This window comes from Pantoea sp. SM3640 (assembly GCF_015654165.1).
In the GTDB taxonomy this organism is placed as follows: Bacteria; Pseudomonadota; Gammaproteobacteria; order Enterobacterales; family Enterobacteriaceae; genus Pantoea; species Pantoea vagans.
This window is the reverse complement of the sequence record NZ_CP064872.1, coordinates 976,333-1,207,018: the sequence shown is the minus strand read 5'-3', so window position 1 is coordinate 1,207,018 and position 230,686 is coordinate 976,333. Positions and strand designations below refer to the sequence as shown.

Sequence of the window (230,686 nt, the reverse complement as noted above, 5' to 3'; positions counted from 1 at the left end):
TTGAGATAGATCGACCAAAGGACGCCCAGGAACAGCGCCGAACTGAGGCCAAAGCGAATCTGGTTAATGTCTTTGTTGATAAAGATGTGGGCCGAATAGAGCACCAGTGCCAGCACCGGATAGGGTGACATCTTCCTGAAAAACCAGGTATTGATGGAAACAGCCGTGGCACAGAAAACAAACAGGAAGATGCTGGCATTGTGCGAAACCAGACTGGTGAGCCAGGCCATCGCAAAAATCAGCGGTTCGTAACGGAAAAACGCAACGGTTTTAAAGAAGCCGTTAATTTCAATGCGTCTTACAAAGTCCTCAAAGAAGCTCCGGTACTGAAAATCATCCATGCCGGTGCCGAGACCGCGTATTCCCCCGAAGATAATCAGCAAAACGGCAGCAAAACAGAGCAGCCAGGTCAAAATATGATTTGTGCGTTCGTCTTTTTTTAGCGCTATTTCAAACAGCGAAAGCAGCAGCAAAAAGCCTGATACATACCAATAGGGAGCCATGGTGTGATTCCTTAATTCCACAAGTTCTCATGCCAGCAACAATGACGCTTCGCCTTCCCGGCTGGCTTTTCAGCGAGCCTGATAGCGGCGATGCGTGCGGGCGATACCCTGCTGGTCATGAATTCTGTTGAGTGACGCTCGCCATGCGATTTATAGAGGTATCGCTTTTGTGGGTTTGGACAGAATAACCTGTGTAAATTGATGCGTGTCGTCATTCAAAGGGACGATAAAAAGGGGCGGTCAGACCGCCCCCTCGTTGTTACTCAATGATCAGCTTTTGTTGGTCTTACCGTAGTCATAGGCGTAGTAGTCATAGCCATAACCGTAGGCATTCGCGGCTTTGCGCACCACGGCGTTGAGGATCACACCTTTAATCTCAATACCGTTCTGGGCAAAGCGTTTGAAGCTGACGTCCACTTCTTTGGTGGTGTTGGCTTCGAAACGCGCCACCATCAGTGAGGTGCCGGCCAGCTTACCGATAATTGACGCATCGGTGACGGCCAGGATTGGCGGCGTATCGATTAACACCAGGTCGTAGTTCTTGCTCGCCCAATCCAGCAGCTCACCCATGCGACGATGCATCAGCAGCTCAGACGGGTTCGGCGGAACCTGACCACGTGGCAGGAAATCGAAACCGTACACGCCCTGCTGAATCAGCGCCGGGCTGAATTCGGTTTTACCGGACAGCACGTTGGACAGGCCAGATTTGTTATCCGCGCCCAGCAGTTCGTGGGTATAACCACGACGCATGTCACCATCGATGAACAGGACACGCTGGCCTGCTTTGGCAATCAGGGTGGCCAGGTTGGCACAGATAAAGGTTTTACCAATACCCGGGCTGGCACCGGTGATCATCAGGATGTTGTTTTTGGCTTCCATCATGGCGAAGTGCAGGCTGGTACGCAGGCTACGAATCGCTTCGATGGAGAGGTCAGTCGGGTTACCCAGCGCCAGCAGCGTTTCGTGCGGATCGGTTTTCACCTTGCTGCCACGACGCGCCAGTGCTTCGGTATCCTTCTTACGCTGCCAGTCAGACAGGGGAACGCTGGCATAGACGTTCATGCCCAGCTCTTCCAACTGATCCGGGTTCTCGATGCCGTGATGCAGCAGTGCTTTCAGCAGAACCAGACCCACTGACACGAACAGACCCAGAATCAGGCTTGCGGCAATGATCAGCATCTTCTTCGGTGCAACCGGCGCGTTAGCCGTCTGCGCGTTGTCGATGATGCGGACATCACCTACGGTGCTGGCTTTACTGATGCCCAGCTCCTGCTGACGATTCAGCAGCTGCATGTAGATCTCCTGACCAGACTGAACGTCACGGGTCAGACGCAGGATTTCCTGCTGAGTCTGTGGCATACCAGAAATTTTCTTGTTCAGCTGAGCCTGCTCACCTTCCAGCGTTTTGCGTTTTTCCAGCAGCGCGCGGTAAGTCGGGTGATCTTTGGTAAACAGCTGAGAGACTTCTGCTTCACGGAAGGTCAGTTCGTTCAGCTGACTCTGCACGCTGACAGAGGAGTCCAGGGCAGATTTCGCTTCCAGTGACAGGTCAACAGATTCGTTCTGACGACGGAAGGTGTTCAGCTTGTTTTCCGCTTCATCCAGCTTGCTGCGAACGGCAGGCAGCTGAGTGCGTAAGAACTCCAGGCTTTTCTCGGCCTGCTCTGACTTGCGTTCAACGTTCTGTAACAGATAGTTGTTCACGATCTGGTTCAGCACTTTGCTGATTTGCTCCGGATCTTCACCCAGATATTCCAGACCCAGCACGCCGGTATCTTTACCTTTGTCTGCCACGGTCAGGTTAGAGAGCACAGAACGGATCGCCTGCAGGTCATTCAGCTTGGTGACGGTGAAGCTGGTGCCTTCATCGGCGTGAATCTCGCTCACCAGCATGCTGATATCGCCGTGCGACTCCAGCTGGCCGACTTTACCTTTGAACAGCTCATCGCCATCTTTCGAGACGGTGTAGCTATCCGGACCGGTCACTTCCAGTTCAACGTTACGTTTGTCGATAGTGCGTGGGATTTCCAGACGCGAAATCGCGATACTGGCCGGTTTGTTGCCCATCAGGCGCGACAGACCCTTGCCGATAACCGGGAAGTAGTTCTGCTCAACCACGGTATCCAGACCCAGATCGTCAACGGTTTTGCCGATAACCATACGGGATTCCAGAATCTCGATTTCCGTATCAGAGGCAGGCGTCGGTGGCAGAATGCTGTCGATTTCGTTCAGAACGGTGCTGGCATTCTTCTGCTCAACCTGAACTAACGCATCGGCGCTATAAATCGGTGTCGCAAACAGTGTGTAGAGTGTTCCCGCCAGCATGAAAAAAGCAGTAACGGCAACAATGATCCAGCGATGGTCAATTAGCTGTCCCACAAGATGCGCCAGATCCCATCCATTCGACTCCTCTCCCGGCGCGGTTCTGACCTTATTTTTTATATTCATGGATAATCCCAACTATCGGCTTAATACGTTGACCCATTTCTGGGTAGCGTTTTCCAGTAATCCGTAAATCTCTTCAAAGGCCTCACGGCTTTTTCGGTACGGATCCGCAATTTCTTTCTGATTGAGCCAGTGCCCAAGCAACATGGTTTTGCCACGTGCGGCGGGGTCGATGCGATTCACCTGTTCAATATGCCGCTTCTCCATGACCAGAATCAGGTCAGTGTTGCGGCACATTTCGGCCGTCAACTGCTGTGCCTGATGGCCTTCCAGCGACAGACCCTGCGCTTCGGCAACGGAAGATGCCATTTTGTCGGCCGGGTGGCCGACAAGGGCCCCCAGGCCGGCAGAGCGAACATCTAAATCGGGCAGCGCACGTTTAAACAGGCGCTCTCCGGTCGGAGAGCGGCAGATGTTGCCAACGCAAACGACTAACACGGACGTAATCATGGTCAGACCTTAGTTCGACCAGTTGCGGATACGCAGTGCGCTCTCGCTCACATCGTTGATACCCGCAATGGTTGGCAGTAATTGCGAGATCACACGGTTCCAGCGCGTCAGCGGCGTTGAAGTGACATAGACAATGTCATATGGCTGAAGCTGGAATTCGGTTCCCATCACCATGGATGCCGCATCTTTGGTGTTCAACTGATAGATGTTGGCAATCTTATTGCGATCGGTGCCGCGCAGTGGACGGATAACGAAGACGCCGGTGGCGTCAGAGGTGGTTTGATCCATCCCGGCCGCGTTGCCCAGCGCTTCCGCCAGCGTCATGCCGCTACGGTCCATTTTCAGGGTCGCCTGCTGCTTCACTTCACCCATCACGAAGATTTTCAGATCATCGTTACGCGGAACGTAAAGGATATCGCCCGGATAGAGGAGGTGGTTCTGGCTCAGGTCGCCATTCTGCATCAGTGCCTGTAGCGAGACGCGCTGTTCACGACCGTTGTGCGTCAGCACGACGTTACGCCAGTCAGCATCAGCGGCCAGGCCGCCAGCGGCGTTAATTGCGTCCAGAATCGTCAATGGCACGTTAGTGATTGGCTGCTGACCTGAGGTCGTTACCGAACCGGTGACATAGGTTTTCTGTGATTTGAACGAGGCGATGCTCACATCAACCTGTGGGCTTTCAATGTACTGTGCCAGGCGGCGTGCCACTTCGTTACGCACTTCGCCAACAGTACGGCCCGCTACACGCACACGGCCAATGTAGGGATAGAAGATAGTGCCGTCAGAATGCACCCAGTTACCGGTGTCGCTGGCGCTACGGTACTGACCCGCAGGGGTCGTCAGTTCCGGGTGATCCCAGACCGTCACGGTCAGGACATCGCCCACACCGATACGGTATTCGTAGTTCTGAATTTCGTTCTGCAGTGAAGGGTTCGCCTGAGCCACCAGAGGCTTAGGACGCATTTTCTCAACCAGTGAAGGCGTTAACGGGAAGACGTTGACATATTTATCGATGTCAAAGTTGCTATCCTGTTGCTCAATAACATCTTTTCCTGATGTAGAAAGACGAGAACCGGGTTCGACTGTACACCCGACAAGGAATGTGGCGGATACCAGCAAAGGTATCAATTTCATTTTGATTGTAATCATTTAGATCTTCGCTATCAGTTATTTATTGATAGAGGCGAAACCGCCGCTGTGTAAGCGTCCAACAAAAAGTAAATCCTGGCTGACTTAAGCCTTAAGCTCTGAACCTGTCGTTCATTATCCTTGCTCCACTTGTTATAAGTAGTAGCCATCAACCAGGGTGTACCCGAAACGCCTTGCATCATAGCGGACTATAGATGCACGGCGATATCCCTGATGATGGCCGCTATTAACGACACGCCTGACAACGGCACAACACCTCGGAGCGCGCGTGAGCACGCTCATTCCGACTCACGATTAATAGGCACCGTCGCGTTTCAATACCACGCCCACTGTTTTAAACAGAATGGCGATGTCATTCCACAGTGACCAGTTTTTCACGTACCACGAGTCGAAATAGACGCGGGTTTCATAGTCAACATCATTACGACCGCTGACCTGCCACAATCCCGTCATGCCTGGTTTAGCCATCAGGTAATAATCAACATCACCAGCATAACGACAGAGTTCATCTTCAATGACCGGACGAGGCCCGACCAGACTCATATCACCGCGCACCACGTTCCAGAGCTGAGGTAACTCATCGAGGCTTGTTTTACGGATGAAGTGGCCCACTTTAGTAATACGTGGATCATTTTTGAGTTTGAAATCTTTATCCCATTCCGCTCGCGCAATCGGATCGGTACGAAGCACTTCTTCCAGCACTTCTTTTGAATTAATCACCATCGAACGGAATTTCAGACATTTGAATTTACGGCCATTCATGCCGACACGTTCGTGACCATAAATCGGTGGTCCGCCATCACGGCCAACCAGGAAGCCCAGGACCAGCAGCGCCGGCATCAGCATCAGAATAATCGAGAGTGCACCGACGATATCAAAGGCTCGCTTCAGGAAACGCGAGGTGCGTTTTGCCAGGTTATTCTGAACCCGCAGGATCATCACTTCGTGGCTGAAGATATAGGCCATATCAGTACCGTAAAGCGGTACACCACGCAGCGTCGGGATGACAGAGACTGAACGGCAGTTGTGCATCGCCAGCGATTTCAGCCACACATCACGATACTGACTCTGCTCATATTCTACTGCCACGATAAACTGGGTTTCGCTGTTAGTCAGGCTCCAGAGCTCCTGCTCGTCGCGCAGAACCGGAACACCGTTCATGATCTCCTGCGGACAGGTTCCGTCAACGTCATAGAAGGCGATGACGTCAAAACCCATAACCTCTTCGCTTTGCAGCGCCTGCCAGGCTTCGTGCGCATTTTTGCTGCTGCCGATAATAATGGTCTGTTTTTTCCACAAGCCATTTTTATTCAGCAGACGTTTAGCCAGCGCGCGACAGGTCGGAATTAAAATCAGCGCCAGTACCCAGGTCAGTAACCAGACGAAACGCGACATCTGCCACTGCGACAGTGCGGTAATCGACAGGTCGATAACAGAAAATATAAGAATGGTACGAAAAACTTCTTTTAATTCGAACCAGAAAGGTTTGCGGTATGTGTAGTGACGCAGCCTTACCCAGAACCAGCCAATACAAATTACCGACAGACAAATGTGTGTGGCAATTTTTAAATTCATTTCTTTTTCAGAAATATCTGCCAGCGGCGAACCTGACTGAACATTAATTAGCATCATCGCCACAAATAACGCTGCGTTGAAACAAATTAAATCTGAACATGCCAGCATTAATTTGGTAATAAGACTTTTAAACGTAAATTCTGTATCGCGCATATTTAACTCTTTATTTTATTTCCTTAAACCCGCAACGGCTATCGCCCGTTTAATCGTTAAGCGATGAAACCTTTCCAGACTGAGCCGTTTCTAAGGGGAGCTCCTGCGGCGTTTACGCCAGTGATCTTAACCATGACACCAATAATATTGTGATGAATACCAACAGATTACTCTGACTTTAATCACCGCCAGCATTGCTCATTTTATCAACGAAAAACGCGATTCAGGCACGCTACCGCCCTTGGCTGTCGCTGCCAATATCGCTGTCATCATTCATATTGCTCCCCGTAACAGGTAACCGTAACGCATCATACAAGTGTTCATAGATGAATTACTGATTCCTTACATTGCGATTAATGTAGAATCGGTACGCAAATTACGACTCTGGGGCAGAGTTTGCTAACTTGTTGCTATACTAGTTATTACTGGCTTGTTTACAAGCAGGTCCCGCCATCCCTGGACTATTTTAGGAAAAAGACTACCAGCAATTAGTATTGATGCCTGACAGGCAGTGCAATCCTTTCTGTACAATTCGGATTAATGCCATACTCGCGGTGAGATAAATCGCATAAGCCCGGCAGGTGAATATCGCTTTGCCGTGGCAAAATGACTCGGAATAGTCTCCCCTGAACTCTGCGAATTTAATCAAAGCGTCACACTGTTATGTTCAGATTTTGCACAATATATCGGGTTGTGCCGGTTACCACCCCCCTGCCCTGCCATTTGTACGCGGCTTCGCACTCCACTATCATCAGAGAAAACCCAATTTAAGACATTCAGGTGAACAAGGCATGCTGGAGGTAATTGCAGATCCCTCGCTATGGGCGGGATTAGTAACGCTAATCGTTCTGGAACTGGTTTTAGGCATCGATAATCTGATCTTCATTGCTATCCTGGTTGAGAAGCTTCCTGGCCCCCTTCGCGACCGCGCGCGCGTCATCGGACTACTGCTGGCGTTAGTGTGCCGCTTATTGCTGCTGGCTTCGCTTTCCTGGCTGGTTACGCTCAAAGAACCCTGGGTTACGCTGGGGGGCCACCCCTTCAGTGCGCGCGACTTACTGCTGCTGTCAGGCGGGATTTTCCTGCTATTTAAAGCCACAACAGAGTTGAATGCGCGCCTTGAAGGCCATGATGAAGATGCCAGTCAACAAAAAGGCGGCGCTAAATTCTGGCCGGTGGTGGCGCAAATCGTGGTGCTGGATGCCATCTTCTCGCTGGATGCGGTGATTACCGCCGTCGGCATGGTGAATGAATTGCCGGTCATGATGATTGCGGTCACCATCGCCATTCTGCTGATGCTGCTTGCCAGCAAGCCGCTGACCCGCTTTGTGAATAACCACCCTACGATTGTCATCCTCTGTTTAAGCTTCCTGCTGATGATTGGCTTCAGCCTGGTGGCGGAGGGCTTTGGCTTTGTCATTCCTAAAGGCTATCTCTACGCGGCTATCGGCTTCTCGGTCATCATTGAGGCACTGAACCAGCTGGCCCACTTCAACCGTCGGCGTGTGCTGTCAGCGGGTCGCCCGCTGCGCCAGCGCACGGCGGAAGCGGTGTTACGGATGCTGCGGGGTGCAGCGGAACCGGCGGAACTGGATGCGAAAACTTCTTCCCTGATTGCTGACAGCGACGCCAGCATGCTGTTCAACCGTCAGGAACGGGTGATGATTGCCCGGGTGCTGGGCATGGGCCAGCGCCACGTCAACAGCATCATGACCTCGCGCCATGACGTCGACCATATCGACCTCAGTGACGATCCGGCAGAGATCATGTCACGCCTCGACCGCAATCAGCACACGCGCATCCTGATAACGGACAACTCCAGCGAACCGCTGGGCGTGGTACACGTTATCGATCTGCTGCACCAGTCGCTGCACCATAATTCGCTCGATCTGCGCGCCCTGATTCGGCAGCCGCTGGTCTTTCCTGAACGTCTGACGCTGCTGCAGGCGCTGGAACAGTTCCGGCAGGCCCATACTCACTTTGCTTTTGTGGTGGATGAGTTTGGTTCAGTAGAGGGCGTGGTAACCCTGAGCGATGTGATGGAGACCATTGCGGGCAATCTGCCGAATGAGGCGGGAGAGATTGATGCCCGCTACGATATTCAGATTCAGGGAGAGGGGCACTGGATTGCCAACGGTCATATGCCACTGGAAGATCTGGCGCTCTATGTGAAACTGCCGCTGGACGAGCAGCGTGACTATCATACGCTGGCAGGTTTACTGATGGATAAGCTGCAGCATATCCCTCAGGAAGGGGAAGTGTTGCAGCTGGGTAGTTATCTGCTGAGAACCCTGCAGGTGGAAAATCATCGGGTTCAGAAAGTCGAAATTCTGCAGCAGCCTGATAGCGATTACGAGGTTTAACCCGTCACCCGCTTTGACAGCATGCGCCCCCTACGGGCGCATGATTTTCTTGAGGTTCTCTTTGTTCTCGCCCTCTTTCTGACGATCGATCCACTGATTCAGCCGTGACTTCGCTTCACTCTGGAGACGGTCACGCAGCACGGCATCCACCGGCAGGGAATATTGCAGACTGTTCCAGTCACCATACATACGCAGCGGAACCGGCTGACTGGAGAGTGTCTTCACCAGCGCATCATCGCCGTGCCAGCCGCTGATTTTCAGTCCCAGCGTGACGTCCAGCTGCTGCTGCACCATGTCGACTTTACCCGCGCCCTGCAGGCCCAGATTCTGACCGTTGCCATTGATATCGCTGAAGCTGAGTATGCCTTTATTCAGCGCAACCTGACCACTGATCGACTCAATGCCTTCATCGACGGCTTCCTGGCTGCTGACCTTGTCGCTGACCCGCGCCACGGCACGCTGCACCATCTGCTGCAGATTAAGCTGTGCCAGCTTCAGGTTGCTGGCGCTGATCGTTGCCCTGCCCTGCCAGCTGCGCTTCGCCGCCTCAACCGTCAGCGTATTGCCCGACAGCTCGCCGTCGAGACTCAGATTTCCCTGCAGGCTTTCCGGCAGTTCAAACGCTTTAAGCAGTGGCTGAATGGCAATCAACCGGAGTTGGGGTTTCAGGCTGACCTGCGTTTCCGGCTGACGAATATCGATGCTGCCGGGAACCGAGAAGCTGCCATTACCCAGTTTGCCGCTGAGCGTGTTCAGCGTCATCAGCCCCTGCTGATTGCTGGCGTTTACCGCAAGGCTGGTCAGGGAGAGACCGCGCCATACCACAATATCCGCCTGTAATTTCAGCGCCAGGTTCAGGTCATTCAGCGGAGAGTCGGCGTTGCTGCGCTCCCGTGGGGACGCAATCACCGGCGAACGGGCCACAGTGGCATGCTGCACGCCAGGCGTTTCAGAGACCGGCGTGCTGGTGAGTAAATTATCCAGATTCAGCGTGCTGGCTTTCAAGTCCAGCGCCAGCTGCTCTGGCGGAATAGCCTGTCCGCTGCCCTGACCGGTCAGCGTACTGTCGTTGGCGGTGAGCCGCAGATTGCTGAAGGAGAACTGCTGGCGGTCGCCATTCCATTCACCCTGCAGGCTCAGTGAGCCTTTAATTCCCTTAACCGGGATATCTGCACCGGAAAGCGTGTAATCAAGCTGCTGCAGCTGGCCACTGAGACGATGGGGATATTGCGCGGCATCGAGCTGGCCTTTGAGATTCAGAGTCGCGTTGCGCTGATTGCGCATCAGGCTGGTGCTCAGCGACAGGGTCGCCAGCTTGTTCGCGTCCTGATCCATATTGATGTTGAGGTCGCGGAAATTATATTCGTCACCGCCCGGCTGCTGCCAGATAAGCAGACTGTCGGCTACCCGCAGCTTAGCAATATCAAATGACCAGCCGCTGGACGCCGGGGCTGGCTCCGCATCGCGCGGACCCTGGGGCGCATTTTTAGCACGCTGCGCGCTACTCTCTGGCGTGACCCGCACGATCGCATTTTTCAGCAGCACCTGACTGACGCTGAGCTGGTGGGATAAGAGTGGCCAGAGATCGACATCAAGCCGCATGTTTTCTGCCGAGACCAGCGGCTGGCTGGCACCCGGCGCGGTGAGACTCATCCGCCCTGCCAGGATACTGAGCTGAGGCCAGACGTGCCAGCGCAGATCGCTGCTGACTTCAAGGCGATAACCACTGCGTTGTTCGACCTGTTGCACCATATAGGCACGAAAGTCGTTGGGATTGACCAGCAGCACCAGTGCGCTCATTCCCGTTACGACCACCACTAACAGGATGGCCAGCGTGGTTATCACTCTTTTCATTACATCCTCAAATCAGTCTTTATCGATACGGCTGGCATCAGCGCCCTGCTGACCGCGATATTTTGCATCTTCACGCCGGTTGTAGGGACGTGCAGCCGGACCTGAAAGTGGTTCAAAACTCAGCGCGCCGATTAACATGCCGGGACGCAGCGCCAGCGGCAGTTTACCTGAATTGTAGAATTCCAGCACGATACGACCCTGCCAGCCTGGATCAATGCGGTGAGCCGTCACATGAACCATCAGCCCGAGGCGCGCCAGCGAGGAGCGGCCATCCAGCCAGCCCACCAGATCGTCAGGCAGTGTTACAGACTCCAGCGTCACCGCCAGCGCCAGTTCACCCGGATGGAGGAAAAAGGCTTCGCCATCAGGCAGCACGATCTCATCGCTCATCACACGGTCCAGTGCCGCACTCACTTCCTGTTTCGGGCCGCTCAGGTCGATAAAAGCCGCGGTATGACCGCTGAAAGTACGGAACTGATTACCCAGACGCACATCGACCGTGGCACCATTAATGCGCTCGACCGGCGGGCGTGGCTCAATAGCCAGTTTGCCAGTGTCCAGCCAGGCTTCGATATCGCGATCGCATAATCTCATTGCGGTAACTCCATAACATAAGTGTAGCAAACCGGCATGCGTGCCTGCCGCCGGTCTGCACCACGTCCGGACGGACGTGCGTTATTCAAAAAACTGGTTGATTTTCGCCTTGAGGATATCGATGGCGATACGGTTTTTTCCGCCGCGCGGCACAATAATATCGGCGTACTGTTTTGATGGCTCGATAAACTGCAGGAACATCGGACGCACGGTCTTCTGATACTGACTCATTACCGAATCCATTGAACGGCCACGCTCGTTGACGTCACGTTTCATGCGGCGCATCAGACAGATGTCGAGCGGCGTGTCCACGAAGATAGAGAAGTTGAGTTCCTGGCGCAGACGGGCGTCAGTCAACAGCAGAATGCCTTCAAGAATAATGACCTTTTTGGCCTTCAGGTGATGCGTTTGCTGGGTGCGGGTGTGTTCAACATAGCTGTAAACCGGCAGCTCAATATCCTGGCCGGCTTTCACCGCCTGCAGATGCTGCAACAGCAAATCATGATCCATCGCACTCGGATGGTCATAATTGGTTTTAACCCTCTCTTCCATGGTGAGGTGACTTTGATCTTTGTAATAAGCATCTTCCGGGATCACCCCGATGTGCTCGTCACCTACCTGATCACGGATTTCACGATAGAGCGTGCTGGCAATTAAACTTTTACCGGATGCGGAAGCGCCGGCAATGCCTACAATCACGCACTGATGAGACTTGTCAGTCATACTATTTTAGGACCTGATAACTGGAGCCTGCCACTGGTCACACATTACGCGGGCAGCGGACGGGCCGAAATGGAGAGGGTGTGTTCGCGCTAAGTATAGGGATTTCGGCCTTTTGATGCCACAAAAATGGCGTCGGCGACTTTTCAGACTTTCTCCTTTGGACGCCACTCATTTCACCGATAAACTAACGTCACACCATACTATAAATAAAATGGCCTGCGCGGCGCGCTGTTCTGACGATGCGCGCTGCAAACGTTTCGACCGAATGATGCATCAGGAGTGGTATGCACTGGAAGACTTTGACCTATTTTGGCGACAGCATGCTGTTGATTCCGACAGCGGTGATTATTGCGCTGATTTTGCCGTGGAAGAGTGACAATCGTCTTACGGTCTTTTACTGGATTGTGGCTTTTGGCCTGGCTGGCCTGGCCGTCAGCCTCTCGAAAATTCTGTTTCTGGGATTTGGTATTGGCAGCGCCCGGTTTAATTTCACCGGTTTCAGCGGTCATAGCGCCATGTCCGCGACGCTATGGCCGGTCATGTTATGGCTGATTTCCGGGCGCTGGGAAGCCGTATGGCGTATCGCGGCGATTGGCGTCGGTTATCTGATCCCACTGATGGTCGGTTTCTCACGTCTGGTGATCCACGCTCACTCTAAAAGTGAGGTCGCTACCGGTCTGCTGCTGGGCTTTACGCTGAGCACCGCGTTTCTCATTTCGCAGCGCCGCACCTCATTAAAAGGCTTCAGCTGGCCACAGGTGGGTGCCGCGCTGTTAGTGCCGTTTGTATTGATGAGTCACGGTCGCGTCGCAACAACGCAGCAGTTTCTGGAGCGCTTCTCTGCCAGCCTCGCGGGCCTGGAGAAACCTTATACCCGCGCCGATCTTTTCCGCCAGTAATCAACACGCTGGCAATCAATTTTACCCTGCCCGTCAATTCGCCGAATAACGGGCAATATTGATTTCACCCCTTTTTTCTTTGCCGAATGTGCTAGCATGCAGTCAGAGAATGACTGGTGCCTGATTCGCCGTTGCGGAGCCCTGCACCCTGCCGGAAGTCCGCATGACGATAGAGATCCTGTCCCCGCAAAATAACCCGCCAAACCGCTGGCTCTCGGCCCTGGTGCTTGGCTGCGTGGTGTTTGTCCTGACGATGTTCTGTCTTGAACTGATCGTTGTCAGTGGGAAGATTTCCCCGCTCTGGTTCCCGACCACCTTAATGACCGTCGTGGTTTTCCGCTGCCCTTCAAGACAGCTGCCGCTGCTGCTGACTGCCTGTGTGCTGGGCACCGCGGGGGCGAATGCCATCATCATCGGACCTGCCCTCTCAAATATTAAATTTGCGCTGCTTAATCTTATTCAGGCCGGCGTGGGTGGTATGCTGCTGCGCGCCCTGCTGGATCGGCGCGCGCCGCTGAATTCGCTGAATGACTGGGCAAGGATGGTGGTGTCAGTCGGCATCATGACCCCGCTGCTCGGCGGCCTGCTGGCGATCTGGACGCTGCAGGTCAGCGGCCATGCCTCGTTTCCCTTCTTCTATACCTGGGTCATCTCCGAGATCATCGGGATGCTGGTTTTAGGCCCGATGCTGCTGCTGCTGCCCTGGCCGCTGCGGCGCGCGCAGTTCAGCGATCTGCGGCTGGCCGAATCCCTGCTGACGCTGGTGCTTACCCTCGGTGCCAGTTATCTGGCACTGCGTTTCCTGCCGTGGCCCTTTACCTTTATTGTGGTGATCCTGTTCTGGTGCGCGGTTCGCCTGCCCAAGCTGCAGGCGTTTGTCCTGTTCTTCCTGAACGCCAGTTTTATCTCGATGCTGCTGGCTTTTGATCTGGTCAACGTGGTCAATAACAACAGCGCCCTCGGCCCGGTCTCCAGCTGGCTGCCGTTTCTGCTGGTGTTAATCCCCAGTCACATTATGTCGCTGGTGATGGATGCGTTCCGGCGCGAAAAACTTCACATTACCGACAGCGAAACCCGCTTTCGTCACGCCATGGAGTATTCCGCCATCGGTATGGCACTCGTCGCGCCACAGGGCAACTGGCTGCAGGTGAATCGATCTCTCTGTCAGATTCTGGGCTATCCGGCAGAAGAGCTGAAGCGTCTGACCTTTCAGCAGATTACCCATCCCGACGATCTCAGCCTCGACCTGGAACATGCGACCCGGTTGCTGGAGGGTGAGATCGATACCTACACTTTTGAGAAGCGCTATTTCCGTAAAGATGGCGAAATTGTCTGGGCGCGGCTGACGGTCTCGCTGGTGCGCGACAGTAGCTATGCCCCGCTCTACTTTATTGCGCAGATTATCGATATCTCAGAGCTGAAGCAGAGTGAGCAGGTGAACCGCCGGCTGATGGAGCGTATTACGCTGGCCAACGAGGCGGGCGGCATCGGCGTATGGGAGTGGAACCTGCTGACCGGCGAGATGTTATGGGACAAGCGCATGTACGCCCTGTTTGGCCTTGCGCCGCATGAGTCGCCCAGCTATGACCTCTGGGTCCATCTGCTCCATCCCGCCGATCGCGAGTACGCCGCGCTGACGGTGCAGCAGGCGATTGAGCTGCGCAGCGCTTTTCATATGGAGTACCGCGTGGTCGATGCTCAGGGACAGCGCTGGGTGCGCACGCAGGCTAACCGGCAACTGAGCAAAGAGGGGCGCATTGAGCGCATGCTGGGCATCTGCCAGGACATCACGCCGCTGCGCAATCTTAATGAGGCGCTGTTTCAGGAGAAAGAGCGCATGGCGATCACCCTGGATTCCATCGGCGAAGCGGTGATCAGCACCGATAAAGAGATGCGTGTCACCTTTATGAACCCGGTAGCAGAGAAAATGAGTGGCCTGTCGCAGGAGCAGGCAGCCGGTCAGCCGCTGAGTGAACTGCTGCATATCACTCAGGGGCGTAACGGCCCCGAAGTCGAGAATCTGCTGTTATGCCAGCTACCGGCGGAAAAAATCACCCCCGGTCTGGCGGACGATCTGGTGCTGCATACGCCCGATGGCGGCCATATCGATATTCACTACAGCATCACATCGCTGCGCTCCGAGGCGGGCCTGGAACAGGGTGCCGTAATGGTTATTCAGGATGTGAGTGAGTCGCGCAAACTGATGAAGCGGCTGAGCTATAGCGCGCTGCATGACACCCTGACCCGCCTGCCGAACCGTGCCAGTTTCGAGCTTCAGCTTAAACGTCTGCTGTTTGATGCGGCTGAACATCAGCATCAGCATGTGCTGGTGTTTATCGACCTGGATAAGTTTAAAGCGGTGAATGACAGCGCCGGACATGCCGCAGGCGATGCGTTACTGCGTGAGCTCTCCGATTTAATGCAGCACCACCTGCGCAGCAGCGATTTCCTGGCCCGGCTGGGCGGCGACGAGTTTGCGCTGCTGATGCCCGATTGCGAAGTCGCTCAGGCGCATGACGTGGTGCAGCGCATCGTCGCCGCGGTCAATGATTACCGGTTCCAGTGGCTGGGCCGCCTTTATCATGTGGGTGCGAGCGCGGGCGTCACGCAGATTTCAGCGGATAACTGCCAGAGCGGCGACGTGCTTTCGCAGGCGGATATCGCCTGTTACAACGCCAAACGCAGCGGGCGCGGACGACTGGTCATCTACGAACAGCATCGTTTACCGCTGCCGGGTAATCATCAGGGCATGGATGCAGTAATGATTGATGCGCTGCAGATCGAACTGCCGGCCTGGGCCGTTGCGCCGCCTAAAACACCGCAGGCGGCCTTTATCTGGCTGCTTGAGGTGCAGCTGTTAACGGCTGACGGGCTGCTGGTGGATGAAACCCTGCTGCGCAATAACCTGCCTGACGATTCGCTGCGTCGCCGGCTGGATAATAATATTCTGGATGCTTTTTTCCGTCACGATGTGCAGAGGCTGAATAACAAAGGCATTCCGGTGATCCTGCCACTCAATGCACAGGTACTGAACGATGCCGTCTTCGTGCAGCAACTCTGTCAGCGCTTTGTTGCCGAGGGACTCTCTGACAGCCGCTGTGGTTTCGCTTTCCCTGCCGCCAGCGTGCTGAGCAAAGGCGATCAGCTCTATGCCGCGCTGATGCAACTGCGGCAGTGTGGCTGTCGTGTCGTGTTGCAGCATTTTGGCCGTAACCTGGATGCATTCAATCTGCTGAGTGACGAAGTGGTTGATTATCTGGTGCTGGCCCCTGAACTGGTTGCTAACGTTCATAATAATCTGATGGATGAGATGCTGCTGACCATCATTCAGGGCCAGGCAACGCAGCGCAATATCTCGGTGCTGGCCGGTCCGATTTCAGTACCCGCCGTACTCAGCACGCTGGCGACCCTTGATGTGGATGGCGTCTGGGGCAGTGCCGTGGCCGAGCGTCAGCCGTTGCGTTCTCTGGCTGAAGATCGCATCTTCGCTATCCGTTAATTCCCGCGCTGCCTGCTTGCCACCCTGCTGAAGCTGCGCTAAAGTCGCCCCCTTTTTTCCGGCATGGGGGCGAAAATGTTCATAGGATTCGATTACGGCACGGCTAACTGCTCTATTGCAGTCAGCGAAAATGGCACGCCACGTCTGTTAACGCTGGAAAATGATCAGCGCCTGCTGCCGTCAATGATCTGTGCGCCGACCCGCGAGTCGATCAGCGAATGGCTTTATCGTCATCATCAGGTGGCGACACCGGACAGCGAAACGACGGCGCTGCTGCAGCGTGCCATGCGTTATAACCGCGAAGAGGATATCGAAGTCCAGCCCAACAGCGTGCAGTTCGGCCTCACCGCGCTGCAGCATTACATGGTCGACCCCGAAGATGTCTGGTTCGTTAAATCCCCCAAATCGTTCCTCGGTGCCAGTGGCCTGAAGCCACAGCAGATCGCCCTGTTTGAAGATCTGGTCTGCGCCATGATGCTGCACATCCGCCAGCAGGGTGAAAGCCAGCTTGATCAGGCCATCGATCAAGCGGTGATCGGGCGGCCGGTCAACTTTCAGGGCTTAGGCAGCGAAGAGTCTAACCAGCAGGCAGAAGGCATTCTGCTGCGCGCCGCTCACCGCGCCGGTTTCCGTGACGTGGAATTTCAGTTTGAACCGGTCGCGGCCGGACTCGATTTCGAAGCGACGCTGAAGCAGGAAACGACGGTTCTGGTGGTGGATATCGGCGGCGGTACGACCGACTGCTCGATGCTGCTGATGGGGCCAAAATGGCGTGATAAGGCGGACCGCCGTGAAAGCCTGCTGGGCCACAGCGGTTGCCGCGTTGGCGGGAACGACCTGGATATTATGCTGACGTTTAAAACCCTGATGCCATTGCTGGGCCTGGGCGGTAATACCCTGAAAGGCACCGCGTTGCCTGCCCTGCCGTGGTGGAACGCCATCGCCATCAATGATGTTCCGGCGCAGAGTGACTTTTACAGTCCGGCCTGCGGTAAGTGGCTGCGGGATTTAGTGCGGGATGCTGAACAGAGTGACGTCGTGGCTCGCCTGCTGAAAGTGTGGCAGCAGAAGCTCAGTTACCGTCTGGTGCGCGCGGCAGAAGAGAGCAAAATTGCGCTGTCAGCCAGCCCGGCGCATACCGCCTCTCTCGACTTCATTGCCGCGGCATTAGAGACAGAGATTGGGGTGGGTCAGCTGCAGGACGCCATCAGTCAGCCGCTGGAGAAAATCCTGGAACAAGTGCAGCTCGCGCTGGCCACCAGCCAGATCAAGCCTGATGTGATCTATCTGACCGGCGGCAGTGCGCGTTCGCCACTGCTGCGCGCAGCGCTGCAGCAGACGCTGCCGGATACGCCGATTGCGGGCGGCGATGATTTCGCCTCCGTTACCGCAGGCCTGGCCCGCTGGGCGGAAGTGATGTTCCGCTAATGCGGCGCATCGATGTAAAAAAGGCTCCTCGCTTTTCCGTAAAGACAGCTCAGAATCTTAAAGCGATGGGAGCCTACGCCTGTAGCAAAGCATCGCGGGCCACGGATGGCCCGCGCTGAGCCTGCCAGGGATGGCGTCTTTTGCGTCTTTGCGGAAGGCGTATGCTCCCTGAGCCTGTGCACGATCTCCCCGCCATGGTTTTAAGGATGCCGTTTTAGCCCGCTATCAGAAGGCAATATTGGCGCTGATACCGCCGATAAACGCATCCTTCACTTCGCTCACCGCGCCCGGTGCCACCACATACTGCAGGTTAGGTCGCAGTGACATCCAGTTCGTTACTTTGGCGTTGTAGTAAACCTCATAGTTGTACTCTGAACCTTCCTGAATCGGCAGATAAGTCGGGCTGTCAAAGCGGCTCTCGCCATTGGCCTGATTCTGCTGACGCAGTGAGCGGGTATAGTCGCTGTTCACGTGGATACGCGACGCGCCCACACCAATCTCATCCTGCGGACGGGCATCGAACGGCCCTGTCCAGGTAAAGGCGATAGACTGATAGTTATCGGTCTTCGAGGTCTTATGATCGTTCATCACCGCCTGAACACGCACGCCCAGACCACGGTTCACATCGCCATCCTGCGCGGTCAGCTGTTGCTGCAATAACAGATAGCCGCCGTAGGAATGCGCCTGATCCTGATAGCCGCCGTTGCGCCAGCTGCCATAGACATCGCCATCCACTGACGAATAGTAATAACCGATGCGATAGTTACCCGGTAATTTCTCCGGCCCGAATGTCGGTTTCCAGCCCAGTTCCACCGGCACCAGATTCCCCTCGGAGTTGCTGGTATCCAGACGGAAGCCATCGCCGCGATCGTAGTTAGCGCGGTTCTGATTATAGAAACCGACCTGGAAGAAGACATCCGGCGTGATATTAAACTTAACCCGGCCGCCCCACTGCGACACCGGCCAGTTGAACCAGCGATCGCCACGCCAGTTACCCGCCTGTCCGCTGCCCAGCGCCAGGTTCTGGAACAGATTGCCATCGAAGTTGTCGAAATCTTCACCCACCGTTACCCGTCCGGCTTTGATATCGACCACATCGTTAAACAGGCCTTTGCGCAACCAGAACTGCGTCAGACGCCAGGTCTGACCGCGACCATAAACTTCCTGCACCGAGGAGAGCATACCGGTGCGTTGATCGGCGACCTGATCGGAAAGATTCTGCCCGTTACGGCTGGTGACGGTCATCTGAAACTCGGCATCCTGCCAGTCCAGCAGCTTCTGCAAATTGAAATTGGTGCCGAACGTCCACTGATCGCTGTAGCGCATGGTGGTATTGGTATCGGCTCCGCCGCCTAAGTTAGCGGCGCTTTCCATGGTGTAGTTGACGTCAAACTTGATGCCGTCGTCCTGCAACTGCGTTCGATAACCACCCCAGTCCCCAAACATCCATTCAGAGTCCGGGCTGAAAGCATCAGCGGCGATGGCCTGTGCGGAAAACATGGCCATGATCAGGGTGCCGGTTGCCACACGGCGCAGCGGAAAACGCTGTTCTGCGAGTCTGTTTTTCATCTTGCTTATTCTTATGTAAGTTACGGAAAGTGACGGGCAGAGGATAATGCTGACTAATCTTCATTTATTGTAAATACGTGCGCATAATTTCCTGAAACATCAGTTTATTAACGCATTTGTGATCGGGATCGCTGATTGGTTATTCTTCGGGCAGGGTGCGCACTTTTTAACAGGCATAAAGTAAAAAGGGGCGCTAGCGCCCCTGAAATTAGCGGCTGGCCTGGTCCAGTTGATCAATCTGTTCCGGGGTCAGCGTGAGCTGCGTTGCGCCAGTCAGATCGTCGAGCTGTTTAAGTGAGGTAGCACTGACAATCGGTGCGGTGATACCGGGCCGGGCAATCTGCCAGGCCAGCGCCACCTGCGTCGGTGTCACCTGATGCGCATCGCTAATCGCATCCAGCGCGTCAAGGATTCGCAAACCGCGCGGGTTGAGGTATTTGTCTACCACGCCCTGACCCCGTGCGCTTTTACTGGCATCCGCTGCATCACGATATTTGCCACTGAGAAAACCGCTGGCGAGGGAGTAGTAGTTGATTACGCCTAAACCGTGCGCCCTGACCACCGGCTCCAGTTCCGACTCATAGGGCTGTCGGTCATAAAGGTTGTATTCCGGTTGCAGGGTTTCATAACGCGCCAGCCCCTCCGTTTCACTGATCTGCAATGCCTCCTCAAGCCGCGCCGCGCTGTAGTTCGAGGCGCCAATAGCCCGGACTTTCCCCTCGCGAATCAGACTGTCAAAGGTGCTCAGCGTGTCCGCCAGCGGCGTGTCCTGATCGTCACGGTGCGCCTGATAGAGGTCGATGTAGTCGGTCTGTAACCTGCGCAGTGAATCTTCGACCGCCTGACGGATATATTGCGGCTTCAGCCCGGTTTTTTCCGGCGACAGTTCCATACCGACTTTAGTTGCCAGCACGATCCGATCGCGCTTGCCGCTTTTTTTCAGCCACTCACCAATAATCGTTTCCGATTCACCGCCCTTGTTACCCGGTGCCCAGCGGGAATAGACGTCGGCAGTATCAATAAACCACAGCCCTCGATCCACCAGCGCATCCAGCAGAGAAAAGGAGGTGGTTTGATCCACTGTCCAGCCAAACACGTTGCCGCCAAACGTCAGTAACGGCACCGTAATACCACTGTCACCCAACTGCCGGGTTTGATTCTGACTCATTATCTGCTCCTGATTTGCCTGACAAACGGTCTGTTTTTTAGCATAGCAAAGTCATTTCACGCCTTTATGACGATTGTGCTGCGATTAATGCAGGAACAGGCATAATTACCCCGCCCTGACAGATATCCTTATTTCCTTCAACTTCTGCCCGTCAGAGGCGACTACAATCTTTCGTTTGCAGGCTACCCATTTCATGCCTGCGCCTGGGACTACGTCACTGCTGGAGAGCATCAACAATCATGAGCACCCGACATCCTGTTATGAAGAAAACCCTGATCGTGCTGGCCCTGATCGCCGTGGCCGCTGGCGGCTACTATGCCTGGCAGCGCAATGCCCAGCCGCAGAGCAGCAGCCAGACGGATTCGCCAGCGCCACGTGGCGGCAAAGGCGGGGGTGATGGCGCGCGTCGTCCCCTCGCACCGGTTCAGGCGGCAACCGCCACCCGCCAGAGCGTGCCGCAATTCCTCAGCGGACTGGGAACGGTGACCGCTGCTAACACGGCCACGGTGCGCAGTCGGGTCAATGGCGACCTGCTGGCGATCCACTTCACCGAAGGCCAGCAGGTTAACGCAGGCGATCTGCTGGCAGAAGTCGACCCGCGGCCTTATCAGGTGGCGTTAACCCAGGCTCAGGGCCAGCTGGCGAAAGATCAGGCGACGCTGGCGAATGCCCGTCGCGACCTGGCACGCTTCGAGAAGCTGGCAAAAACCTCGCTGGTGTCGCAACAGGAGCTGGACACTCAGCGCTCACTGGTGAGTGAAACGCTCGGCACCCTGAAAGCAGATGAGGGCGGCGTTGCCAGTGCACAGCTTAATCTGACCTACAGCCTGATCACCGCGCCGATTACTGGCCGGGTCGGGCTGAAACAGGTGGATGTTGGCAACTATGTCACCAGCGGCGACACCACCGGTATCGTGGTGATCACCCAGACGCACCCGATTGATGTGGTTTTTACCCTGGCAGAAAACAGCATCAGTTCGATTCTGCAGGCGCAGAAAAGCGGCCAGCCGTTGCTGGTGGAGGCCTGGGATCGCAGTAATCAGAATCTGATCGCCAGCGGCAAACTGCTGAGCCTCGATAACCAGATTGATGTCACTACCGGCACCATCAAAATCAAAGCGCGTTTTGATAATCAGGACGACACGCTGTTCCCTAACCAGTTCGTCAATGTGCGACTGAAGGTCAACACCCTGCAGGATGCAGTGGTCATTCCGCCTGCCGCATTGCAGATGGGCAACGAAGGCCACTTTGTCTGGGTGGTGAACAGTGACAATAAGGTCAGCAAAAAAAGCGTAATTGCGGGTCTGCAGGACAGTGAAAAAGTCGTGATCAGCGCCGGTCTGGAGGCGGGTGAACGCGTGGTGACCGACGGGCTGGATCGCCTGACCGAAGGTGCGAAAGTTGAGGTGGTCGCGCCGCAGAGCAACGCACCGCGCGCCACCCGCGCGACCCTGCCGTCAAAAGGAGAGCGTGAGTAATGCAGGTCATGCCTCCCGATCACAGTGGCGGGCCGTCACGCCAGTTTATTCTGCGCCCGGTCGCCACCACGCTGTTGATGATTGCGATTTTGCTGGCCGGGATACTGGGCTATCGCTTCCTGCCGGTCTCGGCGCTGCCCGAAGTCGACTATCCGACCATCCAGGTCGTCACACTCTATCCGGGTGCCAGCCCGGATGTGGTCACCTCCTCTATCACCGCCCCGCTTGAGCGCCAGTTTGGTCAGATGTCTGGGCTGAAACAGATGGCGTCGCAAAGCTCCGGCGGTGCCTCGGTCGTGACGCTGCAGTTCCAGCTGACGCTGCCGCTGGATGTGGCCGAGCAGGAGGTGCAGGCAGCCATTAACTCCGCCACTAACCTGCTCCCTAATGACCTGCCTAATCCGCCGGTTTACAGCAAAGTGAACCCTGCCGATCCACCGATCATGACGCTGGCCGTTACCACGCGCAGCATGCCGCTGACGCAGGTGCAGGACATGGTGGAAACGCGTGTCGCACAGAAAATCTCTCAGGTCAGCGGCGTCGGGCTGGTGACGCTTTCGGGTGGCCAGCGTCCGGCGGTGCGGGTGAAGATGAATGCGCAGGCGCTGGCGGCGCTGGGTCTGACCAGCGAAACGGTGCGGACTGCCATCAGCAATGCCAACGTCAATTCAGCCAAAGGCAGCCTGGATGGCCCGACCCGCTCCGTCACCCTATCAGCCAATGACCAGATGAAATCGGCGGAAGATTATCGCCAGCTGATCATCAGCTATAAAAATGGTGCGCCGGTACGTCTGGGTGATGTAGCGACTATCGAACAGGGAGCTGAAAACAGCTGGCTCGGTGCCTGGGCTAACCGCGATGCGGCGATTGTGCTCAACGTTCAGCGTCAGCCTGGCGCCAATATCATCGCCACGGCGGATAATATCCGTGCCATGCTGCCCGCCCTGACTGCCGCTCTGCCAAAATCGGTAGACGTTAAACTTCTCACCGACCGCACCACCAATATTCGCGCTTCAGTGAACGACACGCAGTTTGAGCTGATGCTGGCGATGGCGCTGGTCGTGATGATCATCTATCTGTTTCTGCGCAACGTGCCCGCCACGCTGATCCCGGCGGTGGCGGTTCCGCTTTCGCTGATCGGCACCTTTGCGGCGATGTACTTCCTCGGCTTTTCCATCAATAACCTGACGCTGATGGCTCTGACCATCGCCACCGGCTTTGTGGTCGATGATGCCATCGTGGTGATTGAGAACATCTCACGCTATATCGAGAAAGGAGAAAAACCGCTCACCGCCGCGCTGAAAGGGGCCGGAGAAATTGGCTTCACCATCATCTCCCTGACCTTCTCGCTGATTGCGGTGCTGATTCCGCTGCTGTTTATGGGCGACGTGATTGGCCGCCTGTTCCGTGAATTTGCCGTGACGCTGGCGGTGGCGATTCTGATTTCAGCAGTGGTGTCACTGACCCTGACGCCGATGATGTGCGCCAGGATGCTGAGCGCAGAGTCGCTGCGCAAACAGAACCGATTTTCGCGCGCCAGTGAAGCGATTTTTGATCGTATCGTCGCCACCTACGGTCGAGGCCTGAGCCGGGTGCTGAATCACCCCTGGCTGACGCTGTCGGTGGCGCTGGGCACGTTGGTCCTGACGCTGCTGCTGTGGATGGTGATCCCGAAAGGCTTTTTCCCGCAGCAGGACAACAGCATTATTCAGGGTACGCTGCAGGCCCCGCAGTCGGTCTCCTACGCCAGTATGGCGCAGCGCACCCGCGATGTTGCCTCCATCATTATGAAAGATCCGGCGGTTGAGAGCATGACCTCGTTTGTCGGCGTGGATGGCACCAATGCTTCGCTGAACAGCGCGCGGCTGCAGATCAACCTCAAGCCGCTGGATCAGCGCGACGACCGGATTCCTGCTATACAGCAGCGCCTGCAACAGCAGGTCAGTGCGGTGCCGGGCGTGCAGCTGTGGCTGCAGGCGGTGCAGGATCTCACCATTGATACCCAGGCGAGCCGCACACCGTATCAGTTCACACTGCAATCGGGTTCACTGTCGTCGCTCAGCACCTGGGTTCCGGCCCTGCTGACCCGGCTGAGCACCCTGCCACAGCTGCGCGATGTCAGCAGTGACTGGCAGGATCAGGGGCTGGAAGCCTATGTCAACGTGGACCGCGACAGTGCCAGCCGCCTCGGCATCAGCATGGCGGACGTCGATAACGCGCTGTATAACGCCTTTGGGCAGCGGCTGATCTCCACCATCTATACCCAGGCGAATCAGTATCGTGTGGTGCTGGAGCAGGATAATAACGCCACGCCCGGGCTGGCGAGTCTGGATGCGATTCGCCTGAACAGCAGCGACGGCGGCAGCGTGCCGCTGAGTGCGATTGCCCGCATCGAGCAGCGCCACACGCCGCTTAGCATTAACCATCTCGACCAGTTCCCCTCGGCGACCTTCTCGTTCAATGTGGCTGACGGCTATTCGCTGGAAGATGCGGTAAAAGCCGTTTCCCAGGCGGAAGCGGAGCTTGGCATGCCTGCCGAGCTGATGACCCAGTTCCAGGGCAGCACGCTGGCCTTTGAGGCGGCGCTCAGCAGCACGGTCTGGCTGATTGTGGCGGCCATTGTGGCGATGTACATCGTGCTGGGCGTGCTTTATGAGAGCTTTATTCACCCGATCACCATTCTCTCGACGCTGCCCACCGCGGGCGTCGGCGCGCTGCTGGCGCTCATGCTCAGCGGCAATGAGCTGGATATCGTGGCGATTATCGGCATCATCCTGCTCATCGGCATCGTGAAAAAGAACGCTATCATGATGATCGACTTTGCGTTGGCGGCGGAGCGTGAACAGGGTATGAAGCCTTATGATGCGATCTATCAGGCCTGCTTGCTGCGCTTCCGCCCGATTCTGATGACCACGCTGGCGGCCCTGCTCGGCGCGCTGCCGCTGATGCTCAGCACCGGCGTCGGGGCCGAACTGCGTCATCCGCTGGGCATTGCCATGGTCGGCGGACTGATTCTGAGTCAGGTGCTGACGCTGTTCACCACACCGGTGATCTACCTGCTGTTTGATCGGCTGGCGCACGCCACCCGTCGCCGCTTTGGCCGCACGGAGGCCGCAGAGTGAAGTTCTTTGCCCTGTTCATCAACCGGCCCGTCGCGACGACCCTTCTGACGCTGGCCATCGCCCTGGCGGGCATGCTGGGTTTCCGGCTGCTGCCAGTGGCGCCGCTGCCGCAGGTCGATTTCCCGGTGATCGTTATCTCGGCGTCGCTGCCAGGTGCCTCACCGGAGATTATGGCGTCGTCGGTGGCCACGCCGCTGGAGCGCTCGCTGGGACGCATCGCGGGCGTCAGTGAAATGACCTCAACCAGTTCGCTGGGCAGCACCCGCATCATTCTGGTGTTCGATTTTGATCGCGACATTAACGGTGCGGCGCGCGATGTGCAGGCCGCGATCAACGCGGCGCAAAGCCTGCTGCCCACCGGCATGCCGTCGCGTCCCACTTATCGCAAAGTGAACCCTTCCGATGCGCCGATTATGATCATGACGCTGACCTCGGATACCTACAATCCCGGTCAGCTCTATGATTACGCCTCGACCCAACTGGCACAAAAACTGTCACAGATCGAGGGCGTGGGCGACGTCACCGTGGGCGGCAGTTCGTTGCCTGCGGTGCGTGTGGCACTCAATCCGCAGGCGCTGTTTAATCAGGGCGTGTCGCTGGATGCGGTGCGCACCGCGATCTCGAACGCCAACCAGCGTCGGCCGCAGGGCGCACTGGACGACGCGCAGCAGCGCTGGCAGTTGCGTACCAATGATGCGCTGCAGACTGCCCGTGAGTATCAGCCGCTGGTAGTGCACTACAACAACGGCGCAGCGGTGAAGCTGTCAGATGTGGCGACCGTTGAGGATTCGGTGCAGGACGTACGTAACGCCGGAATGTCGCGCGGTAAACCGGCGGTGCTGCTGCTGATTCGCAAAACGCCTGAAGCCAACGTCATTGATACGGTGGACCGGATCCGCGCCGAAATGCCCCTGCTGCATGAGGTGATCCCCGCCGCCATCGATCTGCAGATTGCTCAGGATCGGTCGCCCACCATTCGCGCCTCGCTGCATGAAGTGGAGCAGTCTCTGTTAATCGCCGTGGCGCTGGTGATTCTGGTGGTGTTTGTTTTCCTGCGCTCCGGTCGTGCCACGCTGATCCCCGCCGTCGCCGTGCCGGTTTCGCTGATCGGCACCTTTGCCGCGATGTACCTGTGCGGCTTCAGCCTGAATAACCTCTCGCTGATGGCGCTGACCATCGCCACCGGCTTTGTGGTGGATGATGCGATCGTGGTGCTGGAGAACATTGCCCGCCACGTCGAAGCAGGCATGAAACCGCTGGCCGCCGCGCTGAAAGGGGTACGGGAAGTCGGCTTTACCGTGCTGTCGATGAGCCTGTCGCTGGTTGCCGTGTTCCTGCCGCTGCTGATGATCGGCGGGCTGATTGGCCGTTTCTTCTCTGAGTTTGCCATTACGCTGTCGGTGTCGATTGTTATCTCGCTGTTTATCTCCATCACCCTGACACCGATGATGTGCGCGTATCTGCTGAAGCCGCATGGGCCACGCAGCCAGCCCCGCCGGCGCGGCGCGGGTCGGCTGCTGATGGCGATCCAGCAGGGGTATGGTCGTTCGCTTAACGTGGTGCTGAACCATGCTCGCTGGGTCATGCTGCTGTTTTTCGCCACCATCTTTCTGACCGGCTGGCTGTTTGTTCATATTCCGAAAACTTTTATGCCGGAACAGGATACCGGGCGACTCTCCGGCTTTATCTCTGCTGACCAGAGCATTTCGTTTCAGGCAATGCGCAGTAAGCTGCAGGATTTTATGGAGATTGTCGGCGCCGATCCCGCTGTTGACAGTGTAGTGGGCTTTACCGGTGGCATGCGTACCAACAGCGGCTCAATGTTTATCTCCCTGAAACCGCTGTCAGAGCGCAAAGAGAGTGCCGTGGAGATCATCGCGCGGTTGCGCACAAAGCTGGCAAAAGAGCCGGGTGCCAGCCTCTACCTGAATGCGGTGCAGGATCTGCGGGTCGGTGGCCGGGAGTCGAATGCTGGTTATCAGTATTCACTGCTGTCAGACGATCTCGCCGCCCTGCGAACGTGGGAGCCGAAAATCCGTGAGGCATTTTCTGCCCTGCCGCAGCTGGCGGACGTGAACTCCGATCAGCAGGATAAAGGCAGCGAGATGGCGCTGACCTATGACCGCGAAAGCATGGCGCGGCTCGGTATCGACGTCTCTCAGGCTAATGCCCTGCTGAATAACGCCTTTGGTCAGCGTCAGATCTCTACCATCTATCAGCCGCTTAACCAGTACAAAGTTGTGATGGAGGTCGATCCACGCTACACCCAGGATATCAGCGCCCTGTCACAGATGTTCGTAATTAACAGCGAAGGCAAAGCGATACCGCTGTCGTGGTTCGCCCACTGGCAGCCAGCGAATGCGCCGCTATCGGTCAATCATGAAGGGCTGTCGGCGGCATCGACCATCTCATTCAACCTGCCAGAGGGTGTGTCGCTGTCACAGGCTTCGGAGGCGATTGAACGCACCATGACGGCGATCGGCGTACCATCCAGCGTGCGTGGCAGCTTTGCCGGAACCGCGCAGGTATTTCAGCAGTCGCAGAGCAGCCAGCTCTGGCTGATGCTGGCGGCGATAGCGGCGGTCTATATCGTGCTGGGTATCCTCTATGAGAGCTATGTGCATCCGCTGACCATTCTCTCAACCCTGCCCTCGGCGGGTGTGGGGGCGCTGCTGGCGCTGGAACTGTTTGATACGCCCTTCAGCCTGATCGCGCTAATCGGGATTCTGCTGCTGATCGGTATCGTGAAAAAGAACGCCATCATGATGGTCGACTTTGCGCTGGAGGCCGAACGCAACGGCCAGCTCAGCGCGCGGGAGGCGATATTCCAGGCCTGCCTGTTGCGCTTCCGGCCGATTATGATGACCACGCTGGCAGCGCTGTTTGGCGCGCTGCCGCTGGTGCTGAGCAGCGGCGACGGTGCTGAACTGCGCCAGCCGCTGGGGATTACCATCGCGGGCGGCCTGGTGATGAGTCAGTTGCTGACGCTCTACACCACGCCGGTTGTCTATTTAATGATGGATAAGCTGCGGCGCAGAAAACGCCCGCTGGCCGCCGCACAGCAGCCGTAATGGGTCTGGCTGCGACGGACGGCGGATGTGACGCCTTGACCGGGGGAATTGATGACTACGCAAAGCACTAACGTCCGCTGGCAACTGTGGATTGTTGCCATCGGTTTCTTTATGCAGACGCTGGATACCACCATCGTCAATACCGCGATCCCGTCGATGGCACACGACCTGGGCGTCAGCCCGCTGCACATGCACTCGGTGATCGTCTATTACGTGCTGACGGTGGCCGTGATGCTGCCGGTCAGCGGCTGGCTGGCGGATCGCTTTGGCGTGCGCAACATCTTCTTCTGCGCGATTGTGCTGTTCAGCCTGGGTTCGCTGCTGTGCGCCATCTCCGGCACACTGGATCAGCTGGTGCTGTCGCGCGTGGTTCAGGGGATTGGCGGAGCCATGATGGTGCCGGTGGGCCGTCTGACGGTAATGAAGATCGTGCCGCGCGAACAGTACATGTCGGCCATGACCTTTGTGACCCTGCCCGGCCAGATTGGTCCGTTGCTGGGTCCGGCGCTGGGCGGTGTGCTGGTGGAGTACGCCAGCTGGCACTGGATCTTTCTGATTAATATCCCGGTCGGCATTGCTGGCGCTATCGCCACCCTGATGCTGATGCCCAACTACCGCATGCAGACACGCCGCTTTGATTTCGGTGGTTTTATCCTGCTGGCCGCCGGGATGGCTACTCTGACACTGGCGCTGGATGGTCAGCGCAGCAGCGGCGGTTCGCCATTGCTGCTGGGTGCCATGATCCTCACTGGCATGTTCTCTCTGCTGTTTTACCTGATGCATGCGCGCGGCAATGATAACGCCCTGTTCAGCCTGAAGCTGTTTGATAATCGCGTTTACTCTATTGGCCTGCTCGGCAGTTTTACCGGCCGCATCGGCAGCGGCATGCTGCCCTTTATGACGCCAATCTTTCTGCAGCTCGGCATGGGCTACAGCCCATTTCACGCCGGTCTGATGATGATTCCGATGGTGCTGGGCAATATGGGAATGAAGCGCATTGTGGTGCGCATCGTCAATCTTTATGGCTACCGTAATGTGTTGGTGATGTCGACCATAGCGCTGGCGCTGGTGGTCCTGCTGTTCCCGCTGGTGGCGCTCATGGGCTGGGTCTGGCTGCTGCCGCTGGTGCTGTTTCTGCAGGGCATGGTCAACGCCATTCGCTTCTCTTCGATGAATACCCTGACGCTGAAGGAGTTGCCGGATGAGCTGGCCTCCAGCGGCAACAGTCTGCTGTCGATGATTATGCAGCTGTCGATGAGTATTGGCGTCACCGTGGCCGGTCTGCTGCTGGGCGCGTTTGCCCAGGAGAGCGCAGCAAACAGCGCAGCGGAGCATCAGATGTTTATTTATACCTACCTTTGCATGTCGCTGATTATCATCCTGCCCGCGCTGGTGTTCTGGCGCGTCCCGCCACAGGTGAGTACCAACGTTGATCTGCGACGCCGGAGAAAAAAATGAGAGTTAACCTGCGCCTGGGCATCGGGGCCAAACTGTTTATGGCGATTTTCGCCACCTGCATGCTGGTGCTGATCACCATGCACTGGGGTGTTCGCCTCAGTTTCGAACACGGCTTTGTCGACTACATCAAGCGCGGCAATCAGCAGCGCCTGAATCTGCTCAGCGATGCGCTGGCCGATCAGTATGAGCAGCATGGGAACTGGGATTTTCTGCGCCACAACGATCGGCTGATCTTCACCATGCTGCGTTCGCTGGAGCAGAATCCTGACAGCAGCAGTCAGCTGCCGCCACACGGCTGGCGCACCCAGTTCTGGGTCCTCGATCAGCAATATAAAGTGATGGTCGGACCGCCGGGGCCGGTGCCCCCGGAAGGCACAAGACGCAATATCACGACCAGTACCGGTAAGGTGGTTGGCTGGGTGATCGGCTCGCCGCCAGAACGGCTGACGCGCAGTACCGATATTAACTTTGATCAACAGCAGCGGCGCACCAGCTGGATTATCGTGGGGCTGTCAACGCTGCTGGCGGCGCTGGCGACCTGGCTGATGGCGCGGGGCCTGCTGGCGCCGGTTAAGCGGCTGGTCGATGGCACGCATCATCTGGCGGCCGGTAATTTTGCCACCCGCGTTGAGGTCAGCAGCCGGGATGAGCTGGGCCAGCTGGCTGGTGACTTTAACCTGCTGGCCAGCTCGCTGGAGAAAAACGAAAGTATGCGCCGCGCCTTTATGGCCGATATCTCCCATGAGCTGCGCACGCCGCTGGCGATCCTCCGCGGTGAACTGGAAGCGATGCAGGATGGCGTACGCAAACTGACGCCAGACGCAATCGCCTCACTGCAGAGTGAAGTCGTGGTGCTGACCAAGCTGGTAGAAGACCTGCATCAGCTGTCGCTGTCGGACGTGGGTGCCCTTGCCTACCGCAAGCAGGCGACCGATCTGGTGCAGCTGCTGGAAGTGACCGCTGGCAGCTTTGCCGAACGTTATCGCGCGCACAGCCTGACGCTGAAGCTGAATCTGCCCGACAATGCCCCTTTCTTCGGCGATCCCGATCGCCTGATGCAGTTGTTCACTAACCTGCTGGAAAACAGCCTGCGTTACACCGACAGCGGTGGACGGGTTGAAGTGACGCTGAAGTATGAAGCCCCCCACTGGCACATTGAGTTTGATGACAGCGCACCGGGCGTAGACAGAGAACATCAGGTGCAGATTTTTGAGCGCTTTTTCCGCACCGAAGGCTCGCGCAATCGCGCCAGCGGCGGTTCGGGCCTGGGCCTGGCCATCTGTAAAAATATCGCAGATGCGCACGGCGGCGATATTCATGCGGCGCACTCTGATTTAGGTGGATTGAAAATCGCGCTACACTTGCGCTATGTTCCCCCTGTGTAGACGCTTATGAGCCAGGAAAACCACGACCCGCTGATTCTGGTGGTCGAAGATGAGCCGAAACTGGCGCAGCTGATGATCGATTATCTGCACGCCTCGAACTACCGTACCCATCACATCGCCGACGGCAATGCGGTGCTGGAGTATGTGCGCCAGACGCCACCCGACCTGATGCTGCTGGATTTGATGCTGCCGGGCACCGACGGCTTAACGCTGTGTCGCGAAATCCGTCGTCATTCCGAACTGCCGATTATTATGGTCACCGCCCGCACCGAAGAGATTGATCGGTTGCTGGGGCTGGAGCTGGGCGCGGATGACTACATCTGCAAACCCTTCAGCCCACGTGAAGTGGTGGCGCGGGTGAAAACGATTCTGCGCCGGGTCAAACGTTCAGCGGAAGAGCCGCAGAGCGCCTCGTTACTGCGGGTTGATGAGAGCCGCTTCTTCGCCAGCTGGCGCGAAAAGCCGCTGGATCTTACTCCGGCGGAGTTCCGGCTGCTGAAAACCCTGTCGCTGGAGCCGGGCAAGGTTTTTTCACGCGAACAGCTGCTCAACCATCTCTATGATGACTATCGCGTGGTCACGGATCGCACCATCGACAGCCATATCAAGAATCTGCGGCGCAAGCTGGAGAATCTCGACAGCGAGCAACCCTTTATCCGTGCGGTCTACGGCATGGGCTATCGCTGGGAAGCCGACGCCTGTCATTTGATCTAGTTTGATCCCGATCAATTTACTTCCCTTTTCTCACTGCCTACAATTCCGCACCTTTTGCAGGGCTTAGAGCTTATCCTAGTAGGCGTAATTGTTGCAGGCAGTCTGGACACGGACAGCGCGGAACAACCGGAGCGTACACGTAGTACGTGAGGATTGTGAGCACTGCCCAGGTTCAGACTGACAAATAAAATAGCCGAATGGGATAGGCTCTTAACGGCCCTGCACCTGCCGCTTAAGGCGGCATACTGACCTGACATCAGTGAGAACATCATGAAACCCGAACTGCTTTCCCCCGCCGGCACGCTGAAAAACATGCGTTTTGCCTTTGCTTATGGCGCCGATGCTGTCTATGCCGGCCAGCCACGCTACAGCCTGCGAGTGCGCAACAACGAATTTACCCACGAGAACCTCGCGCTGGGCATCAACGAAGCGCATGCGCTGGGCAAAAAATTCTACGTGGTGGTAAACATTGCGCCGCACAACGCCAAGCTGAAAACCTTTATTCGTGACTTAACGCCGGTGGTAGCGATGCGGCCTGACGCGCTGATCATGTCCGATCCCGGCCTGATCATGCTGGTGCGCGACGCGTTCCCGTCAATGCCGATTCACCTGTCGGTGCAGGCCAATGCGGTCAACTGGGCCACGGTAAAATTCTGGCAGCAGATGGGGCTGAGCCGGGTGATTCTGTCACGCGAGCTGTCACTGGAGGAGATCGCTGAGATCCGCCAGCAGGTGCCGGAGATGGAGCTGGAAGTGTTTGTTCATGGTGCACTCTGTATGGCCTATTCCGGTCGCTGTCTGCTGTCGGGCTATATGAACAAACGCGATCCGAATCAGGGCACCTGCACCAACGCCTGCCGCTGGGAGTATAAAGTGGCGGAAGGCCAGCAGGATGAAGTGGGAAATATTGTCGGCATTCATGAGCCCATCCCGGTACAGGATGTGACGCCCACGCTGGGCATCGGTCAGCCCACCGACAAGGTGTTTCTGCTGGAAGAGAAGATGAAGCCGGGTGAGGTGATGAGTGCGTTCGAAGATGAACACGGCACCTACATCATGAACTCGCGGGATCTGCGCGCAGTGGCACACGTGGAGCGGCTCAGCGAGATGGGCGTACATTCACTGAAGATTGAAGGACGCACCAAGTCCTACTACTACTGCGCCCGCACCGCGCAGGTTTATCGCCGGGCGATTGACGATGCCGCGGCCGGTAAGCCGTTTGACCCCTCACTGCTGTTAACGCTGGAAGGCCTGGCGCATCGTGGTTATACCGAAGGCTTCCTGCGCCGTCATACTCACGACAGCTACCAGAATTATCAGCAGGGTTTTTCGGTCTCGGATCGCCAGCAGTTTGTCGGTGAATTTACCGGCGAGCGTCGGGGCGAATGGGCGGAAGTGGCTGTGAAGAACAAGTTTATGCTGCACGATAGCGTGGAGATCATGACGCCCGAAGGCAACCTGAATGGCCAGCTGGATGCCCTGCAGAATGCGCGTGGCGAACCCACTGAGGTTGCACCCGGCGATGGCCATCGCGTCTGGCTGCGTGTGCCGGAAGAGGTCGATCTGCGTTTTGCGCTGCTGTTGCGCAATTTTGATCACGGCGAAGATACCCGTGATCCTCATAATCGTTTACTAACGGAAACAATTTGAGGAAATCAGAACAGGATCACAGACCCCTGCGCAGCGCTGCTTTATAGTCCCGCCTGCTGCTAACGAGTAACAACAAACGGCAGATTTACCAGGAACCACCTCATTTACCCGCCCGGCTCCCCCGTGCGGGTTTTCTTTTTTCTCTCTTTCGCCAATAATTTACTGCTGGCAGCTGTGCTATACATTCCCTTCTTACTCTGTAGATCTTCAAGGAACGCAAAATGGACAATAAACCGCTTACGCTGCTCATCCTGAATGGGAAAGGCGCGGGTAATGATGATCTGCGCGAAGCCATTACCACCCTGCGTGAAGAAGGCTTCGACATTGCGGTGCGTGTCACGTTTGAAAAAGGCGATGGCGACAGGTACGTCAGAGAGGCGATTGCGCTGCAGGCGGAGACCGTCGTAGCCGGTGGCGGCGATGGCACCATTAATGAGGTTGCCACTGCGCTGGCGGCATCAGATGCCGATCATCGCCCGGTGCTGGGCATCCTGCCGCTGGGCACTGCCAACGACTTTGCCACCAGCGTCGGTATTCCGGAAGAGATGGAACCGGCACTGCGACTGGCGATTCAGGGCAAAGCGCATGCCATCGACCTGGCCAGAGTGAACCAGAGCCACTACTTCATCAATATGGCGACGGGCGGATTTGGCACTCGCATCACCACAGAAACACCGGAAAAGCTGAAATCGGCGCTGGGCGGTGTCTCCTACTTTATTCACGGCCTGATGCGCATGGATACGCTGAAACCTGATACCTGCGAGATCAGCGGTCCCGATTTCGCCTGGCAGGGTGATGCACTGGTTATCGGTATCGGTAACGGGCGTCAGGCGGGCGGCGGTCAGCGCTTATGCCCTGGTGCGCTGATCAACGATGGCCGGCTTGACGTCAGTATTGTCACCGCGCAGGAGCTGCTGCCGACGCTGCTGCACTCGCTGACCGGCGACGATGACAACCCCGGCATCGTCACCACGCAGCTGGAGTCGCTGACGATTCGCTCTCCACACGAGATGACCTTTAACCTGGATGGTGAACCGCTCTCCGGGCGTGAATTCGTGATTGAGGTGATGGCGGGCGCGCTGAGCTGTCGCCTGCCGCCGCAGTGTGAACTCCTATCCTGAGTATGGGTCAGAGGGCGAAAGCCCCTTCAGATTTCTGACAAACTCACAGCTGAACGAATTTAGCAGCAACGCATTAGCTTAAAGCGTAGGGAACACGGGCAGAGGAGAAAAGCGTCCCGCGTCAGGGACGACATGGGCCGAGCATGCCAGGGATGGCGGCTTTTGCGACTTTCCGATCTGACTGTGTTCCCTTCGTCGGCTGGGTCTTACAGCCAGCAGGGGCAGACGCTGTCAATAATCTTAAGAGGGCGAAAGCCCCTTTTTCACGCTGGCCGCCCGTCGTTTTACTACCACGTCGCCCTTTTTGTCGCCAAATAATACGCCAGTTCATTACCCCCTTTCGCCCCAGGAAACAGTCTGTGACTGGCTTCACAACTCTGCCAGACTAACTTGTATGGTAGTATTAAACAGCGTACTTTTTCATCATTGAACGCTGACTGAAAGGCAACCAGGATGAAAATTGTTAAGGCGGAAGTATTCGTAACCTGCGCAGGCAGAAACTTTGTTACCGTGAAGATCACCACCGATCAGGGGCTGACCGGCGTGGGTGATGCCACGCTGAATGGCCGAGAACTGCCGGTCGCCTCCTACCTGAAAGATCACGTCTGCCCGCAGCTGATTGGCCGCGATGCGCATCAGATCGAAGACATCTGGCAATACTTCTATAAAGGCGCTTACTGGCGTCGTGGCCCGGTTACCATGTCTGCGATCTCGGCTGTCGATATGGCGCTGTGGGATATCAAAGGTAAAGCCGCCAACATGCCGCTCTACCAGCTGCTGGGCGGCGCTTCACGCACCGGCGTGATGGTCTATTGCCACACCACCGGCCACTCCATCGATGAAGTGATGGATGACTATGCGAAGCACAAAGAGCTGGGGTTCAAAGCGATCCGTGCGCAGTGCGGCGTACCGGGCATGAAAACCACCTACGGCATGGCAAAAGGTAAAGGCCTGGCCTACGAACCTGCGACCAAAGGTAACTGGCCGGAAGAGCAGCTCTGGTCAACCGAGAAATACCTCGATTTCACGCCAAAGTTGTTTGAGGCGATCCGCGACAAGTTTGGTTTCGATGAGCATCTGCTGCATGACATGCACCATCGCCTGACGCCGATTGAAGCGGCACGTTTCGGCAAAAGCGTGGAAGATTATCGTCTGTTCTGGATGGAAGATCCGACGCCTGCTGAGAATCAGGAATGCTTCCGTCTGATTCGCCAGCACACCGTCACGCCGATTGCGGTAGGCGAAGTGTTCAACAGCATCTGGGATTGTAAGCAGCTGATTGAAGAGCAGCTGATCGACTACATCCGCACCACTATCACCCACGCGGGCGGCATTACCGGGATGCGTCGTATCGCTGATTTTGCGTCACTCTATCAGGTGCGTACCGGCTCGCACGGTCCTTCGGATCTCTCCCCTGTCTGCATGGCGGCTGCGCTGCACTTTGACCTCTGGGTACCGAACTTCGGCGTGCAGGAGTACATGGGCTTTTCCGAACAGATGATGGAACTGTTTGATGCTAACTGGACCTTTGACCAGGGCTACATGCATCCAGGCGACAAGCCGGGCCTCGGCATTGATTTCAACGAGAAACTGGCGGCGAAATATCCCTATGAACCTGCCTATCTGCCGGTCGCCCGTCTTGAAGATGGCACCCTGTGGAACTGGTAAGGAGAACCCCATGAAAAGCGTAGTGATTGAACAGCCGGGTGAACTGGTGTTAGCTGAACGTCCACTGCCACAACCCGCGGCGGGCGAAGTCCGGGTTAAAGTGGCCTATGCCAGCATCTGTGGCTCTGACGTGCATATCTGGCACGGTCATAACCCGTTCGCGAAATATCCGCGAGTGATTGGTCATGAATTTTTTGGCGTGATCGATGCGGTGGGTGACGGTGTCGACGCGGCACGACTGGGCCAGCGCGTCGCGGTCGATCCGGTGGTAAGCTGCGGTCACTGCTATCCCTGCTCGGTAGGCCGTCCCAATGTCTGTACCACCCTGCAGGTGATTGGTGTGCACCGCGACGGCGGCTTCAGCGAGTATGCGCTGGCCCCGGCTAAAAATGCCTGGCACCTGCCGGACGCGATTCCCGATAAGCTCGCCAGCCTGATCGAGCCTTTCACTATCGCAGCCAACATCACGGCGTTTCTCAAGCCGCAGCCGGATGATGTGGCGCTGATTTATGGCGCCGGCCCGATGGGGCTCACCGCCATTCAGGTGCTGATGGGCGTCTATCAGGTGAAAAAGGTGATGGTGGTAGATCGCCTGCCGGAACGTCTGGCGCTGGCTGAGCAGAGCGGTGCCGATCAGCTGTTTGATAATAGCGAAATCCCGTTAGCGGCTCAGCTTGAGGGCGTGCAGCCCACGCTGATTATCGACGCGGCCTGCCATCCCTCCATTTTGGCAGAAGCCGCCGCCCTCGCCTCACCGGCCGCGCGCATCGGTCTGCTGGGCTTCTCCGGCGAACCGTGCAGCATTACTCAGCAAAGCCTGACCAGCAAAGAGCTGTCGCTGTTTACCTCACGTCTTAACAGCAACCGCTTCCCGCAGGTAATTGAATGGATGGAAAAGGGGTTAATCCAGCCAGAGAAGCTGGTCACCCACTACTTCCCGCTGCAGGAGATTGAACGCGCGATGACCCTGTTCGAAAAAGATCCGCGCACCTGCTGCAAAGTGATCCTTCAGATGGGTTAATGCCCGCTGAACACCAGGTGTCCTCTGCCGGTGTGTACCCGCCGGCATAATTAAAAAGATAAAACAGATCACGGAGTTTGTATGTTCAAGAATCTGCGCTGGACCCTCGTTTTGCTGCTGTTCCTGGTTTACATGATCAATTACCTCGATCGTGTTGCCCTGTCTCTGACCGTGCCGCTGGTTGAAAAAGATCTGGCGATTAATGCTGAGCAGTTCGGCATGATCTTCGGCAGCTTCTTCTTCGGCTACGCCCTGTTTAACTTTGTCGGTGGCCTCGCCACTGACCGCTATGGCCCCAAAATCGTGCTGGCCGTGGCCGTGGGTGCCTGGTCCATTTTCTGCGGTATGACCGCGCTGGCTACCGGCTTCTGGTCGCTGCTGATCCTGCGAGTGCTGTTCGGCATGGCTGAAGGCCCGATCTGCTCTTCGGCTAACAAGGCGATTAATGGCTGGTTCCCGAAGAAGCAGGCCGCCACGGCGATGGGCTTACTAAGTGCCGGATCACCGCTGGGCGGCGCGGTAGCCGGTCCGATCATCGGCTATCTGGCCCTGGCCTACGGCTGGCGTCCGGCCTTTGTGATCGTCTGCTGTATCGGTCTGGTATGGATGGCGTTCTGGCTCTTCTTTGCCGCTGATAATCCGGCGAAAAGCAAACTGGTCACCGAAAAAGAGCGTCTGCTGATCGATCGCCTGAAAGCCACCAGCCCGAATGACGAGGTCGACCTGTCTGAAACGCCGCATCCGTTTGGTTACTACCTGCGCCAGCCGATTATCCTGGTCACGGCGTTTGCCTTCTTCTGCTACAACTACATCCTGTTCTTCTTCCTGAGCTGGTTCCCGGCCTATCTGGTGCAGGCGCACGGCCTGGATATCAAATCGATGAGCATCACCACCATGATCCCGTGGATCGTCGGTTTCGTTGGCCTGGCGCTGGGTGGCTGGATCTCTGACAGAATCTTTAATATCACCGGCAAACTGTTGTTGTCCCGCAAAATTGTGCTGGTGGTCTCACTGCTGGCAGCCGCAATTTGTGTGGCACTGGCGGGTACGATAAAAGAGGTGGTTCCCGCCGTGATGATGATGTCGGTGTCCATTTTCTTTCTCTACATCACCGGCGCGATCTACTGGGCGATTATTCAGGATGTGGTGCACAAGAGCCGTATTGGCAGCATCAGCGGTTTTATCCATCTGGTGGGGAGCCTCTCCGGCATCATCGGGCCGATCGTCACCGGCTTTATTGTTCAGCACACCGGTAAGTTCGATAGCGCCTTTATCCTGGCGGGTTGTGTCGCCGCGCTGGGGGCTTTCCTGGTGCTGTTTGTGATTCGCAGTCCAAAACCTGAGGATAAACCGGTTTCGGTCTGAGTGTTGTTCCGCTAACAGAATGATGATTTTGGGGCGCTTTGCGCCCCGTTTGCCATAAGGACGGACTATGTTACAGATTGATCGCCTGCCCGCTGAGGTCCGGCGCCCCGCTTACGACCGCAGCCAGTTAAAAACCCGCATGGTGCATATCGGTTTTGGTGCGTTTCATCGCGCCCATCAGGCACTCTGCAGCGATAAGCTGGCTGAACAGGGCAGCGACTGGGGATACTGCGAAGTGAACCTCAACAGCGGCGCGCTGATTCACGCCCTGCGTGAGCAGCATCTGCTCTATACCCTGACAGAGGTGGCCGATAATTCCCTGCATACCCGGGTGATTGGTGTCATCACACAGGCGCTGCACGGTAAAAGTGACGGTATTGAGGCGGTGATTAACGCCATGAGTCAGCCTGAAGTGGCGATTGTCTCCATGACCGTCACTGAAAAAGGCTACTGCCATCAGCCCGCCAGTGGCAATTTAAATCCCGATCATCCCGATATCGTCCATGATCTGCAGCATCCGGATGCGCCGCGCTCGCTACCGGGTCTTATTCTGGCCGCGATCCGCCGCCGCCGTGACCAGGGGTTACCTGCCTTCAGCGTGATGTCCTGTGACAACATGCCGGAAAATGGTCACGTCACCCGTAATGTGATTGTGCAACTGGCCCGGCAGCAGGATCCGGAACTGGCAGAGTACATTCAGCAGCACATGACCTTCCCCTCAACCATGGTGGATCGCATCGTTCCGGCGATGACCGATGCGGCGTTTGCGGCCCTGAGCGCGCGCCTGGGTTCCAGCGACCCGGTTGCGGTTGAAGCGGAACCCTTCTTCCAGTGGGTTATTGAAGATAACTTCGTCAATGGTCGTCCGGCGTGGGAAAAGGCGGGCGCAGAACTGGTCAGTGATGTCCTGCCCTATGAAGAGATGAAACTGCGCATGCTGAATGGCAGCCACTCTTTCCTGGCGTACCTCGGCTTCCTGGCAGGTTATGAGTACATCAGCGACTGCATGGCCGATCCCCATTTCCGTGCCGCCGCCCGTTCCCTGATGATCGATGAGCAGGCACCCACACTGCGGACCCAGGGCGTGGATCTCAATGCCTATGCCGACTCGCTGATCGCTCGTTATGAAAACCGAGCGATTAAACATCGCACCGGACAGATTGCCACTGACGGCACACAGAAACTGCCACAGCGTATGCTCGACAGCCTGCGCTGGCACCTGCAGCACGGCAGTGACTGCGATTTGCTGCTGCTGGGCGTAGCGGGCTGGATGCGCTATGTCGGTGGCGTTGATGAACAGGGCCAGCCGATTGAAATCCGCGACCCGATGAAAGCGCAGCTCGCAGAGTGCGTTGCCGCCAGCGAAGAGGGTGAGCCTCGCGTACGGGCATTACTCGCCATCCGCGAAGTCTTCGGCGAGGATCTGGCGCAGAATGGCGACGTGGTCGCCCGGCTGACGGCCTGGTATCAGCAACTCACCACCCAGGGCGCACGAGCTACAGTGCATCAGTACCTGAACCGCAGCTAATGCTGCGGTCACAAAGCACTGGCGCAGGCGCAGTACCCTGATTAGACTGACACTTTCCCATCGTGCTGGCCTATGCCAGCCGTAATATGGATATTGCTGCATGTCGATCGCCTATACCATTACTACCAGCGAACCGGTAAATCAGCAGATTTACCGTTATCTGCGCAAAGATATTGTCACTTGCGCAATTCAGCCAGGTTCGCTGCTCTCTGAAAAAGAGGTCTCCGCACGCTTCAACGTTTCGCGCCAGCCGGTGCGTGAAGCGTTCATTAAGCTGGCTGAAGCCGGACTGGTACAGGTATTGCCGCAGCGCGGCACCTTCGTGCGCAAAATCTCCGCTAAGCGTGTCGCGGATGGCCGTTTTATCCGTGAGGCGGTGGAAGTGTCGGTAGTGCGGCGGGCAGCGTTGGAGATTGACGATCCTGCTCTGATGGCGCTGGAACACAATCTGCAGTTGCAGCGCATGGCCGCCGGACGGCATGACAGCCAGGCTTTCCTCACTCTGGATGATGAGTTTCATCGCCTGATCGCTGAAAGCATTGACTGCAAGCTTGCCTGGGAGACGGTGGAAAACATCAAAGCGGCAATGGACCGGGTGCGGTTTCTGACGCTGAGTGAAGTCTCACCACCGGAGAGGCTGATTGAGCAGCATGAAGAGATTTTTGCCGCGCTGAAGCGCCATGATGCCGATGCCGCCGAAGCAGCGATGCGCCGTCACCTGCAGGAGATGATCTTCTCAATCACCCCGATTGCCGAGCGCAACAGCGCCTGGTTTGAAGCCCCCTGAAACTGAAACTGCCCGCACTGCCTGAATACCAGGTCGATGCGGGCCTTCGCCTTTACCACCATTGGTGAAAATGGTGCACCGGTCCAATCCCCTTTCCGACCTCCAGCGAATCCGCCTTTAACAGCGCCTGCTGCAACCAGTTTTTGGCTTCCTCAATCGTCTCTGCCCAGTCAGCATGGCGCGGACGTAACGCGGCTAAGGCGGCCGACAGCGTGCAGCCGGTGCCATGGGTATGACGGGTATGCACGCGTGGCGTGCTGAATCGCTGTTCTGCTGAGTGAGTAATCAGCCAGTCCGGACTCTCCGCTGCCGCCAGATGACCACCCTTCATCAGCACCGCCTGACAGCCAAGTGCCAGCAAGGCCCGTCCCTGCTCGCGCATCTCCGCCTCATCGGTGGCGATAGCGCAATCCAGCAATGCCGCCGCTTCCGGCAGATTTGGCGTGATGAGCGACACCTGCGGTAATAACTGCTCACGTACGCTGGCCACGGCGTCTGGCGAGAGCAGCGCATCGCCACTTTTCGCGACCATCACCGTATCCAGCACCACAAACGGGATCTCAGCACGCCTCAGCCGGGCCGCAACCTGTTCCACAATGGCCGTTTCAGAAAGCATGCCGATTTTTGCGCTGTCGATACGCACGTCATCCAGTACCGAATCGAGCTGGGCGGCAACAAAGTTCGGTTCAATGCGATAAACCCACTGCACGCCCTGCGTGTTCTGCGCCACCAGTGCGGTAATCACACTGGTGCCGTAGGCGCCCAGGGCGGAGAAGGTTTTCAGATCGGCCTGAATGCCTGCGCCACCGCTGGGATCGGTACCGGCTATCGTCAGAGCATTAATGCGCTTCATGCTCCACCTCCAGCATCCAGAGTGCATCAATAAATGCGGTGGCAAAGCTGCCCGGCCCGGCTGCCTGCGCCGCCGCCTTTCCCCCCGCCAGGGCCATGACCTGACAGGCGGCCGCCACGTTCATCAGCCGATCGCCCGGCAGAGCACTGAATCCCGCGACCACGGCAGAGAGCGCGCAGCCGGTCCCGACCACCCGCGTCATTAACGGGCTTCCGCCGCTGATGGCGAGGATTCGCTGACCGTCGGTGGCATAGTCCACTTCGCCGGTGACAATGACCAGCGAATGCCAGGTCTCAGCGAGTTGCTGTGCCGCATCGAGTGCTGCATCCGCCTGATGCAGCGTATCAACACCGCGCCCGCCACTGGCCTGCTGCGCCAGCGCCAGAATCTCTGACGCATTACCGCGGATCACCGCCGGTTGCTGGCTGAGCAGCTGCTGACAGAAGTCACTGCGCAGCGTCAGCGCGCCGACGGCGACCGGATCGAGTGTCCAGGGGGTTCCCGCCTCACTGGCGGCGGTGACGGCAGCCTGCATCGCCTGCTGACGCTCACGGGTTAAGGTGCCGACGTTAATCAGCAACGCATCGGCAAAGCGGCTGAACTGTGCCGCTTCGTCAGCATCGATCACCATTGCCGGTGAGGCATTGAGTGCCAGCAGGACGTTGGCAGTGAAATTCTGGACCACGTCATTGGTCATGCAGTGCACCAGCGGTGACTGACGGCGGAAAGTGTGCAGAACGGGCGCGAAGTGCGCGGCAGAAAGGTGTTGAGATTGATGTGTCATCGTTGTTCCCAACCGGCGAACAAGAAGGCGAATGCGGTCAGGCATCAGACTTCCCTACGCTGGCATTATCCAGATCAGGTAATACGGGTATTTCTCAGCCTTCACAAAGAAGGGCACCCCGAGTCGTGTTACGGCTTGCAGCATAGGCAAGGCGTACCGTTAAAGCAAGCCGGGAAAATAATCGGAACTGAAACAATTCACATGATCCCGATCAACTCTCAGCAGTACAAAAAAAGGCTTAATGCTGCGGGTTATCGGGATACCTCTTTCTAGGTAGCCCTGTTTATTACCCTGACGGGTAATATTTCCCGCAGGGATTCTGGTGACCCTATAATAATTAACCTGCCCGCAGCATCATCGTAAAAAACACTTTATTTCAGTGAGTTAATAAACTTCTGGAGCAGAAATTCATACTATTCAGGATGTATGATGCGATTATCAGCGCTTATTCCTCACCGCCATCGATGGCAGGATATTATTATTGAACGTCGGGGTGCTATCGCGCCAAATGGCAGATCTTATCTTTCCACCTATATTTCCGCGCACTGTGCGGGCTGCGGCGAAATCATTCATCGCGTCTATTATCGCGATATCAGTGACCAGCAGGCACGCCGCTGGTTAGGCTAGCGTCCCTGCTGCGCTCAATCCGGACACCGTTATAGTTAACAGTTAGTTAGCAATTTGTTAGTCTGGTAACTAATCATCGTCTGACCAGACTCTCCCTATGCCACTGCTGTTTGAAAGCCTTAGCCATCAAATTTATCTGTCAGCTCCGCTGTTTATCCTGATTTTGCTGGGATACTGCCTGACGCGCCTCGGAAAATGGCCCGCCAGCATCAGTGAAGGGATGAACCGTTTTGTGTTTAACGTCGCGCTGCCCTGCATGCTGTTTCGGGTGATGAGCACCTTCTCGCAAAGTCCGCCGGTGGATGCGCGCCTGCTCCTGGCCTTCTTCGGCAGTTGCCTGCTGGTTTTTATCGTGGGAAGAGTGCTGGCAACAAGGCTGTTTAATCTGGATGGCGTGGCGGCTTCGGTCTTTGCGCTGGGTGGCATCTTTTCCAATAACGTGATGCTGGGGATCCCGGTAGCTACGGTGCTGCTCGGGCCAGAAGCCCTGCCCCCGGTGGCGCTGGTGCTGGTGTTTAACAGCCTGATCCTCTGGACCTTACTCACCGTTTCGGTCGAGTGGGCAAAACAGGGCAACTTCTCGCTGGAAGGCGTCTGGCGCACTCTGATTGGGGTGGTAAAAAATCCACTCATCATCGGCATTCTCAGCGGAACGGCCTGGAGTTTTCTGCAGCGTCCTTTGCCAATGCTCGCCGCGGAACCGTTAAAGATGCTGGCTTCACTGGCCGCGCCGCTGTCGCTGGTCACGCTGGGCATGAGCCTGGCGCACTATCGGGTGCGGGACGGACTTAAAGAGAGCTATACCATCTGCCTGCTGAAGCTGATACTGCAGCCGATGACGGTATGGGCGATTGCCTGGCTGACCGGCTTGCCGCCGCTGGAGAGTAAAGTGGTGGTATTGCTGGGCTCGATGGCGGTCGGAGTTAACGTCTATCTGATGTCGCAGAAGTTCAATGTCATTCCTGGCCCGGCGGCGGCGAGTATGCTCTTTTCTACGATATTTGCGGCGGTGACGACGCCAGTATGGATGATGCTGATGACGCTGGCGGGCTATTAATAAAAAAGCCCTTCAGCATGGATGCTGAAGGGCTGTTGTCTGGCTGACGAAACGTTATTCAGCAGACTTAGTGCGGATCAGATAATCAAACGCGCTCAGTGAGGCTTTGGCACCTTCGCCGCTGGCGATGATGATCTGCTTGTACGGCACGGTGGTGCAGTCACCCGCTGCGAATACGCCTTTCAGGCTGGTTTCGCATTTACCGTCGATGATGATCTCACCCATTTTGTTGCGCTCAACCGCGCCTTCCAGCCATGGGGTGTTCGGCAGCAGACCAATCTGAACGAAGATACCGGAGAGCGGCAGCTCGTGGGTGGTCTGCGTCGTACGGTCAATATAGTGCAGACCGGTCACTTTGGTGCCGTCGCCTTTCACTTCAGTGGTCTGCGCGTTCAGGATCACATCAACGTTCTTCAGACTGCGCAGTTTATCCTGCAGCACCTGGTCGGCACGCATCTCACCGGCAAACTCCAGCAGCGTAACGTGTTCAACGATACCCGCCAGGTCAATGGCCGCTTCAACACCGGAGTTACCGCCGCCGATTACCGCCGTGCGCTTGCCTTTGAACAGTGGGCCATCGCAGTGCGGGCAGTAGGTGACGCCTTTGGTGCGGTACTCTTCTTCACCCGGCACACCCATGTTGCGCCAGCGTGCGCCAGTCGCCAGGATGATGCTGCGTGATTTCAGTACTGCGCCGGAGGCGGTCTCGATGGCGTGCAGTCCGCCCTCTTTCGCCGCCGGAATCAGTTTGATGGCGCTCTGGCTTTCGATGACGTCCACGTTGTAATCATCAACGTGTGCGCGCAGTGCACCTGCCAGCTTTGCCCCTTCAGTTTTTGGCACGGAGATATAGTTTTCGATATCCACCGTGTCCAGCACCTGGCCGCCAAAACGCTCGCCCAGCAGACCAGTACGGATACCTTTACGTGCTGAGTAGACCGCTGCCGCTGCGCCCGCCGGGCCGCTGCCGATAATCAGGACTTCGTAGGCGTCACGCTTGTTCAGCTCTTCCGCTGCGCGTTTATCGGCGTTGGTGTCTACTTTGCTGACGATTTCCGCCAGGCTCATGCGGCCCTGACCAAACTCTTTACCGTTGAGGTAAACCGCTGGCACGCCCATCACGTTACGTTCCTGAATCTCATTCTGGAACAGGCCACCGTCAATAGCGGTATGGCTGATGCGCGGGTTAATCACCGCCATCAGGTTCAGCGCCTGAACCACGTCAGGGCAGTTATGGCATGAGAGTGAATAATAAGTTTCGAAATGGAAGTCACTGTCCAGCGCCGCGATCTGATCCAGCAGGCTCTGTGCTTCTTTCGACGGATGTCCACCGGTCTGTAACAGTGCCAGCACCAGTGAGGTAAATTCGTGACCCAGTGGAGAACCGGCAAAACGCGGGCCGCTGTTCGAACCTGGGTTAGTGATCAGAAATGAGGGCTTACGCACCTGACGATCGTTCTCTTCGCGGAAGCTGACTTTGTCAGACAGGCCGGCGATATCAACCAACAGTTCACGGATCTCGGTTGATTTTGCACCCTCATCCAGGGTGGCGATCAACTCAACAGGTTTGGTTAATTTCTCAAGGTAGGCCTTGAGCTGCGTCTTCAAATTTGTGTCGAGCATAGTGATATCCTGGTCAAAAAATCGGGTGCCGCAGCACCCGATTGGAGAATGATCGAAAGGGCGAAGCGGAATTAGATTTTGCCAACCAGGTCCAGGGACGGAGCCAGTGTTGCATCACCTTCTTTCCATTTAGCCGGGCACACTTCACCTGGGTGAGAAGCCACGTACTGAGCCGCTTTCACTTTGCGCAGCAGGTCAGAGGCGTCACGGCCAATGCCTTCAGCAGTGATTTCGATAGCCTGGATAACGCCTTCCGGGTCAACGATGAACGTACCACGGTCAGCCAGACCTTCGTCTTCACGCATGATTTCGAAGTTACGGGTCAGCGCGCCAGTCGGGTCACCGATCATCGCGTACTGAATTTTCGCGATGGTGTCTGAAGAACCGTGCCAGGCTTTGTGGGTAAAGTGGGTGTCGGTAGAAACGGAGTAGATATCTACGCCCAGTTTCTGGAATTCTTCGTAGTGGTCAGCCACGTCGCCCAGTTCGGTCGGGCAGACGAAGGTAAAGTCAGCTGGATAGAAGAAGAACACACTCCATTTACCTTCAACGTCTTTCTCGGTTACGTCGATGAATTCGCCGTTTTTGAATGCTGCGTTTTTGAACGGCTTGATTTTGGTATTGATAATAGACATCTGTGGCCTCCGTTAAAATATGTGATGCAGGTTACATAATTTTCGGGCCAACATCTAATACGCGGTCGTTATCAATCTGATAAACGAAAGCTATCAAACGCTGAGAGCCTGATGCTCTCTGGCCCGGCTGGCAGTGTACAGCGATTTTCGTGACATTTAACCCGCTTTATCTTTTCGCCCGTCTTCGCGAATCACTGCTAGTTTTGTAAGACAAGATGATAAGGGAGCTGACCTGTGGAGATTCGTCCGTTTACGGAAGCCGATCGTCCTTTCCTGCGTACGCTGTTTCTGGCGGCGCGGCGACACAACTGGCGCTGGCTCGACGGCAGCGAGTGGCAGCTGGAAGATTTTGATGGGGTCATTCTGGGGGAAACCGTTCTGGTCGCGGAAGCTGAGGGACAGCGCGTCGGATTTGCGGGGCTGCTGGAAAACGACAACTTCCTGCACAGCCTTTATGTCGATCCCGACTGGCAGGGACGGGGCGTGGGTAGCGCTTTACTTGAAGCCGTTGAAGCTCGCTTTACCTCAACCGGTGCGCTGAAGTGCCTGCAGAAGAACAAAGCGGCGCAGGCCTTTTATCTGCAACATGGCTGGAAGATGATTTCACAGGGCGAAGGCGAGCACGGCGGCTACGTGTTGATGCACTACCCGCTGGCCTCACACTATGCCAGCGGGTCGGGTCGGGCTTAAAGCGCGCGGAAGGCGATGTCGGCGGGGATCACGTCGCCCTGCCAGTAAAGCTGAGCCGCAACGCGTCCGGCCAGCTGGCGATAGAGCGCGGTAAATTCGCTGTCGGGACGGCGAATTACCGTCGGTTCACCTTCATCAAGATCTTCACGCAAATCGATGTGCAGCGGCAACTGGGCCAGCAGTTGCGTCTGGTAATCCTCCACCAGTTTCTGCGCGCCACCGGTGCCAAAGATGGGCTCGTGGAAGCCACACTGACTGCAGATATGCAGGCTCATGTTTTCCACCACGCCGAGCACCGGCACATTGACCTTTTCAAACATCACCAGCCCTTTGCGGGCATCAATCAGGGCGATGTCCTGCGGCGTGGTCACTACCAGCGCGCCGGTGACCGGCACGTTCTGCGCCAGCGTCAGCTGAATGTCGCCGGTGCCGGGTGGCATATCCAGCACCAGATAATCCAGCTCCGGCCACATCGTCTCATTCAGCAGCTGCATCAGTGCTTTGCTGGCCATCGGCCCGCGCCACACCATCGCATTGTCGTCTGTCACCAGATAGCCGATGGAGTTTGTGGCTAGCCCGTGTGCCATGATCGGTGCCATATGAGTGCCATCCGGCGAGGTCGGGCGTTGATCCTGGGTGCCGAGCATGTTCGGCACTGACGGGCCATAGATATCGGCGTCCAGAATCCCGACCCGTGCGCCTTCGGCTGCCAGCGCCAGCGCCATGTTCACGGCGGTGCTGGATTTACCGACGCCGCCTTTGCCGGAGCTGACTGCAATAATGTTTTTAACCCCGTTCACACCCGGCTGGTTTTTCACCCGCTTCAGGGTGGCAATATCGTGGCTGAGCCGCCAGTCGATGGCACTGGCGCCGGTCTGACGCAGCAGGTCGGCGCTGACCTGCTCTTTAAGGTCGTCGAACCCGCTGGCCCAGGCAAACGGCATCAGCAGTTCCACATGCAGCGTTCCATCCAGCTGCGCCACATGATGCAACGCCTTCAGGGCGGTGAGATTCTGCTTAAGGGTCGGATGCTCAAAGCTTCTCAATACGCCGGCCACGATGGCGCGCAGGCCCTCTGGCGTATGCGGTTCCCGGGATTGTACTGTCATCCCCTGCTCCTTATTTCTGCTGTGCTTACGCTGTGTTTCAGCGATGTATTGTCAATGATATCAGATGCTCGTGGATCTGCGGCGACTGGCAGGGGTGAATCCCTTGTGTTTACGCAGGAGAAGCCTTCAGTTACCATCTAAGCCCGTTTTTTCAATCAACAGAAAGCTACGCAAACTATGACTCAAGTCGCTAAAAAAATTCTGGTAACGTGCGCACTGCCTTACGCGAACGGATCAATCCATCTCGGCCACATGCTCGAGCATATCCAGGCAGACATTTGGGTGCGTTATCAGCGAATGCGTGGCAATCAGGTTTACTTCATCTGCGCCGATGATGCGCATGGCACGCCGATCATGCTGAAAGCTCAGCAGCTAGGCATTGCACCGGAGCAGATGATTGCAGAGATGAAAAGCGAGCATGAAGCCGACTTTGCCGGTTTCAACGTCAGCTATGACAACTATCATTCGACTCACGGCGACGAAAACCGTGAGCTGTCTGCACTGATTTACGGCCGTCTGAAAGAGAACGGTTTTATTAAGAACCGCACCATCTCGCAGCTTTACGATCCGGAAAAAGGGATGTTCCTGCCGGACCGTTTTGTGAAAGGCACCTGCCCGAAATGTAAATCGCCTGACCAGTATGGCGACAACTGTGAAGTCTGCAGCGCGACCTACAGCCCGACCGAGCTGATCGATCCGAAATCAGTGGTATCCGGTGCGACGCCAGTCCTGCGCGACTCCGAGCACTTCTTCTTTGATCTGCCGTCTTTCAGCGCCATGCTGCAGGCCTGGATCCGCTCCGGTGCGCTGCAGGATCAGGTGGCGAACAAGATGCAGGAGTGGTTTGAATCGGGCCTGCAGCAGTGGGATATCTCCCGCGATGCGCCCTATTTCGGCTTTGAAATTCCGGACGCGCCAGGCAAATATTTCTACGTCTGGCTGGATGCGCCTATCGGTTACATGGGCTCGTTCAAAAACCTGTGCGACAAGCGCGGCGACATCGACTTTGACGAATTCTGGCGTAAAGACTCGACGACCGAGCTGTATCACTTCATCGGTAAAGATATCGTCTACTTCCACAGCCTGTTCTGGCCAGCGATGCTGGAAGGCAGCAACTTCCGCAAGCCAAACAACCTGTTTGTACACGGCTATGTCACCGTCAACGGTGCCAAGATGTCGAAGTCGCGCGGCACCTTTATTAAGGCCAGCACCTGGCTGCAGCATCTGGATGCCGACAGCCTGCGTTACTACTACGCGGCAAAACTCTCTTCACGTATCGACGATATCGACCTGAATCTGGAAGATTTCGTCCAGCGCGTGAATGCTGACATCGTTAACAAAGTGGTTAACCTGGCGTCACGTAACGCGGGCTTTATCACCAAACGCTTTGACGGCAAACTGGCAGCAGAGCTGGCCGATCCGGCGCTCTACCAGACCTTCGTTGATGCGTCAGAAAAGATTGGTGACGCGTGGGCAGCACGCGAATACAGCCGTGCTATCCGTGAAATCATGGCGCTGGCTGACCTGGCGAACCGTTATGTCGATGAACAGGCTCCGTGGGTGGTGGCGAAGCAGGAAGGCCGCGATGCCGATCTGCAGGCTATCTGCTCAATGGGTATTAACCTGTTCCGCATTCTGATGACCTGGCTGAAGCCGGTACTGCCATCACTGAGCGCCCGTGCAGAAGGCTTCCTCAACTGTGAACTGAGCTGGGATGCAATTGCGCAGCCGCTGCTGGATCATCAGGTTGCGCCGTTCAAAGCGCTCTACAGCCGCATTGAAATGGCGAAAGTCGAAGGACTGATTGAGGCTTCGAAAGAGGATGCCGCTGCCGCCAGTTCACCGGCCGCCACGGGCCCGCTAGCCGATGCGCCGATCGGTGAAACCATCACCATTGATGATTTCGCCAAAGTCGATATGCGCGTCGCGCTAATTGAGCAGGCGGAACTGGTGGAAGGTTCGGACAAGCTGCTGCGTCTGCAACTTGACCTGGGCGGCGAGAAGCGTCAGATCTTCTCAGGTATTCGTGCCGCCTATCCTGATCCCGCCGTGCTGGTCGGTAAAATGACCATTATCGTGGCTAACCTGGCGCCGCGTAAAATGCGCTTTGGTATCTCTGAAGGCATGGTGCTGTCAGCGGGTCCGGGCGGCAAAGATCTGTTCGTACTCTCCGTCGACAGCGGTGCTGTACCGGGTATGCCGGTTAAGTAATCGCCTGCCGACGCTCAAAAGGTTAAGCGCAGTGCCGTTCTGAACCCTTCGCGCCGTATCACTGGCGCGAAGGGTTATTTTCCCCGCTTCGCATTCTCACCGCTACTGCCCCGCTTCCTTGTGCTGAAACGCTTTGCCCGTTGCTGCTACTCCGCGGCATAAATGTGATCGCTAGCACGCTAAGCGGTTAATGCGTATGATGAAGCTCAGTGAAAACAGGAGCCTGCCATGCTCACCGTGCTGTCTGTCTGCGGACAATATCTTCGCGCCTTTATCATCATTTATCTCTGCTTATACGCTGGTATCGGCATCGCTTCGCTGCTGCCCATTAAGCTGCCTGGCAGCATCCTGGGAATGCTCATTCTGTTCGCCCTGCTGGCGTCGCAAATCCTGCCGGTCAGTTGGGTAAAACCGGGCTGTCATCTGCTGATTCGCTATATGGCGCTGCTGTTTGTGCCAATCAGCGTCGGGGTGATGAGCTACACCGATATCCTCACCGCACAGTTTGGCCCGATTGTTGTCTCCTGTGTGGTCAGTACTTTCCTGGTGCTCTCTATTGTCGGCGTCAGCGCCCACCAGCTTCACAGCCGCCGTCCGGCCGGAGAGTCAGCCGATGAGTGACATATGGTGGTCACTGCCACTGACGCTGGCGGCCTTTTTTCTGGCGCGCAAGCTGGCGATACGGCTGAAAATCTCGCTACTTAATCCGCTGCTGGTCGCGATGGCGATCATTATCCCGATACTGCTGCTGTTGCAGCTTCCTTACTCGCGCTATTTCGCCGGTAGCCAGATTCTTAATCAGCTGCTGCAACCGGCGGTGGTGGCGCTGGCACTGCCGCTGTATGAGCAGATGCATCAGATCCGCGCCCGCTGGAAATCGATTATTGGCGTCTGCTTTATCGGCAGCCTGACCGCCATGATCTCAGGCACCGCCATTGCCCTGTGGATGGGTGCCACACCCGAAATTGCCGCCACCATCGTGCCTAAATCCGTGACCACGCCCATCGCGATGGCCGTCTCCGGCTCGCTGCACGGCATCCCCGCCATCAGCGCTATCTGCGTGCTGATTGCGGGTGTACTGGGGGCGGTATTCGGACACACGGTGCTGAATCTGCTGGGCGTGAAATCGAAAGCGGCGCGTGGACTGGCAATTGGCAATGCGTCGCATGCGCTGGGCACCGCGCGCGCCGCGGAACTTGACTATCAGGAAGGGGCATTCAGCTCTCTGGCGCTGGTGATCTGCGGCATCATCACCTCCCTGCTGGCACCCTTTATTTTTCCGCTGCTGATGCACTGGTTTGGCTGAAAGTTTGCGAGAGATCTCGCAAAGTTGAAACATGCAACACAGGTTACATTGTCAGAGCGATGTGGATCACATATAAACCGGTGACTGGCACATCACCCTGCTGAATTTAATGAGGCTCACATGCATTCCCGTTTCCTCTCTGCTTTTGAGGCATTGCCGTCAACGCTGCAAACTGCACTCGCTCCCCTGCTGGACGATCCCAATTTTCACGCGGTGCTCAGCGCCGACCAGGTCGCCGCACTGCAGCAGCAGACGCAGATGGATGCCGATACGCTGGCGCTGACGCTGCTGCCGCTGGCGGCGTCCTGCGCCGTTGCCACCGTCTCCCATTTCAACGTCGGGGCGATTGCCCGTGGCGTGAGCGGCAACTGGTACTTCGGGGCTAACATGGAATTTGTCGGCACGCCGATGCAGCAGACGGTTCACGCTGAGCAGAGCGCCATTACTCATGCATGGCTGCGCGGTGAGCGCCAGCTTGAGACCATCACCGTGAACTACACGCCGTGCGGTCACTGCCGTCAGTTTATGAATGAACTGAACAGCGGCACCAGCATTCGCATCAGCCTGCCGCAGCGTGCAATCAGCACCTTGGCCGATTATCTGCCGGATGCCTTTGGCCCGCGCGATCTCGACATCACGACCTTCCTGATGGACGAGGTGGATCACGGCTATGTGGCCGAAGGTGATGAGCTGGTGCAGGCTGCGGTTGCCGCCGCCAATGCCAGCCACGCGCCCTACAGCCAGTCCCATGCGGGTGTTGCGCTGCTCACCACGGATGACAAGATTGTGGCTGGTCGTTATGCGGAAAATGCTGCGTTTAACCCGAGCTTCCCACCGCTTCAGGCAGCACTGGTCCTGCTGAACATGCAGGGCGGCGATGTTCGTCAGATAAAAAAAGCGGTTTTAGCCGAAGTAGAAAATGCCACGTTAAGCCAGTTCGCCGCCACGCAGGCGACGCTTGAGACATTTGGTTGCGGTGAGCTGCTGCAGGTGACGCTGAACAAAGCATAACCCGCTGTCAGAGAGGCCACAGTTTTGTGAGCTTTTATTAACAAACGCTGTACTTCTGTGGGAAATTTCATAGGATCTGGCGCCAGAATTCACGTCATTACAAATTACTCTGAATAATTCAGGTTGCAGGATAGCAGCACGGTCGTGACTGTTTCTGCAGCGGTTACCCTGCCGCTGCCGGACCTGCAGTCTGAGCTATAACGGGTGAGAAAACTGGCGCTACCTTTCCGGCGTGACGCCAGACAACACTGCAACCGGAGCATTACCGCATGGAACTCGACTACGAAAGTAAACGCCCGCTGTATATCCCTTATGCTGGCCCGATTTTGCTGGAATTCCCCCTGCTGAACAAAGGCAGCGCCTTTAGCATCGAAGAACGTAACGAATTCAACCTCAACGGTCTGCTGCCAGAAGCGGTGGAATCAATTGAAGAGCAGGCGCAGCGTGCCTGGCGTCAGTTCCAGGACTTCAAAAACAATAACGATAAGCATGTCTACCTGCGTAACATCCAGGACACCAACGAAACGCTGTTCTATCGCCTGCTGGATAACCATCTCGAAGAGATGATGCCCATCATCTATACCCCCACCGTCGGCGCAGCCTGCGAACACTTCTCTGAAATCTACCGTCGTGCGCGTGGCGTATTCATCTCCTACCCAAACCGCGACCGCATCGAAGATATGCTGCAAAACGCCACCAAGCAGAATGTGAAGGTGATTGTGGTGACCGATGGCGAGCGCATCCTGGGCCTGGGCGATCAGGGCATCGGTGGGATGGGTATCCCGATTGGTAAGCTGTCACTCTATACCGCCTGTGGCGGCATCAGCCCGGCTTACACCCTGCCGGTGGTGCTGGATGTCGGCACCAATAACCAGCAGTTGCTGAACGATCCGCTCTATATGGGCTGGCGTCATCCGCGCATTACTGGCGAAGAGTACGACGAGTTCGTGAACGAATTTATTCAGGCCGTTAAGCGCCGCTGGCCGAAAGTACTGTTGCAGTTTGAAGATTTTGCCCAGAAGAACGCCATGCCGCTGCTGAACCGCTATCGCGATGAGGTCTGCTGCTTTAACGATGATATTCAGGGCACCGCCGCCGTTACTGTCGGCACGCTGATTGCCGCCAGCCGCGCAGCCGGTAGCCGCCTGTGCGAGCAGAAAGTGGTGTTCCTGGGTGCCGGTTCTGCGGGTTGTGGTATCGCTGAACAGATCATCGCGCAGATGAAATCAGAAGGCCTGAGCGACGCGGAAGCCCGTGGCCGGGTGATGATGGTGGATCGCTTTGGTCTGCTGACGGACAAGCTGCCTAACCTGCTCGATTTCCAGAGCAAGCTGGTGCAGAAGAGCGAAAGCCTGCAGCACTGGGATGTGACCAATGATGCAATCTCGCTGCTGGATGTGGTGCGTAATGCGCAGCCCGATATTCTGATTGGTGTTTCCGGCCAGCCGGGCCTGTTCACCGAAGAGATCATCCGTGAGATGCACAAGCACTGTAAGCGCCCTATCGTGATGCCGCTGTCGAACCCGACATCACGCGTGGAAGCGACGCCAGCCGATATTATCGCCTGGACTGACGGTGCTGCGCTGGTCGCAACCGGCAGCCCGTTCTCGCCGGTGAGCTGGAACGGTAAAACTTACCCGATTGCACAGTGCAATAACTCGTACATCTTCCCGGGCATTGGTCTGGGTGTGATTGCCGCAGGTGCCAGCCGTGTTACCGATACGATGCTGATGACCGCCAGCCGCGCGCTCGCCGACTGCTCTCCGCTGGTGAACGAAGGCGAAGGCCCGGTGCTGCCTGAGATTAAAGATATTCAGGGCGTGTCGAAAATCATTGCGATGGAAGTGGGTAAAGCCGCTCAGCTGGCCGGTGTCGCCGTGGTGACCTCTGAAGATGTGTTGTCACAGGCTATCGCCAACAACTTCTGGCTGCCGCAGTATCGTCACTATCGTCGTACCTCAATTTAATCTTCCCGCTGCCGGATCGCCCTTGATCCGGCAGTGTTCAAAAAGAGTACAGCCAGCCGGCAGTAACTTGCTTCGCTGCGGCTGCTCAAGTAGCCTTGTCCCATCTCAACATTCTGACATCGAGTCTCCAGGCGCATGCTGAAACGCGTTCTCATTGGTCTGCTTTTCATCATCTTACTAATGGTGGCAACGGCGCTCGGCCTTGATCGCTGGATCAGCTGGAAAACTGCGCCTTTTATCTACGAAAATGTTGCCTCATTGCCGCATCGTCAGGTGGGCGTGGTACTGGGTACAGCTAAATATTATCGTACCGGCGTCATTAATCAGTATTACCTCTATCGTATGCAGGGTGCGCTGAATGCCTATAACAGCGGCAAGGTGAATTATCTGCTGCTCAGCGGTGATAACGCGCTGCAAAGCTATAACGAGCCGATGACGATGCGCCGCGATCTTATCAAAGCTGGTGTTGATCCAGCTGATATCGTGCTCGATTATGCCGGGTTCCGGACGCTGGATTCGATTGTGCGCACCCGCAAAGTGTTTGATACCAACGACTTCATTATTATCACGCAACGCTTCCACTGTGAGCGCGCGCTGTTTATCGCCCTGCAGCTGGGTATTCAGGCGCAGTGTTATGCGGTACCTTCACCGAAAAACATGCTGAGCGTGCGCTTCCGTGAAGTGGGTGCCCGGCTGGGCGCACTGGCGGATCTCTTCCTGCTCAAGCGTGAACCCCGTTTCTTAGGCCCGCTGGTGCCGATTCCCGCCGTACACGATGTTCCTGAGGATGCACAGAGTTACCCGGCGGTGACGCCAGAGCAGCTGCTGGAGCTGGAACAGAAGCTGCGGAAATAGCTGACGTTCAGCGGTTTAATGAAACTCTGTTATATGCGCTGAGCTGCAGTCTGGCAGCAAGGTACAAGACTCAGGGAGCTTACGCCTTTCGCAAAGACGCAAAAGACGCCATCCCTGGCAGGCTCAGCGCGGGCGATTACGCACCTCATCCCTGAGGTGCGCCCGTAAACGTGCCAACGCTTTGCGTTGTTCAAAAACGCTCCCGGCGTTTTTGTCCATGGCCCGCGATGCTTTGCTGCAGGCGTACGCTCCCATCGTTTTAAGTGGGTGAGTCGTCTGTTTGAATTCCCTGAGGCTTAGGCGAATCTAACAGCAATAAAAAAGCCTGAAGCGCAGGGAACACGGTCAGAAGAGGAAAGCGTCCCGCGCCAGGGACGGCGCGGGCCGAGCGTGCCATGGATGGCGGCTTTTGCGTCTTTCCGATCTGACCGTGTTCCCTGCGCATACTCCGTATCAAAGCAGCAACTCCAGCACTTATCCCATTAAAAGCTCCCTACGCCAGGGATGTTATAGGCCGGGCATGTAACGGATAACAGATTTTGCGTCTTTTCGATCTGACCGTGTTCCCTTCGCATACTCCGTCTCAAATCAACGCTCCCAGCACTCACCCCCATAAAAAAAGCGACCCGAAGGTCGCTTTTTTAGCGTTGAATCAGTCTTACTTCTTACGTGAATATTTCAGTGAATCCAGCGCCACGGCGAAGATGATGATGCCGCCCTTAATGATGTACTGCCAGTATGGGTTGACGCCGATATAGGTCAGACCGTAGTTGATAACGGTGAAGATCAGCACACCGGTGACGACACCCGCCACACTACCCACACCACCGGCGAAGGAGACGCCGCCGACCACACAGGCCGCAATTGCATCCAGCTCATACATAAAGCCGAGGTTATTGGTGGCAGAACCGATACGACCGGCTTCAAGCATCCCGCCAAAGGCGTAGAACACACCTGACAGGGCATAAATCATGATCAGGTTCAAAGGCACGTTCACGCCTGACACTTTCGCCGCTTCAGGGTTACCGCCAATAGCAAAAATGTTTTTACCGAAGCGGGTTTTGTTCCACAGAATCCAGACAAAAATAATGGCAATCACGGCATAGAACGTGATGAATGAGAGTTTAAAATCACCAAAGCGTAAGAAGCCCTGGGTAAATTTCGAGAACCCTGCATCAAAACCGGCAATCGGCGAGGCACCCACAAAGTCGTAATAGAGTGAGTTGATACCGTAAACGATAATCATGGTGCCCAGCGTGGTGATAAATGGCGTTACTTTCAGGTAAGCAATAATCACACCGTTGACCAGACCAATCACACCGCCGATGATGCACACGGTCAGGATAACCAGTGGAATCGGCACCGTATCCAGCGTCGGGAAGACTTTGTTCGCGTTATCCATCGCCTGCAACAGCGTTGCGGCAACGACCGCCGCTAAGCCGACCTGACGTCCGGCTGACAGGTCAGTACCCTGGGTCACAATCAGACCCGCCACACCCAGTGCAATAATAATGCGCACCGAAGATTGGGTCAGAATATTACTCAGGTTCATTAAACTTAAAAATGTCGGGTCCTGGAAAATAATAATAGCCAGCAATACCAGCAGAACGACATAAATGCCGCCCTCTTTTAACCAGGTTAGCGCATTCTTTTTTGTAGTCGCTTTCATGTTAACAGCCCTTGCTTCATTAAAGGTGTAATGACGCTAAACGCAATATTTCGTTCTGCGTGGTCGTTTTGGTATCAACTATGCCTGCTACCAGACCATTACTCATTACCAGAATACGATCGGTAATGCCTAACAGCTCCGGCATTTCGGATGAGATAATAATGATGCCTTTTTCTCTTTTCGCCAGCTCAGCAATCAGCTGGTAAATTTCGAATTTCGCACCAACATCAATACCGCGAGTTGGTTCATCAAGCATCAGGATTTCAGGCTGGGTCAATAACCAGCGGCCAATAATCACTTTTTGCTGGTTACCGCCCGAAAGCGAACCAATTTGTGTATGATGACCTGGCGTTTTTACGCGCATTGAATCGATAACCCATTGGGTATCACTCTTCATGCGTTTATTATCCAGCAGTCCCATACTGTTTTTATATTTTTTAATATTGGAAATAAGCGAGTTAAAACCAATATCCAGGTAAGCATAAATACCAGTTGAACGCCGCTCTTCAGTCACCAGCGCAAAACCGTGGTTAATCGCTTCATTGGCGCTGTGATTATTAATCGGTTTGCCATGCAGTTTAATGGTGCCGCCCGATTTCTCGCGAATGCCAAACAGCGTTTCGACGATATCTGTACGTTTAGCGCCCACCAGCCCGGCAATGCCGAGTATCTCCCCTTTACGCAAATCAAATGAGATGTCGCGAATCGATGGCTGACGCAGTGACGTCAGATTACGCACCTCAAGAATCGTCTCGCCTGGCACGTTGGTACGGTCAGGGAAACGCTGGTTCAGTGAACGGCCGACCATCATGGCGATGATCTTATCCATATCCAGCCCTTCCAGCGGCTGAGAGGTGATCCACTGCCCATCACGCAGAATTGTGATCTCATCACACAGCTGGAAAATCTCTTCCATCTTGTGCGAAATATAAACAATACCGCAGCCGCGATCTTTCAGCTTACGAATAATCGTGAACAGGTGATTCACCTCTTTCTCGGTTAACGAGGAAGTTGGCTCATCCATAATCACAATTTTCGCGTCGTAGGAGAACGCTTTGGCAATTTCAATCATCTGCATCTGCGACACAGAAAGATTAGCCACTTTGTCGCGCGGATCGATATCGATATCCAGCTCGTCAAAAATCGCTTTGGTGTCCTGGTACATTTTATCCTGATCGACAAAGAAGCCTTTGCGCGGATAACGCCCCAGCCACATGTTGTCCATCACGGTACGCTGCAGAACCAGGTTTAATTCCTGATGCACCATCGATACGCCATTTTCCAGCGCCTCTTTAGAGCTTTTATAGTCAATCTCTTTACCCTGAAACAGGATACTGCCGGTATCTTTTTTATAAATACCAAACAGGCATTTTAATAAGGTGGATTTCCCGGCACCGTTCTCGCCCATTAATGCATGAACAGAGTGAGGCCGCACTTTTAAATTCACATTATCTAACGCTTTAACGCCGGGAAATGATTTTGAAACATTCGTCATTTCCAGCAAATATTCTCGCTGCGCGGTCGTGTTATCACTGGCCATATTTTACCTGGCTAAAAAACGGTGGTGACATAAAAAAGGCGCGACAGCGGTCGCGCCCGTAATCAATCTTATTTCGAGAACTGAGACAGATTTTCTTTATCAACCGGCACGTAAGGAACGCGGACGATCTTATCGACCATCTTGAAGTTCGTTCCGTCGGTTGCCGCTTTGCCGTTCGCCAGGTTGTTGGCAATATCCAGCGTCGCTTTCGCCTGGTTTTCCGCATCGTTCAGCACGGTACCGGCCAGCGCACCGGATTTCACCAGCGCCAGCGCTTCTGGCAGGGCATCGACACCGAAGACCGGAATGGAGGTCATGTTGTGCGCTTTCAGCGCTTCAACGGCACCCATCGCCATCGCATCGTTGTTGGCAATCACGACTTCAATTTTCTTCGCGTTCGGGCCTGACAGCCACGCATCCATCTTATCTTTGGCCTGTGCGGTGTCCCACATCGCCGTATCCATCGCTAACTGCTGTGTCTTCAGACCATCTTTGTTCAGCGTGTCGATGACATATTTAGTACGGGCTTCAGCATCCGGATGGCCCGGCTCGCCTTTTAGCAGGACGAACTGAATGGTGCCATCTTTGTTCAGATCCCAGGCTGGGGTTGCTTTCCAGTGCTTCTCGATCAGCTGACCCTGAATGATGCCAGACTCTTTGGAATCGGTACCGACATAGTAAGCTTTGTCATAACCGGCCAGCACTTTGGCGTTGGGTTCTTTGTTGAAGAAGACTACCGGCACTTCGTTGGCACGCGCTTTGTCTACGATGACGGCAGCGGCAGCCGGGTCAACCAGGTTAATCGCCAGCGCTTTCACGCCTTTTGCCATCAGCACGTCAACCTGATCGTTCTGTTTGGACTGGTCGTTCTGCGAGTCATTCATCAGCAGCTGTACGCCACCGATCGCTTTCGCTTCTTTCTCGATGTCTTTGCGCACCATTGACATGAAGTTGTCATCATATTTGTAAATGGTCACGCCGATACGGGTGTCAGCTGCGTGAGCGGTTGCACCAAACATCATGCTGGCAACCAGTGCTGTAAGCGTGAAAACCTTCTTATTCATGGTATCTCCGGTTTTATTATGCAGGGTCTTTTTAGCGCTAACGCCAAACGTGCGTGAGCGCAATCGGTAAAACAGATCGGCGCGCTGGCTAACATAATGAAGATGTTAAGCCGTTAAACGCCGTCTAAAACCTGACTTCCCTGTGCCAGAACGCTTCCATGAAGAGGGTATAAACCCTTTAACCGGCTACTGAGACCACAACTGATGCCGTTACACTGGCGTTACATAATGTTTCAGTCCGGTAAGACGCTGCCATCATAGTGAGGGCAATGTTAATTAACTGTGAATACAATCACAGATTGAAAACGGTTACATGCCTGAATCACCTGAATTAGTGACGGACTCCACATTTTGCCGCTGCGCCACCGAATGACGCCGCACCAGGGTTGGCATAAAGATGTGGGTTGCGGTGTCATCAAGCAGTCCGGCTGCGCCCTGCAGTGCCAGCTCAGTGGCAATTTTTGCCATAGATACAATGGGATAGCGCACAGTGGTTAACTGCGGATCGGTGTAACGGGAGATGGGGATGTCATCAAAGCCAATGACAGAAAAATGCTGTGGCACCTGGATGCCGTTGTCTTTCAGCGCAGTGAGGGCGCCAGCCGCCATGCCGTCGTTATAGGCAAACACCGCAGTCAGGTTGAGGTTACGCCCCAGCAGCTCCACCATCGCCGCTTCGCCCCCCTGCATGTCTGGCTCTGCGCTGGCAATCCAGCTCTCCTGCGGCCGGATGCCCTGCTCTGCCATCGCCTGCATCCACCCTTCACGGCGCTGCGCGACATCCTCGATGGGATGGCTGGAGCAGAGATAGCCAATGCGGCTATGCCCCTGTTGCAGCAGGGTTCTTGAGGCCATCAGCGCCCCGGTGACGTTATCCAGACTGACGCTGCGGTGTTCGAATCCTGGGACGATGCGGTTAATCACCACCATGCCAGGCACGTGCTGCATAAAGTCCGCCAGCTCCGCGTCCGGCAGCGTTTTCGCGTGAACCACCAGGGCGCTGCAGCGCTGCCGGATCAGCACCTCGATAGCATGACGCTCTTTCTCTTCCTGATGCCAGGAGTTGCTGATTAACACATGCTTGTGCACGCGCTGCGCCACGGTATCCACTGCTTTAACCAGCGCCCCGAAGAAGGGATCTGAGACATCCATCACCACGACCCCGATCGTATCGCTGACCTGCGTCGCCAGCGCCTGGGCGTTGGCGTTGGGGCGATAGCCCAGCGCCTCAACCGCCTGCAACACGGCGTCGCGGGTGTCAGAGGTCACGGCGTTGCTCTGATTGAGAACGCGCGACACGGTCGCCACTGACACGCCAGCCTGACGGGCAACATCACGAATAGTTATCATGCAGCAGTTCCAGAAAGGAAAAATAGGGCATCACGCCGGGTTGAACACCGGCGCTATTCTGTCAGGGGCAGGAGGCGTACAGCGTGAATTGCGTCACATCAATGAAAACGGTTACATACAATTCTGTAACCTTTGTGATGGCGGTCATTATCTGGCGTTGTCGGTAATGCGTGATTTGCCGGCTGAGAGCAGCGTAAGTCGCCGCCACAGCCATTCCAGCGGACCCTGGGCGAAGAAATGTAACCAGATGAGTGAAAACAGGATATTGATGAGCCACACCGCAGGCACAATCATCACCAGTTCCAGCCGGGTGAAGTGCATATAGAAGCCAAAGCGATAGAACAGCGTTGTACAGATAAGCGTTTGCAGCAGATAGTTGGTCAGCGCCATACGGCCCACGCACTGGATGGCGTGGCTGATGCGCCAGCGCGAGATCAGCGGCCAGTACGCCAGGCAGAGCGCGGCATAGCCCAGGCTAATCAGCGGGCTGGCGAGATCGCGCGGAGCCTGCAGGTAAAAAGCCGTCCAGCGGAATTCCCAATGTAACAGCCATTGCGCTGCCACACCGGCCACCGCAATGGAGAAGCCCATTGTCAGCAGCAGGGCCGCCGCCTGACGATAGTGGCGGAGAGGAAACTCCCCTGTCAGCCAGCCGCTGCGCAGCAGTGCGCCACCAATCATCATTAAGCCCGCCAGCTGCCAGCCATACTGCGCCGCCAGCGCCATCAGCCCTGACGAGAGATGGTCCAGCCGGTTCTGTATCGCTTCCCAGCCGCCGGCGAGTTTCCAGTACTGCTCATATTGCAGATCGGCTGCGCCCGGCAGCCAGGATCGCGTCGGTTCGGGATCGGAGATCGACCCAAACACCAGCAGCACGCCGCAGCCCACCAGATAGAGCAGAATGCCGGTATTCATCAGGCTGCGGGTTGAAGGCACATCACGCAGCACCCGCCAGACCACCAGCCCGATAATGCCGTAGTCCAGCAGGATGTCGCCCTCCCAGAGAAAGACACCATGCAGAAAACCGATGAGTACCAGAATGGAAAGCCGGGCTGTCAGCCAGCGACTGCCGCGCGGCAGCTGCATTTGCAGACCTGCGCCAAACAGCAGTGCAAACAGGGTGAGGAATTTGAGCTGAGCAAAGACGTCAGAGAGTGCCCAGGTCCAGACATCGGAGAGGCTGACGCTGCCCTGCCAGGCCGGATTCAGGTAAGCAGCAGAAGGCAGGCCGAAGCCGACAATATTGAGCAGCAGGATGCCGAGAATGGCACATCCACGAATGAAATCCAGCGCGTGATAGCGTTGTTGCATGCGGCACCCTGCATTGACGACGCGGGCAACATCATGTGCCCACCGTTAACTCAACTATGGCGTACCGCGCGCAAAAATTCCTGGCGGGTATTCTGACTGGACTTGAACAGGCCGCCCAGAGAGGTCGTGGTAGTGGCGCTGGTGGCATCTTTTACGCCACGCGCTTTCACACAGTAGTGCACTGCATCAATCGAGACCGCCACATTATTGGTGCCCAGCAGCGTCTGCAGTGCAACCAGCACCTGCTGAGTCAGACGCTCCTGCACCTGCGGGCGCTGGGCGAAGAACTGCACGATGCGGTTGATTTTCGACAGGCCAATCACCTTTTCCTTGGGAATATAGGCGACCGTAGCTTTGCCATCGATGATCACAAAGTGGTGTTCACAGGTGCTGGTCAGGGTGATATCACGCACGGTCACCATCTCATCAACCTTCATTTTATTCTCAATGACGGTGATTTTCGGGAAGTTGGCGTAATCGAGACCGGAAAAAACCTCATCCACATACATTTTGGCGATGCGATGCGGCGTTTCCATCAGGCTGTCATCTTCAAGATCCAGATTCAGCAGCTGCATGATTTCCGTCATGTGCCCGGCAATCAGGCTTTTACGCGTCTCTTTATCTATGTCGCGCGTCGGTGCACGTAACGGCGTTTCCAGTCCACGCGCCAGCAGCGCTTCGTGAACCAGGGCAGCTTCCTGACTTAGGGTGCTCATTTACTCTTCTCCGGCTGGTGTTGCGCCCGCAAGCTTTTGCCTGCGGGCCCTGTAATCAGGCGCGTATTGTGAAACTTTCTTTGCGGGGAATCCAGCAATCAATCAGATTGGTGATGAAAGCTTTTCACTCACTTCTTCGCCAGACCAGCAGGCCCGCCCAGACAAGGCTGGCCCCGGCCACCCACAGGGCAGGCTCCAGCCGGTGTAACAGGGCAGTAGAGAGAAAAGAGAGCAGCGGACCGACCAGCTGACCCACCGCGTAGCCGGTGGTCAGCAGGCCAGCCATGTATCGCAGATGGTTGGGCGCCAGTTCACGGGCGCAGAGCAGCGAGAGCTGCACCACGCTGAGGAAGCCGCCGCCTACCAGCAGCGCACCGGCCAGCAGACCACTAAAGCCTGGCAGCTGTGCCGCAGCAAAAACGCCCAGTGCCTGCGCCCAGAGTACTATCGCCAGACGGACGTGACTGTGCCCCCAGCGCCGCGTCAGGATCCCCAGCACGATGCCGATCATCGCCGCGCCGCCAAATATCGGCCAGACAAACTGCGCGAAGATACCGTCAGGAAAACGCGTAGCGGCCATCTGCGACAAAAAGGTGGCGGGCAGGATATAACCAAAGCCCGCCAGACTGTAACTCAGCACCAGACGTTTCAGGTTGCGATCCAGCACCAGCGGCTCCGGTGCCTGATCCGGGCGATGCAGTTCGCCCCGACGCGGCAGGTTACGCGTAATCAGCGCAATCAGCAGCAGTGCCAGCGCACCGTAAGCGGCCCAGGCCAGACCGGCGGAGACCTGCCATGTTTGCAGCGCCACCCCCAGCAGACCGCTGACAAAAATGCCGCAGCCCGGCCCGGCAAAGACGGCCGCCGACAGCCCTGCCCGGCCATGCCGATGCAACTGTTCGTTACTCCAGGCCGCCACCAGCACCATCGCCCAGCCACTGGCCCAGCCAATCAAAAAGCGTATCGCACCGTGCAGCCATGGACCGGTTGCCAGTGCAGAGAGCAGTGTCAGGATCACTGCGCCCCACACGCCCGCCTGCAAACGCAGCTCGACCCGCCGGTGCGCGCGCATGGCATCAAAAGAACCACACAGATAGCCAAGATAGTTGAGCGCAGCGACCAGGCTGGCACTCGTGAGCGTCAGCTGGTGCGCCTGAATCATCAGCGGCACCTGCGGCGTAAAGGCGAATCGCCCAATGCCCATCGCTACAAATAAGGTTAAAAACGCGCTGAGCGCGACGCGTAACGCCATTGCTGAACTCCTGTTGTTCTGCCCTGAGATCTCTTCTGACTTGCTAACAGCATGCAGGATGATTAAACTCACGGAAAGTGAATAATATTAACCAACTTGTTTACGGGAAGAGAAGGTATGGATTTAGTTCAGCTGCGTATGTTCTGTTCCGTCGCCGAGACGGGTTCCCTGGCGCGCGCAGCCGAACAGCTGCATCGCGTTCCCTCTAATCTCACCACGCGGCTGCGCCAGCTGGAAGAAGAATTAGGTGTGGATCTCTTTATTCGTGAGAAGCAGCGCATTCGCCTGTCACCGATGGGCCATAATTTCCTGAATTATGCGCAGCGTATTCTGGCATTAAGCGAAGAAGCGATGAGTATGACGCGCACCGGCGAACCGGCAGGCAACTTTGCGCTGGGCTCTATGGAGAGTACCGCAGCGACCCGCCTGCCTGGTCTGCTCGCCGCCTATCACCAGCGCTTCCCTAAAGTGGCGCTGTCGCTGATTACCGGCACCTCGGGCGAAATTATTGACCGGGTCCGCGAAGGCACCCTGGCTGCCGCGCTGGTGGATGGGCCGGTTTCCCATGACGATCTGAATGGCTGCATCGCGTTTCGCGAGGAGATGGTGTTGATCACCGGGCTGGATCACGCGCCTATTACCACGGCGCGCGATGTGCAGGACGACACCCTGTTTGCCTTCCGCAACAGCTGCTCTTACCGGGTGAAGCTGGAGAGCTGGTATCGCGACAGCCAGACCGCGCCCGACAACGTGATGGAGATTCAGTCCTATCACGCCATGCTGGCCTGCGTGGCGGGCGGCGCAGGCGTTGCGATGATCCCGGCATCGGTGCTGAAGCAGATGGCAGACCGATCGCGGGTACAGGCGCATACCTTACCCGCCGCTTATCGCGATACCGCCACCTGGCTGATGTGGCGACGCGACGCCTTTACCCCCAATGTCGAAGCGCTGAAATACCTGATTATTGAACAGTTTGACGATCGTCCGCTTAACGATGAGCTGATTCACCCATTACAGGCGGCGGAATAAGCGTTCCACGCTATGTTTAAACCATAACCACACGACGCCATCGCGCGTCAAAATCTGACTGGAAGAGGGATTGCATGAACATGATCAAAACCCGTGCCGCTGTTGCCTGGGCCGCTGGCGAACCGCTGAAAATCGAAGAAGTGGATTTGATGCCACCGCAAAAAGGCGAAGTGCTGGTGCGCATTGTCGCGACCGGTGTCTGTCATACCGACGCCTATACCCTCTCCGGCACTGACCCGGAAGGCGTTTTCCCGGCGATTCTCGGCCATGAAGGCGGCGGCATCGTGGAAGCCGTGGGCGAAGGCGTGACCAGCGTAGAAGTGGGTGACCATGTCATTCCGCTTTACACGCCAGAGTGTGGCAAATGTAAATATTGTCTCTCGGGCAAAACTAACCTCTGTCAGGCGATCCGAACCACCCAGGGTAAAGGTCTGATGCCGGACGGCACCACCCGCTTCTTCAAAGATGGTAAACCGATTTTCCACTATATGGGCACCTCGACCTTCTCTGAATACACCGTCATCCCGGAGATCTCACTGGCGAAAATCAGTAAAGAAGCGCCGCTGGAAGAAGTTTGCCTGCTGGGCTGTGGCGTCACCACCGGCATGGGCGCGGTAATGAACACCGCCAAAGTGAAAGAAGGCGACACCGTCGCAATCTTCGGTCTCGGCGGCATCGGTCTGTCTGCGGTCATCGGCGCCAAAATGGCGAAAGCCGGACGCATCATCGCAATCGACCTCAACACCAGCAAATTCGATCTGGCGCGCAAACTGGGTGCCACCGATCTGATTAACCCGAAAGATTACGATAGGCCGATTCAGGATGTGATTGTCGAGCTGACCGACGGCGGCGTGGACTTCTCGTTTGAATGCATCGGTAACGTCAACGTAATGCGCTCTGCGCTGGAGTGCTGCCACAAAGGCTGGGGCGAGTCTGTGATTATCGGCGTCGCGGGTGCCGGTGAAGAGATCTCTACCCGTCCGTTCCAGCTGGTGACCGGTCGCGTCTGGCGCGGTTCCGCCTTTGGTGGCGTGAAAGGCCGTTCACAGCTGCCGGGCATTGTGCAGGATTACCTTGATGGTAAGTTTGCCCTGAACGACTTCATCACCCACACCATGCCGCTGGAAGAGATCAACGACGCCTTTGATTTGATGCACGAAGGAAAATCGATTCGCTCGGTCGTGCATTTTAACAAATAATCAGGAGGCGTTATGGCATCCACTCTGGAGCTACTGGAAGAACACCGTATTTTTGGCGGCTGGCAGCAGCGCTGGCGTCATCAGTCGGCCGTGCTGAACTGCCCGATGACCTTCAGCATCTATCTGCCTGAGCCGCACGGTGATGCGCCGCCGCCGGTGGTCTGGTTTCTGGCCGGGCTGACCTGCAACGATGAGAACTTTACTACCAAAGCGGGCGCGCAGCGCGTGGCGGCGGAGCTGGGTCTGGTGCTGATTATGCCGGATACCAGCCCGCGCGGCGAAGGCGTTGCCAACGATGAGGGCTACGATCTGGGTCAGGGCGCGGGATTTTATCTCAATGCCACTCAGCAACCCTGGGCCACGCATTTCCGCATGTTCGACTATCTGAGCAGCGAGCTGCCCGCCCTGATTGCCGACAACTTCAAGGTCAGTGAACGTCAGTCGATCATGGGTCACTCCATGGGCGGACACGGCGCGCTGATGCTGGCGCTGCGTCTGGGTAACCGCTTTGCCTCGGCGTCTGCGTTTGCGCCGATTGTGAACCCGATGCAGGTGCCGTGGGGCCAGAAAGCGTTTCAGGCCTATCTGGGCGATGACCAGGCAGCGTGGCGGGAATATGACAGCTGCCAGCTGATGGCGGAGGTGTCGCATCGTCTGCCAGTCCTGATCGATCAGGGCGACAGCGATCAGTTCCTGGCCGATCAGCTGCAACCGGAGCGGTTAGAGGAGATCGCCAGAGAAGTCGGTTTCCCGCTGACGCTGCGTATTCAGCCGGGTTATGACCATAGCTACTTCTTTATCGCCAGCTTCGTGGAAGATCATCTGCGCTTCCATGCACAGCATCTGCTGGCGTAAATAATCAGGGCCGCAATTGCGGCCCTGAACTTTTGTGCATCCTGTACTGCCGCAAACGCTGGCTCAAGGCCAGCCCGATTCTCAGACCAGTGCCGGTCCGGTCAGCCCGTCGATCATCACCTGCGGAATGCCGCGCGAACAGTGTTCGATACGACCATTGACGCCATACACTTTAGCCAGCGTAGCCGGCGTGATCACCTTATCCGGCTGCCCTTCCGCTACCAGCGCGCCCTGCTTCAGCATCAGCGCGTGTTGCGCATGACGCAGCGCGATGTTGATGTCATGCACCACCACCACCGTCACGATGTTGCGCTGGGCTGTTTCGCGGCGGACCAGATCCATCACGTGGAACTGGTAATTGAGGTCCAGCGCGCTCAGCGGTTCATCCAGCAGCAGCAGCTTAGGGCGACGGATCAGTGACTGTGCCAGCCCGACCAGCTGCTTCTGACCACCGGAGAGCTGGTCGAGGTAACGCATCGCGAGATGCGCAATCCCCAGCTGTTCAAGCAGATGCATGATTTCCGCTTCGCTGCTGGCGCTGTGCAGCCCACCGGAGGCACGCTGCGCCACGATGATCGACTCCAGCACATGCAGATGCACGCCCGCAGGCAGCGACTGCGGCAGATAGACCACATTCTTCGCGCGACGGGCAAACGGCTGGGTCATCAGATCTTCGCCATTGAGCCACATCTCACCCTGACCTTTATTCAGTCCGGCCAGCGCACGCAGCAGTGTCGATTTACCGCAGCCATTCGGTCCGAGCAATACGGTAATTTCCCCGCGTGGCAGCGGCGCCACGTTGAGATTTTCAATGACTTTATGTTTGGGATAACCGGCACTGAAGCCGCGTAACGTCAGACCCTGTTCCATCACACTGTCCCCCGATGACGCAGAATAATACTCAGGAAGAACGGCACGCCAATCAGTGAGGTGACAATGCCGACCGGGATGATCACACCGGGGAGCAGGTTTTTCGAGGCGACCGACGCCAGCGATAGCACCAGCGCACCAACCAGCGCACTGGCGGGCAGATAGAAGCGGTGATCTTCACCAAACATCATGCGGGCAATATGCGGCGCGACAAGACCGATGAAGCCGATTGGGCCAACAAACGCCACGGCCAGCGCCGAGAGAATGCTGATACGCAGCAGGGTGGTAAGGCGCAGACGACGTACATCAATACCAAAGCTCACCGCACGATCTTCACCCAGACGCAGCGCCGTCAGCTTCCAACTGCTCATCATTGAGAACGGCACCAGAATGGCCAGCGCGACGGTTAATACGCCCAGCTTCTCCCAGGAAGCACGCGCCAGGCTGCCCATGGTCCAGAACACCAGACCCTGCAGGGTGTCTTCGCTGGCGATGAACTGCATCATTGAGACCAGCGCATTAAAGGTAAAGACCAGCGCAATACCGAACAGGACTACGCCCGCCGATGAAACCTGCGTCCAGCGGGTCACGGCATCCAGCATCAGCGCGGCAAACAGCGCAAAGACAAAGGCGTTGGCAGAGATTAACCACTGATCAGGAATGCCGGGGATACCCACACCGAGGATGATCGCCAGTGCAGCACCAAACGCCGCCGCCGAGGAGACACCCAGCGTAAAGGGGCTGGCCAGCGGGTTGTTCAGGATGGTCTGCATCTCTGCACCTGCCAGGCCCAGCGACAGCCCTACCACCAGCGCCATCAGCGCATAGGGTAAACGAATGTCCCAGACGATAACGCGGGTGCCGGCATCCACGCTATCGGGGCTGAGCAGCGTATTCCACAGCGTTTCAAGTGAGAGTCCGGCCGGACCCAGCGTGAAGTCGAGGATCAGCGAGGCGACAATGGCCACCAGTAATACGCCAATCCAGATCAGGCGACGGCGCAGCACCTGATGGTAATTTTGCATGGTGTGGTGAAGCGTCTCTTCCCCCGCCAGCAGCGAAGTTTCGGTAGTCATGTTTGAACCCTGTGTGGCTATCACGTCAGAAAACGCAGCCACAATAGTGCAGGTGATAATAATTATCAATTCGTGAAGGTAAGCGAGACGTGAAAAAAGGGTAAAAAACGGTGTTGATATGGGCAGGATACCGGCAGATACAGCGCGTTGAGGTTGCAGATGGGGCACTTGCTCAGGGAGCATACGTCTTTCGCAAAGACGCAAAAACGCCATCCCTGGCATGCTCAGCGCAGGCCATCCCTGGCCCGCTATGCTTTGCTTCAGACGTATGCTCCCATCGCTCTAAGGCCGGGAGCAGCCTCAACGCGCTGTGTCAGGCACCTGACTCAACAGCGCAAGCGCACAGAGCTAATCTTTATGAACCGGGAAATCCATCTCGCTGTACTTCACGAAACGGCTGCCGCGCGTCAGCTTGTAACCAAACCAGATAATCAGGAACAGCGGAAGACCGATATAGGTTGCCGCTACGCCATACCAGTCGATGCTGTCGTTGAGGAAGGCCTGATAGTTCTGACCCAGCGTGATGATCAGGCAGAGCACAAAGGCAAAAATCGGTCCCAGCGGGAAGAAGCCGGAACGGTATGGCAGATCGTTCAGATCACGTCCCTGGGCGACATAACCGCGACGGAAGCGATAGTGACTGATGGCAATACCCAGCCAGGCGATAAAACCGGTCATGCCAGAGGTGTTCAGCAGCCACAGATAAACTTCCTGATTGCCAAATTTTGAGGTCAGGAAGCACAGCCCGGCCACGACGGTCGTCGCCCATAAGGCATTGCGCGGCACGCCGCCCTTAGAGAGCTTCGCGAAAATGCGCGGCGCTTTACCTTCAGAGGCCAGGTTGTACAGCATGCGCGTTGAGGCATACATACCGGAGTTACCGGCAGACAGCACCGCCGTCAGGATCACCGCATTCATCACCGCTGCCGCAGAGAGCAGACCCGCGTTGCGGAACACCAGAGTGAATGGGCTGACGCTGATATCGTCAATGTCGTTGTGCAGTAATTGCGGATCGGTATACGGCAGAATCAGGCTGATAATCAGGATGGCGAACACATAGAACAGCAGGATACGCCAGAAAATCTGCCGCACGGCACGCGGAATATTTTTTGCCGGGTCTTCAGATTCGCCCGCCGCGATACCGATCAGCTCGGTGCCCTGGAAGGAGAATCCCACAATCATCGCCACGCCAATCATCGCCGCAAAGCCGCCCGCAAATGGCGCATCGCCCACCTGCCAGTTCTGCCAGCCCGCATGCTCCGCACCGCGCATGATGCCGGTGATCATCAGCACGCCCACGATGATAAAGATAATGACGGTGGCCACTTTAATCAGCGAGAACCAGTACTCCGCCTCGCCAAAACCTTTTACTGAGATGTAGTTAAGCAGGAATATCAGTCCCAGGAACAGCGCGCTCCAGATCCAGCCCGGCGTGTCGGGGAACCAGTAGGTCATTACCAGCTGGGACGCCACCAGGTCAACCGCGATGGTCACCGCCCAGTTGTACCAGTAGTTCCAGCCGAGTGCGAAACCAAAGCCCTCTTCGACATATTTTGCGCCGTAGGTGGCGAAAGAACCGGATACGGGCATGAAGGCTGCCAGCTCACCGAGACTGGTCATCAGGAAGTAGACCATCAGGCCGATCAGCATGTAGGAGAGCAGTGCCCCGCCGGGGCCAGCCTGAGCAATGGTAGCGCCGGAGGCGACAAACAGGCCGGTACCGATGGAGCCGCCGATGGCGATCATCGTCAGATGACGGGCTTTTAACGCACGTCGTAATGCAGGTTGTTGTGTTGTTTTTGAGTCATTATGCATGTGTTAACGCTACGCTGGGTAAAAATGAGGCGCGATTGTAGCAGCCAGACCGCCTCTGTATAGCTGATGCCATGCTGTTATAAGTTAAGTTCATGATCGCGCCCGAATTATTAGCAATCACTCACGACAATAGGACAAAAAGCGCGTCAGTGCCTTTGAAATATGCTTCTGCCGATGATGGATGCGATAGAGCGTCCGGGTCAGACGCGGCAACGGAATCGTCAGTTCTGTCAGCGTCCCCGCCTCCAGCAAATCGGCAATCACCCGGCGCGAAAGACAGCTGATGCCCATGCCGTGCCGCACGGCATGCTTGATCGCTTCGGAGTTGCCCAGCTCCATACCCAGTTGAAAACTCGGCAGGTGAGACAGCAGCAGATAGTCGACGATTTCCCGGGTGCCGGATCCGCGTTCGCGCAGGATCCACGGCGCTTCTGCCAGGGTTTTCAGCGTCACCGGCTGTTGCAAAATCGCGGCATCGGGCGCGGCAAACACCACCAGCTCATCTTCCAGCCAGGGTTCGCTGACCAGTTCGGTCATATGGCACGGCCCTTCAATCAGGCCGACATCCACGCGAAAATCGGAAACCGCCTGAATCACATCCTGACTGTTGCCGACGCTCAGCTCCAGCGGCAGACCGGGAAAATCGCGACGATAGGCCGCCATCATGCCCGGCAGCAGATAGTTACCAATGGTGCTGCTGGCGAAGATGCGGATCGCGCCGTTATCCTCTTTAAACAGCTGCTCAATTTCGCCCGCCTGCTCCAGCAACCCGACCGCACGCGGATAGAGCAGTCGCCCATGCTCATTCAGTACCAGCCGTTTGCCGACCCGATCAAACAGCTGTACCCCGAGCTGACTCTCCAGATCGGCCAGCGCCGCGCTGACCGCCGACTGCGACAGCGCCAGCAGTTGCGACGCCTGAGTGGTAGAGCCGCTCTTCAGCACTTCGGTGAACACTTCGATTTGCCGCAGCGTAATGTGCATCGTCGCCTCTTAACTCAGTGAGTGCCTGACAAGGTAAATGATTAACGCCAGCCAGATCAGCCCGATGACTACCAGCCAGCCTGCCATCTTTTTGCCGCGCGAACGCTGGGACTGCGCCCGCTCGCTGCTGGTGATGCGCACCTCTCGCGGCAGCAGACGCAACAGGATCATGACGCCTGTGGGAATAATCACCGCGTCATCCAGCAGACCGACAAACGGGATCACATCCGGGATGAGATCGATCGGGCTGACCCCATAAGCAACCAGCCCCAGCATGCCCAGCTTGTTCCACCAGGGCGTGCGCGGATCGCGAAAGGCGAACCACAGCACGAACATATCTTTTTTGATCAGCGTCGCCCAGCGGCGCAGACGCGAAACTATCATGATTGCTGCCTTATCGTTTATTCTGGTCAATTATAAATATATTATCAATTTCACTTTTAAGCCAGTCGCCCTCATGATCATGACTCAACCACGAGGAGTGACACCATGACCGAACTGAGCATCCCTAAAACGCATCATCCCGTTGCGCTCTGGTTCCCTGGTCTGCTGCTGACTGCCGCGATTGCCGGGGCTGCCAGCTGGCTGGCGCAGCAACCGGCAATTGCAGCAGCAGGGCTGGGTTCACTGACCCTGGCGATTATGCTGGGCATCCTGGTCGGTAATAGCATTTATATGCCGCTGGCGTCGCGCTGCGACAGCGGCGTGGTGCTGGCTAAGCAGAAGCTGCTGCGGCTGGGGATCATCCTGTTTGGCTTTCGCATTACTTTACAGCAGATCGCTGACGTCGGTTTCAGCGGCATCCTGATTGATGCGCTGACGCTGAGCAGCACCTTCTTAGTGACCTGCCTGCTGGGCATCCGGCTGCTGAAGCTGGATCGCGATACCGTCTGGCTGATTGGTGCAGGCAGCAGTATCTGCGGTGCGGCGGCCGTACTGGCGACCGAGCCGGTGGTGAAAGCCGCGCCATCGAAAGTTGCGGTGGCTATCGCGACTGTGGTGCTGTTCGGCACGCTGGCCATCTTTATCTATCCGCTGCTGTGGCCGCTGGCGCATCACCTGTTTCCGGGGCTGAGTGCCGCACAGTTTGGGGTATTCACTGGCTCAACCATTCATGAAGTGGCGCAGGTCGTGGCCGCCGGGCACAGTATCAGCCCGGAGGCTGAGAACAGCGCCGTGATTGCCAAAATGCTGCGGGTAATGATGCTGGCGCCGTTCCTGCTCTGCCTGAGTGCGGTAATCCGCGGCAAACGCAACGCGAGCCAGGCGCGTCAGCCGGTGACCTTTCCCTGGTTCGCCCTGCTGTTTATCGCGGTCGCGCTGTTTAACTCGCTGCAACTGTTGCCTGCGGCGTTGGTGGCCACGCTGAATGCACTGGCGGGTCTGCTGCTGGCAATGGCGATGGCCGCGCTGGGCTTAACCACCCGTTTTGGCGCGCTGCGTGAGGCTGGCGTTAAACCGTTGCTGCTGGGCGCACTGGTATTTGGCTGGTTAATCGCGGGCGGCGGCACCATCAATCTGCTGGTGCAACATTTCATGGGCTAGCGGCATCGGGTATCATGCCGCTTCACCCGTGCATAGCCCCCAGGAGTAAGGCATGAAATATATTGGCGCACACGTGAGTGCGGCAGGTGGCGTAGATCAGGCCGTGATCCGCGCCCATGAAATAGAAGCCACCGCCTTCGCCCTCTTTACTAAAAATCAGCGTCAGTGGAAGGCCGCCCCGCTCTCCACCGAGGTGATTGATGCTTTTCGCGCCGCCTGCGAGACGTACAAATTCAGTCCGCAGCAAATCCTGCCGCACGACAGTTTTCTGATTAACCTCGGTCATCCGGTTGAAGAGGCGCTGGAGAAATCCCGCGCGGCTTTTATTGATGAACTGCAACGTTGTGATCAGCTCGGCCTGACGCTGCTCAACTTCCATCCCGGCAGCCATCTGCATCAGATTGACGAAGAAGCGTGCCTGAAGCGGATTGCAGAGTCGATTAACATCGCGCTCGATCAGACGCAGAACGTGACCGCCGTGATTGAGAATACCGCCGGTCAGGGCAGTAACCTGGGTTTCCGCTTCGAGCATCTCGCCACCATTATTGAGCATGTCGAAGATAAGACGCGCGTCGGCGTCTGCATTGATACCTGCCATGCATTTGCTGGCGGTTATGACCTGCGCACCGAAGCGGACTGCGAAACGACCTTTGCTGAGTTTGAGCGCATTGTCGGCTTTGACTATCTGCGCGGCATGCACCTGAACGATGCCAAAAGCGCCTTTGACAGTCGCGTTGACCGCCATCACAGTCTGGGTGAAGGGAATATCGGCAAAACGGCGTTTAGCTGGCTGATGAAAGATCCCCGGTTTGATGGTATCCCGTTGATTCTGGAGACCATCAATCCCGATATCTGGAAAGATGAGATTGCCTGGCTGAAAGCCGAGCAACAGGGATAGAAAAAGGGAGCCAGATGGCTCCCTCAGACCGCTGACGAACCGAAAGCCGGTTGAACCTGGCAGCAACGTATTAGCTCAATGCGCAGGGAACAGGGTCAGAGGAGGAAAGCGTCCCGCCGCCCGGATAAAAACGCCGGGAGCGTTTTTGAACAACGCAACGCGTTGGCCCGTTTACGGGCGCACCTCAGGGATGAGGTGCGTAATCGCGCGGGCCGGGCGTACCATGGATGGCGGCTTTTGCGTCTTTCCGATCTGACCGTGTTCCCAGTGCCAGCTCGGTCTCACCGCCACCGTGCCCGACTTTGTCAACTGGAATAACAGGGAGCCATCCGGCTCCCTGTTATTTTTACTTCAGCAGATTAGGCACTTCTGCACATCAGGCTTTCGCCAGCTGCTCTTCCGGACGTTTCAGAACCGCATAGCTCAGACCAGCAATCGCGGTGCCGATGATAATCGCCATCAGATAGCCGACAACCGGGGTGATTGCGCCAGGGATCAGCAGGACAAACAGTCCACCGTGCGGTGCCATCAGTTTCGCGCCAATCGCCATGGAGATCGCGCCGGTAACCGCGCCGCCCACGATGCAGCAAGGCAGTACGCGCATCGGGTCACGGGCAGCGAACGGAATCGCACCTTCAGAGATAAAGCAGAGACCCAGAACCAGTGCCGCTTTACCGCCTTCCTGCTGCCCTTTGTTGAATTTACGACGGGCAACCAGCGTAGCCAGACCCATCGCCAGCGGTGGCACCATACCGGCGGCCATGATGGCGGCCATGGGTGCATACGTCTGCGAACTCAGTAAGCCAACGCCAAATGCGTAAGCCACTTTGTTCACCGGACCACCCATATCGGTACACATCATGCCGCCCAGAATCGCACCCAGCAGGACCGCATTCGCCGTACCCATGTTGGCCAGCCAGTGCGTCAGGCCATTCATGATGCCTGCAACCGGTTTACCCACCACGTAGATCATCAGCAGACCGGTGATCAGGCTGGCAAAGAGCGGAATAATCAGTATCGGTTTCAGCGCTTCCATACTCTGCGGCAGTTTCACCTTGCCGCTGATCAGCTTCGCTGCATAACCGGCAATAAAGCCTGCGATGATACCGCCTAAGAAGCCTGCATTGATGCTGGTGGCGATCATACCGCCAATCAGACCTGGCGTCAGACCCGGGCGGTCAGCAATAGAGAAGGCGATAAAGCCCGCCAGCACCGGTACCATCAGGGCAAAGGCGCTGCCTCCACCGATTTGCATCAGTGCCGCAGCCAGTGTGCCCTGCTCTTTAAAGGCTGTGATACCAAAAGCGAACGACAGGGCGATGCTCAGACCACCCGCGACCACCATCGGCAGCATGTAAGAAACACCGGTCAGCAGGTGACGATAAGCCCCCGCGCCGCCTTTCTTCTCTTCTTCACTGGTATTGCTCTGTCCGGCAGCCGCCGCTTTATACGGCTTCGCTTCTGCTACCGCTTTATCCAGTTCCTGCGCGGTTTTCTTCAGCGCCAGACCGGTCGAGGTGCGGTACATTGGCTTACCGGCAAATTTCGCCAGATCGACTTCGATATCAGCAGCGACGATCACCAGATCGGCAGCAGCCACTTCTTCCGGGGTAATCGCATTCCCAGCCCCTACGGAACCGCGGGTTTCAACTTTCACCCACCAGCCGCGGCGGGTCGCTTCGGCCTGAATCGCCTCGGCAGCCATAAAGGTGTGCGCCACGCCGGTCGGACAGGCGGTAACGGCCACCACGCGTTTCGGCGCGCCAGTCTGAGCCGGTGCCGCAGCAGCAGCGCCAGCCGGTGTGGCCACCGCAGCGGTTGACTGCCAGGTTTTGGCTTCGGCTTTCGCCCGGTTCAGGAAAGTTTCCGGCTCGCGGACTGCCAGCTGGATATCGCCCAGCCAGACCGCTTTACCGTTCAGCGCCGCATCGTCCGGCACGTTTTTGCCCAGCACGATCGCCAGTTCAGCGTCGGCAGGGTTATCAGTCAGAGTCAGGCCCGCAGCAGGTGCGGCCGCAGCCAGACGTTGTTGCGCCATATAAGCGGAAGCCAGTCCCAGTACAGGGTCTTTAATCAGCAGCGTTTTCATTATCGCTCTCCTGCTGTCAGTTAACGGGTTGTAAGTCGACGCGCGCCATCATTGCGGCCAACTGAGTACGATCGGAAACGCCGACATTGCTCTGGCTGACGGCCATTGCCGCCACGGCAGTCGCAAGACGCAGCGTGTGTTCGCTGGATTCGCGCATCAGCAGGCCATAAATCAGGCCGCCAACCATGGAATCACCTGCACCCACGGTGCTGACGACTTCACACACCGGCGGTTTAGCAATCCATTCACCTGAGGCGTTGACCCATAGCGCGCCTTCTGCGCCCAGTGAAATCACCACATGGGCGATACCCTGCTCGCGCAGTTCGTGCGCAGCACCAATCACATCCTGCAGGGTTGGCAGTTTGCGACCGGCCCAGATTTCCAGCTCACGGCGGTTAGGTTTAACCAGCCACGGTGCGGCTTTCAGGCCTGCCACCAGCGCTTCGCGGCTGCTGTCAAAGATGATGCAAGGGCAGTGGGTGCGCAGTTCGGTCATCCAGCGGGTAAAGGCATCGTGATCGACACCTTCCGGCAGGCTGCCGCTGACGCAGACCATATCGAACTGGCCCAGCCAGGTCAGCGAGTCGGTGGTAAAACGATCCCAGTCCTGACCCGTTACCTGAAAACCGGAGAAATTCAGATCGGTAACGTCGCCGGTCTGTTCAGTGAGTTTAACGTTGATACGGGTACGGCCTGGCACCACCTGGAAACGGTTAGCAATGCCCAGCTCGCTGAACAGCTGCTGGAACCCGTCCTGATTCTCTTTACCCAGGAAGCCACCCACGGTGACATCGATACCCAGGTCTTTCAGGACCTTGGCAACGTTGATGCCCTTGCCCGCAGCATGCAGCCCGGTAGTTTTCACCAGGTTCACTTCGCCACGTTCAATTTCAGGGGTATAGCCCACCAGGTCATACGCCGGATTCAGCGTAATGGTGGCGACGCGTCTGCTCATGATGCCCCCTCGCCCAGACCGCTGGTGATCGCTTCTTCAATCGCGTTCAGCGCCTGCTGTGCATCGTCACCGCTGGCAGTGAAGCGCAGGCGATGGCCTTTCTTCACGCCCAGCGCAACCACTTTCATCAGGCTGCGGCCATTGGCAGGTTTACCGCTGCCGTCGAGGTTGGTCACGGTGATGTCGCTGTTGAACTGCTTGATCACGCTGACCAGCGCGGTGCCCGGACGGGCATGCAGGCCATGTTCGTTACGGATGGTGTATTCGGCGGTCAGCACCTCAGCCTGCTCATCGACTTCGCTGGTCAGTAGCGCGTAAACGCCTGTCGCATCAGCTTTCAGCAGACGATCGGCTTTGCCCTGCTGCAGTAATGCGCTGAGGTAGCCCAGCACTTCCAGCGGACGCTCATCGGTCGCCGACACGCTGATTAACAGTGCAGCCTGTTCGCCCTTATGGTCGAAGGCATGTTCAGCGCGACTGATAGCCACGCCGCTGCGCAGGTTGCCGAGGCTGCTGTCGCTGAGCCAGATGCCCTGCCCCAGATTCAGCGGCGTCGTTGAAACCACGTCTGCGACGTAGCTGGCATCCACCACGCCCGCGGACTGCAGCCGACCGGCGTTCATTGCCTGCAGGGTAATCAGATCGCTGGCGGCGACGTTCAGCGTAATTAATGAAGTGTCGAAGCTGAATTCAGCGGCTTGTTTCTCGCCCATCAGCAACGCACGAAGATCTTCAGCAGAGGCGGTTTTAAGCTGTTCGGCAATAGAGTCATCGCTCAGAACATGCGTCAGCTGACGCAGCAGCGCCAGATGTTCATCTGACTTAGCAGCAATCCCGATGGCAACATAGGCGGTCTGATCGTCGCCCCAGGCAATGCCCTGCGGGAACTGGAACACCTGAACACCGGTTTTCAGCACCAGATCGCGGGTATCGGTGGTGCCATGAGGGATGGCGATGCCGTTGCCGAGGAAGGTTGAGGTCTGCTGTTCGCGCGCCAGCATGCCGTTGACGTAGCCTTCCGTCACATTGCCTGCAGCAGTTAACGCGGCAGCGACCTGACGAATGGCCTCTTCTTTGTTCTGGGCGCTGGCTCCGGTATGGATGGCCTGCAATTCGAGCTGGAACATAATTCTCCTCGCTTGCTGAGATTGAATCGTTTCAGCCAGTGGGGATTTTTTTACGCCATGCTGTTGAAAACAGGTGGCGCAGTCACCGCTGAAACGTTTCAGGGATTGTGGTACAGCAACTTTCCATAGGCAAGAAAATGCGCAAATGGCGTAACAGATTTTTGACGTTACGCACATTTCAGGGCGGTTTTGGGGAATAAAAAGTGAACAGGCTGACGCGGTTGCTGTAAAGCAGAGATTACCGGACCAGAAATTTCAGCAGCGTCAGCGCCTCAGAGCGCGGTATCCGCTTCGAGTTGCAACAGCCAGGTCATCGCCTGATGGCGGGAACCGTTGCCCAGGCTTGGTGCCTGAATATTTTTGTAGCGGCCTGTAAGATTACTCTCGCAGCAGCAGCATATGCCTGACCTATACATTTACTGAGGGCTGGCATAAACTGAGTCACTACGTTTATCCAGGCTATTACTGACGCCTGTGTTCGGGCCAGATTTTTAAAGAGGAACGTCCAACATGAGAACCGTCTCTGTATTCAAAAATGGCAATAATCGCGCCATTCGCCTGCCTCGCGACATGGATTTTGAGGGAGTGAGCGAGCTGGAAATTATCAGGGAAGGAGATGCTATTATTCTGCGTCCTGTCAGACCCACATGGCGTTCATTTACCCAGCTTGAGAAAGCTGACTCTGACTTCATGACAGAGCGTGAAGACGTTATCAGCGATGAGGGACGTTTTGACCTGTGAACAACACTTACATGCTCGACACAAATATCTGCTCATTTATTATGCGTGAGCAGCCTGAAGAAGTCATCCGGCGACTGGAACAGGCGGTGCTGCGTAACCACCGGATTGTGGTTTCTGCAATTACTTATGCTGAAATGCGTTTCGGTACGATCGGAAAGAAAGCTTCACCGCGGCATATGCATTTGGTCGATGCATTCTGCGCACGGCTTGATGCTGTACTGTCATGGGACCGTGCAGCGGTAGATACAACCACTGAAATCAAAGCAGCGCTGGCTGCTGTCGGAACGCCCATTGGTCCTAACGACACTGCGATTGCCGGGCATGCTATTGCGGCCAGGGCTATTCTGGTGACCAATAACACAAGCGAGTTTCAACGGGTACCCGGATTGCAGCTGGAAGACTGGGTCAAATAAGCGTCTGGATTCAGTGTAAGCCGTGTGGATCGGTTCTCAGGCGCTTGTGCTGGCTTCAAGCTCAATCAGGTAGGTCATAGCTGAGGTACGATCTGTAAGACACATATCAATAGAAGGTTGCAGACTTCCGCATACTTTCGGCCTTAAATCTGAACCGAAAATCATGCACAAATTTTCATCCGATAACTGAATACATCGGACATTAGCCGGTTTACCCTGCGGCATTCCGGGGATGGGACTTGAGATTGAGGGCGCGATGCAGCATGCACCACAATCAATACGACACTGCATTAATACCTCTCACGCGACCTTCAGAATACAACAGACAGTAACAGAACCTCAGAGGGATCGACACTGTACCCTTCAGCACTTAACTTCCCGCTTTAATCGCTTACCATCAGGCATGCCAGGAATCAGTGAAGAAACAGAGGGCACTGTGCAACCGGCACCGCATTGCATGCTGTGCTCCGGCAGAGAAAGTCGCGGCGACAATAGCAGTCCACCGCGCTAATTACCATGAAAGCCGCGGCCTGACATAAAATTTCGCATCCACGATATTGCCAGTTTTCACCGGCGCGAGTAACGTTGCGCGCACTTCACTCTCAAGATAGCGAGAACAGCAATGCCAAAAGCCAATGAAATCAAAAAAGGGATGGCCGTCACGCACAACGGTAAACTGCTGCTGGTTAAGGACATTGATGTCCAGAGCCCCAGCGCACGCGGTGCCGCCACCCTGTATAAAATGCGCTTTACCGATGTCCGCACCGGTTTAAAAGTCGAAGAACGCTTCAAGGGCGACGAGATTATTGATGCAATTTCGCTCAGCCGCCGCAGCGTGACCTTCTCTTATATAGATGGTGACGAATACATTTTTATGGATGATGAGGATTACACCCCCTACTCCTTTAAACAGGAGCAGATTGAAGAAGAGCTGCTGTTTATCCCTGAAGGCGGCATCCCTGGCATTCACGTACTGACGATGGAAGGTCAGGTGCTGGCACTGGAACTGCCACAAACCGTAGACATGGAAATCGTGGATACCTCTCCCGGCATTAAAGGTGCTTCAGCCAGTGCCCGCACCAAACCAGCCGGCATGAGCACGGGTCTCTCTATCCAGGTGCCGGAATACCTCAGCAATGGTGATCGCATCCGTATCCATATCGCTGAACGCCGCTACATGGGTCGAGCAGACTGACCGGTAGCCTTCTGCCTATCGTGATAATGTTATAGTATTACATTATCACGCTATTCTCTGGCAGGAGTTGGCTTATGACACGCGTTAACCTGATCACCGGCTTTCTGGGTAGCGGCAAAACCACGCTGCTCTGCCATCTGCTGGCCGCCAGGCCCGCCGGGGAAAAGTGGGCAGTGCTGGTCAACGAATTTGGTGAGATCGGGATCGACGGCACCCTGCTGGCCGATCGCGGCGCCACGCTGAAAGAGATCCCCGGCGGCTGCCTGTGTTGCGTGAATGGCCTGCCGATGCAGGTCGGGCTGAATATGCTGCTAAAGAGTAAGCCCGATCGGCTGCTGATTGAGCCCACCGGCCTAGGCCATCCCCGTCAGGTGTTAGAAATGTTAAGTGCGCCGGTTTATCAGGCGTGGTTGCAACTGAATGCCACCCTGACACTGCTGGATGCGCGTCAGCTGGCCGATCCTCGCATCGTTGCGAATGAAAATTTCCGCGATCAGCTCGCGGCTGCCGATATTGTCATCGCCAACAAGCGTGATTGCTGGGATGAAGCGGACCGTCAGCGCCTGGCGGACTGGCACCAGCAGATGCAGCCTCCGCGTCCATTAATACAGTCAGAATTTGGTCAGGTCCCCCTTTCCCTGCTGGATATGCCGTATCAGCCCCGCGATATCCCTCTGCCGCATCATCATCATCCGGCAAATCCCACTAGCGGTCTGACGGCGTTACGTCTGGATGGCGAAGCACGCTGGCGTCGGGCGCTGAATCACGGCCAGGGTTACAGCGCCTGCGGCTGGCTGTTTGATGCTGATACGCTGTTCGACAGCGGCGCACTGCTGGAGTGGGTACGGCAGGCAGCGGTCGATCGTATTAAAGGTGTGATGCGCACGCCAGAAGGCACAATGCGTATTAACTGCCAGGCAAAAGAGTTGCAGAGTGAAACCCTCGCCACACCGCCACCCGATAGCCGCATTGAGATCATCCATTCTCAGCAGGCTGACTGGAATCGGCTACAATCGGCGTTGTTGAAGTGCCGTTTACGCTAAGACAGGTATTGTCGGCGGTTATTTTTTTAAATGAGTTCTGATTATGCGCGCAACCCGCCTTATTACTATCCTGCTGCTTAATGCACTGGGCGTAGTGCTCTTTCTTTCGTGGTATCTGCCGCCAGAACATGGTTTCTGGTTCGGCATTGATAAAACTATATTCTATGGCTTCAACAATCAGATGGTGAGCCATCCGCTGTTCGCACTGATCGTCGCCATCACCAATTTTCGTGGTTTTGATGCGGTGTCATTGCTGGCCATGGGCCTGCTTTATCTGTCGATCTGGCGACGTGAAACGCCACAGGCGCGGCGGCGGATGCTGGCTATCGGCATCACTATGCTGCTCACCGCCGTGGTGCTTAACCAGCTGGGCCACCTGTTGCCGGTGAAACACTCCAGTCCGACGCTGTTCTTCGAGAATGTGCATCGCGTCAGCGAACTGACCGGTATCCCCGCTAAAGATGCCTCGAAAGACAGCTTCCCAGGCGACCACGGTATGATGCTGATTATTTTCGCCTGCTTTATCTGGCGTTATTTTGGTTTTAGCCGTTTTTTAATTGCCACCGCTATTGTGGTGATATTTTCACTGCCGCGCGTCATGGCGGGTGCACACTGGTTTACCGATATTGCCGTCGGTTCAATGTCAGTGATATTAGTGGGGCTGAGCTGGTGGCTATTAACGCCGGCCAGTGACGTGCTGGTTAACTGGTTTTATCGCAAATTACCGGGTAAATATAAGCCCGTGACGTAAATGTTAAGCGCGGACGATTTAATCGCCCTGGTCTTAACCGTCCGCGCTTATAAAAAACAGCCCACCACTATTAGCCTGCTAATTAAATTCACGAAAAGAAAAGGTTATGACCCTGCTGACAGGTTAAATAGCCACCAACACCCTCTGTCAATTAAGAAAACTCCAAAAACAGAGGCTATGCCCTGAATTGACGCCCCTTTCACTGCCTGTTCTCATCATCATTTCACCACAATTGTTGCTAAAGTAGTCAGTGTGTTACGGTTTGATTTCACATCAAAAAAACCTATATGAAATTGATTAAAAGCACTCGCCACGGCGTCTGTAATCAGTTAACCTCAGTCGCAGTGAGGCTACAGCGGCAGAAAATTCGGATTTTTTACCGTTAAAATGTGTCCATTAACACATTTTAGTAATTAAGGATTTGTCTTAGGCTGTTTCGCTTATTAATCTCCCTGTTTTGTCATCTGGCTGGCGACAATTTTGTCGTAAGGAAATCGAAGGAAAACCCGAATAATGGTCAAGTCTCAACCAATACTGAGATATATCTTGCGGATCGTGCCCGCACTGGCGCTGGCCACACTCCTCTCAGCTTGTAGCAGTACACATAGCAGTCAAAACGCGAATAACGAGAATCATGAAGTTAACAACCACAATGGTTTTTTACTTCAGGCGTCTCAGGATGAGTTTGAAGAAATGGTGCGTAACGTCGACGTTAAGTCGCGCATCATGGAACAATACGCCGTCTGGAAAGGTGTGCGCTATCGCCTCGGTGGCGATACCAAACGCGGGATCGATTGTTCCGCCTTTGTACAACGCACTTTCCGCGATCAGTTTGGCTTAGAATTACCGCGCTCGACCTCTGAGCAGCAGGACACCGGTAAAGAGATTACCCGCAGTAAACTGCGTCCTGGCGATCTGGTGATGTTCCGTGCCGGTTCGACTGGTCGTCATGTGGGTATTTATCTGGGTAACGACAATTTCGTTCATGCCTCCACCAGCAGTGGTGTCATGATCTCCAGTCTCAATGATGACTACTGGAAAAAGCGTTACCGTGAAGGACGCCGTGTATTAAGTCGCAACCCGACCTGATTATCACCTTCGATCTTCTCTCAGCCAGAGAACATGAAACGCTGCTTACGCAGCGTTTTTTTTCGTGCCTTATTCTTAGCGACAGTCGTTTTATCAGATAAAAGCATTGTATTTCAGATTAATAACGAGACATTTCGGACACTCTCGTTATATTCTCGGTCGCTTAAACCGAAGCAGTCGTGTGCAATAACATAATAATAATTTGATCAGGGGAAGTTCCTCATGCCACTGTCGGGGGCGCTAAGGCGCCATGCCACCTATCCTCGCCGAATCGCATGGAGTAGTGCGATGGCCGGTGGCGTATTCTTTCTGCTGTTTGCCGTCCTGTCATTTCACCAGACCTGGCAGAAGCGCGAACGACAGCATCAGCAACTGCTGGAGAACAGCCGCACAGCATTACAGCAAACGCTTTCCAGCCTGCTCAACAGCACCCTCAGTCCCCTGCTTCCGTTCACCCACACTGCCTGTCATACCATTAATCGTGAACTGACCTCGCGCGCCGCGTTTGCCGGTAATCTCCGCGCCATCCTGCTGGTTAACGACGGCAATGCCTTTTGCTCCTCGGCCACCGGTAGTTTTAGCCTGCCGCTTAATGTGATCGCACCTGATAGTGATGTCTCACGTGACATCGATCTGCAGCTGATGTCAGGCACGCCGCTTCAGCCAAATAAACCGGCGCTGGGATTGTGGATTAAAAATCCTGGCAGTCAGCAGTCAGGTGTCTTCGCGACGCTGAATATCAGTCTGGCTCCCTACCAGCTGCAGGTCTCCGGGCATCCGGAAATTACCGGTATGGCGCTGATGGCACAAAAGAGTGCCTTAACCAGCTGGCAGCCTGGCGTGATGAAAAATAAAAGTCTGCCGCCGCCGCTGTATCAGCAGGCGCTGACAGACTATCCGCTGAAGTTTGTGTTGTTCGGTTCGGTTCTGGCGTTCAGTGATTATCAGAATATCCTGCTGTGCAGCCTGCTGCTGTCACTGCTGGTTTCCGGCGGCTGCTGGCTGCTGTTATCTGTTTATCAGCGTCCGGGGAAAGAGCTGATTCGGGGCATGAAGCGCGGTGAGTTTCACGTTGAATATCAGCCGCTGGTCACCTCCCATGATGGTCAGCCTTATGGCATGGAAGCGTTACTGCGCTGGACCCATCCGACCGAAGGCCCGATCCCGCCCGATGTGTTTATTCAGTATGCCGAGTCGCAGAACCTGATTATTCCGCTGACCCGGCATCTGTTTCAGCTGGTTTCCCGTGATGCACACCAGTTGTGTCATACCATTCCCCGTCATGCCTGCCTCAGCCTCAACATCTCTCCGCTGCATCTGGCTGACAGCTGTTTCCGGCAGGATGTTCTGCGCTGGCTTGATACCATGCCTGCAGCTCACTTTAATTACGTGTTTGAGATTACCGAGCGCGCCATGGTGCGCGATGAAAACGTCGGAGAACTGTTTGACTGGCTGCATCAGCAGCATATCAATATTGCCATTGATGATTTTGGCACCGGACACAGTGCGCTGATCTATCTGGAACGTTATGCGTTTGATTACCTGAAAATCGATCGTGGTTTTGTCCAGAGCATCGGCACAGAAACCCTGACCTCGCCGGTGCTGGACACCGTGCTGCAGCTGGCGAAGAAACTGAATCTGAAAAGTGTGGCGGAAGGGGTAGAAACCGGCGAACAGGCCGCCTGGCTGATCCATCGTGGCGTGACTCATCTGCAGGGTTACATCTTCAGCCGTCCGCTGCGACCGGAAACGCTGATAGACTATTTCCGGCGTCATAACGCCTGAGACTCTCTGGCCCGAATCGCGCCGGACATTTAACGGGAGAGAACATGCTATTTCGCCTGGGATTTCTGCTGCTGTGCGGCCTCTTCAGCGCCCCGCTGCTGGCTGCATCAGTCCTGCAAACGTTCGCCTTCACACAGGCCGGCGAAGCGAAATATCCGCCCGGCTTCAGCCATTACGATTACGTTGACCCCCGCGCGCCAAAAGGCGGCAGTATTACCCTGGCGGTAGTGGGCACTTACGACAATTTCAACCGCTACGCCTCACGCGGCAATCCGGGCATCAATACCGGCACGCTTTATGACGGCCTGTACACCAGCTCAGACGATGAACCGGGCAGCTATTATCCGCTGATTGCTGAATCAGCCCGCTACGCCAGCGATTTTACCTGGATTGAAATACGCCTGAATCCCCGCGCCCGGTTCCATGACGGCACACCAGTCACCGCCCGCGACGTAGCGTTCACCTTTCAGAAGTTCATGACCGAGGGCGTGCCTCAGTTCCGCGTCGCCTACCGTGGCGTGACCGTCAGAGCGCTGGACGATCACACTGTCCGCATCGGGGCACAGAAACCGGATAAAGATCTGCTGCTTGGGTTACTGACGCTACCGGTTATCCCCGAGTCGTTCTGGCGCGATAAGAAGTTTAACGAGCCGTTAAGCGCACCACCGCTTTCCAGTGGGCCTTATCGCATTACGCGCTGGAAGCTGGGCCAGTTTATTGAGTTCAGCCGGGTAAAAGATTACTGGGCCGCCGATCTGCCAGTGAATCGTGGACGCTTTAATTTTGATCGCATGCGCTATGACTACTATCTGGATGACAATGTGGCGTTCGAAGCCTTTAAAGCGGGTGCGTACGACTGGCGTGAAGAGACATCGGCGAAGAAATGGGCGACCCAGTATCGCGGCCGCAATTTCGACAATGGCAGCATTGTTAAAGAAACCGCGCCCAATGACGCCGCTATCGATACCCGCTGGCTGGCATTCAACAATGAAAAACCGCTATTCCACGATCGCCGCGTGCGCCAGGCGTTGTCACTGATGTTCGATTTCGAGTGGATGAATAAAGCGCTCTATTACGGTGCCTGGCAGCGTGCCAGCAGCTACTTCCAGAATACAGAGTATGCGGCCCACGGCGTGCCGGATGCACAGCAGCTGGCGCTGCTTGAACCGTGGCGCGCGCAACTGCCACCTGCGCTGTTCAGCCAGCCTTATCTGCCGCACAAAACCGATGGCAGCGGCTATGACCGCGCCAGTCTGTTAAGCGCGTTTGACCTGCTGAAACAGGCGGGCTGGCAGATTAAAAATCGCCGACTGATTAACGATAAAACCGGTCAGCCATTTACGGTCGAACTGCTGCTGCGCGGTGGCACCAGTACTGAATGGGCGTTACCGTTGCAGCACAACCTTGCGCGGCTCGGCATTACGTTGAACCTGCGGCAGATCGACAGCTCGCAGTACCTGCGGCGCTGGCGTGAAGGCGACTATGACATGATTGCCACCGTTTATGGGGCGATGCCGATTCCGACCTCCAGTCTGCAGATCCTCTGGCAGTCCGACTACATCACCTCGTCGTGGAATACCGCGCGGGTCAAAGACCCAATCGTTGATCACTTTGTGAAACAGATTATCGCGCATCAGGGCGACCCTGCCGCGCTGCGGCCGCTGGCACAGGCGCTGGATCGGGTACTGCTGTGGAATGCGTATATGATCCCGATGTGGTACAACGCTGAACAACGGCTGGCGTACTGGGATAAGTTTTCACACCCTGCCCGCAAACCTGCCTACAGCACCGGGCTGGAAAACTGGTGGTACGACACAAATAAAGCCGGACGCCTGCCGGCCAGCAAACGCTAAGGAGATGACCGTTGGCCGCATACTTTCTGCGCAGATTGCTGCTGATTATCCCGACCTTATGGGCGATCATCACGCTTAACTTCTTTATCGTGCAAATCGCGCCCGGCGGACCGGTCGATCAGGCGCTGGCGAATATTGAGTTTGGTCAGACCACTGGCCTGCCCGGCAGCGGCGCGGAGAACGCCAGTTCACGCGCCAGCGTCAGTCATCTTAATCCCGCAGATAATCAGTACCGTGGGGCGCGCGGGCTGGATCCCGAAGTAATTGCGGAAATTAAAAAGCGTTACGGCTTCGATAAACCGCTGTGGCAGCGCTACGGCGAGATGCTGTGGAACTACCTGCGTTTTGATTTTGGCGACAGCCTGTTTCGCAGCGCCTCGGTGATCGGGCTGATTAAGGAGAGCCTGCCGGTCTCCATCAGTCTGGGATTATGGAGCACGCTGATCATCTATCTGGTTTCGATCCCGCTGGGGATCCGCAAAGCGGTGCGCAACGGCAGCGCCTTTGATGTCTGGAGCAGCGCGTTTATTATCATTGGCTACTCCATTCCGGCTTTTCTGTTCGGCATCATGCTGATCGTACTGTTCGCCGGTGGCAGCTATCTCGACTGGTTCCCGCTGCGCGGGCTTACGTCTGCGCAGCACGACACCCTGCCCTGGTATGGCAAAGTGCTGGATTACTTCTGGCATATCGCCCTGCCGGTACTGGCAACGGTGATTGGCGGCTTTGCCACACTGACGATGCTGACGAAAAACGCCTTTCTGGATGAGATCCGTAAGCTCTATGTGGTGACCGCGCGCGCCAAAGGCGTGCCGGAACGCCGTATTCTCTATCACCATGTTTTCCGCAATGCCATGCTGCTGGTGATTGCCAGCTTCCCCGCCACGTTTATCAGCATGTTTTTTACCAGCTCAGTATTGATCGAAGTGATGTTCTCGCTCAACGGACTCGGCCTGCTCGGCTATGATGCGACGCTGCAACGTGATTATCCGGTGATGTTTGGCACGCTCTATATTTTTACGCTGATCGGTTTGCTGATGAACATTCTCAGCGATCTGACCTATACGCTGGTCGATCCGCGCATCGATTTCGGGAGCCGCTCATGACGCTCTCTCCGCTGAATCAACAGCGCTGGCAGCGCTTTCGCCATAACCGTCGCGGCTACTGGTCACTGTGGATCTTTCTGGTCATTTTCCTGCTGTCGCTGTGTGCCGAACTGATCGCCAATGACAAGCCGCTGCTGGTGCATTATCAACAGCGCTGGACGGTGCCGCTGCTGTTTGATTACAGCGAAACCGACTATGGCGGCGTACTGGCGACAGCGGCTGATTATCAGGATCCCTGGCTGCGGCAGCGCATTGCGCAGAACGGCTGGGCTTTATGGGCTCCGATTCGCTTCAGCGACAGCACCATCAATTTTGCTACTCAGGTGCCGTTCCCCTCTCCGCCCTCTGCGCAGAACTGGCTCGGCACGGACGCCAACGGTGGCGACGTACTGGCACGGCTGCTCTATGGCACGCGCATCTCCCTGCTGTTCGGCGTGCTGCTGACACTTATCTCCAGCATCATAGGAATTGTGATTGGCGCGGTGCAGGGTTATTTCGGCGGCAGAATTGATCTGATTGGGCAGCGGATGATTGAGGTCTGGTCCGGCATGCCTGCGCTGTTTCTGCTGATCCTCCTCTCCAGCGTCATTCAGCCCGGTTTCTGGTGGCTGCTGCTGGTCACCGTCGCGTTTGGCTGGATGAGCCTGGTGAGCGTGGTCCGGGCCGAGTTTCTGCGAACCCGAAACTTTGATTACATCCGCGCAGCACAGGCGCTGGGCGTCAGCGATGGCCGGATTATGCTGCGTCACATGCTGCCTAACGCGATGGTGGCTACCCTGACCTTTCTGCCCTTTATTTTGTGCGGATCGATCACCACGCTCACCTCCCTCGACTTTCTCGGTTTCGGTCTGCCGCTGGGCTCGCCCTCGCTGGGCGAGCTACTGCTGCAGGGCAAAAATAACCTGCAGGCACCCTGGCTGGGCCTGGCGGGCTTTTTCACCCTGGCGATCCTGCTGTCACTGCTGATTTTTATCGGCGAAGCGGTGCGCGACGCCTTTGATCCGGGCAAAGGAGCCTGAATGACAACGCCACTGCTTGCCATCAATCATCTCTCGGTCGCCTTTCGTCAGGGCGAGCAGCTTCGCCAGGTCGTGAATGACGTTTCACTGTGCATTGACGCGGGCGAAACGCTGGCGCTGGTGGGTGAGTCGGGTTCCGGCAAAAGCGTCACGGCGCTGTCGGTAATGCGACTGCTGCATGAGGCGGCGGTGGTTTATCCCCGTGGAGAGATTCTGTTTAACGGTGAAGATCTGCTGCGCGCCCGCGAGCAACGACTGCGCGCGATTCGCGGCAACCAGATTGCGATGATTTTTCAGGAGCCGATGGTATCGCTCAATCCGCTGCACACCGTGGAGAAGCAGCTGTATGAAGTGCTTTCGCTGCATCGCGGGCTGCGTCGTCCGGCGGCACGCGGTGAGATTCTCAGCGTGCTTGATCGGGTCGGTATCCGTCAGCCTACTACCCGGCTCAACGATTTCCCCCACCAGCTTTCCGGCGGGGAACGCCAGCGAGTGATGATCGCCATGGCGCTGCTGACCGAGCCTCAGTTGCTGATTGCCGATGAGCCGACCACTGCACTGGATGTGACAGTGCAGGCGCAGATTCTGGTGCTGCTGCGTGAACTGCAGCGGGAGCTGAATATGGGCATGCTGTTTATCACCCATAACCTGAATATCGTGCGTCAGCTGGCGGATAACGTCAGCGTGATGCGTCAGGGTCACATCGTGGAACAGAATCGCAGCCAGATTCTGCTGAACCAGCCGCAACATCCTTACAGCCAGCAGTTGCTGGCCGCAGAGCCGGAAGGAAAAGCGCTGCCGCTACCCGCAGACGCGCCGGTCATTCTTCGGGTCGAACAGCTTCAGGTCAGTTTTGCGCTGCGACGCGGACTGTTCCGTCGGCAGACCGGCGAAAAGCAGGTGCTTTCCGGGCTGAGTTTCAGCCTGCGGCGGGGCGAAAGTCTGGGTCTGGTGGGCGAGTCCGGGTCGGGTAAAAGCACCACCGGCCTGGCGCTGTTGCGGCTGATTTCCTCACGTGGCGAAGTCTGGTTTGACGGCCAGCCGCTGCATCAGCTGTCGCGCCGGCAACTTCTGCCGCTGCGTCAGCGCATTCAGGTGGTGTTTCAGGATCCCAATTCCTCGCTCAATCCGCGTATGACGGTGCAGCAGATTATTGCTGAAGGTCTGGCGGTGCATCAGCCCGAACTGAACAGTGCCCAGCAGGCGCAGCGGGTGATTGCGGTGATGGAAGAAGTGGGACTGGAAGCGGAAAGCCGGCATCGTTATCCGGCCGAATTTTCTGGCGGTCAGCGACAGCGTATTGCTATCGCGCGGGCACTGATTCTGGAGCCGGAGTTGCTGATTCTGGATGAACCCACCTCATCGCTGGATCGCACGGTGCAGAAGCAGATTCTGACGCTGTTACGCCGCTTACAGCAGCAGCGTCAGCTCAGCTATCTGTTTATCAGTCACGACCTGGATGTGGTTCGCGCCCTGTGCCACCAGCTTATTGTGCTGCGTCAGGGGGAGGTAGTGGAACAGGGAGAGTGTGAAACGTTGTTTGCGTCACCGACGACTGTGTATACCCGCGAGCTGCTGCAGTCAGCGCAACTCAACCTGCGATAAAAGTTTCCGCAATCGCCACGCCCTGATTTTTCAGGCAGCAGTTAGTGGCGCTTTCGTCGCGACGCTGAATAAACAGGCAGGGCTGCCCTTCGCACTCGGCCACTTTGCAATCGACCTGAATATCCGCCAGCACCTCTTTCAGCTGCTGCAGGATCTCCCACGCCGGAATGCCGTCATGGCTGATCAGACGCAACGCCACGAACTCCTGCTCATCCAGCATTGTGTCATCGGATTCAATGGCACTGTGGTGATCGCTGGCCCAGCGAAAACGCTGTGGCAGACGATGCACAATTGAAAGTTGCAGCATAGGTTACTCTCCCCGATGAGTTTATGTCGCAACACCGACCTGCCCGGCTGAAAACGGGTTGATCCCCGCAGAGTCAGGACAGGGATGACTGGCCCGTCCATGCGGATTGCAGAAGCGCATTTTTTGCGACTTACATCGCACTTCAGCCTATATGTACCGCGTTCACACGCCGTTAACAATCATTTTAGACGCATTGTGGTTACTTTTTTAGCCAAAAGTTTTCACAAGTAAGAAACAAAACCGGCGAGATGTGCATCACTGCGGACAACGGCGGGGAAACCACTGCGCCCGATTAACGGGGCGCAGTGCGGGAACGTGAAGCGTAGAAAAAGAGCAACAGAGAGATTGTTGCGCAGAGTGCGATAGTGCCGACCATCGGCCAGGCGCTGTTAAAACTCACCAGCGACAGCAACGCACCGACAAACGCGCCGACGCCAAAACGCAGCGTGCCCGCCAGGGACGAGGCCGTGCCCGCCATGTGCGGGAACTCATCCAGGATCACCGCCATCGCATTCGATGAGACCATCGACACACAGCCGATAAACAGCGCGATCCCCATCACCAGCGGCAGGAAACCGAGGCTGAAAGCGCTGACAATCAGCAGCCAGATCCCCATGCAGAACTGAATCAGCAGGCCCAGCCGGAACATTGCCACCGGGCCAAAGCGGCGCACGGCGCGGCTGTTAATCAGCGTCAGCAGAAACAGAAACACCACGTTAAGGCCAAAGTAGTAGCCAAAGTTTTGCGGTGAGACGTGATTCAGCTCGATGTAAACAAAGGGGCCAGCATTGAGAAAGGTAAACAGCCCGGCAAAGGAGAAGCCGCTCGCCAGCATATAGCTGAACGCCCGCTTGTGGCGGAACAGGGTCACGAAATTGCCCAGCGTGGTGCGCAGGTGAAACCGCTGTCGCTGCTCCGGCTTCAGGGTTTCGCGGATCTGGGTAGTGACCAGCACCGTCGTCACCAGTGCCGCGCCCGCAAGCGCCCAGAAGATGGCATGCCAGCTCCAGAGCACCAGCAGCCAGCCCCCGATAATCGGGGCCAGCAGCGGCGCAATGGTGGTAATCAGCATCACAAAGGACATCATGCGCGAGAAGTCCTCTTTCGAGTAACTGTCACGCATCAGGGCATTAATCACTACACTGGCTGCGGCAGCCGACAGCCCGTGCAGGAAGCGCATCAGAATCAGCTGGTCGATGCTCTGCGACAGCGCACAGGCCGCGGCGGCACAGGCGAAGATCAGGGTGCCGAGTGCAATCACCGGCTTACGCCCATAGCTGTCTGCCAGTGGCCCATAGATAAGCTGGCCAATCGCGAAGCCAAGGATGTAGAGGTTAAGCGACATCTGCACGCTACCGGCTGACACACCGAACTCACGCGCAATCTGCGGCATCGCAGGCAGATACATGTCGATCGACAATGGCATCAGCATGGCTAACAGACCAAGGATGACAACCAGTCCTGTTGGCGAATTCTTTTCCTTACGCACACCCTCTCCTGCACAAATGAATCAGGTACGGGCCGCCTGGCCCGCCCGGTTATTTTGCCTGCAGCTCTTTTGGCAGACCGATACTGGCGATCTCGTCTTCTGTCAGCGCCCGGTATTCGCCCGGTTCCAGATCGTCGTCCAGCGCAATGTCACCGATACGTTCGCGATGCAGCTCAATGACCCGGTTGCCGACGGCGGCAAACATCCGTTTCACCTGGTGATAGCGGCCTTCGCTCAGGGTCAGCCGCACGTCTGTGGGGGTAATCACCTCCAGCTGTGCCGGTTTCGTCAGGTCCTTCTCATTGTGGAGCTGCACGCCCGCGGTAAACTGCGCGGCCGTATCGTCACCGAGCGGCGATTCCAGGGTGACACGATAGGTTTTCTCGCAGTGATGACGTGGCGAGGTAATGCGGTGTGACCACTGGCCATCATCTGTCAGCAGCACCAGCCCGGTGGTGTCAATATCAAGACGCCCTGCCGCGTGCAGTTTGAATGACATTGGCTCTTCGATGAAATAGAGGATAGTCGGATGATCGGGATCGTCGGTTGAGCAGACGTAGCCCTGCGGTTTGTTCAGCATAAAGTAGCGTGGGCCGGTGAGCATCTGCAGCACGTTGCCGTCGTAGGCGACTTCGTGGTCGGGCAGCAGTTTAAACGCGGTGTCGCGCACCACTTCACCGTTGACGGTGACACGCTGGCCACGGATCTCGCGATGAGCGATAGCGCGGCTGATTTCCAGTTGCTGAGAGATGAATTTGTCGAGTCGCATGAATTCGTTTTGCCTGTTACTGCGGAGGGAATCTGAAACGGCCTGGTTAACCGTTGAAAATGTGCGGGAAGTATAACGTGATCCGCGCCAGCCTGACAGCGCGTTTACCGCCCTTTCATGGCATAATTACCACCAGTTTTATAAAAGTGAGCAACATGTCTTTTACCTTACGCCCCTATCAACAGGATGCGGTGAATGCCACCGTGGCGCATTTCCGTCGCCATCAGGAGCCCGCCGTTATTGTGCTGCCAACCGGTGCCGGAAAGAGTCTGGTGATTGCCGAGCTGGCACGGCTGGCGCGTGGCCGGGTGCTGGTGCTGGCGCACGTCAAAGAGCTGGTGGCACAGAACCACAGCAAATATCAGGCTTACGGACTGGAGGCCGATATTTTTGCCGCCGGCCTGCAGCGCAAAGAGAGCCAGCGCAAAGTGGTGTTTGGCAGCGTACAGTCGGTGGCGCGTAACCTCGACCTGTTCGACAGCGCCTTCTCGCTGGTGATCGTCGATGAGTGCCACCGCATCGGCGATGACAAAGAGAGCCAGTATCAGCAGATTTTCAACCATCTGCGTCAGCACAATCCTCAGCTCCGTTTACTCGGCCTGACCGCCACGCCGTTCCGGCTGGGTAAAGGCTGGATTTATCAGTTCCACTATCACGGCATGGTACGTGGCGACGACAAGTCGCTGTTCCGCGACTGCATCTATGAGCTGCCGCTGCGCTATATGATCAAGCACCAGTTCCTGGTGCCGCCTGAGCGGCTGGATATGCCGGTGGTGCAGTATGATTTCAGCCGCCTGACGGCACAGTCTAACGGCCTGTTCAGCGAAGCCGATCTGAATCGCGAGCTGAAACAGCAGCAGCGCGTAACGCCCCATATCATCCGGCAGATTGTGGAGTTCGCTGAAGATCGGCTGGGGGTGATGATTTTCGCCTCAACGGTAGAGCATGCGCGGGAAATTCTGCAGCTGCTGCCTGAAAACAGCGCGCTGGTCTCTGCCGACACCCCCGCCCGCGAGCGTGATGCCCTGATTCTGGCGTTTAAAGCGCAGCAGCTGAAATTCCTGGTGAACGTGGCGGTGCTGACCACCGGGTTTGATGCTCCGCACGTGGATCTGATTGCGATCCTGCGCCCGACCGAGTCAGTGAGCCTCTACCAGCAAATCGTCGGCCGCGGGCTGCGGCTCTCGCCCGGTAAAACCGACTGTCTTATCCTGGATTATGCCGGTAATCCGCATGACCTTTTTACGCCCGAAGTCGGCGCGCCTAAAGGGGCCAGCGACAATCAGCCGGTTCAGGTTTTCTGTCCCGCCTGCGGTTTCGCCAACACCTTCTGGGGCAAGGCGACCGCCGATGGCATGGTGATTGAGCATTTTGGCCGACGCTGTCAGGGCGTGCTGGAAGATGATGAGGGTGAGCGCGAACAGTGTGATTTCCGCTTCCGCTTTAAAAGCTGCCCTGACTGTGGCGCAGAGAATGATATTGCCGCCCGGCGCTGCCATCAGTGCGACAAAATTCTGGTCGACCCGGACGATATGCTTAAAGCTGCCCTGAAACTGAAGGATGCGCTGGTGCTGCGCTGTGGCGGTATGACGCTGGAACAGGGCCGCGACGCCAAAGGTGAATGGCTGAAGGCAACTTATCATGATGAGGAAGGCACCAGCGTCAGCGAACGGTTTCGCCTGCAGACACCCGCCCAGCGTAAGGCGTTTGAACAGCTCTTTATGCGCCCGCATCAGCGCGCGCCCGGCGTACCGCTGGGCTGGCAGACCGCCGCTGACGTGCTGGCGTTGCAGCCCCTGCTGCGACATCCCGACTTTGTCGTGGCGCGCGCCAAAGGCCAGTTCTGGCAAATCCGCGAGAAAATGTTTGATTATCAGGGTCGTTATCGCCGCGCCAATGAGCTGCGGTAATCCCTGCTGGCGGGTATATCGTTTGCTACCACCTGGCATAACGGCTATACTGCCGCCCGCTTTTGCATGTGCATCAGCGGGATTGAATAACCTGCCTGTTACTGGGTCGCCTGTAGCAGGATTAAATAAAGAGATATATTAATGCTCACTATCAATGCAGTAGAACGTAAAGAGCAGGGTAAGGGTGCGAGCCGCCGCCTGCGTACAGCAAACCGTTTCCCGGCCATCATCTACGGTGGTTCTGAAGCGGCTGTTGCCATCGATCTGGATCACGACTCAGTAATGAACCTGCAGGCTAAGCCGGGTTTCTACGACGAAGTTCTGACCCTGTCAGTTGACGGCAAAGAAACTAAAGTGAAAGTTCAGGCTGTTCAGCGTCACCCGTTCAAGCCAAAACTGTTCCACATCGACTTCGTTCGCGCTTAATCGCGAATTACGTTGAAAAACAGAAGGGCCGGTTGAGAAACCGGCCCTTTTATTTTGTCGCTGATACACCAGGACAATCGACGTATCAGGCAACAGAGCCGGGCTAAGCCCGGCTTTTTTTATTTGCTGCTGGTACGGCGCTGGAGCTGATCGCGCAGATTAGGCGGTGTGCCCTTAATCGTCAGAGTGTCCGTGGCCGGATCCCAGAAAATGCGTTCACCCAGCAACATCGCATCAAAGTTCAGGGTCAGTCCCCCGCCGCTTCCGGCAAACTTTGTCAGCTGACGCAACGTGCTGCGATCCGCAGGGAAGCTCTCTTCCAGCTCGTAACCCTGCTCCTGGGTAAAGGCCTGGAAGGTTTTTTCGCCCAGCGGTGGCAGTTCGCTCGACAGATCTTCCAGCGCAATCTCTTCGCCCGCCTGCAGCTGCTCGTTGCAGTAGCTGTAAACCTGCTGGCGATAGTTCTGCCGCTCCTGCTTGTCCAGTTCCGATTCGTTGCAGTAGTCATCGACCGCCTGCAACAGACCGCGGTTCTGCGCCTTAGTGTCTAATCCCACTTCGGCTCCGAGGAAGTCCATAAAGAAGTCAGCGACCTTACGACCAACGCGGCCGCGCAGGAAGGTCAGGTAACGGGTCGATTCCGGGTTGGTTTCCCATTCGGTCAAGTCGATACGCGCTACGATGTCCGCATGATTGATATCGAGATAATGCGTGCTGCTGATATCCAGCTGCTCATTGACGCGCATGCTGGACTGGCTGTTCAGCACCGCAATCAGCAGGTACTCCACCGCCAGATAGCGATAGTGAATAAACAGCACCACGCCGCCTTCCGCAAACGGGTATTTTGCCAGCTCGTCGCGCAGACGACCGGTCGCGGCACGGCTAAAAGCGAGAAAATCATCGTTGCCCTTACGACAATTACGCAGCGCTTCTGCCAGTTCACTCTCAGCGTTGAACAGGCCATAGGCTTTGCTTTTTGCGCTGTAAACCCGGTGTAACTCTTCCACCATCGCGTTGACCGTGTTGGTGGCAGGCAGCAGCGAATCGCGCAGCGCCAGTTCAAGCTGGTTTTCATCGCGTTTGATTAACTGATGCAGGGCAATCTGGTCGATATCCAGACTCATGGTAGACTCTCCTTTTAGCACAGGCGCGTATTCAAACACCGCCAGCATCGGCTTTCAACTCCATGCTGAAAGCGAACGCGGTACTTTCGATAAAATTGCGGTAAAAAGTGCGCTGTTCCGGTAATATATCGCCTTTTGAAATGAGCTTAGACGACGATATGGCACAATCATCACGCTACAGTGACGAACGCGTGGAACAACTCCTCGCGGAAATGGCCCAAATCCTGCACAAGGATAAAGCCCCCACCGACCTCTCCCTGATGGTACTGGGAAATATGGTGACCAACTTAATTAACAGCGATGTCGCTCCGGCGCAACGTCGTTCACTGGCACGCTCTTTCGCCGATGCCCTTCAGGCATCTGTGCGCGACGACAACGCTCATTAATTGGCTGATTTGACTTCATAATATGGTAACCAACCGGCAGCGCTACCGCGAAAAAGTCTCCCAGATGATCAGTTGGGGGCACTGGTTTGCTCTGTTTAATATCTTATTCGCGCTGATTTTAGGCAGTCGCTACCTGTTGGTCGCCGACTGGCCTTCTTCGCTGGCGGGGCGTATCTACGCCTATACCAGCTGGGTTGGCCACTTCAGTTTTGTCGTGTTTGCCGCTTATCTGCTGATTATTTTCCCGCTGACCTTTGTGGTGATGTCGCAACGGCTGATGCGGGTGTTATCTGCGGTGATTGCGACGTCCGGGCTGACGCTGGTGATGGTCGACAGTGCGGTCTTCAGCCGTTTCCACCTGCACCTGAATCCGGTGGTGTGGGAACTGGTCATTAACCCCGATCAGAGCGAGATGGCGCGTGACTGGCAGCTGATGTTTATCAGCGTGCCGCTGATTTTCCTGGTCGAGATGCTGTTTGCGACCTGGAGCTGGCAGAAGCTGCGCAGCCTCAATCGCCGTTCATTTGGTAAACCTGTCGCAGCTCTGTTTATCAGCGCCTTCTTTGCCAGCCACCTGATGTATATCTGGGCCGATGCCAACTTCTATCGCCCGATTACCATGCAGCGTGCCAACCTGCCGCTCTCCTATCCGATGACCGCCCGCCGCTTCCTGGAGCGTCACGGCTTGCTGGATGCGCAGGAGTATCAGCGCCGTCTGGTTCAGCAGGGGGATCCGGAAGCGCTGGCGGTAGAATATCCGCTGAGCGACATTACGTTCCGTGACGCCGGGACACGCAATAACCTGCTGGTGCTGACCGTCGATGGTCTGAACAACGCCACGCTGGCCAAAGCGCTGCCGCAACTCAATCAGTTTGCCAGCGAGAACGTGCGTTTCACGCAGCACTACAGCGCGGGTGATACCCCGGAGAAAGGCTTATTCGGCCTGTTCTACGGTATCTCCTCCAGCTACATGAACGGCATTCTGGCTTCCCGGACGCCGTCTGCCCTGCTGGGTGCATTGAGTACCCAGGGTTATCAGTTTGGCCTGTTCTCCTCAGAAGGCTTTAATCCGCCGCTCTACCGCCAGGCGTTGCTGACCGATTATTCACTGCCTGCCACCAGCAGTCAGCCCAACGCCAGCACCGTGGGGCAATGGCAGAACTGGCTGGAGAAACAGAAAGATTCACAGGCGCCCTGGTTCTCATGGATCGCCCTGAACGGCCCTGATGTGACCGGCGACAGTGCCAAAGCGCGTCAGCGCAGCTATCTGCGTCAGGCTCCGGCTGTTGATGAACAGATTCACGCGGTGCTCAGCAGCCTGCAGGCACGTGATTTGCTGAAGAACACCGTCGTGGTGATCACCGCGCAGCGTGGTCTGGCGCTGGATGGCAATCCTGACAGTGCCGGAAACCGCCAGACGTTGCAGGTGCCGTTAGTGATTCACTGGCCTGACACCCCCGCGCAGACGGTTGATCGCCTTTCGGATCATCAGGATGTGATGGCGACGCTGATGCAGCGCCTGCTGCATGTGCGGACCAATCCGGTGAATTACTCGCAGGGTGAAGATCTGTTTGCAGCGCGTCGTCGCCATGACTGGGTCGCCAGCAGCGAAGAGAATAAACTGATCATTACCACGCCGCAGGTGACGCTGGTGCTCAACAACAACGGCAGCTATCGCGCTTATGATGCGCAGGGCAACGCGCTTAAAGATCACAAGCCAGAGCTGGCATTGCTGTTGCAGGTACTCACCGAGGAGAAGCGGTTTATCGCTAACTGATTAATTATCAGGCAAATAGTTTGCGGGTATCTTGCATTCATGACGATAACCAGTAGACTTATCTTCCAGTGTTCGGCACGTAGCGCAGCCTGGTAGCGCACGGTCATGGGGTGTCCGGGGTCGGAGGTTCAAATCCTCTCGTGCCGACCAAATTCCCTGAAAAGCAGCCCAAAAGGCTGCTTTTTTCGTTTCTGTCGTCAGACTTTAACTTCCCTCGCACGTCCAGCAATCCGATCTATACTTCAAAACGTGTGGGTAACAAGAGGAGAGTTCATGACATTCATCGAAAAAGACGATCCAACCGAAGCACCTGAGTCCGGCGATAAGCAACCTTCCCCGCCAGACGAAAAGTAACCCACAGGGCCGCGTCTGACGCGGCCTTTCTCTGTCGCTGCTTCCCAAGCTGAATATTCAGATTAATCCCGAACGGGGTTAACATTCCTCATGTAATCATCAGGTTAAAGCTTGCAAAAAAGCCTGATCCGCCTCACAAAAGTAGCCACCCGCTGCGCTTTTTCATCAAACTGAAACAAAAATGTCACAGAAAATAACTACCCTGAACTCCCCAGAAATTGACGGATAATTTTTATGGCGATCAAAGCGAAAAGCCTGAAAGATGCAGAAGCGTTACTTCATTCAGGCATTAGCAAAGTGGAACTGGCGTATGACATTGGCAGCGACGATTTCTTTCGTCTGGCGAGCCACTGGTGCGACCGGGGTGCACGCATCAGCAGGGGTCACCACCATTTCGTTGTTTCTCTTAAAAGTTTTGCCATTCCTCCCAACGACTGATTGTGGCGGGCTGCTTGCCCTGAACCATCGCGCCTGATTAAATGCCTTTTTGGGTTCTGATGATGGTTTCGCATGCGCTATCCCGACCTGCCGCTGCCGCCTGTTGCAGGCGGCTTTATCCTTTCCTGTCATCTTAACCACAGCGATCCTTTGCTGGCGGTGAGTCACTTTGACCCACAAAAATATCATGACGCGCTGGCTGTCGAATGGGGTATTCCACTGCCCGCCCGACTGCAGCAGGCGGTCAATAAAAGACGTGCGGAATATCTTGCCAGCCGGTTACTTGCCCGGTCAGTAATGGCAGAACTGGGCATTGATGATTTCATTCTGACTAACGCGCCTGACCGCTCCCCCCTCTGGCCTGCCGGCATTCAGGCGTCACTGTCACACAGTAGTGGTGTCGTCGTCGTGGCGGCTACCCGTCAGCCCTGCGCAGTTGGCATTGATGTCGAGCAGTTGATGTCAGAGACCACGGCACAGGAAACGGCAACGCTGCTGATGAACGAGCAGGAACAGCAGCTGTTGCGGACGCTGCCCGTCTCCTTCAGTGCGGCCGCCACCCTGCTCTTCTCGCTCAAAGAAAGCGTATATAAAGCGCTATGGCCACAACTGCATCAGCCGATGGACTTTCTGGATGCGGCACTGGTGTCCGTAGATTTCGCGCAGCAAAGTGCCACGCTGAGCCTGACTCAGCACGTCGGCGAGCGCTTTGCGAGGGGGACGTTACTGCAAGCGGACTTTATGTGGCAGGAGAATCAGGTCATCACCCTGATCACGCATCAGCTTTAAAAAACCGGCTAAACAAGGGTATTTAGCCGGGGTAAACACAGACGAAAGAAGACGTTTCAGGATGGCAGAAACCGACGTTTCTGCTGATTGCTAAAGTAGCCTGTCTGACGCGCAGCACGCCAGTGCGCTTTTCTGCTAAGTTTTGCCAGCTGCCGTCAAAGCCCGGTGTCGGTGCGCTTTACCGAGTCGAGCGTGGCGAGATCGCGCTCATTACCGGTCAGCTCCGTTAACTGGCCTTCGCGCATCTCCAGCAGCCGATCGGCATGAATGAAGTAATGATCGTCATGGCTGATGGCAAACACCGTTTTACCCGCCTGCTGCAACCACGGCAGCAGCTCGCGATAAAAGATGCGGCGAAAATGGGGATCCTGATCGGCCGCCCACTCATCCAGTAACAGCACATCGCGCTCTTCCGCCACCGCCAGCAGCAGCGCCAGTCGCTTACTCTGCCCTTTAGATAGCCGCAGGTTCAGCACTTTGTTGCCTTCAATCTTCAGTTTGTCCTGCATCTTCAGCCGCTCCAGCCACTGCTGAACCAGCGCCGGATTGGCCGCAACCCCTTCCCGCCCGATTAACCGGTCAAACAGATGCAGGTCGGTAAAGACCGCCGAGAACTGGCTGCGCCACACATCCAGCTCGTCAGCCGTGATCGCTTTACCATCAAGCAGCAGCGTGCCGGACTGCGGCTGATAAAGTCCGGTCATCAGCATCGCCAGCGTCGATTTCCCGCTACCGTTGCCGCCAATCAGGAACACCAGTTCTCCCCGGCGCAGCGTCAGGTTAATTGGTCCCACCTGGAAGCCATTATCACCATAGTGAAAAGAGACGTCGCGCAGCTCCAGTGTCTGCCAGTCAGAGACGGCAGATGGGGCGTGAAACCCGGGCTGATAAGGCGCGAGGTCAAAGGCGTTGAGCTTACGGAAAGCGACCTGGGCACTGAGCAACGTCGGTAACGCGCCCACCGCCGAGAGCAGCGGCGTGCGTAAGAAAAGCAGCGTCAGGGAAAAGGTGGCGGCGACGGCGGTATTAGCCCAGCCCAGGCTGTTAGCCATAAAAAAGACCATGCCGATAGCGCCTAGCGTCATGATATTTGACCAGTTAACCGCACTGAGATGGTAAGTATCCGCGCGTACAATATGATGACGCCAGGCGCGGGCATCTTCCTGATACACGGTGTCATAGACCTGCTGTGCACGGGAGCGGTTAAGCTGCAGCTCTTTGCGCCCTTCAATCACCGTCTGGTAATCGCGATAGAGGTTATCTTCGATTTCCCGCAGCTTTGCCATGTGCTGATACACGCGTGAAACCAGCATCCAGCCGCCCACCAGCGTGACACCCAGCCAGAGACTGGTCACCAGCAGCATTTTGGGCGACAGCCAGGCGAGATAAATTGCCGAGCCAAGCGTAATGATGACGCCCTGAAACAGCTCCGGCAGGCGTACAAAGGCCAGCGTAATCGCCCGCACATCGCTGGTCAGTCCCGCCAGCAGCTGCGCACTGCCGAGTTGCTCGATGCGCTCAACCCGGGAATCGAGGATACGCTTAATAAACTCGCCGCGCAGTCGCCAGACAAACTGATGGCCAAGCATCGTCAGCGCCAGCTGCGAGGCCAGCGTCACCGCCATCAGCACCACCAACTGCAACAGAAACTGCGGCAATACCGCAAAGGAGGTGTTAATGGCGACAATCATTTCGCGATTAATGAAGGCGATCATGCCGATACCCAGCACGGCGCTTAACAACGTCAGCGCAATCACCCCGAGAAAAGGCCAGCGGAACTGGCGAAAAACAACGCTTAACAACGTCATGCAGGCAATCCATCAGCTAAAAACAGCCTGCAGTGTAATGGGATGCCAAATGATAGCAATAGTTATTCTCACCACGCCATAACCGGCGTGGCGGGTCAAAAGGCGCGGCGAAACGTCAGGTTATAACGCCAGGGACCGGCCAGCGGATGAACGCCTGGCTTCAGCGGCAGGATGCCGTGATAACGCAGGCGCGACGGCCCGCCCCACACCACAATATCGCCATGTTCCAGCAGCACACGCTGAGTCGTGTCGCCGCGCTCGAAGCCGCCAAACTGGAAAACCGCCGGCAAGCCCAGCGACACCGAAACGATAGGCTGGCGCAGATCTTTCTCATCTTTATCCTGATGCAGCGTCAGCTTCGCGCCCGGTTCATAGCGATTAAGCAGGCAGGCATCCGGATTAAAGTCAGGAAATCCTGCCTCTGATGCCGCCTGCTTTGCCAGAGTACGAAACAGCGGTGGCATGGGTGGCCATTGACGTCCGTTGAGGTTGTCCTGCTGCTGATAATTGTAGCCACGTGAATCCACCGACCAGCCAAAATCGCCGCAGTTGGTCATCGCCACCGACATGCGATGGCCGCCGGGCGTAATGCGATGGGCAAACGGGTTCTGTTCCGCAATCGTCATGATCTGCTGATAAAGCGCTTCTGCCTCTTCGCGCGCGCGACGCCGCAGGATCACAGCTCCTTCAGCCAGCGGCTCCTGCCAGGGTTGCTCTTCACTAAAAAGATCTAACATCAGGGTTCTCCGGATTTGTCGGGGATCAGGAAGGCAGCAAACTGCGGCGACATCCAGCTGACAAATTTATCGCCCTGCTTACTAATCAGATAGACCGCCAGATGCTCTTTTATCGCCAGTGCTTTGGCTTTTTCAGTGCCGAGTACCATCAATCCGGTATCCCAACCGTCGGCTTCCAGTGCCGTAGTGGCGATCACCGTGGCGGAGACCAGTTTATGCTCAATGGGCCGTCCGGTAACGGGATCGATCACATGAGAAATGCGCTTGCCGTCCAGTTCATAATAGTTGCGATAACTGCCGGAGGTGCTGATACCGTGTCCCTGCAGATCAACGCGCGCCTGAACCGCATTTTCGCGATCCGTCGGTTTCTGAATCGCCACACGCCACGGCTGCTGCTGCGCATTCAGACCACGACTCAGCACCGCACCCCCGACCGACACCAGATAGTTGTTGATGCCGAGCTGCTCCATCAGCCGCGCCAGATGATCGGTAGCGAAGCCCTCGCCCACCGTTGAGAGATCCACATAAAGGTCAGGCAGATCTTTCTGCAGCCACTGCCCGTCTGCACCCTGCACCACCCGCAGATGCTGTAACCCGGTCTGCGCCCGGGCGGCAGCGATCTGTGCCGCATCCGGCGTATGACCAGGCTGTTTCGTCGGCCCAAAACCCCACAGGTTAACCAGTGGCCCGACGGTGATATCCATCGCCCCGCCGGTTTGGCGGCCAATTCGCAAAGAGGTGATGACAATATCCGCCATATTTTCACTCACCGGCTGCGGTGACAGCTCCCGGCTCTGGTTGAAGCGCGATAGCACGGAATCGGCTTTCCAGGTTGAGAGTTCAGCATCATCTGCGTCCAGCCGCTGCTGAATGCGCTGCTGCAGCTCCGCTTTACGTTCGCTCTCTACTCCCGCCAGGCTCACACGCCAGATGGTCCCCATCGTTTTTCCTTCCAGTACCAGTGCGGTTGTTGCCGCTGGCTTATCACAGGCTGCTAACATCAGTACCAACATCGCTATAAACAGCAGATTAATCTGAGAACGCATCTTCCCTCACTTGTAACACTTTATTCAGCTCTGCTACAAAGCATAAACTTCGGGTAAATTAGCTTAAATAGCGTTGAATATTTTTCTGAATCACGAGAACATTCACCGGTCATCTATCCTGACCCCGCCTCCCGACAGGCGATAAACATTAATTCAAAGTAAGGAGCTACAGATGATTTATGCGATTCTCGTTATTGCCCTGGGTCTGTTTGTTTATGGAAGTTATAAAGTGGTCGAACAACGTCGTCATCGTCATATGACGCCTTCCCGGCCGCGCCATTAACAGGCCTGGCTGCACCTGATTGGGGCAATGCCTCTCTGACGCGCGCGGCAAGTGTACCAAAACGGGCGCGCCGTCTGTGGCTGTGAGAGCGGTAAAGCTGGCATGAATTCTGCACTGTTGAAACAGTGTTTATCTCTGAGAGGTGCAGAATGAAAAATTCACAGAAGTGGCCAACAGCATGGCATCACTGGCTGAGCTTTTCAGCCTTTACGCTGGCAGGTGTGGCATTTGAAGGTGCACGATTCGGCAGTGTTGTGTCGTCGGTAACAACAGCACCAGAACCCACAAAGTGGCAAAAGGCTGAAGCGCTCAGCCCGGAAGGTGATGCAGGAGCGCAGCGGTAACTGCGCTCCCTGACAACTCAGAACATTTAGAACTGGTAAACAAGACCCAGTGCCACCACGTCGTCGGTATTGATACCGGCTGCGTCGGTGAAGGCGTTGTCGTCCAGCAGGTTGATCTGGTAATCAACATAGGTAGACATGTTTTTGTTGAAGTAGTACGTCGCGCCAACATCGATATATTTTTTCAGATTCTGTTTGCCCCAGTTCTGAACATCGGTGCCGCGTGAGGTGACATAGGCCAGGGATGGACGCAGGCCGAAGTCAAACTGATACTGTGCAACCAGTTCCCAGTTATCCGCTTTATCCGCATACCCGTAAGCTGAAGAGGCGTCACTGCTGTCACCAAAGCGGGTCGCATTGTAAGCACGTGAGTACATCGCTGCCAGATAGACATTGTTCGCGTCATATTTCAGACCGCCTGTGTACACTTCCGCTTTATCGCCGCGGCCAAGAATACCTGACGTTGCGCTGTTCTGATCATTGGTACGGTCAGACTGGAAAGCTGCTGCGCCAATGCCGAAGCCCTGACCCAGATCATAGGTGGTGCTCAGACCCCAGCCGTCGCCGTTCTGGCCCAGTACGTCGCGGCCATTAGGTGATTCGCTGCTGTTGCCATTCTTGCCCTGATACTGGACTGCAAAGTTCCAGCCATCCACCAGACCAAAGAAGTTATTGTTGCGGTAGGTCGCCATGCCGTTACCGCGCTGATACATGAAGTTATCCGCGCCATAGGTATCGCCACCAAACTCGGGCAGCACGTCGGTCCATGCGCCGATGTCGTAGGCTACGCCGTAGTTACGACCGTAGTCGAACGAGCCTGCATCCCCAAATTTCACGCCGGCAAAGCCGACACGGGTGAAGCTGTCAGCAGTGCCCTGAGACTCGGCGTTGTTCAGCGCGGCCTGATATTCCCACTGGCCGTAACCGGTCAGCTCATTGCTGATTTCGGTTTCACCTTTGAAGCCGAAGCGAACGTAGGATTGGTCGCCGTCAGAGCTGTCGTTATCAGAGAAGTAGTGCAGACCGTCAACTTTACCGAAGAGGTCTAATTTGTTGCCGTCTTTGTTATAGATTTCAGCTGCGTTTGCTGATCCTGCTGCAACCAGCAATGCAGGGATCACCAGGGAGAGAACGCGACGTTTCATTTTATTACCCTCTGTTATGTGCCTTTATTATTTGCCACTGCGAACTGAATGATTAAAAATTCAGCCGGCAGGCCATTGTTGTTATATAACGGGCAATAATCCACCAGGAAAATGCTACTAAATTTCCAAAAGTGTTTCATAAGTCGAAACAGTTATTTCTTAATGTAAATATCGGGGAACTAATAACCAGCACGGATCGATAAAAATCAGCGCACGAATCGTCAATCTCAATTGGTATTCTTTGTTATCAACAGGTTGCATCAGACCTTTCTGAAGCACTGAATGATAAAACTTTTGCGGGATCTGGTAATAGAATAGACCCCGCTATCATCATTTATTCCATTATTACCTTCATTCTCCCCGAATGAGATGTACAACTTATTATTTCCCGCCGGACAAATCGTCCGGCATTTTTTTGCCTGCAATTTGCCGTTCCGTTATATCCACGTAAACTTTCTTAAGCGGGTTAAATTAACTACGTCTTATTTCCACACAGAGTGTTAAATTGCGCACGCTTTGCACACGGAATGATGAAATATCCGCCATGTTAATTTATCACCGTAATTAAGCAGGCGGATAGTGGGGATGCTGCTGATTGTCAGCGCTCGCGTAGCGATTCTTTGACTTTATTCAGCGGCTTAATCAGATAGTCCATGACCGATTTCTGACCGGTTTTAATCTCCACGTTGGCCACCATACCCGGCACAATCGGGAATTTTCGTCCGGCACGGTTGGTCAGCTCCGCTTTCTGGGTACGAACGTAAACACGATAGTAATATTGATCGCGTTTTACCTCATCCTGCAGGGTATCGGGCGACACCGTTTCAACTTCGCCGGGCAGGTCGCCATAGATAGAAGAGTCATAGGCGGTCACTTTTACGGTGGCGGCCAGACCGGGGCGGATATAGGCGATATCACGTGGATTGATGCGCGTCTCAATCAGCAGCTGATCCTCCAGCGGCACGATTTCCATCAGCTTACCGCCTGGCTCCAGTACGCCACCGACCGTGGTGACCTGAATATCTTTGACGATGCCGCGTACCGGTGAGTAGAGCGTAGCACGCGTCAGCTGATCCTCTTTGCCCGCAGCAACCTGCAGTTGTGCATCCAGTTCGGCATTGTTTTTCACCTGCTCTTCATGGGCACGCACCAGATAGTCGTTACGCGCCTCATCAATTTTACCGCGCAGATCGCTGACCTGACGACGCAGACGAATCACCTCGACCTGTCCTGCCGCGCCCTTAGCCACCAGCGGTTCCGTCAGCCGCAGTTCATCCTGTACCAGTTTCAGCGACTGCTGCAGGTTACTGATGGTTTCGGTGAGATTACGACGACGCGATTCGTAGAGCTGCCGTTCGCGCGTGACCAGGTTCGGCTCCTTCAGGGTTTCGGCGCTGAACGTCAGCGGCGTGCCCGACAACTCGGCCTCAAGCCTTTCGGATGAGGCACGCAGCGTGCGCACTTTGGCCTGCGCTTCGCCGAAGTTGGACTGGAAGCGCGTCGGATCGAGCGTCGCCAGCACCTGCCCTTTCTCAACAATATCGCCCTCATGCACATTCAGCTGTTTGACGATGCCGCCATCCAGGCTGTCAATCACCTGCGCGCGGCTGGAAGGTGTTACCTTACCTGTGCCGACGGTCACCTCATCCAGAATGGCGAAGTGCGCCCATATAAGAAAAATCGCCAGCGCGGCGGTGCAGAGCCAGATAATTGCCGATGTCCGGCGCTCATGACGGGCAAGATCTTTATCAACAATAACCAGACTCATGCAGCATCTCCTTTCCCTGGCGTCGCTGGCGTCGTCGCACGGCGCAGGATCTCGTCACGCGGGCCATCGGCCACAATCCGGCCGTTATCCATCACCACAATCCTATCAACCATCTTCAGCAGCGCCGGGCGATGCGTCACCAGCACCAGCGTCCGGCCACTGATCCAGCCCTGTAGCTGACGGATCACATGTTCCTCCAGCTGTTCATCCATGGCCGCAGTCGGCTCATCCAGCAGCACCACCTGCGGCTGCCGCAGGATCATCCGGCTCAGCATCACCATCTGACGCTGCCCGCCTGACAGCCCGCGTCCGCCTTCATTGATAATACGATCCAGACTGGCGGCATCCTGCTGGACCAGCGACAGCGCGCCGCTGATGCGCAGCGCCTGCAGCATCTCCTGTTCGCTGGCGTGGGGATTACCCAGCATCAGGTTCTGCCGCAGCGTGCCAAAGAAGAGACGGGAATCATGCGACAGCCAGCCGAGCTGACGGCGTAAATCGACAGGATCGATACGCTCAATGTCGACGCCATCGACAATGACTTTGCCCTGAGTGGCCTGCGCCTGACCGGCCAGGATCTTCAGGAGCGTCGACTTCCCTGCCCCGACTTTGCCCAGAATGGCAATCTTCTCGCCGGGCTTGATCTGCAGCTGCTGCACGTGGAGCACATTTTTTTCATTCTCTTCGTCATAGCTGTAATGGACATTGCGCAGATCGTACTGGCCGGTAAGCGTCGGACAGTGCGCCAGCGTGGCGGCTTCAGGCTGATCGAGCGGCTTTTTCAGCAGCTCATCTAGCCCTTTCATCGCCATTTTGGCGTGCTGCCAGCGTGAGAAAACCATGGTCAGCTGCATTAATGGGGCGATGGTGCGGGATGAGAGCAGGCTACAGGCAACCAGCGTACCGGTGGTGATTTGCGAATCGAGCACCAGATAGACACCAAACACTAGCATTCCGGCATAAGTGAGCTGCTGCACGGTCGATGCCCAGCCGGTAAGGCGTGCGCCCCATAACCGCTGCTGATTGCTGATTGAAGCGCTGACTTCGTGGGTCTGTTCCCACTGACGCTGGAAATAGGGTTCTGCCTGCAGCGCCTTGATATCCTCAATCCCTTCGATGGTTTCCACCAGCACCGCATTGCGCAGCGCGCCCTCGCGCAGCCCCTCTTTGGCCAGCCGCGCCATCGGGATCTGCACCAGCAGGCCGGGAATAACGATCAGCGGGATTGCCGCCAGCGGGATCAGCACCAGCCAGCCGCCCACAAACGACATGATAAACAGGAACAGGATGACAAACGGCAGATCGGCTGCTGCACCCACCGTGGTTGAAGTCAGCAACTCACGCACCTGGTCGATCTCACGCAACTGCGAAATAAAGGAGCCGGTCGATTTTGGCCGCGCCTCATTACGGATGCTCATCGCCCGGGCAAACAGCATGGCGGAGACTTTGAGGTCGATGCGTTTGCCCATTAAGTCTGACACCTGAGTTCGCATCAGCCGGATCACATACTCAATGGCTGCGGCGATCAGCACCCCGACAAACAGTACCCACAGCGTGGACTGCGACTGCGCCGGAATCACCCTATCGTAGACCTGCATCGAAAAGAGAATACCGGCCAGCGCCAGCACATTACTGATCACCGAGGCCAGCGAGATCTCGGTAATACGGCGACCCATGCCACGAAAGTTTTTCCAGAACCAGTGCGGCTCATAGGGCTGAACAAATTCGTCGATACGCGCATCCCGGCCACGCGCCGCCACGCCAATCACGCCGACATCGCCCTGAGCGCGCGTCAGCAGTTCCGATAAGGCGCTTTCACGCACCACATCGCCGCCTTCACTGAGCCAGTAGCGTGCGTTGCCGTCAGAATCGATATTCTCCAGCACCGCCACGCTGGCATTTTCCAGCACCAGCACCACCGGGGTGATCTCCTGACGCCAGCGCAGTTTGTTCTGCGGTACCATGGTCAGATGCAGTCCCAGCAGCCCGGAAAGCCGCTCCAGCTGCTGTGACACCGGCAGATGTTCAAACCAGCGCATCTGCTGACGCAGGGTTTTGCCATCGGCAGGTTTACCGAATCGCGCGGCGACGCGCAGCATGGCGGCAATCCAGTTATCGGTATTCAGGGTTGAAGTACTCATTATTTATGCCTTATCGCTATTGCAGCGAAGGAAGGAGATCGCCGCTGCTTTGCTGGCGATCGATACCCATGATATCGAGCAGATTGTCTACCGCGGCGGCATAGCGCACGGTGGCGTCCCAGCCATCGTAAAGCGCGGTGATACGTGAGCTGTCGGCCTGAAACACATCCTGTTCCACGCTCAGCAGGTCGTTCAGGCTGCGCTTACTCAGACGATATTCATCGGCGTAGACATTACGGGTATGGTCGGCGCTGGCCAGCTGCACTTCTCCGGCGGCCTGCCGCTGCTGTGCCCCGATCATGTCGGCATAGGCAGTCGAGGCGTTCTGATTGATGGCAAGTTTGGCCTGCTGCACCGCAGCCTGTGCCGCTTCGCGATCGCCCTCCGCTGACTCAGTTTTGGCATTCACCATGCCGCCCTGATAAAGCGGCGCTTCCACCTGCAGCTGCACTTCATCATCCCAGTAAGACGAACGATCGTTTTCATAGCGGGTCCGGCCTGCCTGCACTTTGATGGTCGGCCAGTGCCCGGACTGAGCCTGGCGCACCCGCTCACGGGCGGCTTCCTGTTTAGACTGCGCGCTGCGTACTGCGGCGCTGCTTTCATAGGCAATTTTGTCGAGGGTGATCTGCTGTTTCAGCAACGCCTGGGGCAGTTCGGGCAGCGTGGCGGGCACGACACCGGTCAGCACGGTCAGCTGCGCGGTGGCAGAACGCAGCTGGGCGCGATATTGCTCCAGCGTGGCCTGCATCGCGGCGATGCGGGTTTCCGCCTGCAAAACATCTGACTGGGAATTGAGTCCGGCATCGGCACGCAGTTTTGCGATATCCCGTACCCGCTGCAGCGAGGCGATATTGGTGTGCGCCGTTTCAGACAGCGCCTGGTAGCGTTTGACTTCGAGGTAGGCCTGCAGCGTATCTTCCGCCACGGTCGTCATCGAATCGAACAGGCCGAAACGATAAGCCTCTGACAGGGCATGCTGTTCATCAATGGCGCTGCCGGTGCGGCCAAAGTCGTAAAGCAGCTGACTGAGCGTGATACCGCCGGAGCCATTATTGTTCAGACTGCCGGCTGAGTCGGTCTGGTGAGAGCGTCCCGCGGCACCCTGCAGTGAGATCTGCGGATACCAGGCGCTGCGGGCGGCATCCAGATCCCCCTCACCGACGTGGATCTGTGCCGCCGCTTCCGAGATTTTCGGATTGCGGGCAAAGGCCCGGAGAATGGCGTCGCGCAGCGTTAAGCTGGCAATCTGTTCTTCGGTTGGCGCGGCGCGCCAGTTAAATTCGGCTTTCGGTAACGGTGCGGCAAAGGCCGCGGGCACTGCCACGCCACTCAGGGCGCACAACAAAAAAGTTAATCGCGCTTTGTTCATTATCCATACCAGCAGGGGTTCTTATCATCATGGTGTTTTTCCTGGTGAACAAAGCGAGCAAAAAGGGGTGTATCTCAGAGCCAGACCGTTTTATTGCGTTATTTTATTTATGGTTCGCAGGCGGGACGCTAAACGACCTTTAACATTATTAGATCATATCCCGCGCTTATTCCTGCTAAAAACAGATGAATTCTTTAATATTTCTCCTACATGGACGAAAAACAACCAACAAAGGAATCCATACCAATCCAGACAGGCTTAACAGACCTGTCCGGAAGGCAGTGATTTTACTAATGTGTTGGCGTCAGACTATCGGCTGTGCCGCAGGATGCTGCAACAGATGATCGGCAAGGGTGTAAGAAACATCGGAGAAGAGATGACTCTCCTGCGGTACGGCAGAAGCCGTGGAGGCGTGCGCCACGTGCGCGGTCTCCGCCTGCTGGGTCAGCGTGACGGTTTCCAGCAGGTTATCCACCGTCTGATCCGCCATCAGGCTGGCCGTTTCGGTATGCGATACCACCTGCACCGTCTGGCTGGCCGTGGCCAGATTACCGGCACTGTCTATACCGCTGACCGTCATCTGGTACTCACCATCATCCAGCGGCGCCAGCTCCCCGGCCAGAATGGTCAGTGCCCAGCCACCATCCGCTTTTACGCTGGCGCTGTAGTGTTGATCGCCCAGCGTTAATTCTACCAGGCTGCCCGGTTGCAGATGGCTGGAGCTGCCCTGGATCAGATGCCAGCTGTTCACATCGGCGGCATCAATTTTGTTGTCATCAAAGGCGGTGTCCAGCGTCAGAGTTGGCCGCTGATGCACGGCCACGGTAAAGAGGGAGTCCCGGTTCTGCGTGTCGCTGTTGCCATACTCATCGTGGCGATAGAAGGTGGCAGCGACCGGGCCATCCGGCAGCGCCATCAGCTCGCCGGAGGTAAGCGTCACCATGCCCTGCGCATCGGGCTGGTAGGTTTTGCCGTTGATCTCCAGCGTGTTGCAGCCCTCAACGTAGAAGCTCAGATCGTGCTGCGCCTCCTGATAGTTAAGCGTCATGTCATCGCCCAGATCCATTTCGGTGTAGATCGGAATAAAGCCGGTGTGGATATTCAGCTCATGCGTGGCATCCGTGTAGTTATTGGCCCCGTCGATCGACCAGGCGCGGATCTCGCCAATATTAATAAAGTCGTGCACATCCGCCGCCGGGATCACCACCTGCCAGTGGCCATCCTCGCCTATTGTGGCAGCATAATCTTTCTGGTTGGCACCGGTGATCACCAGCCGGTGACCCGGCATCACGGTAGAGAGCGTGCCGCTCAGCAGCAGATCCTGCTGGGTTTCCGCCAGATTAATCACGTCGTCCGACGTGATCTTATCAAAGGTAATTTTTGGCAGGCTACTCAGGTGGGTAATCAGCGTCAGGTCGTGATAGTCGGTTACGGTTTTTCCATTCGGATCGGTCGCCGTCACTTTGAGGCTGTAGACGCCATCCTGCAGCGCCTGCATATCGCTTTCCTGGAAAGTGCCATACCACTTGCCGCCGCTTTCCATGTGGGCAGTGGTGGTCTGCGTGCCCAGGGTTAATTTCAGCAATGACCCCGCCGGCAGGTGTGTTGCGCTGCCGCTGATTTCAACGCCGTAAATGCTCTCAGCAATATTTACCGCGTTGTCGCCACTGACCGTGTCTACTGTCAGGGTCGGTTTGATGGTGCGATCAACATAGAGACCAAAATCGACGTCGGTCGTGGTGCTGTGGCCCGCTTTATCGGTAATGGTCAGCGCCAGGCTATGATTGCCATCCGGCACGCCTTTCAGGGCATCAGCCGGCATGGAGGCGTTCCAGTAGCCCCACTTGTTAACGGTGCTGTGCCAGCTCTGGTCGTTAAACGTCAGCGTGACCGTTGAGCCCGCTTCGCCTTCAGCCCGGCCGCGCAGATGCACCGGCTTTTGCGCCTCCCAGGCGGCAATGACGCCATCTCTGGCAATCGGTTCATAGGGGCGCAGTGCAGCGGGTGGCGAACTTTCCACCGCGCTGACCGCCAGGGCACTGTAGTTGAGCGGACTGCTATGCGGAGACTCCGCAGAGAGAGGGGTGACGGGCAGATTAAGACTCTGCGTTGCGACTGGCGCAATGGCGGGCAGCGCGCTGTCGGCGACGGCAAAGTCGCTCACCGCCGTCTGGAAAATGGATTCGAACCGGACGGAACGAAGCGTATCGCGTGTTGACATAGGTAACCTCAGTTCAGAACAGAAACGCAGACCAAAACGCCCGGATAAACCGGACGTTAAGACTGACGATGGGTAGTGGGCCAGCTGACGCTGCCCGTTTCCGCTGGTCGGAACTGATTACCCGCAGGTAACAGGGATGATGAAAGAAGACGCTGATAAAAGCGACAAATGGAGCCAGAATGCTGATTTACGGCGTCACGCCGTTTGCTGCGCTTACCCTAATCTTTCATTCTGCTAATGAATAGTGGCGATAATCTGGAAAGTGAAATTATTACGTGACTAAAACAAAAAAAGCGGGTGCTTCCGCACCCGCTTCTCATAACGACCTGACAGACGTTGCTGTGACTACGCCACGTGGACCTGCAGGTTCTGCTGCACCAGCACATCACCCAGGGTGTTCTCACTGCTCAGCGCCGAGTTGTGGTAGATCTCAAAGACTCTGCCTTCCACCGTGCGCTCGCCGGTCACTTCCCAGATACCGCCGTTGCTGTTCGCCAGTGTGACCTGACTGCCATCTGCGCCTTTGATCAGCAAATCATCACTCTGTTTGTCCGTAATATTAAGTGCCTCATTGAGATCGAGTTTCACAGAGTTGGTGCCGGTTTTACCCAAATCGAGCACTTCAATGTGTTCAACTTTCAGGCCCAGCGCGGTGAGATCCAGATTGAGATATTCACCATTCAGCACCAGTGTATCGGTGCCTGCGCCGCCATCAATATGGGTAAAGTTAAGGTCGCTGACCGTCACGGTATCCGCCCCGCTGCTGCCGGTCACCGAAGCGCCCTCTGCCGTACTGCCATCGGCCAGCGTAATCACGACGCCGCCAATGGTGTAACCCACCTCCTCTGCCGGTGCCGCCGCCACAGCGGTGTCACTGGCCACCACGGTTTCACTGCTGCTGACCGGCGTCACCGTATCCGCTTCGGTAATCAGCGTCGAGGCCACGGCTACATGGGCGCTGTTATCGTCGCTGCTGGTGCTGCTGTTATGCTGCGTTTCCACGCTGGCACTGGCGACGGTGGCGCTGTCATCCGCCACCGAGAAAAGTGCCACCGACTCGGTGGCCGCCAGCGTTACCGGCAGCACCGAACCCAGCAACAGGGTATTGGTAGTGGTATAGCTGTTACCGGCCACGTCAGTGATGGAGACTTTTGCCAGCGTGTTCAGCGACAGTAGCAGGCCACCCACCGACAGCAGTGACGGTGAGAAGTTAACCGCGTAACGCCCCAGGGCATCGGTGGTGGTATTCAGCGTCGGTCCGTTGCTGCCGTTGGAGAGCAGCAGCGTCACGCTGACTTTCGATCCCTGAGATGCATTCAGCGATCCCCCCTGCACGACCAGGCCGGTAAGCAGAGAACCGACGATGCTAAGCACCGGATCAACCCCGACCAACGGCTGATTATGGGACAGCGCAGTAAAGCTGCTGGTGCTGGTCGCGGTATTGCCCCCAATATCCGTCACCGTGACGGTCAGCGGATGGCTGCCATCTGCGATCCCTTTCAGCGTCGCTGACGGCACGCTGATGCTCCATGCCCCATTCGCGCCGATGGTCGTGGTGAGGACATTACCTGCCATGTTAACCGTTACGGTGCCGCCCGCCGCGTTGGTGCTGGTTCCTCTGATGGTTTCAGCCGTATTGGCTTCCGCAATATTGAGATAACCATCGCCACCAAAGAAACTATTCACAGTGACGGTCGGCGTGGTGTGACTCACCACACCCAGCGACGCCGAGGTGGAACCGTTGGTGCCTGCGCCGTTGATGACGCTGGCCGTCACGGTCTGCAGACCATCCGCAATCGCAGCGAGGTTAGCCGCTGGCACAGAGAGACTCCAGTTGCCGTTGCTGCTCACCGTGGTGCTGTAAGTCTGGCCACCCAGCGTAACGCGTACCACCGATCCTTCGGCGTTACTGGCGGTGCCTGAAATAGTCTGCGCGGTTTTGACATCGGCTGCACTGAGGGCATTGTCACCAAACAGTGAGGTAATGGCGACCACAGGCGTCGACTGACTGATAACGCTCAGTGTTCCACTGCTGTTCGCCACGTTTCCGTAGGCATCGGTGCCGGTCACCGTCACGGTTTTACTGCCGTCAGTGATTGCGGCAAGATCCGCTTTCGGAACGCTGATGCTCCAGTTACCGCCACTTACCACTTTGGTGGTGTAGGTCAGGCCGTTCAGCGTGGCGCTGACAGTAGAGCCGGCTGACAGGCTGGAGGTCCCGCTCAGGGTCTGGTTCGAGGCCAGATCGGCTGCGCTCAGCACCCCGTCGCCGAATACCGTATTCACCGTCAGGGTTGGCTGCACCAGTCCCAGTGACACGCCTGCGCTGGTGCTGCTGACGTTGCCGACCAGGTCAGTGACCGCCGCGCTGACAGTAAAGTTACCGTTCAGCAGCGTCGAGAGCACGGCTGGCGAAACGGTGGTGGAGAACGTGCCATCGGCGTTGACCAGCGCAGTGGCCGTTGTGTTGCCAATGGCCAGCCTGACGCTGCTGCCCGCTGCCACGCCGGAGACCGTGCCGCTGATAGTCTGGCTCACCAGCGATTCCGCCAGGTTCAGCACGCCATCACCAAACAACGGATTGAGCGTAACCTTCGGCAGATTGTGAATACCCACCAGCGCGCCGGCGGTGGTGCTGCTGGTGTTACCGGCGCTGTCAGTGACGCTGACGCCGACGGTGAGATTGCCATCCGCAATGCCCTGCAGCAGCGCAGGCGTCAGTGAAACGTTAAAGTTGCCGCTGGCATCAGTTGCCGTTACAAACTGCTGAGAACCCACCGATACGACGACACGCGATCCCGCTTCTGCACCGCCGACGACGCCGCCAATCACCTGCGTGACCAGCGCATCCGCCACGTTCAGCAGACCGTCACCAAACAGCGGATTTACCGTGATGGTTGGCAGCAGCGTATCGACGCGAATACCGGCGCTGGTGCTGGCGGTATTCCCCGCTGCATCCGTTACCGACGCCCCGACCGTCAGGTTGCCCTGCGCCAGGGTGCCCAGGATATCCGGCGTCACCGTAGCGCTGAAGGCACCGCCCGCACCCACGGTCGCGGTCAGCTGGCTGTTGCCCACCGAAAGCGTCACCACACTGCCCTGCGCAACGTTGTTCACCACCCCGCTGATCACCTGGCCGGTGGCGATATCAGCCAGATTCAGCACGCCATCGCCAAACAGAGAGGTCAGGGAAATGGATGGTGTCTGGGTAAAGATGCCGATCGTCGCGCTATTCGAGGCGACGTTACCCGCCGCATCCCGGACGCTGACGCCCAGCGTCAGATTGCCATCCAGCAGTGAGGTGAGATCGCTGCCCGGCAGGCTAACGCTCCATGCTCCGCCCGCCTGTACGGTGGTGTTGTAAGTTTTACTGCCGAAGGTCACCGTCACCTGGGAACCTGCCGCCGCGTTACTGATTACGCCACCCACCAGCTGTCCGGCTGCCGCTTCCGCAATGTTCAGCAGGTTATCGCCGCCAAACAGCCCGGTGAGGACGCCCACCACCGGCACCGTATCGACAATCGCCGTCACGGTTTCACCCACGGTGCGGGTGTTGCCCGCCGCATCGGTCAGGGTAACGTTAACCGCAAGATTGCCGTCGGTGACCAGATCCAGCACCGCAGGTGGCACCAAGATGGCCCATTTACCATCCTGACCCACAGAAGCAGAGAGCGTGGCGCCGCCCAGCACCACCGATACCGTGGCCCCGACACCAGCCGACGTCGCAGTTCCGGAGATGGTCTGCGCCACCGTGGTATCCAGCGCACTGAGCGTGCCGTCGCCGAATACCGAATCAACCACCAGCGTCAGCGCACTGTTAACCACTTTGTTGACCGTCAGCGTCGCGTCGGTCTGATTTCCTGCACTGTCATTGACCCGCACGCCAAACACCAGCGCGCCGTCAGTGAGACCCGACAGGACATTCGGTGCAAGATCAATGCTCCAGCGACCATCTGCACCCACCGTTGCGGTAGCGATCGGCGCGGCATCGCCCAGGTAGAGGCCGATGGTCTGGCCTTCTGCGCCCTGCGCGCTGCCGGTCAGTACCTGACTGACGGCCAGATCAGCGGCGTTAAGCACGTTATCGCCCGCCAGCGCGTCAACCTGGACCAGCGGCGCGGCGGTATCCACCGTCACCTGCTGTGTCACAGTCGTCACGTTACCGGCGACATCTGACAACTGCGCGGTGATCACCGGCGTACTGCCATCGGTCAGGGCCTGCATCGCGCTGGCAGGAACGGTGGTGGACCAGCTGCCGTTACTCTGCACTACTGCGCTGTACGTCTGGTTATTGAAGGTCACAACCACCGTACGGCCTGCTTCACCGACATCGGTGGTGCCGCTGATGGTCTGGCTGGTAGCGCTTTCATTACCATTGACCTGGTTGTCACCCGCAAAGGCATTGATCGTCAGGGCCGGTGGCGTCAGATCAATCAGCACGTTACCGCTGACGGTGACAGGGGTCGTGCCGTCGGTGGCATTCACCGTGATGGCGACGCTGCCGTCCGCATTGCCAAAGGCGCTGACCGGCAACGCAGCCGTTGACCAGTTGCCTGACCCATCCAGCGTGGTGGCGTAGGTCTGACCGTTGATCAACACCGTCACCACCCCGCCTGCACCAAGGTTAGCCGAGGTGCCGCTCAGGACGACGCCACCCGCGACATCCTGGGTGCTGATGATGTTGTCGCCCGAAACCGTGCCCAGCGTCACCAGCGGGCCTGGCGGTGGCGTCAGGTTAACCGCAAGCACAACCTCATCATTGGCTGTGTTACCTGCCAGGTCAGTCACTGCCAGCGCCAGGGTTGTGGATGCGCCAAAGGTGGCCATCTGCTCTGGCGTCAGCGTCACGCTCCAGTTGCCGTTACCGTCAACCACGGCGGTGCCGAGGGTCGTGGCATTCAGCGAGACCGTGACCACGGCACCCGTCTCTGCGCCCGTTGCCGTGCCGCTAAGGATCTGCGGCTGAATGCTCTCGGCGTAGTTCAGTGCATTGTCGCCGGCAAAGGCGTTAGTGGTCAGTACCGGTGGCGTGGTGTCGAGTACCAGTGAGCTGTTAATCGTCGTGCTGTTGCCTGCCGCATCGGTGGCCGTCACGGTAACCGGATAGGTAGCATCCGGCAGCGCTGAAAGCTGCGCCTGGGTCAGCGGCACCGTCCAGTTACCATTCGCATCCACTGTGGCGCTGTAAGTGTTGCCGCCCAGCGTCAGCTGCACCGTCTGATTTGCGCCCGCCTCACCGGTGGTACCGCTCAGCGTAATCCCTGCGGCAACATCGCTGCTATTCACATAATCACCGAGGAATTGCGGATTGACCCCAGGCTGCGGCGCGCTGAGATCGGTGGTGAACGGCAGCTGCGCCGATGCGCTGTTACCCGCCGCATCCACGACGTTAACCGTCAGGATTTGCGTCCCGTTACCCAGAGAACTCAGCGCGTTACCAGGAAGGTCAACGGTCCAGTTACCGTTGCCATCCACCGTGCCGGAATAGAGGCTGCCATTGAGATCAACAGTAATGCTGACCGCCTGATTATCCCCCACGCTGCCGGTGGTGCCGGTCAGGGTGACCCCTGCCGCGGCTTCACTGATGTTCAGGACGTTATCGCCGCCAAACGCGCCAGGCGTGAAGGTCGGCACCGGCACAGCCACTTCGGTTACCACACTCAGGGCCGTCACGTCACTGTTACCCGCAATGTCGGTAGCGGTCACGGTAATGGTATGCGTGCCGCTGGTGAAGGTGGCTAACTGCGCTGGCGACAGGGCCAGCGACCAGCTGCCATCGTTCTGCACCGTGGCGGCCAGCGGCTGGTCGCCGTTAAAGCCGGCGATCAGCACCGATACCGTCTGTCCTGCACCGGTAATGCCGGTGGTGCCACTGAGGATTTGCTCTGTTCCCGCTTCGGTGGCGTTCAGCGCACCGTCACCAAACGGCAGGATCAGCGTGACATCCGGCAGCGTATTGACGGCGACCAGCAGCGAACCACTGGTGGTGCCGATGTTGCCGTTCACGTCGGTAACGGTCACGCTGACCGGCAGGTTGCCATCCGGCAGTGACTGCAATACGGCAGGCGGCAGAGTCAGTGACCAGCCTGCACCGCCAGCAGTGAGCGTCGCGGCATAGACGGTGCCATTGATAGTCACCGCCACCGAGGCCGGATCATCACTGTTGACCGTACCGGTCAGGATACCATCCGTTGCCGCTTCCGCCGCGTTAAGACGGCCATCCGTAAATGGCGTATCCAGCGTTGGCGCGGCAATCGGGGTAATCGCTGAGACAAAGTTCTGCGTCTCTGTGATGCTGTTACCGGCCCGATCCGTGGTGGTGAGGGTCAGCGTGTGTTCACCGGCACCCAGGCTGGCGATCACCTCCGGCGTCAGGCTGGCCGTCCAGTTGCCACTGGCATCAACCGTCACCGACAGCGGGATGTTGTCATCGCCGACTGTGACGCTGAGGGTCTGGCCCGCAACAGGATTAGACGTGCCTGTGACCAGCTGAACGGAACCCGCTTCACTGATGTTAATCACGTTATCGCCGAACTGTGTTGCAGCAAAGTTGGCGGAAACCGGCGGGGCCTGCAGGATTTCAACGCCTGCGGTAACCTGCGCCGGATTTCCTGCCGCATCCGTGGCGGTGACCACCACCTGTGTCAGTCCATCGTCCAGGCCCGTCAGTGCGCCCGCTGCCAGGTTCAGCGTCCAGTTGCCGCTGGCATCGGTCGTGGTGCTGAAAGTCTGTGTGCCGACGGTAATATTCACTACGCTGCCTTCCGGCAGATTAGTGCTGTCACCACTCAGCGTTAATGGCGCGGCGGCATCTGCTGCACTGACCAGCGCGTCGCCAAACGGCGTGTTCAGAGTCAGCGCTGGCAGGGTATTAAACGCCACATCCAGTATGGTGGTGGTGTCGGTAGTGACATTGCCCGCCGCGTCAGTGACCGACACGGTGATGGCGTTAGGGCCATCTGCCAGCTGCTGCACATCGGCTGTGGGAATGGTGAGGGTCCAGTTCCCGTCCGCATCCGCCGTGGTGGTATAGCTGACGTTATTCAGCGTCACCGTCACCGGCAGTGCGCCCGTGGTGGTGCCGTTGATAGTGAGATCCTGCAGCGACTCCGCCAGGTTTAGCGTGTCACCCGCATTGACCGTAATATCCGTCAGCACAGGCGGTGTGGTACTGAAGCTTACCTCCTGCGTGGCGACCGCCGGGTTACCGGCGACATCACTGGCGGTGACGGTAAAGGTCTGCGTGCTGCCCGGCGCAACGTTGATGAAGGCTGCAGACGGTACCGTCACCGTCCAGTTGCCGTCAGCATCAATCGTGGTGCTGTAATCAGTACCGTTAAACGACACGGTTACCGGCGTTCCTGCCGCCAGCAGGGTGCTGCCACCGCTGACAGCGACATCCGCAGCGGCCTCAGTAGCATTGATCACATCATCGCCTGCCACCACGTTCAGGGTCAGTGTTGGCTGAACCAGCGCGCTGGCCAGCACGACCAGACTGGCGCTGGCACTGGCCGGGTTGCCAGAGGTATCCGCTGAGACGACGACCAGCAGCTGATCGCCATCCGGCAGATTGCCCAGATCGGCGGCCGGCACGGTCACGGTCCAGCTGCCATCTGCGGCCACCGTGCCGCTGTACTGAATGGCGTTCAGCGTTACCGTTACCAGCTGGCCTTCCACCAGATTGGTGCTGGTGCCTCCGATGCTCAGATCCTGCAGCGACTCTGCCTGGTTAAGGAAGTTATCATCACTGATTGTCCCAATGGCCAGGGTCGGCAGATTCAGGCTGTCCGCATCACGCGTCAGCGTCTGGGTCGCCGTGGTCAGGTTACCCGCCGCATCTCTGATCGTCACATCGACCGGATAGCTGCCATCCGCCAGCCCCTGCACGACAGCGGCAGGCAGGGTCACCTGCCACGTGCCATCAGAGAGTACCCGGGCGGTGTAATCGGTATTCTGGAAACTGACCGTGACCGTTTGTCCGGCATCCGCAACTGAGGCTGTTCCGCTGATAGCAACAGCTTCCAGCACCTCAACTGAATTGATGATGTTGTCACCGCCGATAGGGTTAATGCTTAACGCAGGCGGGGTGAGATCGACGGTAACTGCGCTGGTCAGCGAACCGCTGTTACCGGCGGCATCGCTGGCATTGACCACCAGGGTCGTCACGCCCTCAGCCAGTTCCTGCACCTGCGCTGGCGTTAAGGTCAGCGTCCAGTTGCCCTGCGCATCGACTGTGGCAGTGTAGTCATTATCGCCCAGCGTCACGCTGACGGTCTGGCCCTCGCCCACGACGCCGGTGCTGCCGCTCAGCGTCTGACTGATCGCCGTTTCAGCCTGGCTAAGGTAGCCATCGCCAAACGGGGTATTAATGCTGACCGACAGGGCACCGGTTGCGACGGTGATTTCACGCGTTTCAGTAACCGTATTGCCCGCCGCATCACTGACCGTCACGGTCAGGGTATACGCACCGGCCGGAATCCCTGCCAGGGCACCCGCAGGCAGCGTCAGGCTCCAGTCACCATCCTGGGTCACGGTGGTGGTCCAGATCTGGTTGTTAAGAGTAAGAGTGACCTGCTGACCGGCTTCGGCATTACTGCTACCGCTGAGCACAATCGGCGCGGTGCTTTCGGCGATATTGACGCTGTTATCGCCCGCAACCGGATCAAGCGACAGGGTTGGTGGCGTCAGATCGACCGTGACACTGCCCTGGCTGCTGCCGGTGTTACCCGCCGCATCCTGCACGTTAACGGTGTAGTTAAGCGTCTCCTCCGGCAGATCGGCCAGCGCGGAGGCAGGCACGCTGACCTGCCAGTTGCCATTGCTGTCGACCGTGCCGTTGTAGGTCACGCCGTTGAGAACCACGCTCACCGTCTGGCCGTCACCTGTCACACCTGTGGTGCCGCTCAGGGTTTGTGGCGTGGTGATTTCGCTGCTGTTAAGCAGACCATCGCCAAAAGCAGAGACGATCTGCGGTGCTGGCAGCGCCGCCAGCACGCTGAGCGCGGCTTCGCTGCTGAGGGTCGCCCCGCCGCTGTCCGTCGCGGTGACCGTGACGGTGTAAGGCCCGTCGGCGAGTGCCGTCAGTGACTCAGCCGGAACGATCACGCTCCAGCGACCACTGGCCGAGACCTGCGCGGTGTAGCTGATGTTGTTAAACAGCAGCGTGACCAGACTGCCTTCAGGCACATTCGCTGAGGTGCCGGTAACAATCAGCGGCTGACCCAGTTCCTGCGCATTCAGGTAGTTGTCCTGACTGATGGCATCCATCGCCAGGCCAGACGCGTTGCTATTAACGTCAAAGGTGAGATTAGTGGTGGTGGTGTTGCCCGCCACGTCGCTGACCGCCACGGTGAAACTGGCGCTGCCATCCGCAATTGCCGCCAGCGCACCGGCTGGCACGATCAGGCTCCATGCTCCGCTCGCCTGCACGGCGGCGCTGTAGACCGTGCCATCAAGGGTGACGGTGACCAGCTGGCCCGCTTCGACGTTGGTGGTGGTGCCGGTCAGACGTTGATCGGTGAGGCGTTCCGCACCATCGACCACATTGTTACCGGCAAAGGCATCCAGCGTCAGGGTCGGCAGCGTGCCCGCCTCCACTTTCAGCGCCAGATCGCGGCTGGTGGTGGTGGCATTGCCTGCTGCGTCGCTGGCGGTCACGGTCAGAGGATAGGTGCCGTTGCCCAGCCCGGTATAAACCGTGGCGGGCAGATCCAGCGACCAGTTACCGTTGACGTCTGCGGTGGTGCTCAGGCTGATGCCGTTGAAGCTGGCCACAATCAGCGCATTGGCTTCACTGCTGCCGGTCAGCGTCAGCGGCTGCTGACTCTCAGCGGCATTGATAATGCCATCGGAGGGGGTGATGAAGTTCAGCACCGGTGGCAGGGTATCCACCACCAGGCTGCCGTCAGCCTGGCTGCTGTTGCCTGCCACATCACTGACCACCACGGTGTAAGGCGTGGTGCCCTGTGGCAGCGCAGAGAGGGCCGCTGGCGGAACCGCGACCTGCCAGTTACCCGCTGCGTCGACCGTGCCGCTGTAGTTAGTGCCGCCCAGCGTGACGATAACCGTCTGGCCGTCGCCAGGTACGCCGGTGTTACCGGTGATCACGCCGCCGCTGACGGCTTCGTCGCCGTTGAGAATACCGTCATCAAAGGCCACGCCAGGGGTGGCCACCGGCAGTGCACTGGCCACCACCGTCAGGGTAGCGTCGCTGGTGGCAAGCTGTTGTCCGCTGCCGTCGGTGGCCGTAGCGGTAATCGTCTGCGGGCCATCGGCTGCGCCGTTAAAGGTGCCAGCCGGTAAGGTCAGGCTCCAGCTTCCATCGGCCGCCACGCTGGTGCTGGCTGTGGTGCCGTTGGCAAGCACGGTAATAATGCTGCCCTCAGGCAGGCCGCTGGTGCTGCCGCTGACCACAACGGCACCGCCCAGCTCCTGGGCATTGAGGTAGTTGTCGTCGCCGATCGGTGCCAGCGCGATCGATGGCAGCGTGTTGTCCACAGTGAAGTTAAGCGGGCTGGTGGCGGTATTGCCAACGGCGTTGATCACGCTGACGTTCAGCGTCTGGCTGCCCTCGCCCAGTTCCGCCAGTGCGCCCGCAGGCAGCGTAATGCTCCAGTTGCCGCTGGCCCCGACCACGCCGCTGTAGTCCGTGCCGTTCAGGGTGATGACGACCTGCTGGCCCGCCTCGACGTTACTGCTGCTGCCGCGCACCGTAACCGGCTGTAACTGTTCTGCGGCCGTGACGATACCGTCACCGGCAAAGGTGCTGCTGTCGACGGTCAGCACAGGCTGCACGTCCGGCGAGGTTGCCACATTGAGATCAACCACCTGGCTGCTCTGGTTGCCGTTAGCATTGATTTCGGTAACGGTGAGCGGATTCGTGCCCGGAGGCAGCGCCGCCAGATCATTAGCATCGATTTGCAGCGTCCACTGCCCATTCACGCCGACGGTGGTGCTGTAGAGCTGGTCATTGAGCTGGACCGTGACAATGTCGCCGTTCTGACCGCTGCCACTGACGACCAGCGGCTCCGCCAGTTCAGCGGTGTTCAGCGCGTTGTCCCCGCTGACCGGCGCAACCACCAGCGGAGGCGGCGTGGTGGCAACCGTCAGCGCACTGTTCTGGCTGCTGCTGTTGCCAGCCACGTCGGTGACGGTGACCACCACCGGATAGCTGGTGCCGTTGGTCAGACCGGCAAGCGCAGCAGGCGGTACGGCCAGCGCCCAGTTTCCGTCCGCATCAACCGTGCCGGTATAAGTGACGCCATTCAGCGTCACGCTGACGCGGTCACCTTCACTGCCTGCGCCGCTGAAGCTGAAACCAGCAGCCTGCTCCGCGATGTTCAGCACACCATCGCCAGCGGGCGCATTAATGCTGAAGTCGGGTGCGGTGGTATCCACGGTGACCGGCAATGGCGTGGTGGCAACGTTGCCACTGACGCTGGTAACGGTCACGTTGAGATCGTAACGGCCATCAGTCAGCTGTTGCAGATCGGCAGCGGGTACGGTGGCGGTCCAGCTGCCATCCGCGGCGACCGTGGCGCTGTAGGTCTCACCATTCAGCACAAGACTGACGCTGCTGCCCGGGGCGACGGTGCCGCTGACGGTCAGATCGCTGGCTGTTTCAGCCGCATTGATAATACCATCGGTGGCAATCGGGTTAACGGTCAGCACCGGTACTCCGGTATCCACCGTCAGCGGTGCGCTGATGCTGGTGCTGTTACCCGCGACATCGCTCACTGTCACGGTAACGGGATTGCTGCCCTGCGCCAGGGCCTGTAGCGCATCTGGCGGCAGCGTGACGCTCCAGTCACCATTTGCCGCTACCGTTGCCGGATAGCTGATGCCGCCCAGGGTCACGCTGACGGCCTGGCCTGGCTGGACGGAGCCGGTCAGCGTCTGCGCTGTGCTGGCTTCCTCAGTGTTGAGAATGCCATCAGTGAAAGGCGTGTTGATTTGGGGTTCTGCCAGCGGCGTCGTTGCCACCAGCAGCGTCTGGCTGGTCTGTACATCCCCTGAGGTGACGGTAACGGTGGTGTTACCCTGCGCCAGGTTCGCCAGGTCGGCGGCTGGCACGGTCAGAGTCCAGCTACCGTTTTCATCGGTTGTAGTGCTGTAAAGGGTGCCGCCGGGCACCAGCGTCACGCTGATCGGGCTGTTCGCTGGCAGGTTTGCGGAACCGCCGCTGAGGATCAGATCGCTCTGCGCATCCAGCACGTTGAGTGCGTTGTCGTCACTGATCGGGGCAATCGACAGCGACGGTACGTTGGTCGTGATCACGGTGAACTGCCCCTGGGCAGGCAGCGCCGGATTTCCGGCCACGTCGGTAATCGCCACGGTAAAGGTTTTATCGCCCGCGGCACCCAGCGATCCGGCGGGCAGGGTCACACTCCAGCTTCCGTTCGCCTGCACTACGCCGTCGTAAGACTGACCGTTAATGGTCAGTAATACCGGCTGGCCTGCCGGTACGCCGGTGACGTTACCGGTGACCAGAATGTCAGTGAGCTGTTCCGCACTGTCGACCAGATTATCGCCGGTCACAGGATCAATGGTCAGCGCCGGTGACGTTGCCGCCAGCACCGTGACACTGGAGGCGACGGTCGTGCTGTTGCCGTAAGCATCGCTGATTACCACGTCAACCGGGTAGAGTGCATCGCCCAACTGACTGATGATGGCGGCGGGCACCGTCACGCTCCATGTGCCATTGGTGTCAACCGTGGCGGAGTAGGTTTCGCCATTGAAACTCACTGCCACCGTGTCGCCCTGCGTCCCCCCGCGCCCGTCGATGGTGAAATCCTGCGTGTGTTCAGCGATGTTGATATAACCATCACTGCCCGGCGTCGAGACCTCCAGCAGTGGCGGCGTGGTCGCGAAAATCAGTGAACTGCTGGCTGGGGTGGTATTGCCATCCGCGTCCGTCGCGACGACAGATACCAGCTGAGTACCGTTGGGCACACCCGCCAGGTCGGCAGCCGGAACGGTTACACTCCAGTTGCCACCCTGTGCCACTACAGCGCTGTAGGTCAGGTTATTGAGCGTGACACGAATGATGTCACCTTCGTCGCCGGTTCCGCTGACAATCAGCGGCTGCTGCGCGTCGCTGATGTTGATTACGCCGTCAGCGTCCAGAGGGTTCAGAGTCAGAGCAGGCGCTTCGGTAGCAACCCGTAGATCGGTATCCTGCGTGCTGCTGTTACCGGCCTGATCGGTCACGGTCACGGTGACCGGATAAGTCTGGTTGCTCAGCGTGGCAAGATCGGCAATCGGAACTGATGCACTCCAGTTACCGTTTTCGTCCACGATAGCAGCGTAAGTTTTACCGTTTAACCCGACCGCTACACTGTCGCCCGCGGTGCCGGTTCCGCTGATCACCAGCGGCTCCGTGAGCTCATTGCTGGTCAGAACGCCATCCCCGCCCGGTGCGGTGACGGTGGCAACCGGCGGCTGCGTGCTGACGGCCAGCGTCTGCGACTGGGTCGCGATGTTACCGCTGGCGTCGGTCAGGGTAACCACCAGCGTATAGCTGCTGCCATCTGACAGCGCCTGCAGCGCCGCTGGCGGCAGATCCACCGTCCAGTTGCCCTGCCCATCCACGGTTGCGCTGTAAACGACGTTGTTCAGCGAGACCGTTACCAGCTCGCCCGGCAGCGCAGCTGAACCGCTTACCGGCACACCTGCTGCCACTTCCGCGCTGTTAAGAATGCCATCGCCACCTGCGACTTCCGCCACAATCAGGTTCGGTGGCAGCGTGTCGACGCTGAAGTTCAGCGTCTCGTCCACGCGGTTGCCCGCCTCATCAATCGCGGTAATGGTCAGGCCGTTAGCGCCCTGCGGCAGTAAGGCGAGATCGGCGGCAGGCAGTGTCAGGTTCCAGCTGCCGTCGTCATTGACCGTGGTGCTGTAAGTTTTGCCGTTGAGTTGTACTTCGACCAACTGGCCCGCCACCGCTTTACCGGTGCTGCCACCGATGAGCAGATCGCTGCCCGCTTCTGTCTGATTAAGAATGCCATCGGTAAGCGCGCTCTCATCCAGCGTGATCTGTGGCAGCGTGGTGGTGACCACATTCAGCTGAGCGGAGTCGGTCAGCAGCGCACCACTGGCGTCAGTTGCGGTAACCGAGATCAGTTTCACGCCGTCGGTGATGCCACTGAGATCGCCAGCCGGAACGGTGACGCTCCAGAAGCCGTTGCTGCCCACCACCGCACTGTAATTGTTGCCGTTGAAGTTAAGCTGCACCGCCTGGCCCGGATTGACGCCCACCGCCGAGCCGCCGATGATCAGATCGCTGTTCAGCTCCTGCAGGTTAAGGAAACCATCAACGCTGACAGGCTCACTGATCGTGATCACACCCGGTTCACCGGCTGCCGGCGCGACGTTAATGTCACGGCTGTCGGTGGCTAAGGCACCGGCTACCGACGTGACGCTGACCGTGATGGCCGTGGTGCCTGCCGCCAGGGCACTGAGCGCCGCAGATGGGATCTGCGTGCTCCAGCTGCCGTCCGGGTTGACCAGCGCACTGTAATTCTGACCGCCCAGGGTAATGGTGACCGTCTGACCCGCCTCCACATTGCTGGTGCTGCCGGACAGCGTCTGATCGACGGCCTTCTCGCTATTATCCACCAGATCATCACCGGCAAACAGGGCGATCGTGACTGTCGGCGTGCCCGGCTCCGCAGGCGCTTCCACCGCGATCACCCGATCTTCACTTACCGTTCCCCCCGCCTGACTGGTGACCGTGGCCGCGATAGTGGCACTGCCCGCCGCCAGTGCCGCCAGCGCGCTGGCAGGGACGCTCAGGCTCCAGCTGCCATCCACACCAACCGTAGCGCTGTAGGTCTGATCACCCAGCGTGACCGTGACAATCTGGCCCGCCTCAACGTTGGTGGTGGTACCGCTCAATAGCTGGTCGCTGGTTTTCTCGTCGTTACTCAGGACGTCATCACCCGCGAACTGATTGATTGTGATCACCGGCTGGCCCGGCTCGGTAACCAGAGGTTCTACCGTAATCGCCAGCGTATCGCTGACGGGCGTGCCAGCCGCATTGCTGACCGTCACGACCAGCGAGGCAGCGCCCGAAGCCAGAGCAAGGAGATCGTTGGCCGGAATCGCGATATTCCAGCTGCCATCGGCGCCGACCGTGCCGCTGTAGTTCTGGCCGCCCAGCGTCACCGTGACAATCTGTCCGGCTTCGACATTGGTGGTGCTGCCCGAGACCGCCTGAGCATCCAGCTTCTCATCGTTGCTCAGGACGTTATCGCCAGCAAAGGCATTGATGGTTAATGTCGGGGTGCCTGGCGCGGTGCCTGATGACTCTACGAGGAAGTCGCGGGTTTCGCTGACTGGCGTGCCGAGCGAATCGTTAACGGTGGCGTTCAGGGTCGCACTTCCGGCGGTCAGCGCGGCCAGCGAGCTGGCCGGAATCGTGACGCTCCAGCTGCCATCTGCGCCGACCGTGGCGGTGAAGGTCTCTCCGTTCAGCGTAACAGTAACCTGCTGCCCCTCGGGGATATTGGTGGTGGTACCGCTCAGCAACTGGTCGCTGGCTTTCTCGCTGTTGCTGAGGATGTCATCTCCGGCAAAGGCGTCGATGGTCACGGTGGCCTGACCCGGCTGCGTTGCAGGGGCTTCGACGGTGATTGGCTGCGCGGCAGTTGCGACATCGCCCGCCGCATTACTGACCGAAACGGTGAGTGTGGTCGTGCCGGCGGCCAGCGCGTTGAGCGCAGCTGACGGAACGGTGACGCTCCAGCTGCCATCAGCCTGCACGCTGGCGCTGTAGGTCTGGCCGCCCAGGGTAACCGTCACCAGCTGTCCGGCTTCAACATTACTGGTGGTGCCGCTGACGAGCTGATCAACCGCCTTTTCATCGTTGCTCAGATCGTTATCACCGGCGAAATCATTCAGGGTCAGGGCCGGTACGCCTGGCTCTGTTGTCGGCGCATCCACCGAAATATCGCGGGTTTCGCTGGTGGTTAGGCCCACGGCGTTACTGACGGTGACGCCAATGGCATTCGAGCCCGCAGGCAGATTGCCCAGCGCGGCTGCCGGAATAATCACACTCCAGTTTCCACTGCCATCGACGGTGCCCAGATAAGTCTGCCCCCCCAGGGTGACGGTTACCGTCTGGCCCGCTTCGATATTGGTGGTCGTGCCGGAGAGTGTCTGGGCCGTCCCTTTTTCATCGTTGCTGAGAATGTCATCCCCGGCAAACTGACCGATGGTCACAGTCGGTTCGCCCGGCTGCGTCACTGGGGCTTCCACGCTGATCGGCAGGCTGCCGGTCACGGTGTTACCGGCAGCATTGCTGACCGAAACCGTCAGGGTGGTTTCACCTGCCGCCAGTGCGCTCAGGGCTGCTGATGGCAATGTGACGCTCCAGTTGCCCTGCGCGTCCACGCTGCCGCTGTAAGTCTGACCGCCCAGCGTCACCGTCACCGGCTGCCCGGGTTCGATGTTACTGGTGCTGCCGGTCACCGTCTGGTCGGTGGCTTTCTCCGTGTTACTCAGCTGATTGTCACCGGTAAAGTCATCCACGGTGACCGCTGGCGGGCCCGTAACCACCGGCGTATCGACGCTGATAGCGCGGTTTTCGCTGGCCTCAATGCCAGCCTGACTGGTGACGACCGCCGAAATGGCAACCGTCCCGGCGGCCAGCGCATTCAGCAGTTCAGGCGACAGCGTGATGCTCCAGTTGCCCTGTGCATCCACCAGCGCACTATAGGTCTGGTCGCCCAGCGTGATGGTGACAATCTGCCCGGCTTCAACGTTGGTGGTGGAGCCGCTCAGCAGCTGGTCACTGCTTTTCTCAGCATTGCTGAGGATATCATCCCCGGCAAACTGGTCGATGGTGATGACCGGCGTCCCCGGCTGGGTCAGCGGTGCCTCTACGGTAAGAGTCAGACTGCCGCTGGCAGCGGTTCCCGCCTGGTTAGTGACCGTTGCCGTGACGGTGGTGGTGCCGGAGGCCAGCGCGCTCAGCGCATCGGCAGGCACGGTGATGTTCCAGCTGCCGTCGCCCGCTACGCTGCCGCTGTAGCTCTGGCCGCCCAGGGTCACGGTAACGATCTGCCCTGCTTCGACATTGCCGGTGGAGCCGGACAGCGTTTGTGGCGTGGTTTTTTCGCTGTTATCCAGCAGGTTATCGCCCGCAAACGGATTCAGGCTAATGACTGGCGTCGCAGGCGTGCCGGGATCGGCGGCGGCGACGGTAATCGGCAGGCTGCCGGTGGCCGCCGTGCCTGCTGCGTTAGTGACGCTGACGCCTATGGTGGTAGTGCCTGCGGCGAGTCCCGCCAGTGCCGCAGCCGGAATCGCAACGCTCCAGCTGCCATCCGCACCCACAGTGCCGTTGTAGGTCTGGCCGCCCAGTGTGACGGTAACTGTCTGACCCGCCTCAACATTGCTGGTAGATCCGGATACCGTTTGTGGCGTCGTTTTTTCGCTGTTATCCAGCAGGTTATCGCCCGCAAACGGGTTCAGGCTGATAGCTGGCGTCGCAGGCGTGCCGGGATCGGCGGCGGCGACGGTAATCGGCAGGCTGCCGGTGGCCACCGTGCCTGCTGCGTTAGTGACGCTGACGTCGATGGTGGTGGTGCCTGCGGCGAGTCCTGCCAGCGCCGCAGCCGGGATTGTAACGCTCCAGCTGCCATCCGCACCCACGGTGGCGTTGTAGGTCTGGCCGCCCAGCGTCACGGTAACAATCTGACCTGCTTCAACATTGCTGGTAGTGCCGCTCAGTACCTGATCGGTGTTTTTTTCTGCGTTATCCAGTACATCATCGTCAGCGAATGCATTCAGGGTGATGGCAGGCGTCCCTGGCGTAACCGGTGTACCGGGATCAGTGCCGCCATCGTTGCCGCCGCCATTCCCTCCACCGCCGCCTCCACCACGACCTACACCCACGGCCAGTCCGGCTAAGCCGAGCACACCCAGACCGCCCGCGGTGATCACGCCCATTGAGGTGTTGGTGTTATCCGCCAGCAGTAGCGGCTCTACGCTGTCGAGTGACTCATAGGTGGGCGTAACCGAACCGGAGGCGAGTTCAGCGCCCTCGGCAGTCTGGGGAAAGAGCGCATGTTCCGGTGGATTAACCCCATCATCGAACACCAGTTCGCTGTGCTGGCCTTCGGCGTCATCGAGGAAGAATTTCTGATAGCGTACCGTGCTGCCGTCACGCATTTTCAGCACGAGATCGTTACCCTGGCGCTCGAACTGCGTCACCATGTCGCGCGTGCCGCTGATGCGCACAACGCTTGGCTCGGTGAGGTTGATGGATTGTGACGAACCGCCAGCGGTCTGTGAGAGGAGCGTGCCGTTTTCGCGCGAGATAATGTCTACACGGCCTTGCGTGAGTTCTGCCATTTGTAACCTCTATTCCACCAGATTAGCTAATATACTGAATCCATAAACATAAATTTATTTCATGCTTAAGGCCTTCACACATAGTTTCACCTTCTGAATCACAGAAGGCGTCTCAACCTGGTGTATGTTGAAATGGCAAAGCAAAGCTGCACCACACATCCCTGTTGAAGCGGAAGATGGCAGTATTATTGTTAGATTTAGTTGTACAGACTGACGCAAGACGTAACGGTTCTGACAAAGTAATTTTTAGCGTAACCCTGGTAAAAATCAATTTCAATGTACAGATTTCATTATGATTTAATCTTTATTACATTAGCCATAGCTGAAATTCAGTTTTCGGAAAATTCGCTTTGCCCTTGTTTTTTCATGTCAATTTATTGCTGACTGTTTCCATAAATGATGCAAATTGGTTAAAAAACCACCCTTTCAAAAACCTGAGGCCGGAAAAATAAATTTGTTAATTATGCGATTCAGCCATCATTTATGGCTGGTCCTGTTCCGCCTTTTGGGTGGCAACTTGTTGAAAAGCAGCATTGAAATTTGAGTTAAGTCATGCCGTGTGAGTGGTGGTCATACCAGGAAAGTTCTGGAAAAAATTCGCGGCGCAGCAAAAGTCGGTAAACTCCCGGTTTTGCCATTTAAACGATGTTGCTGCACCACTTTAATAAGAGGCGCAACGGCCACTGAACTCACGGCCAGTGCTACACTTTTCCGCTTTACCCTTGATGAATCTGACCTATGACTGCACTGGACGCTGCACAACAACATAAGTATCAGAGCCGCCTGAACTGGGGCACACGCACCATCTTTCTGATTAATGGTTTAGGGATGTCAGCCTGGGCACCGCTGGTGCCTTTTGCCCGCGATCGTCTGCAGCTCAGCGGCGCCTCATTGGGCGCATTACTGCTTTGCCTGGGAATTGGCTCGCTGGCCGCGATGCCGGTGACCGGCACGCTGGTGGCACGGTTTGGCTGCCGTCGGGTCATGGGCTTCTCCACGCTGTTAGTGCTGCTTATGATGCCGCTGCTGGCCACCGCTGACTCTCATCTGGTGATGGCAGCGGCGCTGATGCTGTTTGGTGCCGGGCTCGGCATGCTGGATGTGGCGATGAATTATCAGGCGGTGCAGGTTGAGCAGGCTGCCGATAAACCGATGATGTCAGGCTTTCATGGCTTCTTCAGCCTGGGCGGGATTCTGGGAGCGGGTACGGTGAGCCTGTTGCTGAGCCGCGCGTTTACGCCGCTGCACGCGACCCTGGTAGTGATGGCCGTGATGCTGTTACTGCTGCTGTGGCGACTGCCGGTGTTAATGAATCAGCGCCTGCATCAGCCCGATCAGCCCTGGCTAGTGATCCCACGCGGCTGGGTCGCATTTCTTGGCCTGCTCTGCTTTATCCTGTTCCTGGCGGAAGGGGCGGTGCTGGACTGGGGCGCACTGCTGTTGCTGCAGAATCCGGCGATGTCACCCGCTTATGCGGGTCTGGGCTATGCGGTCTTTTCAGTAGCGATGACGCTGGGCCGTTTTAGCGGCGATAAGATCATCCAGCGTTTTGGCCGCTATCCGGTGATGCTGACGGGCGCACTGACTGCCGCAGCGGGTATGACGCTGGCCGTCTGGCTGCCGTGGCCGGAGATCGCCCTGCTGGCATTTCTGCTGGTGGGCTTTGGTTTGTCCAATACGGTGCCGATGTTGTTCAATGCTGCCGGGAATCAACAGGATATGCCTGCGAACCTGGCGATTTCTGCCATGACAACGCTGGGATATGCGGGTATTCTCTCAGGTCCGGCTTTAATCGGATTCATTTCGCAATGGATCAGCCTCAGCGGCGCATTTTTAATGATCGCGCTGTTGCTGTTAGCGGTAGCCGCCAGTGCGCGAAAAGTTGCGCGATAATTCAGGTACCTGACACGCTATGTTGTATAAGTTTCCACTGACCTCCGGCAATGTCACCCGCTTTTTTGTGGTTTTCAATCTGGTGCTGCTGCTGGCGCTGGGCTTTATGGTGCATAACTCGGTCAATGCCTGGCTGACCGGCAAACGCTATGCCATGGACGATCTGGCGCGTGACGTGCAGAAGCGCATCGACGCCTACCGCTTTGCCACCTGGCAGATCTATGAAAATCTCTCCACCAGTGCAGCAGGCGCCACACCCGGCAGCAATCTGCAGGAGACGCGGCTGCGTCCTGACGTCTATTACCTGGAAAAAACCCGCCGTAAAACCGAAGCGCTGATTTTCGGTTCACACGACAGCAGCACGCTGGATATGACCATGCGGATGTCGAACTATCTCGACACGCTGTGGGGCGCAGAAAATCCCACCTGGTCGATGTATTTTTTAAATGGTCAGGACAACAGCCTGATTATGATCTCGACCCTGCCGCTGAAAGATATGGCGACGCGCTATAAAGAGAGCGCTATCAGCGCAATGGTGGATAGCCGCCGCGCGGAGATGCTGCAACAGGCTAATGCGCTGGATGAACGCGAGAGCTTCTCGCCGCTGCGCCACCTCGCCTTCCAGAACGACCACTATTTCACGCTGCGCACCACTTTTAATCAGCCGGGCCATCTGGCCACGGTGGTCGCCTTTGATCTGCCGGTTAACGATATTGTTCCGCAGAACATGCCGCTGGAAAACTTCCAGCTGCGTCAGGACAGCTCAATGCCTGCCACGACAGCCGATCAGCAGGAGGTGGAAAACACCCGCATCACGCTGGTTAATCCCAATATTGAGATTACGGCCACCCTGCCCAGCACGTCGCTGCAGCTGGTCTATCAGGTGCCGATTACCCGCCTGATTATCGACAGCCTGCACAACCTGCTCTGGCCGCTGCTGATCAACCTGCTGCTATTCCTGCTGTCGCTGGCGGGTATCGTGCTGCTGCGCCAGCAATCGCTGCGTCCCAGCGAGAATCAGAGCGCTGAACTCGACTCGCTACGGGTACTGAATGAGGAGATTGTCGCCAGCCTGCCGGTCGGCCTGCTGGTGTATGACTTTGCCAGCAACCGCACCCTGCTGAGCAATAAGATTGCTGAACATCTTTTGCCTCACCTCAATCTGCAGAAGATTATTAATATGTCCGACCAGCATCAGGGCGTGCTGCAGGCCACTATCAATAACGAAGTGTATGAAATTCGCCACGCCCGCAGCGTGCTGTCGCCACATACCCAGCTGTTTATGATGCGTGACCAGGATCGTGAGCTGCTGGTGAACAAGAAACTACAGAAAGCACAGCAGGTGCTGGACCGCAACCATCAGATGCGTCAGCAGCTGCTGCACAATCTGGGACATGCGCTGAATCAGCCACTGGAGAAGATGGTGACGCAGCTGGTGCAGCTCAGCCAGCGTGACGCCGATGAGACTGTGCTGGACCTGCTCGATGAGAGCCAGGGGCTGGCGCGACTGGTGGATGATATCGTGCTGCTGAACCGGCTTGAGGCGCATGACTGGTCACCGGATGCCACCGTCTTTAACCTGCAGGAGCTGCTGGACGAAATCGCACTGGAAAGCCTGCCGCTGATGCGTCGCAAAGGGCTGTCGCTGGTGGTGAATAATCATCTGGCGAATGACGAGACGCGCTTTGGCGACCGTCGCGCCCTGCGCAAAGTGCTGACCACGCTGATGCACTATGCTCTGACCACCACCCGCTGGGGAAAAATCACCCTGGAAGTTAAGGCTGCGGACAAACAGGCCGATAGAGTGATCATCGAACTGGTGGACACCGGTGCGGGCCTGACGGTGGATGAGCTGGCGAATGTCGACTTCCCGTTCCTGGGCGATACCAGTCAGGATCGCTACGGACAGGCTTCCGGCATGGCGTTCTTCCTGTGTAAGCAGCTCTGCAAGCAGATGGGTGGCAGCCTCGATATCGTGGCAAAAGCGGATATCGGCACGCGCTATAACATGCAGCTGCCGCTGGTGCTGGAGCAGAAGCACGAAGAAGAAGAGGAAAAGATTCTGGATGGTGTGACCGCGCTGGTGGAGATCACCGTGGAGGACGTGCATAAAATCGTCTGCCGCCATCTGGAGAACTGGGGCGCACGGTGTCTGACACCCGATGAGCGCATTTCCGGTCAGGATCACGATGTGCTGGTGACCGACGATCCCTCAAAGCTTAGCGGCTGGGCACTGCTGCTGGCGGAAGATGAACTGGGTCATCATGCACTGAACGACCAGCAGTATCGGGTCAATTTCAATCTCAGTAATGCGATGCTGGATGCCTTACTGGCCCTGATTGAGAAGCAACTGTCGCATGATGTGATGGATAATGACATGGAAGACGACACGGCCACGCCATTGATGAGCGGCGGCTATTTCCAGCTGTTTACGGAGACAGTACCGGTTGATGTGAAGAGACTGTATACTGAGTCGGCGGAAAAGGACTACGCCTCGCTTGCTCAGACAGCGCATCGCCTAAAGGGCGTGTTTGCCATGCTCAATCTGACTCCCGGCAAACAGCTTTGTGAAGAGTTAGAACACCACATTAAAGCGTGTGACGATTCAAACATTACAAATACCACCAGTGATATTGACGCTTACGTCAATCAACTGCTGCAGCAAGGTAACCAATAAGATGAATAACTTAAACGTAATTATTGCCGATGACCATCCAATTGTCCTTTTCGGTATCCGAAAGTCTCTGGAACAAATTGAATGGGTCAACGTTGTAGGTGAGTTCGAAGACTCAACAGCACTGATCAATAATCTGTCCAAGCTTGATGCTAACGTCCTGATCACCGACCTCTCAATGCCAGGTGAGAAATATGGCGATGGCATTACGCTGATTAAATACATTAAACGCCACTATCCGGATCTGTCGATTATTGTTCTGACCATGAACAACAACCCGGCGATTCTGAGTTCTGTGCTTGATCTCGATATCGAAGGGATTGTCCTGAAACAGGGCGCGCCTACCGATCTGCCGAAAGCACTGGCTGCACTGCAGAAAGGCAAGAAATATACGCCGGAAAGCGTTGCGAAACTGCTGGAGAAGATCAGCGCAGGTGGTTATGGCGACAAGCGTCTGTCACCAAAAGAGAGCGAAGTACTGCGTCTGTTCGCTGAAGGTTTCCTGGTAACGGAAATCGCCAAGAAACTGAACCGCAGTATCAAAACGATCAGTAGCCAGAAGAAATCAGCGATGATGAAACTGGGCGTGGATAATGATATCGCGCTGCTGAACTACCTGTCGTCTGTCAGCCAGACTCAGGTCGAAAGAGACTAAGTTACGTCTGAGGCGGTGCAGCCTGCACCGCCTTACCTCTGCCCTATCCTGCTTTATCCTGCCCTATCCTATCCGCGTTTTGCGCACCCGATCAGCATAGATGGCCAGCGTCACTTTCAGCACATCCAGCGTCACCGGTTTTGACAGGCAGTTATCCATGCCCGCATCCATACAACGCTGTTTCTCTTCCGCCAGCGCATTCGCCGTCACGCCGACGACCGGGAAGAGATGGCCCAGCTGACGCAACCGCTGCGTCAGGCGATAACCATCCATGTTTGGCATGTTCACATCAGTCAGCACGATGTCGATTTCATTACGACTCAGCACGTTAAGCGCATCAACGCCATCCTGCGCGGTTTTCACCTGATAGCCCAGCGTGCCAAGCTGTTCCGACAGCAGCATGCGGTTAATCGGATGGTCATCGACAATCAGCACCATGATGTCATCGTTATGCACTTTCTCTTCGACCGGCGCGGCTAGCAGCAACGCATCCGCCGCATCGTGGCCCAGCGAAATACGGTAGATGCGCGCCAGCAGCGCCGGCACCTCGTGCAGCGTGGCTGTTGAGTGGATCCAGCGTCCCGGCTGACGTTCACGCGGCATATCCACATGCGAGCCATCGAAGGTGATCAGCGCCCGCAGCGGTAAGTCGATTTCCAGATCGTAATCGGTCATCACCACATCGTCGTGACCCGGCTTACCATTATATTCCGCGACCTCAATGCCCTGCTGCTGAATCTGGCGGGTAATAAACTCCGCAAGATAGTCGTTACGCATCGCCAGCCAGACTTTGTTCTCTTTCAAATCCTCGAGCAGCATCAGTGACGGCTTCTGCCCTTTGTAGATCGGAATACGGACGATGAACTGGCTGCCCATGCCTGGCTCTGAGTCAACTTCAATGTCACCGTCCATCATATTGATCAGCTTTTCACAGATCGCCAGCCCCAGCCCGGTGCCCTGGAAATTACGCTGCACGCCACTGCCTACCTGGAAGAAAGGATCAAACAGACGTGGCAGCTCTTTCGCCGGGATGCCGACGCCGGTATCACGGACGCGGAAGGCCAGATAGCCTTCGGCAACCCAGGCGTGGAGGATAATACAGCCGGTGTGCGTGAACTTAATCGCGTTATTCAGCAGGTTCGAGATCACCTGCTGCAGGCGCAGCGGATCGCCGTCCAGCACCTGCGGCACATCATGTTCGATAAAGCAGTAGAGCGTCAGCCGCTTCTTCACCACCAGCGACAGATAGTTGCCGACGATGTGGGTGACGATTTCGCGCGGTGCAAACGGACGTGGCTCGATTTTCAGCTGCTCGGACTCAATTTTCGAGAAGTCGAGAATATCGCTGATAATCTTCAGCAGCAGGCTGGAGGAGTTGTTCATCGCCGTCACCAGCGAGTCGATGCCGCTGGGCAGCTCTTTGGTCTGTAACAGGTCGAGATTACCGATAATGCCATACAGCGGCGTGCGCAGCTCGTGACTGACGGTAGCCAGGAACATCGATTTAGACTGGCTGGCCTGCTCTGCCGCGTGGGCCATCTCCTGCAGAGACTGCTCCATTCGTACGCGCGCCGAAACATCGACCAGCACGCAAATCGCCACGTTCTCATTACGATAGCGCGAATGCACAAAGCTGATCTGCAGGTTAGTATTACTGCCGGTCAGCACATCGACAAAGTTGACCTGCTGCCCGCCAATAATCTCATTCAGTCTCAGACGATCTTCCTGCGTCAGCAACGTCAGATAGTTGTGCGCCAGCTCGTTACTCAGAATATTGGTGCCGTCGCTGGTACGTAAGATACAGATCCCGACCGGCGCAGAGGCAACAATCTTACGGTTAAACTGCTCATGCTCTTCCAGCCGGTGCGCATTCTCCTCCGCCGGCAGGAACATCCGTCGCTCAAACACCCATGCGAGAGTAAACAGGATCACGGCGCTGAAAATATTAAGCAGCAGCGCATTGATAATCATCAGCTTAAGCTGATCCACCATGACGTCGGTGGGTATCGACCACACCACGTTAAGATCGGACGGCGGCAGCGGTTTCTTCAGCACCAGCTGACGATACCCATTCAGATAACCAAACCAGGTTTTATCATCCGGCAGATTATCCAGCGAAAAGCCCAGCCCGCCGCGCCGCGAGTTAAGGAGTGGACGGTAATTTTCGTCGGTAATAGACGCAATAATCGGCAGGCTGCCCGGCTGAATAAACTCATCCAGCCGGATGTTCTGCTCAACACCCAGCAGCGCCTGTAACTTATTGGCGACATAAACCGGCACTACCATATAGAAGGTGCCGACGCCGGGCTGCGCACTGCTATTGATCCAGTACATTGGATTGCGGCGATCTTCTTCGCTGCTATTGCGATAGCGCAGTACATTCTCACGCAGCGATTTCAGGCTGCGTTCCCGATCGGCATTACTGCTGCCAATGGTAAAGTCCGCCAGACACTGACTCTCGCCACCGATAAAGAACACCCGATTAAGCTCATATGACGAGGCGAAGTTGCTCTTCCAGTAATTTATGTAGTAGCTGAGGGAATCGAGCGAGTTGCGCCAGGTATTGCTCATTGAAGTACAGTCGCCATCCGAAAAGAGTGGCGTAAACTGCGGCTGCGTAGTTTTGCCCGGCATCATGCCGGTCAGCACATCCAGACCACTGCTGGCTTTGGTCAGGCGGTTCTCGGTGATATATTTCAGCTCACGCATCATGTCCGCCGAATGGCGCACATACCACTGAATCGTGCCGTAGTTGCTGGCGAACTCCTGCCGGACCTGCGTCTCTTTATTGTGCAGCACGCTGATGATGTAAAACGCCGTCAGAACAGCGCCCAGCGTCCAGATTAGCAGCGCCAGCGCGCGGAAAAGATAGCGCGAGATGCGAAGCGTAGTGCGGAAAGAGACAGGATATTTCAAAAGTAACTCGCAGTTGGCAAGGTTAGTCGCATCATCGATTTTTAATGCCCATACACTAGCTTTATCAGGCGAAAAAAGCCAGCCAGCCGCAGGCTTAGCGGAAGGTTTGGGAATCTTTTAAGATAGCGAAAGCAGCCAGCTATCAGTGAACAGGAAGGCTTGCGTACAGGCTTGCCCGTAAGAACTCAAAGCGACACCGTAATCCCAGCGAGAAAGGCTGGCTATGCCCGAAGAGCAAAGCGTCCACGCCACGGATGGCGTGGCCGATCCGCAGGGATGCGGGAATCCTTTGCGATCGGGCATAGCGGGCCTTTCGGCGGCTCCCGACTCACAGCCACCCACACCCGACCTCAAAAAAAACGGCAGGCCGGGTTTCCCCTGACCTGCCGTTTCTGCAACGAACCTCAGCTTACATCAGACAAATTACTCTTCGTCTTCTGCTGCGTCGTCTTCGTCTACTGCATCTGCTTCCGGTGCAATCTCTTCATCGTCGATCTCAGCTTCCGGCGCAATATCATCTTCGCCTTCCGCCACGCTGCCGTCGATTGAATCCAGCTCTTCCTCTTCAACCGGCTCGGCAACACGCTGCAGTCCGACGACGTTCTCATCCTCAGCGGTACGAATCAGAATCACACCCTGGGTATTACGACCCACGACGCTCACTTCTGACACGCGGGTACGCACCAGCGTACCGGCATCGGTGATCATCATAATCTGATCGCCATCGACAACCTGAACCGCGCCAATCACCGGACCATTACGCTCGGTCACTTTGATTGAGATAACACCCTGCGTCGCACGCGACTTCGTCGGGTATTCGCTGTTGGCCGTACGCTTACCGTAACCATTCTGCGTCACGGTCATAATGGCACCTTCTTCACGCGGCACAATCAGCGACACCACACGATCGCCTTCAGCCAGCCTGATGCCGCGCACGCCAGAAGCGGTACGACCCATGGCACGAACTGCGGACTCTGCAAAGCGAACCACTTTACCGGCTGCGGAGAACAACATCGCTTCATCGTTGCCATTAGTCAGCGCCACGCCGATCAGCTCATCGTCATCACGCAGATTCACGGCAATAATACCGGCGCTGCGTGGACGGCTGAACTCTTTAAGCGCCGTCTTCTTCACGGTACCCAGCGCGGTCGCCATAAAGATATTGAAGCCTTCGGTATACTCACGTACCGGCAGAATCGCCGTAATACGCTCGTTAGCTTCCAGCGGCAGCAGGTTGACGATTGGACGTCCACGCGCGCCACGACTTGCTTCTGGCAGCTGATAAACCTTCATCCAGTACAGACGGCCACGGCTTGAGAAGCAAAGAATCGTGTCATGAGTATTGGCCACCAGCAGACGATCAATGAAGTCCTCTTCTTTGATACGCGCGGCTGACTTGCCTTTACCACCACGACGCTGCGCTTCATAGTCGCTCAGCGGCTGATACTTCACATAGCCCTGATGCGACAAGGTCACGACAACATCTTCCTGATTAATCAGGTCTTCGATATTAATATCAGCGGTGTTTGCGGTGATCTCGGTACGACGATCGTCACCAAACTGATCGCGCATCAGCTCAAGCTCTTCGCGGATCACTTCCATCAGACGCTCGGCGCTTGACAGAATGTGCAGCAACTCAGCGATCTGCTCCAGCAGCGCCTTATACTCATCCAGCAGCTTCTCGTGCTCAAGGCCGGTCAGTTTCTGCAGACGCAGATCCAGAATCGCCTGAGCCTGCTGCTCGGTCAGATAGTACTGCCCGTCACGGATGCCGTACTGCGGATCCAGCCACTCAGGACGCGCGGCGTCATCACCTGCACGCTCCAGCATCGCTGATACGTTACCGAGATCCCACGCCTGGGCAATCAGACCCGCTTTCGCTTCTGCCGGGTTTGGCGCACGACGAATCAGCTCGATGATCGGATCGATATTCGCCAGCGCAATCGCCAGACCTTCCAGGATATGCGCGCGGTCACGGGCCTTGCGCAGTTCAAAGATGGTACGACGCGTTACGACTTCACGACGATGGCGAACGAAGGCGTCCAGAATCTCCTTCAGCGCCATAATCTTCGGCTGGCCCTGATGCAGCGCCACCATATTGATACCAAACGAGGTCTGCAGCTGGGTCAGTGAATAGAGATTATTCAGGACCACTTCACCGACCGCATCACGCTTGATCTCAATCACGATGCGCATGCCGTCTTTATCAGACTCATCGCGCAGTGCGCTGATGCCTTCGACACGCTTCTCTTTCACCAGCTCCGCAATCTTCTCAATCAGGCGGGCTTTGTTCACCTGATACGGCAGCTCATGAATGATGATGGTCTCGCGGCCCGTTTTCGCATCGGCTTCCACTTCGCCACGCGCGCGAATGTAAATCTTGCCGCGTCCGGTGCGGTACGCTTCTTCGATGCCACGGCGACCATTGATAATGGCGGCGGTCGGGAAATCAGGCCCCGGAATGTGCTCCATCAGCGCTTCAATGCTGATGTTCTCATCTTCAATGTACGCCAGGCAGCCGTTGATCACTTCACGCAGGTTGTGCGGTGGAATGTTGGTTGCCATACCCACGGCGATACCGGACGAACCGTTCACCAGCAGGTTAGGGATTTTGGTTGGCAGAACTTCAGGGATCTGCTCAGTGCCGTCATAGTTCGGTACGAAATCGACGGTCTCTTTTTCCAGGTCAGCTAACAGGTCGTGGGCGATTTTCGACATGCGAATTTCGGTATAACGCATCGCTGCAGCGGAGTCGCCGTCGATGGAACCGAAGTTGCCTTGTCCGTCCACCAGCATGTAACGCAGGGAGAAAGGCTGGGCCATACGTACAATGGTATCGTAAACGGCAGAATCACCATGCGGGTGATATTTACCGATAACGTCACCGACGACGCGGGCAGATTTTTTATAGGGTTTGTTCCAGTCGTTACCCAGTACGCTCATCGCATAGAGTACGCGACGATGAACCGGCTTCAGGCCATCACGCACATCGGGTAAAGCTCGGCCAACGATGACCGACATGGCGTAACCGAGGTAAGAATTTTTTAATTCTTCTTCGATATTGACCGGTGTAATTTCTCTCGCAAGGTCGCTCATGGAGCCGCTATCCCTCTACTTAATCCCGGATTTTAAAGGTGCGAAAGTATATCACACTGCAATGCCCGGGTGAACGTTAACCACCGATATCGCCCGCTTTTCCTTACGCCTGAAAGGTGTGCCATCCGCGGTTAAGCGTTTATACTGTGGGCACATTTTGTCAGGAGTTACGATTCAATGAATGCACAACCGCAGAATCATCAGCAGAACGTCGATGCGCAGGAAATTGCCAAATTTGAGGCGGTGGCCTCGCGCTGGTGGGATCTGGAGGGTGAATTTAAACCGCTACACCGCATCAACCCGCTGCGCCTGGGCTATATCGCGCAGCACAGCAACGGTTTGTTTGGTAAAACCGTGCTCGACGTGGGATGCGGCGGCGGCATTTTAGCGGAAAGCATGGCGCGTGAAGGCGCAGTGGTGACGGGCCTGGATATGGGCGCTGAACCGCTGGCCGTGGCACGCCTGCATGCCCTTGAGAGCGGCGTGACGTTGGACTACGTACAGCAGACCGTTGAAGAGCATGCCGAACAGCACGCCGGAAAATATGATGTGGTGACTTGCATGGAGATGCTGGAGCATGTGCCGGATCCGCGCTCGGTGATTCACGCCTGTGCGAAACTGGTCAAACCCGGCGGCGAAGTCTTTTTCTCTACGCTGAACCGCAACCCTAAAGCCTGGCTGCTGGCGATCTTTGGCGCAGAATATGTGCTCCGCATGCTGCCGCGCGGTACGCATGATGTGAAGAAATTCATCCGCCCTTCCGAACTGCTGGGCTGGGTCGATGAAACGACGCTACGTGAACGTAACATCATCGGCCTGCACTACAATCCGGTGACCAACCGCTTCAAACTGGCCCCGGGTACGGATGTCAATTATATGGTGCATACCCATCGCGCCGTATAAGTGATCGGCCCGCCTGAATCAGGGCGGGCTTGCTCTTCCCTTTCCGCTTTTCATCGCCTGCTGACCCCGAAATCATCCGCAACAGAGGCATAGTGTTATCTGCCAGTGGGTTACGTCACACCCACTCTCTTCTGCCTCAGATTTCAGTCCGCGCCATCTGGCAACGCCCTGGGCAGGTAGTCTCTTTTCGCCTTTTTTCCTCCCCTTCAGGGCCGAAAAGGGAGGATTGAATAAGAAATACGCGTCCGATCAAAGTTAGAAAAAAAAGTGTGATCTGGTTGACATGTTGCCAGGCCTTACAAGGCATGGCCTAAGAATTTTCGCCAAAAATACAACCCCTCTATCCATCATTTTTTGCTCTTGTTAAGCGGCCGTAAAATACTAAAATAAGCCCCCATGTAGTTATGGTACTTCCCATCACCCCCAAGATGTAGTGTTTATCCACACATTATTCACAATGAATATGCTGTGCATAAGCCGGGATTTCTTTTAATTTTTGGATACTCACGCAAAGGTAAAAACGCGACATGAACCAGAGTCTGCTCGTTACTAAACGCGATGGCCGCCAGGAGCGCATTGATCTCGACAAAATTCACCGTGTGCTGGACTGGGCAGCTGAAGGGCTGAACAACGTCTCAGTTTCACAGGTGGAGCTGCGCTCTCACATTCAGTTCTATGATGGCATCAGAACCTCTGACATTCATGAGACCATCATCAAGGCCGCAGCAGACCTCATCTCTCGCGATGCCCCTGACTATCAGTACCTGGCTGCCCGCCTGGCGATCTTCCACCTGCGCAAAAAAGCGTATGGTCAGTTTGAGCCGCCGAAGCTTTATGACCAGGTCGTTAAGATGGTCGACATGGGCAAATACGATCGCCACCTGCTGGAAGATTACAGCCAGGAAGAGTTCGCACAGATGGACGAATTCCTCGACCACTGGCGTGACATGAACTTCTCCTACGCCGCGGTGAAGCAGCTGGAAGGCAAATATCTGGTCCAGAACCGCGTCTCGGGTGAAATCTACGAGAGCGCGCAGTTCCTCTACATTCTGGTTGCTGCCTGCCTATTCTCTGGCTACCCGCGCGACACGCGTATGGATTACATCAAGCGTTTCTATGATGCGATCTCCACGTTTAAAATCTCGCTGCCGACGCCAATCATGTCGGGCGTGCGTACCCCGACACGTCAGTTCAGCTCCTGTGTGCTGATCGAGTGCGGCGATAGCCTGGACTCCATCAACGCCACCTCCAGTGCGATTGTGAAATATGTCTCTCAGCGTGCCGGTATCGGCATCAACGCCGGTCGTATCCGTGCGCTGGGCAGCCCGATTCGCGGTGGTGAAGCGTTCCACACCGGCTGTATCCCGTTCTATAAGCATTTCCAGACCGCAGTGAAGTCCTGTTCTCAGGGCGGCGTACGTGGCGGCGCAGCGACACTGTTCTACCCGATGTGGCATCTGGAAATCGAAAGCCTGCTGGTGCTGAAAAACAACCGTGGCGTTGAAGGCAACCGCGTGCGTCACATGGACTACGGCGTTCAGCTTAACAAGCTGATGTATCAGCGCCTGCTGAAAGGCGAAGACATTACTCTGTTCAGTCCGTCTGACGTGCCTGGCCTCTATGACGCGTTCTTCGCCGATCAGGATGAGTTTGAGCGTCTCTACACCAAATATGAGCAGGATAAGAGCATCCGCCAGCAGCGTGTTAAAGCGGTCGATCTCTTCTCGCTGATGATGCAGGAACGTGCTTCAACTGGCCGTATCTACATTCAGAACGTCGATCACTGCAACACCCACAGCCCGTTTGATCCGCGCATCGCGCCGGTTCGCCAGTCTAACCTCTGCCTGGAAATCGCCCTGCCGACCAAACCGCTGGAAGATGTTAACGACGAAAACGGTGAGATCGCGCTTTGTACGCTTTCTGCGTTTAACCTCGGTGCCATCGAAAGCCTGGACGATCTGGAAGAGCTGGCTACCCTGGCGGTGCGTGCACTGGATGCCCTGCTCGACTATCAGGATTACCCGATTCCGGCTGCCCAGCGTGGTGCCATGGGTCGTCGTACCCTGGGTATCGGCGTCATCAACTACGCCTACTATCTGGCGAAGCACGGTGTGCGCTACTCCGATGGCAGTGCTAATGGCCTGACCCACAAAACCTTTGAAGCGATTCAGTACTACCTGTTGAAAGCGTCAAACGAGCTGGCAAAAGAGCAAGGTGCCTGCCCGTGGTTCAATGAAACCACCTATGCGCAGGGCATTCTGCCAATCGACACCTACAAGAAAGACCTGGACGCGATTAGCAACGAACCGCTGCATCTCGACTGGGAGAGTCTGCGTGAAGAGATTAAAACGCACGGCCTGCGCAACTCGACCCTGTCTGCGCTGATGCCGTCTGAGACCTCGTCGCAGATCTCCAATGCCACTAATGGCATTGAGCCGCCACGTGGCCACATCAGCATCAAAGCATCGAAAGATGGCATCCTGCGTCAGGTAGTGCCGGAGTATGAGCGTCTGAAAGATCAGTACGAGCTGCTGTGGGAAATGCCGAACAACGACGGCTACCTGCAACTGGTGGGTCTGATGCAGAAATTCATCGACCAGGCGATTTCGTCCAACACCAACTACGATCCGTCACGCTTTGCCAACGGTAAAGTGCCGATGAAACAGCTGCTGAAAGATCTGCTGACGGCGTACAAGTTCGGCGTGAAAACGCTCTACTATCAGAACACCCGTGACGGTGCGGAAGATGCGCAGGATGACCTGGCACCTTCTATCCAGGATGATGGCTGCGAAAGCGGCGCCTGTAAGATCTAATGGTCAGGCGGGAGATTCTCCCGCCTCATTCATTTCACGAGGCCTGGCTTCGTCTACTTTTGGACAACTTTTATGGCTTACTCCACTTTCTCACAGAACAAAAATGATCAGCTGAAAGAGCCGATGTTTTTCGGTCAGTCAGTCAACGTGGCGCGCTTTGACCAGCAGAAATATGACATCTTTGAAAAGCTGATCGAAAAGCAGCTCTCCTTCTTCTGGCGTCCGGAAGAGGTGGACGTCTCGCGCGACCGTATCGACTACCAGGCGCTGCCGGACCACGAAAAGCATATCTTCATCAGTAACCTGAAGTATCAGACGCTGCTGGATTCGATTCAGGGTCGCAGCCCGAACGTTGCCCTGCTGCCGCTGATCTCGATTCCTGAACTGGAAACCTGGATTGAAACCTGGGCATTCTCTGAGACGATTCACTCCCGTTCTTACACCCATATCATCCGTAACATCGTGAACGATCCCGCGGTGGTGTTTGACGATATCGTCACCAATGAGCAGATTCTGGCGCGTGCTCAGGATATCTCACGCTATTACGACGATCTGATTGAGATGACCAACTACTGGCATCAGCTGGGCGAAGGCACCCATCAGGTCAACGATAAGCAGGTTGTGGTCAGCCTGCGTGCGCTGAAGAAGCAGCTTTATATCTGTCTGATGAGCGTCAATGCGCTGGAAGCAATCCGTTTCTATGTCAGCTTCGCCTGTTCCTTCGCTTTCGCCGAGCGCGAGCTGATGGAAGGCAACGCTAAAATCATCAAGCTGATCGCCCGCGATGAAGCGCTGCACCTGACCGGCACCCAGCACATGCTGAACCTGCTGCGCAGCGGTGAAGACGATCCGGAAATGAAAGAGATTGCGGCAGAGTGCCGTGAAGAGTGCTTTGAGCTATTTAAGAAGGCGGCGCTGCAGGAGAAAGAGTGGGCAGAATATCTGTTCAGCGGCGGCTCGATGATCGGCCTGAACAAAGACATTCTCTGCCAGTACATTGAGTACATCACCAATATCCGTATGCAGGCGGTGGGTCTTGATCTGCCCTTCCAGACGCGCTCTAACCCGATTCCATGGATCAACTCATGGCTGGTGTCTGACAACGTTCAGGTCGCGCCGCAGGAAGTGGAAGTGAGCTCTTATCTGGTCGGTCAGATCGACTCTGAAGTAGGCGCTAACGACTTCGACGACTTCCAGCTTTAATCATGAGCCGTGACGTTGTTATTCTGCGCACTTCCGGCACCCGGCTGGAATGCACAGACGAGCACACCAACCTGCTGACGCTGCTGGAAGCCAACAATCTCTGCGTGGAGTTTCAGTGCCGCGAAGGCTACTGTGGCTCCTGTAGGATGCGGCTGCTGAAAGGCGAAGTGCATTACCCACAGCGGCCGCTGGCCTTTGTGCAGCAGGATGAGATCCTGCCCTGCTGCTGCAAAGCTAAAGGCGAGATTGAGCTTGAGTTATAACTGAGGCGGCGTTCGTCAGATTGCTGCCCAGGTCAAATGCGGGTGAACCTGACAGCAATTGATCAGCCAGAAGCGCAGGGAACACGGTCAGAAGAGGAAAGCGTCCCACGCCATGGATGGCATGGGTAGAGCAGGTCAGGGATGACGGGTTTTGCGTCTTTCCGATCTGACCGTGTTCCCTTCGCAGGCTCGGTCTGAAAGCCACCAAGGCTAAACTGGTCAGCATCCTGAAGTAAAACGGGCGCCTCAGGCGCCCGTTTTATTTTCACTGACATTACTGTCTGACAGTTTCAACCACATCAATCCAGCCGTGACCGGTGCTGACTTCACTGCCGTGCAACCAGCGACGCAGCATGTTCATCGCCATCATCGCCACCACCTTCTGCCGCGTTTCAAGGTTATAGCGACCGGTGCTGAACTTCACGCGCTGACCAAAACTGCCCTCTGGCGTATGCAACGCCACCGAAATCTCTTCCTGTTCCAGGCTGCCAACAGAGAGTGCCAGCGCTGCCTGCTGCTGCGCGGCAAGATCGCGGGTGCGGCTCACCTGCTGCTCCAGCGTCTCCAACTTTGGTGGCAGAATGTCCGCGCCACGCAACGGCACGCTGGCGGCCGCCAGTTGCCAGTAAAGCAGACCGGCGGTGTATTGCTCGCTGACCGCCAGTTGTTCACCGCGCTGCTCCAGCTCGCGGGCCAGCAGTGCCGGCAGACCTTCGGTGCCTTCAAAAATTGTGCACTCCGCCAGAAGCAGACGCACCTGCTGCCACACCTGCTCCATCGCCACCCGCTGGCTGGCCGGGCCGGTAAGCTTGATCTCAATGATTGGCATCGATGAGCGATACCCCATCACCACCCCTTCCGGCAGGGCGAGTGGCTCCAGTTCGGCGGCTATATCACTTTCACCGCGACCAAAGGTGGTCAGCCGCAGACAAACCGGCGGTTCGGGCGGCGAGAATTTTGTTTTCAGACGCGGAATGATCTGTTGCTCCACCATCACTTTAAATTCAGACGGCACGCCAGGCGTGAAGAACATCCAGCAGCGATTGAGTTGCAGGGCAAAGCCACAGGCGGTTCCGACCGGATTATCAATCAGCTCCGCATTGGCCGGGATTTCAGCCTGCTTGCGATTGCTGGCCGCCATCACCCGTCCACGGCTGGCAAACCAGGCTTCCATCTGCTCCAGCCACTCCTGCTGCATCGCCAGTTCAACCCCACAGGCGCGGGCTGCAGCCAGCGCACTAAGATCATCACTGGTTGGCCCCAGACCGCCATTGACGATCAGCACATCGGCTTCATGACTGCGCGCCTGCAGCGTAGCGATCAGCGACTCGAGTGAATCCCCTACCGTGGTGCGACTGGTCATGGGCAAACCCTGCTGGAACAGCATATCCGCCAGCCAGGCTGCATTGGTGTCGACGATTTGGCCATGCAGCACCTCATCCCCGGTTGACAGCATCTCTACTCTAATCACGTCGGATTCTCCTTTTCACGTTTGCTTCACTGTATGAAGTCCACCCGGGAAACACAATCGGCATTACCAGCGATTGTGATTGTTGCGGCTAAGGCAGCACGTTGCGCTTAAATGTCAGAGGGTTGAGCGGGATTCAATGGCGCAGATGAGTGAATTCAGGACAGTAAGAAGTCAACAAAAACGGCGGGATTTCCCCGCCGTTTTTTCACTGCAGTTGTCTGCTACATCTGAATGAGCAGGTCGCGATTAGCGACGGGCCAGCAGCAGACCGAGCACCAGACCGGCAGTTGCGCCAATACCGACGCCCTGCCACGGTTTTTCATGCACGTAATCGTCAGCGCGGTAAGCCGCCTGTTTAGCGCGATAGTAATAGCTATCTGACGCCTGGCTGACACGGGATTTCACATCGTTCAGCGCCTGTTCGGCTTTGCTTTTGAGCTCAATGTACTTCTGATCGGCCGGATCGCCTGATGCCTTAAGCACTTCTTCCAGCGTTTCGGTCAGTAACGCAATATCGTCATCGAGGTTCGTTTCGAATTGATTTGTCTGGTTTACCATCGTTTCCTCCGTGTGAATTGCAAAGCAGTTCACTAACTATAGTCATAATCTGGCGCTCTGCTGTTTTCCTGATCCAGGAATCACCTGATTTTTCATCTGCTAAAGTTGCTCAACTCAGGCGGTGCACCGTTTCGCTGCGCAAAGAAGTGTAAGACGCCACGGCAACCGCCGAATTTCGCTTCGCTTCTTTGATTAATCTGATAAATTTTGTCGGGACTGAATTTTCCAGTAACCCTACTGTCGTACCCCTCTGTTGCCTGTGATTATCGGGCCATAAAAGTGCATTTGGCACAACAGTCACGACACCCTCGAACAGCTAAGGAATGATCTCTGGCATGAATCGAAGAATGTTTATGAAAGCGTCAATGGCCTTCTCCGCCGTCAGCGGCATGACCGGCCTGTCAACGCTGTTTGCGCAATCCGCATGGGCAGAAGATGGCATTGCTGACGGAACCGCCGTACGCTTCGATTTTGACGTACTGAAGAAAAACGCGGCCGCGCTGGCTAAAAAACCCTGGGGCGGTGCACCAGGCGCGCTGCCGGAGACGCTGGCTACACTGACCCCGCAGGCGTACAACGAAATTCAGTATGACGCTAACCACTCGCTGTGGAATAACCTGCCTGACCGTCAACTGGATGTGCAGTTCTTCCATGTTGGTATGGGCTTTAAGCGTCGCATCCGTATGTTCTCTGTTGACGGCGCAAGCCGCGAGGCGCGCGAAATTCATTTCCGCCCCGAGCTGTTCAACTACAACAACGCCCACGTGGATACAAAGCAGCTGGAGGGCAAAACTGACCTCGGCTTCGCCGGTTTCCGCGCCTTTAAAAAGCCGGAGCTGGCCCGTCGCGACATCGTCTCTTTCCTCGGCGCAAGCTACTTCCGTGCCGTTGACGATACCTTCCAGTACGGTCTCTCGGCGCGTGGCGTGGCGATTAACACTTTCAGCAACGGTCAGGAAGAGTTCCCGGACTTCACCGCCTTCTGGTTTGAAACGCCAAAAGCGGAAGATACCACTTTCACCTGTTACGCCCTGCTGGATGGTGCCAGCCTTACCGGTGCTTATAAGTTCATCATTCATTGCGAAGAGAAACGCGTGGTGATGGAAGTAGAAAACCACCTGTTTGCCCGTAAAGAGATCCGTCAGATCGGCATCTCGCCAATGACCAGCATGTTCAGCTGCGGCACCAACGAACGTCGCATGTGCAACACTTACCATCCGCAGATCCACGACTCCGATCGTCTGGCGATGTGGACCGGTAAAGGCGAATGGATTGCCCGCCCGCTGAATAATCCGCAGCGTCTGCAGTTCAACGCCTATGAAGATGAGAATCCGCGTGGCTTTGGCCTGCTGCAGCTGAATCACGACTTCAAAGATTACCAGGATGTGATTGGCTGGTATGACAAACGTCCGAGCCTGTGGGTTGAGCCGGTCGGCAAGTGGGGCAAAGGCGCGATCAACCTGATGGAGATCCCAACCACGGGTGAAACGCTGGATAACATCGTCTGCTTCTGGCAACCGGCGGAACCGGTCAAAGCGGGTAGTGAGCTGAACTTCTCCTACAAACTCTACTGGAGTGGTCTGCCGCCAGTGCGAAGCGGTCTGGCGCGTGTGGATGCCACCCGTACCGGTATCGGTGGCTTCCCGGAAGGCTGGGCGCCTGGCGAGCACTTCCCTGAAACCTGGTGCCGTCGCTTCGCCATCGATTTTATTGGTGGTGATCTGCAGGCTGCCGCGCCGAAAGGCATTGAGCCGGTGATTACTGTCTCATCGGGCAGCGTGAAGCAGGTTGAAATTCTGTATGTCGATCCGCTGAAGGGATACCGCATTCTGTTTGACTGGTATCCGAACAGTGATTCCACTCAGCCGGTGGAAATGCGTCTGTTCCTGCGTAGCAAGGATGAGACGCTGAGTGAAACGTGGCTTTATCAGTATTTCCCGCCTGCGCCGGATCAGCGCAAATATGTCGATGACCGTCAGATGACGGTGGGTTGATGGAAACAGGCGAGGCTCAGGCCTCGCCTTTTTTATAGCGCAGTTTTCACCATATCAATATGCGGAATGCCATCTTCCAGGTAGCTCTCCCCTGCCGCCACAAAGCCATACTGCCCGTAAAAATTTTCCAGATGTGCCTGAGCGGAGAGAAACAGATCGTGACCCGGCCAGTGCAGCTGACAACGGCTGATCGCCTTCTCCATCAGACGGCTGCCCAGCCGCGCACCACGCACCCGATCGGACACAATCACCCGTCCGATTTTTACCGGGCTGGTCTTATCTTCCGGCGAGAGAAGTCGCGCATAGGCCACCAACTGGCCATCCGCTATCCCCAGCAGATGCCGGTTTCCTGCCTGCAAATCTTTGCCATCCACATCCTGATACGCGCACTGCTGTTCCACGACGAACACGGCACTGCGCAATGCCAGTAAGTCATAAAGTTCCCGGGCGGTGAGTTCGCTATGGTGTTTATCCTGCCAGTCAATGTTCATGGTCTCTCCTTGCTAATCACAACACGCTACATCAGAACGGTGCCGCCATCCAGCATCGGCAGGGTTACCTCGTCTTAAAGGCAAAAAAAATCAGGCCCGGAGGCCTGATTCATCAGTTGCAGATACCTGCTTACATCAGCGGCTGAGCCATCTGCACCAGTCTGATCAGCGGCTGCGGGTAAACCCCTAACAGCAGCACCAGAATGGCGGAGATCAGCACGACCACACCACCGGCCGTAAATGCCCAGTTAGCCGGGGTGTCACGGGTATGCAGTTCCGGCGGGCTGAGGTAGAGACTGACCGTCACGCGCAGATAGTAATAGAGGCCAATCGCGCTGCCCGCGACCACGGCACCGGTCAGCCACCACAGGTGAGCACTGACACCTGACGCGATAACGTAGAATTTACCGATAAAGCCCAGCGTCATCGGGATACCTGCCAGCGACAACATCATCACCGTCATGACCGCAGACAGGACAGGACGATGCCAGAACAGACCACGATAGGAGTAGAGCGAGTCGGCATCCGGGCCACGATACGGGCTGGACATCAGGCTCACCACACCAAAGGCACCCAGGCTGCTGAACAGATAACCCGCCAGGTAAACACCCGAGGTTTCCAGCGACAGCTGATGATCTTTCACCGCAATCAGCGCGACCAGCAGATAACCGAGATGGGCGATAGAGGAGTAACCCAGCAGACGCTTGATGTTGCTCTGCGAAATCGCCATCAGGTTACCGAACAGAATCGACACAAACGCGATCATGGCCAGTACCGTTCGCACCGCTTCGCTGTCAGTCACCGGCGCATACATGAACAGACGCATGATGACACCGAAGATGGCAATCTTGCTGGCGGTGGCCAGGAAGGTTGAAACCGGTGCAGGCGCCCCCTGATAAACATCGGGCGTCCAGAGGTGGAACGGAACCAGCGACAGCTTGAAGCCCAGACCGATAATCATCATGCCCAGACCCACCAGCAGCAGTGGCTCGTGGATCATGCTGTCTGTCAGGCTCTGACCCAGCGCCACGAAGCTCAGGTTACCGGAATCAGCGTAGATCAGCGCAATGCCAAACAGCAGGAACGATGAGGCCGCCGCAGAAAGAATGGTGTATTTCAGCGCCGCTTCCAGCGAACGTTTCTGGCGGAAAGCGTAGCCAATCAGACCAAACAGCGGTAGCGACAACAGCTCAATGCCGATGAACAGCGAAGCCAGATGGTTAGCACTGGCCAGCACGATGCCACCCAGCGCCGCAATCAGCACCAGCAGGTAGAACTCATCTTTGTTGTCCGGGTAACCCGCCAGCCATGGATAGGCAAAGGTACAGGTCGCCAGGCTCGCCAGCATCACCAGCGCGGTGTAAAACATCGAATAGCCATCGACGCGCAGCAGCGGCGTGACATCCATTGCCCCGACCTGACCGACAAAGTAGAGCGAGAGCAGCGCCAGGTTCAGGCCAACTACCGTTAGCGTGGCATTAACGAAGTGGTTGCGTCGCCAGGCAATGGACAGCATCACAACCACCACCGTCAATCCGACGATTAACAGCGGTAGCAACGCAATCAATTGGTGAGGAGTTATTGTCATGGCGAATTACGGCCTTGTAGTTGAAATTGAAGCGGTAAACCACTGCTGAATATTGCTCATGGCAGCGTGCGAAGTATCCAGAATCGGCTGTGGATAGACGCCCAGCAGCACCAGCAGCACCACCAGAACACCGATGGTCATAAACTCACGCGGTGACATGCCTGGCAGCGGATCTTTCGATTTCGCTTCGCCGTAGTAAGCACGCTGCATCATCACCAGCGAGTAAATCGAAGCGAACACCAGACCAAAGGTCGCGATGATGATAATCATCGGCACCACCTGGAAGCTGCCGGTCAGAATCATAAATTCGCCGACAAAGTTACCGGTGCCCGGCATACCGAGGTTGGCGACAGCAAAGAACAGCGACAGACCCGGAATCCATTTGATGCGCGACCACAGGCCACCCATCTGACGCATATCACGGGTATGCAGACGCTCATACAGCTGACCACACAGAATGAAGAGTGCCGCAGCGGACAGACCGTGTGCAATCATCTGAATCACCGCACCCTGCAGCGCCAGCTGGCTGCCGGTGTAGATGGCAATCAGCACAAAGCCCATGTGCGAAATCGAGGTATAGGCAATCAGACGTTTGATGTCGGTCTGCGAGAAGGCCATCCAGGCACCGTAGAAGATACCGATGATGCCTAACCACATGGCAATCGGCGCAAACTCGGCTGACGCGTTCGGGAACAGCGGCAGGCTGAAACGGAGTAAGCCGTAAGCCGCGGTTTTCAGCAGGATACCCGCCAGGTCAACAGAACCGGCTGTGGGCGCCTGACTGTGCGCATCCGGCAGCCAGCCGTGCAATGGCACAACCGGCATCTTGACCGCAAAGGCGATAAAGAAGCCCAGCATCAGCAGATATTCAACCCCGCTCGACATTGGCGTCTGCAGCAGCTGTTCGTAGTTGAATGTCCAGACGCCGGTCGCGTTGTAGTGGACAAACACCAGGCCCAGAATCGCAATCAGCATCACCAGACCCGAAGCCTGGGTATAGATGAAGAATTTGGTCGCAGCGGAGATACGGGTTTTACCGTCCGATGCTTTATGACCCCAGAGCGCGATGAGGAAGTACATCGGCACCAGCATCATTTCCCAGAAGAAGAAGAACAGGAACAGGTCGATGGAGAGGAACACACCGATTACGCCGCCCAGGATCCACATCAGATTCAGATGGAAGAAGCCCTGATACTTTGAAATCTCATTCCAGGAACAGAGCACCGCCATCAGACCGAGCAGACCGGTCAGCACCACCATCAGCAGCGACAGGCCATCAATGGCTAAATGAAAGCTGATGCCGAAGCGTGGGATCCACGGAACGGAGAAACTTGACTGCCACTGCGGAATGCCCGCTGCCTGCGTCAGTGAATAGCCTCCCTGCAACCAGAGTTGCAGTGAAAGCGCCAACGTCAGCCCCATGGTGATCAGCGCGATCCAGCGTGGCACCTTCGCGCCAAGGCGCTCAGTGAGCCAGCAGATCAGACCGCCGACGAAGGGTATGATAATTAGCCAAGGTAATAACACGGCACACTTCCCTTTTCTTTGTCTTAGTTCGGGCTATCTTACTTGCCATTTTGATTCCCGGCAGTACTCGCAATCCTCACATACCTCGGTATGCTCCGGTTGCTGTGCGCTGGCGGTAACCAAACTGGCTGCGACGATAACGCCCTTGCTCAGGACAATTTTTGACATTCTCAATGGGCAGATTAACTAACCTGCCCCGCTCATCAATCTTTAAATCACCAGCAGCAGAGCCAGCACCAGCACGGCACCCACACTCATTGACGCCACGTACCAGCGCAGGTAGCCATTTTCACTGACCACCAGACCTTTATTGGCAATGCGTGACAGCAGCGCAGGCAGGTTCATCAGACCATTCAGTGGGTCGCGCTTCAGCAGCCACGCAATACCCAGGTAAGGTTTGACGAACACTTTATCGTAGAGCCAGTCGAAGCCCCATGCCGCAAACCACCAGGTGCCGAAGAAGCGGCCCGGTGCACTGTTTGCGATACGGGTTACCAGCTCACGTTTGCCCAGCCACAGTGCGGCAGCGATCAGAATGCCGACAATCGCGACCACGCCCGAGGTGATTTCCAGTCCCACTTTGCCCGCTTCACCGAACTCATTGGCTGGCAGTACACCCGCCAGCGGTGGCGTAATCAGCGCACCAATAAAGGTGGAGAGCAGCAGCAGCACAATCAGCGGCAGATGATGGGTAATGCCTTTACCGGCGTGTGCATGAATTTTCTCTTCGCCATGGAACACGATGAAGATCATGCGGAAGGTATAGATGGAGGTCAGGAACGCCCCGACCAGACCCGCTACCATCAGATTAATGTGGCCGTTAGCCAGCGCACCAAACAGAATTTCATCTTTACTGTAGAAGCCCGCCGTAATCAGCGGCAGTGCCGCCAGCGCCGCGCCACCGACCAGGAAGCAGGTGTAGACCAGCGGAATGCTCTTACGCAAGCCACCCATTTTGAAGATGTTCTGCTCGTGATGGCAGGCCAGAATCACTGAACCTGATGAGAGGAACAGTAATGCTTTAAAGAAGGCGTGCGTCATCAGATGGAAAATCGCCGCATCCCACGCCTGAACGCCCAGCGCCAGGAACATGTAGCCAATCTGGCTCATGGTAGAGTAAGCGAGAACGCGTTTGATGTCGGTCTGCACCAGCGCGGCAAAGCCCGCCAGCACTAGGGTAACCGCCCCGATGATACCAACCAGATGCAGCACTTCCGGCGTCAGCAGGAAGAGACCGTGGCTGCGGGCAATCAGGTAAACACCCGCCGTCACCATGGTCGCGGCGTGAATCAGCGCCGAAACCGGTGTCGGACCCGCCATCGCATCGGCCAGCCAGGTCTGCAACGGCAGCTGCGCAGATTTACCGACCGCGCCACCCAGCAGCATCAGCGTCGCCCACTGCAGCATATGGTTGTCTGCGGCAAAGTGCGCCGGAGCCAGTTCCATCATCTCGCGGAAGTTCAGCGTGCCCAGCTCGTTGTAGAGAATGAACAGACCGAATGCCAGGAAGACGTCGCCCACGCGGGTAATGATGAACGCTTTCATCGCCGCTTTGCCGTTTTCCGGATTGCTGTAGTAGAAACCGATCAGCAGATAAGAGCAGAGCCCTACCCCTTCCCAGCCCAGATACATCAGCATCAGGTTATCGGCCAGCACCAGAACCACCATGCTGGCGATAAACAGGTTGGTGTAGGCGAAGAAGCGGGAGTAGCCCTCCTCTCCACGCATGTACCAGGAGGCGAACATATGAATGAAGAAGCCGACGCCGGTTACGACCGACAGCATGGTCAGCGACAGGCCGTCCAGCGTCAGATTCACCTTCATGTCGAAATTGCCGACATGCATCCACGTCCAGAGTGCCTGGGTGTAAGCTTGCTGGCCATTGGCGAAGAAGTCGAAACCGATCATTGCCGTAGTCAGTGCTGCCAGACCCACCGATCCCATACCCACCGTGGCCGACAGGTTCTCTGACCAGCGACCGCGGGAAAACGCTAACAGCAGAAAGCCGATCAGCGGAAACAAGACAGTTAAATAGAGAAGATTCATCCGCGCATCTCGCTCACAGTATCAATGTTCAGCGTCTGACGACGACGATAGAGCTGAAGCAGCAGTGCCAGACCAATACTGGCTTCCGCTGCCGCCAGGCTGATAGCCAGGATATACATCACCTGTCCATCGGCCTGACCCCAGTAGCTCCCGGCAACCACCAGAGCTAAAGCGGCGGCGTTGATCATGATTTCAAGGCCGATCAGCATAAACAGCAGATTGCGGCGTATCACCAGCGACGTCAGTCCAAGGACAAACAGCACGGCAGCAAGAATCAATCCATGTTGTAACGGGATCATGCGTTCTCCTTTTTCACCTGAGCGGCGTCAGCATTACGGTTACTCAGGACTTCGCCCTGACGCTCTTCACGACCGATATGGAACGCCACGACCAGACCCGCCAGCAGCAGCATCGAAGCCAGTTCAACCGCCAGCACGTAAGGACCAAACAGGCTGATGCCGACCGCTTTGGCGTCGATGATGGTGCCATCAATGCCCTGGTCATTGGCTGTCAGGATGGCGTAGATCATTACCACCAGCAGCAGTAATGAAACGATGCCCGGTCCAATCCACAGCGACGGACTGAGCCACTCGCGCTCCTGCTTCTCGGTCTGTTTGCCCAGGTTCAGCATCATAACCACGAAGACGAACAGCACCATGATGGCCCCGGCGTAGACGATGATCTCCAGGGCACCGGCAAAATAGGCCCCCATCGAGAAGAAGACGCCCGCAATCGACAACAGCGAAACGATCAGGTACAGCAACGCATGTACCGGATTAGTGTGGGTAATGACGCGCAACGTCGTCAGCACCGCCACCAGTCCGCAAAGATAAAACGCAAATTCCATGCCTTGCTCCTTAAGGTAATAAGCCTTTGACGTCGATAGGCTTCGCTTCGTTTTCCGCTTCGCCCTTATCTTTACCGTCAATCGCCATACCTGCCATGCGGTAGAAGTTGTACTCCGGATATTTACCCGGCCCCGAAATCAGCAGATCGTCCTTCTCATACACCAGATCCTGACGCTTAAACTCACCCAGTTCAAAATCGGGCGTCAGCTGAATCGCCGTGGTCGGACAGGCTTCCTCACACATGCCACAGAAGATGCAGCGTGAGAAGTTGATGCGGAAGAACTCCGGGTACCAGCGGCCATCTTTGGTTTCAGCTTTCTGCAGTGAAATACAGCCAACCGGACAGGCAACCGCACACAGGTTACAGGCAACGCAACGCTCCTGGCCGTCCGGATCGCGGGTTAACACGATACGGCCACGATAGCGCGGTGGCAGATAAACCGGCTCTTCCGGGTACATCTGCGTTTCACGTTTGGCGAAGGCGTGCAGCCCGATCAGCCAGATACTGCGAACTGTCGTGCCGAAACCTACGACAATATCTTTCAAAGTCATTTGTTAACCCCTTACGGCGCTGTGTAGAGAATCACTGCGGCAGTCGCCAGCAGGTTCAACAGCGTCAACGGCAGACACACTTTCCAGCCGAATGACAGCACCTGGTCGTAGCGTGGACGCGGAAGCGCAGCACGGATCAGGATGAACATCATCATAAAGAACGCCGTTTTCAGGGCGAACCAGATGAACGGCGGCAGGAAAGGTCCGTGCCAGCCACCAAAGAACAGCGTTACGATCAGCGCTGAAACGGTGGTAATCGCCACATATTCGCCGACAAAGAACAGGCCGAACTTCATACCGGCATATTCAATGTGGTAGCCGTCCGCCAGTTCCTGCTCCGCTTCTGGCTGGTCAAACGGATGACGGTGACACACCGCCACGCCCGCAATACAGAAGGTCACGAAACCGAAGAACTGCGGAATGATGTTCCAGAGATGCGTCTGGCTGTTGACGATATCGTTCATATTGAACGAGCCCGCCTGTGCTACCACACCCATCAGCGACAGACCCAGGAACACTTCGTAGCTCAGGGTCTGCGCCGAGGCGCGCATCGCACCCAGCAGCGAGTATTTGTTGTTACTCGACCAGCCAGCAAACAGCACCGCGTAGACCGCAAGGCCCGCCATCATCAGGAAGAACAGCAGACCGATATTCAGGTCTGTTACCATCCAGGTGGGCGAAACCGGCACGATAGCAAAAGCCAGCAGCAGTGAAACAAAGGCGATAACCGGTGCAAGGGTAAAGATAAAGCGGTCGGTAAACGGCGGGACCCAGTCCTCTTTGAAGAACATTTTGATCATGTCCGCCACCAGCTGCAGCGAGCCGCCCCAGCCTACGCGGTTTGGCCCATAACGGTTCTGGAACAGGCCGAGCAGACGACGCTCGGCGAAGCTCATGAACGCGCCGCAGGCCACCACCACCAGCAGAATCACGATGGCTTTAACAATGGCCAGCAGAATGTCGATAACGTCCGGTGTTAACCAGCTCATTGCGCCGCCTCCTGCAGAGTGTCGATTTTACCGTTCGCCAGGAATGGTGGAACGCCCGGCATACCCAGCGGCAGACCAATCTGTCCCGCCTGCAGTGACGCCGAGAAACGGACCGGCAGACGCACTGTCTCACCGGCACAGCTGAACTCCACCGCCGCGCCATTGTTGACGCCCAGTTTTGCCGCATCCTCCGGGTTAATCACCAGCGCAGGCTCAGCCATACGCTGCTGGAAGACCGGTGAACGCTGTGACATCTCTTCGCTGCCGAACAGCCGATATAAAGGTGCCACACGCCACTGCGCATCACTGATAAAGGCTTTTGGCACGCTAGTGAACCACGGTAACTCACCTGCGCTGGCTTCAAACAGGCGCACGCCCGGATCGCCATGACGCAGTTTGCCGCCCACTTCTGCCTGGAACTTGTTCCACGCCTGCGGTGAGTTCCAGCCTGGTGCCCAGGCAAACGGAATCTGTGAGCGTGGTGCAGAGGGCTGGTTGTTACCTTCCATTGAGAAGGCGAACATCGTGTCCTGGTCCTGCGGCTGACGCGGTTCATGAACGCTGATATTCGCGCGCGCGGCAGTACGTCCACTGGCACGGATCGGAGAGCGTGACAGTTTCTGACCACGGATGCGGAAGCTGGCGTCCGGGGCGGCTTCTTTAATGCCCGCGAGCTGTGGCAGACGGGTGACCACCGCATCGATCACGTGATCGAGCTGGGTCCAGTCCACATGACGACTTTCCAGCGTGCTGTGCAGCGAGTGCAGCCAGCGCCAGCTTTCCAGCATCACAATGTTGTTGTCGTAATAGGCAGGGTCGTAAACCTGGAAGAAGCGCTGAGCGCGGCCTTCATGGTTAATCGAGGTGCCATCACTTTCAGCAAAGCTGGCGGTAGATAACACCAGACCCGCTTTCTCGAGCGTTGCAGTACGCTGATGATCAACCACAATCACGTTAGTGGTCTGAGCCAGTGCCGCATCTACCAGTGCTTTCGGCGCATGGCGATAAAGGTCATTTTCCAGCACCACCAGCGCATCGGCTTCACCGTTGCTCAGCTGCTCCAGCGCCTGCTCCAGCGGATTGCCGCCAATCATGCCCAGGCCGATGCTGTTCGCGTGACCTGCCAGCAGAGTAATGCCGACATCTGCACCGCGTGCCTTCAGGGCTTTCGCCACGTTAGCCGCGGCTTCAATCACTGCGCTGCTGCCTGAGTGGGTACCGGAGATAATTAAGGGCTTTTTCGCGCCGGCCAGCGCCTGCACGACAACATCCATTTTCCCGCTGAGTTTGCTGTCGAAATCGGTGACCGCAGGTGCAGACTCATCCAGTGCACTGGCGATAGCGAAGCCGAGGCGCGCCTGATCTTCAACCGGCGCACGATAGCTCCATGCCGCGATATCATCCAGACGGGTTTCATCAACGTGGGTAACAAACAGCGGATGTTTGGCGTTCTGACCGATGTTCATGATGGCGGCGATCTGCCAGTCTGCGACTTTCTGCGCAGCGGCCATATCACGCGCTTTGCCTTTCACTGCCTGACGCACAGAGAGCGCCACGCGTGCGCCCACCTGTGTCAGGTCTTCACCCAGCACCAGCACCGCGTCGTAGCTTTCAATTTCACGTAGCGATGGCGTATAGATACCGCCCTCGCGCAGGACGTTGAGCATCAGTTCAAGACGAGCCTGTTCGCCCGCTGCCATGCCGGTTGAGAAGTTCTCTGCACCCACCAGTTCACGCAGGGCGAAGTTACTTTCAATGCTGGCGCGCGGCGAGCCGATACCAATCACTTTCTTCGCCTGACGCAGCAAATCTGCACCAGCGTTAACCGCCTGCTCTGCGTTCAGTGTGACCCAGTCGTTGCCGCGCAGCAGCATCGGCTGACGTGGGCGATCTTTACGGTTCACGTAGCCATAGCCAAAGCGGCCACGGTCACACAGGAAATAGTGGTTTACAGTGCCGTTATAACGGTTTTCGATACGGCGTAACTCACCATAACGTTCACCCGGGCTGGTGTTACAGCCAACGCTGCACTGCTGGCAGATGCTCGGCGCAAACTGCATATCCCATTTACGGTTATAGCGTTCGGAGTGGGTTTTGTCGGTGAAGACGCCGGTCGGGCAGATTTCAACCAGGTTGCCGGAGAATTCGCTCTCCAGCGTGCCATCTTCCGGGCGACCAAAGTAGACGTTGTCGTGCGCGCCGTAGACACCCAGATCTTTGCCATCGGCATAATCTTTGTAGTAACGCACGCAGCGGTAACAGGCGATACAGCGGTTCATCTCATGGGAGATGAACGGGCCGAGATCCTGATTACGGTGGGTACGCTTAGTGAAGCGATAGCGGCGGAAGCTATGGCCGGTCATGACTGTCATATCCTGCAGGTGACAGTTACCGCCCTCTTCACACACCGGGCAGTCGTGCGGGTGGTTGGTCATCAGCCACTCCACCACGCTTTCGCGGAACTCTTTCGCTTCGCCATCATCGATGGAGATGAATGTGCCGTCAGAGGCCGGCGTCATGCAGGACATGACAAGACGGCCGCGGGTATCTTCGGCATTCTGGAATTGCTTTACCGCACACTGGCGGCAGGCCCCAACGCTTCCCAGCGCCGGATGCCAGCAAAAGTAAGGAATATCAAGGCCCAGAGAGAGACATGCCTGTAGCAGGTTGTCCGCTCCGTTCACATCATACTCTTTACCGTCTACATGAATTGTAGCCATAGTGACATGCTTCCGTAAGGCTCGTCAGAGACGAGCGTTAATCATATTCTTGCCCCGACGCACGACATTGTCGGGGCGGCGGCACCAGGCCTTTTCCGTATGCTGTGGCGAATTACCAGCGCGCTTTCAGCAGGTTTGGCTGGATCCCGCCAATGGCGCGGGTATTGCCAAACACCTGCGGAGCCATGCCAGCTTCAAACTCTTCACGGAAATATTTAATCGCACTCTGCAGCGGCTCAACCGCACCCGGCGCATGCGCACAGAAGGTTTTACCCGGGCCAAGCTGACGGCAGAGTTGCAGCAGGGTTTCGATATCCCCTGGCTGACCCTGCTTCTGCTCCAGCGCACGCAGAATTTTCACGCTCCACGGCAGGCCATCACGACACGGCGTACACCAGCCGCACGACTCACGGGCAAAGAACTCTTCCAGGTTGCGCACCAGCGAGACCATATTGATTTCGTGATCGACCGCCATCGCCAGCGCGGTGCCGAGACGGCTGCCTGCTTTGCCGATGCTGGCAAACTCCATCGGCAGATCCAGATGCTGGTCGGTCAGGAAGTCGGTCCCTGCCCCACCCGGCTGCCAGGCTTTGAACTTCAGTCCGTCACGCATGCCGCCCGCATAATCTTCCAGGATTTCACGCGCGGTGATACCGAATGGCAGCTCCCAGACGCCAGGATTTTTAACCCGTCCTGAGAAGCCCATCATTTTGGTACCAGCATCTTCGCTTTTAGAGATGTTTTTGTACCACTCGACGCCGTTGGCCAGAATCGCCGGGACGTTGGAGAGGGTTTCCACGTTATTCACGCAGGTCGGTTTGCCCCACGCGCCCGCACTTGCCGGGAATGGCGGCTTGGAACGCGGGTTAGCACGACGGCCTTCCAGGGAGTTAATCAATGCCGTCTCTTCGCCGCAGATATAACGCCCTGCGCCGGTGTGGACGATCAGCTCAAAATCGAAGCCGGTGCCAAGAATATTTTTGCCGAGATAACCCGCTTCCGTCGCTTCAGCAATCGCACGGCGCAGATGCACCGCGGCTTCAATGTATTCGCCACGTAAGAAGATATAGCCACGGTAAGCCTTCAGTGCAAAGGCACTGATCAGCATCCCTTCCACCAGTTGATGAGGCATCTGCTCCATCAGCAGGCGGTCTTTATAGGTGCCGGGTTCCATCTCATCGGCGTTACACAGCAGGTAACGGATGTTCATCGACTCATCTTTCGGCATCAGGCTCCACTTCAGACCGGTAGAGAAGCCAGCACCGCCACGCCCTTTCAGGCCGGAATCTTTCACTGCTGCGACGATTTCATCCTGTGACATGCTTTTCAGCGCTTTTTCCGCACCGGCATAGCCGTTTTTGCTGCGGTATTCATCAAGCCAGACAGGTTGCTTGTCGTCACGCATCCGCCAGGTCAGCGGATGGGTTTCAGCAGTACGAATGATCTGTTTAATTGTCATTGATACTGCTCCAGCAAAGAAGGAATGCCTTCCGGCGTCAGATGCACATGCGTATCTTCATCCACCATCATCGTTGGGCCCTTGTCGCAGTTGCCCAGACAGCAGGTTGGCAGCAGCGTAAAGCGGCCATCAGCCGTGGTCTGACCCGGTTTGATATTGAGCTGCTGCTCCAGTGCGGACTGGATGCCCTGATAACCGGTGATGTGACAGACCACGCTGTCACAGTAACGGATCACATGACGGCCAACCGGCTGACGGAAGATCTGGCTGTAAAACGTCGCCACACCTTCAACGTCGCTTGCCGGGATACCCAGCACATCCGCGATCGCGTTGATCGCGCCGTCCGGCACCCAGCCACGCTGTTTCTGCACGATCTTCAGCGCTTCAATCGAGGCTGCACGCGCATCTTCGTAGTGGTGTTTTTCGTGCTCAATAGCGTGATGCTCTTCCGCGCTCAGCACGAAGACCTCGTTAGGGTCGATCGTTTTAATGGCAATGTGTTGATCGTGCATAATTAGCGGTCCACGTCTGACATAACAAAATCGATACTACCCAGATATACGATCAGGTCGGATACCAGGCTGCCACGGATTACGGAAGGAATCTGCTGCAGATGCGGGAAGCTCGGCGTACGCACGCGGGTGCGGTAGCTCATGGTGCTGCCATCGCTGGTCAGGTAGTAGCTGTTGATCCCTTTCGTCGCTTCAATCATCTGGAACGATTCATTGGCTGGCATCACCGGTCCCCAGGACACCTGCAGGAAGTGGGTAATCAGCGTTTCAATGTGCTGCAGCGTGCGCTCTTTGGGTGGCGGCGTGGTCAGCGGGTGATCCGCTTTAAACGGCCCCTCTGGCATATTATTGAGACACTGCTCAAGAATACGCAGCGACTGCCACATCTCTTCCATCTTCAGCTGAACGCGGCTATACGCATCGCTGACGCCGTCGCCGACCGGGATTTCGAAATCGAAGTTTTCGTAGCCTGAATAGGGACGCCATTTACGCACGTCAAAGTCGAGACCCGTTGCACGCAGACCGGCACCGGTCGTGCCCCACGCCAGCGCCTCTTCCATGTTGTACGCAGCCACGCCTTTAGAACGACCAATCAGCACGGTGTTACGCAGTGCAGCTTTGTCATATTCCTTCAGACGCTTCGGCATCCAGTCCAGGAAGTCACGCAGCAGACGTTCCCAGCCACGCGGCAGGTCGTGTGCGACGCCACCGATGCGGAACCAGGCCGGATGCATACGGAAACCGGTAATGGCTTCAACTACGTCATAGATTTTCTGGCGATCGGTAAAGGCAAAGAACACCGGTGTCATGGCACCGACGTCCTGAATAAAGGTGGAGATATAGAGCAGATGGCTGTTGATGCGGAACAGCTCAGAGAGCATGACACGGATCACGTTAACGCGATCGGGCACCACGATACCGGCCAGTTTTTCCACTGCCAGCACGTACGGCATTTCGTTTACGCAACCGCCGAGGTATTCGATACGGTCTGTGTAAGGAATGTAGCTGTGCCACGACTGACGTTCACCCATCTTTTCGGCACCACGATGGTGATAACCGATGTCAGGCACGCAGTCGACAATCTCTTCACCATCCAGCTGCAGAATGATGCGGAATGCACCGTGCGCCGACGGGTGGTTAGGCCCGAGGTTGAGGAACATGAAGTCTTCGTTGGTAGTACTGCGCTTCATGCCCCAGTCTTCGGGCTTAAAAGTCAGCGCCTCCATCTCTAAATCTTCTTTCTGCTTAGTCAGCGTGAAAGGATCGAATTCGGTGGCGCGCGCCGGGTAATCCTTACGCAGCGGATGGCCTTCCCAGGTCGACGGCATCATGATGCGGGTCAGGTGCGGGTGGCCATCAAAGGTAATACCAAACATCTCCCAGGTTTCACGCTCATACCAGTTGGCATTCGGGAAAAGACGGGTGATGGTCGGCAGATGCATGTCGTTTTCAGAGAGTGCCACCTTGAGCATGATGTCGCGGTTGCGCTCAATCGACAGCAGGTGGTAGAAAACGGAAAAATCCGCCGCAGGCAGGCCTGCACGGTGGGTACGCAAACGCTCATCCACGCCATGCAGGTCATACAGCATGACGTAAGGCTTGGGTAATTTACGCAGGAACTCGGTAATTTCCAGTATCTGTTCACGCTTAACCCAGACCACCGGAATGCCGGTGCGGGTTGGCTGTACAGTGAAGGCATCCGGCCCAAAACGGTTACGCAACTCGCCGATCACCGGGTCATCAAGGTGATCACGGGTTTGCCATAGAGGCTGAGCGAGATCTTGCGTGGTCAAATCTGTCATACGTTACTCACCATTCCGGCCTGGTCTCAGGCACTCAAATGAAGGCGTCAGGATGGGGCCATGCATTAAATTGTGATGTTCTGCTGCAGGCGCGGTTTTCCATCCATACGGTTTTAAACTTCGTCCGGGCTGCGCAGGTTTGTGACTGCGATGCGCTCTGAGCGTTTTCTTTCACGCTCTGAAGGCATGTTGGCGCGGTAAACGCCCTGGTCGCCGACAACCCACGAAAGCGGACGGCGCTCTTTGCCGATCGACTCCTGCAACAGCAGCAGTGCCTGCATGTAGGCTTCAGGACGTGGCGGGCAGCCAGGAATGTAAACATCGACCGGCAGGAATTTATCGACGCCCTGCACCACCGAATAGATGTCATACATGCCGCCCGAGTTGGCGCAGGCACCCATAGAGATCACCCACTTTGGCTCCAGCATCTGATCGTACAAACGCTGAATGACCGGGGCCATTTTAGTAAACGGCGTACCGGCAATAACCATGAAATCTGCCTGACGTGGCGAGGCGCGCATAACTTCCGCACCAAAACGCGCCACGTCGTGAACCGCGGTGAACGACGTTGTCATCTCTACGTAACAACAGGACAAGCCGAAGTTGTAGGGCCAGAGGGAGTTTTTACGTCCCCAGTTCACCATGTCATGCAGGGCATTTTCGAGTTTGCCCATATAAACGCTGCGATGAACGTGCTGCTCCAGCGGATCGCTGACGATTTCCTGCTTTTGCAGAGGATAACGGTCGTTCTCACCACCGTTCGGGTCTATGCGGGTGAGCGTATAGTCCATCTTATTGCCTCTCTTTTACTGCTTATGAGGATTGGTGTGGCTGACCGTAGTGGTTTTCACCACCACGCGACGACGAGCTGGCGCCCAGTCCAGTGCGCCAATGCGTACCAGATAGACCAGACCCGCCAGGAGCACCAAAATGAAAATTGCGGCTTCCACAAAGCCGATCCAACCGCTTTCACGGATTGAAGTCGCCCATGCGTATAAAAAGAGGGCTTCGACGTCGAAAATGACGAAAAACATCGCAACCAGATAAAATTTCGCCGACAGGCGGATATGGGTATCACCAACGGATTCGATGCCCGATTCGAATGGCGTGTCTTTGTAGCGGGCGCGCGCTCTGCCGCCAAGCAGCCATCCTCCGGTCAGCATGAAAGCACACAGGCCAAAGGCAATAACGATAAATACGATAAACGCCCAGTGCTGAGCGATGATTTCGGTGGTAGTTGACATACTCATTGCTTACTCATCAAAAGTGGCGCTGGCATCCTGCACGCGTTTCCCGCAGCAAACTGACCACATCGATTCAAGGGAAGGGTAAAAACCTTTTAAATGTTGCTGTTATCAGGTAATAAGCAGCCATTTTATGGGGTTTTTTACTCCTTTCTATAACCTTTTGTCAACTTTGACAAAAGTATCCAAACATTATTTCACACCTGCATCATATTATTAACAAATGATGCCCCGCTTTCCAGCTAAATCGCTTCAGTCTGTAGGGTTAATTTTAGTGTAGCGGGTATTCACATGCATGGATCGTGCATTTAACAAACATATTTTGACAGGTATCATCCTGTTTTCCTTCCCCTTCTCAGGGGTATTTTCTTGATCCAGAACACACTTCTGTCCTTTGTGCGCTAATTTTCTCCACTTGAAACAGCGATCCAGAACAAATGATTCGTTTTTTCGGTCTTTACGTTTCAGTTCATTGCAGGATGAAATTATTCAGGAGGGTAACGTCAGGGAGAAGAGCTGGTGAGGAGAGTCGGGCGAGGCGCAGACACAAAAAAGCCTCTCGTTCTGTTCAGGGAATGAGAGGCCTATTTATAAGCGTTTGTTAAGGCAACTATGCCTGTGTTGAGTACAACACGTTAGCGAAATTACTCTTCGTCATCCAGCAACAGCGTACCGTCTGGATTATTGCTCAGGTTATACGGGTCGTTGGTGGACTGCATGGCGTTAAAGATAGCCAGTGCCAGCTCATTATCGCTGTCAGGATTGCGGCACAGCAGATATTGCGTATCCGGCAATACCGGCAGCCCTTCCGCCGCACCCATAACACGCAGTTCCGGGCTCATCATCTCTACCGGACGCGCTGTCACGCCCAGTCCCGCTTTCACCGCGGCGCGTACTGCAGCCAGTGTGGAAGCGACGTATGAGATACGCCACGGTATGCCAGCTTCATTGAGATGATCAATCGCCATATCGCGGTAAGGACTTGGCTCATCCAGCAGCACCAATGGAATAGCTTCGCCGCGCTGGAAGATATAATCCGCTGCGCAGTACCACAAGGTAGGTGAAGTACGCAGTACCTGATAGGTAAAGTTACCCGGGCTTGAGGTCGTCACAACCAGGTCCACTTCACCCTGATTGAGCATTTCCATCATAAACGGATTACGTTTAACCCGAACATCGATTGCCAGTTTCGGATAAACCGAGGTTACCCGGTTTAACAGGAAAGGCAGAATAGTGTCAGAGGTGTCATCAGAGGCACCAATGGTCAGCACGCCCTGAATATTACTGTACATCAGCGAAGTGCAGGCTTCGTCGTTGAAACGAAGGATTTTTCTGGCATAGCCTAAAAGCTGGATCCCGTGCTCTGTTAACAGCTTATTACGTCCATGTCTGGCAAACAGCTCTTTACCTACCAATTGTTCCAGACGCTGCATCTGCTGACTGACTGCTGACTGGGTTCTGCAGACCGCTGCAGCGGCCGCTGCAAAGGTATTCAAATCCGCAACGGCAACGAAAGTTCTCAGCAGATCGAGGTCGAGATTGAGTATCGGACGATTTGCATTAGTCATGTTTTTTCTTCACTTATAAGATTTTTACGAACTACTACCCTGGTGTTATTACAAGCTTATCAAAGTGATAAGCAGTAATGGTGCTTAATGACAGTCCTGTGTGAAGACTGACACAAAAAAAATTCATCTGGAACCGGCACTGCTGACTCAATTGAAAGGGTCACGGTGCTCTCAAGACAGATACAACTTCTGAACCGATGGCGCTGGGGTGCGCAAATGCAGGAAGCTGCGTAGTTGTCTTATTCCCACCAGAAATTATCGGGCGGGATAAAAATCGCACTTTTCAGGCCAGCAAGACGAAGCGGCTATGTGCATTAAATAATAAATTATACTTAATCATTTTTGACTTCAAAATGGAAATGATTTTGTGAAAAGCGCTGTAAATTTTGTGCTAAAGGCATTTCCGGACCCTTATGCCACATTATTGATCACTTTTTAAGCCTTCAGTGTTCCGAAATTTAGTGAAGAAGTGTTAAGTACTGCTCACAATCCTGATAAAAGCGTGCCAGAAACACCTCTTCATTTGGTACTTTTCCGGCGATCACAAGGCCTTAAACAGGCCACTCTTAAGCAGTGTTAAGGCGTAGTCGTTGCACGCGTCATAAAATTGTCCACAAAGTGAACGTTTATAAAATATCCTTTAACTATTTACCTGAGTGTATATTTCAGGTGCAAAGAAAAGCGTCCTTTCCATAACGTTCATATTTCATTTCACAATACCCAAGCCATATGTTGTCTCTGCCCCGCTTTAGATAGTTTAAAATATTTCTATATGCATCATTTCTAGTTTTATCAACCACCTCGCGCCTTAGTAAATATTTTTTACGCTACTCACCGTCTAAATAGTTGTTGAACCCGCCAAAACGGGGCGGCACCCTTCATTTGTGACCGACAGGAGAGTACATTGTGCTGGTTCGATTTCAGTGGCAGCCAAAAAGGATTCTGCCCGTTAAGGCGGTAACAATGACTTTTCAAATAGATAAATCCGGAAAACTCGATAACGTCTGTTATGACATCCGTGGCCCGGTCCTGAAAGAGGCGAAGCGCCTCGAAGAAGAAGGCAATAAAGTTCTTAAGCTGAACATCGGCAATCCGGCGCCGTTTGGTTTCGAAGCACCGGATGAGATTCTGGTCGATGTGATTCGTAATCTTCCCAGTGCTCAGGGCTATTGCGACTCCAAGGGTCTCTATTCCGCCCGAAAAGCGATCATGCAGCACTATCAGGCGCGCGACATGCGTGATGTCACGGTAGAAGATATCTACATTGGCAACGGCGTTTCAGAGCTCATCGTGCAGGCGATGCAGGCGTTACTGAACAGCGGCGACGAAATGCTGGTGCCAGCGCCTGACTATCCGTTGTGGACGGCTGCGGTTTCCCTTTCCAGCGGAAAAGCGGTGCACTATCTGTGTGATGAGTCAGCAGGCTGGTTCCCTGACCTGGATGATATCCGCAGCAAGATCACCCCGCGTACCCGCGGTATCGTGATTATCAACCCGAATAACCCGACCGGCGCGGTCTACAGCAAAGAGCTGCTGTTAGAGGTGGTTGAGATTGCGCGTCAGCATAACCTGATTATTTTTGCCGATGAGATCTACGATAAGATCCTTTACGACGAGGCACAGCACCACTGCATCGCAGCCCTGGCCCCTGATCTGCTGACCGTGACCTTCAATGGCCTTTCTAAAACCTATCGTGTAGCCGGTTTCCGTCAGGGCTGGATGGTACTGAACGGGCCAAAGAAACATGCGAAAGGCTACATTGAAGGGCTGGAGATGCTCGCGTCTATGCGCCTGTGTGCCAACGTACCGGCCCAGCATGCCATTCAGACGGCGCTGGGCGGCTACCAAAGCATCAGCGAATTTATCATGCCTGGTGGTCGTCTTTATGAGCAGCGCCAGCGTGCCTGGGAATTGATCAACGATATTCCCGGCGTCAGCTGTGTGAAGCCGCAGGGCGCGCTCTACATGTTCCCGAAAATTGACGCCAAAAAATTCAATATTTTTGACGATCAAAAAATGGTGCTGGATTTTCTGCTTCAGGAGAAGGTGCTGCTGGTACAGGGTAGCGCGTTCAACTGGCCATGGCCCGATCACCTGCGCATTGTTACGCTGCCTCGTGTGGATGATCTGGAGATGGCGATTAATAAATTTGGTCGCTTCCTGCAAGGCTATCGCCAGTAATCACGCCCGCGTATACTGACGCTATTTGGGGAGAGCCTGTCTCTCCCCTGCCTGCTAACAGGAACGCTCATGACACAAAGCCACTTCTTTGCTCACCTCTCCCGTCTTAAGCTGATCAACCGCTGGCCACTGATGCGCAATGTGCGTACCGAGAATGTTTCTGAACACAGTCTGCAGGTCGCCATGGTGGCGCACGCGCTGGCCGTCATCAAAAACCTTAAATTCAGTGGCTCGCTTAACGCCGACCGCATCGCCATGCTGGCGCTTTATCATGACGCCAGCGAAGTGCTCACCGGCGATTTACCCACTCCGGTTAAGTATTACAACGCACAGATTGCCCACGAATATAAGAAAATCGAGAAGATTGCCCAGCAGAAACTGATTGAGATGCTGCCGGAAGAGTTTCAGGCGATCTATCGCCCGCTGATCGACGAGCATCTGCATAGCGAAGAGGAGCAGGCCGTGGTGAAACAGGCAGATGCGCTCTGTGCCTATGTAAAATGTCTTGAGGAGCTGTCTGCCGGCAATAACGAATTTCTGCTGGCCAAAGCGCGGCTGGAAAAGACCCTGGCACAGCGGCGTTCGCCAGAGATGGATTACTTCGTTGAGGTGTTTATTCCAAGCTTCAGCCTGTCGCTGGATGAAATTTCGCAGGATACGCCACTGTAAACCCGACGGCATGGCCGCCGGGCGGATCTTTAAGCCTGCTGGCTGAAGGTAAAGCTGCGATCAGACTCGCGGGTAATAATCAGAGACGCCAGTGAGTCGAGCTTAAGCGCCACCTCATCCAGTCGTGGCGTTTCCGCTGGGGGATTAATAGCAATCACCGCACAGCCGGCGTTCAGGCCGGATAAAATACCGGCGGGTGCATCTTCTGCTACCACGCATGACGTCGCCGCTAATCCCAGCTTCTCTGCACCAAGCAGGTAAGGATCGGGCTCAGGTTTGCCTTTAGCGACCTGCTCAGCGGTAATGAAGACGGCGGGCTTCGGTAATCCTGCGGCTTTGTGCCGGGCATGAGCGACCGGCACCGAGCCTGAAGTGACGATCGCCCAGGGAATCTGCAGCTCGTTCAGCCGGTTCAGCAGCGCATGGGCGCCTGGCAGCGCCTGCACACCGTCGGTGTCTGCCGCTTCAGCCTGCTCCAGCGCGACAAACTCCGCCTGAATAGCCTCTTCCGACTGGCCTGCCATGAAATGACGCAGAGAGGTAATCGCCTGTTTGCCATGGATGAAATCCAGAATCTCATCAGCGTCGATACCATGACGGGCACCCCACTGGCTCCAGGCTCGTTCAACCGCTGGCAATGAGTCCACCAGCGTGCCGTCTAAATCAAATAGAAAACCTCTGTAGGTCACGCGCTCCTCCTCATCAGGCATTAATCACTTGCGCAATTTCGTTTGCACTTAAATGGTACTGGCGCGGACAAGTCTGCCACAAAGCTAACATGCGTTGATACTTTTCCCACATCGGGGTCTGCGCGTTAAAACCGTGGGTACCGGAATCAAAGTGGGTATAACGTCCTTCTGTATTGACCATAAAACGGACGTAACCCAGCAGGCGTGCTTCCGTTGCTGCATCAAAGCCCAGAAAGGCGAGACGGCGCTCTTCCAGCTGACCTTTATCCTTCAGGTTCGACCAGGAGACGTGGAGCGCATGATGCATTTCCATTATATCGATCACGGTCCGGCAGATCGCTTCACTCAGTTCGCCAAACTCTTTATCCAGCTCGCGCATCTGCAGCGCATAACCGCGTTCGATAATGGTCTGGTAACGGCGAAAACGTTCTGCATTTTCCTGCTCAAGCATGGCCATGATTTTGTACTGGTTGGTAAGAATCAGACGCTGCGCATGGGTCATTTCCATCATTCACTCCCGGTTAGAGACCGCTCAGTTAATCGACAATGGAGAAATGATTGCACAGCGTTAGCGACACGGAAATCGCCGTATCGCCTTTCTTTGATTTGGCCGCAGGTTAGCGGTAATTATTTTACCGCCAGCCCGGGAGGAGTCAGAGATCGTCCAGGAAGGTGCGGTCGAGTTGTTTAAACGCCCGCTTAAGCAGATCGGCCAGCGCCTGATAGGTCGGCTTGCCTTCAACCGGCGCTATCGCCTGCCCCGCTTCTTCCAGCCGGGCACGCACTTCATGAAACCAGTTAAGCAGCGTCGGCGGCAGCGGCGTGACTGAACGCTTGCCCAGCCACCACAATCCCTGCATCGGCAGGCTGCAGGCAAACAGCGCCGTCGCCACGGCAGGACCTAACTGACCGCCCATCGCGATCTGCCAGGTCAGGGTAAAAATGGCCAGCGGTGGCATAAAGCGAATGGCGAAACGCGTTGCTGATGAAACGCGGTTTTCCGGGAACACCGGGGCCAGGCGCTTATCAGCAGGCCAGGTCTTCATATAGTGCTGGCCGCGCTGAAACATCCGAAACCAACTGGTACTGCCAGATTCATTCGCCATGGCTCACCTCAACTAATACTGCAAAGATTAAAAAATAGTTATAACCACACAACTTTACGTAACATCCTTCAATTATTTTTGTCTTTAAAGATGACTCCAGTTATTCTGACGCCGTTTTAACACCTTTCCGCACGCGGGATGCGCCGTTGGGAAGAGGCCTGAGCCATATTTCGACAAGGCAATCTTCAAATTTTTGCGTAAGATTGCTGAAATTTTTTGCGGAAATACAGATTTCTGTCTACCGCATGATGTTTGTCATTAATCTACCAGCTTTCATGGGCTACGCTGTTAGTCTGATTGCGTTTTATTTAGCCACTCTCAAAAAATAGGTACTTCCATGTCGAGTAAGTTAGTTCTGGTTCTGAACTGTGGCAGCTCTTCCCTGAAGTTTGCCATTCTCAACCCTGCCAGCGGTGAAGAATTCCTGTCAGGCCTTGCGGAATGTTTCCACCTTCCTGAGGCCCGCATCAAATGGAAGCTGGAAGGCGAAAAACAGGAAGCGCCTCTGGGTGCTGGCGCAGCGCATAGCGAAGCGCTGAACTTCATTGTTAAAACCATTCTGGCACAAAAACCTGAGCTTTCGGCACAAATTGCTGCAATCGGCCATCGTATCGTTCATGGCGGCGAGAAGCTGAGTCAGTCAGTCATCATTACTGAAGACGTGGTACAGGGCATCAAGGACGCCTCTTCTTTTGCACCGCTGCACAACCCGGCTCATCTGATCGGTATTGATGAAGCGATGAAAAACTTCCCGCACCTGTCAGATAAGAATGTCGCGGTATTCGACACGGCTTTCCATCAGACAATGCCGGAAGAGTCTTACCTCTATGCGCTGCCGTACAAATTATATAAAGAGCATGGCGTTCGTCGCTATGGCGCGCATGGCACCAGCCATTTCTATGTGACTCACGAAGCCGCTAAAATGCTTAACAAGCCGCTTGAGTCACTGAACATTATCACCTGTCACCTCGGTAATGGTGGTTCAGTTTCTGCTATTCGTAACGGCGAGTGCGTAGACACCTCTATGGGTCTGACTCCGCTGGAAGGTCTGGTGATGGGAACCCGCAGTGGCGACATCGATCCGGCCATCATCTTCTTCCTGCACGATACGCTGGGTATGAGCGTTGACGCCATCAATAAACTGCTGACCAAAGAGTCTGGCCTGTTAGGGCTGACCGAAGTTACCAGCGACTGCCGCTACGTAGAAGACAACTACACCACCAAAGAAGATGCGAAGCGCGCAATGGATGTCTTCTGTCATCGCCTGGCGAAATATATCGGCAGCTACACCGCGCTGATGGATGGCCGTCTTGACGCCGTCGTGTTCACTGGCGGCATCGGTGAAAACGCCGCGATGGTCCGTGAACTTTCACTGAAAAAACTGGCACTGCTGGGCTTTGACGTCGACCACGAGCGCAACCTGGCGGCCCGTTTCGGCAAATCAGGCTACATCAATAAAGAAGGCACCCGCCCGGCGCTGGTGATTCCGACCAACGAAGAGCTGGTCATCGCCCAGGACGCCGCGCGTCTGACTGCGTAAAACACTTCTCTCCGTCAGCTCAGGCTGACGGAGTTGTTTCTGACACCCTGCCATTACTGAGAGGTTCAAACGTGTCACGTACAATTATGCTCATTCCGACCGGCACCAGCGTCGGCCTGACCAGCGTCAGCCTTGGCGTTATCCGCGCCATGGAACGCAAAGGTGTTCGCCTTAGCGTCTTTAAGCCGATTGCTCAGCCACGTGCTGGCGGCGATACCCCGGATCAAACCACTACCATCATCCGTAAGAACTCCTCGATTCCTGCCGCAGAACCGCTGCAGATGTCACGTGTTGAGTCACTGCTGGGTTCCAACCAGCAGGATGTACTGATGGAAGAGATCATCTCCCGATACCACGCCAACACCCAGGATGCGGAAGTGGTGCTGGTTGAAGGTCTGGTGCCGACCCGTAAGCATCAGTTCGCCAACGCGCTGAACTATGAAATCGCCAAAACCCTGAACGCGGAAATCGTCTTCGTGATGGCGCTGGGCAATGACTCTCCGGCGCAGCTGAAAGAGCGCATTGAGCTGACGCAAAGCAGCTTCGGCGGTCAGAAGAACAAAAACATCACTGGCGTGATCATCAACAAACTCAACGCGCCGGTCGACGATCAGGGACGTACCCGCCCTGACCTGTCAGAAATCTTTGATGATTCCTCAAAAGCCAGCATCGCCAACATTGATCCTAAGCAGCTGTTCTCAGACAGCCCGTTGCCCGTGCTGGGCTGCGTGCCGTGGAGCTTTGATCTGATAGCCACCCGCGCGATCGATATGTGCCGCCACCTGGATGCACGCATCATTAACGAAGGCGAGATTCAGACCCGCCGGGTTAAATCCGTTACCTTCTGCGCCCGCAGTATCCCGCACATGCTGGAGCATTTCCGTCCTGGCTCACTGCTGGTGACTTCGGCTGACCGTCCGGATGTGCTGGTCGCCGCCTGTCTGGCTGCGATGAACGGCATTGAGATTGGCGCAATCCTGCTGACCGGTAACTACGAGATTGACGATCGCATTGCCCGTCTCTGCGACCGTGCCTTCCAGACCGGCCTGCCGGTGTTTATGGTGAAAACCAATACCTGGCAGACCTCACTGAGCCTGCAGAGCTTTAATCTTGAAGTGCCTGCTGATGACACGCAGCGCATCGAGAAAGTGCAGGAATATGTCGCCAGCTACATTAATGCAGAGTGGATTGAGTCACTGACCGCCACATCTGAGCGCAGCCGTCGCCTGTCACCACCTGCCTTCCGCTATCAGCTTACCGAGCTGGCACGTAAAGCGGGCAAACGCGTGGTACTGCCAGAGGGCGATGAGCCGCGTACGGTTAAAGCGGCCGCTATCTGTGCCGAGCGCGGTATCGCGACCTGCGTACTGTTAGGCAACCCGGAGGAGATTCAGCGTGTCGCTGCGGCTCAGGGTGTTGAACTGGGCAAAGGCGTTGAGATTGTAGACCCGGAACAGGTTCGCGAAAACTACGTGCCGCGTCTGGTTGAGTTGCGTAAGAGCAAAGGCATGACCGAAGTGGTTGCTCAGGAGCAGCTGGAAGATAATGTGGTACTTGGCACCATGATGCTGGAGAGCGGCGAAGTGGATGGCCTCGTGTCAGGTGCAGTTCACACCACGGCCAATACCATTCGTCCGCCGCTGCAGCTGATCAAAACCGCGCCTAACAGCTCACTGGTTTCCTCGGTGTTCTTTATGCTGCTGCCGGAGCAGGTGCTGGTTTACGGTGACTGCGCAATTAACCCGGATCCGACCGCGGAGCAGCTGGCTGAGATCGCTATCCAGTCAGCCGATTCTGCCAGCGCCTTTGGTATCGATCCGCGTGTTGCGATGATCTCCTACTCTACCGGCACGTCAGGAGCGGGCAGCGACGTTGAGAAAGTGCGTGAAGCAACGCGCATTGCGCAGGAGAAACGGCCTGATCTGGTGATCGATGGTCCGCTACAGTATGACGCCGCGATCATGGAAGATGTGGCGAAATCCAAAGCGCCGAATTCTCAGGTTGCCGGCCGCGCTACTGTGTTTATCTTCCCGGATCTCAACACCGGTAACACCACCTACAAAGCGGTACAGCGTTCAGCCGATCTGATCTCCATCGGACCGATGCTGCAGGGTATGCGTAAGCCGGTCAACGACCTGTCGCGCGGTGCGCTGGTGGATGACATCGTTTATACCATTGCCCTGACGGCGATTCAGTCCCAGCAGGCTGAAGGCTAAGCGGCTGGTCATAACGAAAAAGGCATGCCCCAGAGCATGCCTTTTTTTCGCCGGTAACAAAGCGGCTCTGTCTGATGCGGATGAATAACCTGAATTAAAATGCCTGTTTTCAGGCCCGGTTATCGCCGTTGCGGCTCATCCACAGGGAGAGCGCTTTCAGCGAATCGTCGGTGAACTCATCACAACGTGCGGTAATCTCATCGGGCGTCATCCAGATAATCTCATCGACTTCCGATTCCTGCATGGCGAATGGCCCGTGTGATACACAACTGAACAGACCGCCCCAGACACGACAGTGCTGATCTTCGAAGTAGAATTTGCCATGTTCAGCAAACGGCACCGCGGCAATCCCTAACTCCTCTTCTGCTTCACGTCGCGCAGATTCCAGCATATCTTCACCGCTCTGCACCACGCCGCCCGCGGTTGCGTCCAGTTTGCCCGGCATAAAATCTTTTATCTCGGTGCGACGCTGTACCAGAATCTTACCCATACCGTCATGAACCACAATATAGGTAGCGCGGTGACGCAGGCACTGAGCACGCATCTGCGCACGTGTCGCCTGAGCAACGACTTCATTCTCTTCGTTTACGATATCGACCCACTCGATGCCGTCACCCGCAGTTTGATCCACCATCAGTAACCCTTTCCTGTTTGGCGTACAGTTATGTACGCAGTTTGCCACGTCGTTATTTTTATGTGGCGTAAGGTAATCACTTCCGACAGCCTGAGCAAGCCCTGGCTGTTACCGATTTTTACCACTTTCTGCTAACCACAGTTGTACCGAGGCTCGCTGCCACTGAAACTCAGCATAATGCCGCAGACGGACGGGCAAAGGATCGCCATGTAACACCAGCCGGTTAAGCATTACAGCCAGATCGGTATCCGCAATGGACCACTCACCAAACAGGTTCTGTTGCCCCTCAGGCAGCAGACGATCGACAGCGGTAACCAGTTTATCCACCGCCTGCTGCGCTGACGCAGTCAGTGGCGCAAAACGTTCACCGGCAAACAGCACTTCTGTCGGACGCTCCTGACGGATCCACAGGAAGTCACTGCGCAGCCAGGCCTGAATCTCACGGGCACGGGCGCGCTTTTCCCGGTCGCGCGGATAGAGGCGCTCAAATTCGGGTGCCGGAAAACGCTCTTCGAGATATTCGGTAATCGCCGAGGATTCGCTTAACAGGAAGTCATCAATCTGGAGAGTCGGCACGCGGCAGGTCAGCGACAGCTCGCGGTATGCTGCGGCGTATTGCTGATTCTGCGACAGATCGACACGTTTCAGCTGGAAAGGGATCCCTTTTTCGGTAAGAGCAACATAGGCAGACATAGCGTAAGGACTGAAAAATGATGAATCTGACCACAGGGTGATGGACGGATAATTCATCGGTTACCTCAATTGGCTGTCAGGGTTGCATCATGTTTACCGATTTTTTTTTGCGAAGGCAACGCTGAGCTGCTCCGATCTCTGCCACCGGAAGCAGAAAGCGCGACGCGACTCACTCTGGAATGGCTCGACTCTTCTATGCTGAAAAGTGCAAATAACAAAAACATCAAGGGAGTCGCAACATGCACATTCTAATTACCGGTGGCACGGGACTGATTGGCCGTCACCTGATCCCGCGCCTGCAGCAGCTGGGGCATCAGATTAGCGTGGTGACACGTGATGTGGTCAGCGCGCGTGAAAAACTGGGCGAGAACGTCGCACTCTGGTCAGGCCTGGCGCAACAGTCGAATCTGGATAACATCGATGCGGTGATTAATCTGGCGGGAGAACCCATCGCCGACAAGCGCTGGACGGAGCCGCATAAACAGCAGCTGTGCGAAAGCCGCTGGCAGATCACTGAGCAGATCGCCTCACTGATCAACGCCAGCGCTACGCCGCCCTCAGTATTGATCTCAGGTTCGGCAACCGGCTTTTATGGTAATACCGGCGATCTGGTGCTGACTGAAGAGGATCAGGGGCAGGATGAGTTTACGCATCAGCTCTGCGCCCGCTGGGAGCAGCTGGCGCTTGCAGCAGAAAGTGAGCGCACCCGCGTCTGCCTGCTGCGGACCGGCGTGGTGCTGGCCCCCGAAGGTGGCGCACTCAGCAAAATGAAGTTGCCCTTTAAGCTCGGCATCGGCGGGCCTATAGGCAGTGGCAAGCAATATATGCCGTGGATCCACCTTGATGACATGCTTAACGCCATTATCTGGCTGCTGGATCATGATGATCTGCGTGGTCCATTCAATATGGTCGCGCCTTACGCCGTGCGCAATGAGCAGTTTGCCGCCACGCTGGGCCAGGTTATGCACCGCCCGGCCTTTATGCGCACGCCAGCCAGCGCCATTAAACTGATGATGGGCGAATCGTCGGTGCTGGTGCTGGGAGGACAGCATGTGCTGCCAAAGCGGCTGGAAGCCTCAGGTTTTAGCTTCCGCTGGTACGATCTGCAACAGGCGTTGCAGGATGTGGTGAAGCATTAACCTGACGCCCGCGCCTGTCAGACGCGGGCGCTGGATTATTTCAGCGATCCCTTGAGGAACTGCTGTAAACGCGGGCTTTTCGGGCTGCCGAACACCTCCGAAGGTGGCCCCTGCTCTTCGATTTTACCCTGATGCAGGAAAATCACGTGATTTGAGACGTGACGGGCAAACTCCATCTCATGCGTTACCACCACCATCGTTTTGCCTTCTTCCGCCAGCTTTTGCATGATGCGCAGCACTTCACCGACCAGTTCCGGATCCAGCGCCGAGGTCGGCTCATCAAACAGCAACACCTCCGGCTCCATCGCCAGTGCGCGCGCAATCGACACACGCTGCTGCTGACCCCCGGAGAGGTGCACCGGATACTTCGCCTGCGCCCGCGCATCAATGCCCACTTTATCGAGGTAGCGGATGGCCCGCTCACGCGCCTCCGCTTTGCTCAGCCCCAGCACCTGAATCGGCGCTTCCATGACGTTTTCCAGCACCGTCATGTGGCTCCAGAGATTGAAATGCTGGAACACCATAGTCAGACTGGTGCGCAATGCGCGCAACTGCTCTTTGTCAGCGACTTTCAGCTGACCATCTTTGTCACGGACCAGCGTGATGTGTTGGTTATTGACCACGATGGTGCCTTCACTCGGTTTTTCGAGGAAGTTGATGCAGCGTAAAAAGGTACTTTTCCCTGAACCGGACGATCCAATGATACTGATCACATCGCCCGCTTTCGCAGTTAACGAGACCCCTTTCAGCACTTCATGTTCACCGTAACGTTTATGCAATTCGGTGACGCTTAATTTATTGTCAGCCATAGTTCTACTCAATGCGATGAAGAGGGTTTCACGTGGGCCAGCCAGCGACGTTCCGCCAGGCGGAACAGGCTGATCAACACGTAAGAGATAATCAGGTACAACACTGCTGCCAGACCAAAGGCGGTAAACGGCTGATAAGTTGCTGAGTTAATATCTCGTGCCACTTTCAGCAGATCCGGCACCGTGGCGGTGAAGGCTAATGCCGTGGAGTGCAGCATCAGAATCACCTCGTTGCTGTAGACCGGCAGAGCCGTACGCAGCGCGGAAGGCAGGATAATGCAGCGATAGAGTTTGAAGGTGGAGAAGCCGTAAGCCCGCGCTGCCTCAATCTCACCGTGGGGTACCGAGCGAATCGCACCCGCAAAGATTTCCGTGGTGTAAGCGCAGGTATTCAGGGTAAAGGCGAGCAGCGTACAGTTCAGGCCGCTGCGGAAAAAGGCGTTCAGCAATTCTGTGCCTTTGACAATTTCCAGCGTATACATGCCGGAGTAGAAGACCAGCAGCTGCACATAGAGCGGCGTGCCGCGAAATACGTAGGTAAAGAGCCAGACCGGAAAGCTGATAAACCGGTTTGGCGAAACCCGGGCTATCGCCAGCAGAATGGCCAGACAGCCGCCAATAGTGACTGAGAGAATTAACAGCCAAAGGGTGATCGCCACACCGGTAAAACGGTAACCGTCCGTCCAGAGCAGCGATTTCCAGTATTCCTGAATAATCTCAATCATAACTCGCCCTCTTCACTCCGACCGTATAGCGACGGTTCAGCCACCACAGCACGCCGTTCGACAGCGTGGTAAACACCAGATAGATCACACCGGCGACGATGGCGAAGTAGAACGGCTGCCAGGTACTTTTCCCCGCCAGCTGCGTCGCCTTCACCACATCTTCCAGTCCCAGCAGCGAAACCAGCGCGGTGGCTTTCAGGATCACCTGCCAGTTATTTCCGATGCCCGGCAGCGCATAGCGCATCATGGCCGGAAACAGAATGCGGCGGAACACCTGCGCGCCGGTAAAGCCAAACGCAGTGGCCGCTTCAATCTGCCCTTTTGGCACCGCCATAAAGGCGCCGCGGAATGTTTCGGTGAAATAGGCACCATAAATAAAGCCGAGCGTGATGATACCGGCGACCATCGGGTCGATATCAAACTGCGCCATGCCCAGTGCGTCGGTCACCTGGTTGAGGACAATCTGCAGACCGTAGAAGATCAGCAGCATCAGTACGAGGTCTGGCACGCCACGAATCAGCGTGGTGTAGCCTTCAAAAATCATCGCCAGTGGCCGGCTGCGCGACAGTTTCGCGCCTGCACCAATCAGGCCCAGCAGCACTGCCAGCACGACGGAGGTGAGCGCCAGCTCCAGCGTCACCAGCGTGCCCCGAAGAATTACATCAGAATAGCCATACAGCATTGAGAGGGTCCTGTCGTGGGGTGAAAACGAAACGCTGCCCGCCAGCGAGACGGGCAGTTTAGCTTTACCTCTCCGTTGCAGATGCCATTCGCCATTAGCGGGTCGGCTCCGGTTTCTGCACCAGGCAGAACCGGCTCAGTCCCGGTAAAACGGACACAGAGGGTAAAGCGACAGGATGGTTAGTCGCCGTACACATTGAAATCGAAGTATTTCTTCGCAATCTTGTCGTAGGTGCCATCTTTACGCATGTCAGCAAAGGCTTTGTCGATGGCGGCTTTCAGTTCGCTGTCATCTTTACGCAGTCCCATCCCGGTTCCGACGCCAAAGATTTTGTCATCTTTAACCGCCGGACCCGCGAAAGCGTAGTTTTTACCGACTGGCTGTTTCAGGAAACCTTCGCTGGCCTGCACTTCATCCTGGAAGGCTGCATCAATACGACCGGCGTTCAGATCCTGATACACCAGATCCTGGTTAGCATAAGGGGTGACGTTAACCCCTTTTGGCCGCCAGTTCTGATTGGCATAGGTTTCCTGCGTGGTGCCCTGCAGCAGGCCGATGTTTTTGCCTTTCAGTGACTCAATAGTCGGCTGAATTTTCGATCCCTTTGGTGCGACTAAACGCGCGTTAGCGGCGTAAAGTTTTTCCGAGAAGGCGATCTCTTCCTGACGTTTTGCTGTGATGGAAAGTGAGGAGATGATGGCATCAATTTTCTTCGCTTTCAGGGAAGGGATCAGCGCATCAAAGTCGCTTTCAACGTAGGTACATTGGGTATGAATGCGTTTACAGATTTCGTTAGCGAGGTCGATATCGAAGCCCACTAACTTGCCTTGCGCGTCTTTCGACTCAAACGGTGGGTAAGTTGGATCTGTGCCGATACGGATTGAACCCGGAACTGCCGCGAAGACGCTGGCAGCACTGGTTAAGCCCAGCATCAGGGAAAGAGCCAGAACACGCTTTTTCATAGATTACCCTCAAGTGAAGTGCTTTTTGTTATGTGGTTCGTGATGTGTTTGCGCAAAGTAATTTGCATGTTTCATGCCAGTTCTGCAAGTTATCCACGCCGTTAACGTGATGACAGACAGGCGAAAACGCTGTGTTTGTGAGGGGAATATAGCAGTGAAGTAAAAGAGAAAAAGCGACGTTGTTAACTTTTGGTGCGTCAAATGCACGAAGAGTGATCCGAGGCGCGCTTATGCACTAAATAAGTGCGCCAGCGGAACTTTATGCACCCTGCCAGCGCATAAAGAGATCTTCAGGTAATTCGATATCGAACTGATCGATTACCCGATTCACGGTCTGGTCGATGAGCTGATCGATGGTTTCAGGCCGATGATAAAACGCCGGCACGGGCGGCATGATAATGGCACCCAGTTCAGCCGCGGTGGTCATCATCCGCAGGTGGCCGACGTGCAGCGGGGTTTCGCGTACGCACAACACCAGCTTACGCTGCTCTTTTAATACCACATCAGCCGCACGGGTCAGCAATGAGTCACTGTAGCTGTGCACAATACCTGAAAGCGTTTTCATCGAGCAGGGTAAAATCGCCATGCCCAGCGTTTTGAACGATCCCGACGAGATATTTGCTGCAATATCGCGCACGTCATGCACCACATCGGCCAGCGCCTGCACATCACGCAGCGAATAATCGCTCTCCAGCCCCAGCGTCTGACGTGCCGCCTGGCTCATGACCAGATGCGTTTCTACCTCTTCCACCTGCTGCAACACCTGCAGCATGCGCACGCCATAGATCACCCCGCTTGCGCCAGAGATGCCAATGATGAGTCGTTTCATATTCCAACCTTATGTCAGCCAATGCGCCATCATACGCGGCCAGCGGGTTTCTGAAAACAAACAGGGCGGGATTGCTCCCGCCCTGTTGTATGCTGCCCGACTATGGATGGGTATCAGCCTTCGTTGTGCAGCTCAAGATTTTCGACTTCGTTCTGGCGCTGAAGCGCTTTGGCATCATCATTACGCAGCGACTCCAGATACTCCAGATACTGCTGGTCGACATCCTTCGTCACGTAAATGCCGTTGAACACCGAGCACTCAAATTGTGCAATGTCCGGATTCTCTTCACGCACCGCTTCGATCAGATCGTCGAGATCCTGGAAAATCAGTGCATCGGCTTTAATCAGCTGGCGAATCTCTTCCACTTCGCGGCCGTGCGCAATCAGTTCCGTGGCGCTCGGCATATCGATGCCGTAGACGTTCGGAAAACGAATTTCCGGTGCCGCTGAGGCCAGGTAAACGCGTTTTGCACCCGCTTCACGTGCCATCTCAATAATCTGCTCTGAAGTCGTACCGCGCACGATAGAGTCATCCACCAGCAGCACGTTTTTATCACGGAATTCAGCGCGGTTCGCGTTGAGCTTACGGCGTACCGCGCTGCGACGTAACTGCTGTCCCGGCATGATAAAGGTACGGCCAACGTAGCGGTTTTTCACGAAGCCCTGACGATAAGGCTTGTCGAGAATACGGGCGATTTCCAGCGCGATATCGGTTGAGGTTTCCGGAATCGGAATCACGACATCGATGTCGAGATCTTCCCACTCGCGGGCAATTTTCTCGCCCAGCTTGGTGCCCATGCGGACACGGGCGCTGTAGACGGAGATTTTGTCCAGGAAGGAATCCGGACGCGCAAAGTAGACATACTCGAACAGGCACGGATTGCTTTTCGGGTTTTCAGCACACTGGCGGGTCGAAAGCTGGCCGGCTTCAGTGACATAAACCGCTTCACCCGGTGCAACGTCACGGATGAACTCAAAGCCCAGCGTATCCAGCGCGACACTCTCGGAGGCGACCATATATTCGGTGCGGCCATCAGCGATAACGCGCTTGCCCAGCACCAGCGGACGGATGCCGTTAGGGTCGCGGAAGGCCACCATGCCGTGGCCGATAATCATCGCTACGACGGCGTAGGCACCGCGAACCTGCTGATGTACCGCAGCCACCGCAGCAAAAATGTTGTCAGCTTCCAGCGGATCGTTTTGAAAACGATCTAACTCCTGCGCAAAGATATTCAGCAGAATTTCAGAATCTGAGGTGGTATTAACGTGACGGCGACCCTTTTCGAACAGGTGTTTACGCAGCACATGGGCGTTGGTCAGGTTACCGTTGTGCGCCAGGGTGATGCCATACGGGGAGTTTACATAGAATGGCTGCGCTTCAGAGGCACTGGAGCTGCCCGCGGTGGGATAACGCGCGTGACCGATCCCCATATTGCCCTGCAGTCGCTGCATGTGGCGTGCTTCGAAAACGTCGCTGACCAGGCCGTTTGCCTTTCGCAGGCGAAAACATTTCAGCGCATCGATAGTACAAATGCCTGCGGCATCCTGCCCGCGGTGCTGGAGCACCGTTAACGCGTCATAGATCGACTGGTTGACCGGCATGAAACCGGTGATACCGACAATACCGCACATGTTGTCATTTCCTCATTTAGCCGCACACCCGGTCACATCACCGGGGTAAAAAACTCGACGTGCTTTTCAGGTAATCAAAGAACCACCTGATGATATAACTGAACTCGGGAATGAGTTGAGACTGTTGCCAGTCCGGACTTTTGGAAAAGCCAGTGAATGTATCAAGGAAGAACAGCAAAGCGGCTACGATCAGCACACCACGCAACGCCCCGAAACAGACGCCCAACACCCGGTCGGTTCCCGACAGGCCGGTTTTTTCCACCAGCGTGCCGATAACGTAGTTCACAATGGCGCCCACAATCAGGGTCGCCACAAACAGCACACCGATGGCAATACCGTTACGAACCAGTTCGTCGTCAAAACCTGTAAACCAGACTGCAAGGTAGGCGTAGTAATGACTGGCGACAAAAAACGCGCATCCCCAGGTAACGAGAGATAAGGCTTCCCGGACAAACCCACGAACCAGGCTGACCAGAGCCGAAAAACCAACTACCGCAATAATGACGTAATCAATCCAGATCATGAACTCTTCCAGCGCCAGTGCAATTGCACCCCTGCATCCAGTTCGGGGCGCATTCTAACAGAAAAAGAAAACGTTTGCGTAGCGGTTTTCTTTTTCTGCATCCATAAAAAAGGCGATGAAAAAAACCGCAATCGCCCCGGTGATTCTCAGCCGGACAGGCCGTTGAAAATCGTCACTATTTTATGCGGCAGTGCGCGTTAAGCGTACTGCCTGCCCGGCAAAAGACGCTACCTGTTACTGCTATCGGCAGCGCCAATCGCCTGTTTAGCGGGCGCTGTACGGCTTAACGACACCGCCCAGTCCTGAGATGCTTTTCAGTTCACCCACCGCGCCTTGCATTTTAGCTTTCGAGGCATCAGGACCAACGTAGATACGGGTAATCTGACCCTGAACCGGTGTTGACGGCACGGTAAAGGCGCGATAGCCCGACAGCCGCAACTGCGCGACAATCTCATTTACTTTGCTGGCGTTCTTCAGCGCACCTAACTGCACCACATAAGCCTGCCCCGCCGGAGCCGTGGTCTCTGCCGCTTTTGGCGCTTCTTCCTGCTTCGGCTGCTCAACCGCTTTAGGTTGCTCAACTGGCTTCGGTTTAGGCTGCTCCACGACTTTTGGCTTCTGCTGTTCAACCGGCTTCTGCTTAGGCTGCTCGGTGGCCTTCGGTTTCTGCTGCTCTGCCGCTTTCGGCTTCGTCATCGTCTGCGCAGGCACAGACTGATGAACCGGCGGCGGCGAGACCACGACCGGATCGCTCTCTTCATCCGGCTGCGTCCGTCCCTGCTCCGCCGTGGCGCTGGTTTTACCATTGCCATTGCTGCTATTGACGGCACTGCCTGCGCCTTCCGGCGGCTGAGCGGGCAGCGACTGGGTTACCGGCGGCACCATTTCGCTGTCCTGCTGATCGTCAGGTTTCGGCACCAGCGGAATGGCGGCGAACTCCTCTTTGTAATGCTTTTTCTGACCATCCAGCAGCCCTGGCAGCACAATCACGCCAACGGCGACCAGAATAACGGTGCCGACTAAACGGTTCTGAAACTTACTTGCCACGTCCTTTCTCCGTTTCAATCGATTCCATGACCTGTGCCACCGTGTGGAATGAACCACAGACCAGCACAGTGTCCTGCGGCGCAGCCCGCTCGCGCGCCTGCTGCCAGGCGAGTTCAACAGAACCAAAGGCCTCGCCCTGCGGCAGCGCATCCAGCAGCTGCTCTGCACTGGCACCGCGCGGACCGTCAAGCGGTGCACAATACCAGGCATCAACCATTGGAGCCAATGCCGCGAGCGTTCCGGCGATATCTTTATCATGCAGCATGCCTACAACGGCATGTACTTTGCCGCGTTTCGGCAGCGCCGCCAGACGCGACGCCAGATAGCCTGCCGCGTGCGGGTTATGAGCGACATCCAGAATCACGCGCGGTGATTCACTTATCGTCTGGAACCGCCCTGGCAGCATCGCCAGCGGCAGGCTGGCGCGAATCTGCATCTCACTGACCTCAAGCCCTGAGACCCGCAGCGCCACCAGCGCGGTCGCCGCGTTAGGCAGCGGCACCTGAGGCAGTGGCAGATCGTTCAGCTCGCCCTGCGCATCACGCAGCGACCAGCTTTCGGCCTGGGCATGCCAGGACCAGTCGCGGTTGCGCTGTAACAGCTGAGCGCCTTTTTCCTGCGCGACCACAGCGATGCTGTGTGGCATATCGGGTTCACCGACGACTGCCGGTTTCCCTGCCCGGAACACACCCGCTTTCTCGCGCCCGATGCTTTCGCGATCCGGGCCCAGCCAGTCGGTGTGATCCAGCGCGATGCTGGTGACTACGGCGACATCGGCATCCACGATGTTGGTGGCATCCAGTCGTCCGCCGAGGCCGACTTCGAGGATCACGACATCCAGTTGCGCCTGGCGGAACAGATTCAGCGCGGAGAGCGTACCAAATTCGAAGTATGTCAGCGAAATATCAGCCCGTCCGGCTTCAATCTCCGCAAAGCTGGCGCAGTGCTGCGCTTCACTCAGCTCCTCGCCCTGGACCCGGACGCGTTCGGTATAACGCACCAGATGCGGCGAGCTGTAGACGCCAACGCGGTAACCCGCAGCGATCAGCAGCGTTTCCAGGGTGCGACAGGTGGTGCCTTTGCCATTAGTACCGGCCACGGTAAAGACAAACGGAGCGGGTTTCAGCAGGTCGAGACGAAGTGCTACCTGACGAATACGGTCCAGACCCAGTTCGATGGCCTGAGTATGCAGGTGCTCAAGATAATAAAGCCACGTGGCCAAAGGCGACGTGGCTTGAGGGAGGTGAAGATTGTCCATATGTCCCGTTTTGCTTATTTATACCTGGCAGACTGGTGCTGCGGTATACGGTGCATTGGTAAGAGGCGCGACAGGCGCGCCTCTCTATCTCCTGTCAGGCCTCGTTGCTTTCCGATTCAGTCGTCGCGGGAGCGGACGGTTCACCGTCATGCAGCGGTGCCGGCAGGTTCATCATTTTAGCCAGCAGGCTTGCCAGTTTGTAGCGCATTTCCGGACGGCGGATGATCATATCAATCGCGCCCTTCTCAATCAGGAACTCACTGCGCTGGAAGCCCGGCGGCAGTTTTTCACGCACGGTCTGCTCGATAACGCGTGGGCCAGCAAAGCCGATGAGCGCTTTAGGCTCCGCGATGTTGAGGTCACCCAGCATGGCGAAACTGGCCGAAACACCGCCCATGGTCGGGTCAGTCAGCACGGAAATGTAGGGCAGACCGCGCTCGCGCATTTTGGCCAGAGCCGCACTGGTTTTCGCCATCTGCATCAGCGACTGCAGCGCTTCCTGCATACGGGCACCGCCGCTAGCGGAGAAGCAGATCAGCGGACAGTTATCTTCCAGCGCCTGCTCAACTGCACGTACAAAACGTGCACCGACGACAGAGCCCATTGAACCGCCCATAAAGGCAAATTCAAAAGCTGCCGCAACCACCGGCATACTGTGCAGCTGACCTTTCATCACGATCAGCGCATCTTTCTCGCCGGTATCTTTCTGTGCGGCGACCAGACGATCTTTGTACTTCTTGGAGTCGCGAAACTTCAGCAGATCTTTTGGTTCAAGTTCACTGCCAAGCTCAACCATCGTTCCCTGATCGAGGAAACTGCCGAGGCGCTCACGCGCGTGCATGCGCATGTGGTGGTCACACTTCGGGCAAACCTCAAGATTACGCTCCAGCTCGGCGCGGTAGAGAACCTGGCCACAGCTGTCGCACTTGGTCCAGACCCCTTCCGGGATGCTGGCTTTGCGCGTTGGCGTCGTGGTGCTTTTGTTAAGAATGCGTTCAATCCAGCTCATTGATGACCTTTCTGTTTAAAACTGACCTGGTCCAGTCGTCTTGATACTGCTGAAAACCGCTTCAGCAGACGGTAAATGTCGCTCATTAAACCACAACCTGTTCAGACTGTGGATAAAAATCTGGTCTTACCCCTGAGCGAAGCCTTACGGCAGCTTCTGCTGCTTCGCCTGACGGCGATGACGCCAGACTTCAATTACACCCGGCAGAATCGAGACCAGGATAATGCCCACAATCAGCAGCTTCAGGTTTTCCTGCACCACTGGCAGATCGCCAAACAGGTAGCCGGCATAGGAGAACAGCAGTACCCATAACAGCGCACCGGTCACGTTGAACAGCGCGAAGTGGCGATAGGACATGTGGCCCATACCGGCAACAAACGGCGCAAACGTGCGGACAATCGGCACAAAGCGTGCCAGGATAATAGTTTTTCCGCCGTGACGGGCATAAAACGCATGGGTTTTATCCAGATGGCTGCGACGGAAAATCTTCGAGTTCGGGTTACTGAACAACCGCTCGCCAAACAGGCGGCCAATGGTGTAGTTCACTGCATCGCCCAGTACCGCGGCCACTACTAACAGTGCCACCATCACATGCACATTGAGATCGTTACCCGGCAGTGCAGCCAGTGCACCCGCCACAAACAGCAGCGAATCGCCTGGCAGGAATGGCGTCACAACCAGCCCGGTTTCGCAGAACAGAATCAGGAACAAAATAGCGTAAATCCAGATACCGTACTGTGCAACCAGCTCGGCCAGATGCACATCGATGTGCAGAATAAAATCGACCAGAAAATGGAGAAACTCCATAGCGCGCCCTTTTAAGTCCTGAAAGTGAATTAATCCGCGAGGAACAACGGTCCCATCAACGGCTGTGGTAACGCAAAGTGAGATGGGTAATCCACCGCCACCAGATACAACCCCTCTGCCCGGGCTGTGGCTGCGGCTAATGTCCGATCCTTCGCCGCCAGCAGCGTTGCCATCCATGACTCCGGCTTATTGCCGCAGCCTATCTCCATCAGGCTGCCCACGATATTGCGCACCATGTGATGCACAAACGCGTTGGCTTTAATATCCACAATCACGTAGGGACCCTGACGCGTCACGTTGAGGTGAATCACGTTGCGCCAGGGTGTGCGTGACTGGCACTGCACCGCGCGGAATGAGGTGAAATCATTCTCGCCTAACAGACATTGCCCGGCGCGCTGCATCTTCTCTGCATCCAGTGGATGGTAGAAGTGCGTCACGCCCTGCGCCAGCACCGCCGGACGCAGACGCTGATTGTAGATCAGGTAGCGATAGCGTCGGGCCGTGGCGCTGAAGCGAGCATGGAACTCATCCGGCACCGCTTTCACCCAGCGCACGGCAATATCTGCCGGCAGATTGGCGTTGACGCCCAGCGTCCATGCGCCATCAGGGCGCTGCGAGGTCGTCTCGAAATGGACCACCTGCCCCGTGCCGTGCACGCCCGCATCGGTGCGGCCAGCACAAAAAATGCTGACCGGATGATCGGCGACTTTCGACAGCGCGCGCTCTACCTTCTCCTGCACGCTGCGGACTTCATTCTGGCGCTGCCAGCCGTAGTAACGACTGCCGTCATACTCAATGCCGAGCGCCAGTTTTTGCGTCTGACCATCGGACATGCTTACAGATACTCCTGAACCAGTTTCTCAGCGGTTTTCACCGCCATTAGCGCGCCGCCAAAACGAATGTTGTCCGCCACTGACCAGAACTGCAGCAGCTCCGGAATACCGTAGTCGTTGCGCACTGCGCCGATGCTCAGTTCGCCGTTGCCAGAAGCATCCGTCACCGGCGTCGGCACGTCATCTTCTTCGCTCAGACGAATATCTGACGCCAGCGCCAGCTCGGCACGTGCTTCTTCCGCAGAGAGCGGGCGCAGATTTTCGATATGCACAATCTGCGCATTACCATAGAACACCGGGGCCTGAACGCTGCTGACCGCAATCGGTAAGCCTTCGTCCTGCAGGACTTTGCGCACCTGATCAATCAGTCGGCGTTCACTTTCCACGCTGCCTTCTGCGTCGGCCTGTTGTGGCATCAGGTTAAACGCGAGCTGACGACCAAAGTGATGTTCATCAGCCGGAATACCATTCAGCAGGCGGGCACTTTCCCCCGCCAGCGCATCGACCGCCACTTTGCCGTAGCTGGAAACCGAGATCAGATTCGTCACCTGTAAACGGCTCAGCCCGGCAGCATCTACCAGCGGTTTAATCGCGGTCAGCAGCTGGCTCACCAGGTTGTCCGCCACGCTGATGATGTTGCGATTACGATAATCGGCCAGCACCTGCGGGTTCACATCCGGCACCACCAGCGGCACATCAGGTTCCAGCGCAAACAGCTCACTGCTGTCGATCACCAGACAACCCGCATTGGCCGCTTCATCGGCAAAACGTGCCGAGGCGTCACGGCCTGCCACGAAAAAGGCCAGCTGCGCCTGTGACCAGTCGAAGGTCTCTGCATTGTCGACCCGCACCGAGCGGCCCTCGTAACGCTTGATTTCGCCCGCGCTGTTTTCGCTGGCCAGCAAATACAATTCACCAACCGGGAACTGGCGTTCCGCCAGCAGTTCCAGTACAGCGTTCCCTACTGCGCCTGTCGCGCCAAGTAGCGCAATATTCCAGCCGTCAGACATGTTGGTTTACTCCAGACAATGACATAAAAACAGAAGGCGGTGATATTCACCGCCCAGGGATTCAGATTTATCCCCCCCCGAAACCTGCCGCCACACTGGCAGGCATGGATTAGGCGCGTTTTCTGGTCACCGACTGATTCAGTGCAGAAAACGGTGCCATGCCTGCAGCGCCCGTTACTTCGGAGAGTAGATTGCGTTAAAGCCCAGCTGGTTCAGCATCTTAGCCGTTGAGGCGTCATCACAGTTGACCTGCAGCGAAGACCATTCGCGGCGCTCCAGATACTGCTTGCGCAGGCGATCAAACTCGCCGGGTTTCGCCGCCACTTTACGTAGCGGGGCATCATCGCGGCGCACATCATACACCAGATGCGCCAGGCGTTTCAGTGTTGGCTGATCCAGCGGGCCATTCAGGGTAATTTCACTGAATTCCGGCTCCGGCAGTAAGGTGCTGAGCGGCACCTCCTGCGGCTGACCGATAAAGTCACACCAGGCTTCAAAGACCTGGGTGGTGCCGCGTGCTTTGCCTTCCAGCGTGTAGCCCGCAATGTGCGGCGTGGCGATGTCGACCTTATCCAGCAGCGCCAGCGAGAGATCCGGCTCCGGCTCCCAGACGTCCAGCACCACGCTGAGGTCGTGGCGCATTTTCAGCACCTCCAGCAGCGCGCCGTTGTCCACGACCGGGCCGCGACAGGCGTTGATCAGGATGGTGTTGGGCTTCAGCGCCATCAGCAGCGCGGCATCTGCCAGATGCCAGCTTTTGTAGGGGCCGTCTTTAAACAGCGGCGTGTGGAAGGTCAGAATATCTGCCTGCTCTGTCACCGCCTCCAGTGACAGGAAATCGCCTTCATCACCGCGATCGGCGCGTGGCGGATCGCACAGCAGGGTTTTGATGCCCCAGGCTTCCAGCCGCTTCTGCAGCCGCCCGCCAACGTTACCGACGCCGACAATGCCGACTGTGCGGTCACACAGCTCAAAACCATCGCGCTCCGCCAGCAGCAGCAGCGCAGAGAAAACATATTCCACCACCGCGATGGCGTTACAGCCGGGGGCAGCAGAGAACGCAATACCCGCCTGCTGCAGCCAGTTCTCGTCGATATGATCGGTGCCCGCTGTCGCGGTGCCGACAAATTTCACCGGCTTTCCAGCCAGCAGCGATTCATTCACCTGGGTGACAGAGCGCACCATCAGGCCATCAGCATCGGCCAGTTGAGCCACCGGCAGCGGACGCCCAGGCACCGCGACCACGTCGCCGGTGCGGCTGAATAACTCACGGGCATAAGGCATATTTTCATCGACCAGAATTTTCACCACGGCTTTCCTGTCTGTTACATGTGAGGCAATTATTCTGGCACAAAGCGACGCGTTAGCCTAACCGCGCACGGTAGCGATCGGGCGTGGTGCCTGCCTGTTGCTGGAACATCACAATCAGCGCCGAGGCGGAACTGTATCCCAGCTCATGGGCGATACTCTGCACGCTTTCTCCCTGCTCCAGCAGCACGATGGCGCGCAGAAACCGCAGGCGCTGCCGCCACTCACCAAATGTCATATGCAGATGCTGCTGGCAGCGCCGTGCCAGCGTCCGTTCGGTGGTAAAGACCCGCGCCGCCCAGCCCGCCAGCGTGGTGTTATCGCCAGGATGCGCTTCCAGTGCATGTAACACCGGTGCGAGAAATTTATCCTGCGAGGTGGGCAGATAGCTCTCCTGCACCTGCGCCACCGGCAGGCGATCGCGCAACACCTCGCACAGCCGCCACTGCGCATCCGTTGCGGGTTGCTCGATTTGCTGCTCAGCGAAATCGTCCATGATGGCGTGTGCAATGGGATCCACCAGCATCAGACAGGCGCGCCGGGGTAAATCGGCGCAGAGCGAGGCCGCCAGATTAAAGGTGCGGAACTGCGCCTGACGATGGTTATAGCTACTGTGCAACTGACCTGGCGGGATCCAGACCGGAATGTCGGCCGGCGTCAGCAAGCGCTCGCCCTCGACCTGCATTTCCAGGACGTGACTTTTCACCATGATCAGCTGGCCCCAGGCATGTGAATGTGGCAGATATTCGGTGCGGGCATTGGCCTGTTCATAGCGCATAAAGTAGCGTAGCTGCGGTGCATTCACTGGCGGCTGGTAGGTCACTTTCAGGCTCATTCTGTCCGCTCATTTGCTCATTTTGTCCGATATTAACTATCTGGATAAATCCGGACAAGCGTACACTGCGCCTCATTAATGGTGTGTGATGATGTATGGAGAGTCAGCATGTTTTTCCTGTACCCACTCTTTGCGGTGATGATCTGGTCGATCAACTCAATTGTCAGCAAACTGTCGGCCAGTGCGATCGATCCGGCAGCGATCTCCTTCTATCGCTGGCTGCTGGCGCTGCTGGTGCTGACCCCCTTTGTGCTGCCTGGGGTGTGGCGCATGCGTAAGATCATCAGACCGCACCTCTGGCGGCTGGCGATCCTTGGGCTGCTCGGCATGGTGCTCTATCAGAGCCTCGCCTATTACGCGGCGCACAGCGTCAGCGCGCTCTTTATGGGCATTATCGGCGCGCTGATCCCGCTGCTCACCGTACTGCTGAGCGTGGTTATCCTGCGAATTGCGCCAACGCTCGGTATCCTGCTCGGCAGTGTCATCTCTTTTTGCGGGCTGGTGTGGCTGGTCAGTGAGGGTGACGTGATGCAACTGCTGAATCACGGCATGGGAAAAGGTGAACTGATGATGCTGGCCGCTTCCACCTCTTATGCGCTGTATGGCGTCCTGACGAAACGCTGGGCGCTGCCACTGCCAATCTGGCAGAGTCTCTATGTGCAGATCGTATTTGGCGTACTGCTGTTGCTGCCCGGCTTTTTACTGGCACCAGACGTGTCGCTAAACTGGCATAACCTGCCACTGGTGGCATTTGCCGGACTGTTCGCCTCCATCATCGCGCCCTTTTTATGGATCCACGGCGTGCAGCGCCTGGGGGCCAGCACTACCAGCATTTTTATGAATCTGACGCCGCTGTTCACCGCGTTGATCGCCGTGCTGTTTCTGCATGAGCAACTGCACAGTTACCACTGGATTGGCGGGGGTCTGACGCTGGGCGGTGTGATACTGGCGCAGCGGCTGCGTACACCTTTAACCCGGCATAAACCGGTAACTCAGCCACCATCCTGAATCGCACCCTCTGCGGATGACGGAAGATGGCTGCGGTGAGTAAAGATGCAGCTGAAGGTAATGGTAAATAAAGGCGGCTGAGGTTCACAACTGAAGCGTAAATCTCGCGCCGAAACGCGAGTCCCCCGTGGGATTTCCCGGGGGGTTTTGCTATCATGGCCTATTCGTTTTCCGGCGCACCCCACGCTGTTCTGTTTTCCCAAGGAATCCGCCATGCAACCTCTCAGCGGCCCCGGTGCGCCGGTCGATCGTTCATCAGTCAATCCGCAAACCGGCGTGCCCCGTCACGGTTCTGTGGCGGGCGAACAACCTCTCTCCCCTGCCCAGCGCACGACGCTAGAGCGCCTGATCGTGCGTATCTTATCGCTCAGCAATCTTAAAGCGCCTGAACTCTGGGCGGGCGTCCGTCATGAAGTGGGTGTAAAGAGTGAAGCCGAATTACAGTCGCGTCATTTTCCGGCGGCAGAACAGTATCTGAATAGTCGCCTGACGCAGGCGCAGAACGGGCATGGCACCCGCCAGCTGATGACTCAGCTCACCGAGCTGCTGCCGAAAGGTAATAACCGCCAGGCCGTCAGCGATTTTATCCGTCAGCAGTTTGGTCAGACCGTTCTGAGCGCGCTGAGCCAGGATCAGCTGCGCCAGGTGCTGACGATGCTGCAGAACGGCCAGATGACAATTCCCCAGCCGCAGCAGATCCGCGTCAGCGATCGCACGCTGCTGCCTGCCGAGCACCATACCCTGAATCAGCAGGTGGTGCGTCTGGCCGCCGCCACCGGCGAATCCACCGGTAAGCTGTGGTCGGCGGCGCTGAAACTGGTGAATCTGACCAGCGGCGACCCGATTCCCTCACGCCACTTCCCGCTGCTGACACAATACCTGCAGGTACGTCAGACGCTGAGTCAGCACAGTGCACCGACGCTGCAACTGCTGGAAGCGTCCCTGAAGCAGCCGCTCGATCAGCAGGAACGGCAGCAGCTGGAGGATTACAGCCAGCAGCGTTTTCAGGCGACGCCGCAGATGGTTCTGACCACGGCACAGACGCAGGATCTGCTGAACTTCCTGTTCAGCCGTCGCGCTGACCGGGCAGAAAAACTTCTCGAGCAGCCGCTGGCACCCAGCGAGATTAAACCTCAGCCGATCTGGTCACCGTTTGTTGCATCGCTGCCGCCCGCGATACAGCCGCTGGCGCAGCGTCCCCTGCTGGGATTCTTTGTCGCACTGGTGGTCATCACCCTTTTACTCTGGCTGGTACTCTGAGTCAGCAGCCGCAGGATGCTATGGGCGCGGCGGCAGGCCATTCGCCCGCTGCATCACCCCAGGTCAGCGGATGACCGTCACGTTTCCAGAAATCCAGCCCGCCAATTAACTCCTTCACCTGAAATCCCAGCGATGCCAGTTTCCAGGCCGCTTTCGTCGACCCGTTACAGCCAATGCCGTCACAATAGGTGACAAACACTTTGCTGCGGTCAAGCCGCGCCGTCGTGGTGGTGTCCATCCCGCGATGCGGAAAGCTTATCGCACCGCAGATATGTCCGGCGCGATAAGCCTCCGGCGCACGGGCATCGATCACCACTATTTCTGGTGCCTGACGGGCCAGATCTTCCGCCAGATCCCAGGCGTCGGTGTAATAAGCGAGTTTTGCCTGCAGATAGTCGAGGCTTTGCTGCGGCGTGGCGGCCGGAATCTGTAAAACCGATGACATAGCGATTCTCCTGTTGTGGTGAAGTCGCAGTTTACGGCAAAGTGGACTGCTTACTGATACCTATTATCCAGCAGGGTTAAGACCCATATGCCTTCACCACTGTTACAACTTTTCCAGCACCAGGCCAGTGGCGGCGTGCGTGAGCGGCTCTGCTCTACCCTGCGGCTGGCGATCAACCGGCACCATCTGCACGCCGGTCAGCAATTACCCTCCAGCCGGCAGCTGGCGCAGGATCTGCAGGTGTCTCGTGTGACGGTAGAAGCGGCCTACGGCCAGCTGGAGAGTGAGGGCTACCTGCGACGCGAAACCGGCCGAGGAACTTTTGTCGCTATCGTTATCCCTGCCAGTCCCCTATCCGCACCGGTACGGCCTCAGCCCGCCCGCTTTTCGGCGCGGGGCCAGCAGGTGCTGGCAACCGGCGGCTGTCAGGATCCCCCTTTTCCGCACGCATTCGCCGCCGGTTCACCGGAGTTACGCGCTTTTCCTCACGATACCTGGCGGCGCCTGAGCAACAGCGTGCAGCGTTCACTGGGCAGCGCGGCAATGGGATATGGCGATCCCTGCGGCTATCTGCCGTTGCGCAGCGCACTCGCTGATTATCTGGCGCTCTCACGAGGCGTAACGTGCCAGCCGGGGCAGGTCATCATTCTGACCAGTTCACAACAGGCGCTGCAGTTGCTGGCGATGATGTTCGTCGATCCTGGTGATGAGGTATGGATGGAGGAACCAGGCTATCCCGGAGCACGTAATGCCTTTATGGCCGCAGGTGCACAGGTGCACGGGATTGCGGTCGATGCCGAAGGTGCTATCCCTGCCAGCGGCAATCCGAAGCTGATGTATCTGACGCCCTCGCATCATTATCCAACCGGCGTCACGCTCAGCCTGCCCCGGCATCTGGCATGGCTCGACTGGGCGCAGCGCAACCAGTGCTGGTTAATCGAAGATGACTACGACAGTGAGTTTCATTACGACGAACGGCCTGTTCCTGCGCTGCAGGGACTGGATCGCCAACAGCGGGTGATCACGCTGGGCACCTTCTCGAAGTCGCTTTTTCCCTCTCTGCGTCTGGCATGGATGGTGGTGCCGCCTGCGCTGATTACGCCCGTTGGTCAGGCACGCAGCGTGCTCGATGGGCATAGCGCCCTGCTGCCACAGGCCGTCACTGCCGCCTTCCTGCAGCAGGGACATTTCGCCAGCCATCTGCGGCTGATGCGTCAGCTCTATCGCAGCCGTCGCGATCGGTTACTTGAGCAGATTGAGCAGCGGCTCTCGCCATGGCTCACGCCGATAGCCAGCGGCGGTGGATTACAGCTGACGGTGAAATTGCAGAAGGATGAAGCGCGCTTAACCGCGCTGGCGGCACAAGAGGGTTTGCTGCTGCCGCGTCTCAGTCCGCTCTATGCCGGATCAGTGTCGCAGCAAGGCTGGATACTGGGCTTTGCCGCGCTGACGCCTGACGAGATTGTGGCAGGATGCGATACCTTGCTGCGGCTGCTGCTGCGGGAGGCTTAATACCGAGGGGTAAACGAGGTCACGCAGAGGAGCTGAAAAACAAAAAGGGCCGGCAAGCCGGCCCTTCAGCGTACTGACGTAATGATTATGCCTGATATTTACGCATGGTCAGGGTGGCGTTGGTGCCGCCGAAACCAAAGCTGTTAGACATCACGGTGGTCAGCTCTTTTTCCATCGGCGCAGTGACGATGTTCATACCGGTTGCAGCCGCGTCCAGCGAGGTGATGTTGATGCTTGGCGCAATAAAACCATGCTCCAGCATCAGCAGCGAGTAGATCGCTTCCTGCACACCAGCGGCACCCAGTGAGTGGCCGGTCATCGCTTTAGTCGCTGAAATGTAAGGCGTGTTATCGCCAAACACTTCACGAATCGCACCCAGCTCTTTCACATCACCTACCGGAGTAGAGGTTCCGTGGCTGTTCAGATAGTCGATTGGCGTATCGACACCGTTCATCGCCATCTTCATGCAGCGCACTGCGCCTTCACCTGATGGGGCAACCATATCTGCACCGTCTGACGTCGCACCGTAACCAACGATTTCGGCATAGATGTGCGCACCACGTGCCAGCGCATGCTCCAGCTCTTCAACCACCACCATGCCGCCGCCACCGGCGATAACAAAGCCGTCGCGCTCATTGTCATAAGTACGTGACGCTTTCTCTGGCGTGTCGTTGTAACGGGTAGAGAGCGCGCCCATGGCGTCGAACTCACAGGCCATTTCCCAGCACAGCTCTTCGCCGCCGCCCGCAAAAACGATATCCTGTTTGCCGAGCTGAATCTGCTCAACGGCATTACCGATACAGTGCGCAGAGGTGGCACAGGCGGAGCTAATCGAGTAGTTTACGCCATGAATTTTGAATGGCGTGGCGAGGCAGGCAGAAACGCCAGAGGCCATCGCTTTGGTGACCACATAGGGGCCAACCGCTTTCAGGCCGCGTGGGCTGCGCATCGCATCCGCGCCAAACACCTGGAAGCGTGGAGAACCGCCGCCTGAACCCGCAATCAGACCCACGCGTGGGTTGCTCTGATACATTTCAGTGGTGAGGCCGGAATCTTTAATCGCTTCTTCCATGGAAAGATAAGCATAGATGGACGCATCACTCATAAAACGCACAACTTTGCGATCGATGAGGCCGGTGGTATCTAATTTAACGTTACCCCAGACGTGACTACGCATGCCGGAATCTTTCATCTCTTCAGAAAAGGTGATGCCAGAGCGTCCTTCACGCAGAGATGACAGCACCTCTTGCTGGTTATTACCAATACTGGAAACGATCCCTAAGCCAGTAATCACAGCACGTTTCATTCAATCTTCCTCATCCACTTCTTCTTAATTGGCATGCACTCTAGCGTACACTTGTACGCCGAACAAGTCCGATCAGCTATTTCCTTTTGTAAATTTGCGTCATGTCACGTGGGTCGCTAGAATCGCGCCACTGCCTGAAAAACGAGCCTTTACCGTGAAATTAACCCCGGTTGAACATGCACAGCTAAACTGGAATGAACAGGGTACACCTGTTTCCCGAGCGTTTGGTGACGTCTATTTCTCTAATGACAATGGTCTGGAAGAGACACGCTATGTCTTCCTTGGGGGCAACGGTTTTCCCGGGCGTTTTGCAGCGCATCCGCGCGATCTGCTGATCGTGGCGGAAAGCGGATTTGGCACCGGCCTCAACTTTCTGACGCTGTGGCAGGCGTTCGATGCGTTTCAGCGTGAACGGCCCGATGCCACGTTAAAACGTCTGCACTTCATCAGCTTTGAGAAGTTTCCGTTAACCCGTGAAGACCTGGCTGCTGCGCAGCAGCACTGGCCGGAACTGGCTCCCTGGGCCGAAGCGCTGCAGGCGCAGTGGCCTGCGGCCCTGCCCGGCTGTCAGCGCCTGCTGTTTGACGGCGGACGCATCACGCTCGACCTGTGGCTCGGCGATATTAACCAGCTGATGGGAGAGCTGGATGAGAGCCTGCATCGTCAGGTGGATGCCTGGTTCCTGGATGGCTTCGCGCCGTCGAAGAACCCGGATATGTGGACGCCGGAACTGTTCGGCATGATGGCAAAGCTGGCGCGTCCACAAGGGACCTTCGCAACCTTTACCGCCGCAGGCATCGTCCGGCGCGGCCTGCAGGAGGCAGGCTTTACCGTCATCCGCCGCAAGGGATTTGGCCCGAAGCGCGAAATGCTGTGCGGACCATTGCAGGATGCGCCTCCGTTACCCAGCCCGCAGCCCTGGTATCATCGTCAATCTGCGGAGCAGCGTGATATTGCCCTGATTGGCGGCGGCGTCGCCAGTGCCACTTTAGCGCTGGCGCTGCTACGTCGCGGCTGGCGGGTCACCCTTTACTGTGCCGACGAAGCCCCCGCGCTGGGCGCGTCCGGTAATCGTCAGGGCGCGCTCTATCCGCTGCTCAACCAGCACGACCCGGCGCTCGCCACCTTTTTCCCGGCGGCCTTCAGCTTCGCCCGGCGGCTCTACGATCAGTTGACCGTCACCTATGAGCATCACTGGAGCGGCGTGCTTCAACTGGGCTGGGATGAGAAAAGCCGTAAGAAGATTGATCAGATGCTGGCGATGGGTTTGCCCGAATCCATCGCTCGTGGCGTGGATGTCGCAGAGGCGGAGAAACTGGCAAATGTTGACCATGGCTGTAGCGGCATTTTCTACCCTGAAGGTGGCTGGCTCTCACCGGCCGAGCTGACCAGCGCGATGCTGGCTTATGGCGAAACCCAGGGCTTACGCATTCACTGGTTGCACAGGGTGAGCAGCCTTTCACGGGATGATGATCACTGGACGCTGACGTTCAGCGATCGCCCGGCGGTCCGTCATCCGACGGTGGTGCTGGCTAACGGACATGCGATGGCCGACGTTGCGCAGAGCGCCCCGCTGCCGACCTATCCGGTGGCCGGTCAGGTGAGCCATGTTCCGTCAACCCCGGGCCTCGACGCGCTGCAGACCGTGCTCTGTTACGACGGCTATCTGACGCCCGTCAGCCCGCAGTTCGGCACCCACTGTATTGGTGCCAGCTATCATCGTGGCGAAACCGCAATGGATTACCGGGAAGAGGATCAGCAGGAGAACCGCAGCCGACTGCTGGATTGCCTGCCTGACCGTCGCTGGGCAGAGAGCGTGGATGTCAGTAGCGGCGAGGCGAGAATGGGTGTGCGCTGCGCCACGCGGGATCACCTGCCGATGGTGGGCGGCGTGCCGGATTATGACGCTACGCTTCTGCAGTACGCTGATTTACCGGCTCAGCTGGCCGCAAGTCACGATATCGCTGATGCGCCCGATCTGGCGGGCCTGTATCTGTTTGGTGCGCTGGGATCGCGCGGCCTGTGCAGTGCGCCGCTGGCAGCCGAAGTGCTGGCAGCCCAGCTGACGGGCGAGCCGCAGCCGCTGGACGCGAGTACGCTGGCAGCGCTTAATCCGAATCGTTACTGGGTGAGGAAATTACTGAAGGGAAAAGCAGTTTAGCCGATGCTGAGGGCGGCACGCCGCCCTGCAACGTTATGCGGAGAGCTGGCGTGCCTGAACAAACAAATTGTCCCACATTCCGACCACTAATGCCTGGTCGCGCGGTGAAAGTTCTCCGGCAGCAATGGCATTTTGCAGGCTGCGGGAGACCTGAATCTGCAGCGCTTCTGGCGTATGTTCGCCCAGTTGCTCCACTTCGGCCACAGCCAGTGTCAGATGCCCGCGCAGATAACCGCTGGCGAACAGCTCATCGTCACTGGCATGCTCGACCATGTCGTCAATCAGGGCCAGAATACGCGCTTCAAATTCTGCGATCATCTCAATTCCTCTATTAATAATGCCTTCCTGCATCACAGATCGTCCGGCCAGGGAAACTGCGACGCGGTGAGTGAAGGCCTGCCATAAAATTCCGCCAGAGCGGTAATAAAACGCGCGGGACGGTCGGGAATGCCCGACGTCAGATAGCTCATGACCTGAGCATGCACTTTACGCTGGAACGCAATGCGATCCGGCTCACAATCTCCGTCGAGATTGTCACAACTCACGTTGAAGGGAAAGCCTGCCGCCATACAAAACATCCACTCCAGTGCCTGCGGCTTCACTTCAACCGCTTCAAACTGACTCTGGGTCAGCGCATCGCGGCCATCCGGGCAGTACCAGTAGCCAAAATCGACCAGTTTGCGGCGTGCTTCACCGGCAATGCACCAGTGAGAGATCTCATGCAGGGCGCTGGCGTAAAAGCCGTGGGCAAAGACCACACGGTTCCACGGCGACTCCGCATCAGCAGGAAGATAGATCGGTTCATCGTCGCCTTTAATCAGGCGGGTCTGAAATTCATCGCTGAAGCAGCGATCAAACAGCGTGATCAGCTGTTCATAATGATGGGTCGGGTTCATGACGGTATCGCGTTTCAGGTTACGAATGCAGCGTGGCAAGCCAGGCCATAACTTCGCTGCCGTGGCTATCCCACAATAATTTAATGCTCATGACGGCAGAAACAATCACCACCATCGGGCGGATCAGTTTCTGTCCGCGGCTCAGCACCAGCCGTGCGCCCAGACGCGCACCACAGAAGGCACCGAGCATCATGATCAGACCGGTTCCCCACACCACTTTGCCGCCGAACATAAAGAACAGCAGGCTGCCCATGTTTGAGGTGAAGTTGAGTACCTTGGCATGCGCGGTCGCTTTGGCCAGGTTGTAGCCGCAGAGGGTAACGAAAGCCAGCGCATAAAACGAGCCTGCGCCCGGCCCGAAAAATCCGTCATAAAATCCTACTGCCCCGCCGCCCACCAGCGCATAAGGCAGGCCATGCAGGCGGCGCGCCTGATCGACTTCGCCCAGTTTTGGCATCAGCAGGAACCACAGGCCAATCGCGATCAAAAACAGCGGCAGCATCTGGCGCAGGAAATCAGCCTGCAGGCGCTGAATCAGTATCGCGCCCAGAATGGACCCCAGCAGCGTCATGGCGATGTTCAGCCACTGCTCATTCAGATTGACCGCACCGCGCCGAACAAAGTAGAGGCTGGCGGAAAACGAGCCGCCGACCGATTGCAGTTTATTGGTCGCCAGCGCCTGCGCCGGAGAGAGGCCCGCTGCCAGCAGTGAAGGTACCGTCAGTAACCCCCCGCCACCGGCGATGGAGTCAATAAAACCAGCCAGCATGGCGATTAAAAACAGCAGCCCGACCAGCAGCGGGCTGACAACAAACCACTCCATGGAATCCCTTACAGTAGATGTTTATCCAGCAGAGCCTGACAGGCAGGCGGTAATGGCGGCGGCTCACGTTTCACCGGTGCGCCTGACCCAGGCTGTTTCGGCAGGAACCAGCTCTGCAACTCGGCGCCACAACCATCGCCAGCTGGCGGTGCAGGCTGATCTTCACAGCCGATACTGCCCGCCGGGCAGCGCAGTCGCACATGCATATGGGCACGATGCGCGAACCACGGGCGCACTTTCCGCAGCCAGTCGCGATCGTTACCCGCATCAGCACAAAGCTGCTTTTTAATCGCCGGATTAACGAAGATGCGCGTAACATCGTCATCTTTCGCCGCGAGTTTGATCAGGCTGTCAATTTCCGGCTGCCAGTGGCGGGCAATCACATTTTTGTCACCCGGCCCGACCAGATCCAGCGGCTGCGGCTTCAGCAACTGCTGCGCGCTCCAGCGTGTTTTTGGCAGTTGCAGCCAGATATCGACATCCAGCCCGGTCTGGTGACTGGCGTGACCGCTGCTGAAGCGTCCGCCGGCCGCCATGCCCATATCGCCAATCAGCACGTTACCCAGTTGCAGATTATGCACCTGGGTGCTGAGCCGCTGAATAAACTGAATCAGATCGGGATGGCCGAAGTAGCGCCGCTGATCCTGACGCATCACCTGATAGTGCGGTGAATTCAGCGGCAGTGCCTGTGCGCCGACGATACAGCCGTTGGCGAAGCCACCAATTGACTGCGGTGCGCCACTGATCGGCTGCTGAATCTGTTGCCACGGCGTCGCGGCCAGGCTGGAGGCGCTGATCAGCAGCGCACTCAGCGTAAGCAAAATAGCCTTCATGCCATCACCAGCGCGGTACAGAGCTGTTGACGTCACCGTTCTGCGCCCGCTGGCGCAGCAGATGATCCATCAGGACGATCGCCATCATCGCCTCGGCGATCGGCACAGCGCGGATCCCGACGCAGGGATCGTGGCGACCTTTGGTGATCATCTCAACCTCTTCGCCGTCGCGGGTAATGGTTTTACCTGGCACGGTGATGCTGGAGGTTGGTTTCATCGCCAGATTAGCGCTGATGGTCTGCCCGCTGCTGATGCCGCCCAGAATGCCGCCGGCGTGGTTGCTCTGGAAACCATCGTGGCGGATCTCGTCACGGTGCTGACTGCCGCGCTGGTTAACCACCGCAAAGCCGTCGCCAATTTCGACGCCTTTCACCGCATTGATACTCATCAGCGCGTGCGCCAGATCGGCATCCAGTCGGTCAAAGACCGGCTCGCCCAGGCCTGGCGGCACGTTGTCTGCCATAACCGTGACTTTGGCACCGATGGAGTCGCCCTCTTTTTTCAGGCCGCGCATCAGTTCATCCAGCGCCTCGAGCTTGTCGGCATCCGGGCAGAAGAACGGGTTCTCTTCCACGATGCTCCAGTCTTTTAGCTCACAGGCGACATCACCAATCTGTGAAAGATAGCCACGTACCACGACACCGTGTTTCATCTGCAGATATTTCTTGGCAATCGCACCAGCCGCCACGCGCATCGCGGTTTCACGCGCCGATGAGCGACCACCGCCACGATAGTCGCGCTGACCATATTTCTGCTCGTAGGTGTAATCAGCATGGCCCGGACGGAAGAGATCTTTGATGGCACCGTAATCCTGCGAGCGCTGATCGGTGTTCTCAATCAGCAGGCCGATCGAGGTGCCGGTGGTCACACCCTCAAAGACACCGGACAAAATTTTCACCTGATCCGGCTCACGGCGCTGCGTGGTATAGCGCGACGTGCCCGGACGGCGGCGATCGAGGTCATGCTGAATATCTGCTTCAGTCAGCGGGATGCCTGGCGGCACACCGTCAACGATACAGCCCAGTGCCAGACCGTGGGACTCGCCAAAGGTCGTTACTCGAAAAAATTGCCCGATGCTGTTTCCGGCCATGCTGTTTCCTTGTCAGAGTTCGGCGGGCGAGGCTTCGCCCCACTTTTAGTCTTTGTAAAAAGAGAAATGGTGTTGTGCGTCGACAATCTGCTGGCGCGTCAGCGTGAAGACGCCGTCGCCGCCGTTGTCGAATTCCAGCCAGGTAAAGGGCACATCGGGATACTGCTCGATCATGTGCACCATGCTGTTGCCCACTTCGCAGACCAGTACGCCCTGCTCGCTAAGATAGTCGGGCGCGCAGGCCAGAATGCGGCGCACCAGCTTCAGGCCGTCGCTGCCCGCCGCCAGACCCAGCTCCGGTTCGTGGCGATATTCGTTCGGCAGATCGTCCATATCTTCCGCATCAACGTACGGCGGATTGGTGACGATCAGATCATATTTCAGCTGTGGCAGTTCGCGGAACAGGTCAGCACGAATCGGCGTCACCTGGTGGATGAGTCCATGCTCTTCAATGTTCTGTTCGGCTACCGCCAGCGCACCGGTGGAGATATCCACGGCGTCCACTTCGGCTTCCGGGAAGGCATAAGCGCAGGCAATCGCGATACAGCCGCTACCGGTACACATATCCAGAATATGACGCGGTGGTGTGCTGACCAGACCGGCAAAGCGGTTCTCAATCAGCTCGCCAATCGGTGAACGCGGTACCAGCACGCGCTCATCGACAAAGAATTCGTGCCCGCAGAACCAGGCTTTATTGGTCAGATAAGCAACCGGAATACGCTCGTTAACACGACGGATGACACGCTCAACGATCAGCAGACGTTCGCTGGCGGTGAGACGCGCACTGCGCATGTCTTCAGGAATATCCAGCGGTAGCCAGAGTGACGGCAGGACCAGTTGAACGGCTTCGTCCCAGGGATTGTCTGTGCCATGTCCGTACCAGATTCCGGCAGCGGAAAAGCGGCTTACCGCCCAGCGCAGCATGTCCTGAATGGTGTGCAGTTCGTTCACTGCCTCATCGACGAAAATTTTGTCCACGTAGCCCTCCGCAGGCCTTTTGCTAAATCGGCCAGTAGTGTGCCATGAAGCCGGGGAGAATTCAGCGCAGCAAGGTGAAAAAGCTGACATTTAATGACATTAATCGGTAAGGTATCGCCTATGCTGTGTAGCAGACTTTTCTTAGATAACTGACCCGTCATGAGTAAAAAAACACCCTTAAGCCCGGATGACCAGGCGCTGTTCCGACAGTTAATGACTGGCACGCGTCAGTTGAAACAAGATACTTTCGTGCACAAACTACCGGTTAAAACCCGCGAACTGCCGGTAAAACGTCTGCTTTCAGAGCAGGCGGACAACAGCCATTACTTTTCGGATGAGTTTCAGCCGCTGCTCTCCACCGAAGGGGCCACCCGTTATGTGCGCGCCGATGTCAGCCACTTTGAGCTGAAAAAACTGCGTCGTGGCGACTATACGCCGGAGATTTTCCTCGATCTGCATGGCTTAACGCAGCAGCAGGCCAAGCAGGAACTGGGCGCACTGATCGCCGCCTGCCGCCGTGAACATCTGTTCTGCGCCAGCGTCATGACCGGTCATGGAAAGCATATTCTGAAGCAGCAGACGCCGCTGTGGCTGGCCCAGCACCCGTGGGTGATGGCTTTTCACCAGGCACCGAAGCTGTTTGGCGGTGATGCCGCACTGCTGGTTTTGATTGAGATTGAGGAGTGGCAACCGCCTGAGTTGCCCTGAAAGGGGCCGGAGGATCGGCCCACAGACGTCAGATCGCTTTCGCCAGCTTTTTGGGACTAACCTGCCACAGGAGTTTACCGGCATGCTGTGCCGGATCGAATTCCACGCAGGCAATAGCGGAAGTGGCAAACATAGGGGGGGCTTCCTGCGGGCACAGTTCAGAGACTAAATACCCCACCAGCGGTAAGTGAGAGATCACCAGCGCCGATTTCACGCCTTCATTTGCCAGGGTCTGTAGATAGCACCCGACCATTTCCGGATCGCCGCCCGGCGTTAACTCCGGCAGAACATCCTGGTTTTCCGGCAGTGGAAAAGCTTCACGCACGGTCGCGAGGGTTTGCTGCGCGCGTAAATAGGGACTCACCAGGACACGCTCTATGTCCGGCGTCTGGCTGTTGAGCCAGTTGGCCATCTGGCGTGATTCATTGCAGCCACATAAGGTTAAAGGCCTGACTGAATCACTGGCTGCTTCCAGAGCCGCATCGCCGTGACGCATGATAAAAACTTGCATAAAGCACCGCTGTTGTTTGTCGACATCGCCCGACGCCTGGCGCCTGACTCTTCACTCTGCGAATGAACGCTGTGTTTTACCCTAATGGCTTCAGTATAGTCAACCGGTTGTTTATTAAATAAGCGCTTCTCAGAATCATGCTGCGCCGCACACTCTGGCGGCGCTTTTCTAACCCGCTGAATCGGATTGGTTATTCCATTTACAGTAGAAATGTAAAATTTCGTCTACTTTCTGGTCGCTTCAATCAGCGCTTCGCAAGGAGTAAATCGCTCGCCATGCTGCTGCGTGAGGCGGGTTAATCGGTTGACCACCTCCGCCGCACCCAGTTTGTCCATGTAGTGGAACGGCCCCCCCAGGAAAGGCGGAAAGCCGATACCAAACACTGCACCGATATCGCCATCGCGGGCACAGCGAATGACCTGCTCATCAAGGCAGCGTGCCGCCTCGTTCAGCATCATCATCATGCAGCGTTCCGCAATCTGCGCTTCGCTCTGCCTGGCCTGCGGCGTGACCTTCAGCAACGTATACAGTGAGGTGTCCGGCTTTTTACGCTGCCAGCGCGGCTGGTCATAGCGATAGAAGCCTTTGCTATTTTTACGACCCTTGCGGCCATCTTTCAGCACTGCATCAAAAGCAGCGGGCGCGGCAAAGCGTTCACCATAAGCCTGATGCAGGATGGGACTGATTTTGCTGCCGACGTCGATGCCTACCTCATCCAGCAGCTGAATCGGACCGACCGGAAAACCAGCCTTCACCAGCGCCCGATCGATATGGTCAATCGGCTCGCCTTCCAGCAGGCAACGCATCGCTTCATTTATATAAGGTGTCAGGATGCGGTTAACATAGAAGCCAGGCTTGTCCGCCACCACTATCGGCGTTTTGCCCTGGCTGCGTGCCAGCGCCACAATCGTTACTACCGTTGCGGCGGAGGTGTTCAGATGGGGAATCACTTCCACCAGCGGCATTTTATCGACCGGGCTGAAGTAGTGCAGCCCGATGACGTTCTGCGGACGCTGTGCTTTGGCGGCAATCTCTTCAATCGGCAGCGAAGAGGTGTTAGAAGCAAACAGCGTATGCGGCTGACAGTGGGCTTCCACTTCGCTGACCATCTGCTGCTTGAGTGCTAAATCTTCGAACACGGCTTCGATCACCACATCGCGCTGTGAGAAACCCTGATAATCGATGCCGCCCGTGATGCGGGCCATCTGCTGCTGACGCTGTGCCGGAGTGAGCTGGCGTCGCTTAACCTTTTTGCTCAGCAGTTCCCAGCTGGTTTTCAGCGCATGGTTAACGCCTTCCAGGCTGATATCTTTGATGCGCACCGGCAACCCGGCATTGATTGCGGTGACGCTGGCGATGCCACCGCCCATCAGACCGCCGCCGAGAATTGCGATACGCTTCACCGCAGCGGGTTCCGCCTCACCACCCCGCTCCTTCTTCATGGCGGTGGTCGCGAAAAAGATCCCGCGCAAAGCAACAGATTCCGGCGTCATCGCCAGTTCACCGAAGGCACGCGCTTCAGCATCATGTCCGGCCCGGCTGCCCTGCTCCAGCCCGATGCGCACCACCTCAATAATGCGGTTTGCTGCCGGATAGTTACCCTGAGTTTTGGCTGCAGTCTGCCGGGTCGCAAGCGCAAACAGCGCCTGACGACCCACCGGACCGTGCAGCAGACGGTCGCGCAGCGGCAGCGTTCGACCGCTGACTTTGCCCTTTTTCACCCGTGCGATAGCCGTCTCCAGCAAAATCGCCTGAGGTACCGCGTCATCGACCACTCCCAGCTTACGTGCCTGTTTCGCCCGCAGCGTTTTGCCGGTCAGAATCAGCGGCAGCGCCTGCTGCACGCCAATTAACCGCGGCAGTCGCTGAGTGCCACCGGAGCCGGGCAGTAAGCCGAGTTGCACTTCCGGTAATCCGAGACGGGTTTTATCATCAAGCGAGCAGATGCGCGCATCGCAGGCCAGCGCCAGTTCCAGCCCGCCGCCCAGACAGGCACCATGGATTGCGGCCACTACCGGGAATGGCAGCGCATCAAGCGCAGCCATCACTTCCTGCCCCTGTTTTGCCAGCGCTTCGGCTTCCTGCGCGCTCTGACAACGATCAATCATGCTGATGTCGGCGCCCGCGATAAAGTTGTCCGCTTTGCCAGAAATCAGCACCAGTCCTGCCAGCTGAGGATCGCGTCGCGCCTCCGCAATGATGGCGGTAATCTGCCCGGCAAATTCTGCTTTCAGGGTGTTCATCTTCTCGCCAGGGACATCGATTGTAATGATGCCAACGTGATCCAGTCGCATCTTCAGGTGAAACGCATTCTGCTCCATTATTCGGCCTCCAGAACCATTGCCGCACCCAGACCGCCCGCCGCACACGCTGTGACCAGTCCTAACCCGCCACCGCGACGGCGTAATTCATTCAGCGTCTGGGTGATCATACGCGCGCCCGTGGCAGCAAAAGGATGACCATAGGCGATTGAACCACCCAGCACGTTAAAGCGCTCTTCATTCACTTCGCCCAGCGCATGCGGACGATTGAGCACCTCACGGGCAAAGCGCTCGTCGCGAAACAGTTGCAGATTGCTCAGCGTCTGGGCCGCAAACGCTTCGTGCATATCGATTAGCGTCAGATCGGACAGCGTAATCCCGGCGCGATCCAGCGCCAGCGGGGAGGAGTACGCCGGGCCCAGCAGCATATCCTGCTGTACACCAATCGCGGTAAACGCGTAGCTGCGCAGATAGCCCAGCGGCGTGACACCGAGTTCACGGGCGCGGCCTTCGCGCATCAGAATCACGGCGGCCGCACCGTCGGTGAGTGGCGTGCTGTTGGCCGCCGTGACGCTGCCGTGCTGACGATCAAACGCCGGGCGTAAGCGGGCATAATCCTCTGCTCTGGCGTTCATGCGGACGTTATTGTCCTGGTCGATAGCGGTTTTCCACGGCGGCACAAAGGCTGCCATCACTTCCTGATTGAGTACCCCGGATTGCCAGGCGCGGGCGGCATGCTGATGAGATCGCAGCGCCAGCGCATCCTGTGCCTCACGGGTGATGCTATGACTCTTTGCCATCTGCTCGGCGGTGTCACCCATGCGCAGGCCGGTTGAATACTCGGCCACCGCGGGCGGCACCGGCAGCAGATCGCGCGGACGCAGACGTTTAAGGATGTGCAGTTTTTGCCCAAGGCTGCGGGCTTTATTGAGATCCACCAGCGCGCGGGCCAGTGTTTTACTGACGCCTATTGGCAGCACTGACGAGGAGTCGGCGCCTCCGGCAATGCCAGCAGAAATCGTGCCAGCCAGCAGGCTTTCTGCCACATTCGCTACCGCCTGGAAACTGGTGGCGCAGGCACGGCTGACGCTATAGGCATCGGTGTGCACATCAAGGCCGCTGCTCAGTACAATCTCACGCGCAATGTTCGGCGCTTCCGGCATCTGCACCACCTGACCAAAGACCAGTTGCTCGATTACCTCAGCCGGCAGTTCACTGCGCGCCATTAATTCGCTGATTACCATCCGCCCCAGCTCAATGGCGGGAATGCCATGAAAGCCGGTCGCCTGGCGCAAAAAAGGGGTGCGTAACCCGTGGGTTATTGCGATGCGTTCACCATCACGCGTCAGCAGCGGCTGCGCTTTGCTCATTGTTCTCACCTGTGGCTGGGACTGTGGCATCATTGCCTGAAGAGGTCTGACCTGATCAGTGTTAACCACAAGCGGGTGAGCCGCCAATACCGGAAAGGAAAAAGTGCGAAGGGAGACACGAAAATGAAAAACGCCGCATTAACGCGGCGTTATGAGACTTAACGCAAACCGAGCTGAAAAATCATCGTTTCAGCCTGGCAGCTGAAAGTAAAATCGATATCCAGCTGCACACCCTGATCCACTTCACTGAAGCGCGACTCAATCACACAGGGTTCCGATTCAACTTCACGTGCACGTTCGGTGAGGAGCGCTAATTTGGCTTCCGCATCGGCACGCTGAGCAAACCACTCCGACCAGCTGGCGGTGCAATCGGTATTATCCATTACCGTGCCCACATCAACACAACAGCAGGCTGCTGTTTCGGTCGCACTGCATTTTTTAATGGCATCAGTCATTTCATTCTCCTGACCAGCGATCTGGTGGGTTGAGCGATTTTATGACCGAAATTTTACCTGCTCGCGTAAAGATGCGCCATGTACACGGCGCTAAGTGACGAATATCACAATAAAAATTGATCCAGAACAAACTGGAATCGGTATGCTGTGCAGAATCAGGGCAGTTTTGTTATGCAGATCGAATTTTAAGCGATCAACCCTGAAATATTTTAAAAACAATATTGCAACATGCACACAGGTCGGACCTATACTCTCCGCACTGGTCTGATATGTGCGTTTTACATCAGTCCCTACAATCCGCCGTCCTTTGTTACGCGACGTTATAGCGTTAAATAATAATTCACATGAGGTTGTGGTCATGAACCATAAAAACCTGTTTGCAAAGTCAGCCGTGGCGGCTGCAGTGGCGCTTGTCTCTTCACACGTTTACGCAGCTGGATTTCAGTTAAATGAGTTTTCTACGATTGGTTTAGGTCGCGCATATTCAGGCGAAGGGGCAATGGGTGATACGGCGGCATCAGCCAGCCGTAACCCGGCGACGATGGCGTTGATGGATCGTCCGGAATTTTCTATCGGTGCGGTTTATATTGCGCCAGACGTCAATATCAGTGGTCGCAGTCCCAGCGGACGCAGCCTGGATGCTAATAATATTGCACCGAATCAGTGGGTCCCCAATATTCATTATGTTCAGCCCATCAACGATCAGTGGTGGATCGGCGCGTCTGCAACCTCTAACTATGGCTTAGCAACAGAGTTTAATAATGGTTACACCGCGGGGGGGTACGGCGGTAAAACCGATCTGGTAACCGGCAATTTTAATCTCAGCACCGCGTACCGCTTAAATGAACATTTTAGTTTTGGCGTCGGTTTTGATGCGGTTTATGCGAAAGCTAAAATTGAACGCTATGCCGGTGAGTCAGGCGCAAGACTGGGCGTTCCGGCTGATACGCAGGTTGCCCATCTGAAAGGCGATGAGTGGGGATATGGCTGGAACGCCGGTATTCTGTATGAAGTAGATGAGAATAACCGCTTCGGCTTTACCTATCGTTCCGAAGTGAAAGTCGACTTTGATGGCGATTACAAGAGCAGCCTTTCATCCCGGCTGAATGCGGTGAATAACCCGGAAGTATCAGGCGTGCCGTTTGGCACCAACGGCACCACCGTTCCAGGTGCATTAACCCTGAATCTGCCAGAGATGTGGGAAGTATCGGGCTGGCATAAAGTGGCTCCGCAGTGGGCGGTTCACTACAGCATGGCGTATACCAGCTGGAGCCAGTTCCAGGAGCTGAAAGCCACGGGTTCAAATGGCCAGACGCTATTCTATAAAGATGAAAGCTTCCGCGATGCTTATCGCATTGCCCTGGGCACCACCTATTCCTACGACAAGAACTGGACATTCCGCACCGGTATCGCGTTTGATGATAGCCCGGTACCGGCTGACAAGCGTTCTATCTCTATTCCGGACCAGGATCGTTTATGGCTGAGTGCCGGTACATCCTATGCCTTTAACGATGATGCCTCGGTCGATTTGGGCATCTCTTATATGCATGGCCAGAAAGTGACGGTGAAAGAAGGTCCTTATACCTTTACCTCTGAAGGTAAGGCCTGGCTTTACGGCGCGAACTTTAACTACAAGTTCTGATTGTCGGGCGGGATCAAAAAGGGCGACTATGATAAGTCGCCCTTTTTGTCACTGCGGATCGCTTACTGCGAATCGATATCCTTCAGGTCATCCTGAATCGCGGCTGCGTTAGGATTGTCTTCCGGCTTGAGCTTACCGCCACGCGCCAGGAAGTCGTGACGCTGGAAGTAGGCGTTACGGATAAAGGCGTATGGATCGCTCTGCTGTTTCAGGATGGCATCAGAATCCAGCAACTGAGCGCGGGTCTCGATACCTTCCAGCGTCCATTTACCAATCGACATTGGCCAGGTCAGCCAGCCGAGGATCGGATAGAGCGTATCAACATAGTCGCCGCCATCCTGACGAACCGTGAAGCTGCCGTAAGCAGGCAGTTCAACATAAGGCCCGTAGCCGACGCCATAGTGACCCAGCGTGGTACCGAAACGATGCGGCTCTTCACGCGCCAGTTCCGGGTTGGCTTTACCGGCAACGTCGATGAATCCGCCCAGTCCCAGCACGCTGTTCAGGAAGAAACGGGTAAAGTGAATGCCCGCATCACGTCCGTTGCCGACCAGAATGGCGTTGACCATACTGGCTGGCTCTTCCAGGTTGCCGAGGAAATTGCTCAGGCCGGTACGTGCCGGGACCGGCACATAATCACGCCATGCGACAGCGACCGGACGAAGCACGTACGGATCCAGCACGTTGTAGTTAAAGTTAAACATCGTGCGGTTAAAGCCTTCGAATGGATCGCTGCGCTGCGCAGGATCGCTATTCGCCGGCTTTGAACTGGCACAACCCACCAGAAGGACGCTGGCCATAGCCAGGCTGGTCAGGCGATAATTCATTCCAATCTCCCTGTGCGGATGAAAAAGGTCAGCCCATCGTTCAGGTCACAGCCCTGTCGTATCGGCTTATCCGATGAGCATAGCTGACTTTGTGCCAGAGGCAGCAGGCAATGGCACGCATCATTTTTAACGTTATCAATTTTGACGTTCAGGGTAGCTGCTTATTGATCTCCACCGCGATCGGCTGATGGCCATCCCATGGCGTCACCGCGCTCAGACCCAGCCAGTCACCCGGCTGCGGATTGGCGCTGCCATCGCGGGAAACCCGCACCCGAACCTCAACCTGATGCTGCGCCGAAAGCAGGCGATCCGGCATCATGGCATTGCTGTCATCCAGCGTCAGCGACAGCGGGAAGTGGCTGAGCGGTATACGCTTAACCGCCACCGGTACCGGTGAATCCCCGTCAGAAACCGAAATATACAACACTCCGTCCTGAGGTAACATTTTTTCTGCCTCTGGCGTCAGCGTCACTGTCAGCGCCAGCTGACGACTCTGCTGCCCCGCATCACTTCGGGCCTTTTCAATGCTGCGGGCGATCATCGCGTGTCGCGAATCACCGGCAGGCAACAGACCCAGCAGGGTCTGCCATGCGTTGATAGCCTGATCGTAGTGCTGCTGTCCGTAAGCGTTATACGCCAGCAGGCTCAGCGTCCGCAGGTTTTGCGGATCCACTTTAAGCAATGATTGCAGCAGCAGTGATGCCTGACGGTTATCCTGCGGATCGGAGGATCTTGTCAGCACCTCTGCATAATCCTGCTTCAGCGCCAGATCGTTGGGCGAAAGCTGAAGTGCACGCTCAAAGGCCTGACTGGCCATCTCCGCATTATTCAGCACCATGCCGAGCCGCCCCAGCATCGTCCAGTCGGCCAGATTATCCGGTTCGGTTTGCAACGCGGTACGCAATCCGAGCTGTAAACGCGCCAGCTCCTCCATACTCAGCGGTTTTGCGCCGGGATCCATCAGGCGGGCACGTAGCTCAGGATACGCCTGCTGCACCTGCATCCAGCCGGTGAATTGTGCCAGGCCGCCGGTTTTCAGATAAGTGCCCAGCGAAACCGCAACCAGCACAATCAGGCCTGGCAGCAGAATCCAGCGGTTGCTGCTGTGTGATTGCAGCGTCTGTGCCGGCGGGATATCTGCCAGCAGCGTCTGCTGTAGCTCCCGTTCCATCAGCGGACGCTCAGCAACGACGCCCTGCGCTTCATCCTGCGCCAGCTCATCTATCCGCTGATGGTAGAAACGCTGATTAAGGCGATCGCGATCGCCTGCGCTGGCCTGACGCTGCCGCCAGCCCGCCGCTAGGAACAGCGTGCAGGCCGCCAGCAGTAACAGAAAAAGGGTGATCCAGAATGCACTCATTACGGCTTCCTGTCTGACTTCAGTAGCGCATTAAGACGCTGTTGCTCATTTTCATCCAGCTCGCTGCGGGTTTTGCGCTGACGGCTACGCAGGATGATCACCACGCCACCCAGCAGCGCAAACAGCGCCGGACCCGCCCACAGAATAAGAGTCGACGGCGTAACCGGTGGCGAATAGCTGACGAAGTTGCCGTAGCGCGCCACCATGTAGTCGATAATCTGCTGGCGACTCTGGCCCTGCTTCATCAGTTGATAGACTTTCAGCCGCATATCGGCGGCAATCATCGCATTCGAATCGGCAATGCTGTTGTTCTGGCATTTCGGACAGCGTAGTGACGCGGTCAGGTCGCGGTATTGCTCTTCCTGAGCCTCTGAGTCAAATTGCAGCGTGTCGATGCTTGCCCACAGGTTAATGCTGAACAGCAGGCCGCAGAGCAGTAACAGCATTCTCATGATCCCGCCTCCGCACTGTATTTCATCCACAAGGGTTTCACTTCCTGCTCCCAGACGCGCGCATTCAGATCGCCCGCATGGCGATAACGGATGATTCCTTTACCGTCGATCAGGAAGGTTTCCGGCGCGCCATAAACGCCGAGATCCAGTCCCAGCATGCCGTTGCCATCGTAGAGACTCAGCGCATACGGATTACCCAGCGTATTCAGCCAGTTAACCGCCTTTTGACGATCGTCTTTGTAGTTCAGCCCGACGACACGAATGCCCTGCTCTGCCAGCGTATTCAGATAGTGATGCTCAGCGCGGCAGGTCGGACACCAGGTCGCCCAGACGTTGAGCAATATCGGTTTGCCATCGGTCAGCACGCGCTGATCATAAGTTTTGCCCGGCTGATCCAGTGCTTCCAGCCGGAACAGCGGCACCGGTTTGCCAATCAGGGCCGATTCGAGGCGGGTCGGATCGTCGCCATCGGCATTGCGCGTCAGCTGCCACAGCAGCGCCGCCGCCAGCAGCAGAAACAGCATCAGGGGAATAAACAGAATTTTCTTGTTCATGTCCGCACCTCCGTTTCTGCTTTTTTGCGCGAACGGTAACGGGGATCAAACAGGCAGAACAGCCCGCCCACCGCCATTAGCGCGCCACCGAACCAGATCCAGCGGACAAAGGGTTTGTAGTAGATGCGCACAGCCCAGCCGCCATCCTCCAGCTCTTCGCCCAGCGCCGCGTAGAGATCGCGGCTGAAACCGCCATCGATCGCCGCTTCGGTCATCATGGTGCGGGCGGCGGTATAAAAGCGTTTTTCCGCCTGCAGCGTCGCTTCATGTTTGCCATTGCGCGTGACATCAATGATACCCATGCCGCCGCTGTAGTTTGGCCCCTGCAGATTCTGCACGCCACGGAAGACAAAGTGATAATGATGAATATCGACGCTATCGCCCGCCTTCATCCGCACATCGCGTTCGACGCTGTACTGCGTGCTGAACGCAATGCCAATCACCGTGACACCGACCCCCAGATGGCCCAGCACCATGCCCCAGTGACTGCGCGACAGATGACGTAAACCCGCAAAGAACGGATGACGATGGGTGGCGCGCTCATGCAGTTCCAGCAGCGTCAGCACGATAATCCAGAGTGACATCAGCAGACCAACCACCGTCATCGCTTCAATACGATCCTGCAGCCACCACGGAATGATCATGGAACAGGCCAGTGTCACCATCAGCGCCAGCGCCAGCCGTTTTGCCAGCTTCTGCGGTTCATCGCGACGCCAGCGCACCAACGGCCCGATCCCCATCAGCAACGCAAACGGTGCCATCAGCCAGCTGAACATCGTGTTGAAGAAGGGTTCACCGACCGAAATGCTGCCCAGCCCCAGTTGCTTGTGTACCAGCGGCAATAGCGTGCCGAGCAGCACCACCAGCATCGCGGCAATCAGCAGCACGTTATTACCCAGCAGGAACGATTCCCGCGACCAGGTTTCATTCTGAACCCGGCCACGCACCTGCCCGCCTTTAATAGCGTAGAGCAGCAGTGAACTGCCGATGACAATCACCAGAAATGCGAGGATAAACATGCCGCGCGCCGGATCGGAGGCAAAGGAGTGCACCGACACCAGCACGCCGGATCGCACCAGGAATGTCCCGAGCAGGCTCAGCGAAAATGCCGTAATCGCCAGCAGCACGGTCCAGGCCTTAAAGGTGCCGCGCTTTTCGGTGACCGCCAGCGAGTGCATCAGGGCGGTGCCCGCCAGCCATGGCATAAACGAAGCATTCTCAACGGGGTCCCAGAACCACCAGCCGCCCCAGCCCAGTTCGTAATAGGCCCAGGCAGATCCAAGGACAATCCCGATGGTCAGAAAGACCCAGGCCGCCGTCGTCCAGGGACGCGACCAGCGCGCCCAGGCGGTATCGAGCCGTCCGGCCATTAATGAGGCGATGGCGAAGGCAAACGCCACCGAAAAGCCGACATAGCCCATATAGAGCAGCGGCGGATGGAAAATCAGGCCGATATCCTGCAGCATCGGATTCAGGTCGTGCCCGTCTATCGGGAAGTCCGGCAGCGTGCGGCCAAACGGATTGGAGGTCAGCAGGATAAACAGCAGGAAGCCGAGGTTGATCATTCCCATGACGGCCAGCACGCGGGCCAGCGCATCCTGCGGCATCCCGCGGCTGAAGATCGCTACCGCCAGTGTCCATGTGCTGAGCAGCAGCACCCACAGCAGCAGTGAACCTTCGTGTGCGCCCCAGGTGGCAGAGATGCGATAGTAGACCGGCAGCAGACTGTTGGAGTTCGTGACGACATAAGCAACGGTAAAGTCGTTGCTGATAAAAGCCCAGACCAGCAGCGCAAACGCCGCCGCGATGCAGATAAATAAGCCGCAGGCCAGCGGACGCGCCATCGCCATCAGACGGGCATCCTGACGTACTGCGCCCCACAGCGGATAACTGCTCAGCAACAGGGAAAGTCCCAGCGCCAGGCAGAGCAGAAAGGTACCGATTTCGGGCATCATGATGATTTATTTCCCGCCTGATAGAGCGACTGCGGGCCGGTGTGATTACTCTTCATCGCGTCTTCAATCTCCGGCGGCGTGTATTTCTCATCATGTTTCGCCAGCACTTCTTTGGCGATAACCTGGTTGCCCGTCGTCAGCACGCCCTGCGCGACAACGCCCTGCCCTTCCCGGAACAGATCCGGCAGGATGCCTTCAAAACTGACGCTGACCACGCCGCGGGCATCATAAAGTTTGAACGATACCGCCAGCGTATTGGGATCGCGCCGGACGCTGCCGGGCATCACCATGCCACCGACTCGCAGTCGCTGGCCCGCTTCAGGCCTCTCGTGCGCCTCGCCTTTGCCGTAGAGGATTTCACCCGGGGTATAGAACAGATCGATGTTTGAGCGCAGCGCATACATCACCAGCGCAGTCGCCAGGCCAAGGCCGAGCAGGATCGCCACTGCCGCATAGAGGCGGTTGCGTCGACGGATATTCACAGTGTCTCTCCTGCCGCGTCAGCCGCGGCTTTTTTCGTTTTCGCCGCCCGGATGCGACGTTCCCGTGCATCACGCTGGCGGATCTCAGCCAGCAGGCGTCGTCGCAGCAACAGGGTATGCAGCGTCAGACCGATAAGCGGAAGCAGCGTGCAGGCAACCGCCAGCCAGACGTAAAAGGCGTAACCGCCCATCGCAAAGAAGGCGTGCCAGGAGGTAAATGCCGGGGTCATGCCTGCTCTCCCTGCTTCGCCACATCTATCGCCCAGGGACGATGACGTTCAGTTAACAGGATCAGGTTGCGCAGCCGCATCAGGGTCAGCGTAATAAACAGCAGCAGATAACCGAGGATCGACCAGCGTAGCGGCGTGCGCATGACCGGCGCAATCGCCTGCTGAAGAATGCCTGACGAACCCTGATGGAGGGTATTCCACCACTGCACCGAGAAGTGAATGATGGGCAGATTGACCACACCAACCAGAATCAGAATACCGGCGGCCCGGCCTGCGGTGCGGCGGTCATCAAAAGCGTGATAAAGCGCGATCACGCCCATATAGAGGAACAGCAGCACCAGTTCCGATGTCAGACGCGCATCCCAGATCCACCAGGTGCCCCACATCGGCTTGCCCCATGCGGAACCGGTGACCAGCGCAATAAAGGTAAAAACCGCGCCCACCGGAGCCATCGCAGCGGAAACCAGATCGGCCATCTTCATCTGCCACACCAGACCAGTAAAAGCGGCGATAGCCATGGAGGCATAGATGCCCATCGACCACATCGCGGCGGGTACATGGATATACATGATGCGAAAACTGTCGCCCTGCTGATAATCAGCAGGGGCAAATCCGAATCCCCAGACCCAGCCCAGCAGCAATGATGCCAGCCCTGCAACGGCAAACCAGGGCACCAGTCGCCCCGAAAATTGATAAAGCCGTTCGGGCCTGGCCAGCTGATGTAACGCTTTCCACATATCAGATGCTCACATTAACGATAAAAGAGTATTGCCGCGTCTTTTACGCGCGGTGGATACAAGCCGGTTACTGCAAAGTAATGCGTAGCGCCGCTGCCGTGGCAAACGGCGCGAGCGTGGCGCTGCCCAGCAGCATCGCGCCGAGAATCGCCAGATAGCCACCAATCGGCAATCCCTGACTGGCCGCCTCCATCGCCGCACTGGCGAAGATCAATACCGGAATCGCCAGCGGCAGCACCAGCAGGCTCAGCAGCACACCACCGCGTCGCAACCCCACCGTCAGACCCACGCCAATCGCACCAAGGAAACTCAGCGTTGGCGTGCCGAGCAGCAGCGTCAGGGCCATCGCCCGCCAGCCATTAAAATCCAGCGACAGCAGTAGCGCGGCCAGTGGCGACAGAATGATCAATGGCACGCCGGTGACCAGCCAGTGCGCCACCACTTTTCCTATGACCGTTACCGGTAGTGGCGTCGGCAGCAGTACCAGTTGCTCCAGCGAGCCATCACTGAAGTCATCGCGAAACAGCCGCTCAAGCGCCAGCAGCGACGCCAGCAGCGCAGCAACCCAGGCCACGCCCGGCGCAATGCTCGCCAGCTGTTGCGGGTCCGGTCCGATTCCCAATGGAAACAGAGTGATGACAATCAGGAAAAACCAGAGCGGATTAACCACATCCGCACCGCCGCGAAAGGCAATGCGCAATTCACGCTGGATGAGGCGAAACAGCATCACTCTGTCTCCATGTCGCCAAGGCGAATTTTACGCACCCGCGCCGCATCCGCAGGCAAATCCTGATGAGTTGTCAGGATCACTGCACCGCCGTTATCGGCATGACGGGCGAATTGCGCCATTAATTTTTCAATTCCCGCTTTGTCGATGGCGGTCAGTGGCTCGTCGAGAATCCAGATGCGGGCCTGACTGAGCCACAGCCGCGCCAGCGCCACCCGACGCTGCTGACCTGCCGACAAGCGGCTGACTGGTACCTCTTCATCGCCAGTGAGATCGACACTTTCGAGTGCTGCAAAGATCTGCGCATTAGTGCAATCGGGATGGTAGAAACGCAGATTTTCCAGCGGCGTGAGCACGCCTTTGATACCGGGACAGTGGCCCAGATAGAGCATCGCCTGATGCCAGGTTTCACGCTGTCGCAGGATCGACTGCTGCTGCCAGCGTATTTCACCCTCTTCCGGACGGCTCAGACCCGCCAGCAGGCGCAATAACGAGGTCTTTCCGGCACCGTTGGGGCCTTCAATCTGCACAATGTCACCAGCAGAGACGCGAAAAGAGAGCCGCCGAAACAGCGATCGTTCGTCGTATGCACAAGTAAGCGTAATGATTTCCAGCATCGAGGGGGGAATCGCACCAGCTAAAAGTGGCCGGGATATTACCACAATGTTGCTGTGGGCCGAAGTGTGAGCCAACGCTCAGTTTCGCTGTCAGTAGCTTATTCGTGCGGTATCGACGGAAGTCTGAATAAAAATGCAGTTCCGAAAAACGTTGTTACGCTTATTCGCACTGGTCGTTACATTATCAGCAAATAAAAAACGGCTACGCTTATTACGCTACAGCACTATCACCAGGAGAAAATATGAAGCCTTCATCAGGTAATGAACAGGGTCCTAACGACGTAGAGAGCGAAGAGAAGGACAAGGGCACTGACATCGAAGTCGATGAGGAGGCATTACCCTCACGCGCTGCGGCGATCCATGAAGAGATTCGTCAGGATGGTGAAAAGGAGCTGGAGCGCGACGGGATGGCGCTGCTCTGGTCAGCTATCGCGGCAGGCCTGTCTATGGGCGCCTCGCTGATGGCTAAGGGAATATTTCAGGTGCATCTTGATGGCGTACCGGGTGCGTTTCTGCTGGAAAACCTCGGTTACACCTTTGGTTTTGTTATCGTCATTATGGCGCGCCAGCAGCTCTTTACCGAAAACACCGTTACCGCCGTCTTACCGGTGATGCACAAACCGACCTGGAGCAATGCGGGTCTGCTGTTACGTTTGTGGGGCATTGTGTTGCTGGGTAACCTGATCGGTACCGCGCTGGGTGCGCTGGCGTTCAATGAGATGCCGATATTTGACGATGCAACCCGTCAGGCCTTTACCCATATCAGTATGAAGGTGATGGAACATACCCCTGGCGAGATGTTTGCCAATGCGGTGATTTCCGGCTGGATTATCGCCACCATGGTCTGGATGTTCCCCTCTGCGGGCGGCGCTAAACTGCTGGTCATTGTGATGATGACCTGGCTGGTTGCGCTGGGCGATCTGGCGCATATCGTGGTGGGCTCGGTCGAAGTGCTCTATCTGGTATTTAATGGCAGCATTAGCTGGCATGAATTTTTGTGGCCGTTTGCCCTGCCGACGCTGCTCGGCAACATTACCGGCGGCACCCTGATTTTTGCATTGATCAGCCATGCGCAGATTCGCAATGACATGAGTGAAGCGGCGGTAGCGAAAGCTAAAGCTGAAAAGCGCAAGCAGGAGAAACGCCGCCAGCGCGAAGAGCAGGAAGGCACGGAGTAGATGGCAAGGCAGATAATTAACTCTGTCTGCCTTTCAGGTCTGTTGGCTAAAGGCAATATGGCTGAAAAACGTTTACTGGAGTGTCTGCTGTAACCGGAAGTGAAGATTCAGAGCCGGGGTGCCGCTTCAGTCTGGGTGACATCCTGGACTTCAGAACAGCTGCTTTCCGCTTTCTGTACGTAATGTTCGCGCGTGCAGAAAGCCGGATTGCTGACGGAATGAGCAAACAGACGGCGATGTAGTGAATCTCATAGCCTGTTTGCGCTATACTGCGCGCCGCAGTCCTCTTAGTTAAATGGATATAACGAGCCCCTCCTAAGGGCTAGTTGCAGGTTCGATTCCTGCAGGGGACACTTTCTGCCATTCTCAGCTTGTCTCTAACAGACTAAGCCCCCTCTAAAAACAGCCAAATTAAAAAATATTCATCCGGCATTGCCTTGTAAAGACTAATGATATTTACATGCTGTTGTGTATCAGACTGCGTATAAACTGGTTCGATATTTTTTCTATACACATACTGCTATCAAATATTCAAATCAAACGCGCTAAACCGCAGGACAAGTCTTACACGCTAAACAATTGCAAAGTTATATCTCTTATGATTGATGTTAATAAGTCAAAGACTGGCCCTTACGATATCGCTTTCTCAGCAAGCCTAAGATGATTTCATTTGGTATCTATGGGAGAGTTTCATTTGCAGAGGCGGGCCGTAAACGCTATGAAGCGCGCGATGTTGGCTAATGGACTTAAGAGATGCACGTAAAGCCAATAAGATAGCGCTGCGTTTCTCACATGAGAAAAGTTTTGAAGCCGTTGCCAGAGCATGGCACAGCGGCAAAAAGTCAACCTGGTAGGATGGCTATACTAAAGAAGTTTTAGACCGTCTTGAACGCGATATTTTCCCTTATGTTGACCACCGCCCCATTGAGTAAATTGAGCCATTTGAACGATTGGCCGCCCTGCAAATGATTAAGAAGCATGGCGTATTAGAGCAGGCCAGCAAGATCCGCCGCCGCTGTGGTGAAGTTCTTCGCTTTGCTGTAGTAACGGGTCGTGTAAAGTATAATTTTGCCCACGATTTAGCTATCGCAATGAACAAGCCTAAACAGAATCACTTCCCATTCCTGACAGAAAAAGAGATTCCTGCTTTTGTTAAAGGGCTAGAAGGCTATCAGGGCAGTTTACTGACTAAATACGCTACTCAGTTACTCATGCTTACTGGTGTCCGCACCATTGAGCTCAGAGAGGCCTCGTGGTGTGAGTTTGATCTGGACAACGCTCTATGGATAATTCCCAAATATCGTATGAAGAAATGTCGCTCTCATTTAGTGCCGCTATCGTCTCAAGCCATTGAGATTTTGAATAAGCTGAAGGTGATATCGGGTAAATATCAACTGGTGTTTCCAGGCAGGAACGACGTTAGAAAGCCAATGAGCGATGCCAGTATCAATAAGGTGATAAAGGTGCTTCGCTATCATGGGCGGTTAACGGGGCATGGTTTCCGTCATATGATGAGCACCATATTGTATGAAAATGGATTCGAAAGTGCATGGATTGAGATGCAACTTGCGCATGTTGATAAGAACTCTATAAGAGGAACGTATAATCATGCGCAATACATATTGGGTAGAAAAAAGATGCTGCAATGGTATTGTGATTTCGTTTTTAACGGTTATTTAGAGTAGTTTCCTTCCTATCTCATTTGAGATTAGCACGCAATTTTGAGGTATGTTCTTCTTACCCTCAATCCTAACAGTATAAACAAAGAGAAAAATTGCAGATTTGACTAGTTTTATTAGTTGCTGAAAATGCTTTTCAAAAGACTCTTTCTCAATAAACTTTATATCTTTAAAAAATGAGTATGACTCATAAAGATCTTTAATTACACCTTTCTCATGAATAACTAAGAAATTATGTTCCAAATCATTCCGCCAAGATTTAAAGAAAGACAACTCACCATTAGTATCGTTTAAATCCATTGCAATGCTATAAAGGCCCATCAACCCTTTATTGTTAATCTTATTAAATTTCTCCCTCCGCTTATCATCTTTTAACTGCCAAAAATTATTAAAGTATATATTTCCACTCCGAGGCTTTACATCAAATAGTTCACAAAGCGCCACTGCTATTTTGTCCAGAATCCCAAAACACATTCTGAATGAAGTTCTTAACTTTTCAACATTTGAATATAAAACCTCTCCATTAAACAATTCTGAATAGCAGGACTCTTCTTCATCGCCGACAAATACGTCTCCACTAGAATATTCGAAAAACAAACGTCTTGATAAAGAATACTCGGCTTTTAAACGATTAAGCACCATCTCCATTGGAATGATAAATTCACCAAATACTCCCTCTTCTGTGGTAGCAATTGTAATATTATCTCTTGATGCTGCATAGCAGTTGCAGTAGAGTGAATGGTCAGAAAGCATCAGATTTTTATCTATACAAAACTTTTGATATGGGCTAAGTTTTAAATACTCTTCTAAACTAAGATTCTCATCCATTAAATCATCTTCATCTATCAAATTACTTTGGCAAATTTCTTTTAAAGTTTCGTCGAGACATTCAATCTTACTATTATATGTTGAAACCCATGTATGGATGCATTTCCCTGTCTCTATAGCTTTTACATATCCTAGCCTAATTTCCTTGAGCATCTTAATAGAATATGTCGTTGAAAGATCGTTTAAAAGTTCCAATGCTGCAGAACGATTAACCCATGCCTGAGGTATAGTTTCATCTATAGACAAAGCTGTATCGTAATAATCAATAGCTTCTGATATGCGATATTGTTTTTTTAAGGCGTTAGCTAAATTCACCATTAACTCAGGAGGAATACTACCTTCATCAAGTGCATACTTATAAGACATCCAAAAACAATTTTTCACTTCATTAAGCAAAATAACATCATCAAAATTTATCTGGTTACTGATATTTATATTTGAAATACAGTTTAGCCCATTAGCCAAATTATAAAAGTAAGAGGATGGGGAAATAATAGCCAGAATGTCTCTTTCATGTTCCTTTAATATTTCAACCCCTGACTTGATCACATTTACTTTTTGACCAAACCCTCCTGCATCGATTAGATAGCCAGCAATATTGCTAATAATTGAGAATTTAACCTCATATTTAATATCAAACTCAGGCAAGCAGTTTAATAATTCATAACAAATATTTGATGCTTTATCAAAATCACCAGAATCAATAAACCCTCCAACAGAATTGATTTTGGCAATAAAAGTATTCTCATCCATAATTGTACCTTAAGTCATTTTAGCTTTTAAAATGAATTACTTTCAATAAATAATAGAAACAATGAAACCTTCAAATATATCTTTCAAAAACTTCATGAGCGCAAGAGGATTATGATTTCAAACAATCATATTCGCAATGTCAAAAATCATATTTCCACGAAAACGGCGCTACACCGCACCCGCCTGCGGTTTCGTATCAAGAAATTATTTTAGTTTTGCTTTTACTCCAAAGCACTATCTCCGCCCGCGGTAGCAAAGGATTTACAGCTCATACCATTAACTAAAATCGATGAAAGGAATTCCAATTTTTTTCAGTTTTGCAACAGCCTCAATTCATTAAAATTGCGATTAACATTTTGATATTAAGTAATATTATTTTTTACGTGACTAAGAAAACCAATTTTATGCATGGTGTAAAAACTTAATCTATTGATATTTAATTACTTTTTTAGAATGACTACTGAAATTCTTTCATCGTAAAAAATAAGCCGGGCACGGACGTTCTGCCCAACATAGTAGTTAACCCTTAATCTCTCTCTGAACAACTCAAGCATTTGTTTACATTCATCCTGCCCAAGTGCGTTAAGCTGCTCCCTTACCCTTCCATCCCCTACTAACGCATTGGGATTGATGGTATGTGAAAACGAGACGTTCATTACAAAGGTGTGCACACATTCCAGACTGGTGCACTGGCAGTAAACATCCTACAGCTGTGGATGCTTTCTGTTGGTTTTGCGTATCGTTGCGTTTGTCAGGCAAACCAGGTATATCACCTAGTCGCAGCTTACCACTTCAGATCAAAAGCAGTATGATTTAATTATAACTATTCAGTTTCTATCTTTGGCAGAATAGCCTGTAGACCATGATGGTGAACATCCATTATTCTATATCCTTTAATCCGTATTGGATAATAATGATCTTACAAACTAACAAGCCAGACTCTGATTTTATGAGAATATTAAAATCACATTATCTGTTTTAAAAAATGTCTGAAAATTGAATTATAGGTTAATGAAAAAAACCAAAACAGAATACTCTTAAATTCACATCTAGCTGATTGAAAGATAATGTAATTTTTTCTGGCAACCTCCAGTACTCATGAGTTATGATCGGTCTAAACTTACAGCTTTGGTGACAATATGAATACTTTTGAAATTGAAAAAAATCTTGCTGAAAACGGTTTCAATGCTAAAGATATTGCAGCTTTAAGAATGCAAGCCGAAAAAAGTGGGACTACTTATCCAGCTTTGCTTAAAGAGCTTAGTATTCGTTTTATCACTTCAATGTTCCTGGTAGTCATTCTCGCTGTTGTCTGGATTTACACGATCATGTACAAGGATAGCCTCGCTATTACCTCATACTCAATAACAATGCTAATCATAGCTCCAATTTTTTACATTTTCACGCCGATGAAGTTGGGCTATAAATCATTCCGTTATACAAGAAAAAAGTGATTTATTTTTTATTATCGTATATTGATTTCAGAGCCGAATAGTCATTATATATTTCTACACCTAACTCAAAACGGCTCATATCTTTGACACCCCGTACAAAATCAGAATTAATGTAGTAAAAAAGACGAAATGCTTCAGGTTTTCTTATCAGCCTGAACATGCCGTACGCAGAGAGAGCAAGATCCATACTGCTGTAAGCAATTTCACCTGTTTTTTGATCGAAACCTAAAAATTTTGCTGCTCCAATGTAACCGTCTTTTAAGAAACCCTGGGCGTCGTTTTTTCCTGTAATAACATTCATCACACCTTCCTGAACGCCATTCACGCCATGTAGTGTGAGCATCGCACCAAATCCAACCCCTATTATATTCCCGGTTGCAGCTGATGCGGCCATGACTCCAAACCCAGCCACTACCTGTAACCCACTCAGCACGACTCCAACACCATTGATTACATAACCCCAGAAATCACCTTGCTGAACGAATTGTACTGAAGCATGCAATGCCGCCTGACCTGTCCGAAGAAGCTGATCTTGTCTCATGAGATTACGATGCTCTTCTTTCAGATTTTGTATACATTGCTGGCATTCTTCATCTGTGGCACCTGAACGGATAGTATCCATCTGAGCATTAACAAAAATCTTCACTTCATCCTGAAACTGAATCCTATTGTAACCATCAGACAGGTGAATCAAAGAGTAGTGATTTGATGTATTAAGCAGCTGATTAGCCTCAGCATTAGCCATAGTCAGAAAGTAATCCTTGAATCGGTCTGGTTTCCAGTAGTCCATGACTGTGCCTTTATGTCATTATACTCATCGTTAAGTTTATTTAATCAGATTCCCCTTCTCAGGGAAAGCAAAAGGACCAGCTATGAGTACAGATCTTTTCTTAAAAATCGACGGCATTACAGGCGAATCACAGGACAGCAACCATAAAGGCTGGATTGCTATTGAATCTTTCACGTGGGGTGCAAACCAGCCAGGGAACATGTCGGTTGGGGGTGGCGGTGGTGCAGGAAAGGTTCAGTATCGCGACCTATCAGTTCAGGCACTCATTGACAAAGCTACTCCAGCAATTATGCGCTATGTATCCAACGGCAAGCATGTAGGCAAGGTTGAGCTTTCGGTATGTAAAGCCGGAGGAAGCCAAATTGAGTACTGTCGCATTACGCTTGAAGACGTCCTCATCACCAATGTGGTTTTCAATGGCACTATAAATCGTGATCTGATCGGAGTCTCATATCAGTTCCAGGCATCAAAAGTCAGGACACAGTATTGGGAACAGTCAGCGAGTGGCGGCAAAGGCGCTGAAACTCAGTCAGGGTGGGATATTAAAGGTAACAAAGAACTGTAATATCTCAGGAACGTTGGGTATTTTAGCACATGCTAAATCTTGTTATTTATTTAAGGTGTCATTAAAAAAATGGCACCTTCGTATTTTATCAGGCAGCAATTACGTCTCTAAAATTATAATTATTAATTCGATAAGGCAGTCTTAAAGAAAGTTATTAATCATTATAAAAGTTAAAATTCACATATTAAGACAAAGTTAGAATAAATTTTTATGCTCTGAAAAAATCATTAAACATTGGTTCAATGTTAATTCAAAAATCAGATAGTTTATTCGGCTTAATATCAGTATTTATAACGGCAAGTTCAGAAATTTCATCGACTCCCTCGCCGACATGCCGAAGCCGTCATGCCATAAACCTGCCGGAAACGATGGCTGAAATGCGCAGAAGAGTGAAAACCACACTGAAGCGCTATCTCAGTCAGCGTCAGGTCGGGCCGAGCAAGCAATCTTCGCGCACGATCCATACGACGACGCATCACAAACTGGTGCGGCGCTTCGCCAGTGGTGTGACGGAACATACGGGCAAAATGAAACTCACTCAGCGCCGCTTCCTGCGCCAGCACAGACAGGGTTAATGGCTGGTCGAGATGGGTTTCAATAAATTCCAGAACACGCCGTAACACCACGGGAGCCAGTCCGCCCCGCATCTGTGGTAGTTGCCATTTAACCTCACTGTAGTGCTGCAACAGATGGGTCAGAAGCAGGGTTGATGCGCTGCTCAGCGTCAGCTGACTGGCGGGCTGTTGCCAGTCGCTGCTCAGCAGAAAGTGCCGATAAAGCTGGGTAATTCGGTCATCAGCGGAAAAGACTTTCTCATGCAGATTTAACTGCGCCGGGCTGCGGTCCCAGACCTGTTCGGCCAGATGCCGCAGCTGATCCTCGCTGCAATAGAGATGAACAAAAGCGAGGTCGGCAC

Annotated in this window: 181 protein-coding genes, 2 tRNA genes, 1 pseudogene and 1 riboswitch (2 of these 185 running past the window's edge); of the genes and pseudogenes, 75 read left to right on the top strand and 109 right to left on the bottom strand. The window is 56.0% G+C overall.

From position 1 onward, the window contains the following. The 5 genes from IV493_RS05535 to wbaP form a co-directional block, all read right to left on the bottom strand. Positions 1 to 503, bottom strand: the start of a protein-coding gene (locus tag IV493_RS05535) for an EpsG family protein (RefSeq protein WP_013358463.1). Its footprint begins 634 nt before the window's first position; 503 of the gene's 1,137 nt are visible here — the first part of the coding sequence; it begins with the start codon at positions 501 to 503; the stop codon falls past the left edge of the window. 270 nt (positions 504 to 773) lie between these two features. Then, entirely contained in the window at positions 774 to 2,951 is a 2,178-nt protein-coding gene (wzc, locus tag IV493_RS05530; RefSeq protein ID WP_013358464.1) for a tyrosine-protein kinase Wzc, read from the bottom strand. Positions 2,952 to 2,963: 12 nt separating this feature from the next. After that, positions 2,964 to 3,398 (bottom strand): protein-tyrosine-phosphatase, encoded by a 435-nt coding sequence (locus tag IV493_RS05525; RefSeq protein ID WP_013358465.1) that lies wholly within the window; start codon positions 3,396 to 3,398, stop codon positions 2,964 to 2,966. A gap of 9 nt (positions 3,399 to 3,407) precedes the next feature. Beyond that, positions 3,408 to 4,547 (bottom strand): polysaccharide export protein, encoded by a 1,140-nt coding sequence (locus tag IV493_RS05520; RefSeq protein WP_013358466.1) that lies wholly within the window; start codon positions 4,545 to 4,547, stop codon positions 3,408 to 3,410. 294 nt (positions 4,548 to 4,841) lie between these two features. Further along, positions 4,842 to 6,275 (bottom strand): undecaprenyl-phosphate galactose phosphotransferase WbaP, encoded by a 1,434-nt coding sequence (gene wbaP / locus IV493_RS05515; RefSeq protein WP_033733245.1) that lies wholly within the window; start codon positions 6,273 to 6,275, stop codon positions 4,842 to 4,844. A 791-nt stretch (positions 6,276 to 7,066) separates the two neighbouring features. On the opposite strand from wbaP, the gene IV493_RS05510 reads away from it, so the two are divergent. Next, complete coding sequence (locus IV493_RS05510; RefSeq protein WP_195857857.1) at positions 7,067 to 8,638, top strand: TerC family protein; 1,572 nt, start codon at positions 7,067 to 7,069, stop codon at positions 8,636 to 8,638. Positions 8,639 to 8,668: 30 nt separating this feature from the next. Here the strand turns inward: IV493_RS05510 and asmA are convergent, their stop codons facing one another. The 3 genes from asmA to udk form a co-directional block, all read right to left on the bottom strand. After that, positions 8,669 to 10,492, bottom strand: a complete 1,824-nt coding sequence (asmA, locus tag IV493_RS05505) for an outer membrane assembly protein AsmA (RefSeq protein WP_195857856.1) — start codon at positions 10,490 to 10,492, stop codon at positions 8,669 to 8,671. A gap of 12 nt (positions 10,493 to 10,504) precedes the next feature. Next, on the bottom strand, positions 10,505 to 11,086 hold the full coding sequence (gene dcd / locus IV493_RS05500; RefSeq protein WP_013358470.1) for a dCTP deaminase: 582 nt from the start codon (positions 11,084 to 11,086) through the stop codon (positions 10,505 to 10,507). A gap of 81 nt (positions 11,087 to 11,167) precedes the next feature. After that, positions 11,168 to 11,809 (bottom strand): uridine kinase, encoded by a 642-nt coding sequence (gene udk / locus IV493_RS05495; protein ID WP_013358471.1) that lies wholly within the window; start codon positions 11,807 to 11,809, stop codon positions 11,168 to 11,170. A gap of 284 nt (positions 11,810 to 12,093) precedes the next feature. Between udk and IV493_RS05490 the strand changes: the two genes are divergently transcribed. The 3 genes from IV493_RS05490 (at position 12,094) to yegD (ending at position 17,635) form a co-directional block, all read left to right on the top strand. Further along, positions 12,094 to 12,708, top strand: a complete 615-nt coding sequence (locus tag IV493_RS05490; protein ID WP_013358472.1) for a phosphatase PAP2 family protein — start codon at positions 12,094 to 12,096, stop codon at positions 12,706 to 12,708. Positions 12,709 to 12,871: 163 nt separating this feature from the next. Beyond that, positions 12,872 to 16,207, top strand: a complete 3,336-nt coding sequence (locus IV493_RS05485) for a diguanylate cyclase (RefSeq protein WP_195857855.1) — start codon at positions 12,872 to 12,874, stop codon at positions 16,205 to 16,207. A 75-nt stretch (positions 16,208 to 16,282) separates the two neighbouring features. Then, positions 16,283 to 17,635, top strand: a complete 1,353-nt coding sequence (yegD, locus tag IV493_RS05480) for a molecular chaperone (RefSeq protein ID WP_195857854.1) — start codon at positions 16,283 to 16,285, stop codon at positions 17,633 to 17,635. Between the two features lie 225 nt (positions 17,636 to 17,860). On the opposite strand, the gene IV493_RS05475 is transcribed toward yegD, so the two are convergent. After that, the gene (locus IV493_RS05475; protein ID WP_195857853.1) at positions 17,861 to 19,204 is read right to left on the bottom strand and encodes a carbohydrate porin; all 1,344 of its coding nucleotides are present in this window, start codon (positions 19,202 to 19,204) and stop codon (positions 17,861 to 17,863) included. A gap of 208 nt (positions 19,205 to 19,412) precedes the next feature. Continuing rightward, complete coding sequence (locus IV493_RS05470; RefSeq protein ID WP_135908087.1) at positions 19,413 to 20,372, bottom strand: aldo/keto reductase; 960 nt, start codon at positions 20,370 to 20,372, stop codon at positions 19,413 to 19,415. A 239-nt stretch (positions 20,373 to 20,611) separates the two neighbouring features. Here IV493_RS05470 and IV493_RS05465 point away from each other — a divergent pair, with 239 nt between their 5' ends. From IV493_RS05465 to IV493_RS05405, 13 genes are all read left to right on the top strand, one after another. Then, entirely contained in the window at positions 20,612 to 21,850 is a 1,239-nt protein-coding gene (locus tag IV493_RS05465) for an MdtA/MuxA family multidrug efflux RND transporter periplasmic adaptor subunit (RefSeq protein WP_195857852.1), read from the top strand. Continuing rightward, the gene (locus tag IV493_RS05460) at positions 21,850 to 24,972 is read left to right on the top strand and encodes an MdtB/MuxB family multidrug efflux RND transporter permease subunit (protein ID WP_195857851.1); all 3,123 of its coding nucleotides are present in this window, start codon (positions 21,850 to 21,852) and stop codon (positions 24,970 to 24,972) included. The genes IV493_RS05465 and IV493_RS05460 overlap by 1 nt, the downstream gene beginning before the upstream one ends. Continuing rightward, positions 24,969 to 28,043 (top strand): multidrug efflux RND transporter permease subunit MdtC, encoded by a 3,075-nt coding sequence (mdtC, locus tag IV493_RS05455; protein WP_013358480.1) that lies wholly within the window; start codon positions 24,969 to 24,971, stop codon positions 28,041 to 28,043. The genes IV493_RS05460 and mdtC overlap by 4 nt, the downstream gene beginning before the upstream one ends. A 51-nt stretch (positions 28,044 to 28,094) precedes the next feature. Then, positions 28,095 to 29,501, top strand: a complete 1,407-nt coding sequence (locus IV493_RS05450) for an MFS transporter (protein WP_195857850.1) — start codon at positions 28,095 to 28,097, stop codon at positions 29,499 to 29,501. Then, a complete protein-coding gene (gene baeS / locus IV493_RS05445) occupies positions 29,498 to 30,886 on the top strand; it encodes a two-component system sensor histidine kinase BaeS (RefSeq protein WP_195857849.1) in 1,389 nt (462 codons plus the stop codon). The genes IV493_RS05450 and baeS overlap by 4 nt, the downstream gene beginning before the upstream one ends. 6 nt (positions 30,887 to 30,892) lie before the next feature. Next, positions 30,893 to 31,600, top strand: a complete 708-nt coding sequence (gene baeR, locus IV493_RS05440) for a two-component system response regulator BaeR (RefSeq protein ID WP_013358483.1) — start codon at positions 30,893 to 30,895, stop codon at positions 31,598 to 31,600. Positions 31,601 to 31,867: 267 nt separating this feature from the next. Then, positions 31,868 to 33,250: a tRNA 5-hydroxyuridine modification protein YegQ gene (yegQ, locus tag IV493_RS05435; protein ID WP_195858153.1), complete on the top strand. Its 1,383-nt coding sequence runs from the start codon at positions 31,868 to 31,870 to the stop codon at positions 33,248 to 33,250. A 221-nt stretch (positions 33,251 to 33,471) separates the two neighbouring features. Next, positions 33,472 to 34,371, top strand: a complete 900-nt coding sequence (yegS, locus tag IV493_RS05430; protein ID WP_013358485.1) for a lipid kinase YegS — start codon at positions 33,472 to 33,474, stop codon at positions 34,369 to 34,371. A 453-nt stretch (positions 34,372 to 34,824) separates the two neighbouring features. Further along, on the top strand, positions 34,825 to 36,039 hold the full coding sequence (gene manD, locus IV493_RS05425) for a D-mannonate dehydratase ManD (protein WP_195857848.1): 1,215 nt from the start codon (positions 34,825 to 34,827) through the stop codon (positions 36,037 to 36,039). 10 nt (positions 36,040 to 36,049) lie between these two features. After that, the gene (locus IV493_RS05420; RefSeq protein ID WP_195857847.1) at positions 36,050 to 37,060 is read left to right on the top strand and encodes a Zn-dependent oxidoreductase; all 1,011 of its coding nucleotides are present in this window, start codon (positions 36,050 to 36,052) and stop codon (positions 37,058 to 37,060) included. An 81-nt stretch (positions 37,061 to 37,141) separates the two neighbouring features. Then, positions 37,142 to 38,425, top strand: coding sequence for an MFS transporter (locus IV493_RS05415; protein WP_033733262.1), 1,284 nt, complete (start codon positions 37,142 to 37,144; stop codon positions 38,423 to 38,425). A 67-nt stretch (positions 38,426 to 38,492) separates the two neighbouring features. Beyond that, positions 38,493 to 39,953, top strand: coding sequence for a mannitol dehydrogenase family protein (locus tag IV493_RS05410; protein WP_195857846.1), 1,461 nt, complete (start codon positions 38,493 to 38,495; stop codon positions 39,951 to 39,953). Positions 39,954 to 40,053: 100 nt separating this feature from the next. Further along, the gene (locus IV493_RS05405) at positions 40,054 to 40,740 is read left to right on the top strand and encodes a GntR family transcriptional regulator (RefSeq protein WP_095706891.1); all 687 of its coding nucleotides are present in this window, start codon (positions 40,054 to 40,056) and stop codon (positions 40,738 to 40,740) included. Positions 40,741 to 40,792: 52 nt separating this feature from the next. On the opposite strand, the gene thiD is transcribed toward IV493_RS05405, so the two are convergent. Together thiD and thiM are read right to left on the bottom strand one after the other, a co-directional pair. After that, a complete protein-coding gene (gene thiD / locus IV493_RS05400; protein ID WP_195857845.1) occupies positions 40,793 to 41,593 on the bottom strand; it encodes a bifunctional hydroxymethylpyrimidine kinase/phosphomethylpyrimidine kinase in 801 nt (266 codons plus the stop codon). Further along, a complete protein-coding gene (gene thiM / locus IV493_RS05395) occupies positions 41,580 to 42,377 on the bottom strand; it encodes a hydroxyethylthiazole kinase (protein ID WP_195857844.1) in 798 nt (265 codons plus the stop codon). Before thiM ends, thiD begins: the two co-directional genes overlap by 14 nt. Positions 42,378 to 42,411: 34 nt before the next feature. Beyond that, positions 42,412 to 42,508: riboswitch (TPP riboswitch) on the bottom strand. A 298-nt stretch (positions 42,509 to 42,806) separates the two neighbouring features. On the opposite strand from thiM, the gene IV493_RS05390 reads away from it, so the two are divergent. Together IV493_RS05390 and IV493_RS05385 are read left to right on the top strand one after the other, a co-directional pair. Then, positions 42,807 to 43,004, top strand: coding sequence for a hypothetical protein (locus IV493_RS05390; protein ID WP_013358493.1), 198 nt, complete (start codon positions 42,807 to 42,809; stop codon positions 43,002 to 43,004). 97 nt (positions 43,005 to 43,101) lie between these two features. Beyond that, positions 43,102 to 44,061 (top strand): AEC family transporter, encoded by a 960-nt coding sequence (locus tag IV493_RS05385; RefSeq protein WP_147789781.1) that lies wholly within the window; start codon positions 43,102 to 43,104, stop codon positions 44,059 to 44,061. 54 nt (positions 44,062 to 44,115) lie between these two features. On the opposite strand, the gene ahpF is transcribed toward IV493_RS05385, so the two are convergent. Together ahpF and ahpC are read right to left on the bottom strand one after the other, a co-directional pair. Continuing rightward, positions 44,116 to 45,684 carry an alkyl hydroperoxide reductase subunit F gene (ahpF, locus tag IV493_RS05380; protein ID WP_095706887.1) on the bottom strand — a complete coding sequence of 523 codons (1,569 nt, stop codon included), beginning with the start codon at positions 45,682 to 45,684 and terminating at the stop codon, positions 44,116 to 44,118. Positions 45,685 to 45,755: 71 nt separating this feature from the next. Continuing rightward, a complete protein-coding gene (ahpC, locus tag IV493_RS05375) occupies positions 45,756 to 46,319 on the bottom strand; it encodes an alkyl hydroperoxide reductase subunit C (protein ID WP_013358496.1) in 564 nt (187 codons plus the stop codon). A 234-nt stretch (positions 46,320 to 46,553) separates the two neighbouring features. On the opposite strand from ahpC, the gene IV493_RS05370 reads away from it, so the two are divergent. Then, positions 46,554 to 47,009, top strand: coding sequence for a GNAT family N-acetyltransferase (locus IV493_RS05370; RefSeq protein WP_013358497.1), 456 nt, complete (start codon positions 46,554 to 46,556; stop codon positions 47,007 to 47,009). On the opposite strand, the gene apbC is transcribed toward IV493_RS05370, so the two are convergent. Continuing rightward, complete coding sequence (gene apbC / locus IV493_RS05365; RefSeq protein ID WP_195857843.1) at positions 47,006 to 48,118, bottom strand: iron-sulfur cluster carrier protein ApbC; 1,113 nt, start codon at positions 48,116 to 48,118, stop codon at positions 47,006 to 47,008. The genes IV493_RS05370 and apbC overlap by 4 nt on opposite strands. A 177-nt stretch (positions 48,119 to 48,295) precedes the next feature. On the opposite strand from apbC, the gene metG reads away from it, so the two are divergent. The 6 genes from metG to sanA all read left to right on the top strand — a co-directional run bounded on the left by metG (position 48,296) and on the right by sanA (position 55,468). Continuing rightward, a complete protein-coding gene (gene metG / locus IV493_RS05360; protein WP_195857842.1) occupies positions 48,296 to 50,329 on the top strand; it encodes a methionine--tRNA ligase in 2,034 nt (677 codons plus the stop codon). Positions 50,330 to 50,557: 228 nt separating this feature from the next. Beyond that, positions 50,558 to 50,950 carry a CidA/LrgA family protein gene (locus tag IV493_RS05355; protein ID WP_095706884.1) on the top strand — a complete coding sequence of 131 codons (393 nt, stop codon included), beginning with the start codon at positions 50,558 to 50,560 and terminating at the stop codon, positions 50,948 to 50,950. Continuing rightward, positions 50,943 to 51,635, top strand: a complete 693-nt coding sequence (locus IV493_RS05350; RefSeq protein WP_095706883.1) for a CidB/LrgB family autolysis modulator — start codon at positions 50,943 to 50,945, stop codon at positions 51,633 to 51,635. Before IV493_RS05355 ends, IV493_RS05350 begins: the two co-directional genes overlap by 8 nt. 120 nt (positions 51,636 to 51,755) lie before the next feature. Then, positions 51,756 to 52,646 carry a cytidine deaminase gene (gene cdd / locus IV493_RS05345; RefSeq protein ID WP_095706882.1) on the top strand — a complete coding sequence of 297 codons (891 nt, stop codon included), beginning with the start codon at positions 51,756 to 51,758 and terminating at the stop codon, positions 52,644 to 52,646. Positions 52,647 to 52,915: 269 nt separating this feature from the next. After that, positions 52,916 to 54,613: an NAD-dependent malic enzyme gene (locus tag IV493_RS05340; protein WP_013358503.1), complete on the top strand. Its 1,698-nt coding sequence runs from the start codon at positions 52,916 to 52,918 to the stop codon at positions 54,611 to 54,613. A 135-nt stretch (positions 54,614 to 54,748) separates the two neighbouring features. Next, positions 54,749 to 55,468, top strand: a complete 720-nt coding sequence (sanA, locus tag IV493_RS05335) for an outer membrane permeability protein SanA (protein ID WP_013358504.1) — start codon at positions 54,749 to 54,751, stop codon at positions 55,466 to 55,468. A gap of 658 nt (positions 55,469 to 56,126) precedes the next feature. On the opposite strand, the gene mglC is transcribed toward sanA, so the two are convergent. From mglC to IV493_RS05300, 7 genes are all read right to left on the bottom strand, one after another. Next, the gene (mglC, locus tag IV493_RS05330; protein ID WP_013358506.1) at positions 56,127 to 57,137 is read right to left on the bottom strand and encodes a galactose/methyl galactoside ABC transporter permease MglC; all 1,011 of its coding nucleotides are present in this window, start codon (positions 57,135 to 57,137) and stop codon (positions 56,127 to 56,129) included. A 19-nt stretch (positions 57,138 to 57,156) separates the two neighbouring features. Then, the gene (gene mglA / locus IV493_RS05325) at positions 57,157 to 58,677 is read right to left on the bottom strand and encodes a galactose/methyl galactoside ABC transporter ATP-binding protein MglA (protein ID WP_013358507.1); all 1,521 of its coding nucleotides are present in this window, start codon (positions 58,675 to 58,677) and stop codon (positions 57,157 to 57,159) included. A gap of 68 nt (positions 58,678 to 58,745) precedes the next feature. Further along, the gene (mglB, locus tag IV493_RS05320; protein ID WP_013358508.1) at positions 58,746 to 59,741 is read right to left on the bottom strand and encodes a galactose/glucose ABC transporter substrate-binding protein MglB; all 996 of its coding nucleotides are present in this window, start codon (positions 59,739 to 59,741) and stop codon (positions 58,746 to 58,748) included. Between the two features lie 309 nt (positions 59,742 to 60,050). Continuing rightward, on the bottom strand, positions 60,051 to 61,091 hold the full coding sequence (gene galS / locus IV493_RS05315) for an HTH-type transcriptional regulator GalS (protein ID WP_013358509.1): 1,041 nt from the start codon (positions 61,089 to 61,091) through the stop codon (positions 60,051 to 60,053). Between the two features lie 147 nt (positions 61,092 to 61,238). Further along, positions 61,239 to 62,402 (bottom strand): DUF418 domain-containing protein YeiB, encoded by a 1,164-nt coding sequence (yeiB, locus tag IV493_RS05310; RefSeq protein ID WP_110330650.1) that lies wholly within the window; start codon positions 62,400 to 62,402, stop codon positions 61,239 to 61,241. Between the two features lie 50 nt (positions 62,403 to 62,452). Next, positions 62,453 to 63,118 carry a GTP cyclohydrolase I FolE gene (folE, locus tag IV493_RS05305; RefSeq protein ID WP_013358511.1) on the bottom strand — a complete coding sequence of 222 codons (666 nt, stop codon included), beginning with the start codon at positions 63,116 to 63,118 and terminating at the stop codon, positions 62,453 to 62,455. A 124-nt stretch (positions 63,119 to 63,242) separates the two neighbouring features. Beyond that, positions 63,243 to 64,370, bottom strand: a complete 1,128-nt coding sequence (locus IV493_RS05300) for a YbfB/YjiJ family MFS transporter (protein WP_195857841.1) — start codon at positions 64,368 to 64,370, stop codon at positions 63,243 to 63,245. A 117-nt stretch (positions 64,371 to 64,487) separates the two neighbouring features. Here IV493_RS05300 and IV493_RS05295 point away from each other — a divergent pair, with 117 nt between their 5' ends. The 3 genes from IV493_RS05295 to fghA all read left to right on the top strand — a co-directional run bounded on the left by IV493_RS05295 (position 64,488) and on the right by fghA (position 67,453). Continuing rightward, positions 64,488 to 65,399 carry a LysR family transcriptional regulator gene (locus IV493_RS05295; RefSeq protein ID WP_013358513.1) on the top strand — a complete coding sequence of 304 codons (912 nt, stop codon included), beginning with the start codon at positions 64,488 to 64,490 and terminating at the stop codon, positions 65,397 to 65,399. A gap of 74 nt (positions 65,400 to 65,473) precedes the next feature. Beyond that, the gene (locus IV493_RS05290; RefSeq protein ID WP_195857840.1) at positions 65,474 to 66,598 is read left to right on the top strand and encodes an S-(hydroxymethyl)glutathione dehydrogenase/class III alcohol dehydrogenase; all 1,125 of its coding nucleotides are present in this window, start codon (positions 65,474 to 65,476) and stop codon (positions 66,596 to 66,598) included. Positions 66,599 to 66,610: 12 nt separating this feature from the next. Further along, positions 66,611 to 67,453, top strand: a complete 843-nt coding sequence (fghA, locus tag IV493_RS05285; RefSeq protein WP_013358515.1) for an S-formylglutathione hydrolase — start codon at positions 66,611 to 66,613, stop codon at positions 67,451 to 67,453. A gap of 81 nt (positions 67,454 to 67,534) precedes the next feature. Here fghA and IV493_RS05280 read toward each other — a convergent pair whose 3' ends face one another. The 5 genes from IV493_RS05280 to IV493_RS05260 form a co-directional block, all read right to left on the bottom strand. After that, entirely contained in the window at positions 67,535 to 68,323 is a 789-nt protein-coding gene (locus tag IV493_RS05280; RefSeq protein WP_033783692.1) for an ABC transporter ATP-binding protein, read from the bottom strand. Beyond that, positions 68,323 to 69,399, bottom strand: coding sequence for an iron ABC transporter permease (locus IV493_RS05275; protein WP_033783695.1), 1,077 nt, complete (start codon positions 69,397 to 69,399; stop codon positions 68,323 to 68,325). Before IV493_RS05275 ends, IV493_RS05280 begins: the two co-directional genes overlap by 1 nt. Positions 69,400 to 69,747: 348 nt before the next feature. Further along, entirely contained in the window at positions 69,748 to 71,214 is a 1,467-nt protein-coding gene (locus tag IV493_RS05270) for an amino acid permease (RefSeq protein WP_013358517.1), read from the bottom strand. A 117-nt stretch (positions 71,215 to 71,331) separates the two neighbouring features. After that, positions 71,332 to 72,198 (bottom strand): DNA-binding transcriptional regulator YeiE, encoded by an 867-nt coding sequence (yieE, locus tag IV493_RS05265; protein WP_003854133.1) that lies wholly within the window; start codon positions 72,196 to 72,198, stop codon positions 71,332 to 71,334. Between the two features lie 9 nt (positions 72,199 to 72,207). Continuing rightward, positions 72,208 to 72,582 carry a YkvA family protein gene (locus tag IV493_RS05260; RefSeq protein ID WP_107319948.1) on the bottom strand — a complete coding sequence of 125 codons (375 nt, stop codon included), beginning with the start codon at positions 72,580 to 72,582 and terminating at the stop codon, positions 72,208 to 72,210. A 105-nt stretch (positions 72,583 to 72,687) separates the two neighbouring features. Between IV493_RS05260 and IV493_RS05255 the strand changes: the two genes are divergently transcribed. Both IV493_RS05255 and nfo read left to right on the top strand, forming a co-directional pair. Next, entirely contained in the window at positions 72,688 to 73,743 is a 1,056-nt protein-coding gene (locus IV493_RS05255) for a YeiH family protein (protein WP_110330654.1), read from the top strand. Positions 73,744 to 73,795: 52 nt separating this feature from the next. Further along, positions 73,796 to 74,641 (top strand): deoxyribonuclease IV, encoded by an 846-nt coding sequence (gene nfo / locus IV493_RS05250; RefSeq protein ID WP_195857839.1) that lies wholly within the window; start codon positions 73,796 to 73,798, stop codon positions 74,639 to 74,641. Positions 74,642 to 75,017: 376 nt separating this feature from the next. Here nfo and fruA read toward each other — a convergent pair whose 3' ends face one another. Genes fruA through fruB form a run of 3 tightly spaced genes read right to left on the bottom strand, consistent with a single transcriptional unit; the run spans position 75,018 to position 78,812 of the window. Then, positions 75,018 to 76,730, bottom strand: coding sequence for a PTS fructose transporter subunit IIBC (gene fruA / locus IV493_RS05245; protein WP_013358522.1), 1,713 nt, complete (start codon positions 76,728 to 76,730; stop codon positions 75,018 to 75,020). 16 nt (positions 76,731 to 76,746) lie between these two features. Then, entirely contained in the window at positions 76,747 to 77,685 is a 939-nt protein-coding gene (gene fruK, locus IV493_RS05240; protein ID WP_033733296.1) for a 1-phosphofructokinase, read from the bottom strand. Continuing rightward, positions 77,682 to 78,812: a fused PTS fructose transporter subunit IIA/HPr protein gene (gene fruB / locus IV493_RS05235; protein ID WP_195857838.1), complete on the bottom strand. Its 1,131-nt coding sequence runs from the start codon at positions 78,810 to 78,812 to the stop codon at positions 77,682 to 77,684. Before fruB ends, fruK begins: the two co-directional genes overlap by 4 nt. A 510-nt stretch (positions 78,813 to 79,322) precedes the next feature. Between fruB and vapB the strand changes: the two genes are divergently transcribed. Continuing rightward, positions 79,323 to 79,553: a type II toxin-antitoxin system VapB family antitoxin gene (gene vapB / locus IV493_RS05230; RefSeq protein WP_013358526.1), complete on the top strand. Its 231-nt coding sequence runs from the start codon at positions 79,323 to 79,325 to the stop codon at positions 79,551 to 79,553. Beyond that, complete coding sequence (locus tag IV493_RS05225) at positions 79,550 to 79,966, top strand: type II toxin-antitoxin system VapC family toxin (protein WP_195857837.1); 417 nt, start codon at positions 79,550 to 79,552, stop codon at positions 79,964 to 79,966. Before vapB ends, IV493_RS05225 begins: the two co-directional genes overlap by 4 nt. Positions 79,967 to 80,002: 36 nt before the next feature. Here the strand turns inward: IV493_RS05225 and IV493_RS05220 are convergent, their stop codons facing one another. After that, positions 80,003 to 80,257 (bottom strand): YkgJ family cysteine cluster protein, encoded by a 255-nt coding sequence (locus tag IV493_RS05220; RefSeq protein ID WP_071822187.1) that lies wholly within the window; start codon positions 80,255 to 80,257, stop codon positions 80,003 to 80,005. 331 nt (positions 80,258 to 80,588) lie between these two features. Here IV493_RS05220 and yeiP point away from each other — a divergent pair, with 331 nt between their 5' ends. The 9 genes from yeiP to yejF all read left to right on the top strand — a co-directional run bounded on the left by yeiP (position 80,589) and on the right by yejF (position 91,412). Next, complete coding sequence (gene yeiP, locus IV493_RS05215; RefSeq protein ID WP_003854146.1) at positions 80,589 to 81,161, top strand: elongation factor P-like protein YeiP; 573 nt, start codon at positions 80,589 to 80,591, stop codon at positions 81,159 to 81,161. Positions 81,162 to 81,235: 74 nt separating this feature from the next. Further along, positions 81,236 to 82,204 (top strand): GTP-binding protein, encoded by a 969-nt coding sequence (locus IV493_RS05210; protein WP_195857836.1) that lies wholly within the window; start codon positions 81,236 to 81,238, stop codon positions 82,202 to 82,204. A gap of 43 nt (positions 82,205 to 82,247) precedes the next feature. Next, a complete protein-coding gene (locus IV493_RS05205; protein WP_013358529.1) occupies positions 82,248 to 82,955 on the top strand; it encodes a phosphatase PAP2 family protein in 708 nt (235 codons plus the stop codon). Positions 82,956 to 83,468: 513 nt separating this feature from the next. Beyond that, on the top strand, positions 83,469 to 84,044 hold the full coding sequence (gene mepS / locus IV493_RS05200; RefSeq protein ID WP_013358530.1) for a bifunctional murein DD-endopeptidase/murein LD-carboxypeptidase: 576 nt from the start codon (positions 83,469 to 83,471) through the stop codon (positions 84,042 to 84,044). A 288-nt stretch (positions 84,045 to 84,332) separates the two neighbouring features. Continuing rightward, a complete protein-coding gene (locus IV493_RS05195) occupies positions 84,333 to 85,829 on the top strand; it encodes a cyclic di-GMP phosphodiesterase (RefSeq protein WP_230299984.1) in 1,497 nt (498 codons plus the stop codon). Between the two features lie 44 nt (positions 85,830 to 85,873). Continuing rightward, entirely contained in the window at positions 85,874 to 87,682 is a 1,809-nt protein-coding gene (locus IV493_RS05190) for an extracellular solute-binding protein (protein WP_195857834.1), read from the top strand. 11 nt (positions 87,683 to 87,693) lie between these two features. Next, positions 87,694 to 88,788 carry a microcin C ABC transporter permease YejB gene (locus tag IV493_RS05185; RefSeq protein WP_013358533.1) on the top strand — a complete coding sequence of 365 codons (1,095 nt, stop codon included), beginning with the start codon at positions 87,694 to 87,696 and terminating at the stop codon, positions 88,786 to 88,788. Then, positions 88,785 to 89,807 carry an ABC transporter permease gene (locus IV493_RS05180; protein WP_013358534.1) on the top strand — a complete coding sequence of 341 codons (1,023 nt, stop codon included), beginning with the start codon at positions 88,785 to 88,787 and terminating at the stop codon, positions 89,805 to 89,807. Before IV493_RS05185 ends, IV493_RS05180 begins: the two co-directional genes overlap by 4 nt. Continuing rightward, positions 89,808 to 91,412, top strand: coding sequence for a microcin C ABC transporter ATP-binding protein YejF (gene yejF, locus IV493_RS05175; RefSeq protein ID WP_195857833.1), 1,605 nt, complete (start codon positions 89,808 to 89,810; stop codon positions 91,410 to 91,412). On the opposite strand, the gene IV493_RS05170 is transcribed toward yejF, so the two are convergent. From IV493_RS05170 to rsuA, 3 genes are all read right to left on the bottom strand, one after another. Beyond that, positions 91,399 to 91,719, bottom strand: a complete 321-nt coding sequence (locus IV493_RS05170) for a hypothetical protein (protein ID WP_013358536.1) — start codon at positions 91,717 to 91,719, stop codon at positions 91,399 to 91,401. The two genes, yejF and IV493_RS05170, sit on opposite strands and share 14 nt — an antisense overlap. 292 nt (positions 91,720 to 92,011) lie before the next feature. After that, complete coding sequence (locus IV493_RS05165) at positions 92,012 to 93,208, bottom strand: Bcr/CflA family multidrug efflux MFS transporter (RefSeq protein ID WP_013358537.1); 1,197 nt, start codon at positions 93,206 to 93,208, stop codon at positions 92,012 to 92,014. Between the two features lie 49 nt (positions 93,209 to 93,257). Then, positions 93,258 to 93,977 (bottom strand): 16S rRNA pseudouridine(516) synthase RsuA, encoded by a 720-nt coding sequence (gene rsuA / locus IV493_RS05160; RefSeq protein WP_033783707.1) that lies wholly within the window; start codon positions 93,975 to 93,977, stop codon positions 93,258 to 93,260. 155 nt (positions 93,978 to 94,132) lie between these two features. Between rsuA and IV493_RS05155 the strand changes: the two genes are divergently transcribed. Beyond that, on the top strand, positions 94,133 to 95,887 hold the full coding sequence (locus tag IV493_RS05155; RefSeq protein ID WP_195857832.1) for a DEAD/DEAH box helicase: 1,755 nt from the start codon (positions 94,133 to 94,135) through the stop codon (positions 95,885 to 95,887). Between the two features lie 141 nt (positions 95,888 to 96,028). Continuing rightward, positions 96,029 to 96,313, top strand: coding sequence for a 50S ribosomal protein L25 (rplY, locus tag IV493_RS05150; protein WP_013358540.1), 285 nt, complete (start codon positions 96,029 to 96,031; stop codon positions 96,311 to 96,313). A 119-nt stretch (positions 96,314 to 96,432) separates the two neighbouring features. Here the strand turns inward: rplY and yejK are convergent, their stop codons facing one another. Beyond that, a complete protein-coding gene (gene yejK, locus IV493_RS05145) occupies positions 96,433 to 97,437 on the bottom strand; it encodes a nucleoid-associated protein YejK (RefSeq protein ID WP_013358541.1) in 1,005 nt (334 codons plus the stop codon). 158 nt (positions 97,438 to 97,595) lie between these two features. Between yejK and IV493_RS05140 the strand changes: the two genes are divergently transcribed. From IV493_RS05140 to IV493_RS05120, 5 genes are all read left to right on the top strand, one after another. Further along, positions 97,596 to 97,823: a YejL family protein gene (locus IV493_RS05140; RefSeq protein WP_010248348.1), complete on the top strand. Its 228-nt coding sequence runs from the start codon at positions 97,596 to 97,598 to the stop codon at positions 97,821 to 97,823. Positions 97,824 to 97,845: 22 nt separating this feature from the next. Then, positions 97,846 to 99,600: an LPS biosynthesis-modulating metalloenzyme YejM gene (yejM, locus tag IV493_RS05135; RefSeq protein ID WP_195857831.1), complete on the top strand. Its 1,755-nt coding sequence runs from the start codon at positions 97,846 to 97,848 to the stop codon at positions 99,598 to 99,600. Between the two features lie 73 nt (positions 99,601 to 99,673). After that, positions 99,674 to 99,750, top strand: a tRNA-Pro gene (locus IV493_RS05130). A 438-nt stretch (positions 99,751 to 100,188) separates the two neighbouring features. Further along, the gene (locus IV493_RS05125) at positions 100,189 to 100,392 is read left to right on the top strand and encodes a hypothetical protein (protein WP_003854174.1); all 204 of its coding nucleotides are present in this window, start codon (positions 100,189 to 100,191) and stop codon (positions 100,390 to 100,392) included. Positions 100,393 to 100,464: 72 nt separating this feature from the next. Then, the gene (locus IV493_RS05120) at positions 100,465 to 101,181 is read left to right on the top strand and encodes a 4'-phosphopantetheinyl transferase (RefSeq protein ID WP_095706866.1); all 717 of its coding nucleotides are present in this window, start codon (positions 100,465 to 100,467) and stop codon (positions 101,179 to 101,181) included. A 155-nt stretch (positions 101,182 to 101,336) separates the two neighbouring features. On the opposite strand, the gene IV493_RS05115 is transcribed toward IV493_RS05120, so the two are convergent. From IV493_RS05115 to apbE, 3 genes are all read right to left on the bottom strand, one after another. Further along, entirely contained in the window at positions 101,337 to 102,989 is a 1,653-nt protein-coding gene (locus IV493_RS05115; RefSeq protein ID WP_013358544.1) for a multidrug ABC transporter permease/ATP-binding protein, read from the bottom strand. A gap of 95 nt (positions 102,990 to 103,084) precedes the next feature. Further along, positions 103,085 to 103,726, bottom strand: coding sequence for a DNA oxidative demethylase AlkB (gene alkB, locus IV493_RS05110; protein ID WP_033783711.1), 642 nt, complete (start codon positions 103,724 to 103,726; stop codon positions 103,085 to 103,087). Next, on the bottom strand, positions 103,726 to 104,772 hold the full coding sequence (gene apbE, locus IV493_RS05105; RefSeq protein ID WP_195857830.1) for an FAD:protein FMN transferase ApbE: 1,047 nt from the start codon (positions 104,770 to 104,772) through the stop codon (positions 103,726 to 103,728). Before apbE ends, alkB begins: the two co-directional genes overlap by 1 nt. A 172-nt stretch (positions 104,773 to 104,944) precedes the next feature. Between apbE and IV493_RS05100 the strand changes: the two genes are divergently transcribed. Continuing rightward, positions 104,945 to 105,055 carry a hypothetical protein gene (locus tag IV493_RS05100; RefSeq protein ID WP_013358547.1) on the top strand — a complete coding sequence of 37 codons (111 nt, stop codon included), beginning with the start codon at positions 104,945 to 104,947 and terminating at the stop codon, positions 105,053 to 105,055. A gap of 149 nt (positions 105,056 to 105,204) precedes the next feature. Then, the gene (locus IV493_RS05095; RefSeq protein ID WP_013358548.1) at positions 105,205 to 105,399 is read left to right on the top strand and encodes a hypothetical protein; all 195 of its coding nucleotides are present in this window, start codon (positions 105,205 to 105,207) and stop codon (positions 105,397 to 105,399) included. Between the two features lie 26 nt (positions 105,400 to 105,425). Here the strand turns inward: IV493_RS05095 and ompC are convergent, their stop codons facing one another. The 6 genes from ompC to IV493_RS05065 form a co-directional block, all read right to left on the bottom strand. Then, a complete protein-coding gene (gene ompC, locus IV493_RS05090; RefSeq protein ID WP_033783713.1) occupies positions 105,426 to 106,544 on the bottom strand; it encodes a porin OmpC in 1,119 nt (372 codons plus the stop codon). Positions 106,545 to 107,142: 598 nt separating this feature from the next. Next, positions 107,143 to 108,312 carry an HlyD family efflux transporter periplasmic adaptor subunit gene (locus tag IV493_RS05085; RefSeq protein ID WP_013358550.1) on the bottom strand — a complete coding sequence of 390 codons (1,170 nt, stop codon included), beginning with the start codon at positions 108,310 to 108,312 and terminating at the stop codon, positions 107,143 to 107,145. Next, positions 108,309 to 110,453 carry a type I secretion system permease/ATPase gene (locus IV493_RS05080; protein ID WP_195857829.1) on the bottom strand — a complete coding sequence of 715 codons (2,145 nt, stop codon included), beginning with the start codon at positions 110,451 to 110,453 and terminating at the stop codon, positions 108,309 to 108,311. Before IV493_RS05080 ends, IV493_RS05085 begins: the two co-directional genes overlap by 4 nt. Positions 110,454 to 110,469: 16 nt before the next feature. Further along, positions 110,470 to 111,825 (bottom strand): TolC family outer membrane protein, encoded by a 1,356-nt coding sequence (locus tag IV493_RS05075; protein WP_013358552.1) that lies wholly within the window; start codon positions 111,823 to 111,825, stop codon positions 110,470 to 110,472. 304 nt (positions 111,826 to 112,129) lie between these two features. Next, positions 112,130 to 114,046: an Ig-like domain-containing protein gene (locus tag IV493_RS05070; protein ID WP_195857828.1), complete on the bottom strand. Its 1,917-nt coding sequence runs from the start codon at positions 114,044 to 114,046 to the stop codon at positions 112,130 to 112,132. A gap of 345 nt (positions 114,047 to 114,391) precedes the next feature. After that, entirely contained in the window at positions 114,392 to 132,403 is an 18,012-nt protein-coding gene (locus IV493_RS05065; protein ID WP_195857827.1) for an Ig-like domain-containing protein, read from the bottom strand. 738 nt (positions 132,404 to 133,141) lie between these two features. Between IV493_RS05065 and IV493_RS05060 the strand changes: the two genes are divergently transcribed. The 3 genes from IV493_RS05060 to rcsB are packed head-to-tail and all read left to right on the top strand — an operon-like array spanning position 133,142 to position 137,625. Beyond that, on the top strand, positions 133,142 to 134,296 hold the full coding sequence (locus IV493_RS05060; protein ID WP_095706860.1) for an MFS transporter: 1,155 nt from the start codon (positions 133,142 to 133,144) through the stop codon (positions 134,294 to 134,296). A gap of 19 nt (positions 134,297 to 134,315) precedes the next feature. Continuing rightward, complete coding sequence (rcsD, locus tag IV493_RS05055) at positions 134,316 to 136,973, top strand: phosphotransferase RcsD (RefSeq protein WP_013358558.1); 2,658 nt, start codon at positions 134,316 to 134,318, stop codon at positions 136,971 to 136,973. A gap of 1 nt (position 136,974) precedes the next feature. Further along, complete coding sequence (gene rcsB / locus IV493_RS05050; protein ID WP_009089068.1) at positions 136,975 to 137,625, top strand: response regulator transcription factor RcsB; 651 nt, start codon at positions 136,975 to 136,977, stop codon at positions 137,623 to 137,625. 63 nt (positions 137,626 to 137,688) lie between these two features. Here rcsB and rcsC read toward each other — a convergent pair whose 3' ends face one another. After that, positions 137,689 to 140,541, bottom strand: coding sequence for a two-component system sensor histidine kinase RcsC (rcsC, locus tag IV493_RS05045; RefSeq protein ID WP_195857826.1), 2,853 nt, complete (start codon positions 140,539 to 140,541; stop codon positions 137,689 to 137,691). 423 nt (positions 140,542 to 140,964) lie between these two features. Further along, entirely contained in the window at positions 140,965 to 143,637 is a 2,673-nt protein-coding gene (gyrA, locus tag IV493_RS05040; RefSeq protein ID WP_147789452.1) for a DNA topoisomerase (ATP-hydrolyzing) subunit A, read from the bottom strand. A 177-nt stretch (positions 143,638 to 143,814) separates the two neighbouring features. Between gyrA and ubiG the strand changes: the two genes are divergently transcribed. From ubiG to yfaE, 4 genes are all read left to right on the top strand, one after another. After that, positions 143,815 to 144,540 (top strand): bifunctional 2-polyprenyl-6-hydroxyphenol methylase/3-demethylubiquinol 3-O-methyltransferase UbiG, encoded by a 726-nt coding sequence (ubiG, locus tag IV493_RS05035; RefSeq protein ID WP_013358561.1) that lies wholly within the window; start codon positions 143,815 to 143,817, stop codon positions 144,538 to 144,540. Positions 144,541 to 145,067: 527 nt separating this feature from the next. Further along, the gene (nrdA, locus tag IV493_RS05030) at positions 145,068 to 147,353 is read left to right on the top strand and encodes a class 1a ribonucleoside-diphosphate reductase subunit alpha (protein ID WP_013358562.1); all 2,286 of its coding nucleotides are present in this window, start codon (positions 145,068 to 145,070) and stop codon (positions 147,351 to 147,353) included. 72 nt (positions 147,354 to 147,425) lie between these two features. Beyond that, the gene (gene nrdB, locus IV493_RS05025) at positions 147,426 to 148,556 is read left to right on the top strand and encodes a class Ia ribonucleoside-diphosphate reductase subunit beta (RefSeq protein ID WP_013358563.1); all 1,131 of its coding nucleotides are present in this window, start codon (positions 147,426 to 147,428) and stop codon (positions 148,554 to 148,556) included. Positions 148,557 to 148,558: 2 nt separating this feature from the next. Next, positions 148,559 to 148,819 carry a class I ribonucleotide reductase maintenance protein YfaE gene (yfaE, locus tag IV493_RS05020; protein ID WP_013358564.1) on the top strand — a complete coding sequence of 87 codons (261 nt, stop codon included), beginning with the start codon at positions 148,559 to 148,561 and terminating at the stop codon, positions 148,817 to 148,819. Positions 148,820 to 149,093: 274 nt separating this feature from the next. On the opposite strand, the gene IV493_RS05015 is transcribed toward yfaE, so the two are convergent. Together IV493_RS05015 and elaB are read right to left on the bottom strand one after the other, a co-directional pair. Continuing rightward, complete coding sequence (locus IV493_RS05015) at positions 149,094 to 150,290, bottom strand: nicotinamide mononucleotide deamidase-related protein YfaY (RefSeq protein ID WP_195857825.1); 1,197 nt, start codon at positions 150,288 to 150,290, stop codon at positions 149,094 to 149,096. A gap of 246 nt (positions 150,291 to 150,536) precedes the next feature. Next, positions 150,537 to 150,848, bottom strand: a complete 312-nt coding sequence (gene elaB / locus IV493_RS05010) for a stress response protein ElaB (RefSeq protein WP_013358566.1) — start codon at positions 150,846 to 150,848, stop codon at positions 150,537 to 150,539. A gap of 335 nt (positions 150,849 to 151,183) precedes the next feature. Between elaB and IV493_RS05005 the strand changes: the two genes are divergently transcribed. Beyond that, a complete protein-coding gene (locus tag IV493_RS05005; RefSeq protein WP_013358567.1) occupies positions 151,184 to 152,842 on the top strand; it encodes a glucan biosynthesis protein D in 1,659 nt (552 codons plus the stop codon). A 32-nt stretch (positions 152,843 to 152,874) separates the two neighbouring features. Here IV493_RS05005 and IV493_RS05000 read toward each other — a convergent pair whose 3' ends face one another. The 15 genes from IV493_RS05000 to lrhA all read right to left on the bottom strand — a co-directional run bounded on the left by IV493_RS05000 (position 152,875) and on the right by lrhA (position 170,188). Continuing rightward, positions 152,875 to 153,333, bottom strand: a complete 459-nt coding sequence (locus IV493_RS05000) for a GNAT family N-acetyltransferase (protein WP_013358568.1) — start codon at positions 153,331 to 153,333, stop codon at positions 152,875 to 152,877. 130 nt (positions 153,334 to 153,463) lie between these two features. Beyond that, positions 153,464 to 154,921 (bottom strand): NADH-quinone oxidoreductase subunit NuoN, encoded by a 1,458-nt coding sequence (gene nuoN, locus IV493_RS04995; RefSeq protein WP_013358569.1) that lies wholly within the window; start codon positions 154,919 to 154,921, stop codon positions 153,464 to 153,466. 6 nt (positions 154,922 to 154,927) lie between these two features. Beyond that, entirely contained in the window at positions 154,928 to 156,448 is a 1,521-nt protein-coding gene (gene nuoM, locus IV493_RS04990; protein WP_010258081.1) for an NADH-quinone oxidoreductase subunit M, read from the bottom strand. A 210-nt stretch (positions 156,449 to 156,658) separates the two neighbouring features. Next, positions 156,659 to 158,494, bottom strand: a complete 1,836-nt coding sequence (gene nuoL, locus IV493_RS04985; RefSeq protein WP_147789455.1) for an NADH-quinone oxidoreductase subunit L — start codon at positions 158,492 to 158,494, stop codon at positions 156,659 to 156,661. Then, a complete protein-coding gene (nuoK, locus tag IV493_RS04980; RefSeq protein ID WP_003854236.1) occupies positions 158,491 to 158,793 on the bottom strand; it encodes an NADH-quinone oxidoreductase subunit NuoK in 303 nt (100 codons plus the stop codon). Before nuoK ends, nuoL begins: the two co-directional genes overlap by 4 nt. Then, on the bottom strand, positions 158,790 to 159,341 hold the full coding sequence (gene nuoJ, locus IV493_RS04975) for an NADH-quinone oxidoreductase subunit J (protein ID WP_003854237.1): 552 nt from the start codon (positions 159,339 to 159,341) through the stop codon (positions 158,790 to 158,792). Before nuoJ ends, nuoK begins: the two co-directional genes overlap by 4 nt. A gap of 10 nt (positions 159,342 to 159,351) precedes the next feature. Continuing rightward, entirely contained in the window at positions 159,352 to 159,894 is a 543-nt protein-coding gene (gene nuoI / locus IV493_RS04970) for an NADH-quinone oxidoreductase subunit NuoI (protein WP_003854239.1), read from the bottom strand. A gap of 11 nt (positions 159,895 to 159,905) precedes the next feature. Further along, positions 159,906 to 160,883 (bottom strand): NADH-quinone oxidoreductase subunit NuoH, encoded by a 978-nt coding sequence (gene nuoH, locus IV493_RS04965; protein ID WP_003854240.1) that lies wholly within the window; start codon positions 160,881 to 160,883, stop codon positions 159,906 to 159,908. Then, a complete protein-coding gene (gene nuoG / locus IV493_RS04960) occupies positions 160,880 to 163,603 on the bottom strand; it encodes an NADH-quinone oxidoreductase subunit NuoG (protein ID WP_195857824.1) in 2,724 nt (907 codons plus the stop codon). Before nuoG ends, nuoH begins: the two co-directional genes overlap by 4 nt. 112 nt (positions 163,604 to 163,715) lie before the next feature. Continuing rightward, complete coding sequence (gene nuoF, locus IV493_RS04955; protein ID WP_175501446.1) at positions 163,716 to 165,056, bottom strand: NADH-quinone oxidoreductase subunit NuoF; 1,341 nt, start codon at positions 165,054 to 165,056, stop codon at positions 163,716 to 163,718. Between the two features lie 2 nt (positions 165,057 to 165,058). Next, positions 165,059 to 165,574, bottom strand: coding sequence for an NADH-quinone oxidoreductase subunit NuoE (gene nuoE / locus IV493_RS04950; RefSeq protein WP_003854243.1), 516 nt, complete (start codon positions 165,572 to 165,574; stop codon positions 165,059 to 165,061). 2 nt (positions 165,575 to 165,576) lie between these two features. Next, the gene (gene nuoC / locus IV493_RS04945; RefSeq protein ID WP_013358573.1) at positions 165,577 to 167,376 is read right to left on the bottom strand and encodes an NADH-quinone oxidoreductase subunit C/D; all 1,800 of its coding nucleotides are present in this window, start codon (positions 167,374 to 167,376) and stop codon (positions 165,577 to 165,579) included. A gap of 113 nt (positions 167,377 to 167,489) precedes the next feature. Then, on the bottom strand, positions 167,490 to 168,167 hold the full coding sequence (locus IV493_RS04940) for an NADH-quinone oxidoreductase subunit B family protein (protein WP_013358574.1): 678 nt from the start codon (positions 168,165 to 168,167) through the stop codon (positions 167,490 to 167,492). A gap of 15 nt (positions 168,168 to 168,182) precedes the next feature. After that, the gene (locus tag IV493_RS04935; protein WP_010258058.1) at positions 168,183 to 168,626 is read right to left on the bottom strand and encodes an NADH-quinone oxidoreductase subunit A; all 444 of its coding nucleotides are present in this window, start codon (positions 168,624 to 168,626) and stop codon (positions 168,183 to 168,185) included. A 638-nt stretch (positions 168,627 to 169,264) separates the two neighbouring features. Beyond that, on the bottom strand, positions 169,265 to 170,188 hold the full coding sequence (lrhA, locus tag IV493_RS04930) for a transcriptional regulator LrhA (protein WP_013358575.1): 924 nt from the start codon (positions 170,186 to 170,188) through the stop codon (positions 169,265 to 169,267). 963 nt (positions 170,189 to 171,151) lie between these two features. Between lrhA and IV493_RS04925 the strand changes: the two genes are divergently transcribed. Next, positions 171,152 to 172,369 (top strand): pyridoxal phosphate-dependent aminotransferase, encoded by a 1,218-nt coding sequence (locus IV493_RS04925; protein ID WP_033733369.1) that lies wholly within the window; start codon positions 171,152 to 171,154, stop codon positions 172,367 to 172,369. Positions 172,370 to 172,438: 69 nt separating this feature from the next. Beyond that, entirely contained in the window at positions 172,439 to 173,038 is a 600-nt protein-coding gene (gene yfbR, locus IV493_RS04920; RefSeq protein ID WP_013358577.1) for a 5'-deoxynucleotidase, read from the top strand. A gap of 29 nt (positions 173,039 to 173,067) precedes the next feature. Here the strand turns inward: yfbR and IV493_RS04915 are convergent, their stop codons facing one another. From IV493_RS04915 to yfbV, 3 genes are all read right to left on the bottom strand, one after another. After that, complete coding sequence (locus IV493_RS04915; protein WP_195857823.1) at positions 173,068 to 173,727, bottom strand: sugar phosphatase; 660 nt, start codon at positions 173,725 to 173,727, stop codon at positions 173,068 to 173,070. 13 nt (positions 173,728 to 173,740) lie between these two features. Next, positions 173,741 to 174,235, bottom strand: a complete 495-nt coding sequence (locus IV493_RS04910; protein WP_195858152.1) for a YfbU family protein — start codon at positions 174,233 to 174,235, stop codon at positions 173,741 to 173,743. Between the two features lie 145 nt (positions 174,236 to 174,380). Next, the gene (gene yfbV / locus IV493_RS04905) at positions 174,381 to 174,833 is read right to left on the bottom strand and encodes a terminus macrodomain insulation protein YfbV (RefSeq protein WP_013358580.1); all 453 of its coding nucleotides are present in this window, start codon (positions 174,831 to 174,833) and stop codon (positions 174,381 to 174,383) included. Positions 174,834 to 175,170: 337 nt separating this feature from the next. Here yfbV and ackA point away from each other — a divergent pair, with 337 nt between their 5' ends. Both ackA and pta read left to right on the top strand, forming a co-directional pair. Next, on the top strand, positions 175,171 to 176,373 hold the full coding sequence (gene ackA, locus IV493_RS04900) for an acetate kinase (protein WP_195857822.1): 1,203 nt from the start codon (positions 175,171 to 175,173) through the stop codon (positions 176,371 to 176,373). 86 nt (positions 176,374 to 176,459) lie between these two features. Then, positions 176,460 to 178,589, top strand: coding sequence for a phosphate acetyltransferase (gene pta / locus IV493_RS04895; protein ID WP_033733375.1), 2,130 nt, complete (start codon positions 176,460 to 176,462; stop codon positions 178,587 to 178,589). Positions 178,590 to 178,698: 109 nt separating this feature from the next. Here the strand turns inward: pta and yfcD are convergent, their stop codons facing one another. Then, positions 178,699 to 179,223 carry an NUDIX hydrolase YfcD gene (gene yfcD, locus IV493_RS04890; RefSeq protein WP_003854255.1) on the bottom strand — a complete coding sequence of 175 codons (525 nt, stop codon included), beginning with the start codon at positions 179,221 to 179,223 and terminating at the stop codon, positions 178,699 to 178,701. Positions 179,224 to 179,331: 108 nt separating this feature from the next. After that, positions 179,332 to 179,973: a glutathione transferase gene (gene yfcF / locus IV493_RS04885; RefSeq protein WP_013358583.1), complete on the bottom strand. Its 642-nt coding sequence runs from the start codon at positions 179,971 to 179,973 to the stop codon at positions 179,332 to 179,334. A 182-nt stretch (positions 179,974 to 180,155) separates the two neighbouring features. Here yfcF and IV493_RS04880 point away from each other — a divergent pair, with 182 nt between their 5' ends. Continuing rightward, positions 180,156 to 181,055 carry a TIGR01777 family oxidoreductase gene (locus IV493_RS04880; protein ID WP_195857821.1) on the top strand — a complete coding sequence of 300 codons (900 nt, stop codon included), beginning with the start codon at positions 180,156 to 180,158 and terminating at the stop codon, positions 181,053 to 181,055. A gap of 35 nt (positions 181,056 to 181,090) precedes the next feature. Here the strand turns inward: IV493_RS04880 and hisP are convergent, their stop codons facing one another. The 15 genes from hisP to IV493_RS04805 form a co-directional block, all read right to left on the bottom strand. After that, positions 181,091 to 181,864: a histidine ABC transporter ATP-binding protein HisP gene (gene hisP / locus IV493_RS04875; protein WP_013358585.1), complete on the bottom strand. Its 774-nt coding sequence runs from the start codon at positions 181,862 to 181,864 to the stop codon at positions 181,091 to 181,093. An 8-nt stretch (positions 181,865 to 181,872) separates the two neighbouring features. Next, positions 181,873 to 182,589 carry an ABC transporter permease gene (locus IV493_RS04870; RefSeq protein WP_013358586.1) on the bottom strand — a complete coding sequence of 239 codons (717 nt, stop codon included), beginning with the start codon at positions 182,587 to 182,589 and terminating at the stop codon, positions 181,873 to 181,875. Further along, on the bottom strand, positions 182,582 to 183,271 hold the full coding sequence (locus IV493_RS04865) for a histidine ABC transporter permease HisQ (protein ID WP_033733384.1): 690 nt from the start codon (positions 183,269 to 183,271) through the stop codon (positions 182,582 to 182,584). Before IV493_RS04865 ends, IV493_RS04870 begins: the two co-directional genes overlap by 8 nt. Positions 183,272 to 183,450: 179 nt before the next feature. Further along, positions 183,451 to 184,233 (bottom strand): lysine/arginine/ornithine ABC transporter substrate-binding protein ArgT, encoded by a 783-nt coding sequence (gene argT / locus IV493_RS04860; protein WP_033733385.1) that lies wholly within the window; start codon positions 184,231 to 184,233, stop codon positions 183,451 to 183,453. 259 nt (positions 184,234 to 184,492) lie between these two features. Then, positions 184,493 to 185,062, bottom strand: a complete 570-nt coding sequence (locus IV493_RS04855; protein ID WP_013358589.1) for a UbiX family flavin prenyltransferase — start codon at positions 185,060 to 185,062, stop codon at positions 184,493 to 184,495. 113 nt (positions 185,063 to 185,175) lie between these two features. Further along, positions 185,176 to 186,693 (bottom strand): amidophosphoribosyltransferase, encoded by a 1,518-nt coding sequence (purF, locus tag IV493_RS04850; protein ID WP_013358590.1) that lies wholly within the window; start codon positions 186,691 to 186,693, stop codon positions 185,176 to 185,178. A gap of 37 nt (positions 186,694 to 186,730) precedes the next feature. Further along, the gene (gene cvpA, locus IV493_RS04845; protein WP_003854265.1) at positions 186,731 to 187,216 is read right to left on the bottom strand and encodes a colicin V production protein; all 486 of its coding nucleotides are present in this window, start codon (positions 187,214 to 187,216) and stop codon (positions 186,731 to 186,733) included. A 264-nt stretch (positions 187,217 to 187,480) separates the two neighbouring features. Then, positions 187,481 to 188,263, bottom strand: coding sequence for a cell division protein DedD (gene dedD / locus IV493_RS04840; RefSeq protein ID WP_195857820.1), 783 nt, complete (start codon positions 188,261 to 188,263; stop codon positions 187,481 to 187,483). Then, complete coding sequence (gene folC, locus IV493_RS04835) at positions 188,253 to 189,521, bottom strand: bifunctional tetrahydrofolate synthase/dihydrofolate synthase (RefSeq protein ID WP_095706849.1); 1,269 nt, start codon at positions 189,519 to 189,521, stop codon at positions 188,253 to 188,255. The genes dedD and folC overlap by 11 nt, the downstream gene beginning before the upstream one ends. A 94-nt stretch (positions 189,522 to 189,615) precedes the next feature. Continuing rightward, on the bottom strand, positions 189,616 to 190,530 hold the full coding sequence (gene accD, locus IV493_RS04830) for an acetyl-CoA carboxylase, carboxyltransferase subunit beta (protein ID WP_013358592.1): 915 nt from the start codon (positions 190,528 to 190,530) through the stop codon (positions 189,616 to 189,618). A 144-nt stretch (positions 190,531 to 190,674) separates the two neighbouring features. Beyond that, a complete protein-coding gene (locus IV493_RS04825; RefSeq protein WP_033783739.1) occupies positions 190,675 to 191,337 on the bottom strand; it encodes a DedA family protein in 663 nt (220 codons plus the stop codon). Positions 191,338 to 191,366: 29 nt separating this feature from the next. Next, a complete protein-coding gene (truA, locus tag IV493_RS04820) occupies positions 191,367 to 192,170 on the bottom strand; it encodes a tRNA pseudouridine(38-40) synthase TruA (RefSeq protein WP_013358594.1) in 804 nt (267 codons plus the stop codon). Between the two features lie 2 nt (positions 192,171 to 192,172). After that, positions 192,173 to 193,180 (bottom strand): aspartate-semialdehyde dehydrogenase, encoded by a 1,008-nt coding sequence (locus IV493_RS04815; protein ID WP_013358595.1) that lies wholly within the window; start codon positions 193,178 to 193,180, stop codon positions 192,173 to 192,175. A gap of 174 nt (positions 193,181 to 193,354) precedes the next feature. Continuing rightward, the gene (pdxB, locus tag IV493_RS04810; RefSeq protein ID WP_195857819.1) at positions 193,355 to 194,488 is read right to left on the bottom strand and encodes a 4-phosphoerythronate dehydrogenase PdxB; all 1,134 of its coding nucleotides are present in this window, start codon (positions 194,486 to 194,488) and stop codon (positions 193,355 to 193,357) included. Positions 194,489 to 194,543: 55 nt separating this feature from the next. Next, positions 194,544 to 195,323, bottom strand: coding sequence for a helix-turn-helix transcriptional regulator (locus tag IV493_RS04805; protein WP_195857818.1), 780 nt, complete (start codon positions 195,321 to 195,323; stop codon positions 194,544 to 194,546). Between the two features lie 108 nt (positions 195,324 to 195,431). Here IV493_RS04805 and IV493_RS04800 point away from each other — a divergent pair, with 108 nt between their 5' ends. Further along, on the top strand, positions 195,432 to 196,331 hold the full coding sequence (locus tag IV493_RS04800) for a DMT family transporter (protein WP_013358599.1): 900 nt from the start codon (positions 195,432 to 195,434) through the stop codon (positions 196,329 to 196,331). A 213-nt stretch (positions 196,332 to 196,544) separates the two neighbouring features. Continuing rightward, a complete protein-coding gene (flk, locus tag IV493_RS04795) occupies positions 196,545 to 197,591 on the top strand; it encodes a flagella biosynthesis regulator Flk (protein WP_033733397.1) in 1,047 nt (348 codons plus the stop codon). Position 197,592: 1 nt separating this feature from the next. On the opposite strand, the gene IV493_RS04790 is transcribed toward flk, so the two are convergent. Further along, complete coding sequence (locus IV493_RS04790; RefSeq protein WP_013358601.1) at positions 197,593 to 198,036, bottom strand: rhodanese-like domain-containing protein; 444 nt, start codon at positions 198,034 to 198,036, stop codon at positions 197,593 to 197,595. 87 nt (positions 198,037 to 198,123) lie between these two features. Between IV493_RS04790 and IV493_RS04785 the strand changes: the two genes are divergently transcribed. After that, positions 198,124 to 199,548, top strand: coding sequence for a PLP-dependent aminotransferase family protein (locus IV493_RS04785; protein ID WP_195857817.1), 1,425 nt, complete (start codon positions 198,124 to 198,126; stop codon positions 199,546 to 199,548). A gap of 85 nt (positions 199,549 to 199,633) precedes the next feature. On the opposite strand, the gene fabB is transcribed toward IV493_RS04785, so the two are convergent. After that, a complete protein-coding gene (gene fabB, locus IV493_RS04780) occupies positions 199,634 to 200,854 on the bottom strand; it encodes a beta-ketoacyl-ACP synthase I (RefSeq protein ID WP_033783746.1) in 1,221 nt (406 codons plus the stop codon). A gap of 154 nt (positions 200,855 to 201,008) precedes the next feature. On the opposite strand from fabB, the gene mnmC reads away from it, so the two are divergent. Then, positions 201,009 to 203,015, top strand: a complete 2,007-nt coding sequence (gene mnmC / locus IV493_RS04775; RefSeq protein WP_195857816.1) for a bifunctional tRNA (5-methylaminomethyl-2-thiouridine)(34)-methyltransferase MnmD/FAD-dependent 5-carboxymethylaminomethyl-2-thiouridine(34) oxidoreductase MnmC — start codon at positions 201,009 to 201,011, stop codon at positions 203,013 to 203,015. Between the two features lie 33 nt (positions 203,016 to 203,048). Here mnmC and IV493_RS04770 read toward each other — a convergent pair whose 3' ends face one another. From IV493_RS04770 to prmB, 6 genes are read right to left on the bottom strand one after another with little or no spacing between them, the layout of a single operon-like run. Next, a complete protein-coding gene (locus IV493_RS04770) occupies positions 203,049 to 203,333 on the bottom strand; it encodes a YfcL family protein (RefSeq protein WP_003854283.1) in 285 nt (94 codons plus the stop codon). A gap of 32 nt (positions 203,334 to 203,365) precedes the next feature. Beyond that, positions 203,366 to 203,911 carry an elongation factor P hydroxylase gene (locus tag IV493_RS04765; protein ID WP_041457001.1) on the bottom strand — a complete coding sequence of 182 codons (546 nt, stop codon included), beginning with the start codon at positions 203,909 to 203,911 and terminating at the stop codon, positions 203,366 to 203,368. 19 nt (positions 203,912 to 203,930) lie between these two features. Further along, positions 203,931 to 204,734 (bottom strand): sulfite exporter TauE/SafE family protein, encoded by an 804-nt coding sequence (locus IV493_RS04760; protein WP_013358606.1) that lies wholly within the window; start codon positions 204,732 to 204,734, stop codon positions 203,931 to 203,933. An 8-nt stretch (positions 204,735 to 204,742) separates the two neighbouring features. Continuing rightward, positions 204,743 to 205,567 (bottom strand): penicillin-insensitive murein endopeptidase, encoded by an 825-nt coding sequence (gene mepA / locus IV493_RS04755; RefSeq protein ID WP_061063025.1) that lies wholly within the window; start codon positions 205,565 to 205,567, stop codon positions 204,743 to 204,745. Between the two features lie 4 nt (positions 205,568 to 205,571). Continuing rightward, positions 205,572 to 206,657 carry a chorismate synthase gene (gene aroC, locus IV493_RS04750; protein WP_013358608.1) on the bottom strand — a complete coding sequence of 362 codons (1,086 nt, stop codon included), beginning with the start codon at positions 206,655 to 206,657 and terminating at the stop codon, positions 205,572 to 205,574. 45 nt (positions 206,658 to 206,702) lie between these two features. Continuing rightward, positions 206,703 to 207,635 carry a 50S ribosomal protein L3 N(5)-glutamine methyltransferase gene (prmB, locus tag IV493_RS04745; RefSeq protein WP_033783751.1) on the bottom strand — a complete coding sequence of 311 codons (933 nt, stop codon included), beginning with the start codon at positions 207,633 to 207,635 and terminating at the stop codon, positions 206,703 to 206,705. A gap of 159 nt (positions 207,636 to 207,794) precedes the next feature. On the opposite strand from prmB, the gene smrB reads away from it, so the two are divergent. Next, positions 207,795 to 208,343 carry an endonuclease SmrB gene (smrB, locus tag IV493_RS04740; protein WP_013358610.1) on the top strand — a complete coding sequence of 183 codons (549 nt, stop codon included), beginning with the start codon at positions 207,795 to 207,797 and terminating at the stop codon, positions 208,341 to 208,343. A 28-nt stretch (positions 208,344 to 208,371) separates the two neighbouring features. On the opposite strand, the gene sixA is transcribed toward smrB, so the two are convergent. The 4 genes from sixA to IV493_RS04720 all read right to left on the bottom strand — a co-directional run bounded on the left by sixA (position 208,372) and on the right by IV493_RS04720 (position 212,940). Then, on the bottom strand, positions 208,372 to 208,854 hold the full coding sequence (sixA, locus tag IV493_RS04735) for a phosphohistidine phosphatase SixA (protein ID WP_013358611.1): 483 nt from the start codon (positions 208,852 to 208,854) through the stop codon (positions 208,372 to 208,374). A gap of 224 nt (positions 208,855 to 209,078) precedes the next feature. Further along, positions 209,079 to 211,175 (bottom strand): fatty acid oxidation complex subunit alpha FadJ, encoded by a 2,097-nt coding sequence (gene fadJ / locus IV493_RS04730; protein WP_195857815.1) that lies wholly within the window; start codon positions 211,173 to 211,175, stop codon positions 209,079 to 209,081. Continuing rightward, positions 211,175 to 212,485, bottom strand: coding sequence for an acetyl-CoA C-acyltransferase FadI (fadI, locus tag IV493_RS04725; RefSeq protein WP_195857814.1), 1,311 nt, complete (start codon positions 212,483 to 212,485; stop codon positions 211,175 to 211,177). The genes fadJ and fadI overlap by 1 nt, the downstream gene beginning before the upstream one ends. Positions 212,486 to 212,643: 158 nt before the next feature. Next, on the bottom strand, positions 212,644 to 212,940 hold the full coding sequence (locus tag IV493_RS04720; RefSeq protein ID WP_081093852.1) for a YfcZ/YiiS family protein: 297 nt from the start codon (positions 212,938 to 212,940) through the stop codon (positions 212,644 to 212,646). 358 nt (positions 212,941 to 213,298) lie between these two features. On the opposite strand from IV493_RS04720, the gene fadL reads away from it, so the two are divergent. Continuing rightward, positions 213,299 to 214,582 (top strand): long-chain fatty acid transporter FadL, encoded by a 1,284-nt coding sequence (gene fadL, locus IV493_RS04715; protein WP_013358616.1) that lies wholly within the window; start codon positions 213,299 to 213,301, stop codon positions 214,580 to 214,582. A 62-nt stretch (positions 214,583 to 214,644) separates the two neighbouring features. On the opposite strand, the gene mlaA is transcribed toward fadL, so the two are convergent. The 10 genes from mlaA to ccmA form a co-directional block, all read right to left on the bottom strand. After that, on the bottom strand, positions 214,645 to 215,409 hold the full coding sequence (mlaA, locus tag IV493_RS04710; RefSeq protein WP_013358617.1) for a phospholipid-binding lipoprotein MlaA: 765 nt from the start codon (positions 215,407 to 215,409) through the stop codon (positions 214,645 to 214,647). Between the two features lie 148 nt (positions 215,410 to 215,557). Continuing rightward, entirely contained in the window at positions 215,558 to 216,769 is a 1,212-nt protein-coding gene (gene ccmI, locus IV493_RS04705) for a c-type cytochrome biogenesis protein CcmI (RefSeq protein ID WP_195857813.1), read from the bottom strand. After that, entirely contained in the window at positions 216,769 to 217,221 is a 453-nt protein-coding gene (locus IV493_RS04700; RefSeq protein WP_195857812.1) for a cytochrome c-type biogenesis protein, read from the bottom strand. The genes ccmI and IV493_RS04700 overlap by 1 nt, the downstream gene beginning before the upstream one ends. Continuing rightward, positions 217,218 to 217,775 carry a DsbE family thiol:disulfide interchange protein gene (locus IV493_RS04695; protein WP_013358620.1) on the bottom strand — a complete coding sequence of 186 codons (558 nt, stop codon included), beginning with the start codon at positions 217,773 to 217,775 and terminating at the stop codon, positions 217,218 to 217,220. Before IV493_RS04695 ends, IV493_RS04700 begins: the two co-directional genes overlap by 4 nt. Further along, a complete protein-coding gene (locus IV493_RS04690) occupies positions 217,772 to 219,730 on the bottom strand; it encodes a heme lyase CcmF/NrfE family subunit (protein ID WP_195857811.1) in 1,959 nt (652 codons plus the stop codon). Before IV493_RS04690 ends, IV493_RS04695 begins: the two co-directional genes overlap by 4 nt. Continuing rightward, positions 219,727 to 220,212: a cytochrome c maturation protein CcmE gene (gene ccmE, locus IV493_RS04685; RefSeq protein ID WP_195857810.1), complete on the bottom strand. Its 486-nt coding sequence runs from the start codon at positions 220,210 to 220,212 to the stop codon at positions 219,727 to 219,729. The genes IV493_RS04690 and ccmE overlap by 4 nt, the downstream gene beginning before the upstream one ends. Continuing rightward, positions 220,209 to 220,442, bottom strand: a complete 234-nt coding sequence (gene ccmD / locus IV493_RS04680) for a heme exporter protein CcmD (protein WP_195857809.1) — start codon at positions 220,440 to 220,442, stop codon at positions 220,209 to 220,211. The genes ccmE and ccmD overlap by 4 nt, the downstream gene beginning before the upstream one ends. Next, the gene (locus IV493_RS04675) at positions 220,439 to 221,179 is read right to left on the bottom strand and encodes a heme ABC transporter permease (RefSeq protein WP_013358624.1); all 741 of its coding nucleotides are present in this window, start codon (positions 221,177 to 221,179) and stop codon (positions 220,439 to 220,441) included. The genes ccmD and IV493_RS04675 overlap by 4 nt, the downstream gene beginning before the upstream one ends. Before the next feature lie 67 nt (positions 221,180 to 221,246). Beyond that, entirely contained in the window at positions 221,247 to 221,906 is a 660-nt protein-coding gene (gene ccmB / locus IV493_RS04670; protein ID WP_195857808.1) for a heme exporter protein CcmB, read from the bottom strand. Then, positions 221,906 to 222,523, bottom strand: coding sequence for a cytochrome c biogenesis heme-transporting ATPase CcmA (gene ccmA / locus IV493_RS04665; protein WP_195857807.1), 618 nt, complete (start codon positions 222,521 to 222,523; stop codon positions 221,906 to 221,908). The genes ccmB and ccmA overlap by 1 nt, the downstream gene beginning before the upstream one ends. A 242-nt stretch (positions 222,524 to 222,765) precedes the next feature. Here ccmA and IV493_RS04660 point away from each other — a divergent pair, with 242 nt between their 5' ends. From IV493_RS04660 to IV493_RS04650, 3 genes and pseudogenes are all read left to right on the top strand, one after another. After that, positions 222,766 to 223,701 (top strand): formate/nitrite transporter family protein, encoded by a 936-nt coding sequence (locus IV493_RS04660; RefSeq protein WP_013358627.1) that lies wholly within the window; start codon positions 222,766 to 222,768, stop codon positions 223,699 to 223,701. A 281-nt stretch (positions 223,702 to 223,982) separates the two neighbouring features. Continuing rightward, a tRNA-Arg gene (locus IV493_RS04655) sits at positions 223,983 to 224,054 on the top strand. A gap of 161 nt (positions 224,055 to 224,215) precedes the next feature. Next, a pseudogene (locus IV493_RS04650) lies at positions 224,216 to 225,386 on the top strand (tyrosine-type recombinase/integrase). On the opposite strand, the gene IV493_RS04645 reads toward IV493_RS04650, so the two are convergent. Further along, entirely contained in the window at positions 225,378 to 226,961 is a 1,584-nt protein-coding gene (locus IV493_RS04645; protein WP_195857806.1) for an LA2681 family HEPN domain-containing protein, read from the bottom strand. The pseudogene IV493_RS04650 and the gene IV493_RS04645 sit on opposite strands and share 9 nt — an antisense overlap. Positions 226,962 to 227,401: 440 nt before the next feature. Beyond that, positions 227,402 to 227,632, bottom strand: a complete 231-nt coding sequence (locus IV493_RS18660; protein ID WP_370584659.1) for a hypothetical protein — start codon at positions 227,630 to 227,632, stop codon at positions 227,402 to 227,404. Between the two features lie 468 nt (positions 227,633 to 228,100). On the opposite strand from IV493_RS18660, the gene IV493_RS04640 reads away from it, so the two are divergent. Next, positions 228,101 to 228,415, top strand: coding sequence for a hypothetical protein (locus tag IV493_RS04640; RefSeq protein ID WP_195857805.1), 315 nt, complete (start codon positions 228,101 to 228,103; stop codon positions 228,413 to 228,415). Between the two features lies 1 nt (position 228,416). Here IV493_RS04640 and IV493_RS04635 read toward each other — a convergent pair whose 3' ends face one another. Continuing rightward, complete coding sequence (locus IV493_RS04635) at positions 228,417 to 229,205, bottom strand: DUF4225 domain-containing protein (RefSeq protein ID WP_195857804.1); 789 nt, start codon at positions 229,203 to 229,205, stop codon at positions 228,417 to 228,419. An 82-nt stretch (positions 229,206 to 229,287) separates the two neighbouring features. Here IV493_RS04635 and IV493_RS04630 point away from each other — a divergent pair, with 82 nt between their 5' ends. Next, a complete protein-coding gene (locus IV493_RS04630) occupies positions 229,288 to 229,770 on the top strand; it encodes a type VI secretion system tube protein Hcp (protein ID WP_195857803.1) in 483 nt (160 codons plus the stop codon). 311 nt (positions 229,771 to 230,081) lie between these two features. On the opposite strand, the gene IV493_RS04625 is transcribed toward IV493_RS04630, so the two are convergent. Beyond that, a protein-coding gene (locus IV493_RS04625) for a helix-turn-helix domain-containing protein (protein ID WP_195857802.1) crosses the window boundary here: on the bottom strand, positions 230,082 to 230,686 show its 3' portion. 265 nt of this gene lie beyond the right edge of the window; only the last 605 of its 870 coding nucleotides appear in the window; its start codon lies off the right edge, out of view; the stop codon is at positions 230,082 to 230,084.

What these genes read in the sequence shown, in the direction of transcription:
- wzc (WP_013358464.1), bottom strand. Translation starts at nt 2,951, where the DNA reads ATGAATATAAAAAATAAGGTCAGAACCGCGCCGGGAGAGGAGTCGAAT.
- IV493_RS05525 (WP_013358465.1), bottom strand. Translation starts at nt 3,398, where the DNA reads ATGATTACGTCCGTGTTAGTCGTTTGCGTTGGCAACATCTGCCGCTCT.
- IV493_RS05520 (WP_013358466.1), bottom strand. Translation starts at nt 4,547, where the DNA reads ATGATTACAATCAAAATGAAATTGATACCTTTGCTGGTATCCGCCACA.
- wbaP (WP_033733245.1), bottom strand. Translation starts at nt 6,275, where the DNA reads ATGCGCGATACAGAATTTACGTTTAAAAGTCTTATTACCAAATTAATG.
- IV493_RS05510 (WP_195857857.1), top strand. Translation starts at nt 7,067, where the DNA reads ATGCTGGAGGTAATTGCAGATCCCTCGCTATGGGCGGGATTAGTAACG.
- asmA (WP_195857856.1), bottom strand. Translation starts at nt 10,492, where the DNA reads ATGAAAAGAGTGATAACCACGCTGGCCATCCTGTTAGTGGTGGTCGTA.
- dcd (WP_013358470.1), bottom strand. Translation starts at nt 11,086, where the DNA reads ATGAGATTATGCGATCGCGATATCGAAGCCTGGCTGGACACTGGCAAA.
- udk (WP_013358471.1), bottom strand. Translation starts at nt 11,809, where the DNA reads ATGACTGACAAGTCTCATCAGTGCGTGATTGTAGGCATTGCCGGCGCT.
- IV493_RS05490 (WP_013358472.1), top strand. Translation starts at nt 12,094, where the DNA reads ATGCACTGGAAGACTTTGACCTATTTTGGCGACAGCATGCTGTTGATT.
- IV493_RS05485 (WP_195857855.1), top strand. Translation starts at nt 12,872, where the DNA reads ATGACGATAGAGATCCTGTCCCCGCAAAATAACCCGCCAAACCGCTGG.
- yegD (WP_195857854.1), top strand. Translation starts at nt 16,283, where the DNA reads ATGTTCATAGGATTCGATTACGGCACGGCTAACTGCTCTATTGCAGTC.
- IV493_RS05475 (WP_195857853.1), bottom strand. Translation starts at nt 19,204, where the DNA reads ATGAAAAACAGACTCGCAGAACAGCGTTTTCCGCTGCGCCGTGTGGCA.
- IV493_RS05470 (WP_135908087.1), bottom strand. Translation starts at nt 20,372, where the DNA reads ATGAGTCAGAATCAAACCCGGCAGTTGGGTGACAGTGGTATTACGGTG.
- IV493_RS05465 (WP_195857852.1), top strand. Translation starts at nt 20,612, where the DNA reads ATGAGCACCCGACATCCTGTTATGAAGAAAACCCTGATCGTGCTGGCC.
- IV493_RS05460 (WP_195857851.1), top strand. Translation starts at nt 21,850, where the DNA reads ATGCAGGTCATGCCTCCCGATCACAGTGGCGGGCCGTCACGCCAGTTT.
- IV493_RS05450 (WP_195857850.1), top strand. Translation starts at nt 28,095, where the DNA reads ATGACTACGCAAAGCACTAACGTCCGCTGGCAACTGTGGATTGTTGCC.
- baeS (WP_195857849.1), top strand. Translation starts at nt 29,498, where the DNA reads ATGAGAGTTAACCTGCGCCTGGGCATCGGGGCCAAACTGTTTATGGCG.
- baeR (WP_013358483.1), top strand. Translation starts at nt 30,893, where the DNA reads ATGAGCCAGGAAAACCACGACCCGCTGATTCTGGTGGTCGAAGATGAG.
- yegS (WP_013358485.1), top strand. Translation starts at nt 33,472, where the DNA reads ATGGACAATAAACCGCTTACGCTGCTCATCCTGAATGGGAAAGGCGCG.
- manD (WP_195857848.1), top strand. Translation starts at nt 34,825, where the DNA reads ATGAAAATTGTTAAGGCGGAAGTATTCGTAACCTGCGCAGGCAGAAAC.
- IV493_RS05420 (WP_195857847.1), top strand. Translation starts at nt 36,050, where the DNA reads ATGAAAAGCGTAGTGATTGAACAGCCGGGTGAACTGGTGTTAGCTGAA.
- IV493_RS05415 (WP_033733262.1), top strand. Translation starts at nt 37,142, where the DNA reads ATGTTCAAGAATCTGCGCTGGACCCTCGTTTTGCTGCTGTTCCTGGTT.
- IV493_RS05410 (WP_195857846.1), top strand. Translation starts at nt 38,493, where the DNA reads ATGTTACAGATTGATCGCCTGCCCGCTGAGGTCCGGCGCCCCGCTTAC.
- IV493_RS05405 (WP_095706891.1), top strand. Translation starts at nt 40,054, where the DNA reads ATGTCGATCGCCTATACCATTACTACCAGCGAACCGGTAAATCAGCAG.
- thiD (WP_195857845.1), bottom strand. Translation starts at nt 41,593, where the DNA reads ATGAAGCGCATTAATGCTCTGACGATAGCCGGTACCGATCCCAGCGGT.
- thiM (WP_195857844.1), bottom strand. Translation starts at nt 42,377, where the DNA reads ATGACACATCAATCTCAACACCTTTCTGCCGCGCACTTCGCGCCCGTT.
- IV493_RS05390 (WP_013358493.1), top strand. Translation starts at nt 42,807, where the DNA reads ATGCGATTATCAGCGCTTATTCCTCACCGCCATCGATGGCAGGATATT.
- IV493_RS05385 (WP_147789781.1), top strand. Translation starts at nt 43,102, where the DNA reads ATGCCACTGCTGTTTGAAAGCCTTAGCCATCAAATTTATCTGTCAGCT.
- ahpF (WP_095706887.1), bottom strand. Translation starts at nt 45,684, where the DNA reads ATGCTCGACACAAATTTGAAGACGCAGCTCAAGGCCTACCTTGAGAAA.
- ahpC (WP_013358496.1), bottom strand. Translation starts at nt 46,319, where the DNA reads ATGTCTATTATCAATACCAAAATCAAGCCGTTCAAAAACGCAGCATTC.
- apbC (WP_195857843.1), bottom strand. Translation starts at nt 48,118, where the DNA reads ATGACAGTACAATCCCGGGAACCGCATACGCCAGAGGGCCTGCGCGCC.
- metG (WP_195857842.1), top strand. Translation starts at nt 48,296, where the DNA reads ATGACTCAAGTCGCTAAAAAAATTCTGGTAACGTGCGCACTGCCTTAC.
- IV493_RS05355 (WP_095706884.1), top strand. Translation starts at nt 50,558, where the DNA reads ATGCTCACCGTGCTGTCTGTCTGCGGACAATATCTTCGCGCCTTTATC.
- IV493_RS05350 (WP_095706883.1), top strand. Translation starts at nt 50,943, where the DNA reads ATGAGTGACATATGGTGGTCACTGCCACTGACGCTGGCGGCCTTTTTT.
- cdd (WP_095706882.1), top strand. Translation starts at nt 51,756, where the DNA reads ATGCATTCCCGTTTCCTCTCTGCTTTTGAGGCATTGCCGTCAACGCTG.
- IV493_RS05340 (WP_013358503.1), top strand. Translation starts at nt 52,916, where the DNA reads ATGGAACTCGACTACGAAAGTAAACGCCCGCTGTATATCCCTTATGCT.
- sanA (WP_013358504.1), top strand. Translation starts at nt 54,749, where the DNA reads ATGCTGAAACGCGTTCTCATTGGTCTGCTTTTCATCATCTTACTAATG.
- mglC (WP_013358506.1), bottom strand. Translation starts at nt 57,137, where the DNA reads ATGAAAGCGACTACAAAAAAGAATGCGCTAACCTGGTTAAAAGAGGGC.
- mglA (WP_013358507.1), bottom strand. Translation starts at nt 58,677, where the DNA reads ATGGCCAGTGATAACACGACCGCGCAGCGAGAATATTTGCTGGAAATG.
- mglB (WP_013358508.1), bottom strand. Translation starts at nt 59,741, where the DNA reads ATGAATAAGAAGGTTTTCACGCTTACAGCACTGGTTGCCAGCATGATG.
- galS (WP_013358509.1), bottom strand. Translation starts at nt 61,091, where the DNA reads ATGATAACTATTCGTGATGTTGCCCGTCAGGCTGGCGTGTCAGTGGCG.
- yeiB (WP_110330650.1), bottom strand. Translation starts at nt 62,402, where the DNA reads ATGCAACAACGCTATCACGCGCTGGATTTCATTCGTGGATGTGCCATT.
- folE (WP_013358511.1), bottom strand. Translation starts at nt 63,118, where the DNA reads ATGAGCACCCTAAGTCAGGAAGCTGCCCTGGTTCACGAAGCGCTGCTG.
- IV493_RS05300 (WP_195857841.1), bottom strand. Translation starts at nt 64,370, where the DNA reads ATGGCGTTACGCGTCGCGCTCAGCGCGTTTTTAACCTTATTTGTAGCG.
- IV493_RS05295 (WP_013358513.1), top strand. Translation starts at nt 64,488, where the DNA reads ATGGATTTAGTTCAGCTGCGTATGTTCTGTTCCGTCGCCGAGACGGGT.
- IV493_RS05290 (WP_195857840.1), top strand. Translation starts at nt 65,474, where the DNA reads ATGAACATGATCAAAACCCGTGCCGCTGTTGCCTGGGCCGCTGGCGAA.
- fghA (WP_013358515.1), top strand. Translation starts at nt 66,611, where the DNA reads ATGGCATCCACTCTGGAGCTACTGGAAGAACACCGTATTTTTGGCGGC.
- IV493_RS05280 (WP_033783692.1), bottom strand. Translation starts at nt 68,323, where the DNA reads ATGGAACAGGGTCTGACGTTACGCGGCTTCAGTGCCGGTTATCCCAAA.
- IV493_RS05275 (WP_033783695.1), bottom strand. Translation starts at nt 69,399, where the DNA reads ATGACTACCGAAACTTCGCTGCTGGCGGGGGAAGAGACGCTTCACCAC.
- IV493_RS05270 (WP_013358517.1), bottom strand. Translation starts at nt 71,214, where the DNA reads ATGCATAATGACTCAAAAACAACACAACAACCTGCATTACGACGTGCG.
- yieE (WP_003854133.1), bottom strand. Translation starts at nt 72,198, where the DNA reads ATGCACATTACGCTGCGGCAAATCGAAGTGTTCACCGAAGTGCTGAAG.
- IV493_RS05260 (WP_107319948.1), bottom strand. Translation starts at nt 72,582, where the DNA reads ATGATAGTTTCGCGTCTGCGCCGCTGGGCGACGCTGATCAAAAAAGAT.
- IV493_RS05255 (WP_110330654.1), top strand. Translation starts at nt 72,688, where the DNA reads ATGACCGAACTGAGCATCCCTAAAACGCATCATCCCGTTGCGCTCTGG.
- nfo (WP_195857839.1), top strand. Translation starts at nt 73,796, where the DNA reads ATGAAATATATTGGCGCACACGTGAGTGCGGCAGGTGGCGTAGATCAG.
- fruA (WP_013358522.1), bottom strand. Translation starts at nt 76,730, where the DNA reads ATGAAAACGCTGCTGATTAAAGACCCTGTACTGGGACTGGCTTCCGCT.
- fruK (WP_033733296.1), bottom strand. Translation starts at nt 77,685, where the DNA reads ATGAGCAGACGCGTCGCCACCATTACGCTGAATCCGGCGTATGACCTG.
- fruB (WP_195857838.1), bottom strand. Translation starts at nt 78,812, where the DNA reads ATGTTCCAGCTCGAATTGCAGGCCATCCATACCGGAGCCAGCGCCCAG.
- vapB (WP_013358526.1), top strand. Translation starts at nt 79,323, where the DNA reads ATGAGAACCGTCTCTGTATTCAAAAATGGCAATAATCGCGCCATTCGC.
- IV493_RS05220 (WP_071822187.1), bottom strand. Translation starts at nt 80,257, where the DNA reads ATGCAGTGTCGTATTGATTGTGGTGCATGCTGCATCGCGCCCTCAATC.
- yeiP (WP_003854146.1), top strand. Translation starts at nt 80,589, where the DNA reads ATGCCAAAAGCCAATGAAATCAAAAAAGGGATGGCCGTCACGCACAAC.
- IV493_RS05210 (WP_195857836.1), top strand. Translation starts at nt 81,236, where the DNA reads ATGACACGCGTTAACCTGATCACCGGCTTTCTGGGTAGCGGCAAAACC.
- IV493_RS05205 (WP_013358529.1), top strand. Translation starts at nt 82,248, where the DNA reads ATGCGCGCAACCCGCCTTATTACTATCCTGCTGCTTAATGCACTGGGC.
- mepS (WP_013358530.1), top strand. Translation starts at nt 83,469, where the DNA reads ATGGTCAAGTCTCAACCAATACTGAGATATATCTTGCGGATCGTGCCC.
- IV493_RS05195 (WP_230299984.1), top strand. Translation starts at nt 84,333, where the DNA reads ATGGCCGGTGGCGTATTCTTTCTGCTGTTTGCCGTCCTGTCATTTCAC.
- IV493_RS05190 (WP_195857834.1), top strand. Translation starts at nt 85,874, where the DNA reads ATGCTATTTCGCCTGGGATTTCTGCTGCTGTGCGGCCTCTTCAGCGCC.
- IV493_RS05180 (WP_013358534.1), top strand. Translation starts at nt 88,785, where the DNA reads ATGACGCTCTCTCCGCTGAATCAACAGCGCTGGCAGCGCTTTCGCCAT.
- yejF (WP_195857833.1), top strand. Translation starts at nt 89,808, where the DNA reads ATGACAACGCCACTGCTTGCCATCAATCATCTCTCGGTCGCCTTTCGT.
- IV493_RS05170 (WP_013358536.1), bottom strand. Translation starts at nt 91,719, where the DNA reads ATGCTGCAACTTTCAATTGTGCATCGTCTGCCACAGCGTTTTCGCTGG.
- rsuA (WP_033783707.1), bottom strand. Translation starts at nt 93,977, where the DNA reads ATGCGACTCGACAAATTCATCTCTCAGCAACTGGAAATCAGCCGCGCT.
- IV493_RS05155 (WP_195857832.1), top strand. Translation starts at nt 94,133, where the DNA reads ATGTCTTTTACCTTACGCCCCTATCAACAGGATGCGGTGAATGCCACC.
- rplY (WP_013358540.1), top strand. Translation starts at nt 96,029, where the DNA reads ATGCTCACTATCAATGCAGTAGAACGTAAAGAGCAGGGTAAGGGTGCG.
- yejK (WP_013358541.1), bottom strand. Translation starts at nt 97,437, where the DNA reads ATGAGTCTGGATATCGACCAGATTGCCCTGCATCAGTTAATCAAACGC.
- IV493_RS05140 (WP_010248348.1), top strand. Translation starts at nt 97,596, where the DNA reads ATGGCACAATCATCACGCTACAGTGACGAACGCGTGGAACAACTCCTC.
- yejM (WP_195857831.1), top strand. Translation starts at nt 97,846, where the DNA reads ATGGTAACCAACCGGCAGCGCTACCGCGAAAAAGTCTCCCAGATGATC.
- IV493_RS05125 (WP_003854174.1), top strand. Translation starts at nt 100,189, where the DNA reads ATGGCGATCAAAGCGAAAAGCCTGAAAGATGCAGAAGCGTTACTTCAT.
- IV493_RS05120 (WP_095706866.1), top strand. Translation starts at nt 100,465, where the DNA reads ATGCGCTATCCCGACCTGCCGCTGCCGCCTGTTGCAGGCGGCTTTATC.
- IV493_RS05115 (WP_013358544.1), bottom strand. Translation starts at nt 102,989, where the DNA reads ATGACGTTGTTAAGCGTTGTTTTTCGCCAGTTCCGCTGGCCTTTTCTC.
- alkB (WP_033783711.1), bottom strand. Translation starts at nt 103,726, where the DNA reads ATGTTAGATCTTTTTAGTGAAGAGCAACCCTGGCAGGAGCCGCTGGCT.
- apbE (WP_195857830.1), bottom strand. Translation starts at nt 104,772, where the DNA reads ATGCGTTCTCAGATTAATCTGCTGTTTATAGCGATGTTGGTACTGATG.
- IV493_RS05100 (WP_013358547.1), top strand. Translation starts at nt 104,945, where the DNA reads ATGATTTATGCGATTCTCGTTATTGCCCTGGGTCTGTTTGTTTATGGA.
- IV493_RS05095 (WP_013358548.1), top strand. Translation starts at nt 105,205, where the DNA reads ATGAAAAATTCACAGAAGTGGCCAACAGCATGGCATCACTGGCTGAGC.
- ompC (WP_033783713.1), bottom strand. Translation starts at nt 106,544, where the DNA reads ATGAAACGTCGCGTTCTCTCCCTGGTGATCCCTGCATTGCTGGTTGCA.
- IV493_RS05085 (WP_013358550.1), bottom strand. Translation starts at nt 108,312, where the DNA reads ATGAGTCTGGTTATTGTTGATAAAGATCTTGCCCGTCATGAGCGCCGG.
- IV493_RS05080 (WP_195857829.1), bottom strand. Translation starts at nt 110,453, where the DNA reads ATGAGTACTTCAACCCTGAATACCGATAACTGGATTGCCGCCATGCTG.
- IV493_RS05075 (WP_013358552.1), bottom strand. Translation starts at nt 111,825, where the DNA reads ATGAACAAAGCGCGATTAACTTTTTTGTTGTGCGCCCTGAGTGGCGTG.
- IV493_RS05070 (WP_195857828.1), bottom strand. Translation starts at nt 114,046, where the DNA reads ATGTCAACACGCGATACGCTTCGTTCCGTCCGGTTCGAATCCATTTTC.
- IV493_RS05065 (WP_195857827.1), bottom strand. Translation starts at nt 132,403, where the DNA reads ATGGCAGAACTCACGCAAGGCCGTGTAGACATTATCTCGCGCGAAAAC.
- IV493_RS05060 (WP_095706860.1), top strand. Translation starts at nt 133,142, where the DNA reads ATGACTGCACTGGACGCTGCACAACAACATAAGTATCAGAGCCGCCTG.
- rcsD (WP_013358558.1), top strand. Translation starts at nt 134,316, where the DNA reads ATGTTGTATAAGTTTCCACTGACCTCCGGCAATGTCACCCGCTTTTTT.
- rcsB (WP_009089068.1), top strand. Translation starts at nt 136,975, where the DNA reads ATGAATAACTTAAACGTAATTATTGCCGATGACCATCCAATTGTCCTT.
- gyrA (WP_147789452.1), bottom strand. Translation starts at nt 143,637, where the DNA reads ATGAGCGACCTTGCGAGAGAAATTACACCGGTCAATATCGAAGAAGAA.
- ubiG (WP_013358561.1), top strand. Translation starts at nt 143,815, where the DNA reads ATGAATGCACAACCGCAGAATCATCAGCAGAACGTCGATGCGCAGGAA.
- nrdA (WP_013358562.1), top strand. Translation starts at nt 145,068, where the DNA reads ATGAACCAGAGTCTGCTCGTTACTAAACGCGATGGCCGCCAGGAGCGC.
- nrdB (WP_013358563.1), top strand. Translation starts at nt 147,426, where the DNA reads ATGGCTTACTCCACTTTCTCACAGAACAAAAATGATCAGCTGAAAGAG.
- yfaE (WP_013358564.1), top strand. Translation starts at nt 148,559, where the DNA reads ATGAGCCGTGACGTTGTTATTCTGCGCACTTCCGGCACCCGGCTGGAA.
- elaB (WP_013358566.1), bottom strand. Translation starts at nt 150,848, where the DNA reads ATGGTAAACCAGACAAATCAATTCGAAACGAACCTCGATGACGATATT.
- IV493_RS05005 (WP_013358567.1), top strand. Translation starts at nt 151,184, where the DNA reads ATGAATCGAAGAATGTTTATGAAAGCGTCAATGGCCTTCTCCGCCGTC.
- IV493_RS05000 (WP_013358568.1), bottom strand. Translation starts at nt 153,333, where the DNA reads ATGAACATTGACTGGCAGGATAAACACCATAGCGAACTCACCGCCCGG.
- nuoN (WP_013358569.1), bottom strand. Translation starts at nt 154,921, where the DNA reads ATGACAATAACTCCTCACCAATTGATTGCGTTGCTACCGCTGTTAATC.
- nuoL (WP_147789455.1), bottom strand. Translation starts at nt 158,494, where the DNA reads ATGAATCTTCTCTATTTAACTGTCTTGTTTCCGCTGATCGGCTTTCTG.
- nuoK (WP_003854236.1), bottom strand. Translation starts at nt 158,793, where the DNA reads ATGATCCCGTTACAACATGGATTGATTCTTGCTGCCGTGCTGTTTGTC.
- nuoJ (WP_003854237.1), bottom strand. Translation starts at nt 159,341, where the DNA reads ATGGAATTTGCGTTTTATCTTTGCGGACTGGTGGCGGTGCTGACGACG.
- nuoI (WP_003854239.1), bottom strand. Translation starts at nt 159,894, where the DNA reads ATGACTTTGAAAGATATTGTCGTAGGTTTCGGCACGACAGTTCGCAGT.
- nuoH (WP_003854240.1), bottom strand. Translation starts at nt 160,883, where the DNA reads ATGAGCTGGTTAACACCGGACGTTATCGACATTCTGCTGGCCATTGTT.
- nuoG (WP_195857824.1), bottom strand. Translation starts at nt 163,603, where the DNA reads ATGGCTACAATTCATGTAGACGGTAAAGAGTATGATGTGAACGGAGCG.
- nuoE (WP_003854243.1), bottom strand. Translation starts at nt 165,574, where the DNA reads ATGCACGATCAACACATTGCCATTAAAACGATCGACCCTAACGAGGTC.
- nuoC (WP_013358573.1), bottom strand. Translation starts at nt 167,376, where the DNA reads ATGACAGATTTGACCACGCAAGATCTCGCTCAGCCTCTATGGCAAACC.
- IV493_RS04940 (WP_013358574.1), bottom strand. Translation starts at nt 168,167, where the DNA reads ATGGACTATACGCTCACCCGCATAGACCCGAACGGTGGTGAGAACGAC.
- IV493_RS04935 (WP_010258058.1), bottom strand. Translation starts at nt 168,626, where the DNA reads ATGAGTATGTCAACTACCACCGAAATCATCGCTCAGCACTGGGCGTTT.
- lrhA (WP_013358575.1), bottom strand. Translation starts at nt 170,188, where the DNA reads ATGACTAATGCAAATCGTCCGATACTCAATCTCGACCTCGATCTGCTG.
- IV493_RS04925 (WP_033733369.1), top strand. Translation starts at nt 171,152, where the DNA reads ATGACTTTTCAAATAGATAAATCCGGAAAACTCGATAACGTCTGTTAT.
- yfbR (WP_013358577.1), top strand. Translation starts at nt 172,439, where the DNA reads ATGACACAAAGCCACTTCTTTGCTCACCTCTCCCGTCTTAAGCTGATC.
- IV493_RS04910 (WP_195858152.1), bottom strand. Translation starts at nt 174,235, where the DNA reads ATGGAAATGACCCATGCGCAGCGTCTGATTCTTACCAACCAGTACAAA.
- yfbV (WP_013358580.1), bottom strand. Translation starts at nt 174,833, where the DNA reads ATGGCGAATGAATCTGGCAGTACCAGTTGGTTTCGGATGTTTCAGCGC.
- ackA (WP_195857822.1), top strand. Translation starts at nt 175,171, where the DNA reads ATGTCGAGTAAGTTAGTTCTGGTTCTGAACTGTGGCAGCTCTTCCCTG.
- pta (WP_033733375.1), top strand. Translation starts at nt 176,460, where the DNA reads ATGCTCATTCCGACCGGCACCAGCGTCGGCCTGACCAGCGTCAGCCTT.
- yfcD (WP_003854255.1), bottom strand. Translation starts at nt 179,223, where the DNA reads ATGGTGGATCAAACTGCGGGTGACGGCATCGAGTGGGTCGATATCGTA.
- yfcF (WP_013358583.1), bottom strand. Translation starts at nt 179,973, where the DNA reads ATGAATTATCCGTCCATCACCCTGTGGTCAGATTCATCATTTTTCAGT.
- IV493_RS04880 (WP_195857821.1), top strand. Translation starts at nt 180,156, where the DNA reads ATGCACATTCTAATTACCGGTGGCACGGGACTGATTGGCCGTCACCTG.
- hisP (WP_013358585.1), bottom strand. Translation starts at nt 181,864, where the DNA reads ATGGCTGACAATAAATTAAGCGTCACCGAATTGCATAAACGTTACGGT.
- IV493_RS04870 (WP_013358586.1), bottom strand. Translation starts at nt 182,589, where the DNA reads ATGATTGAGATTATTCAGGAATACTGGAAATCGCTGCTCTGGACGGAC.
- IV493_RS04865 (WP_033733384.1), bottom strand. Translation starts at nt 183,271, where the DNA reads ATGCTGTATGGCTATTCTGATGTAATTCTTCGGGGCACGCTGGTGACG.
- argT (WP_033733385.1), bottom strand. Translation starts at nt 184,233, where the DNA reads ATGAAAAAGCGTGTTCTGGCTCTTTCCCTGATGCTGGGCTTAACCAGT.
- IV493_RS04855 (WP_013358589.1), bottom strand. Translation starts at nt 185,062, where the DNA reads ATGAAACGACTCATCATTGGCATCTCTGGCGCAAGCGGGGTGATCTAT.
- purF (WP_013358590.1), bottom strand. Translation starts at nt 186,693, where the DNA reads ATGTGCGGTATTGTCGGTATCACCGGTTTCATGCCGGTCAACCAGTCG.
- cvpA (WP_003854265.1), bottom strand. Translation starts at nt 187,216, where the DNA reads ATGATCTGGATTGATTACGTCATTATTGCGGTAGTTGGTTTTTCGGCT.
- folC (WP_095706849.1), bottom strand. Translation starts at nt 189,521, where the DNA reads ATGGACAATCTTCACCTCCCTCAAGCCACGTCGCCTTTGGCCACGTGG.
- accD (WP_013358592.1), bottom strand. Translation starts at nt 190,530, where the DNA reads ATGAGCTGGATTGAACGCATTCTTAACAAAAGCACCACGACGCCAACG.
- IV493_RS04825 (WP_033783739.1), bottom strand. Translation starts at nt 191,337, where the DNA reads ATGGAGTTTCTCCATTTTCTGGTCGATTTTATTCTGCACATCGATGTG.
- truA (WP_013358594.1), bottom strand. Translation starts at nt 192,170, where the DNA reads ATGTCCGATGGTCAGACGCAAAAACTGGCGCTCGGCATTGAGTATGAC.
- IV493_RS04815 (WP_013358595.1), bottom strand. Translation starts at nt 193,180, where the DNA reads ATGTCTGACGGCTGGAATATTGCGCTACTTGGCGCGACAGGCGCAGTA.
- IV493_RS04805 (WP_195857818.1), bottom strand. Translation starts at nt 195,323, where the DNA reads ATGAGCCTGAAAGTGACCTACCAGCCGCCAGTGAATGCACCGCAGCTA.
- IV493_RS04800 (WP_013358599.1), top strand. Translation starts at nt 195,432, where the DNA reads ATGTTTTTCCTGTACCCACTCTTTGCGGTGATGATCTGGTCGATCAAC.
- flk (WP_033733397.1), top strand. Translation starts at nt 196,545, where the DNA reads ATGCAACCTCTCAGCGGCCCCGGTGCGCCGGTCGATCGTTCATCAGTC.
- IV493_RS04790 (WP_013358601.1), bottom strand. Translation starts at nt 198,036, where the DNA reads ATGTCATCGGTTTTACAGATTCCGGCCGCCACGCCGCAGCAAAGCCTC.
- IV493_RS04785 (WP_195857817.1), top strand. Translation starts at nt 198,124, where the DNA reads ATGCCTTCACCACTGTTACAACTTTTCCAGCACCAGGCCAGTGGCGGC.
- fabB (WP_033783746.1), bottom strand. Translation starts at nt 200,854, where the DNA reads ATGAAACGTGCTGTGATTACTGGCTTAGGGATCGTTTCCAGTATTGGT.
- IV493_RS04770 (WP_003854283.1), bottom strand. Translation starts at nt 203,333, where the DNA reads ATGATCGCAGAATTTGAAGCGCGTATTCTGGCCCTGATTGACGACATG.
- IV493_RS04765 (WP_041457001.1), bottom strand. Translation starts at nt 203,911, where the DNA reads ATGAACCCGACCCATCATTATGAACAGCTGATCACGCTGTTTGATCGC.
- IV493_RS04760 (WP_013358606.1), bottom strand. Translation starts at nt 204,734, where the DNA reads ATGGAGTGGTTTGTTGTCAGCCCGCTGCTGGTCGGGCTGCTGTTTTTA.
- mepA (WP_061063025.1), bottom strand. Translation starts at nt 205,567, where the DNA reads ATGAAGGCTATTTTGCTTACGCTGAGTGCGCTGCTGATCAGCGCCTCC.
- aroC (WP_013358608.1), bottom strand. Translation starts at nt 206,657, where the DNA reads ATGGCCGGAAACAGCATCGGGCAATTTTTTCGAGTAACGACCTTTGGC.
- smrB (WP_013358610.1), top strand. Translation starts at nt 207,795, where the DNA reads ATGAGTAAAAAAACACCCTTAAGCCCGGATGACCAGGCGCTGTTCCGA.
- sixA (WP_013358611.1), bottom strand. Translation starts at nt 208,854, where the DNA reads ATGCAAGTTTTTATCATGCGTCACGGCGATGCGGCTCTGGAAGCAGCC.
- fadJ (WP_195857815.1), bottom strand. Translation starts at nt 211,175, where the DNA reads ATGGAGCAGAATGCGTTTCACCTGAAGATGCGACTGGATCACGTTGGC.
- fadI (WP_195857814.1), bottom strand. Translation starts at nt 212,485, where the DNA reads ATGAGCAAAGCGCAGCCGCTGCTGACGCGTGATGGTGAACGCATCGCA.
- IV493_RS04720 (WP_081093852.1), bottom strand. Translation starts at nt 212,940, where the DNA reads ATGACTGATGCCATTAAAAAATGCAGTGCGACCGAAACAGCAGCCTGC.
- fadL (WP_013358616.1), top strand. Translation starts at nt 213,299, where the DNA reads ATGAACCATAAAAACCTGTTTGCAAAGTCAGCCGTGGCGGCTGCAGTG.
- mlaA (WP_013358617.1), bottom strand. Translation starts at nt 215,409, where the DNA reads ATGAATTATCGCCTGACCAGCCTGGCTATGGCCAGCGTCCTTCTGGTG.
- ccmI (WP_195857813.1), bottom strand. Translation starts at nt 216,769, where the DNA reads ATGAGTGCATTCTGGATCACCCTTTTTCTGTTACTGCTGGCGGCCTGC.
- IV493_RS04700 (WP_195857812.1), bottom strand. Translation starts at nt 217,221, where the DNA reads ATGAGAATGCTGTTACTGCTCTGCGGCCTGCTGTTCAGCATTAACCTG.
- IV493_RS04695 (WP_013358620.1), bottom strand. Translation starts at nt 217,775, where the DNA reads ATGAACAAGAAAATTCTGTTTATTCCCCTGATGCTGTTTCTGCTGCTG.
- IV493_RS04690 (WP_195857811.1), bottom strand. Translation starts at nt 219,730, where the DNA reads ATGATGCCCGAAATCGGTACCTTTCTGCTCTGCCTGGCGCTGGGACTT.
- ccmD (WP_195857809.1), bottom strand. Translation starts at nt 220,442, where the DNA reads ATGACCCCGGCATTTACCTCCTGGCACGCCTTCTTTGCGATGGGCGGT.
- IV493_RS04675 (WP_013358624.1), bottom strand. Translation starts at nt 221,179, where the DNA reads ATGTGGAAAGCGTTACATCAGCTGGCCAGGCCCGAACGGCTTTATCAA.
- ccmB (WP_195857808.1), bottom strand. Translation starts at nt 221,906, where the DNA reads ATGCTGTTTCGCCTCATCCAGCGTGAATTGCGCATTGCCTTTCGCGGC.
- ccmA (WP_195857807.1), bottom strand. Translation starts at nt 222,523, where the DNA reads ATGCTGGAAATCATTACGCTTACTTGTGCATACGACGAACGATCGCTG.
- IV493_RS04660 (WP_013358627.1), top strand. Translation starts at nt 222,766, where the DNA reads ATGAAGCCTTCATCAGGTAATGAACAGGGTCCTAACGACGTAGAGAGC.
- IV493_RS04645 (WP_195857806.1), bottom strand. Translation starts at nt 226,961, where the DNA reads ATGGATGAGAATACTTTTATTGCCAAAATCAATTCTGTTGGAGGGTTT.
- IV493_RS04640 (WP_195857805.1), top strand. Translation starts at nt 228,101, where the DNA reads ATGAATACTTTTGAAATTGAAAAAAATCTTGCTGAAAACGGTTTCAAT.
- IV493_RS04635 (WP_195857804.1), bottom strand. Translation starts at nt 229,205, where the DNA reads ATGGACTACTGGAAACCAGACCGATTCAAGGATTACTTTCTGACTATG.
- IV493_RS04630 (WP_195857803.1), top strand. Translation starts at nt 229,288, where the DNA reads ATGAGTACAGATCTTTTCTTAAAAATCGACGGCATTACAGGCGAATCA.